Annotated in this window: 192 protein-coding genes, 2 tRNA genes and 3 pseudogenes (1 of these 197 only partly in view); 87 read left to right on the forward strand and 110 right to left on the reverse strand. The window is 71.6% G+C overall.

What is annotated here, in order from left to right:
• Positions 1-250: 250 nt before the first annotated feature.
• Positions 251-952 carry a chaplin family protein gene (locus ACFYW9_RS09110; RefSeq protein WP_389146772.1) on the reverse strand — a complete coding sequence of 234 codons (702 nt, stop codon included), beginning with the start codon at positions 950-952 and terminating at the stop codon, positions 251-253.
• 374 nt (positions 953-1,326) lie between these two features.
• Between ACFYW9_RS09110 and ACFYW9_RS09115 the strand changes: the two genes are divergently transcribed.
• The gene (locus ACFYW9_RS09115; protein ID WP_389146775.1) at positions 1,327-2,730 is read left to right on the forward strand and encodes a condensation domain-containing protein; all 1,404 of its coding nucleotides are present in this window, start codon (positions 1,327-1,329) and stop codon (positions 2,728-2,730) included.
• A 92-nt stretch (positions 2,731-2,822) separates the two neighbouring features.
• Here ACFYW9_RS09115 and ACFYW9_RS09120 read toward each other — a convergent pair whose 3' ends face one another.
• The 6 genes from ACFYW9_RS09120 to ACFYW9_RS09145 form a co-directional block, all read right to left on the reverse strand.
• Positions 2,823-3,983 carry a serine hydrolase domain-containing protein gene (locus ACFYW9_RS09120; protein ID WP_389146778.1) on the reverse strand — a complete coding sequence of 387 codons (1,161 nt, stop codon included), beginning with the start codon at positions 3,981-3,983 and terminating at the stop codon, positions 2,823-2,825.
• Between the two features lie 76 nt (positions 3,984-4,059).
• Positions 4,060-4,464 (reverse strand): organic hydroperoxide resistance protein, encoded by a 405-nt coding sequence (locus ACFYW9_RS09125; RefSeq protein WP_389147586.1) that lies wholly within the window; start codon positions 4,462-4,464, stop codon positions 4,060-4,062.
• A 209-nt stretch (positions 4,465-4,673) separates the two neighbouring features.
• Positions 4,674-5,147 carry a MarR family transcriptional regulator gene (locus tag ACFYW9_RS09130; RefSeq protein WP_326787250.1) on the reverse strand — a complete coding sequence of 158 codons (474 nt, stop codon included), beginning with the start codon at positions 5,145-5,147 and terminating at the stop codon, positions 4,674-4,676.
• The gene (locus ACFYW9_RS09135; RefSeq protein ID WP_389146781.1) at positions 5,144-5,899 is read right to left on the reverse strand and encodes an energy-coupling factor ABC transporter ATP-binding protein; all 756 of its coding nucleotides are present in this window, start codon (positions 5,897-5,899) and stop codon (positions 5,144-5,146) included. The genes ACFYW9_RS09130 and ACFYW9_RS09135 overlap by 4 nt, the downstream gene beginning before the upstream one ends.
• Positions 5,899-6,660: a cobalt ECF transporter T component CbiQ gene (gene cbiQ, locus ACFYW9_RS09140; RefSeq protein WP_389146784.1), complete on the reverse strand. Its 762-nt coding sequence runs from the start codon at positions 6,658-6,660 to the stop codon at positions 5,899-5,901. The genes ACFYW9_RS09135 and cbiQ overlap by 1 nt, the downstream gene beginning before the upstream one ends.
• 1 nt (position 6,661) lies before the next feature.
• A complete protein-coding gene (locus ACFYW9_RS09145) occupies positions 6,662-7,714 on the reverse strand; it encodes an energy-coupling factor ABC transporter permease (RefSeq protein WP_351859768.1) in 1,053 nt (350 codons plus the stop codon).
• Positions 7,715-7,989: 275 nt separating this feature from the next.
• Here ACFYW9_RS09145 and ACFYW9_RS09150 point away from each other — a divergent pair, with 275 nt between their 5' ends.
• On the forward strand, positions 7,990-8,346 hold the full coding sequence (locus ACFYW9_RS09150) for an SsgA family sporulation/cell division regulator (protein ID WP_389146788.1): 357 nt from the start codon (positions 7,990-7,992) through the stop codon (positions 8,344-8,346).
• An 81-nt stretch (positions 8,347-8,427) separates the two neighbouring features.
• Here the strand turns inward: ACFYW9_RS09150 and ACFYW9_RS09155 are convergent, their stop codons facing one another.
• On the reverse strand, positions 8,428-10,644 hold the full coding sequence (locus ACFYW9_RS09155) for an MMPL family transporter (protein ID WP_351859773.1): 2,217 nt from the start codon (positions 10,642-10,644) through the stop codon (positions 8,428-8,430).
• A 185-nt stretch (positions 10,645-10,829) separates the two neighbouring features.
• A complete protein-coding gene (locus tag ACFYW9_RS09160) occupies positions 10,830-11,420 on the reverse strand; it encodes a TetR/AcrR family transcriptional regulator (protein ID WP_351859775.1) in 591 nt (196 codons plus the stop codon).
• 362 nt (positions 11,421-11,782) lie between these two features.
• Between ACFYW9_RS09160 and ACFYW9_RS09165 the strand changes: the two genes are divergently transcribed.
• The gene (locus ACFYW9_RS09165; RefSeq protein WP_389146793.1) at positions 11,783-15,295 is read left to right on the forward strand and encodes a S41 family peptidase; all 3,513 of its coding nucleotides are present in this window, start codon (positions 11,783-11,785) and stop codon (positions 15,293-15,295) included.
• Positions 15,296-15,454: 159 nt separating this feature from the next.
• On the opposite strand, the gene ACFYW9_RS09170 is transcribed toward ACFYW9_RS09165, so the two are convergent.
• The 4 genes from ACFYW9_RS09170 to ACFYW9_RS09185 all read right to left on the reverse strand — a co-directional run bounded on the left by ACFYW9_RS09170 (position 15,455) and on the right by ACFYW9_RS09185 (position 19,286).
• Positions 15,455-15,664, reverse strand: a complete 210-nt coding sequence (locus ACFYW9_RS09170; RefSeq protein WP_351859779.1) for a hypothetical protein — start codon at positions 15,662-15,664, stop codon at positions 15,455-15,457.
• 210 nt (positions 15,665-15,874) lie between these two features.
• Positions 15,875-16,762, reverse strand: a complete 888-nt coding sequence (locus ACFYW9_RS09175) for an SDR family oxidoreductase (RefSeq protein ID WP_389146797.1) — start codon at positions 16,760-16,762, stop codon at positions 15,875-15,877.
• Positions 16,759-17,733: an alpha/beta fold hydrolase gene (locus ACFYW9_RS09180; RefSeq protein ID WP_389146800.1), complete on the reverse strand. Its 975-nt coding sequence runs from the start codon at positions 17,731-17,733 to the stop codon at positions 16,759-16,761. Before ACFYW9_RS09180 ends, ACFYW9_RS09175 begins: the two co-directional genes overlap by 4 nt.
• Complete coding sequence (locus tag ACFYW9_RS09185) at positions 17,730-19,286, reverse strand: flavin-containing monooxygenase (RefSeq protein ID WP_389146803.1); 1,557 nt, start codon at positions 19,284-19,286, stop codon at positions 17,730-17,732. The genes ACFYW9_RS09180 and ACFYW9_RS09185 overlap by 4 nt, the downstream gene beginning before the upstream one ends.
• A gap of 305 nt (positions 19,287-19,591) precedes the next feature.
• On the opposite strand from ACFYW9_RS09185, the gene ACFYW9_RS09190 reads away from it, so the two are divergent.
• The gene (locus ACFYW9_RS09190) at positions 19,592-20,275 is read left to right on the forward strand and encodes a MerR family transcriptional regulator (protein WP_389147589.1); all 684 of its coding nucleotides are present in this window, start codon (positions 19,592-19,594) and stop codon (positions 20,273-20,275) included.
• On the opposite strand, the gene ACFYW9_RS09195 is transcribed toward ACFYW9_RS09190, so the two are convergent.
• The gene (locus ACFYW9_RS09195) at positions 20,263-21,066 is read right to left on the reverse strand and encodes an exodeoxyribonuclease III (RefSeq protein WP_351859787.1); all 804 of its coding nucleotides are present in this window, start codon (positions 21,064-21,066) and stop codon (positions 20,263-20,265) included. The two genes, ACFYW9_RS09190 and ACFYW9_RS09195, sit on opposite strands and share 13 nt — an antisense overlap.
• A 191-nt stretch (positions 21,067-21,257) precedes the next feature.
• Between ACFYW9_RS09195 and ACFYW9_RS09200 the strand changes: the two genes are divergently transcribed.
• Positions 21,258-21,734 carry a GNAT family N-acetyltransferase gene (locus ACFYW9_RS09200; RefSeq protein WP_389146807.1) on the forward strand — a complete coding sequence of 159 codons (477 nt, stop codon included), beginning with the start codon at positions 21,258-21,260 and terminating at the stop codon, positions 21,732-21,734.
• Between the two features lie 117 nt (positions 21,735-21,851).
• Here ACFYW9_RS09200 and ACFYW9_RS09205 read toward each other — a convergent pair whose 3' ends face one another.
• The 8 genes from ACFYW9_RS09205 to galU all read right to left on the reverse strand — a co-directional run bounded on the left by ACFYW9_RS09205 (position 21,852) and on the right by galU (position 28,221).
• Positions 21,852-22,253: a hypothetical protein gene (locus ACFYW9_RS09205; protein WP_389146810.1), complete on the reverse strand. Its 402-nt coding sequence runs from the start codon at positions 22,251-22,253 to the stop codon at positions 21,852-21,854.
• Positions 22,254-22,469: 216 nt separating this feature from the next.
• Positions 22,470-22,543, reverse strand: a tRNA-Ala gene (locus ACFYW9_RS09210).
• A 97-nt stretch (positions 22,544-22,640) separates the two neighbouring features.
• Positions 22,641-23,912 (reverse strand): gephyrin-like molybdotransferase receptor GlpR, encoded by a 1,272-nt coding sequence (gene glpR / locus ACFYW9_RS09215; protein WP_351859792.1) that lies wholly within the window; start codon positions 23,910-23,912, stop codon positions 22,641-22,643.
• Positions 23,913-24,085: 173 nt separating this feature from the next.
• Positions 24,086-24,745, reverse strand: coding sequence for a GNAT family N-acetyltransferase (locus tag ACFYW9_RS09220; RefSeq protein ID WP_389146814.1), 660 nt, complete (start codon positions 24,743-24,745; stop codon positions 24,086-24,088).
• Positions 24,746-24,771: 26 nt separating this feature from the next.
• Complete coding sequence (locus ACFYW9_RS09225; RefSeq protein WP_389146817.1) at positions 24,772-25,308, reverse strand: molybdenum cofactor biosynthesis protein B; 537 nt, start codon at positions 25,306-25,308, stop codon at positions 24,772-24,774.
• Positions 25,305-25,817, reverse strand: a complete 513-nt coding sequence (gene moaC / locus ACFYW9_RS09230) for a cyclic pyranopterin monophosphate synthase MoaC (protein ID WP_351859796.1) — start codon at positions 25,815-25,817, stop codon at positions 25,305-25,307. Before moaC ends, ACFYW9_RS09225 begins: the two co-directional genes overlap by 4 nt.
• Positions 25,818-25,991: 174 nt before the next feature.
• The gene (glp, locus tag ACFYW9_RS09235) at positions 25,992-27,314 is read right to left on the reverse strand and encodes a gephyrin-like molybdotransferase Glp (RefSeq protein WP_329300188.1); all 1,323 of its coding nucleotides are present in this window, start codon (positions 27,312-27,314) and stop codon (positions 25,992-25,994) included.
• A 4-nt stretch (positions 27,315-27,318) separates the two neighbouring features.
• A complete protein-coding gene (gene galU / locus ACFYW9_RS09240; protein ID WP_326787229.1) occupies positions 27,319-28,221 on the reverse strand; it encodes a UTP--glucose-1-phosphate uridylyltransferase GalU in 903 nt (300 codons plus the stop codon).
• Between the two features lie 133 nt (positions 28,222-28,354).
• Between galU and ACFYW9_RS09245 the strand changes: the two genes are divergently transcribed.
• Positions 28,355-28,930, forward strand: a complete 576-nt coding sequence (locus tag ACFYW9_RS09245; protein WP_389146824.1) for a 5-formyltetrahydrofolate cyclo-ligase — start codon at positions 28,355-28,357, stop codon at positions 28,928-28,930.
• Between the two features lie 139 nt (positions 28,931-29,069).
• On the opposite strand, the gene ACFYW9_RS09250 is transcribed toward ACFYW9_RS09245, so the two are convergent.
• Positions 29,070-31,829, reverse strand: a complete 2,760-nt coding sequence (locus tag ACFYW9_RS09250) for a penicillin acylase family protein (RefSeq protein ID WP_389146827.1) — start codon at positions 31,827-31,829, stop codon at positions 29,070-29,072.
• Positions 31,830-32,014: 185 nt separating this feature from the next.
• Here ACFYW9_RS09250 and ACFYW9_RS09255 point away from each other — a divergent pair, with 185 nt between their 5' ends.
• The 6 genes from ACFYW9_RS09255 (at position 32,015) to mscL (ending at position 37,925) form a co-directional block, all read left to right on the forward strand.
• Positions 32,015-33,616 (forward strand): potassium/proton antiporter, encoded by a 1,602-nt coding sequence (locus ACFYW9_RS09255; RefSeq protein WP_389146830.1) that lies wholly within the window; start codon positions 32,015-32,017, stop codon positions 33,614-33,616.
• 359 nt (positions 33,617-33,975) lie between these two features.
• Positions 33,976-35,238, forward strand: a complete 1,263-nt coding sequence (locus ACFYW9_RS09260; protein ID WP_389146833.1) for an MFS transporter — start codon at positions 33,976-33,978, stop codon at positions 35,236-35,238.
• Positions 35,239-35,306: 68 nt separating this feature from the next.
• Positions 35,307-35,624: an FmdB family zinc ribbon protein gene (locus ACFYW9_RS09265; RefSeq protein WP_351859807.1), complete on the forward strand. Its 318-nt coding sequence runs from the start codon at positions 35,307-35,309 to the stop codon at positions 35,622-35,624.
• Positions 35,625-35,774: 150 nt separating this feature from the next.
• On the forward strand, positions 35,775-36,653 hold the full coding sequence (locus ACFYW9_RS09270) for an S-methyl-5'-thioadenosine phosphorylase (protein ID WP_389146837.1): 879 nt from the start codon (positions 35,775-35,777) through the stop codon (positions 36,651-36,653).
• A gap of 144 nt (positions 36,654-36,797) precedes the next feature.
• Positions 36,798-37,340 (forward strand): hypothetical protein, encoded by a 543-nt coding sequence (locus tag ACFYW9_RS09275; protein ID WP_389146840.1) that lies wholly within the window; start codon positions 36,798-36,800, stop codon positions 37,338-37,340.
• Between the two features lie 114 nt (positions 37,341-37,454).
• Positions 37,455-37,925 carry a large conductance mechanosensitive channel protein MscL gene (mscL, locus tag ACFYW9_RS09280; protein ID WP_389146843.1) on the forward strand — a complete coding sequence of 157 codons (471 nt, stop codon included), beginning with the start codon at positions 37,455-37,457 and terminating at the stop codon, positions 37,923-37,925.
• Positions 37,926-38,052: 127 nt separating this feature from the next.
• On the opposite strand, the gene ACFYW9_RS09285 is transcribed toward mscL, so the two are convergent.
• Complete coding sequence (locus ACFYW9_RS09285; protein ID WP_328451487.1) at positions 38,053-38,235, reverse strand: hypothetical protein; 183 nt, start codon at positions 38,233-38,235, stop codon at positions 38,053-38,055.
• A 106-nt stretch (positions 38,236-38,341) separates the two neighbouring features.
• Between ACFYW9_RS09285 and ACFYW9_RS09290 the strand changes: the two genes are divergently transcribed.
• The 3 genes from ACFYW9_RS09290 to ACFYW9_RS09300 all read left to right on the forward strand — a co-directional run bounded on the left by ACFYW9_RS09290 (position 38,342) and on the right by ACFYW9_RS09300 (position 41,859).
• The gene (locus ACFYW9_RS09290; RefSeq protein ID WP_389146847.1) at positions 38,342-39,577 is read left to right on the forward strand and encodes a low temperature requirement protein A; all 1,236 of its coding nucleotides are present in this window, start codon (positions 38,342-38,344) and stop codon (positions 39,575-39,577) included.
• A 53-nt stretch (positions 39,578-39,630) separates the two neighbouring features.
• A complete protein-coding gene (locus ACFYW9_RS09295; RefSeq protein WP_389146850.1) occupies positions 39,631-40,689 on the forward strand; it encodes a P1 family peptidase in 1,059 nt (352 codons plus the stop codon).
• Between the two features lie 420 nt (positions 40,690-41,109).
• Complete coding sequence (locus tag ACFYW9_RS09300) at positions 41,110-41,859, forward strand: DUF6227 family protein (protein WP_326787217.1); 750 nt, start codon at positions 41,110-41,112, stop codon at positions 41,857-41,859.
• A gap of 179 nt (positions 41,860-42,038) precedes the next feature.
• Here ACFYW9_RS09300 and ACFYW9_RS09305 read toward each other — a convergent pair whose 3' ends face one another.
• Entirely contained in the window at positions 42,039-43,622 is a 1,584-nt protein-coding gene (locus ACFYW9_RS09305; protein WP_389146853.1) for an MFS transporter, read from the reverse strand.
• A 61-nt stretch (positions 43,623-43,683) separates the two neighbouring features.
• On the opposite strand from ACFYW9_RS09305, the gene ACFYW9_RS09310 reads away from it, so the two are divergent.
• A complete protein-coding gene (locus tag ACFYW9_RS09310; protein ID WP_351859821.1) occupies positions 43,684-44,667 on the forward strand; it encodes a YafY family protein in 984 nt (327 codons plus the stop codon).
• Between the two features lie 587 nt (positions 44,668-45,254).
• Here the strand turns inward: ACFYW9_RS09310 and ACFYW9_RS09315 are convergent.
• Positions 45,255-46,253 (reverse strand): sigma-70 family RNA polymerase sigma factor, encoded by a 999-nt coding sequence (locus ACFYW9_RS09315; protein ID WP_326787214.1) that lies wholly within the window; start codon positions 46,251-46,253, stop codon positions 45,255-45,257.
• Between the two features lie 170 nt (positions 46,254-46,423).
• Between ACFYW9_RS09315 and ACFYW9_RS09320 the strand changes: the two genes are divergently transcribed.
• Positions 46,424-46,948 (forward strand): GNAT family N-acetyltransferase, encoded by a 525-nt coding sequence (locus ACFYW9_RS09320; RefSeq protein WP_389146858.1) that lies wholly within the window; start codon positions 46,424-46,426, stop codon positions 46,946-46,948.
• Between the two features lie 178 nt (positions 46,949-47,126).
• On the opposite strand, the gene ACFYW9_RS09325 is transcribed toward ACFYW9_RS09320, so the two are convergent.
• A complete protein-coding gene (locus ACFYW9_RS09325; RefSeq protein ID WP_328451472.1) occupies positions 47,127-47,933 on the reverse strand; it encodes a class III extradiol ring-cleavage dioxygenase in 807 nt (268 codons plus the stop codon).
• Between the two features lie 139 nt (positions 47,934-48,072).
• Between ACFYW9_RS09325 and ACFYW9_RS09330 the strand changes: the two genes are divergently transcribed.
• Positions 48,073-48,582 carry a MarR family transcriptional regulator gene (locus ACFYW9_RS09330; protein WP_326787211.1) on the forward strand — a complete coding sequence of 170 codons (510 nt, stop codon included), beginning with the start codon at positions 48,073-48,075 and terminating at the stop codon, positions 48,580-48,582.
• A 393-nt stretch (positions 48,583-48,975) separates the two neighbouring features.
• Here the strand turns inward: ACFYW9_RS09330 and ACFYW9_RS09335 are convergent, their stop codons facing one another.
• Positions 48,976-50,526: an MFS transporter gene (locus tag ACFYW9_RS09335; RefSeq protein WP_389146863.1), complete on the reverse strand. Its 1,551-nt coding sequence runs from the start codon at positions 50,524-50,526 to the stop codon at positions 48,976-48,978.
• Between the two features lie 285 nt (positions 50,527-50,811).
• Positions 50,812-51,456: a helix-turn-helix domain-containing protein gene (locus ACFYW9_RS09340; protein ID WP_351859828.1), complete on the reverse strand. Its 645-nt coding sequence runs from the start codon at positions 51,454-51,456 to the stop codon at positions 50,812-50,814.
• A gap of 289 nt (positions 51,457-51,745) precedes the next feature.
• On the opposite strand from ACFYW9_RS09340, the gene ACFYW9_RS09345 reads away from it, so the two are divergent.
• From ACFYW9_RS09345 to ACFYW9_RS09365, 5 genes are all read left to right on the forward strand, one after another.
• Positions 51,746-53,020 carry a M6 family metalloprotease domain-containing protein gene (locus ACFYW9_RS09345; protein WP_389146867.1) on the forward strand — a complete coding sequence of 425 codons (1,275 nt, stop codon included), beginning with the start codon at positions 51,746-51,748 and terminating at the stop codon, positions 53,018-53,020.
• 175 nt (positions 53,021-53,195) lie between these two features.
• A complete protein-coding gene (locus ACFYW9_RS09350) occupies positions 53,196-55,220 on the forward strand; it encodes an IclR family transcriptional regulator C-terminal domain-containing protein (RefSeq protein WP_389146870.1) in 2,025 nt (674 codons plus the stop codon).
• 220 nt (positions 55,221-55,440) lie between these two features.
• A complete protein-coding gene (locus tag ACFYW9_RS09355; RefSeq protein WP_389146873.1) occupies positions 55,441-56,100 on the forward strand; it encodes a ScbR family autoregulator-binding transcription factor in 660 nt (219 codons plus the stop codon).
• A 218-nt stretch (positions 56,101-56,318) separates the two neighbouring features.
• Positions 56,319-56,391, forward strand: a tRNA-Arg gene (locus tag ACFYW9_RS09360).
• A gap of 88 nt (positions 56,392-56,479) precedes the next feature.
• Positions 56,480-56,986, forward strand: coding sequence for a hypothetical protein (locus tag ACFYW9_RS09365; RefSeq protein ID WP_389146876.1), 507 nt, complete (start codon positions 56,480-56,482; stop codon positions 56,984-56,986).
• A gap of 68 nt (positions 56,987-57,054) precedes the next feature.
• On the opposite strand, the pseudogene ACFYW9_RS09370 reads toward ACFYW9_RS09365, so the two are convergent.
• A pseudogene (locus ACFYW9_RS09370) lies at positions 57,055-57,189 on the reverse strand (site-specific integrase); the annotation flags it as partial.
• Here ACFYW9_RS09370 and ACFYW9_RS09375 point away from each other — a divergent pair.
• From ACFYW9_RS09375 to ACFYW9_RS09385, 3 genes and pseudogenes are all read left to right on the forward strand, one after another.
• Positions 57,172-57,324, forward strand: a pseudogene (locus ACFYW9_RS09375) (NUDIX hydrolase); the annotation flags it as partial. The pseudogenes ACFYW9_RS09370 and ACFYW9_RS09375 sit on opposite strands and share 18 nt — an antisense overlap.
• A 370-nt stretch (positions 57,325-57,694) precedes the next feature.
• The gene (locus ACFYW9_RS09380; RefSeq protein ID WP_389146879.1) at positions 57,695-58,111 is read left to right on the forward strand and encodes an Imm10 family immunity protein; all 417 of its coding nucleotides are present in this window, start codon (positions 57,695-57,697) and stop codon (positions 58,109-58,111) included.
• 258 nt (positions 58,112-58,369) lie between these two features.
• The gene (locus ACFYW9_RS09385; RefSeq protein ID WP_389146882.1) at positions 58,370-58,756 is read left to right on the forward strand and encodes a hypothetical protein; all 387 of its coding nucleotides are present in this window, start codon (positions 58,370-58,372) and stop codon (positions 58,754-58,756) included.
• Between the two features lie 183 nt (positions 58,757-58,939).
• Here the strand turns inward: ACFYW9_RS09385 and ACFYW9_RS09390 are convergent, their stop codons facing one another.
• Positions 58,940-59,707: a hypothetical protein gene (locus ACFYW9_RS09390; RefSeq protein WP_389146885.1), complete on the reverse strand. Its 768-nt coding sequence runs from the start codon at positions 59,705-59,707 to the stop codon at positions 58,940-58,942.
• 166 nt (positions 59,708-59,873) lie between these two features.
• Between ACFYW9_RS09390 and ACFYW9_RS09395 the strand changes: the two genes are divergently transcribed.
• Together ACFYW9_RS09395 and ACFYW9_RS09400 are read left to right on the forward strand one after the other, a co-directional pair.
• The gene (locus tag ACFYW9_RS09395) at positions 59,874-60,512 is read left to right on the forward strand and encodes a hypothetical protein (protein ID WP_389146888.1); all 639 of its coding nucleotides are present in this window, start codon (positions 59,874-59,876) and stop codon (positions 60,510-60,512) included.
• Positions 60,509-61,000 carry a hypothetical protein gene (locus ACFYW9_RS09400; protein WP_389146891.1) on the forward strand — a complete coding sequence of 164 codons (492 nt, stop codon included), beginning with the start codon at positions 60,509-60,511 and terminating at the stop codon, positions 60,998-61,000. Before ACFYW9_RS09395 ends, ACFYW9_RS09400 begins: the two co-directional genes overlap by 4 nt.
• Before the next feature lie 604 nt (positions 61,001-61,604).
• Here the strand turns inward: ACFYW9_RS09400 and ACFYW9_RS09405 are convergent.
• Complete coding sequence (locus ACFYW9_RS09405) at positions 61,605-63,494, reverse strand: galactose oxidase-like domain-containing protein (RefSeq protein WP_389146894.1); 1,890 nt, start codon at positions 63,492-63,494, stop codon at positions 61,605-61,607.
• 354 nt (positions 63,495-63,848) lie between these two features.
• Between ACFYW9_RS09405 and ACFYW9_RS09410 the strand changes: the two genes are divergently transcribed.
• Positions 63,849-66,119, forward strand: a complete 2,271-nt coding sequence (locus ACFYW9_RS09410; protein WP_389146897.1) for a Dyp-type peroxidase — start codon at positions 63,849-63,851, stop codon at positions 66,117-66,119.
• A 317-nt stretch (positions 66,120-66,436) separates the two neighbouring features.
• Here ACFYW9_RS09410 and ACFYW9_RS09415 read toward each other — a convergent pair whose 3' ends face one another.
• The 3 genes from ACFYW9_RS09415 to ACFYW9_RS09425 form a co-directional block, all read right to left on the reverse strand.
• Positions 66,437-66,736: a hypothetical protein gene (locus tag ACFYW9_RS09415; protein ID WP_389146900.1), complete on the reverse strand. Its 300-nt coding sequence runs from the start codon at positions 66,734-66,736 to the stop codon at positions 66,437-66,439.
• Positions 66,737-66,978: 242 nt separating this feature from the next.
• Positions 66,979-67,854, reverse strand: a complete 876-nt coding sequence (locus ACFYW9_RS09420) for a calcium-binding protein (protein WP_389146903.1) — start codon at positions 67,852-67,854, stop codon at positions 66,979-66,981.
• Positions 67,855-68,000: 146 nt separating this feature from the next.
• Positions 68,001-69,233 carry an MFS transporter gene (locus ACFYW9_RS09425; RefSeq protein ID WP_389146906.1) on the reverse strand — a complete coding sequence of 411 codons (1,233 nt, stop codon included), beginning with the start codon at positions 69,231-69,233 and terminating at the stop codon, positions 68,001-68,003.
• Between the two features lie 222 nt (positions 69,234-69,455).
• Here ACFYW9_RS09425 and ACFYW9_RS09430 point away from each other — a divergent pair, with 222 nt between their 5' ends.
• The 4 genes from ACFYW9_RS09430 to ACFYW9_RS09445 all read left to right on the forward strand — a co-directional run bounded on the left by ACFYW9_RS09430 (position 69,456) and on the right by ACFYW9_RS09445 (position 73,075).
• Entirely contained in the window at positions 69,456-70,502 is a 1,047-nt protein-coding gene (locus ACFYW9_RS09430) for an ArsR/SmtB family transcription factor (protein WP_389146909.1), read from the forward strand.
• 9 nt (positions 70,503-70,511) lie between these two features.
• Entirely contained in the window at positions 70,512-71,018 is a 507-nt protein-coding gene (locus ACFYW9_RS09435; protein WP_389146912.1) for a glutathione peroxidase, read from the forward strand.
• A gap of 74 nt (positions 71,019-71,092) precedes the next feature.
• Positions 71,093-71,959: a MerR family transcriptional regulator gene (locus ACFYW9_RS09440; protein ID WP_389146915.1), complete on the forward strand. Its 867-nt coding sequence runs from the start codon at positions 71,093-71,095 to the stop codon at positions 71,957-71,959.
• Positions 71,960-72,139: 180 nt separating this feature from the next.
• The gene (locus ACFYW9_RS09445; RefSeq protein ID WP_389146918.1) at positions 72,140-73,075 is read left to right on the forward strand and encodes an alpha/beta fold hydrolase; all 936 of its coding nucleotides are present in this window, start codon (positions 72,140-72,142) and stop codon (positions 73,073-73,075) included.
• A gap of 135 nt (positions 73,076-73,210) precedes the next feature.
• Here the strand turns inward: ACFYW9_RS09445 and ACFYW9_RS09450 are convergent, their stop codons facing one another.
• Both ACFYW9_RS09450 and ACFYW9_RS09455 read right to left on the reverse strand, forming a co-directional pair.
• The gene (locus ACFYW9_RS09450) at positions 73,211-75,187 is read right to left on the reverse strand and encodes an MFS transporter (protein WP_389146921.1); all 1,977 of its coding nucleotides are present in this window, start codon (positions 75,185-75,187) and stop codon (positions 73,211-73,213) included.
• Positions 75,188-75,390: 203 nt separating this feature from the next.
• Positions 75,391-78,228: a D-alanyl-D-alanine carboxypeptidase gene (locus tag ACFYW9_RS09455; RefSeq protein ID WP_389146924.1), complete on the reverse strand. Its 2,838-nt coding sequence runs from the start codon at positions 78,226-78,228 to the stop codon at positions 75,391-75,393.
• A 222-nt stretch (positions 78,229-78,450) separates the two neighbouring features.
• Between ACFYW9_RS09455 and ACFYW9_RS09460 the strand changes: the two genes are divergently transcribed.
• The 3 genes from ACFYW9_RS09460 to ACFYW9_RS09470 all read left to right on the forward strand — a co-directional run bounded on the left by ACFYW9_RS09460 (position 78,451) and on the right by ACFYW9_RS09470 (position 81,081).
• Positions 78,451-79,206 carry a GPP34 family phosphoprotein gene (locus ACFYW9_RS09460; protein ID WP_328669644.1) on the forward strand — a complete coding sequence of 252 codons (756 nt, stop codon included), beginning with the start codon at positions 78,451-78,453 and terminating at the stop codon, positions 79,204-79,206.
• A gap of 526 nt (positions 79,207-79,732) precedes the next feature.
• The gene (locus tag ACFYW9_RS09465) at positions 79,733-80,590 is read left to right on the forward strand and encodes a helix-turn-helix transcriptional regulator (RefSeq protein WP_328451424.1); all 858 of its coding nucleotides are present in this window, start codon (positions 79,733-79,735) and stop codon (positions 80,588-80,590) included.
• A gap of 281 nt (positions 80,591-80,871) precedes the next feature.
• Entirely contained in the window at positions 80,872-81,081 is a 210-nt protein-coding gene (locus tag ACFYW9_RS09470; protein ID WP_329300245.1) for a DUF397 domain-containing protein, read from the forward strand.
• An 86-nt stretch (positions 81,082-81,167) separates the two neighbouring features.
• Here ACFYW9_RS09470 and ACFYW9_RS09475 read toward each other — a convergent pair whose 3' ends face one another.
• Positions 81,168-82,007, reverse strand: a complete 840-nt coding sequence (locus tag ACFYW9_RS09475; protein WP_389146930.1) for a hypothetical protein — start codon at positions 82,005-82,007, stop codon at positions 81,168-81,170.
• 162 nt (positions 82,008-82,169) lie between these two features.
• On the opposite strand from ACFYW9_RS09475, the gene ACFYW9_RS09480 reads away from it, so the two are divergent.
• Both ACFYW9_RS09480 and ACFYW9_RS09485 read left to right on the forward strand, forming a co-directional pair.
• Positions 82,170-82,955, forward strand: a complete 786-nt coding sequence (locus ACFYW9_RS09480; RefSeq protein ID WP_326787192.1) for an SDR family oxidoreductase — start codon at positions 82,170-82,172, stop codon at positions 82,953-82,955.
• A gap of 338 nt (positions 82,956-83,293) precedes the next feature.
• Positions 83,294-84,865 (forward strand): sodium:solute symporter family protein, encoded by a 1,572-nt coding sequence (locus tag ACFYW9_RS09485; RefSeq protein ID WP_389146934.1) that lies wholly within the window; start codon positions 83,294-83,296, stop codon positions 84,863-84,865.
• A 59-nt stretch (positions 84,866-84,924) separates the two neighbouring features.
• On the opposite strand, the gene ACFYW9_RS09490 is transcribed toward ACFYW9_RS09485, so the two are convergent.
• The 4 genes from ACFYW9_RS09490 to ACFYW9_RS09505 all read right to left on the reverse strand — a co-directional run bounded on the left by ACFYW9_RS09490 (position 84,925) and on the right by ACFYW9_RS09505 (position 93,817).
• Positions 84,925-86,034 (reverse strand): ADP-ribosylglycohydrolase family protein, encoded by a 1,110-nt coding sequence (locus ACFYW9_RS09490; protein WP_351859873.1) that lies wholly within the window; start codon positions 86,032-86,034, stop codon positions 84,925-84,927.
• A gap of 172 nt (positions 86,035-86,206) precedes the next feature.
• The gene (locus ACFYW9_RS09495; RefSeq protein WP_389146938.1) at positions 86,207-89,530 is read right to left on the reverse strand and encodes a tetratricopeptide repeat protein; all 3,324 of its coding nucleotides are present in this window, start codon (positions 89,528-89,530) and stop codon (positions 86,207-86,209) included.
• Between the two features lie 158 nt (positions 89,531-89,688).
• A complete protein-coding gene (locus ACFYW9_RS09500; protein ID WP_389146941.1) occupies positions 89,689-90,828 on the reverse strand; it encodes a peptidoglycan recognition family protein in 1,140 nt (379 codons plus the stop codon).
• A gap of 394 nt (positions 90,829-91,222) precedes the next feature.
• A complete protein-coding gene (locus tag ACFYW9_RS09505; RefSeq protein WP_389146944.1) occupies positions 91,223-93,817 on the reverse strand; it encodes a bifunctional FO biosynthesis protein CofGH in 2,595 nt (864 codons plus the stop codon).
• Positions 93,818-94,011: 194 nt separating this feature from the next.
• Here ACFYW9_RS09505 and ACFYW9_RS09510 point away from each other — a divergent pair, with 194 nt between their 5' ends.
• Positions 94,012-95,526, forward strand: a complete 1,515-nt coding sequence (locus ACFYW9_RS09510) for a CehA/McbA family metallohydrolase (protein ID WP_389146947.1) — start codon at positions 94,012-94,014, stop codon at positions 95,524-95,526.
• Between the two features lie 211 nt (positions 95,527-95,737).
• Here ACFYW9_RS09510 and ACFYW9_RS09515 read toward each other — a convergent pair whose 3' ends face one another.
• Together ACFYW9_RS09515 and ACFYW9_RS09520 are read right to left on the reverse strand one after the other, a co-directional pair.
• Positions 95,738-96,574 carry a calcium-binding protein gene (locus tag ACFYW9_RS09515; RefSeq protein ID WP_389146950.1) on the reverse strand — a complete coding sequence of 279 codons (837 nt, stop codon included), beginning with the start codon at positions 96,572-96,574 and terminating at the stop codon, positions 95,738-95,740.
• Between the two features lie 387 nt (positions 96,575-96,961).
• Positions 96,962-97,798 (reverse strand): endonuclease/exonuclease/phosphatase family protein, encoded by an 837-nt coding sequence (locus ACFYW9_RS09520; RefSeq protein ID WP_389146953.1) that lies wholly within the window; start codon positions 97,796-97,798, stop codon positions 96,962-96,964.
• A gap of 92 nt (positions 97,799-97,890) precedes the next feature.
• Here ACFYW9_RS09520 and ACFYW9_RS09525 point away from each other — a divergent pair, with 92 nt between their 5' ends.
• Both ACFYW9_RS09525 and ACFYW9_RS09530 read left to right on the forward strand, forming a co-directional pair.
• Positions 97,891-98,286, forward strand: a complete 396-nt coding sequence (locus tag ACFYW9_RS09525) for a nitroreductase/quinone reductase family protein (protein ID WP_389146956.1) — start codon at positions 97,891-97,893, stop codon at positions 98,284-98,286.
• Positions 98,287-98,609: 323 nt separating this feature from the next.
• Positions 98,610-99,458 carry a DUF4232 domain-containing protein gene (locus ACFYW9_RS09530; protein WP_389146959.1) on the forward strand — a complete coding sequence of 283 codons (849 nt, stop codon included), beginning with the start codon at positions 98,610-98,612 and terminating at the stop codon, positions 99,456-99,458.
• 26 nt (positions 99,459-99,484) lie between these two features.
• Here ACFYW9_RS09530 and ACFYW9_RS09535 read toward each other — a convergent pair whose 3' ends face one another.
• The gene (locus ACFYW9_RS09535; protein ID WP_389146962.1) at positions 99,485-100,126 is read right to left on the reverse strand and encodes a TetR/AcrR family transcriptional regulator; all 642 of its coding nucleotides are present in this window, start codon (positions 100,124-100,126) and stop codon (positions 99,485-99,487) included.
• Between the two features lie 41 nt (positions 100,127-100,167).
• Here ACFYW9_RS09535 and ACFYW9_RS09540 point away from each other — a divergent pair, with 41 nt between their 5' ends.
• Positions 100,168-100,398, forward strand: coding sequence for a hypothetical protein (locus ACFYW9_RS09540; protein ID WP_351120453.1), 231 nt, complete (start codon positions 100,168-100,170; stop codon positions 100,396-100,398).
• Entirely contained in the window at positions 100,395-100,694 is a 300-nt protein-coding gene (locus tag ACFYW9_RS09545; protein WP_351859891.1) for a type II toxin-antitoxin system PemK/MazF family toxin, read from the forward strand. Before ACFYW9_RS09540 ends, ACFYW9_RS09545 begins: the two co-directional genes overlap by 4 nt.
• A 242-nt stretch (positions 100,695-100,936) precedes the next feature.
• On the opposite strand, the gene ACFYW9_RS09550 is transcribed toward ACFYW9_RS09545, so the two are convergent.
• The 8 genes from ACFYW9_RS09550 to ACFYW9_RS09585 form a co-directional block, all read right to left on the reverse strand.
• Complete coding sequence (locus ACFYW9_RS09550) at positions 100,937-101,071, reverse strand: hypothetical protein (protein ID WP_389147627.1); 135 nt, start codon at positions 101,069-101,071, stop codon at positions 100,937-100,939.
• Between the two features lie 99 nt (positions 101,072-101,170).
• Positions 101,171-102,634 (reverse strand): aldehyde dehydrogenase family protein, encoded by a 1,464-nt coding sequence (locus tag ACFYW9_RS09555; protein ID WP_389146967.1) that lies wholly within the window; start codon positions 102,632-102,634, stop codon positions 101,171-101,173.
• Positions 102,631-104,361 (reverse strand): amidohydrolase family protein, encoded by a 1,731-nt coding sequence (locus tag ACFYW9_RS09560; RefSeq protein ID WP_389146970.1) that lies wholly within the window; start codon positions 104,359-104,361, stop codon positions 102,631-102,633. The genes ACFYW9_RS09555 and ACFYW9_RS09560 overlap by 4 nt, the downstream gene beginning before the upstream one ends.
• A gap of 20 nt (positions 104,362-104,381) precedes the next feature.
• Positions 104,382-105,503 carry an LLM class flavin-dependent oxidoreductase gene (locus tag ACFYW9_RS09565; RefSeq protein ID WP_351859898.1) on the reverse strand — a complete coding sequence of 374 codons (1,122 nt, stop codon included), beginning with the start codon at positions 105,501-105,503 and terminating at the stop codon, positions 104,382-104,384.
• Positions 105,504-105,601: 98 nt separating this feature from the next.
• Positions 105,602-106,378: a glucose 1-dehydrogenase gene (locus ACFYW9_RS09570; protein WP_351859900.1), complete on the reverse strand. Its 777-nt coding sequence runs from the start codon at positions 106,376-106,378 to the stop codon at positions 105,602-105,604.
• 11 nt (positions 106,379-106,389) lie between these two features.
• A complete protein-coding gene (locus ACFYW9_RS09575) occupies positions 106,390-107,331 on the reverse strand; it encodes an LLM class F420-dependent oxidoreductase (protein WP_389146974.1) in 942 nt (313 codons plus the stop codon).
• 161 nt (positions 107,332-107,492) lie between these two features.
• Positions 107,493-108,980: an FG-GAP-like repeat-containing protein gene (locus ACFYW9_RS09580; protein WP_389146977.1), complete on the reverse strand. Its 1,488-nt coding sequence runs from the start codon at positions 108,978-108,980 to the stop codon at positions 107,493-107,495.
• Between the two features lie 152 nt (positions 108,981-109,132).
• Positions 109,133-110,392 (reverse strand): amidohydrolase family protein, encoded by a 1,260-nt coding sequence (locus ACFYW9_RS09585; protein ID WP_389146980.1) that lies wholly within the window; start codon positions 110,390-110,392, stop codon positions 109,133-109,135.
• A 257-nt stretch (positions 110,393-110,649) separates the two neighbouring features.
• Here ACFYW9_RS09585 and ACFYW9_RS09590 point away from each other — a divergent pair, with 257 nt between their 5' ends.
• Together ACFYW9_RS09590 and ACFYW9_RS09595 are read left to right on the forward strand one after the other, a co-directional pair.
• Positions 110,650-113,604 carry a BTAD domain-containing putative transcriptional regulator gene (locus ACFYW9_RS09590; protein WP_389146983.1) on the forward strand — a complete coding sequence of 985 codons (2,955 nt, stop codon included), beginning with the start codon at positions 110,650-110,652 and terminating at the stop codon, positions 113,602-113,604.
• Between the two features lie 250 nt (positions 113,605-113,854).
• Complete coding sequence (locus ACFYW9_RS09595) at positions 113,855-114,034, forward strand: hypothetical protein (protein ID WP_351859908.1); 180 nt, start codon at positions 113,855-113,857, stop codon at positions 114,032-114,034.
• Between the two features lie 103 nt (positions 114,035-114,137).
• Here the strand turns inward: ACFYW9_RS09595 and ACFYW9_RS09600 are convergent, their stop codons facing one another.
• On the reverse strand, positions 114,138-115,766 hold the full coding sequence (locus ACFYW9_RS09600) for a FadD3 family acyl-CoA ligase (protein WP_389146987.1): 1,629 nt from the start codon (positions 115,764-115,766) through the stop codon (positions 114,138-114,140).
• Between the two features lie 98 nt (positions 115,767-115,864).
• On the opposite strand from ACFYW9_RS09600, the gene ACFYW9_RS09605 reads away from it, so the two are divergent.
• The 3 genes from ACFYW9_RS09605 to ACFYW9_RS09615 all read left to right on the forward strand — a co-directional run bounded on the left by ACFYW9_RS09605 (position 115,865) and on the right by ACFYW9_RS09615 (position 118,356).
• Positions 115,865-117,013 (forward strand): lipid-transfer protein, encoded by a 1,149-nt coding sequence (locus ACFYW9_RS09605; RefSeq protein WP_328669672.1) that lies wholly within the window; start codon positions 115,865-115,867, stop codon positions 117,011-117,013.
• 129 nt (positions 117,014-117,142) lie between these two features.
• On the forward strand, positions 117,143-117,568 hold the full coding sequence (locus ACFYW9_RS09610; RefSeq protein ID WP_389147592.1) for a Zn-ribbon domain-containing OB-fold protein: 426 nt from the start codon (positions 117,143-117,145) through the stop codon (positions 117,566-117,568).
• Positions 117,565-118,356: an enoyl-CoA hydratase/isomerase family protein gene (locus ACFYW9_RS09615; RefSeq protein WP_389146991.1), complete on the forward strand. Its 792-nt coding sequence runs from the start codon at positions 117,565-117,567 to the stop codon at positions 118,354-118,356. The genes ACFYW9_RS09610 and ACFYW9_RS09615 overlap by 4 nt, the downstream gene beginning before the upstream one ends.
• A gap of 219 nt (positions 118,357-118,575) precedes the next feature.
• Here the strand turns inward: ACFYW9_RS09615 and ACFYW9_RS09620 are convergent, their stop codons facing one another.
• Positions 118,576-120,906 carry a PQQ-binding-like beta-propeller repeat protein gene (locus tag ACFYW9_RS09620; RefSeq protein WP_389146994.1) on the reverse strand — a complete coding sequence of 777 codons (2,331 nt, stop codon included), beginning with the start codon at positions 120,904-120,906 and terminating at the stop codon, positions 118,576-118,578.
• Between the two features lie 393 nt (positions 120,907-121,299).
• Positions 121,300-122,034, reverse strand: coding sequence for a VOC family protein (locus ACFYW9_RS09625; RefSeq protein ID WP_328669676.1), 735 nt, complete (start codon positions 122,032-122,034; stop codon positions 121,300-121,302).
• Between the two features lie 253 nt (positions 122,035-122,287).
• Between ACFYW9_RS09625 and ACFYW9_RS09630 the strand changes: the two genes are divergently transcribed.
• Positions 122,288-122,935 (forward strand): TetR family transcriptional regulator, encoded by a 648-nt coding sequence (locus ACFYW9_RS09630; protein ID WP_351859923.1) that lies wholly within the window; start codon positions 122,288-122,290, stop codon positions 122,933-122,935.
• A gap of 322 nt (positions 122,936-123,257) precedes the next feature.
• Here the strand turns inward: ACFYW9_RS09630 and ACFYW9_RS09635 are convergent.
• Positions 123,258-123,752: pseudogene (locus tag ACFYW9_RS09635) on the reverse strand (nitroreductase family deazaflavin-dependent oxidoreductase); the annotation flags it as partial.
• A gap of 92 nt (positions 123,753-123,844) precedes the next feature.
• Positions 123,845-125,032, reverse strand: coding sequence for an acyl-CoA dehydrogenase family protein (locus ACFYW9_RS09640; protein ID WP_389146998.1), 1,188 nt, complete (start codon positions 125,030-125,032; stop codon positions 123,845-123,847).
• A 136-nt stretch (positions 125,033-125,168) separates the two neighbouring features.
• Between ACFYW9_RS09640 and ACFYW9_RS09645 the strand changes: the two genes are divergently transcribed.
• The 3 genes from ACFYW9_RS09645 to ACFYW9_RS09655 all read left to right on the forward strand — a co-directional run bounded on the left by ACFYW9_RS09645 (position 125,169) and on the right by ACFYW9_RS09655 (position 127,925).
• Positions 125,169-126,362 carry an acetyl-CoA acetyltransferase gene (locus tag ACFYW9_RS09645; RefSeq protein WP_389147001.1) on the forward strand — a complete coding sequence of 398 codons (1,194 nt, stop codon included), beginning with the start codon at positions 125,169-125,171 and terminating at the stop codon, positions 126,360-126,362.
• A 90-nt stretch (positions 126,363-126,452) separates the two neighbouring features.
• Complete coding sequence (locus ACFYW9_RS09650; RefSeq protein WP_389147004.1) at positions 126,453-127,109, forward strand: pyridoxal 5'-phosphate synthase; 657 nt, start codon at positions 126,453-126,455, stop codon at positions 127,107-127,109.
• Between the two features lie 189 nt (positions 127,110-127,298).
• Positions 127,299-127,925: a GNAT family N-acetyltransferase gene (locus ACFYW9_RS09655; protein WP_389147007.1), complete on the forward strand. Its 627-nt coding sequence runs from the start codon at positions 127,299-127,301 to the stop codon at positions 127,923-127,925.
• Here the strand turns inward: ACFYW9_RS09655 and ACFYW9_RS09660 are convergent.
• Positions 127,908-128,363 (reverse strand): Zn-ribbon domain-containing OB-fold protein, encoded by a 456-nt coding sequence (locus ACFYW9_RS09660; RefSeq protein WP_389147595.1) that lies wholly within the window; start codon positions 128,361-128,363, stop codon positions 127,908-127,910. The two genes, ACFYW9_RS09655 and ACFYW9_RS09660, sit on opposite strands and share 18 nt — an antisense overlap.
• A 62-nt stretch (positions 128,364-128,425) precedes the next feature.
• Entirely contained in the window at positions 128,426-128,878 is a 453-nt protein-coding gene (locus ACFYW9_RS09665; RefSeq protein ID WP_326787152.1) for a DoxX family protein, read from the reverse strand.
• 351 nt (positions 128,879-129,229) lie between these two features.
• Here ACFYW9_RS09665 and ACFYW9_RS09670 point away from each other — a divergent pair, with 351 nt between their 5' ends.
• From ACFYW9_RS09670 to ACFYW9_RS09680, 3 genes are all read left to right on the forward strand, one after another.
• Complete coding sequence (locus ACFYW9_RS09670) at positions 129,230-130,441, forward strand: flavin-containing monooxygenase (RefSeq protein ID WP_389147011.1); 1,212 nt, start codon at positions 129,230-129,232, stop codon at positions 130,439-130,441.
• Positions 130,442-130,946: 505 nt separating this feature from the next.
• Positions 130,947-133,172 (forward strand): acetate--CoA ligase family protein, encoded by a 2,226-nt coding sequence (locus ACFYW9_RS09675; RefSeq protein WP_389147014.1) that lies wholly within the window; start codon positions 130,947-130,949, stop codon positions 133,170-133,172.
• A 187-nt stretch (positions 133,173-133,359) separates the two neighbouring features.
• Positions 133,360-134,139, forward strand: coding sequence for an enoyl-CoA hydratase/isomerase family protein (locus ACFYW9_RS09680; RefSeq protein WP_389147017.1), 780 nt, complete (start codon positions 133,360-133,362; stop codon positions 134,137-134,139).
• 60 nt (positions 134,140-134,199) lie between these two features.
• On the opposite strand, the gene ACFYW9_RS09685 is transcribed toward ACFYW9_RS09680, so the two are convergent.
• On the reverse strand, positions 134,200-135,168 hold the full coding sequence (locus ACFYW9_RS09685) for a hypothetical protein (RefSeq protein ID WP_389147020.1): 969 nt from the start codon (positions 135,166-135,168) through the stop codon (positions 134,200-134,202).
• Between the two features lie 165 nt (positions 135,169-135,333).
• On the opposite strand from ACFYW9_RS09685, the gene ACFYW9_RS09690 reads away from it, so the two are divergent.
• Positions 135,334-135,969, forward strand: coding sequence for a flavin reductase family protein (locus tag ACFYW9_RS09690; protein ID WP_389147024.1), 636 nt, complete (start codon positions 135,334-135,336; stop codon positions 135,967-135,969).
• A gap of 41 nt (positions 135,970-136,010) precedes the next feature.
• Here ACFYW9_RS09690 and ACFYW9_RS09695 read toward each other — a convergent pair whose 3' ends face one another.
• A complete protein-coding gene (locus ACFYW9_RS09695) occupies positions 136,011-137,351 on the reverse strand; it encodes an MFS transporter (protein WP_389147027.1) in 1,341 nt (446 codons plus the stop codon).
• Positions 137,352-137,422: 71 nt separating this feature from the next.
• Between ACFYW9_RS09695 and ACFYW9_RS09700 the strand changes: the two genes are divergently transcribed.
• Positions 137,423-138,424 carry a GlxA family transcriptional regulator gene (locus tag ACFYW9_RS09700; protein WP_389147030.1) on the forward strand — a complete coding sequence of 334 codons (1,002 nt, stop codon included), beginning with the start codon at positions 137,423-137,425 and terminating at the stop codon, positions 138,422-138,424.
• A gap of 128 nt (positions 138,425-138,552) precedes the next feature.
• Here the strand turns inward: ACFYW9_RS09700 and ACFYW9_RS09705 are convergent, their stop codons facing one another.
• The 3 genes from ACFYW9_RS09705 to ACFYW9_RS09715 form a co-directional block, all read right to left on the reverse strand.
• Positions 138,553-139,602, reverse strand: coding sequence for a Zn-dependent alcohol dehydrogenase (locus ACFYW9_RS09705; protein WP_389147033.1), 1,050 nt, complete (start codon positions 139,600-139,602; stop codon positions 138,553-138,555).
• Between the two features lie 154 nt (positions 139,603-139,756).
• Positions 139,757-140,947: an acyl-CoA dehydrogenase family protein gene (locus ACFYW9_RS09710; protein WP_389147036.1), complete on the reverse strand. Its 1,191-nt coding sequence runs from the start codon at positions 140,945-140,947 to the stop codon at positions 139,757-139,759.
• 45 nt (positions 140,948-140,992) lie between these two features.
• Positions 140,993-141,904: an SDR family oxidoreductase gene (locus tag ACFYW9_RS09715; RefSeq protein WP_351859957.1), complete on the reverse strand. Its 912-nt coding sequence runs from the start codon at positions 141,902-141,904 to the stop codon at positions 140,993-140,995.
• A gap of 96 nt (positions 141,905-142,000) precedes the next feature.
• On the opposite strand from ACFYW9_RS09715, the gene ACFYW9_RS09720 reads away from it, so the two are divergent.
• Positions 142,001-142,936: a cyclase family protein gene (locus tag ACFYW9_RS09720; RefSeq protein WP_389147040.1), complete on the forward strand. Its 936-nt coding sequence runs from the start codon at positions 142,001-142,003 to the stop codon at positions 142,934-142,936.
• A 610-nt stretch (positions 142,937-143,546) separates the two neighbouring features.
• On the opposite strand, the gene ACFYW9_RS09725 is transcribed toward ACFYW9_RS09720, so the two are convergent.
• From ACFYW9_RS09725 to ACFYW9_RS09740, 4 genes are all read right to left on the reverse strand, one after another.
• Positions 143,547-144,008: an ATP-binding protein gene (locus tag ACFYW9_RS09725; protein WP_351859961.1), complete on the reverse strand. Its 462-nt coding sequence runs from the start codon at positions 144,006-144,008 to the stop codon at positions 143,547-143,549.
• Between the two features lie 479 nt (positions 144,009-144,487).
• Entirely contained in the window at positions 144,488-145,501 is a 1,014-nt protein-coding gene (locus ACFYW9_RS09730) for an acyl-CoA dehydrogenase family protein (protein WP_389147044.1), read from the reverse strand.
• Between the two features lie 9 nt (positions 145,502-145,510).
• Complete coding sequence (locus ACFYW9_RS09735) at positions 145,511-146,665, reverse strand: acyl-CoA dehydrogenase (protein ID WP_389147048.1); 1,155 nt, start codon at positions 146,663-146,665, stop codon at positions 145,511-145,513.
• Positions 146,665-147,852: an amidohydrolase family protein gene (locus tag ACFYW9_RS09740; protein ID WP_389147051.1), complete on the reverse strand. Its 1,188-nt coding sequence runs from the start codon at positions 147,850-147,852 to the stop codon at positions 146,665-146,667. The genes ACFYW9_RS09735 and ACFYW9_RS09740 overlap by 1 nt, the downstream gene beginning before the upstream one ends.
• A 231-nt stretch (positions 147,853-148,083) precedes the next feature.
• Between ACFYW9_RS09740 and ACFYW9_RS09745 the strand changes: the two genes are divergently transcribed.
• A complete protein-coding gene (locus tag ACFYW9_RS09745) occupies positions 148,084-149,616 on the forward strand; it encodes a class I adenylate-forming enzyme family protein (RefSeq protein WP_389147054.1) in 1,533 nt (510 codons plus the stop codon).
• Between the two features lie 67 nt (positions 149,617-149,683).
• Here ACFYW9_RS09745 and ACFYW9_RS09750 read toward each other — a convergent pair whose 3' ends face one another.
• Both ACFYW9_RS09750 and ACFYW9_RS09755 read right to left on the reverse strand, forming a co-directional pair.
• Positions 149,684-150,196: an EF-hand domain-containing protein gene (locus tag ACFYW9_RS09750; protein ID WP_389147057.1), complete on the reverse strand. Its 513-nt coding sequence runs from the start codon at positions 150,194-150,196 to the stop codon at positions 149,684-149,686.
• A gap of 263 nt (positions 150,197-150,459) precedes the next feature.
• Positions 150,460-150,792 (reverse strand): STAS domain-containing protein, encoded by a 333-nt coding sequence (locus tag ACFYW9_RS09755; protein WP_326790909.1) that lies wholly within the window; start codon positions 150,790-150,792, stop codon positions 150,460-150,462.
• Positions 150,793-151,342: 550 nt separating this feature from the next.
• Between ACFYW9_RS09755 and ACFYW9_RS09760 the strand changes: the two genes are divergently transcribed.
• Both ACFYW9_RS09760 and ACFYW9_RS09765 read left to right on the forward strand, forming a co-directional pair.
• Complete coding sequence (locus tag ACFYW9_RS09760) at positions 151,343-151,924, forward strand: sigma-70 family RNA polymerase sigma factor (RefSeq protein ID WP_351859974.1); 582 nt, start codon at positions 151,343-151,345, stop codon at positions 151,922-151,924.
• A 107-nt stretch (positions 151,925-152,031) separates the two neighbouring features.
• Positions 152,032-153,318: an MDMPI N domain containing protein gene (locus ACFYW9_RS09765; RefSeq protein WP_389147600.1), complete on the forward strand. Its 1,287-nt coding sequence runs from the start codon at positions 152,032-152,034 to the stop codon at positions 153,316-153,318.
• 72 nt (positions 153,319-153,390) lie between these two features.
• Here the strand turns inward: ACFYW9_RS09765 and purU are convergent, their stop codons facing one another.
• Positions 153,391-154,275: a formyltetrahydrofolate deformylase gene (gene purU, locus ACFYW9_RS09770; RefSeq protein ID WP_328451310.1), complete on the reverse strand. Its 885-nt coding sequence runs from the start codon at positions 154,273-154,275 to the stop codon at positions 153,391-153,393.
• Positions 154,276-154,377: 102 nt separating this feature from the next.
• Positions 154,378-154,878: a hypothetical protein gene (locus tag ACFYW9_RS09775; protein ID WP_351859976.1), complete on the reverse strand. Its 501-nt coding sequence runs from the start codon at positions 154,876-154,878 to the stop codon at positions 154,378-154,380.
• 117 nt (positions 154,879-154,995) lie between these two features.
• On the opposite strand from ACFYW9_RS09775, the gene ACFYW9_RS09780 reads away from it, so the two are divergent.
• Entirely contained in the window at positions 154,996-156,297 is a 1,302-nt protein-coding gene (locus ACFYW9_RS09780; protein WP_389147062.1) for an ABC transporter substrate-binding protein, read from the forward strand.
• Positions 156,298-156,378: 81 nt separating this feature from the next.
• Here the strand turns inward: ACFYW9_RS09780 and ACFYW9_RS09785 are convergent, their stop codons facing one another.
• Both ACFYW9_RS09785 and ACFYW9_RS09790 read right to left on the reverse strand, forming a co-directional pair.
• A complete protein-coding gene (locus tag ACFYW9_RS09785) occupies positions 156,379-158,022 on the reverse strand; it encodes a hypothetical protein (RefSeq protein WP_389147065.1) in 1,644 nt (547 codons plus the stop codon).
• 525 nt (positions 158,023-158,547) lie between these two features.
• Positions 158,548-159,933, reverse strand: a complete 1,386-nt coding sequence (locus ACFYW9_RS09790) for a transcriptional regulator (RefSeq protein WP_328669704.1) — start codon at positions 159,931-159,933, stop codon at positions 158,548-158,550.
• A 306-nt stretch (positions 159,934-160,239) separates the two neighbouring features.
• Here ACFYW9_RS09790 and ACFYW9_RS09795 point away from each other — a divergent pair, with 306 nt between their 5' ends.
• The 3 genes from ACFYW9_RS09795 (at position 160,240) to ACFYW9_RS09805 (ending at position 163,426) form a co-directional block, all read left to right on the forward strand.
• Entirely contained in the window at positions 160,240-160,899 is a 660-nt protein-coding gene (locus tag ACFYW9_RS09795) for a bifunctional DNA primase/polymerase (protein WP_389147068.1), read from the forward strand.
• A gap of 119 nt (positions 160,900-161,018) precedes the next feature.
• Positions 161,019-161,816, forward strand: coding sequence for an ABC transporter ATP-binding protein (locus tag ACFYW9_RS09800; protein ID WP_389147071.1), 798 nt, complete (start codon positions 161,019-161,021; stop codon positions 161,814-161,816).
• Positions 161,813-163,426, forward strand: a complete 1,614-nt coding sequence (locus tag ACFYW9_RS09805; protein WP_389147074.1) for a transporter — start codon at positions 161,813-161,815, stop codon at positions 163,424-163,426. The genes ACFYW9_RS09800 and ACFYW9_RS09805 overlap by 4 nt, the downstream gene beginning before the upstream one ends.
• Positions 163,427-163,604: 178 nt before the next feature.
• On the opposite strand, the gene ACFYW9_RS09810 is transcribed toward ACFYW9_RS09805, so the two are convergent.
• The gene (locus ACFYW9_RS09810; RefSeq protein ID WP_389147077.1) at positions 163,605-164,471 is read right to left on the reverse strand and encodes an alpha/beta fold hydrolase; all 867 of its coding nucleotides are present in this window, start codon (positions 164,469-164,471) and stop codon (positions 163,605-163,607) included.
• Positions 164,472-165,174: 703 nt separating this feature from the next.
• Positions 165,175-165,867, reverse strand: coding sequence for a metal-dependent transcriptional regulator (locus ACFYW9_RS09815; RefSeq protein WP_326787123.1), 693 nt, complete (start codon positions 165,865-165,867; stop codon positions 165,175-165,177).
• 359 nt (positions 165,868-166,226) lie between these two features.
• Here ACFYW9_RS09815 and ACFYW9_RS09820 point away from each other — a divergent pair, with 359 nt between their 5' ends.
• Positions 166,227-166,982, forward strand: coding sequence for an SIS domain-containing protein (locus ACFYW9_RS09820; RefSeq protein WP_389147082.1), 756 nt, complete (start codon positions 166,227-166,229; stop codon positions 166,980-166,982).
• Positions 166,983-167,042: 60 nt separating this feature from the next.
• Here the strand turns inward: ACFYW9_RS09820 and ACFYW9_RS09825 are convergent, their stop codons facing one another.
• Positions 167,043-168,425 carry a PAS domain-containing protein gene (locus ACFYW9_RS09825; RefSeq protein ID WP_389147085.1) on the reverse strand — a complete coding sequence of 461 codons (1,383 nt, stop codon included), beginning with the start codon at positions 168,423-168,425 and terminating at the stop codon, positions 167,043-167,045.
• 716 nt (positions 168,426-169,141) lie between these two features.
• Here ACFYW9_RS09825 and ACFYW9_RS09830 point away from each other — a divergent pair.
• Positions 169,142-170,206 (forward strand): isopenicillin N synthase family dioxygenase, encoded by a 1,065-nt coding sequence (locus tag ACFYW9_RS09830; RefSeq protein ID WP_389147088.1) that lies wholly within the window; start codon positions 169,142-169,144, stop codon positions 170,204-170,206.
• A 21-nt stretch (positions 170,207-170,227) separates the two neighbouring features.
• On the opposite strand, the gene ACFYW9_RS09835 is transcribed toward ACFYW9_RS09830, so the two are convergent.
• Entirely contained in the window at positions 170,228-171,328 is a 1,101-nt protein-coding gene (locus ACFYW9_RS09835; protein ID WP_328669713.1) for a citrate synthase 2, read from the reverse strand.
• Between the two features lie 453 nt (positions 171,329-171,781).
• Between ACFYW9_RS09835 and pdxH the strand changes: the two genes are divergently transcribed.
• Positions 171,782-172,420 carry a pyridoxamine 5'-phosphate oxidase gene (gene pdxH, locus ACFYW9_RS09840; protein WP_351860382.1) on the forward strand — a complete coding sequence of 213 codons (639 nt, stop codon included), beginning with the start codon at positions 171,782-171,784 and terminating at the stop codon, positions 172,418-172,420.
• Positions 172,421-172,468: 48 nt separating this feature from the next.
• On the opposite strand, the gene ACFYW9_RS09845 is transcribed toward pdxH, so the two are convergent.
• From ACFYW9_RS09845 to ACFYW9_RS09880, 8 genes are all read right to left on the reverse strand, one after another.
• Positions 172,469-173,086 (reverse strand): TetR/AcrR family transcriptional regulator, encoded by a 618-nt coding sequence (locus tag ACFYW9_RS09845; protein WP_329300316.1) that lies wholly within the window; start codon positions 173,084-173,086, stop codon positions 172,469-172,471.
• Entirely contained in the window at positions 173,074-173,808 is a 735-nt protein-coding gene (locus ACFYW9_RS09850) for an enoyl-CoA hydratase family protein (protein WP_389147092.1), read from the reverse strand. Before ACFYW9_RS09850 ends, ACFYW9_RS09845 begins: the two co-directional genes overlap by 13 nt.
• Positions 173,805-175,370 carry a 4-coumarate--CoA ligase family protein gene (locus ACFYW9_RS09855; RefSeq protein ID WP_389147095.1) on the reverse strand — a complete coding sequence of 522 codons (1,566 nt, stop codon included), beginning with the start codon at positions 175,368-175,370 and terminating at the stop codon, positions 173,805-173,807. The genes ACFYW9_RS09850 and ACFYW9_RS09855 overlap by 4 nt, the downstream gene beginning before the upstream one ends.
• A 17-nt stretch (positions 175,371-175,387) precedes the next feature.
• Positions 175,388-176,548 carry an acyl-CoA dehydrogenase family protein gene (locus ACFYW9_RS09860; RefSeq protein ID WP_389147098.1) on the reverse strand — a complete coding sequence of 387 codons (1,161 nt, stop codon included), beginning with the start codon at positions 176,546-176,548 and terminating at the stop codon, positions 175,388-175,390.
• Between the two features lie 113 nt (positions 176,549-176,661).
• Positions 176,662-178,539, reverse strand: coding sequence for an acetyl/propionyl/methylcrotonyl-CoA carboxylase subunit alpha (locus ACFYW9_RS09865; protein ID WP_389147102.1), 1,878 nt, complete (start codon positions 178,537-178,539; stop codon positions 176,662-176,664).
• Between the two features lie 8 nt (positions 178,540-178,547).
• Complete coding sequence (locus ACFYW9_RS09870) at positions 178,548-180,146, reverse strand: acyl-CoA carboxylase subunit beta (RefSeq protein WP_389147105.1); 1,599 nt, start codon at positions 180,144-180,146, stop codon at positions 178,548-178,550.
• Entirely contained in the window at positions 180,143-181,816 is a 1,674-nt protein-coding gene (locus ACFYW9_RS09875; protein WP_389147108.1) for an acyclic terpene utilization AtuA family protein, read from the reverse strand. Before ACFYW9_RS09875 ends, ACFYW9_RS09870 begins: the two co-directional genes overlap by 4 nt.
• Positions 181,813-182,607, reverse strand: coding sequence for a TIGR03084 family metal-binding protein (locus tag ACFYW9_RS09880; RefSeq protein ID WP_389147111.1), 795 nt, complete (start codon positions 182,605-182,607; stop codon positions 181,813-181,815). The genes ACFYW9_RS09875 and ACFYW9_RS09880 overlap by 4 nt, the downstream gene beginning before the upstream one ends.
• Before the next feature lie 151 nt (positions 182,608-182,758).
• Here ACFYW9_RS09880 and ACFYW9_RS09885 point away from each other — a divergent pair, with 151 nt between their 5' ends.
• Entirely contained in the window at positions 182,759-183,529 is a 771-nt protein-coding gene (locus ACFYW9_RS09885) for an SDR family oxidoreductase (protein ID WP_389147114.1), read from the forward strand.
• 300 nt (positions 183,530-183,829) lie between these two features.
• Here ACFYW9_RS09885 and ACFYW9_RS09890 read toward each other — a convergent pair whose 3' ends face one another.
• The 3 genes from ACFYW9_RS09890 to ACFYW9_RS09900 form a co-directional block, all read right to left on the reverse strand.
• Positions 183,830-184,786: a DMT family transporter gene (locus ACFYW9_RS09890; protein ID WP_389147117.1), complete on the reverse strand. Its 957-nt coding sequence runs from the start codon at positions 184,784-184,786 to the stop codon at positions 183,830-183,832.
• Between the two features lie 165 nt (positions 184,787-184,951).
• Positions 184,952-186,076, reverse strand: coding sequence for a peptidoglycan bridge formation glycyltransferase FemA/FemB family protein (locus ACFYW9_RS09895; RefSeq protein WP_351860014.1), 1,125 nt, complete (start codon positions 186,074-186,076; stop codon positions 184,952-184,954).
• Positions 186,077-186,121: 45 nt separating this feature from the next.
• On the reverse strand, positions 186,122-189,109 hold the full coding sequence (locus ACFYW9_RS09900) for an FAD-binding and (Fe-S)-binding domain-containing protein (protein WP_389147604.1): 2,988 nt from the start codon (positions 189,107-189,109) through the stop codon (positions 186,122-186,124).
• A gap of 438 nt (positions 189,110-189,547) precedes the next feature.
• On the opposite strand from ACFYW9_RS09900, the gene ACFYW9_RS09905 reads away from it, so the two are divergent.
• The 7 genes from ACFYW9_RS09905 to serC all read left to right on the forward strand — a co-directional run bounded on the left by ACFYW9_RS09905 (position 189,548) and on the right by serC (position 196,526).
• Positions 189,548-191,335 carry an ATP-binding protein gene (locus ACFYW9_RS09905; protein ID WP_389147122.1) on the forward strand — a complete coding sequence of 596 codons (1,788 nt, stop codon included), beginning with the start codon at positions 189,548-189,550 and terminating at the stop codon, positions 191,333-191,335.
• Entirely contained in the window at positions 191,332-191,739 is a 408-nt protein-coding gene (locus tag ACFYW9_RS09910) for a roadblock/LC7 domain-containing protein (RefSeq protein ID WP_261701833.1), read from the forward strand. Before ACFYW9_RS09905 ends, ACFYW9_RS09910 begins: the two co-directional genes overlap by 4 nt.
• Entirely contained in the window at positions 191,736-192,092 is a 357-nt protein-coding gene (locus ACFYW9_RS09915; RefSeq protein ID WP_326787105.1) for a DUF742 domain-containing protein, read from the forward strand. Before ACFYW9_RS09910 ends, ACFYW9_RS09915 begins: the two co-directional genes overlap by 4 nt.
• Complete coding sequence (locus ACFYW9_RS09920; RefSeq protein WP_389147127.1) at positions 192,073-192,711, forward strand: ATP/GTP-binding protein; 639 nt, start codon at positions 192,073-192,075, stop codon at positions 192,709-192,711. The genes ACFYW9_RS09915 and ACFYW9_RS09920 overlap by 20 nt, the downstream gene beginning before the upstream one ends.
• A complete protein-coding gene (locus ACFYW9_RS09925) occupies positions 192,708-193,928 on the forward strand; it encodes a cytochrome P450 (protein WP_351860020.1) in 1,221 nt (406 codons plus the stop codon). The genes ACFYW9_RS09920 and ACFYW9_RS09925 overlap by 4 nt, the downstream gene beginning before the upstream one ends.
• A gap of 110 nt (positions 193,929-194,038) precedes the next feature.
• Positions 194,039-195,262: a cytochrome P450 gene (locus ACFYW9_RS09930; RefSeq protein ID WP_389147131.1), complete on the forward strand. Its 1,224-nt coding sequence runs from the start codon at positions 194,039-194,041 to the stop codon at positions 195,260-195,262.
• Between the two features lie 145 nt (positions 195,263-195,407).
• Complete coding sequence (serC, locus tag ACFYW9_RS09935; protein ID WP_389147134.1) at positions 195,408-196,526, forward strand: phosphoserine transaminase; 1,119 nt, start codon at positions 195,408-195,410, stop codon at positions 196,524-196,526.
• Positions 196,527-196,661: 135 nt separating this feature from the next.
• Here the strand turns inward: serC and ACFYW9_RS09940 are convergent, their stop codons facing one another.
• Complete coding sequence (locus ACFYW9_RS09940; protein WP_389147137.1) at positions 196,662-197,663, reverse strand: WD40 repeat domain-containing protein; 1,002 nt, start codon at positions 197,661-197,663, stop codon at positions 196,662-196,664.
• Positions 197,664-197,839: 176 nt separating this feature from the next.
• On the opposite strand from ACFYW9_RS09940, the gene ACFYW9_RS09945 reads away from it, so the two are divergent.
• A complete protein-coding gene (locus ACFYW9_RS09945; RefSeq protein ID WP_389147139.1) occupies positions 197,840-198,523 on the forward strand; it encodes an SGNH/GDSL hydrolase family protein in 684 nt (227 codons plus the stop codon).
• Positions 198,524-198,628: 105 nt separating this feature from the next.
• Here the strand turns inward: ACFYW9_RS09945 and ACFYW9_RS09950 are convergent, their stop codons facing one another.
• The 5 genes from ACFYW9_RS09950 to ACFYW9_RS09970 form a co-directional block, all read right to left on the reverse strand.
• Positions 198,629-199,285 carry a hypothetical protein gene (locus ACFYW9_RS09950; RefSeq protein WP_389147142.1) on the reverse strand — a complete coding sequence of 219 codons (657 nt, stop codon included), beginning with the start codon at positions 199,283-199,285 and terminating at the stop codon, positions 198,629-198,631.
• Positions 199,282-199,938 carry a hypothetical protein gene (locus ACFYW9_RS09955; protein ID WP_389147145.1) on the reverse strand — a complete coding sequence of 219 codons (657 nt, stop codon included), beginning with the start codon at positions 199,936-199,938 and terminating at the stop codon, positions 199,282-199,284. Before ACFYW9_RS09955 ends, ACFYW9_RS09950 begins: the two co-directional genes overlap by 4 nt.
• Positions 199,931-200,368 (reverse strand): hypothetical protein, encoded by a 438-nt coding sequence (locus ACFYW9_RS09960; RefSeq protein ID WP_389147148.1) that lies wholly within the window; start codon positions 200,366-200,368, stop codon positions 199,931-199,933. Before ACFYW9_RS09960 ends, ACFYW9_RS09955 begins: the two co-directional genes overlap by 8 nt.
• A gap of 134 nt (positions 200,369-200,502) precedes the next feature.
• Positions 200,503-201,780, reverse strand: a complete 1,278-nt coding sequence (locus ACFYW9_RS09965) for a hypothetical protein (protein ID WP_389147150.1) — start codon at positions 201,778-201,780, stop codon at positions 200,503-200,505.
• Positions 201,781-201,827: 47 nt separating this feature from the next.
• On the reverse strand, positions 201,828-202,274 hold the full coding sequence (locus tag ACFYW9_RS09970) for a hypothetical protein (RefSeq protein ID WP_389147153.1): 447 nt from the start codon (positions 202,272-202,274) through the stop codon (positions 201,828-201,830).
• A gap of 306 nt (positions 202,275-202,580) precedes the next feature.
• Between ACFYW9_RS09970 and ACFYW9_RS09975 the strand changes: the two genes are divergently transcribed.
• Both ACFYW9_RS09975 and ACFYW9_RS09980 read left to right on the forward strand, forming a co-directional pair.
• Positions 202,581-203,168, forward strand: a complete 588-nt coding sequence (locus ACFYW9_RS09975; RefSeq protein WP_389147157.1) for a Uma2 family endonuclease — start codon at positions 202,581-202,583, stop codon at positions 203,166-203,168.
• Between the two features lie 130 nt (positions 203,169-203,298).
• Positions 203,299-204,291, forward strand: coding sequence for an aldo/keto reductase (locus ACFYW9_RS09980; protein ID WP_389147160.1), 993 nt, complete (start codon positions 203,299-203,301; stop codon positions 204,289-204,291).
• Between the two features lie 160 nt (positions 204,292-204,451).
• On the opposite strand, the gene thpR is transcribed toward ACFYW9_RS09980, so the two are convergent.
• The 3 genes from thpR to ACFYW9_RS09995 form a co-directional block, all read right to left on the reverse strand.
• Positions 204,452-205,042, reverse strand: a complete 591-nt coding sequence (thpR, locus tag ACFYW9_RS09985) for an RNA 2',3'-cyclic phosphodiesterase (protein ID WP_326787098.1) — start codon at positions 205,040-205,042, stop codon at positions 204,452-204,454.
• A gap of 93 nt (positions 205,043-205,135) precedes the next feature.
• The gene (locus ACFYW9_RS09990) at positions 205,136-206,500 is read right to left on the reverse strand and encodes an MFS transporter (protein ID WP_389147163.1); all 1,365 of its coding nucleotides are present in this window, start codon (positions 206,498-206,500) and stop codon (positions 205,136-205,138) included.
• Between the two features lie 308 nt (positions 206,501-206,808).
• On the reverse strand, positions 206,809-207,246 hold the full coding sequence (locus tag ACFYW9_RS09995; protein WP_389147166.1) for a MarR family winged helix-turn-helix transcriptional regulator: 438 nt from the start codon (positions 207,244-207,246) through the stop codon (positions 206,809-206,811).
• Positions 207,247-207,388: 142 nt separating this feature from the next.
• Here ACFYW9_RS09995 and ACFYW9_RS10000 point away from each other — a divergent pair, with 142 nt between their 5' ends.
• A complete protein-coding gene (locus tag ACFYW9_RS10000; RefSeq protein ID WP_103551026.1) occupies positions 207,389-207,571 on the forward strand; it encodes a ribbon-helix-helix protein, CopG family in 183 nt (60 codons plus the stop codon).
• 22 nt (positions 207,572-207,593) lie between these two features.
• Here the strand turns inward: ACFYW9_RS10000 and ACFYW9_RS10005 are convergent, their stop codons facing one another.
• Positions 207,594-209,045 carry an NCS2 family permease gene (locus ACFYW9_RS10005; protein WP_389147170.1) on the reverse strand — a complete coding sequence of 484 codons (1,452 nt, stop codon included), beginning with the start codon at positions 209,043-209,045 and terminating at the stop codon, positions 207,594-207,596.
• 237 nt (positions 209,046-209,282) lie between these two features.
• On the opposite strand from ACFYW9_RS10005, the gene ACFYW9_RS10010 reads away from it, so the two are divergent.
• The gene (locus ACFYW9_RS10010) at positions 209,283-209,558 is read left to right on the forward strand and encodes a DUF2530 domain-containing protein (protein ID WP_328669737.1); all 276 of its coding nucleotides are present in this window, start codon (positions 209,283-209,285) and stop codon (positions 209,556-209,558) included.
• A 110-nt stretch (positions 209,559-209,668) separates the two neighbouring features.
• Complete coding sequence (locus ACFYW9_RS10015) at positions 209,669-212,068, forward strand: cation-translocating P-type ATPase (protein ID WP_389147173.1); 2,400 nt, start codon at positions 209,669-209,671, stop codon at positions 212,066-212,068.
• A 14-nt stretch (positions 212,069-212,082) separates the two neighbouring features.
• Here ACFYW9_RS10015 and ACFYW9_RS10020 read toward each other — a convergent pair whose 3' ends face one another.
• The 7 genes from ACFYW9_RS10020 to ACFYW9_RS10050 all read right to left on the reverse strand — a co-directional run bounded on the left by ACFYW9_RS10020 (position 212,083) and on the right by ACFYW9_RS10050 (position 222,709).
• Positions 212,083-213,012 (reverse strand): hypothetical protein, encoded by a 930-nt coding sequence (locus ACFYW9_RS10020; RefSeq protein WP_389147176.1) that lies wholly within the window; start codon positions 213,010-213,012, stop codon positions 212,083-212,085.
• A gap of 264 nt (positions 213,013-213,276) precedes the next feature.
• Positions 213,277-214,128 (reverse strand): calcium-binding protein, encoded by an 852-nt coding sequence (locus ACFYW9_RS10025; RefSeq protein ID WP_389147179.1) that lies wholly within the window; start codon positions 214,126-214,128, stop codon positions 213,277-213,279.
• A 288-nt stretch (positions 214,129-214,416) separates the two neighbouring features.
• Entirely contained in the window at positions 214,417-215,346 is a 930-nt protein-coding gene (locus ACFYW9_RS10030) for a hypothetical protein (protein ID WP_351860042.1), read from the reverse strand.
• A 254-nt stretch (positions 215,347-215,600) separates the two neighbouring features.
• Positions 215,601-216,404 (reverse strand): hypothetical protein, encoded by an 804-nt coding sequence (locus tag ACFYW9_RS10035; protein ID WP_389147183.1) that lies wholly within the window; start codon positions 216,402-216,404, stop codon positions 215,601-215,603.
• A gap of 281 nt (positions 216,405-216,685) precedes the next feature.
• Entirely contained in the window at positions 216,686-217,621 is a 936-nt protein-coding gene (locus tag ACFYW9_RS10040) for a hypothetical protein (protein ID WP_389147186.1), read from the reverse strand.
• A gap of 302 nt (positions 217,622-217,923) precedes the next feature.
• Positions 217,924-221,085 (reverse strand): sacsin N-terminal ATP-binding-like domain-containing protein, encoded by a 3,162-nt coding sequence (locus ACFYW9_RS10045; RefSeq protein WP_389147189.1) that lies wholly within the window; start codon positions 221,083-221,085, stop codon positions 217,924-217,926.
• Between the two features lie 697 nt (positions 221,086-221,782).
• Entirely contained in the window at positions 221,783-222,709 is a 927-nt protein-coding gene (locus tag ACFYW9_RS10050; RefSeq protein WP_389147192.1) for a DUF3027 domain-containing protein, read from the reverse strand.
• Between the two features lie 422 nt (positions 222,710-223,131).
• Between ACFYW9_RS10050 and ACFYW9_RS10055 the strand changes: the two genes are divergently transcribed.
• The 4 genes from ACFYW9_RS10055 (at position 223,132) to ACFYW9_RS10070 (ending at position 226,710) form a co-directional block, all read left to right on the forward strand.
• Positions 223,132-224,556: an MFS transporter gene (locus ACFYW9_RS10055; RefSeq protein ID WP_389147194.1), complete on the forward strand. Its 1,425-nt coding sequence runs from the start codon at positions 223,132-223,134 to the stop codon at positions 224,554-224,556.
• A gap of 75 nt (positions 224,557-224,631) precedes the next feature.
• Complete coding sequence (locus tag ACFYW9_RS10060) at positions 224,632-225,138, forward strand: DUF2771 domain-containing protein (RefSeq protein ID WP_387305161.1); 507 nt, start codon at positions 224,632-224,634, stop codon at positions 225,136-225,138.
• Positions 225,139-225,164: 26 nt separating this feature from the next.
• A complete protein-coding gene (locus tag ACFYW9_RS10065; protein ID WP_326787084.1) occupies positions 225,165-225,863 on the forward strand; it encodes a futalosine hydrolase in 699 nt (232 codons plus the stop codon).
• Complete coding sequence (locus ACFYW9_RS10070; RefSeq protein ID WP_351860057.1) at positions 225,847-226,710, forward strand: 1,4-dihydroxy-6-naphthoate synthase; 864 nt, start codon at positions 225,847-225,849, stop codon at positions 226,708-226,710. The genes ACFYW9_RS10065 and ACFYW9_RS10070 overlap by 17 nt, the downstream gene beginning before the upstream one ends.
• Positions 226,711-226,779: 69 nt before the next feature.
• Here ACFYW9_RS10070 and ACFYW9_RS10075 read toward each other — a convergent pair whose 3' ends face one another.
• Positions 226,780-227,163, reverse strand: coding sequence for a cold-shock protein (locus ACFYW9_RS10075; RefSeq protein ID WP_328669745.1), 384 nt, complete (start codon positions 227,161-227,163; stop codon positions 226,780-226,782).
• A gap of 198 nt (positions 227,164-227,361) precedes the next feature.
• Here ACFYW9_RS10075 and ACFYW9_RS10080 point away from each other — a divergent pair, with 198 nt between their 5' ends.
• Positions 227,362-227,613, forward strand: coding sequence for a hypothetical protein (locus ACFYW9_RS10080; RefSeq protein ID WP_329300350.1), 252 nt, complete (start codon positions 227,362-227,364; stop codon positions 227,611-227,613).
• Between the two features lie 123 nt (positions 227,614-227,736).
• Here ACFYW9_RS10080 and ACFYW9_RS10085 read toward each other — a convergent pair whose 3' ends face one another.
• Positions 227,737-228,357 carry an HAD family hydrolase gene (locus ACFYW9_RS10085; protein WP_389147201.1) on the reverse strand — a complete coding sequence of 207 codons (621 nt, stop codon included), beginning with the start codon at positions 228,355-228,357 and terminating at the stop codon, positions 227,737-227,739.
• A 331-nt stretch (positions 228,358-228,688) separates the two neighbouring features.
• Positions 228,689-229,386, reverse strand: partial view of a hypothetical protein gene (locus tag ACFYW9_RS10090; RefSeq protein WP_389147203.1) — the 3' portion only. It continues 304 nt past the right edge of the window; only the last 698 of its 1,002 coding nucleotides appear in the window; its start codon lies beyond the right edge, outside the window; it ends in the stop codon at positions 228,689-228,691.

Below are 229,386 nucleotides of genomic sequence, written 5' to 3' on the forward strand. Positions count from 1 at the left end.
GTGTGCTGTCTCGCCCGTGCTGGTGATCGTGCCCGCCCCTGAAGACAGGCGCCCCCCGGGGGGCCCCCCCCCCCCCCCCCCGCCCCCCCGCCCCCCCCCCCCCCCCCCCCCCCCCCCCCCCCCCCCCCCCCCCCCGCCTCCGTTTTCATGAACCTTCTCGCCACCGGGCTGAGCGGACGAACGGGCGGACAGGCACCGGCATTCCCCCTGGGCCCCACCAAACAGGTTCGATGGGGCCCAGGCATCCGGGTCAGCGACTCGGGCGGAAGCGGCGGTACAGGAACGCACCCGCGAGGAGGGACGCGGCGCCGCCCGCGAGGGCCGGCACAGTCAGGTCCGCTCCTGTGCGGGCCAGCGTGGACGTCGCCGTGTCCGGGGTGTCCGGAACGGCCTCGTGCCGGGGGGCCGGGGTTCGTGACACCGGGGGCGTCGGGGCCGAGGGCTCGGGGGCCGGAGTCGTTCGGGGAACGCGCGGGTGAGAGTGGTCACCGCCGTTGACCGACTGGTTGCCGACCGCCGGGTTACCCACGCCGACCGCGTTGACGCTGTTCCCGGAAACGTTCACCGGCAGATCGACCGGGAGTTGGAGACCGTTGCCCGAGAGCAGCCCGGGCGAGTCCGTGACGCGGCCATCGGCCGAGGCTCCGCCCGACCTGTCCGATCCGTCGCCGGTTTCCGAACCGCCGGCCTTGGCCGTCTCCTTGTTCTTGCACACGTTGCCCACGGCCGGATTGAGCAGCCCCACGACGTCCACCGTGTTGCCGCAGAGGTTCAACGCCCCGGACAGGGGAACCTGGATGTTGTTCCCGGAGAGCACCCCGGGCGAATCGGCCGCCGTGGCCCCGGCGTCGGCACCGTCGGCCGCGAAGACGGCGGACGCGGGAAGAGCCACGGCCATCGCGCCGGATGCGGCGGCAACGGCGAGCACACGGTTTCGAGTAGACCGTCTCATAGAATATGCACCTTCCTGGCATCACTGCGGGCACTCACCCGCACATCTGCAAACGCCGGAAAAGCAACGGGGTTATGGCGCGCAGCCTTCCAAGTCGCTGTGCTGGGCCAAAAGACCTCAACAGACACCGTCGATCATGTGAATGTCCGCCTGGTTGCTCATTGCTCCCGTCATGACGATCACGGCGAAGAGGCAACCACGGAAGTCCCCACAGGCAGGCGCATGAACGGCCGTCGAATACGGGGGCGACGGACAGGTCACTTCACCGTTCGACGTGCCACACCTTCTGCTGATTTGCGGGCGAAACAGCAGACAGCGCTCGCACGCGACTCCACGTTGATCAAGCCTTTGTTTTCCGACAAGGAGACGCCACTGTGCGAATTTCTGATATTCAGCGCTGCGAGGTCCGGCCTGGACGGCTTGTGGAATGGGGGTTCAGCCCCGCGACCGTCGCGGCCGCGACGGCGCTGCCGACGGATCCACGGCCGCCGGCGTACATCCAGGAGTCACACATCAGAACGGCGCGGTCGGTGCGCGAGGGCGGCCTGTTCGTGCCGACCTGGCTCGGTACGGCTTTCGACCTGCCCGGCCGGGTCGACCTCGACGCGCTGGAACAGGCCCTGCGCGGCTGGACATTGCGCCACGAGACGCTGCGCAGCGGGTTCAGGTGGGTGGGCGACGAGATGCGGCGGTTCACTCTCGACCAGGACGATGTCACGCTCCACCGCGAAGTGGTGGGCGACTTCGCCGATGCGAACCTGCTGGCCGGGCATCTGCAGGACCGTTTCGACCAGGCGGCGGACGCTCTCGGCTGGCCCAACCTCCTCTACGCGGCGGTCGTCCGCGAGGACTCCACCAGCGTGTATCTGGCATTCGACCACACCAACGTCGACGCCTACTCGCTGCAGCGCATCCCGTACGAGGTACAGGAGTTGTACACGGCGCATGCCGCGGGGCGGTCCCCCGCCGCCGCACCGGTCGCGAGCTATGTGGACTTCTGCGAGCAGGAGCGGGCGAACGCGAACGCCATCGACGACACCCACGCGATCGTCGCGCGGTGGCGGGAGTTCATCGGCCGGTGCGACGGAAGGCTTCCGGAGTTCCCTGTCGATCTGGGCCTGCGGCCCGGCGACGTTCTGCCCGTCCAGAAGCTCATGCGCGAGCCGCTCGTCGATGCGGACGCGGCCGCGGCGTTCGAGACGTACTGCCGGCCCTACGGCGGCAGCCTGGTGGGCGTCCTGGCCGCAACCAGCCTGATCGTCCACGAACTCGGCGGGCAACCGGTCTACCGCACGGTCGTGCCGTTCCACACCCGGCTGAAGTCCACGTGGTCGGACTCCGTGGGCTGGTATGTCGGCGGCGCGCCGATCGAAGTACCAGCGGCACGGGACTTCGACGCCGCGCTCGCCTCGGTCCGGGCCCAGCTGCAGGCCAATCGGTCGCTGGCGCGCATTCCGCTGGCCCGGGTACTACGCCTCCTGGGCGAGGACTTCCGCCCCACATCACCCGACCTGTACTCGATCGTCTCGTATGTGGACGCCCGCCTCACTCCCGGTTCGGCCTGCTGGAGCGAACAAAAGGCGTACGGGCTGCTCCGTGTGTCGTACGGCGATCAGGTGTGCGCCTGGGTCAACCGGCTGCACGAGGGACTGTGGATCGCATGCCGCCACCCGGACACGGACATCGCTTCCAAGAACGTGCGGCTGTACATCGAGAAGCTTCGAGAGCTGATCGTCTCGGTTTGTCCCGCACCCTTTTCGACCGTCGCAGGGCGATGACGCCGGGCTGATGCCGCGGGCGGGGGCCGGGCAGGCCGTCGCGGCGGACGGGCGGCTGCCCGACGGTTCGGCGGCCTGCCGTGGTCGGGCGGTCACGCGGTGACGGCCGTCCGCACCGCCCGGACCAGCGCCTGGGCCCGCGCGTCCGCCGTCACGCTCTTGCGGAAGCCGTTGGTGACATAGCCGAACGCGATGCCCGACTCGGGGTCGGCGAAGCCGAGGGCGCCGCCGCGGCCGGGGTGGCCGAAGGAGCCCGGGGAGAGAAGCGGCGACGCTCCGCCGTGGAGCATGTAGCCGAGGCCGAACCGGGTGTTGACGACGAGGACCCGGTCCGGTCCCGCGGACCGCTCCGTCCGCGCGGCCGCCAGCGTCTCGGGCGTGAACAGCCGGACGCCGTCCACCTCCCCGATCAGCGCGGCGTAGAAGCGGGCGAGGCCGTCGGCGGTGGCGATGCCGTTCGAGGCCGGGAGGACGGCGGAGCGGTAGCCGGGATCGTTCTCGTCGGGCATCGGGGTGATCGCGGCGAAGGCGCGACGGGTGAGGCTGCCGGGGTCGGCGTACGCCTCGGAGACCGCTCGCTTGGGGCGGGTCCTGAGACCGCCCGGCGTGGCCGGTGCCTCGATCTGCGCGACCCGGCCCACCCGGCCGGCCACCGTCTCCGGAAGCCCGACCCACAGGTCGAGGTCCAGCGGCCCGGCCACCTCGTCCGCGATCCACCGGCCGAGGGTGCGCCCGGTGACGCGCCGGACCAGCTCGCCCGTCAGCCAGCTGTACGTCTGCGCGTGGTACCCGTGCTCGGCCCCCGGCTCCCATACGGGAGTCTGGGCGGCCACCGCCGCGGCCGCGAGGTCGGGATCGGCGGCCTCGGCGGGGGTGAGCGGACGGTCGAGGACGGGCACACCGGCCCGGTGCGCGAGCAGATGCCGTACGCGCGTGTGCTCCTTGCCGTGCGCCTTGTACTCGGGCCAGTAGGCGCCGACCGGCGCGTCCGGGTCGAGCTGTCCCCGCTGGGCGAGCAGCAGGAGTACGGCGGCGGCGACGCCCTTCGTCGCGGAGCGCACGATCTGCGCGGTGCCCCGCTGCCAGGGCTCGGTGCCGTCGACGTCTCGGGTGCCGCCCCACAGGTCGACGACCTTGTGCCCGTCGCGGTACACGGTGACGGCGGCGCCCCGGTCCCCCAGCGTCGCGAAGTTGGCCGCGAACGCCTCCCTGACCGGTTCGAAGCCCTCCGCCACTGTGCCGTCCACGTCCACGCCCGCGCTCCCTGTCGCCTCGCCTCTACCGGTAATGAGTGCAACACGCGTCCGCGGCCTTCGATTCCTAGGACGGCTAGCCCAGCAGGATCGTGACCTCGATGTTGCCGCGGGTGGCGTTCGAGTAGGGGCAGACCTCGTGCGCCGCGTCCACGAGCTTCGCCGCCACGTCCTCGTCGACGACGGGGAGCGAGACGCTCAGGGCGACCGCCAGTCCGTAGCCGCGCTGCTTGTTGGGGCCGATCCCGACCTTGGCCGCGACCGTGGAACCGGAGAGGTCGAGGCCGGCCCGACGGCCGACCATGACCAGCGCGTTGTGGAAGCAGGCGCTGAATCCGGCCGCGAACAACTGCTCCGGGTTCGTGCCGTTCCCGTCGCCGCCCAGCGCCGGCGGCATCGCGACCTTCAGTTCGAGGTGCCCGTCCTGACTGGTCACATAGCCGTTCCGGCCGCCGTGCGCGGTCGCCTCGGCGACATACATGATCTTCGTCGGACGGGTGTCGACAACGGCGCCGTCGGACACGGCAGGCCTCCCCCGGGGCGGGCAGCAGAAGGTGGCGCACGCATGCATCGCGCACAAGTGCATGGTGCACAAGGTACTGGCCGGTATGGAGCACGGGAAGCCTCGGGGTGCCCATTGCCGATCATGTGATCCGGCCCCGGCCCCGACAGGGTGCCGGTCCCGGTGTGTCAGCGTCCGCGTGCCGCCGCGTTCTCCGCCCGTTCGGTCAGCCGGCGCAGTTCCTCGCGCAGGCGCGTGACGTCGGCCTCGCTCAGACCGGTCGCCGTCAGCAGCGCCTGCGGCACCTCCTCCGCGCGTTCCCTGAGCACTTCGCCGCGCCCGGTCAGCGCGACGCGCACCGAGCGTTCGTCCTGCGCCGAGCGTTCACGGCGTACGAGCCCCGCCGACTCCAGCCGCTTGAGCAGCGGCGACATGGTGCCGTAGTCGAGGTGCAGGGCGGCGCCCAGTTCCTTGACCGTGGTCTCGCCGCGCTCCCACAGGACCAGCAGGACGAGGTACTGCGGGTAGGTGAGGCCGAGTTCCTCCAGCAGCGGGCGGTACGCGGCGGTCACGGCCCGCTGGGCGGCGTACAGGGCGAAGCACAGCTGGTCGTCGAGCAGCAGCGACCCGGCCGGCGGCCCGACGTCCTCTTGTTTCGTCACGCCCCCATTGTCACGGAGCGCGGGTCGAACCCGAAGGGCAGCTCCAGACGATGGGTGCGCATGAGCTCGTCGTCGGAGAGGAGATCGCCGGTCCCGCCGTCGGCGACGATCACGCCGTCGCTGAGGACGAGGGAGCGGGGGCACAGTTCGAGGGCGTACGGCAGGTCGTGGGTGACCATGAGGACCGTGACGTCCAGTGAACGCAGGATGTCCGCGAGTTCACGCCGGGAGGCGGGGTCGAGGTTGGAGGAGGGCTCGTCGAGGACGAGGATCTCCGGCTCCATCGCGAGCACCGTCGCGACGGCGACCCGGCGCCGCTGTCCGAAGGACAGGTGGTGCGGGGGACGGTCGGCGAAGGCTTCCATGCCGACGCGCTCCAGCGCCGTGCGGACGCGGGCCTCCAGCTCGGCGCCCTTGATGCCCGCGGCGGCCGGCCCGAAGGCCACGTCCTCGCGCACGGTCGGCATGAAGAGCTGGTCGTCCGGGTCCTGGAAGACGATGCCGACCCTGCGCCGGATCTCCGCCATGTGCCGCTTGCCGACCGGGAGTCCGGCGACCGTCACCGTTCCGGCGCCGCCGGTCAGGATGCCGTTGAGGTGCAGGACGAGGGTGGTCTTGCCGGCGCCGTTCGGGCCGAGCAGGGCGACGCGCTCGCCGCGTCCGATCCGGAAGTCCACGCCGAACAGGGCCTGGTGCCCGTCCGGGTAGGCGAACGCGAGGCCGGAGACCTCCAGAGAGGGTGCAGCAGACATCACAGCGTCCATCCCAACAGACATACGACAAGGGCGGCGAACGGAAGGGCGAGGGCGTACGACCACTGCGCCCGGGACGCGGTCACCTCGTCGATGACGGGCATGGAACCGGCGTACCCGCGGCTCACCATGGCCAGGTGCACGCGTTCCCCGCGTTCGTAGGAGCGGATGAACAGCGCGCCCGCCGACTTCGCGAGCACCCCCCAGTGCCGCACTCCGCTCGCCGCGAAACCGCGCGACTCCCGCGCGATCCGCATGCGCCGCATCTCGTCGGTGATGACGTCGCCGTAGCGGATCATGAAGGAGGCGATCTGGACGAGGAGCGGCGGGAGCTTCAGCCGCTGGAGGCCGAGGAGCAGTTCACGCAGTCCGGTCGTGGAGGCCAGCAGGACGGAGGCGGCGACGCCGAGGGTGCCCTTGGCGAGGACGTTCCAGGCGCCCCACAGGCCGTCGACGCTCAGGGACAGTCCCAGCACGTCCACCCGTTCGCCCTCCGCCACGAAGGGCATCAGCACGGCGAACGCGACGAACGGGATCTCGATCAGAAGCCGTCTCAGCAGGACGCCCGCCGGTACGCGGGCCCGGTGGGCGACCACGGCCAGCAGCACGGCGTACAGCGCGAACGCCCACATCGCCTCGCGCGGGGTGGAGACGACCACGACCACGAAGGCGAGGGCGGCGGCGAGTTTGGTGTGCGGCGGCAGGGCGTGCACGGGCGAGTCCGCGTGCCGGTACAGCTTGTGCGCGTGCCCCGCCCCCACCTCAGACGCCTTCCGGCACGGAGGCGGGCGAGGTGTCGGCCGTACGGCGCCTGCGGACCGTCCAGAAGACGCCGGTGCCCGCGACGACCGTGACACCGACGCCGATCACCCCGGCGAGACCGCCCGAGAGGCGGGCGTCGGAGACGTCCTTGACTCCGTATCCGGCGAGCGGCGAGCCGTCGGAGGCGTGAGCCTCCGCCTTCGCGTCGATGCCCTTGTCCTTGGCGACCTTCTCCAGGCCGTCGGGGCTCGCGGAGGCGTAGAAGCTGACGAACCCGGCGAGGACGAGGGAGGTGACCAGGCCGGTGATCCACACCGTGCGGTGCGAGGAGCGGGCCGCGACGGGGGCGGGGGCAGCCGTGGGCGTGTCGACGAGCTCCCCGTTCACCCGCAGCTTGAGGCGCTGCTGGAGGCCGCGGGCGCCGTGGACGAGGTCGGGCCGCACCGCGATGACGGCGCCGACGGTGAGCGCCGTGATCACGGCCTCGCCGATGCCGATGAGGACGTGGACGCCGACCATGGCCGTGGCGACCTTGGAGAGCGCGATGTCGGTGGTGCCGCCGACCGCGTAGACGAGGGTGAAGGCGACCGCGGCGGCCGGGACGGAGAGCAGCGCGGCGACGAAGGACGCGACGGTGACCGAGCGCCGCTTGCGGGGCAGCACCGTCACCAGGCCGCGGAAGACGGCGTACGAGACGACCGTGGTGACGATCGCCATGTCGGTGATGTTCACGCCGAGCGCGGTGAGGCCCCCGTCCGCGAAGAGAATTCCCTGCATGAGCAGGACGACGGAGACGCAGAGGACGCCGGTGAAGGGTCCGACGAGGATCGCGGCCAGGGCGCCGCCGAGCAGATGTCCGCTGGTCCCGGCGGCGACCGGGAAGTTCAGCATCTGCACGGCGAAGATGAAGGCGGCGACGAGGCCGGCGAGCGGCGCGGTCCGTTCGTCGAGCTCACGGCGGGCACCTCGCAGGCTCACGGCGACGGCGCCTGCGGCGACCACGCCCGTGACCGCGGAGACCGGGGCATTGATGAATCCGTCAGGTACATGCACGGTCCGATGATAATCCCTTGTTGCGAACGACTTGCAAGAGCGGGGAAGCATGAACAGCTTGCGGCAGGCAGGCGTACGGGAGCGGTTCGCGGGCGCGGAAGGCGTGAACCTCCCGCGGATGCGACCACCGCGCACATGGACGCGCCACGATCGGGCAGGCGTTCCGGAGGGAAGCCGCGGACGGCCGGAGAGCGGTTTCCGCCAGATGTGCGACATTGGAATGGTGACGGAATTCACATATTCCGCACAGGTCACGCAGCGTAAGGAGTCGGTTCATGCACGCCGTCGAGCAGTACGCCCGCGCTCATATCGTGACGGACACCGCCGACTCCGCCGACGACGAACACCGGGCCGTCCCGGTGGCCCTCCGGTACGACCCGGAGACGGACCCCCGCCAGGTGCGCGTCACGCTGCCCGGCCCTCACGAGTGGATCTTCGAGCGCGAGCTCCTGGAACGGGGGCTGCGCGTCCCCGTCGACAACGGCGACGTACGCATCTGGCCGTGCGGCCGCGTCCAGGCCGTCCTGGAGTTCCACTCGGCGCATGGAGTGGCGGTCGTGCAGCTCGACACGAAGGCTCTCATACGCTTCCTCCGCCGTACGTACACGGCCGCCACACCCGTGGCGCACTGAGGAACGGCACGTACGCGAGAGACCTCGCCGAGGTGTCGGCGAGGTCTCTCGGGTGAACGGTCCGGCCGCGGGGGCCGAGGATCAGACGCCGACCAGCTTCCGGTCGTCGTCCCCTTCGCGCGCCTTCTCGTCGAGCGCGCGCAGGCCCTCGCCCTCGACATCGACGTTCGGCAGCACGCGGTCCAGCCACTTCGGCAGCCACCAGGCCCGCTTGCCGAGCAGCGCGAGCACCGCCGGGACGAGTGCCATCCGGACGACGAACGCGTCGAAGAAGACGGCGATGGCCAGACCGAAGCCGATCATCTTGATCATCGACTCACTGGAGCCGATGAACCCGGAGAACACGGCGATCATGATGACGGCGGCGGCCGTGACGACCCGGGCGCCGTGCTTGAACCCGGTCACGATCGCCTGGCCGGGCTTCTCGCCGTGGACGAAGGCCTCCCGCATCCGCGTCACGAGGAACACCTCGTAGTCCATGGCCAGACCGAAGACGACACCCACCATGAAGATCGGCATCATCGACATGATCGGGCCGGTCTCCTCGACGCCCATCAGGCCGGACAGCCAGCCCCACTGGAACACCGCGACGACCGCGCCGAGGGCCGCCATCACGCTGAGCAGGAAGCCGAGCGCCGCCTTCAGCGGGACGAGGATCGAGCGGAACACCACGATCAGCAGCAGGAAGGCGAGGCCGACCACGAGCGCGAGATACGGGATCAGCGCGTCGTTGAGCTTCTGCGAGAAGTCGATGTTCATGGCCGTGGAGCCGGTGACGAGCACCGTGGCGTCCGTCTCGGCCTTGATGTCGCCGCCCGCGCCGCGGATGGTGTGGACGAGGTCCTCGGTCGTGACGGAGGACGGCTTCGAGTCGGGGATCACCGTGATCATCGCGGTGTCCCCGGCCTTGTTGGGGGCCGCCGGGCTGACGCTCACGACACCCTTGAGGTCCGCGATCTCGTCGTGCACCGTGCTGAACGCCGTCTTGGGCGCGTCGCTCGCCTTGGCGTCGACGACGACCATCAACGGGCCGTTGAAACCGGGACCGAAGCCCTCGGAGAGCAGGTCGTAGGCGCGGCGCTGGGTGGTGGACACCGGCTGCGAGCCGTCGTCGGGCAGGCCGAGCTGGAGCGAGGCCGCCGGGACCGCGGCGGCGCCGAGGCCGACCACGCCGAGCAGCAGCACCGCGAGCGGGCGGCGGACGACGAAGCTCGCCCAGCGCGTACCCATGTTGGGCTTGCCCGCCTTCTTCGCGGCACGCCCGCCGCCGAGCAGCTTGCTCTTCTGGCCGGCCGGCTGGACCCTGCGGCCCACGTAGCCGAGCAGCGCGGGAACCATCGTCAGGGCGATGAGGACGGCGATGGCGACCGTGCCCGCCGCGGCGACACCCATCTTCGTCAGCATCGGGATGTTGACGACCGACAGGCCGACCAGCGCGATCACGACGGTCAGTCCCGCGAAGACCACGGCCGAGCCCGCCGTACCGACGGCCCGTCCGGCCGCCTCCTCGCGCTCTCGGCCCTCGGCCAGCTCGGCCCGGTAGCGGGAGACGATGAAGAGGGCGTAGTCGATGCCGACCGCCAGGCCGATCATCATCGCGAGGGTGGACGTGGTGGAGCCGAGGTCGAGCACGCTGGCGAGCGCGGTGATCGTCGAGACGCCGATGCCGACGCCGACCAGCGCGGTCAGCAGCGGCAGTCCGGCCGCGATGAGCGAACCGAAGGTGATGACGAGGACGACCGCGGCGATCGCGATGCCGATGACCTCGGAAGAACCGGTCTCGGGCGTCGCCTGGAGCGCGTCACCGCCCACCTCGACGGTCAGCCCGGAGTGCCGCGCGTCCTCCGCGGCCGCCTTCAGGGCGTCCTTCGAGGCGTCCTTCAGCTCCATGCCGGAGACGTCGTACTTCACCGAGGCGTAGGCGACCGTCCCGTCCTTGCTCACGGCGTGGGCCTTGAACGGGTCGGCGACGGAGGTGACCTCGGAACCGGTGCCGAGCACCTTGACGGCCTGCTCGACCGTCGCCTTGTTGTCCTTGTCCGCCATCTTCTCGCCGGCGGGCGCCTTGAAGACGACCCGTGCGGTCGCTCCGTCGGCGCTCATTCCGGGGAAGCGGCTCTCCAGCAGGTCGAAGGCCTTCTGCGCCTCGGTGCCGGGGATCGAGAAGGAGGACGATCCCGCGACGGGCGCGGAGGCGGCGCCGACACCCGCGAGCGTCAGCAGAGCCACCCATATCAGGGCGGCGAAGTGCCGTCGCCGGAAGGCGAGTCGGCCGAGTTTGTAGAGGAATGTGGCCACGAGGGCGTACTCCCGGTCAGGTCGTGGAAGGGCAGGGGCTGGCGTGATCACCCGAGTGGGGGCAGGGGGGATCAGCCCGGCGACGTGAGCGGCGCGTCAGGTGCGACTACAGGGATCTGCGGAGGTGGATCACTGCGGGGATCCACGGGGGGGGGTGGAACAGGGGAGGGGTCAGGAGTGGGACGTCAGGCGCCGAGAGCGGGGAGGACCACGGCGTCGACATACGAATGCAGGAAAGCCTGCGTCGGCGGGAGTTCGTCGATCATGGTGCGGGCCGCGAAGGCGCCGATGAGCATGTGCATCACGTACTCCATCGCGGGGTTGTCCGCTCGGATCTCACCTCGGTCGACACCGCGCCGGAGCACCCGGCGCAGCTCTTCCAACTCCGGCTCGATCAGCCATTCCCGGAACGCCTTCAGCAGATCCGGGTTCCCGTGCGCCGCCATGGCCAGACCCCGCATCAGCGCGGAGTCCTGCTCCATCTGGCAGTCGTCCTGCCGGAGGGCCAGTGCGTGGAAGTCGCCCCGCAGGCTCCCGGTGTCCATGTCGGAGGACTTCAGCGGTTTCTGGTGCCGCAGGGCTTTCACGACGAGCTCGGCCTTGCCGCCCCACTGGCGGTAGAGGGTGGCCTTGCTGGAACGGGTACGGGCCGCGACGGCGTCCATCGTGAGGGCGTCGTAGCCGACCTCACGAAGCAGGTCGAGCACGGCCGTGTACAGCTCGGCCTCGCGCTCGGGCGTGATCCGACTGCGGCGCACCGTTGCGGCTTCAGCCATCCCACTCACCTCTCCCGCTTCGAACGACACGGATTCGTATGTCCTTGAAGATACCCCCCGACATCAGCGAAACGAAACTGTTTCGTACGTGTGCTGGGTCACGCCGGGATGGGGCACGTCCGGAGGCGGGTTACGTCCGGGGGCGGGTTACACCCGGGGACGGTGCGGGGCGGGAGCCGGTGCTGGAGGGAGCCGGTGCGGGCGGGAGCCGTGCGGGGTCCGAGCCGGTGCGGGGCGCGGGCGCGTGCGCTTCCGAACGCGCCCCATGCACACCTCACGTATCCCCGCCCGCGCCCACGTCCCACAACGCGCCCCCGGCGCCACGAGTTGCCGGGGTCACTCCAGCGGAAAAGCATGGGGAGGTGAGCCACGAGTACGAGAACGCGACCACGGACGAGAACTCCCCCGGCTATCTGCGTTTCCCGCATCTGAACGGCGACCGGCTGTGCTTCGTCACCGAGGACGACCTGTGGCTGGCCCCGCTCGACGGCCGCGGGCGCGCCTGGCGGCTCACCGTCGACCGCACCAAGGTCGGCCACCCCCGCTTCTCCCCCGACGGCCGGCGGATCGCGTACACGAGCTGGCGGAGCCTCGTCCCGGAGATCCACCTGGCGCCGGTGGACGGCGGACCGGGCCACCGGCTCACCTACTGGGGCAACGCCGACACCCAGGTGTGCGGCTGGACCCCCGAAGGCGACATCCTCGCCGTCGCCTCGCACGGCCAGCCCTTCTCCTACTTCACCTGGGCCTACTCCGTCCCCACCGACGGCGACCCCGGCCGCAAACAGCCCTGGGGCCCGGTCTCGGACATCGGCGTCGCCGACATCGGGGGCGAGCGCAAGACCCTGCTGCTCACCGGCACCCCACCGCACGAACCGGCCGCCTGGAAGCGCTACCGGGGCGGGGCCATGGGCCGTATCTGGCTGCACGGCCGGCAACTGGTCGCCGAGCTGGGCGGCCATCTCGCCTGCCCGATGTTCGTCGACGGGCGGATCGCCTTCCTCTCCGACCACGAGGGCATCGGCAACCTCTACTCGTGCTCGTACGAGGGCTCCGACCTGCGCCGGCACACCGACCACGACGCCTTCTACGCCCGGCACGCCTCCTCGGACGGCACCCGGGTCGTCTACCAGTGCGCCGGCGATCTGTGGATCGTCGACAACCTGTCCCCCGAGTCGGTTCCGCGCCGCCTCGACGTCCTGCTGGGCGGTCCGCGCGCGGGACGGCGTACGTACCCGGTGCCCGCCGCCCAGCACGTGGACAGCATCTCCGTGGACGAGACGGGCCGGGCCTCCGCCGTCGTCGTACGCGGCAGCCTGTACTGGCTCACCCATCGCGACGGTCCCGCGCGCACCATCGCGGACACCCCGGGCGTACGGGTCCGGCTTCCGGAGATGCTCGGCTCGGGCGGCCAGGTCGCCTATGTCACCGACGCGGAGGGCGAGGACGCCGTCGAGATCGCCTACCTGCCGCGCGCGACCGGCGCCCGCGAGCCGCGCCGCCTCGCCTCCGGCCGGCTGGGCCGCGTCCAGGAGCTGGTGTCGGACCCACAGGGCGACCGTCTCGCCATCGCCTCGAACGACGGACGACTGCTCCTGCTCGACGCCACGGAGGAACCCGGCGAGGCCGCCGAACTCGGCGGCCTCGGTGAGCTCGGTGAATCGGACGACTCCGGGGACTCCGGGGACTCCGGGGACTCGGCGAAGTCCGGGGACTCCGGGAAGTCCGGGAAGTCCAAGAAATCCAGAAAGTCTGGGAAGTCCGGGAAGAGCGACGAGGCCGAAGAGGCGGGGGCGGAGCCCGGAGCAGCGGCGGAATCCGGAGCGGGGACCGGGTCCGGGGACGGTCCGGGTGCGGGGTCCGGCGAGGTCACCGAGCTCATCCGGTCCATCAACGGACCGGTGACGGACCTCGCCTTCTCGCCGGACGGCGCCTGGCTGACCTGGTCGCACCCCGGGATCGGGCGCTCCCTGCGGCAGATCAAGATGGCGCGCATAAAGGACCGTCTGATCGTCGACGTGACCAACGGCCGCTTCGAGGACGAGAATCCGGTGTTCACGCGGGACGGCCGCTATCTCGCCTTCCTGTCCTGGCGCGGCTTCGACCCCGTGTACGACGTGCACACCGGGGACCTGTCCTTCCCCCTCGGCTGCCGCCCCTACCTCGTCCCCCTGTCCTCCGCCACCCCTTCCCCGTTCGCGCTGAACCCGGACGGACGGCCGGTCGCCGGAGGTCTCGACCCGGTCGAGGACGGGTCCGGCGACGGCGCCGCGACGACCGTCGAACTCGAAGGCCTGGAGAGCCGGGTGACGCCCTTCCCGGTCACCGCCTCCAAGTACTCGGCGCTGTGCCCGGTCTCGGGCGGCGGTCTGGTCTGGCTGCGCTGGCCGATCTCCGGCGCGCTGGGCGAGACGTTCGCCAACCCGGACGACACGACCGGCCGCCCGACCCTGGAGTTCTTCAACATCACCAAGGCGAAAAAGTCCGAACTCGTCGACCATCTGGACTGGTTCGCCGTGAGCGGCGACGGTTCCCGGCTGGTCGTCGTCGACGAGGGCGACCTGCGCGCCGTCCCCGCCACCGAGTCCGGCGACAGCGACTCCACCGTCTGGATCGATCTGCGCCGCATCCTGCACGAGGTGGACCCGTGCGCCGAGTGGCGCCAGGCGTACGCGGAGGCCGGCCGCATCATCCGCGCCTACTACTGGGACCCGGACATGTGCGGCATCGACTGGAACGCGGTCCTGGAGCAGTACCGCCCCCTGGTCGAACGGGTCTCGTCCCCGGACGAGTTCGCGGACCTGCTGCGCGAGGTGCTCGGCGAACTGGCCACCTCGCACGCTTACGTGAGCCCCGCGCGCCGCAACGAGGGCCCGCCCCACTACCAGCGCTGGCAGGGCCTGCTGGGCGCCAACCTCGTCTGCCGTGACGGCCATTGGATGCTCAAGCGCATCCTGCCCGGCGACTCGTCCGACTCCAAGGCGCGTTCACCGCTGGCCGGCACCGGCATCCGCGAGGGCGCGGTTCTCACCCACGTCGACGGGCGTCCGGTGAACCCGGTCACCGGACCGTATCCGCTGCTCGCGGGCGCGGGCGGCACGACGGTGGAGCTGACCTTCACCCCGGCCGAGGGCGAGGGCCGCCCGCGCCGGGTGGCCGTGGTCCCGCTGATCGACGAACGCCCCCTGCGCTACCAGGACTGGGTGGCCAAACGCCGCCAGGTGGTGCGGGAGTTGAGCGGCGGGCACTGCGGCTATCTGCACATCCCGGACATGGGCGGCTCGGGCTGGGCCCAGTTCAACCGCGACCTGCGGATGGAGGTCTCGCGCCCGGCCCTCATCGTCGACGTGCGGGGCAACGCGGGCGGCCACATCAGCGAACTCGTGGTCGAGAAACTGACGCGCACGATCCTCGGCTGGGACCTCACCCGTGACGCCCAGCCGGTGTCGTACGCCTCCAACGCCCCGCGCGGCCCGGTGGTGGCCCTGGCCGACGAAGCGACGTCGTCCGACGGCGACATGATCACCGCCGCCTTCAAACTGCTGAAGCTGGGCCCGGTCGTGGGGCAGCGCACCTGGGGCGGCGTCGTCGGCATGACCGGCCGCCACCGTCTCGGCGACGGCACGGTCATCACGGTGCCGATGAACGCCGCCTGGTTCGACGCGTACGGCTGGTCCGTCGAGAACCACGGCGTCGCACCGGACCTGGAGATCCTGCGCACCCCGCTCGACTGGGCGGAGGGGCGCCACGCCCAGCTGGACGACGCCATCCAGCTCTCCCTCGACCTGCTGCGCGCCCACCCCCCGGCCTCCCCGCCGGACCACTCGGACGTGCCCGACAGAAGAAGGCCGAAGCTCCCCCCGCGACCGGAGTGACCGGCCGAGACCGGACCGGCCGAGCCGACCGAGCCGACCGGACCGACCGAGCCGACCGGACCGACGAGACCGACCGGCCTCGCAAGACCGGAAACGAGCACAAGAAGGGGGCGCCCTCCGGGAAGAGGGCGCCCCGTTCAGGCCGAGCGGGCCTTTCGATCAGACGTCGTAGTCCTGGTCGAAGCGGTCCTGAGCCTCCCGCTGAGCTCGCTCCGCGTCCGGCCTCGCGCCGTCACGAGCCGGGGCACCGTCGCGGCCGGCCGGGGCACGGCGGCTCGCCTCGTCCTGCCGGCCCTCGGGGCGCGTCTTCTTCTTGCCCTGCTGCTTCATCCGCTCGGCCTTGTCCTTGAACTGGTCCTGCATGCTCATGAGATTCACTCCTGTTGCGGGTGAGGGATTCGGCCCTCGACCCCCCTTGTGAGCGGGGAGGTCCGGGCCTCGACCAGACTGACACGCAGGAACAGAGCACGCATTTCGATCAGTCACTCACCGTGAGACACGCCGGTGGGACACACTCCGGAGGCGTCCCGGAGGCGTCCCGAGGACACCCCGGATCCCCTCGAGGCGCCCCCAGCCGGCTTACGGAGCCGTCGACTTCCGCTCCTCCTCGTCGGCCGCTCCACCGGCACCGACCAGCCCGGTCCGCACACCGCCGAGGCGCGGTTCGAACCGCCGCATCTCGCGCTGCCCGACCGATCCGATGACGCCGGGCAGGTACCCCCGGATCCCCTGCATCCCGCGCAGCCACCACTGCGCGTACACATGACTGGAGCGGCGCTCGATCCCGGCCACGATCCGCTCGACGGCCGGACCCAGCGGATAGGTCTTGTTGGACGGCCACGGCAGCCGCTGCCTCAACTCCCGCATCACCTCGTCCTGATCGGCTCCGCGCACCATGTCGGTGTCGGTCCAGGACAGGTACCCGACGCCGACGCGAACGCCCTTGTGGCCGACCTCGGCGCGCAGACTGTGCGCGTACGCCTCCACACCGGACTTGGATGCGCAGTAGGCCGACATCATCGGGGCGGGAGTCATCGCGGCCAGCGACGCGATCTGGAGCAGATAGCCCCGGCTCTTCATCAGCGCCGGCAGGAACGCCCTTGCGGTGACCGCCGATCCGATGAGGTTCACCTCGATCACCCGCCGCCAGGCGACGGGGTCGGAGTCCACGAAGGGGCCTCCGCTCGCGACACCGGCGTTCGCGACGACGATGTCCACCTTCCCGAACCGCTGCTCGACCTCCTGGGCGACCCGCGCCATCGCCTCGTGGTCGGTGACGTCGGCGTACCAGTGGTCGCTCTCGCCGGTCAGCCGCTCGGAGACCCGCTTCAGCTCGTCCGCCTCCAGTCCGACCAGCGCGACCTTCGCCCCGCGCGCGGAGAGCTTGCGGGCGAGGAGTTCGCCGACACCGCGTGCGGCCCCCGTGACGACGGCGACCTGCCCTTCCAGGCCGACCCTGCTGCTCATGCGCCCTCCTTGATCTCCGCGGTCCCCGCGGTCCCCGCGGTCCCCGTGATCTCCGTGATCTCCACGGCGTGCGTGGCGTGCGTGGCGACGAGTTCCCTGATGCGGGCCGTCACCAGTTCCGGCGCCTCCACCGGAGTCATGTGCCCGAGGCCCGGCAGCTCGGTGCTGCCGACACAGTTCGGCAGCGCCGCCACGAGGGCACGTGCGTGCACGACCGGTGTCAGCCGGTCCACGCTGCCCGCGATCACCGCCGTCGGCACCTTCAACTCCCGTACCCCCGCTTCGAGATCGAGGGTGGCGAGCACGGCCGACCACGCGTGGCGCACGGCGCGCGGACAGGCGTGCACGATCCGCGCGCACGCCTCCACCATGAGGGGAGACGAACCGGGGCCCATGGTCGCGTACTTGAGGATCCGCCTGGCGACCGGCGTGACGGGCCCGAGCGGCGCGCGCGAGCCGAGCACCGCCCCGGTGAGACGCGTCCGGAGCCGTCCGGCGCGCCACGGCAGCACACGCGCCTCCTCGACCAGCCGCGTGCTCCCCGTGCTGCACAGCAGCGCCGCCGCCGCGTGCTCCTGGAACCGCGGCCGCGCCGAGGCCGCCATCAGCGTCATCCCGCCCATGGAGTGGCCCGCGAGCACGGCCTTCTCGCCCGGTGCGAGGGTGGCCGCGAGCACCGCCTCCAGGTCGTCGGCGAGCGCCTCGGTGCTGCACGCGTCGCTCGCGGGACTGCGTCCGTGCCCACGCTGGTCGTACGCGATGACCTTGTGGTCGGCGGAGAGGTCCCGGATCTGGGCCGCCCAGAAGGCGGTCGAACAGGTCCAGCCGTGGGCGAGGACGACGGCGGGCGCGTCCTCGGGGCCGTGCACCTCGACGTGCAGTCGCGCGCCGTCCGCGGAGTGCGCGATCAGTTCCCGCGCCGGCACGGGAGGCGCGTACACCCCGTGTGCCTCGTGCGTCGGTCGGCTCACGCTCCTGCCTCCACCTTCTTCTTGCGGGTGCTCTTCGTACGCGGTTCGGGCGCGGCCTCCGGCGCTTCTCCCGGTACGGGCCGCGCCGCGCGCAGCACGTCGTACTCCCCCAGGTCGACGCGGCGCGTGGCGCCCCGGAACTCGGTCGTCGTACCGGGCCACACGGTCGTGTTGACGCCGTTGGCGTCGAGGTACCAGCTGGTGCAGCCGCCGGTGTTCCACACCGTGCGCTTCATGCGTTCCTGGACCTTGTGGTTCCAGGCGTCCACGGCGGCGGGACGGGCGTCGAGCGCCACGCGTCCCCCGAGGACGTCCAGTTGCCGTACGAAGTCCGCCATGTAGTTGAGCTGGGACTCGATCATCAGGATCATCGAGGAGTTCCCGAGCCCGGTGTTCGGTCCGATGATCGTCATCCAGTTGGGGAAGCCGGCCGCGGTGGCGCCGCGCAGCGACTTCATGCCGGTCTCCCACGCCTGTGCGAGCGTCCTGCCGTCCGCCCCGACGACCCGCTCGGCGATCGGCATGTCGGTGACGTGGAAGCCGGTCCCGAACACGATCGCGTCGGCCTCGGCCCTGGTGCCGTCGGCGGCGACCAGGGTGGAGCCGTCGATCTCGGCGAGCCCGGAGGCCACGACGTCCACGTTCGGCCGCGTGAGCGCCGGGTAGTAGGCGTTCGACAGCAGGATGCGCTTGCAGCCGATCCGGTAGTCGGGCGTCAGCTTCTTCCGCAGCGCCGGATCCTTCACGGCGCGCGCGATGTTCCGCTTGGCCAGCCGCTCGACCACGCCCAGCTGATGGGGCCGCTTGGTGAACGCCTGCACCTGGAGTTCCCGGATGCCCCAGAGCAGTCCGCGCCTGCCCTTTGTCGTGAACGGCACCTGGCGGTGCAACCACCGCTCCACGCCGCTGATGGCCCGGTCGACCCGCGGCATCACCCACGGCGGGGTGCGCTGGAAGAGGGTCAGCCGGGCGACGTCCTGCTGGATCGCCGGGACGATCTGGATGGCCGAGGCGCCGGTGCCGACCATGGCCACCCGCTTGCCGCGCAGGTCGTAGTCGTGGTCCCAGCGGGCGGAGTGGAACACCTTGCCGGTGAACGTGTCGATCCCCGGGATCCGCGGGATCTTGGGGTCGGAGAGCGGCCCGGTCGCGGACACCACCACGTCCGCCGTCAGGAACCCGCCGCTCGTCTCGATCCCCCAGCGCAGCTTCTCCGCGTCCCAGGTCATCCTGGTGACCTCGGTGTCGAACCGCAGATGCGGCCGCAGCCGGAAGACGTCCGTCACGTGCTCCAGGTACGCGCGGATGTGCTCCTGCCCGGAGAAGGTGCGCGGCCATTCGGGGTTGGGCGCGAACGAGAACGAGTACAGGTGCGACGGGACGTCACAGGCGCACCCGGGATAGCTGTTGTCGCGCCAGGTGCCGCCCACGCTGCCGGCCCGCTCCAGGACCACGAAGTCGGTGATCCCTTCGCGCCGCAGCCGCACGGCGGCGCCCAGCCCCCCGAACCCGGACCCGATCACCGCCACCCGTACATGCTCGTGCTCGGTCATCCCGACGCCTCCCTAGCCCGCACGACCCTGCCAGTGAACACTGGCACAATCGGGAGGGTAGAGCAGCTTCGTACTCATGGGTAGGGGTCGCGAGCGGGAAAGTTACCCGGGGTACGACGTAGGGTGCGGACGTGGCCGAGGGATCAGGAAAGCGCGGCGCGGAGACGCGGGCAGGGGGCACGGCGACGCGGAGGTCCGGCGGACGCCGGACGGATGCGCCGAAGCGCGGAGCGTCGGCCCCGGACCCCGGGCCGCTCACCGGCACCGCCCGCTCGACGCCGGAGTCCGGCCGTCGCGAGTACCGCATGGAGGAACTGGCCGAGGAGGCCGGCATCACCGTGCGCACGCTGCGCTTCTACCGGGAGCGCAAGCTCATACCGCCGCCCCGGCGCGAGGGCCGCATCGCCTGGTACGACGACACCCACCTGGCCCGTCTGCGCACCATCTCGGCGCTGCTGGAACGCGGCCACACCCTGAACGGCATCGCGGAACTGGCCGAGGCCTTCGACCACGGCCGCGACGTCGGCGAACTGCTCGGCCTCGGCGAGCCCACCGAGGAGACCCCGGTCCGCCTCTCCCCCGAGGAACTGGCCGACGTCTTCGCGGGCCAGGCGACCGGGGAGAACCTCGCCGCGGCGCTCGACCTCGGCTACCTCGGCACGGACGGCGGCGAGATCGTGCACATCAGCCGCCGCCTGCTCGACGTCTCGGCCGCCCTGGTCCGCGAGGGCATCCCGCTCGCGGACGTCCTGACGGCCGCCCGCCGCGTACGGGAGCACACCGAGGCACTGGCCGAACTCTTCACCACCCTGGTCCTCACCGAGGACCGCACCCCCGACGACCTCCAGCGCCTGCGCCCCCTGGCGAAGAGCGTGGTGGAGGCGGAACTGTCGATGGCGATGGACCGCCGGCTACGGGAGCACCGGGACCCGCGGGAGGGCCGGGACACCGGGCCCCAGGGGCGCGGCGAGGCCGCTCAGAGCTCGTAGACCACCGTGACCGGGGCGTGGTCGGACCAGCGCTCCCCATGGGTCGCCGCGCGCTCCACGAACCCCTTGACCGCCTTGCCCGCGAGCCCCGGCGTGGCGGCCTGAAGGTCGATCCTCCACCCTGAATCGTTGTCGAAGGCCCGCCCCCGGTAAGACCACCAGGTGTACGGACCCTCGGCGTCCGGGTGCAGTGCGCGTACGACGTCGACGTACCCGCCGTCCTCCGGGTCCAGGACCCGGCCGAGCCACTCCCGCTCCTCGGGCAGGAAGCCGGAGTTCTTCTTGTTGGCGCGCCAGTTCTTGAGGTCGGCCTCCTGGTGGGCGATGTTCCAGTCGCCGCAGACGACGACCTCGCGCCCGTCGGCGGCGGCCCGCACCCGAAGCTCCTTCAGGTGGGCCAGGAACTCGCCCATGAAGCGGACCTTCTCCTCCTGCCGCTCCGTCCCGACCTCGCCCGAGGGCAGATAGAGGCTCGCGACGGTGACACCGGGCAGGTCCGCCTCGACGTACCGCCCGGTGGAGTCGAACTCCTCGGACCCGAAGCCGATCCGGACGCGGTCGGGCTCACGGCGTGTGTAGAGGGACACACCGGCTCGGCCCTTGGCGGCGGCGGGGGCGTGCACGACGTGCCATCCCCCGGGCGCGCGCACCTCCTCGGGAAGCTGCCCGGGCTCGGCCCGCACCTCCTGGAGGCACAGCACGTCCGCGGAGGTCTCCGCGAGCCACTCCACGAAACCCTTCTTCGCGGCGGCCCGGAGCCCGTTCACATTCACAGAGGTCACCGTTAGCAAAGCACTCGCCCTTCGGGCACATGGACGGAGGTCACAGTCAGCACCCGGGCACGATACTTAATCGGTGCGTTCGACCAGAACTCGATCTACATCCGTGCGGCCGGCCGGAACTCGACCGGCGAGAACGGCACGACCGGCCGGACCCGCACCCCCCACCCATTCACCTATCGCATAGACGTACGGTATTACGCATGAATTTCCGTCAGGTCCCCTTCGACCATCCCGACGCCGTGAAGCTCAACGACCAGGTTCAGGCCGAATACGCCGTGCGCTACGGCGACGGCGGCGACGCCACGCATCTGGACGCGCGGATGTTCGCCCCGCCGTTCGGCCTCTATCTGATCGCTTACGACGAGCGGGACCGCCCGGTGGCCACGGGCGGCTGGCGCACCCAGGACGAGAACGACGAGGGCTACGCGGACGGGGACGCCGAGCTCAAGCGCATGTACGTGATCCCCGAGGCCCGCGGTCTCGGCCTCGCCCGGCGCATGCTGGCCGCCCTGGAGGAGGACGCCCGCGCGGCCGGCCGCACCCGCATGGTCCTGGAGACCGGCTCCAAGCAGCCCGAGGCGGTCGCCCTGTACGCGTCGAGCGGCTACGAACCGTGCGCCAAGTTCGGCTACTACCGCTTCCACGAACTGAGCCTCTGCTACGCCAAGGCCCTCTAGTGCCGCGGCACTAGCCTCCCGGCGGCCATCGGGGCGGGCCTTCACCCGGCGCTGGCGGAAGCGACCGCCGCGCCGCTCCCGCCGGGCGGGTCCGTCGCGGTCACCGGTGCCGCGGGATCAGCCGAACACGATCCCGGAGAGCAGCGTGCCGATGGACGCCAGCGTGAGGCCCAGCGGTATCAGGCTCACCCGGATTCCCGCGCCGAGGCTCTTGCTCCTCGCCCGCCACCACGGCACCCCCAGGGAGAGCACCGCCAGCAGAAGCAGCACCAGGCTCGCGCCGATGGCGGCCTCCGTGCGTCCGCAGGGACTGGCGGCGCCGCACGAGTCCAACGCCATGGGGGACATCAGCAGCAGGAAAGCGGCGACGAGTTGGACGGGGAGCGCCACCAGCACCCCGGCCAGCGGGGCGATCCACCACTTCCGCCGGGGCCGCGCCGGGCCGGCGGAGAGGAACGCGGCCGCGGACGGCGAGGGGGAGGTCTGGGTGGGGACCTGCGGTCCGGCGGGCGTGATCATGGGCACAGTATGGCGCCCTCGTGAACGTCCGGTGAAGGCCGGTCCGTTCCGGCAGCCGCGTACGGCCATCGGCCCGGAAAGCGATGACCGAAAGGCCCGGAAGGCGAAGGCCCAAAAGCCTGGAGGACGAAGACCGGAAGCAGTCGCCGCGCCTCGCCGTTCCGCAACGCCAAAGAGCCCCAGCCGGATCTCTCCGACTGGGGCTCTGAGCTGCGGTGGACCTGTGGGGATTTGAACCCCAGACCCCCTCGATGCGAACGAGGTGCGCTACCAGACTGCGCCACAGGCCCTTGCAACGAGTGAAACTCTAGCATCCCGATCGAGGTGCTCGGTAATCCGTTCCTGCCTGGTCAGCCGGACCCCCGCGCACCCCCGCCGTCACACTCGTCACTCGTTGGCCGCGCGCGGCCGTTCGCCGTCCTCGTACTGGTCGAACAGCGGCGTCCGGCCGCGCTCGCGGGCGCGGCGCGCGGACGCCGCCCGCCGGGCGTCGCTGCGGCTGTCGTCCCCCGCCTCGGCGCCTTCCGATCCTTCGGAGAGGTCCTCGTCGGCCGGCTCCGCCTCGGGCGCGCTCGGCTCCACCGCGCTGGAGCGTGCGGAGCTCCACGCGTCCGGGGCGCCCAGGTCCACGCTGGACGTCGCTCGGGGCGCGACCGGCGCGGTCACATAGGTCGGCAGGGGAACCGGCACCGGGTCCCAGCTGTCCCCCTGGGCGGGCCCGCACTGCCGTTCGCGCTGCTGGTCGACCCACTCGGCGTGGTCGGTCTGCTCGACGAGGGCACGACGGTCGGCGGCGAGCGCCAGGAGACCGGGGTCGGTGTCGGGGGCGGAGCCCTCCTCCGGTTCGTCCGCCACCGGGTCGACGGACGCCCGGCGGCGGGGCTGCCGCTCCCTGAGCCGCTGCGCCGCGGCCTCGGCCCGGCGGCGGTCCATCGTGTAGGTGAAGCGCCGCCGCTCCTGGACGCGCAGGTGCACGATGTACGAGCTGAGGATCACGGCCGGCACGCCGGGCGCCCACAGGAAGGCGAGTCCGCCCACGGCCGCGACGACCGCGCCGAGGCTGAAGGCGAGGAACAGCATGACCGTCGTACGCCGCCGGCGTGCGAGGACCTTCGTACGCCGGGCCCGCGCCGCGGCCTCCGCCGAGACCGCCCGGCGGGCACCGGGCGTGGACGACCCGGCCTGCTGTGGCACGGACTTGGCCGGGGGTCTCTGCGCCGGCGCACCCGGCTGGTGCGGTACGGACCGGGCGGTGCCCGAGGTCTCGTACGCGCCGCTCTCCTTGCCGGGAGCGCGTGCGCCCGGCTCCCGCTCCGCCCGGGCCGGCTCCGGCACCTGTACTCGTTCCTGTACGTGCGGACGGTGCCGGTCCGTCGCCTGGGGCCGGGTCGGGGATACGGCGAAGGCCCGGACGTCCACCGAATCGGTGACGCCGTCCGGGTCGGCGCTGGGCTCCTCCTCCTCGGCGGAGCGTGCGCGCAGGTCCTTGGCGTATCGACGCTCCATGCCCGCCCGTCCGGACAGCAGCCGGATGGCGGTGCTGAAGCGTTCCGTCGGACGGGCTTCGTTCAGCTCGTCCTGCCTACGGAGCCACATCGGCACCAAGTAGGCGGCCCAGGCCCCGACAATGACTGCGTAGATGAGGCCGCTGCTGCTCACGCCTCACACGGTAGAGGGGTTTGTATGAGGCCATCTGCCAATTGCGCCGGTGTGTCGCACGATCCGGCTGATATTTCGAACTTTTTTTGTGACCGATGCGATCAACAGGCCGTCGCGAGCGTGAAATTAATGCCCTGACGCGATCACCTGCCGATCATTTTCGAACACCTATTTCATTTCCCGGGGTGTCCGGGCTTGCTCGGGTTCTGCGAGCCGGCCTGCTCCGATCCCACCTGCTCCGAACGGTTCCTCGCCGAACGCGTCCGCCGCCAGCGCCCGAGCAGCCCCTCGGGCACTTCCTCCGCGGTGAGGGCGAAGACGAGATGGTCACGCCAGGCGCCGTCGATGTGGAGATAGCGCGGGCGCAGCCCTTCCTCCCGGAATCCGAGTTTCTCCACGACCCTGCGGCTGGGTCCGTTCTCGGGGCGAATACAGACCTCGATGCGGTGCAGTCCGACGGTGCGGAAGCAGTGGTCGCTGACCAGAGCCACGGCCGTCGGCATCACCCCGCGGCCCGCCACCGACTGGTCCACCCAGTAGCCGATGTGTCCGGAGCACATCGAGCCCCAGGTGATCCCGGCCACGGTGAGCTGGCCGACCAGCCGTCCCTGGTACTCGATCACGAAGGGCAGCATCCGGCCCGCGTTGGCCTCGGCCCGCAGGTGGCGGACCATCTGCCGGTACGTCGGCCGGTGCGCGATCGGGCCGCTCGGCGTGGGGGGCGGGATCGTCGCCTCCCAGGGACGCAGCCAGTCGCGGTTGCGCCGGTTCACCTCGCGCCAGGCCCGCTGGTCGCGCAGCCTTATCGGCCGGAGGACGACATCGCCGTCCACCAGCTCGACCGGCCAGGATGTGCTGTTCAGCTCGCACCCCCGCTGCCGCTGGGTCTGTGGTCGCCGCCGCGGATCTGGTCGACGGCGTGGATCAGGAGGGGTTCCAGAACGGCCAGTCCGTCCCGCACCCCGCCGGTGGAGCCCGGCAGGTTGACGATCAGCGTCCCCCGGGCGACTCCGGCGAGCCCCCGCGAGAGCGCCGCCGTGGGCACCTTGTCCCTGCCGAACGCCCTGATGGCCTCGGCGATTCCAGGAATCTCGTGGTCGAGCACCCGCCGGGTCGCCTCGGGGGTGCGGTCGGTGGGCGAGATCCCCGTGCCGCCGGTGGTGACGATGACGTCGTAGCCCGCCTCGACTCCGCTGCGCAGCGCCTCCTCCACGGGGTCACCGTCGGGCACGACCCACGGCCCGTCGACCGCGAAGCCGCATTCCGCGAGGCCTCCGGCGACCAGGGGGCCGCCCTTGTCCTCGTAGACACCGGCGGCGGCACGGTTCGAGGCCGTGACGACCAGCGCGCTGTAGTCCGCCGGAAGGGCTCCGCCGATGACGCTCCCGCCGCTCATGCCCGGCTCCAGTCGCCCGATTTCCCGCCCGTCTTCTCTTCCACCCGTACGTCCGTGATGACCGCCCCCTTGTCGACAGCCTTGACCATGTCGATCACGGTGAGGGCCGCCACACTGACCGCGGTGAGGGCCTCCATCTCGACGCCCGTGCGGTCGGTCGTCTTCACGGTGGCGAGGATCTCGACGGCGTCGTCCGCGACCGACAGATCAATTTTGACACCGGACACCGACAACGGGTGGCACAGCGGGATCAGATCCGGTGTGCGCTTGGCTCCCATGATCCCGGCGATACGGGCGGTGGCGAGGGCGTCGCCCTTGGGGACCCCCTCCCCGCGCAGCAGCTCCACGACACGCGGTGAGACCAGGACCCGGCCGCTCGCGCGCGCGGTGCGTGCGGTCACGTCCTTGCCGGACACGTCGACCATACGGGCGGCGCCGGCCTCGTCGATGTGTGTCAGTCGGCTGTGCACAGGGGGTCCGGAGGTTTCCCCCCGGGACGGAACAGTCATGTGCGTGGGCGCTCCCGGTCGGGGCCCGTCGCGGTGCGGAGCGTGGGCCTGGTGTGCGCGACAGGTTACCGCCCGCCCCGTACACCGCCACGCCGCCCGTCAGGGGCCGTGCGCCCCCGGCGCGAGCCGGCGCCCCCGGTGGGGTTCGGGTGGGCGCCCGCTCCGTCCGGCCGCTCAGCCGAGGACTACGACCTCTACCTCGGCGCCGGGCTCGACCGAGGTGTCCTGCTCGGGGACGACGATCAGCGCGTCGGCGTGCGCGAGGGCGGCGACCAGGTGCGATCCGGCGCCGCCGACGGGCGTGACCGTGCCGTCCGCGTACGTACCCCGCAGGAACTGCCGCCGGCCCTTCGGCGAGGTCAGCGCCTTGTCCGCGGAGAGCTTCGCCCGGATCGTGGGCCGGTGGACGTCCGGCAGTCCCATCAGGGTGCGGATCGCGGGGCGCACGAAGAGCTCGAAGGAGACGTAGGACGAGACGGGGTTGCCGGGGAGCGCGAGCAGCGGGATGTGGTCGGGGCCGATGGACCCGAAGCCCTGGGGCTTGCCGGGCTGCATGGCGAGGGTGCGGAAGTCGATGCCGCCGCCCTCCTCGTCCTCGTCGCCGACCGAGGACAGCGCTTCCTTGACGACGTCGTAGGCGCCGACGCTCACCCCGCCGGTCGTGACCAGCAGGTCCGCGCGGACGAGTTGGTCCTCGACGGTCGAGCGCAGGGTCTCGGCGTCGTCGGCGACGGCGCCGACGCGGTAGGCGATGGCTCCGGCGTCGCGGGCGGCCGCGCACAGGGCGAAACTGTTCGAGTCGTAGATCTGGCCGGTGCCCAACTCCTCGTCGGGCTGGACGAGTTCGCTGCCGGTGGACAGGACGACCACGCGCGGGCGGGGGCGCACCCGCACGGTGCCGCGGCCGATCGCGGCGAGCAGGCCGATCTGCGGCGGACCGAGGACGGTGCCGGCTTCGAGGGCGCGGTCGCCCGCCTTCACGTCGCTGCCCTTGGCGCGGACGTGCGCGCGGGCCTCGGCCGGGCGGTGGACGTGGACCTGTCCGGAGGAACCCTCGGGGGACGTGCTGTGCGCGCGCATCCGGGAGACCGGTCCCTCGCCGAGGCCTCCGTCCGTCCACTCGACGGGGACGACCGCTTCGGCGCCGGGCGGAAGCGGGGCGCCGGTCATGATGCGGGCGGCCTGGCCGGGGCCCACGTAGGGCTGGTCGGCCTGGCCGGCCGCGACATCCCCGACGACCGTCAGGACCGCCGGGAATTCCTCGCTCGCGCCCGCCACATCCGCGACCCGGACCGCGTACCCGTCCATCGAGCTGTTGTCGAACGGCGGCAGGGAGACCGGCACCGTGACGTCCTCGAGCAGGACGCAGCCCTGGGCGTCGAGGAGTTGCAGCTCGATGGGTTCGAGGGGGCGGACGGTCGTGAGGATGTCCTCCAGGTGGTCGTCCACCGACCAGAGGTGTTCCTGGCCGGTGGTGCGGGTCGCGGCGCTGCTCAAATCCCTACATCTCCTCGGCTACGTAACTGCGAAGCCAGGTCCGGAAGTCCGGGCCCAGGTCCTCACGTTCGCATGCGAGTCTGACAATGGCACGCAGGTAGTCGCCGCGGTCCCCGGTGTCATAGCGGCGGCCCTTGAAGACGACGCCGTGCACGGGGCCGCCGACCTTCTCGTCCGCGGCGAGCTGCTGGAGGGCGTCGGTGAGCTGGATCTCGCCGCCGCGGCCCGGCTCGGTCTTGCGCAGTATGTCGAAGATGTGCGGGTCGAGGACGTAGCGTCCGATGACGGCGTAGGCGCTGGGCGCGTCCGCGGCGTCCGGCTTCTCGACCAGACCGGTCACCTTGACCAGGTCGCCCTCGTCGGTGGCCTCGACGGCGGCGCATCCGTAGAGGTGGATCTGCTCGGGCGCGACCTCCATGAGCGCGATCACGCTGCCGCCGTGCCGCTCCTGGACCTCGACCATGCGGGCCAGCAGGGGGTCGCGGGGGTCGATCAGGTCGTCGCCGAGGAGCACGGCGAAGGGCTCGCGGCCCACGTGCGGGGCCGCGCACAGGACGGCGTGGCCGAGGCCCCTGGGGTCGCCCTGGCGCACGTAGTGCATGGTCGCGAGGTCGCTCGACGCCTGGACCTTGGCGAGCCGGCTCGCGTCGCCCTTCTTCTGAAGGGCGGACTCCAGCTCGTAGTTGCGGTCGAAGTGGTCCTCGAGCGGGCGCTTGTTGCGGCCTGTGATCATCAGAACGTCGTCAAGACCCGCCGACACGGCCTCTTCGACCACGTACTGGATCGCCGGCTTGTCGACGACCGGCAGCATCTCCTTGGGAGTGGCCTTCGTGGCCGGCAGGAACCGGGTGCCGAGGCCTGCCGCGGGAATGACAGCCTTGGTGATCCTGGGGTGTGACTCAGTCATGTCCGCAACCATAACCGGTGGCTATGTGCAGAATCTGTGGCTCCGGTTAATTCACGATCATATGAACGGATTAAGAGAACTACAGGAGTCACCTGTGAGACACGTCGGACGCGAACCAGACCCTGCCAAACGAATGTTGCGGCGAGGACTCCTGTCGGTGAGAAATGGGTTGACGGCCGATGACGTGCGGGAAACCGCCGCCGCCCTCGCCGCCCGCGCCCTGGAACTGCCCGAACTGGCGCGGGCCGGCACGGTCGCCGCCTACGTGTCCGTGGGAAGCGAACCGGGCACCCTCGCCCTCCTGGACACGCTCCGCGCGCGCGGGGTGCGCGTCATCCTGCCGGTCCTGTTGCCGGACAACGACCTGGACTGGGGCGAGTACACCGGGACGGACTCCCTCGCGGAGGTCCGGCACGGCGGGAAGATGGCCCTCCTGGAGCCCGCGGGCGAGCGGCTGGGGCCGGCGGCCGTCCAGGACGCCGACGCCGTTCTGCTGCCCGGACTCGCCGTCGACGCCCGCGGGATGCGGCTGGGGCGCGGCGGAGGCTCGTACGACCGCGTGCTGGCCCGCCTGGAGCGCTCGGGCGCCGACCCGGCCCTGGTGGTGCTCCTGTACGACACCGAGGTGGTCGACCGGGTCCCCGAGGAGGCGCACGACCGGCCCGTCCACGCGGTGGTGACCCCCTCCGGAGTGCGCCGCTTCCGCTGACGGGACGCGGACGCGCGAGAACGGCGGACGGCGGACGCGAAGTGGCCCTCCACGCACGCGTGGAGGGCCGCTTTCGCCGGACACCGGCTTCAGGGCGTCGAGTACGGCGAGGACGCCGACGCCGACGGCCGCCGAAGCGTCAGGGCTTCAGGACCAGGGTGTCGCTCGTCGCCTTGTCGACGGCCTTCTTGGTGAAGGCCCACGGCAGGAGTTCTCCCCTGGCCCACTTCTCCGTCTGGTCGGTGTAGTGCGAGCTGTAGGCGTGCCCCGAGGCGCCCGAGAGGTTGATCCACTTGGACTTGTCGAGGTCCCCGAGGTTGACGACCATCCGCATCGAGGGCACCCAGACCACCCCGTAGCCGCCCGCCGCGTTCCAGCCGGTCGCGTTGACCGTCGCCTCGCCGCCGCTGAGGTTCCAGGGGCCGCGGTTGAGCATGTACTGCAGGAAACCGGGGCCTTCGGTACCGAGGGTCTGGTTCTTCAGGAACAGGCGGTGCAGCCGGCCCCAGCTCCAGGTGTCGATGTCCTTGCCGAGCTTGGCGGTCAGCTCCCAGCGGGCGTCCGTCATGGCCCGGCTGAACAGCTTGTCCCGGTCGGTGGACGCCTCCGCGGTACGCGTCTGGGGCAGCTTCCACCAGTCGTTGTGCTCGTCGTCGATGATCTTGCGGATCACCTCGAACCAGCGGTCGCCGCCGTCCGGCTGCGCCTGGTCCGACTCACGCTCGCCGCACTCGCGCACCGTCTGGTCCTCGTCCGCCGGACCGGTCGTGTCGGCCCGCTCGACCCACAGGCACTGGCCCTTGACCCGCAGCTCCTTGGGCAGCTTGTTGCCGAAGGCGAGCTTGAGGATGTTGCGCCAGGTGGCGTTGAAGTAGGCGGCCGCGGCGGAGTCGGCGTCCTGGGTGTAGTCCCAGCCCTCCAGGAGCTTCTGCGCGTCGCGGACGTCCTTGTCGGGCACGTCGATCTTGAGCAGCTTGGGCACGATCAGCTTGGCGATCTCGCTGCTGTTGTCGAGCTGCATCTGGCGCATGTCATCGGTCGAGATCTTGGCGCCGCCCCGGGTCTTCGACTCGATCAGGTCGGTGATCCGCTGGCTGCGGGTGCCGTAGCCCCAGTCCGTGGTGAGCGTGTACGGGTACTTGTCCGGGTCGACGACCGCCTGGTTGGCGGTGACGATGTAGCCACGCTTGGGGTTGTACTCGTAGGGCAGGGCGGACTGCTTGATGTAGCCGGTCCAGCGGTACTTCGAGTCCCAGCCGGGCGAGGGCAGCGAGCCGTCGTCGCCCTTGGCGCGCGTGGGGATCTTGCCGGGCAGCTGGTAGCCGATGTTGCCGCTCGCGCCGGCGCCGTCGGCGTAGACCAGGTTCTGGGACGGCACATCGAAGGACGCGGCCGCCTTGCGGAACTCGCTCCAGTCCGACGCCTTGTCCATCGCGAAGACGGCGTCCATGGTCCTGCCGGGGTCCAGCGCGGTCCAGCGCAGTGCTATCGCGTAGCCGTCGCCACGGTCGGGCGCCTCGGCGTCGACCGTGGCCTTCTTGCCGACCTGGACCAGTTCGTCGTCGCGGTCGGAGAGCAGCGGCATCCCGTCCTGGGTCTGCCGGACGACGATCGTCCGGGCGGCACCGCCCGCGACCTTGATCGTCTCCTTGCGGGTGGTGAAGGGCAGCACCTTGCCGTCGTACTCGTAGCCCTGGCCGGTGATCTTCTCCAGGTAGAGGTCGGTGACGTCGACCCCGGAGTTGGTCATGCCCCAGGCCATGTCCGCGTTGTGGCCGATGACCACGCCGGGCATGCCCGCGAAGGTGTAGCCGGAGACGTCGTACTGGCACTTCGCGGAGACGGCCGTGCAGTGCAGGCCCATCTGGTACCAGACCGAGGGCAGCGACGCCGACAGGTGCGGGTCGTTGGCCAGCAGCGGCTTGCCGGTGATCGTGTGGCTGCCGGCGACGACCCAGGAGTTGGAGCCGATGCCGTTGCCGTTCACGCCGACGGCGGTGGGCAGGTCGTCGAGGACCTTGTAGAGCCCCGAGAGCTGGCTCTGGAAGCCGGAGGGCGCCGTGGTGCCGCCCGTGAGCCCCGTGCCCGCCGTGGACGTCGAGGCGGCGTCCGAGGAGCTGTACGTCCCGGTGACGCTGTCGTACGAGCCCTCGCGGACGATCGTCTTGTTCCGGCTGTAGGGGTAGTCCGGGTACAGGTCCGCGATCTGCTTCGGGCCGAGCCGGCTCGTCATCAGGGAGCGGTCGATCTCTTCCTGCATGTTGCCGCGCAGGTCCCAGGCCATCGCCTTGAGCCAGGCCACCGAGTCGACCGGGGTCCACCGGGTCGGCTTGTAGTCGTTGGTGAAGCCCAGGGCGGCGTACTCCAGGGAGATCTCCTTGGCGCTCCTGCCCTGCAGATAGGCGTTGACCCCCTGGGAGTACGCCTGGAGGTACTTCTTCGTGGAGGCCGACAGCTTGGTGTCGTACTCCTTCTTCGCGATCCGGTCCCAGGCCAGCGTGCGCAGGAACTCGTCGTTCTTGACCTGGCCCGCGCCGAACATCTCGGACAGCCGGCCCGAGGTCATGTGGCGACGCACGTCCATCTCGTAGAACCGGTCCTGCGCCTGGACGAAGCCCTGGGCCATGAACAGGTCCGCGTCGGACGCGGCGTAGATCTGCGGGATCCCGTTGCCGTCGCGCTGCACGGTCACAGGCCCTGACAGCCCGTCGATCCGGAGGGATCCCTTGGTCTGCGGGAACGAGGCACGCACCGTGCTGATGCTCCAGTACGCGCCGAAGGCGATGCCTCCGATGATGGCGAGAACCAGGACAATCAAGAACAGTCGGGCTTTGCGCCCCTTCTTCCTGCCGGACTTGCCGGGCTGCTGGCCGGAAGAGGCGGTGGTGTTGGGGGGCATCGCTGTCCTTGCTGTCCTAACGCGAGCGGCAGGCGGTCCTGGAGTGCTGGGGCAACCATAGGCGCAGGGCCTACCGCGCCTTGACGCGGAGTAGGAAACCGGGAAGCACGACTGTTCGATCTTGCCTCCGGGAACGTCAAGAAAGCGTCAAGAGTTAGGTAAGGTAACGAAGTACTTGCATCGAAGTGGCCGGCTTCCGGTGCTCGGATCCGGAGGCCGCCCGCGGCGGGACCGGATCGGCGAGAAAGGAACAGCCCCTGACTGTCCACCACCTCAACCAGCTCCTGCTCGTGTGCTCGCTCGTCCTGCTCGTCGCGGTGGCGGCGGTCCGGATCTCCTCACGCAGCGGGCTCCCCACGCTGCTCGTGTACCTGGGGATCGGCGTCGCGATCGGCCAGGACGGAGTCGGCGACGTTCATTTCAGCAACGCCGAACTGACCCAGGTCATCGGGTACGCGGCCCTGGTCGTGATCCTGGCCGAAGGCGGCCTCGGCACGAAGTGGAAGGAGATCAGACCGGCCCTGCCGGCGGCCTCCTCGCTGGCAACGGTGGGCGTCGCGGTGAGCGTCGGTGTCACGGCCGCGGCCGCGCACTATCTGATCGGCCTCGAATGGCACCAGGCGTTCATCATCGGGGCGGTCGTCTCGTCGACGGACGCGGCGGCGGTCTTCTCGGTCCTGCGGAAGATCCCCCTCCCCGCGCGCGTGACGGGCATCCTGGAGGCCGAATCGGGCTTCAACGACGCCCCGGTGGTCATCCTGGTCGTCGCGTTCTCCACCACGGGCCCGGTGGAACACTGGTACGCGCTGCTCGGTGAGATCGCGCTGGAGCTGACCATCGGCGCCGCCATCGGCGTCGCGGTCGGCTGGCTGGGCGCGTACGGACTGCGGCACGTGGCGCTGCCCGCCTCCGGCCTGTACCCGATCGCCGTGATGGCGATCGCCGTCGCGGCCTACGCCGCCGGTGCGCTCGCCCACGGAAGCGGCTTCCTCGCCGTCTACCTCGCCTCCATGGTGCTCGGAAACGCGAAGCTGCCGCACTGGCCCGCCACGCGCGGCTTCGCCGAGGGGCTCGGCTGGATCGCCCAGATCGGCATGTTCGTCCTGCTCGGCCTGCTGGTCACCCCGCACGAGATGGGCGACGACATCGTCCCGGCCCTCCTCATCGGCCTGGTGCTGACGATGGTGGCGCGGCCGCTGAGCGTGGTCGCGGCCCTGCTGCCGTTCCGCGTCCCGTGGCAGGAGCAGGCGCTGCTGTCCTGGGCCGGGCTGCGCGGCGCCGTGCCCATCATCCTGGCGACGATCCCGATGGTGAGCGGCATCGCGGAGAGCAAGCGGATCTTCAACATCGTCTTCGTCCTGGTCGTCGTCTACACCCTCGTCCAGGGTCCGACCCTGCCCTGGCTGGCCCGCAAGCTCCGTCTCGGGGGGTCCGCCGGGGCCGCCGACCTGGGCATCGAGTCGGCACCCCTGGAGCGGCTGCGCGGCCATCTGCTGTCCGTGGCGATCCCCGAGGGGTCGCGGATGCACGGTGTCGAGGTGGGCGAGCTGCGGCTGCCCCCGGGCGCGGCGGTCACGCTCGTCGTCCGCGAGGCGGAGTCCTTCGTGCCCATGCCCACGACGGTGCTGCGGCTCGGTGACGAACTGCTGGTGGTGGCGACCGACCCGGTCCGGGACGCGACCGAAAGACGCCTCCGCGCGGTGGGCCAGGGCGGCAAGCTCGCCGACTGGCTGGGCATCGGCGACGGCGGGACGGAGCACCGGACACAGCACAGAACAGGCCTGTGACGGCCGCGGGCGCCGAGGGTCCTACGGGGCTGTCGCGGGCGTCGAGAGCCGCCGCCGGCCCTTACGGGACACCGGACGCCCCCTTGCGAGATGCCGAACACGATCACGGAAAAGACGGGCATTCACAGGCCCGCGGCCATGGAGTGCTCCTTTTCACAGGCCCGGCACCGCGGTCACCCCCTGTACGATGAAACGCACACATCGAACCAACTCTGCCTGACGCAGAGCTGGCGCGACCGTATGGCGGCCGAGACGTCCCTCCGCAGGGGATGCCGGTATCTACCGCAGATCCGCGCAAGAGGACAGCTCTCGGCGCCCCCCGCACGGGCGCGCTACCAGGCGGCAGAAAGGCACGGGCCGTGGCATCCACGGTCACCTCCCGTCCTGGCTACGGCCAGCTGCTGCGTACCCGCGGCGCCTGGACGTTCCTGCTCCCCGGCTTCGCCGCCCGGCAGCCGTTCGCCATGCTGACGATCTCCATCGTGCTGCTCGTGCAGCACACCACCGGCTCGTACGGCGCGGCCGGCGCGGTCGCGGCCGCCACCGGTGTCTCCATGGCGCTGTTCGCGCCCTTCACCGGGCGTCTGGCCGACCGGTACGGGCAGCGGGCCGTCCTGCTGCCCGGCGTCCTCGTGCACGCCGTGGCCGGCTTCACCCTGACCGCGCTCGCACTGGCGGACGCCCCCTTGTGGGTACTCTTCGTCGCCGCCGTGCCGACCGGCGCCTCGGTGCCGCAGATCAGCCCCATGGTGCGGGCCCGATGGGGCGTGAAGCTCCAGGGCTCGCCCCTGATGCCGACCGCGGCCGCCTTCGAGTCCGTCACGGACGAGCTGACCTTCGTCTTCGGCCCGCTGCTCGCCACCGCGCTGTGCACGGCCGTCACCCCCGCCGCGGGCCTGCTGACCGAGGCGTCACTGACCCTGGTCGGCGGTCTGCTGTTCGCCGCGCAGAAGAACACACAGCCCGCGGTCTCCCCCGCCGGGCACGCGCGCGTGGAGCACGGTTCCGCTCTGCGGATCCCCGGAGTGCGCGTTCTGATCATGACGTTCCTGGGCATCGGCTCCGTCTTCGGCGGCATGCAGGTCTCACTGGCCGCGTACAGCGAGTCGATCGGCGAGCCCGGCCTGAACGGTGTCCTGTACGGCGTCTTCGCGGCGGGCAACATGCTCTCGGGCATCGTCTGCGGCGCGATCGCCTGGAAGGTGGCCCCGCAGCGACGGCTCGTCGTCGGGTACGCCGCCCTCGCGCTGGCCGCCTCCGGGCTGTGGGCCGCGAACTCGGTGATCGTGCTCGCCGGCCTCGGCCTCGTGGTCGGCATGTGCATCGCTCCGAGCCTGATCACCGGCTACACCTTGGTCGAGAGCCTCGTTCCGCAGGGCGCCCGCACCGAGGCCTTCACCTGGCTCACCGGTGCCGTCGCGCTCGGCCAGGCGGCGGCCGTCACGGTCGCCGGACAGTTGGAGGACAGGCTCTGGGACGGCGCGGGGTTCCTGGTGCCGATGGCCGGTACGGCACTGGCTCTGGCGACCCTGGTGGCGCTGCGTTCGCGCCTCGCCCCACACGCCCCGAGCCGCGCCGTCGCACGTGGCGTCGGTCACCGCGTGCCGGTGACAGTGGACTGATCTCGCGGAATACGTCAGTATGGACCGTCGTTAGCACTCACTGAGTGAGAGTGCCAGGAGGAAGACAAGTGCCGACCTACCAGTACCAGTGCACCGAGTGCGGCGAGGGCCTCGAGGCGGTGCAGAAGTTCACCGATGACGCCCTGACCGAGTGCCCCGAATGCGACGGCCGCCTGAAGAAGGTGTTCTCGGCCGTCGGCATTGTCTTCAAGGGCTCCGGCTTCTACCGCAACGACAGCCGCGGCTCGTCGTCGAGCAGCTCGCCGGCGTCGAAGCCGTCCACGTCCTCGACCTCGGACGCGAAGTCCTCGTCGTCGGCGTCCACCTCGTCGTCCTCGGACACGAAGTCGTCGAGCACCGGCTCGGCCGGCAGCTCCGCCGCTTAAGGACTCCTCGGGCCGGGGCTCCCGCCCCGGCCCGGCCGTCGCCGCCTTCGGGCCCGCACGTCCGTCCAAGGCTTTCCGCGGGACCCCGTCGCCGTACGACGACGGGGTCTTCGGCGTTCCTCCGTCCGGACAGCCCTTAGGGTGCCGTTCATGGCGAACACGGAGAATCCACAGACCCCGGCCGGGGCGCGGCCGACGGCTTCGGTCGAGATCGGCGTCATCGGCGGCTCGGGCTTCTACTCCTTCCTCGACGACGTGACCGAGCTGCGGGTGGACACCCCTTACGGACCGCCCAGCGACTCCCTGTTCCTCGGGGAGATCGCCGGCCGGCGGGTCGCCTTCCTGCCCCGCCACGGCCGCGGCCACCATCTGCCGCCGCACCGCATCAACTACCGGGCCAACCTGTGGGCACTGCGCTCCGTCGGCGCCCGCCAGGTCCTCGGCCCCTGCGCCGTGGGCGGGCTGCGCCCCGAGTACGGGCCCGGAACCCTGCTCGTTCCGGACCAGTTCGTGGACCGTACGAAATCACGGTCGCAGTCCTACTTCGACGGGCTGCCGCTGCCCGACGGCACGGTGCCGAACGTGGTGCACGTGTCGCTGGCCGACCCGTACTGTCCCGTCGGACGTGAGGCCGCCCTGCGAGCGGCCCGCGGACGGGACTGGGAACCGGTGGACGGCGGCACGCTCGTGGTCATAGAGGGTCCGCGGTTCTCCACCCGGGCCGAATCGCTCTGGCACCAGGCACAGGGCTGGTCGGTGGTCGGCATGACCGGGCACCCCGAGGCCGCGCTCGCCCGCGAACTGGAGCTCTGCTACACGTCCTTGACGCTGGTCACCGACCTCGACGCGGGCGCCGGGACCGGCGAGGGCGTCTCGCACGACGAGGTGCTGAAGGTGTTCGCGGCGAACGTGGACCGGCTGCGGGGCGTGCTCTTCGACGCGGTCGCGGGACTGCCGGAGAACGGATCGCGGGACTGCCTGTGCACGAACGCGCTGGGCGGGATGGATCCCGGCTTCGAGCTGCCGTGACCCGTGTCGAACGGGGGCGGAACCTCCCGTTCGGGTGAGGGAGTTGTCCACAACCCCTGGGTCGTCCACGGACGTCTGCGGGCTTCGCCGCGAGACCTCATCGTGGGATCGCAAGCCGGTCCCTCGTCGCAGGTGGTGGTCACCATGGCACAGCTCTCCCCCTACATCCGCCCGCCGGGCGCGGACACGCCTCCGACGTGCGAGGTACCGCGGTTCGCTCCCGTCCGTGTACGCGGCGGGCACGGCAGACTGCGGTTCCTGGCACGGCACAGGAGGCGGGCGGTGGCCGCGGGCCTGGCCATGACGGCGGCCGCGCTCGTGGCGGCCGGCCCCGGCGACGCCGAGGGGGCACGCGGACATCCGGCGCCCACGCCCTCCGCGTCCGCCTCCACCACGGCTTCCGCACCGATGCGCGGGCCGGGCGCGGCCGAGACGGTGAGGGCGCCGGTCCGGATCGCCGACGGTGCCACGGTGAACCTGGTGCGTCCCGGCGACCGGGTCGACGTGGTCGCGGCGGACAGTGGCGGCGAGGTGCGGGTGATCGCGTCCGGGGCGCGGGTCACCGGGGTTCCCGACATCGGCACCACCGGCACCGGAGGACTGCTCGTCCTCTCCGTTCCGCGTGCGACGGCCGTACGACTGGCCGGTGCCGGCACCACATCACGGCTGGCGGTGACGCTGCGATGAGCGGCGAAACCATGTCAAGTCTCTCGTTCGAGCTACCCAGTCGGACTGGCCCGACATGCCCTGCCGTAGGTTGCGGAGCTGTTTGTTCCACAACCTGCGCGGAGGGGCCTCCTAGTGAGCGACAAGAAGCAGCCCAGCGTCTGGGAGGGCTTCAAAGCCTTCCTGATGCGGGGCAACGTCATCGACCTGGCCGTCGCCGTGGTCATCGGCGCGGCCTTCACCAACATCGTCAACGCCGTGGTGAAGGGCATCATCAACCCGCTGGTCGGCGCTGTCGGCACGAAGAACCTCGACAGCTACAGCTCCTGCCTGGAGGGCCCCTGCACGGGCGCCGGAGCGGACGCCACGGGCATCCGCATCATGTGGGGCTCGGTGCTGGGCGCCACGCTCAGCTTCCTGATCACCGCCAGCGTCGTCTACTTCCTGATGGTGCTGCCGATGGCCAAGTTCCTGGCCCGGCAGGCGGCCCGCCAGAAGGCGAAGGAAAGCGCGAAGGAGGTCATCGAGGTGTCCGAGCTGGAGGTGCTGAAGCAGATCCGCGACGAGCTGGTCGCCCAGCGCGGTCAGGGGCGCCGCGACCACTGACGGCGAGGCCGGGGGCACGCGCCCGGGTACTCGGCCGGCGTCGGCGTCGGGAGCCCGGGAGCGACACGTCCCGCCGCCGGGAGCCCGGGGTCTGCGCGTCCCGGGGCAACGACACCCGGAACCCGGCTCAGAGGTGGTGGGGCGGCTTCTCGTCGAGGAAGCGCTTCAGGTCGGCGGCACTGTCACCGGTGCTGTCGGCCCGCTCGCCCCACCCGCGGTCCGTATCGTCCGAGGACTGCTGGTTCAACGGATCGTCGAAGACCAGTGCCGGCTTCGGATCGCGCGGTTCGGGGGCGGGGGCGGGACTCATGCCCCAAGAGTACGCCGCGGGGGCGCTGGTCCGGCCGGGCCGGACCGGGGTCGCTTGTGAAGGCATTCACAAGAATTTCCGGCACTTTTCTGCTGTGCTTGGCCCTATGACCTCCCGTTCCGCTCCGGAATCCGCCTCGACACCACGGTCCGCCGGCCACTGGCCGCTGCGCAGAATGACGGCCCGCGGCCGGGACGAGGCGCACCGGGTCGCGTCGCCGCTGGAGCTCCTGTTCGACCTGTGTTTCGTGGTGGCCATCGCCCAGGCGGGCGCCGAACTGGTGCACGCCGTGGCGGAGGGGCACGCGGGGCAGGGCATCCTCGACTACGCGATGATCTTCTTCGCCATCTGGTGGGCGTGGATGAACTTCAGCTGGTTCGCGTCGGCCTACGACAACGACGACGTGCTCTACCGGGTCGTCACGCTGGTGCAGATCGCGGGCGTCCTGGTGCTCGCGGCCGGGGTGTCCAAGGCGTTCGAGGACCATGACTTCCTGGTCGTCTGGCTGGGCTACGTGATCATGCGGTTCGCGATGATCGCGCAGTGGCTGAGAGTGGCCCGGTCCACCGAGGGGACCGAGAGAACCATGGCGCTGCGGTACGCGGGCGGTGTACTGCTGTGCCAGATCGGCTGGCTCGGCCTGCTGTTCGTACCGGAAGCCGCCCGCCCGTGGGTCTTCCTGGTGGTGGCCGTCGCCGAGCTGTGCGTCCCGCTGTTCGCGGAGAAGGCCTTCACCACGTCCTGGCATCCGCACCACATCGCCGAGCGGTACGGCCTGTTCACGATCATCGTGCTGGGCGAGACGATCGCCGCCGCCACCGTCGCGGTGAAGTCGGCCGTCGACGAGCACGACGCGCTGGGCGAGCTGCTCCCCATCGCCGCGGGCGGCCTGCTGATCGTGTTCGCCGCCTGGTGGATCTACTTCGTGGTGCCGATCCACGGCCATCTGCGGTCCAGCGGAGAAGCCTTCCTCTGGGGATACGGCCACTATCTGATCTTCGCGTCGGCCGCGGCGATCGGTGCGGGCCTGGAGGTCGCGGTGGAGCAGACGGTCGGCACGGCGCACATCTCGGCACTCTCCGCGTCCGCCGCGGTGACGCTGCCGACCGCCCTGTACTTCCTCGCCGTCTGGGTACTGCACTCCCGCCACTTCAAGGTCGGCATCGCCCAGCAGATCGTCCTGCCGACCACCGCGCTGCTCGTCATCCTGTGCACCTTCCTGGGCGACTGGGCGGTGCTCGCCGCGGGGATCGTCTCCGCGCTGACCGTGGCGGTCGGGGTGCTGATGACCACGCGCGTGGTGACCCGGGAATCGGCGGCCGGCACGGCACGAAGCGCGTAGCCCGGGGCACGCGGACACCCGCCGGGGCCCGCGGCCGGGGAAGACTGGGGGGTATGACAGTTGACGCTCTGACAGATGTCGTAGGCCTGCGGGTGGGGCACGCGACGCGCAGCGGGGACGGTTGGCTCACGGGGACGACGGTGGTGCTCGCTCCCGAGGGAGGTGTGATCGCCGCCGTGGACGTGCGCGGCGGCGGGCCCGGCACCAAAGAGACGGACGCGCTCGATCCGCGCAACCTCGTGCAGAGGATCGAGGCGGTCGTGCTGACCGGAGGCAGCGCGTACGGGCTGGACTCGGCGTCGGGCGTGATGGCGTGGCTGGAGGAGCGGGGACGCGGGGTGCGCGTGGGGCCGGACCCGACGCACGTCGTGCCCGTCGTGCCCGCCGCCTGCGTCTTCGATCTCGGGCGCGGCGGCGACTTCCGGTCGCGGCCGGACGCCTCCACCGGGATCGCCGCGGTCGAGGCCGCCGCCGCGAGCGCGCTGCGTGCGCCGGTCCGGGAGGGCGGCGTGGGCGCCGGTACCGGAGCGGTGGTCGGCGCGCTCAAGGGCGGGGTCGGGACGGCGAGCGCCGTGCTGGAGTCCGGTGTCACGGTGGCCGCGCTGGTGGTGGCCAACGCGGCGGGTTCGGCGGTGGAGCCGGGAACGGGGATTCCGTACGGGGAGTTGACGCGAGGGCGTACGGCGGGTCCGTCCGCCGCGGTGCGCGAGGCGGCCCGGCTGCGGCTGGTGGAGGCCGCCGCGAGGAACGCGCCGCCCCCGTTGAACACCACGCTCGCCGTCGTCGCCACCGACGCCGGGCTGACGCGGGCGCAGGCACAGAAGCTCGCGGGTACGGCGCACGACGGAATCGCGCGTGCCGTACGGCCGGTGCATCTGCTGAACGACGGGGACACGGTGTTCGCGCTGGCCACGGGTGACCGGCCGCTCGACGCCGGGAACCCCCTGGCGCTCAACGAGATCCTCGCGGCGGGCGCGGACCTGGTGACGCGCGCGATCGTGCGCGCCCTGCGCGCGGCGGAGCCGGTGGACGGGCCGGGCGGGGCGTGGCCGTCGTACGAAGAGCTTTACGGGGACGGCGGGTCGGGGGACCGTCCCGGTCCTCCCGCGTGACGGCGTACGGCTCGGGGCGGTCGCCGTCACGGTGCTCCGCCTGACGGCGTACGGCTCGGGGCGGCGGGTCGGCGGGTCGGCGGGGCCCGCGCCGGCGCGCGCCGTGCCGGGCCGGGTCCGTGTGGTGGAGCGGGTCAGGACTTGCTCGCCGGGGTCGTCCTGTAGCGGCCGGGAACTGGTGCGGCAAGGGCACCTTGCCGGACAATGGGCGCCACGGCCGGAACCTTTCGCGGGGCGCGTCGACCGCTGGAAGTGCCGTCTGACGAGGGCTTATCGACGTCCTGGCGAGCCGCGGGGGAACTTACCGCGCGGCCCGCCCGTTTTCCGTCCGTACGTTTTCTCGGTTCGCGGACATGATGTCCGACCGAGGGGCTACGGTATGCACCCACAAGGTGACATGCAGCAACGCCGGGAGAAACCTTGAGCGTTCCGTACGAGACAGCAGCGTACGAACCACCCGAGTCGCCCGAGTCTCCGGAGGAGCATCTCGCACGACTTCTGGGCCGCGCCCTGAACTCGTTCGAGCTGCCCGACGAGGCGATACGGCGGCTGGACTGCGCGCTGGCACACGACAGCTCGCTGCACTCCGCGCACCACAGCGCGGGGCTGCACCGGGAGACGTACCGGCACACCTGGCTGCTCGCCGACGGCTCCGCCGTCACGCTGTGGGAGCTGGTGCACAACACGGCGACCGGGCACGAAGCCCAGCACGAGGTCTACGTCGACGAGGAGGAGCTGCGCACCGCCACGGCCCGGCTCCCGCTCCCTCCGGACGCGCCGGACTTCGAGCTGCCCGTGTTCGTGCAACTGTCGTCGATCCCCGAGCCGCGTCACACCTATGTGCCCGACGACTCCGCCGATCACGCGCGCCGGCTCCTGCGGCGCGCGGAGAATCCGGACCGGCCGGGCGCCGACCTCACGTCGCTGCTGCTCCGGGAGGCGTTCGCGCACCAGATCACGCAGGCTTTCGGGCGCCCCTGCCGCGCCGGGCAGGCGGGGCTGTGCTTCTCGCTCTACGAGCACGCGTTCCTGCTGCGTGACGGGCAGGAGATCTCCTTGTGGGAGGTCGAGCACACGGCGACCCCGGACCGGCGGCACATGTGCGAGGTGTACGCGACGGAGGACGCGGCCCGGGACGCGATGGAGCGCCGGGCGGCACGACTGGGCTGAAGCCGGAAGGGGGGGGGGGGGGGGGGGGGGGGGGGGGGGCGGGGGGGCGCGGCCGCGGCGGGGGGGGGGGGCCCCCCGCGGGGCCCCCCCCCCCCGCCGCCCCCCCCCCCGGGCCCCCCCCCCCCCCCTTCCGGATCGGACCTCCGCGTCACGCGGTCGACGGCGGACCCGGGCGGAGATCAGCCCACGAATTCCGGCTTCCGGTCCTCGTCCTGACCCTTGTCCTTGCCCAGGGCCTTGTCCTGATCCTGGCTCTGGTCCTGGGCGTCCGGCTCGTCCTGCGCGCCCTCCACATGCTGGGCCGGCCGCTTCGGCAGGGCGAACATCAGCAGGAAGATGACGGCCAGCACGGCGGCGACCCAGCCCAGCGCGTGCTCGAAGGCGTTCGCGAAGGCCGGGCCCACCTGGGCGAGGGTCAGCCGGTCGCTGATCTCGCCGAAGAAGACGACCGAGACCAGGCCGAGGCCGAGCGCGTTGCCCATCTGCTGCACGGTGTTGATCAGGCCCGACGCCGAGCCCGAGTGCTCGCGCGGGACCTCCGAGAGCACGGCGTCCGTCAGCGGCGCGACGATGAAGCCCATGCCGGCGCCCATGACCACCAGCGGGAGGGCCATCTGCCAGGAGGTGATGTCCATGCCGTACCGGTCGGACTCCCAGATGTAGAGCAGCACACCGAGCGCCATGAGCAGGGCGCCCGCCTGGAGCACCTTGCGCCCGAAGCGGGGGACCAGCAGTTGCACGGACATGCCCGCCGCGGCCGAGACCGCGATCGAGAACGGCACCCCGGTCAGGCCCGCCCGCAGCGTGCTCCAGCCGAGCCCGACCTGCATGTACAGCGTCCAGACCAGGAAGAAGATGCCGAGCGCGATACCGAAGACGGTCTGCACGGCGATGCCCGCCGCGAAGCTCTTCACCTTGAACAGCGACAGCTCCACCAGCGGTGAACCGTCCCGCGCCGTCTTCCGCTTCTCGTACGCCACCAGCGCCGCGAAGACCACGAGGGAGCCGGCCATCGAGACGTACCCCCACAGCGGCCAGCCCAGCTCACGGCCCCGGGTCAGCGGGTAGAGCAGCATCAGCAGGCCGAGCGTGACGAGGGCGACGCCGACGAGGTCGAGCTTGAGGGCCTTAGGAGCCTTGGACTCGCTGATGAAACGGCGGCCCAGGATCAGCGCGAGGATGCCGACCGGCAGGTTGATGAGGAAGATCGGCCGCCACTCCAGGCCGAAGATGTTCCACTCGATGAGCAGTGCGCCGAGAAGCGGACCGGAGACCGCGCCCAGGCCGACGATCGCGCCGAAGAGGCCGAAGACCTTGCCCCGCTCGTGCGCCGGGAAGGTCGCGTGCACGATCGACAGCACCTGCGGCACCATCATCGCGGCCATGGCGCCCTGCAGAATGCGCGAGGCGACGAGCATCTCCGGGTTCGCCGCGAAGCCGCACAGCGCCGACGCGACCGTGAATCCGGCTATGCCGAGGAGGAAGAGCCGCTTGCGGCCGTAGATGTCGCCGAGCCGTCCACCGGTGACGAGTCCCGCCGCGAAGGCCAGCGCGTAGCCCGCGGTGATCCACTGGATCTGGCTGAAGGTGGCGCCCTCGTCCTGCCGGATCGACGGGATCGCGATGTTGACGATCGTGACGTCGACCAGGTCCATGAAGGCCGCGGTCATCACGATGGCGAGGGCGAACCAGCGGCGTCGGTCGGCCACGGCGCCGGGTGGCGGGCTGCTGAGAGCTGTCTCAGAGGTGTCGGTGGAGGTCATGCCGTAAAGGTACGGCCTGATTAGGTCAGATCGTGTCCTACTTCTCCGGCACCCTGGAAACATGACGACCGATACCCCGGCCCGGCTCCTCCAGCTCCTCTCCCTCCTCCAGACGCCCCGCGAGTGGCCCGGCGGCGAGCTGTCCGAGCGTCTCGGGGTGTCCCGTCGTACGGTCAGGCGCGATATCGACCGGCTCCGCGAGCTGGGCTATCCGGTGCAGGCGACCAAGGGAGCGGACGGCGGCTACCGGCTGGTGGCGGGCACGGCGATGCCCCCGCTCGTCCTCGACGACGAGGAGGCCGTGGCCATCGCGGTGGGTCTGCGGGCCGGCGCCGGGCACGCGGTCGCGGGTGTGGACGAGGCCTCCGTACGGGCGCTCGCCAAGCTGGAGCAGGTGCTGCCGTCCCGGCTGCGCCACCGCGTGTCCACGCTCCAGGCCGCGACCATGCCCCTGACCAGCGGAGACGGGGCGAGCATCGCGCCCGAGACGCTGACCGTGATGGCGTCGAGCATCGCGGGGCGGGAGCGGCTGCGGTTCGCGTACCGCTCGGGGGACGGAACGCCGTCGCGGCGGCTGACCGAGCCGTACCGGCTGGTCTCCACCGGCCGCCGCTGGTACCTCGTCGCGTACGACCTCGACCGCGGCGACTGGCGGACGTTCCGCGTCGACCGGGTGACCGAACCCTTCGCGACGGGGGCCCGGTTCACGCCCCGCGAGCTGCCGACGGGGAACGCCGCCGAGTTCCTGCGGCAGTCGATGTACCGGCGCCAGGACACGTACACGTTCGACGTCACCTTCGCCGCCCCGGCCGGCTTCGTCGCGGCGCGCGTGCCCGCCTGGGTCGGCGTGCCCGAGCCGATCGACGGGCACAGCTGCCGGCTGCGGGGCTCCTCCAGCGACTCGATGGAATGGCTGGCGGTACGGATCGCGATGGTCGACTGTGACTTCACGGTGCGAGAACCGCGAGAACTTGTGGATTACGTAAGGGAGTTGGGTGCGCGGCTGAGTCGGGCGGGGGGAGTGCCGCAGACTGACGGCGCTTGACGGTCGGCCGTCCGCCACGGGGGCGGTGACACCCGGTGGACCGTCGGCGACGGCTGGTCACGCCGCTGTGGCAGAATCTGCCGTCCGGGTCACCCCGGGGTTCAGGTTCGGGGTGGCCCGTCCGCGTCCTGCCCGGAAATCCTCCGTGCTCGCCCGTCCCCGTCGGAGCCGGCAACTCCCGTACCCCGGAACGAAAATGGAACCGAGCTTCGGCGCCGGGGGGGGGAGGCGCCGAAGCTCGGCTCTGGGAGAGTCCCGGCGCGGGGGGGTGTGCGTCGGGACTCGGTTCTTGGGAGCGGCGTGCTTCCGTTCGGTGGATCCGGTGAGGACTTCCGCTCGGTGGTTCTGTTCGCTTCTTCCGCTCGGACGGGGCCCGAAGCGTGGGCCCTGAAGTCTTGTTCCCAGGGCCCGGCAGGTTGAAGCGGCCTTACATGGCCATGTCTGGTCGACTTGTGGCCATCGAGGCGGGGGTGCCCGTGCGCGGACTGGGACGGAGGGGCCCGGCGCCCGCGCGGCGATTCAACCCGTACGGCCCACTCGCCCCTCTCGCTCGGCCCTCCCCGTGCTTTCCGCGCGCCTCGTCCCCGCTACGCCGCCGCGTCGAATCCGGTGTCGCGCGCCAGCTTCTTCAGTTCGAGCAGGGCGTGCTTCTCGATCTGACGGATGCGCTCACGCGTGAGCCCGTGCTCCTTGCCGACCTCCGTGAGCGTCCGCTCCCGGCCGTCCTCGATGCCGTACCGCATCTTGATGATGGAGGCGGTGCGCTGGTCGAGATGGCCGATCAGATCGTCCAGCTCCTCACTGCGCAGCAGTGTGAGCACCGACTGCTCGGGCGAGACGGCGGAGGTGTCCTCCAGCAGGTCGCCGAACTGGGTCTCGCCCTCGTCGTCCACCGCCATGTTCAGCGAGACCGGGTCGCGGGCCCAGTCCAGGACGTCGCCCACGCGCTCCGGCGTCGAACCGAGCTCGGCGGCTATCTCCGCGTGCTCGGGCTCGCGCCCGTTCTCACGGTTGAACTCACGCTGCACGCGACGGATCCTGCCCAGTTCCTCGACCAGATGGACGGGGAGGCGGATCGTGCGCGACTGGTCGGCGATCGAACGGGTGATGGCCTGACGGATCCACCAGGTGGCATACGTCGAGAACTTGAAGCCCTTGCGGTAGTCGAACTTCTCGACCGCGCGCACCAGGCCGGCGTTCCCCTCCTGGATCAGGTCGAGCAGGGGCAGACCGCTGCGCGGGTAACGGCGCGCCACGGCCACGACCAGCCGCAGGTTCGAGCGGATGAAGACGTCCTTGGCGCGCTCGCTGTCGGCGACCAGCGCCTCCAACTCCTCGCGGGACGCGTCCGCCTTGGCCTCGGCCTCACCGTCGAGGATCTGCCGCGCGAACACACCCGCCTCGATGACCTGGGACAACTCGACTTCCTTGGCGGCGTCGAGCAGCGGTGTACGCGCGATCTCGTCGAGGTACATGCCGACCAGGTCGCGATCGGCGATTTCGCCGCCTCCGGCGCGAACACTGCGTGCCGCGTCGGATGTCCCGCCAGTGGCGGACTTACGACGGGCGACGGCACGGGTTGCCATGCGTGCTCCCTTGCGTGGTGGGCTTGCGGGTGGTCCCGGACATCCGGCTTTCACCCTCCCGGGTGCCCGGCATCCGATGGAAACAACGACTGGAATCAGGACAGAATTCCCAACCCGCACCTTGATTTTTCTGAGCATGCAGTACCCTGTCGCACCACTCGGGAGGTCCGATGCGGTCAGAACGTACAGATGTGCAGGTCAGGCCGGGGGTCGCAGCCGATCTGGGCGCGCTCACGGAGCTGTACAACCACTACGTGCGTGAGACGCCCATCACGTTCGACACCATCGTCTTCACGCCGGAGCAACGTCGCCCGTGGCTGCTCTCCCACCCTGAAGACGGACCGCACCGCCTGATGGTTGCCACAGACGCGGATTCACAGGCGATTCTGGGGTACGCCACGTCCAGCGCTTTTCGCGCGAAGCCCGCCTACGCGACCTCCGTGGAGGTGACGGTCTACGTCGCCCCCGACGCCGCACGCCGGGGCGTCGGCACGCTCCTCTACGAAGCCCTCTTCTCGGCGCTCGCCTCCGAGGACCTGCACCGGGCGTACGCCGGCATCGCCCTGCCCAACGAAGCGTCCGTGCGCCTGCACGAACGCTTCGGCTTCCGGCACGTCGGCACCTACCGGGAGGTCGGCCGCAAGTTCGGCCGTTACTGGGACGTCGCCTGGTACGAGAAGGAACTCACCCACTAGGACGCACCCGCACGCCCGGACCGGGACCGTCCGGCGGTCGGGCCGACGGGCGCGAGGCACGCTAGAGACGCGAGGGACGCAAGAGACGCAAGGGAAGACCCGACCGTCGGACGGTCGGGTCTTCGGGCGGTCGGGTCTTCGGGCGGTCGGACCACCCGACGGTCGGACCGTCGGCCGCTCAGTCGAACTGCACCGACCGCTTCGCCATCCCCAGCCAGAATCCGTCGATCACGGACCGCTGCCCGCCGAGTCCCCCGGCGGCGTCCGCCGCTCCCATGGTCACGAAGAGCGGGGCGAAATGCTCGGTGCGCGGGTGGGCGAGACGGCCCGCCGGGGACTTGCGCTCGAAGTCGAGCAGCGCGTCCACGTCACCGGCCTCCAGCGCGCGGTGCCCCCAGTCGTCGAACTCGCTCGACCAGGCGGGCACTCCCCCGCCGGTGTGCCGCAGGGCCGCGAGGTTATGGGTGAAAAAGCCGGAGCCGACGATCAGCACGCCCTCGTCACGCAGCGGCGCCAGCTTCCGCCCGATCTCGAACAGCCGGACCGGGTCGAGCGTCGGCATGGAGATCTGGAGCACCGGGATGTCCGCCTCGGGGAACATCTCCTTGAGGGGGACGTACGCGCCGTGGTCGAGTCCGCGGTCCGGAATGTCCTGCACCGGCGTGCCGGGCGCGCGCAGCAGCTTCCGTACGGACTCGGCGAGCTCCGGAGCGCCGGGGGCCGCGTACGTCACCTGGTAGTAGTGCTCGGGGAAGCCCCAGAAGTCGTACACGAGAGGGACCGTCTCGATCGCGCCGAGGGCGAGCGGAGCCTCCTCCCAGTGCGCGGAGACCATGAGGATCGCCTTGGGGCGGGGCAGGCCGGCGGACCAGGCGGCGAGCTGGCCGGGCCAGACCGGGTCGTCGGCGAGCGGCGGGGCACCGTGGCTGAGGTAGAGGGCGGGCATGCGCTCCGGCGCGGGGCGCTCCTCGGTGGCGGCGGACATGGCTGCTCCCTCCAGGGGGTTCCATCGTACGGCGGCAGTGCTTGATCTTTGAAGCACTTTACTTAAAGTCTCAAGTTCCAGGGTCGAGACTACGCCCGGTTTGTTTAAGTTTCAAGGAGAGGCTCGTACAGTGGAGTACATGAACACGGCACCCGCTCCCGCTGAAGAGCCGCGCTGGCTCACCGACGAGGAACAGCGCATCTGGCGTGCGTACATGCACGCCACGACCCTCCTGGAGGACCACCTCGACCGTCAGCTCCAGCGCGACGCGGGCATGCCGCACATCTACTACGGCCTGCTCGTGCAGCTCGGGGAGGCGCCGCGGCGCCGGCTGCGGATGACGGAGCTGGCCATGAACGCGAAGATCACCCGCTCGCGGCTCTCGCACGCCGTCGCGCGGCTGGAGAAGAACGGCTGGGTACGCCGCGAGGACTGCCCGTCCGACAAGCGGGGCCAGTTCGCGGTGCTGACCGACGAGGGCTACGAGGTGCTGCGGCGCACCGCGCCGGGCCATGTCGCCGCCGTACGCCAGGCACTGTTCGACCGGCTCGGGCCGGACCAGCGGAAGGCCTTCGGCGAGGCCATGCGGATCATCGCCGAAGGGCTCCAGCCGAAGGACGCGGGGGCGGATCTGCCCTGGCTGCGTTAGGAGCGGGGGCTGCGTCAGGAGCGGGCGGGCCGGGCGGCCGAGGTGGCGGGCCCCGCGCCGACGAGTCCGGCCGGGGCTATACGCCTCTGCCGCCGGGTCCGATCGGGGCGATGCGCCTCTGCCGCCGAGTCCGGCCCGGCAGCGGACCACCTGGACAGCGGACCGCCCGGACACGAGCCCGCCACCCGGACACGAGGCTGCCCGGACACGGGACCGCCCCGGTTCCGTCTGGCGTGGAACCGGGGCGGTCTCCGGAGTCGTACGGACGAGGCGTCCCCATCCCCGTCCGTACGCGAAGCACCGTCGTACGGACCGTGGAAGTACCGGACCGCCGGCTACGGAAGCACCGGGCCGTGGGCTGCGGAAGTACCGGAGTACGGGATGGTCGCCGGGTCAGTGCGCGACGACCGGCACCTTCAGCTCGTCCTCGGCGCCTTCGCCCGTACCCGAGCCGACGACCGCGGAGGCGTCCGGACGGCCGGTGTTGATCAGGGTGAAGGCGATTCCCGCGGCGACCACGAGGATGCCGACGGCGAACCAGATCGCGTTGCTGTAGCCGTGCACCATGCCCTCCGCCTGCACCAGCTGCTGCTGCGCCTTGGTCCCGGCGCCCGCCATGTGGTCCTTGATGTAGGCGGTGGTCGCGGAGGCGGCGATCGTGTTCAGCAGGGCCGTGCCGATCGCGCCGCCGACCTGCTGCGAGGTGTTGACCATCGCCGAGGCGACACCGGCGTCACGCGGCTCGATGCCGTGCGTGGCCAGCGACATGGCGGGCATGAACGCCGTACCCATGCCGAGACCCAGCAGCAGCATCGCCGGCATCACCAGGGAGACGTACGACGAACCGATCTCCAGCTGCGCCAGGAGCAGCATGCCGAGCGCGGCGACCAGGAAGCCGGGGCCCATCAGCAGCCGCGGCGCGACCCGGGTCATCAGACGGGCACCGATCTGCGTGGAGCCCGTGATCATGCCCGCGATCATCGGCAGGAAGGCGAAGCCGGTCGAGATCGGCGAGTAGCCCTTCACGATCTGCAGGTAGTAGGTGAGGAAGAGGAAGGTGCCGAACATCGCGATGATCGCGAGACCGAGCGAGAGGTAGACGCCGCCGCGGTTGCGCTCGGTGATGACGCGCAGGGGCAGCAGCGGGGCCTTGACCTTGGACTCGGTGAAGACGAACGCGGCCAGCAGCAGGGCGGAGGCCACGAACAGGCCGACCGTCATGGAGTCGCTCCAGCCGTCGGACTCGGCGCGGGTGAAGCCGTAGACGAGGGAGACCAGACCGAGGGTGGAGAGCACGACGCCCGGGATGTCGAGCGGCGAACGGTTGCGGCCGCCCTTCGGCTCACGGATGACGAAGTACGCGCCCGCGGCCGCGACGATCGCGAACGGGATGTTGACGAAGAAGGTCCAGCGCCAGTTCATGTACTCGGTGAGGACACCACCGAGGATGAAGCCGACGGCGCCACCGCCACCGGCGATCGCACCGTAGATGCCGAAGGCCTTGGCGCGCTCCTTGGCGTCGGTGAACATCACGGCGAGCAGCGAGAGCGCCGCGGGTGCCAGCAGGGCGCCGAACACACCCTGAAGGGCGCGGGCGCCGAACATCATCGCGCCGCTCTGTGCCGCGCCACCGAGCGCGGAGGCCGCGGCGAAACCGACCAGACCCACGACGAACGCCCGCTTGCGTCCCCACAGGTCGGCGATGCGGCCGCCGAACAGGAGCAGACCGCCGAAGGCGAGGGCATAGGCCGTGACGACCCACTGCCGGTTGCCGTCCGAAATACCCAGGTCCTGCTGGGCCGAGGGCAGGGCGATGTTCACGATCGTGGCGTCGAGCACCACCATCAGCTGGGCCAGCGCGATGAAGACGAGTGCTTTCCAGCGGTTGCTGTGCGCGTCGGACTCCAGATCCGGAACTGCTTTGGACGTGCCTGTTTCAGACATGGGGGTACCCACTCCGGGACTTCGTAGCGAAAAATGCAGTGAAAGGGGACGGCTCGTCGACGGTGACGGCCGGGAACGCCTCGGCGCGGCTCGGCGCGGCCCGTCCCTGACGACGAGCGCACCTCGCGTGTGACGCGTACGGGCCGTACGAGGCGCACGGGCTGTACGGGCGATGAGTCGTGCGTTATTGAGTACGAGTTCGGGTTACGAGTCCTGACTGTCGCCGGGCGCCGGGCTCATCGGTCGCCGGTCGACCGATCACTTCGGCTGCCGCTCCGGCACCGGTCACACTCGTCGCAGTTCCTCCAGGTTGGCGGCCGTTCCGGGCAGTTCGGAGCGGGCCGGAGCCCGCATACCGTCCAGGAACAGCTGAAGATGGCGGTGCACGAAGCGGTCGATTCCCTGGCACGCGGTGCCGGGCAGCGGCCTGGTGAGCTGACTGACGGCGATCATCAGATCGCCCAACTCGACGTCGGGGCGCAGCTGTCCGGACTCACGCGCGCGAGCCATCAGCTGCTGCAGGAGATCGGTGATCCGGTCGCGCGCGGCGACCAGGTCGGGATGGTTCTGGTCGAAGTTCTCGGAGAGCATCGGGCACAGGGCACCGATCCGCTCGTCCGCGGCGAAGTGCACGAAGCCGCTCAGCGCCTCGAACGCGTCGCCGTCCACGGCGAGCGCCTCCTCGACCCACTCCGAGGTGCGGTCCATGACCGAGCACACGACCTCGCGGGCGAGTGCGTCGCGGTCGGGGAAGTTGCGGTACACCGTGGCGTTGCCGACACCGGCCCGGCGGGCGATCTCGTCGAACGGCACCTCGGCGCCGAACTCGACGAACATCTCGCGGGCGGCGGCGACGATCCGCTCCCGGTTGCGCAGGGCATCGGCACGGGGCCGGGCCACTCGGCGCTGCACGGGGGTCGCGGTCTCCACGGTGTCCTCCTCGGAACTTCTCGGAACTTCTCGGAACGTGTATGCGATCCGGGGATTCCGTCCCCGTTTCGCTCGGACGTATGGCTAAACGGGGAAACGATCCCCGGTTATTTCCCGAACCCGGAAGAGAATGATGTGACCTGCGTCACACATTCTTCCCCCCTTCGGCACCTCCCGCAGATGAACCCGATCGGGCCCATCCAGCGCGCGCCCGGCGAGTCGGCGACTCAGGGTGATCGAAAGGGTGCAGTCGGAGACCGGTGGCTGCCGTGGAGCGAAGGGCCCCTGCATGCTGCCGTCCAGCCGCCGCATACGCCCGCGCCGTGTGGCCGCGCTGGCCACGGTGACCGTTCTGACGCTGGCGGTCAGCACCTCCGCGGGCACCGGACATCTGACGGCCGGGTCCGCCACGGCGGGCTCCGCGGCACTGGCCCGCTCCACGGCGCTCGGCCCCTGCCTGATCAACGGCCCGTCGGACGTCCAGATGGGGGAAGGGATCCCGACCGCGCCCGGATACGCCCGCTCCACCGGCACCCTGCGGGCCCTGACGCTGATGGTCGACTTCTCCGACGCGCCCGGCAAGGGCAGCGCCCGCGACCGGTACGACGAGTTCTTCCCGAAAACGCAGGAATGGTTCCGCACCGCCTCCTACGGCCGCCTCGACTACCGGCCCAAGGCCCCCGTCCGGCACTGGCTGCGCATGCCCAAGCCCTTCAAGGCGTACGGGATAGAACGCGGCGCGCCTTTCGACCCCGGGTACCGCGAACTGGTCCAGGACATCGTGGCCACGGCCGATCCCGAGGTCGACTTCCGGTCGTACGACATCCTGAACGTGCTGGTCACACCGAATGCCGGGCCCTCCGCGCTGGACACCGTGCTGTCCGTGACCTTCGCCGGCAACACCGAGGCGCCGGTGGCCGACGGCGTCCCGGTCGCCAACGCGTCCTTCGTCTACAGCCGCCAGGACGACGGCTCGGGCTCCTACGCCGACACCGGCTACCGCGTACTCCCCCACGAGAACGGTCACACGTTCGGCCTGCCCGACCTCTACACCCAGGACGGCGGCGGCGCGGTCGGGCACTGGGACATCATGAGCGAGGACTGGGGGGCCGACAACGATCTGCTCGGCTGGCACAAGTGGAAGCTCGGCTGGCTCGACGCCTCCCAGGTGAGCTGCGCGGCCGCACACGGCACCAGCGAGTACACGCTGACCCCGATGGCCCTGCGGGGCGGCGCCAAACTCGTCGTCATACCCGTCGGCCCCCGCAGCGGATACGTCCTCGAACTGCGCACCCGCGCGGGCAACGACTCCGCCGTCTGCCGTCCCGGCATCCTCGTCTACAAGGTCGACGCGGGCGTGGACACCGGGAACGGGCCCGTCACGGTGTACGACTCCCACCCCGACAGCGGCGGATGCACCCGTTCACCCAATGTGCAGGCGGAACTCTCCGACGCTCCCTTCTCCCCCGGTGAGACCTTCAAGGCCGCCAAGGCGGGACTCACCGTCCAGGTCGCGTCGGCGGACGCCGCGGGGAAGTACCGGGTGTACGTGACGCGCCGCTGACCACCGGGCGAGCCGCCGGGCCACCGGGCCAGCGGACGGACGGCCGAACGGCAGGACGGCCGAGCTCGGGCGAACCGTCGGGCAAGCACTACCGTGGCTCTTCTGAGACCCGCCACCGGTGACTCGTCCGAGATCCGCCGCACAGTGACTCTTCTGAGAGCCCACCGGAGAGCCCATGCCATCAAGTCCCAGGTCATCAAGCTCCAGGCCGTCAGGCTCCAGGTCATCGAGCCCCACGTCGTCGTCCCCTGTCACGCCGGCGAACCGCGCGTCGGCCGGGACGGGCGACGGTTCCGCGGTGTCCGGCTCCGGGGCCGCCGCCGGGGCCGAAGTGCCGGACGAGGCGGTCACGCCGCTCATCCGCGGGCTCGCCGTACTGCGCAGGCTGACCGAGGCGGACGGTTCGGCCAGTCTGAGCGGACTCGAACGGGCCACCGGGCTCGCGCGGGCCACCGTCGACCGGATCACCGCGACCCTGGCGCGCATGGGCTACCTGCGCCTCGACGGCCGGGACGCCGTACTGGCCCCCCGCCTGATGGAACTCGGCAACGCCTATCTCGCCGCCCTCCGGCTTCCCCGTGTCCTGGACGCGTACGCCGAAGCACTCGCCGACGAGCTCGACGAGTCGGTGTCCATCGCCGTCTGCGACCGGGACGGAATCCGCTTCATCCATCAGGCGACCCGGCGCCGCGCGATGTCCCTGAGGTTCCGCATCGGCGACCTGCTCCCCGCCGAACGCACCGCACCGGGACCGCTGTTCGCGTCCGAGTGGAGCGAGGAGGAGTGGACAGGCTGGCGGGAGCGCCGCGCGGCCGATCCGGAGGACCGCGGCTTCCCGGCCGTGCCCGCGCGGAGCAGACCGTACGAGGGCAGGGCGGACACCTCCACTCTGCCGGCTTCCCAACGCCCCACCCTCGGCGATGACTTCGAGCAACGGGCGGCCGAAGCGGGCGAGACCGGCTGGGCGTTGGACGACCAGCTCATCGAACCGGGCCTTGTCGCGCTCTCGATGCCCGTACGGGAGGCGGGGCGGATCGCCTGCGTGGTCAACGTGGTGAGCCATACGAGCCGGCACGGCGCCACCGAACTGCGGGACGCGCTGCTGCCGCGCCTGCGGACGGCCGTGGCCGAGATGGAACGGGCGCTGGCACGGGACGACGAACCGACGCCGGAGCGGAAGTCCGAGCTCACGCAGAGCGACGCACCGACCGGAGCGGGCGGCACAGGCGACGCGGTCGGCACGGGCGGCACGGTCGACGCCGGAAGCCCCGGACCCGCGGGAATTCCAGGAACCGCGGGAAGCCCCGGAAGCCCCGGAAGCGCACGGAACACGGAACCCTCGGGAAGCACGGAACCCTCGGGGAAGGCCACCGCTCCCTCCGGGCTCGCCGACTGGACCGGCGCCTCCAAGCAGGAACTGGGGCGGGAGTTCGTCGAGTCGCTGGCGCGGGGCCTGACCGTGATCACGGCCTTCGGCGAGGGGCGCGGTGAACTGACCCTCACCGCGGTGGCCCAGGCGACAGGACTCGCCCGCGCGACCGCTCGCCGCGCCCTGATCACGCTGGAACACCTCGGATACGTCACCACGCACGACCGCGTCTTCCGCCTCACCCCGCGCGTCCTGGGGCTCGGCTTCCCGCCACTCTCACGGACCACGCTCCCCGAGATCGCGGCCCCGTATCTGACCGAACTCTCCCAGCGGCTGCACGACTCGGTGTCGCTCGCGGTGCTGACGGGCGACGAGATCCAGTACATCGGGCACGTCTCCACCCGCGGCATCATGAGCGTCCACGTCACCGTCGGCACGCGGCTGCCCGCGTACGCCACCTCGCCGGGCCGAGCGATCCTGGCCGATCTTCCGGAGACCCGCGCGACGGAGATACTGGCCGGCGCGCCCGGGGCCGTCTCCGGGCGGACCGGTACGGACCCGGAGCTGTTCAGGGCCGAACTGGACCGGGTACGGACAGCCGGATACGCCCTGGTCGAGGCGGAGTTGGAGCAGGGACTGCGATCCATCGCCGTCCCGGTGCGCGACCTCGCCGGACGGACCGTGGCCGCGGTGAACGTCGCCATGCACAGCAGCCGCCGCACCGCCGAGGCCTGCGTCAGCGACGTGCTGCCCGAACTCCGAGCGACAGCGACCCGCATCGAGGCGGACCTGCACATCGCGGGCCGCTTCCGCCGGGTGCCACAAAGCTGAGCGAACCACCGGCCCACCGAACCCCCCTGCCCCCACCCCTCTTCACCCTTCACCCTTCACGCTTCAACCAGCCACATCCCCAAGGGAGTTATCACCTGGCGTGAAGATGATCTGCGCGGCACAGGCCCCGTTGACAGATCCAAAAGCGGGTTCCTAGCGTCGCTGGCGGCAGGACAGACAGCAGCCGAGCGACAAGGGGCGTCCGGGTGATCACGTCGTGGTGAGGCAGGAGAGGTCCGAGCGGACCAGGCGCAACCTGATCCGGGCCGCCTCGACCGTGTTCGACCGGTCCGGCTACGAACGGGCCACCCTGTCCGCGATCAGTGAACGGGCTCAGGTCACCAAGGGCGCCCTGTTCTTCCACTTCGCGGCCAAGTCCGACCTGGCCCGTGCGGTCCAGGCGCAGGCCTGCACGACGTCGGGGGACGCACTGGGGAAGCTGGCGCGGCGCGAGACGCCGGCGTTCGAGATAGCCACCGCCATGGCGCACACCCTCGTGGACCTCATCGAAAGCGACATGACCGTTCGCTCGGGGGCACGTCTGGCCCAGGAGATCAGGACTCCCCACGATCCGTCACTCCACTGTCACGCCAACTGGCTCGGCGCCCTGCACGGGATCCTGGACCGGGCCCGGAACGACGGCTCGCTGCTCCCCGAGGTCGACGTCGGGGCGGCGGCCGTACTGATGCTGTCCATGATCACCGGCACGACGGCCCTGCCCCACCTCCCCGCGCGCCCCGGCACTCCCCGGTCCCCTCACCCGCGACACGCCTCGGCTCCCCACTTCGCCTCCCGCTCCCCGCAGGCGTCAGGCGACCTGTGGCTGACCCGCATGCTCCACCTGACCCGTCCGGCTCTCTCGGGCCTCCCGGCCGGCTGACCGACGGCCCCCGACAGTCGCCGCGACCACGAGGTCCGGGCGACCGTTCGGGGCCGTCGCACACCACCGGCACACAGCCACGTACCGCCCACCGCGTACCGAACCCCCCCACCCCTCGGCCACCCGGCCCGACCCCACCCCACCTGCGCGAACGGGAACCTTCCCAGCCTCCACCCCGGATCCGCTACGCTAGCTACCGGATCGCACACGATCCGCACGCCTTCGTAGCTCAGGGGATAGAGCACCGCTCTCCTAAAGCGGGTGTCGCAGGTTCGAATCCTGCCGGGGGCACAAGGGAAAAGGCCCCGGACCGATCATGGTCCGGGGCCTTTGACATCCAGTTCTGACATCGACGGGGACGGGACGGAGCGCATCCGGCGTGACAAGAGACGAGGCTCTCGACCAGTTGAGGCAACTGGCACGAGCTCAGGCATTCGGACGTCACGTCGGCTCGGACCGCCTCATCCAGGCCGGCCTCGACGCGCTTCTGGCCGACGTCGACGCCCCGTCGCTTGCCCTCCTCGCCGGCTTGGGCCGTCGTGAGGAGCATGAGGCGCGGGAGCTGTTCGATCACGTCGTGGAGGAGCTGGGGCTGGGGTTCGAGGTGCCGGCGGACCCGGTCGACGCCAGGTGGGCCTTGGCCTATTGGCTGGCCGCTCAGATCGTCGACGGCTCCTTGGACCCGGCGACCGGTGCCGACCTCATATGGGTCGAAGCAGCGTCAGAACTCGGCTATCCCGATCGCCTGCAACCGATCGTCCACTGTGCCATTGGGCTGGACGACTGGAACGCCAGTTGGAGCACTCCGCTGGAGCAGCTCAAGGAAGAAGTCGTTGTCGCCGCCCGCGCGCTCATCGAAAGCGGCGGACCCGAGTCCGCTCTCTGAAGACCACGGAGCCCCAGGACTGTCACGGCCTGGGGATCCGCGTCTCGGATGGAGGGGAACGGCGTTGGTCAGCCTGGGCCGGGGCGCCTCTTCAACAGCTTGTCCATGTGGCTCATGGCCTCGCGCCGGGTGTCCTGCACGACGCGCGTGTACACGTCCATGGTGATGCCGATCTGCGAGTGCCCGAGGATCTCCATAGCGAGTCCCTGGCGGTTTCGTGGCTCACACCTGACGAGGTCAGCGAGCGCATGTCCGAGGCTTTCGCCATCAGACTCCTGGACGGCAACGGCCCCCACGTACGCAGCCACCACGGCAAGCGCCTCATCCCAGCGGGATAAAACCTTCTCCCCATCATCAAGCCCCGGCTGCGCTCCGCTCCGCCGGGCGCGCTGCGGGCGCCGCTCCTGCCTCCGGCCCGCTCCGCCCGCGCTGCGCCGACGCACGCCCTGGAAAGGGTTGGCCGGCGGCATGAGGTCAGAACGCGTCGTGGCTGGGGCGGTCGGCTCCGCGGCTTTAGGAAGCAGCCACTTTGGGGCGAGCCTCGAAGATCATGGCCCCAACGTCGTGCTTTAACGGGCAGGTCCACAGACTGCCCGACGCGCCGGAAGCTTACGGGGCCATGATCACTCGCCCCAAAGCAGCTCCAGCCCAAAGCCGCTCCGCCGACCTCACGTTATCGGCCGTCGCAGGCCCTGGTAGAACACGCGTATGACCTACAGATTTACTGCGAACATCGCCTACGGGTGGCACGAACCGGGGCCGGACATCTATGCCCTGACTGCCGGAGTCGCCGAGTCGGACAGCATGGAAAGCTTCGTGCTTCAGTTCCACAGCGACTTCGAGGAACCCGACGCGCAGAACATCCGCAACGGCTGCGACTCCTACTGCGTTGTCACCCCCGACCAGGGCACCGCATACGGATGCGTGCGCACGGTGGAGCTGGAGGGAGACATCCTGCGGGTCACGTTCGACCCCGATTCGCTGGAAGCCCTGTTCCTGGACGATCCGGTAGTGGAGGCGGTGCTGCATGCGCCGGCCGCGGACGTAGCGCGCATGCGGGAGGCACTCACGCGCATCCTCACTTACGGCCGACCAGACGCGCTCCCGATCGTGATCGGGGTCTGAAGTACGGTCGCCACTCGGGCCGTCTCCGGGCCGTGGAAGGGTGCTCAACGACGACCAACGCTGACAACCGTCGACGGCTAAGTCGCAGGTCGCAGCATTGATCGATTGCAGGGGTACAGGTCGGAGACCCGGCCCCGCACTTCTTCGGCTACTGAGCGCCTTGACTGGTCAAACCAGACACCGCCCGCGCTGCCGCATTCAGGAGCCGGGAGGGAAAAACCACAGATCGCAAGGGCAGTCGCATGCGACGATCGTGCCGTGCCCACTACCGACCCTTCGTTTCGCCGACGCCTGCTGGTCGAGTCGCTCACTGTGCTGGCCGCTGATCCCTCGGTCCAGGCGGTGTGGCTGGAGAAGTACGACATCCCCACGGATGAGATCGCCTTGGACTTCGACCACGCCTTCCGTATGTCAGAGCAACTGGTGGAAGAGGGACAACTCAGCCACGATGTGCTGCCCGACCTACACGGCATAGACGTGGTGTTCAACGAGATGAGCGGTGAGCCGAACGCCGCCAGGTGGGCCGCGGACGCGCTATCCAGCGATGCGGGGTGGATCAAAGTCCGCGAACTGGCCCGCCGGGTCCTCATCGCAGAACTGGGCGAGTGGAGAGCTCCCATGCCGGCGATTTGCGTGATCCGTTGAGGGGCTGTGCGGCCGTGCCACTTTCGTGCCAGAACGGGCGGGGAGTCAGGGGGAATCACGGTGCGCAGGGGGACGCATCACCCACCCCATCCGAGCCGGGAATTCACAGGTCAGGCCTGTGACCACCTCACCTCGCTCCTGAAGCGGTGCTCAGCGGCAACCTCTTCGAGGCAGACGGTGCGGCTACTCGAAGGACGGAGCGGATGCGACCAGCAGACTGCCCGTAACCGCGGTGGCTGTGGTGGGGTTGATGCTGCATTCCTCCGCAACCGTCGTAGCCCAGCAATCCCCCCAAGTCGCTGCCCAGTCGCCGGCCAGGTCACTGTCGGGGTCGAGATCCTCGGGCTTGCCCGTGATGCCATAGGCATCGAGGAGCCGCCGCTCGACACCGAACGGTTCGCCCAGGGCGAGCTCCGGGCACTCACTGATCCAACGCCGGAGGATCCGTCCTCCTTCGGCGATCAGCCATGCCTCCCCGTCGTTCTGCTCACTGTGGAAGAAGAGTTGGGCTTTGCCGAAGTGGGCGCTCAGCTCTCGGCACAGGTCGGTGATGTGCGCCGTCCGCTGTGGATAGGGCAGGCCGAAGTACGGTCCGACGACCAGAGTCCACCCCTGCATGGGTGGAGTAACGGCGACGGTGGAGAACGGCTCCTCCTCGTCGTGCGCCACCTCGTCGATGAGTTCCATGCCATCGGCCCAGGTGGTCTCCCGTACGTCCGCCAAGCCGAGGGCCTTGACCACTTCCGCCTGATCGGCCGACTCAACGGCGAGCCATGAGAGCCAACAAGCGCGTATGAGCGGTGCGGAATCAGTAGTCCCCATGGCCTGCATCGTAGAGACGGGCAGAACTCGCGCTCCTGGCCGGCAGACCTTGGCGACCACAGTTCGCATCGAGAGGGCCAGCACCTTCATTCGCGAAATCCCGACCCAGCAAAGTCGTTGATTCTTCATCAGTCTGAACTTAAGGATTTACTTCAAGACGGAATGCGCCGTCGGGAGCCTCTTCGTTCCTCAAGTTCCCCTCAGGAAACCGATCACGTGATTGTCGCGTACATGATCTTCACATAGCGTCCAAGTGCTCGATCGCCACGGGGGCGGTCCACCGGAAAGGTGTCACATGGGCATCGGTTCAAGGCGCGCTGTGACCGGCGCTGCCACTGCGTTGCTTCTCTTTTTTGCGACCGCGGGCGCTGCTACCGCTGAGGAAGGGCCGTCCGACGACACGACGATATCCGCCGATCAGACGACGGACATCAACGACCGTCAGGGGTGGGAAGACGAGCCCGAACAGCCGGTACTGGAGAAGACGCCCTACTACTGCGACGGCCCTGGCGGCCAATACTCCTGGTACAGCATCACGTCGAAGAAGAACTACTTCATCCCGTCGTGGTGGAACGGGACCAAGTACAAGGATGGCCCCGGCGGCACGATGAACGTATCGGTCACCAAGGCCGGCACGATCAGTGTGGACGTAACCGGCACGATCGAATTCCAAACGAACGCCATCATCGCCAAGGCCAAGACGTCGGTGAGCGTGCACGTCGGCGGAAGCACGACCATCACCACCGGACACAACTACTCCCACAACATCAGCCGCAACAAGTACGGACACTTGCAGTACGGCTCATGGGGTTACAAGGTCACCTGGAAGAAGCTCCAACGGGTTGGATCCTGCGGAGTCAAGGAACTTGGTCATGGGACCGCGACTCTGCCGACGTCGGAGACCGGATGGAAGTACTGGGAGACTTCGTCATGACCTACTCGAATCCCCGGGCTCACCTTGCCGCGTGCGCCATTGCGGCATCGGCATTCCTGCTCACCTCGTGCACCTCCGGCAGCGGTGAGGGGGAGGCCCGCAGCGCTCCGCCGTCGCCGTCCGCGCCGAGCGCGTCCCGGACGGCGACCGGGTCGTCCGAGAAGAAGCTCACCGAGCAGGTCCAGGCGGCCCTGGCCTCCGTCCACAGCGGGACAATGGTCGAGGCCGGCGTCGAGCGAGTGGGCGATGGGATCCACACCGAGCCCAACCTGAGCAAGGGCAAGACCTACCGGCTCAACCTGGTGTGCTCCGGCAGCGGTAGCGCCAAGTTGACATTCGTACCGGCGAGCGCCGGCACAGCGTCCACGGTGCCGTGTGATCAGTCAGTGGTCCAGCAACGGATCACGATGCACAAGGGGGTACACATCGATGTCAACGGGGCCAAGGGATCGACCGGCATGATCGCCTGGCAAATAGACACCATCTGATACGGGCATACCGGAGCGCCGCCCAGCATCACTGCTGGGAGGCGCTCGGTCCATAGCTACGAACACCGCGACCACGGCAGTCTCTCGTCCGGTGCGGTGTTCTTCAGCGCCTCGTAAGGGCCGGTGCGGGCCATCGCTGTCCAGTCTCGTCAGAGCGATGAGTCCGAGGCTCTGACATCCACGCCTGACATCAACGACACCGGACGGGGCCGTACGCCAACGACTCTGTCCGACCACCGGACCTGCCGACAACGGCACCACGAGCAGGCGTAGACCGAACCCCTAAAGCGGGTGCCGCAGGTTCGAATCCTGCCGGGGGCACGCGATGAAGGGCCAGTTCAGAGGCTTGATCCTCTTGAACTGGCCCTTTCGTGTGATCACGGCCGTGCCCCGCTCCACGTACCCCGTCCCATGGCTGGCCCAACGACCGAACTCCACGTAGGACGCGGTCCGAGTCGAGGTCGGCAGGGTCTCCGAAGGCCCTGCGGGTGCGAGCCGAGGCGCCGCGGGGCGAGACCGTAGCCCAGCTCGGAAGGCATCTGCGCCGGGCTACGGCGGAGCCGCCCGCGGGACTCGCCGCAGGCGCGTCAGGGTCAGGTGGTCACTACCTCGCCGCCGGGGTCTGGCCGCCCGAGGCCGGCTTGAGCTGGACCCAGCCGGCGGTGCTGGGCACGCCCTCCTCGTTCAGGAGGAAGAGCATGTAGTAGCCGGGAGGGGCGGCGTTGGCCGACGGCGGTGCCTGGAGTTCGAGGAAGTTGCCGCTGCGGCTCTTGATCCGCAGGTCGAGGTGGCGCTGGCTGGTGTTGACCGAGTGGGTCGCGGTGGTCGGCGCCAGCAGGACGGCACGGGTGACGTCGGAGGCGGTGTTGCTGCTCACCGTGATCCTGTCGTTGTACCCGACGGACGGGTTGAACACGATGCCGAGGTGAGGGCGGCTGCCCTGCTGGAGGTAGGCCGGCTCGTAGATCTCGATGCTGCCGTTCATGTCGTCGGTGATGTCGGGGTCGTTGGCGAGCTGCTGGAGCTCGTCACCGGTGACCATCACCCGGCCGTCCGGGAGGACCACGGCGTTCGAGTGGTATCCGCGCGGCAGCCTCTGGGCCGGGCCGAGCTTCCAGTTGCCGTTCTCGTCACGCAGTTCGATCTGGCGGTACTTCAGGTCCGAGTTGGGGTTGTACGGGCCGTTGCCGTAGTCACGGATGTCGAAGGCGCCGTTGACGGTCATCAGGGTCGCGTCCGGCATGAGCAGGGTGTCGTCCTGGGTGCGGCCGAAGGCTCTCGCCTTCTCCTTGCTCCACTGGCCGCCGACCAGCTGATACGTGTTCGGGTCGTCCCGGTCTCCGCCGAGCACCAGCACCGAGTCCGGGCCCTTGAAGCCGGCCGGGAGCGGCACGGCCGAACCGTAGTTGCGCGGCATGTTGTCCGGTCGGGGTGCCAGATCCGTCCGGGTCTCGGCGGCGGGGTCGAACTTCCACTGCTGCTCGGGGTTGCGGCCCAGGCCGTAGATCTTGCCGTCCCGCAGCGAGAAGAGGTGCGGGTAGTCCCGCTTGAACGGGGCGTCGGCCTTGAACCGTTCCACCGTCCAGCCCTCCGGCTTGTCCGTCTTGGCCGTGGGCACGGGCTTGTTCAGGGCGGGGAAGCGCTCGACGATCGGGGTGGGGGTGCCCCAGCCGAGCTCCGACTGGCCGGACATGATCAGCTGCCGCCCGTCCGCTCCGGTCACCACCGACGGGTACCACCGGCCGACCACCATGTCCTGGTTCTGGTACCACTTCTCCTCCCATGGATCGAAGACGAGGGAGAGTTTCGCGCCGGTACCGCCGTTGCCGCCGAGGTTGCCGCCGAAGACACCGAGCATCCCGTTGGGCAGGAAGGAGTGGCCGGCGCAGAAGAACGGCGCGGGGCGGGGCTGGTTGAGCCCGTCCGGCATGTCGATCACGGGCGGCGTGACCTTGGTGAACGAGCCCGGGCCGGTGCCCTTGGCCGGATCCCACAGGTATGCGCGGCCCGCGTTCTCCTTGCCGATGGTGTCGGTCGGGGCCGGCTCCTTCTGGGGGTTGCTCTCGATGCGCTCGAAGGAGAACAGCAGCACCTTGCCGGTGGGCAGCATGGCGATGTGCGCGGCGAAGTCCGGGGACTGGAAGTACTCCCGGAACCTGCCGGCGTCCAGCGCGTCGAAGTCCGCGTTGACCTTGGCCTGGGAGGCCGCAAGTGCCTTGAGCCGCTCGGTGCGGGTGGACTGCGGGTACTCGCCGACGGCCTTGAGGGCCCTCCTGGTCATGGCGTGTTCCTCGGCGTGCTCCTTGCCGATGACCGCCGCCTCGTCCGGGTCGGCCTGCGCCCGGTCGGCCGAGTGGGCCTCACCGCCGTGCTCGTGGGCGGCGGCCGGGCCGGACGACAGCATGGTGAGGGTCAGCGCGGGGACGGCGCACGCGGAGATCGCCGCGTACAGCATCCGTCTGGGCGACGGGCCGGTCAGGTTCCTGGGGGACATGGGACTCCTTGCGAGAGAGGGCGGGGCGCGCAGCTGTGGCGTCGTGGCCGCTTCGTGTCGCCGGTCCGATGACGAGGACATGACGAGAGCACGTGACATGGGCGCACGACGCAGGCATATGACTACCCACAGTGTTCGTGTGCCGGACGGCCGCTGTCGCGCGATGCCGGGCAGGCGGGTGATCACTTGACCGCCAAACAGGCCAGAACCCTTGCGGGGCAGGGGTTCCGCGCTGCGACACGGGGTCGCGACACGGTCGGCCCGGAGACGCCCCCACCTTCACATTGATCACATAGCGTAGCGTTGTGATTACTATGATGATCTCGTGGCATATGCGTCCGTCAAGGAGAAAACATGATGGAAGACCTCAAACTGCGTCAGAGTGACGACATCCAGGGTGATGTGATCGCGGGCTTCAAGAAGGACCGCATGACGCTGCTCTTCCTCAAGTTCGAGGACCCCGCGCGGGCCCGTACCTGGGTGAGGCGGCTCGCCTCCCAGATCTCCACCACCAGACAGGTGGCCACCTTCAACGCGGCGTTCCGCAAGGCCAGACAGGCCACCGGCGGCGACGACCCGCAGACGTTGAAGGCCACCTGGACGAACGTCAGCTTCACCTACGAGGGCCTGAAGGTCCTCATCGGCGGCAAGGACCCCCTGCCCTCGGTACGGAAGGGCGGCACCCTGGAAGCGTTCAAGGAGGGGTCCCACAAGCGCTCACTGGGCGACACCGGCGACAGCTCGCCCGAGAACTGGCTGTTCGGGGACGGCAAGGGCCAGACCGTGCACGCCGTGATCACCGTCGCCTCCGACACCGCCGAGGGGCTCCAGGACGCGCTGACCGCCCAGCGCGAGGCGGCCGCGCAGGCCAAGATCGTGATCGTCTTCCAGCAGAACGGCGCCACGCTGTCGGGCACCCGCCGCGGAAAGGAACACTTCGGCTTCAAGGACGGGGTCAGCGAGCCGGGGGTCATCGGCTTCGACGAGCCCGACCCGAAGCGGCCGGAGTACGTCAAGGACCACCCGGGCACCCGGCTGATCCCGCCCGGTGAGTTCGTCATCGGGCACGACCGGGTCGGCGGGATTCCGTACGACGAGATGCCCGAGTGGGCCGCCAACGGCAGTTTCCAGGTGGTGCGCCGGCTCGCTCAGGACGTGCCGGGCTGGTGGGCCCAGGTCACCGCGCAGCTGAAGGTCCTGAGGAAGGCCAAGGTGGTGCCGGACGAGGCGACCACCGAATGGCTGGCCGCCCGCCTGGTGGGCCGCTGGCGCTCGGGCACGCCCGTCGCCAAGTGCCCGCACGCCGACATGCCGGACAACGCCCTCGCGGGCCAGGACAACGACTTCGGCTACCGCAACGACCCTGAGGGGTTCACCACCCCGCTCTTCTCCCACCTGCGCAAGACCAACCCCCGGGACGGCCTGCAGGAGAAGCCCGGCACGGAGTCGTTCCCCGAGAACCCGGTCATGGACCGACGCCGGATCATCCGCCGCGGCGCTCCCTACGGCGCGCCCTTCGACCCGGCCTCGGACGGCCCCGGCGGCCCCGACCACCCGCGCGGACTGCTCTTCGTCTGCTACCAGTCCGACCTCGTCGAGCAGTTCGAGTTCATCCAGAAGATGTGGATCAACAACGTCGACTTCCCGCCGAACCGCCCTGCGAAGCCCGGCCCCGACCCGGGGGTCGGCCCCACGGGCAAGGTCGCCTTCGAGAGCCCCAACGCGACGACCGAGCTGAGCTTCCATCAGTTCGTCACCACCGAGGGCTCCGTCTACAGCTTCGTCCCCTCGCTCACCACACTGCGACTGCTGGGCGACGGCCGCCTCACCGACAAGCTCCCGGACACGGTCCGGCCGACCGACGCCTTCCTGCCGATCCCCGATCGCCAACGGGACCAGGGCAAGAGCTGGTACTGGGCTTACGGGACCGGCGGCGACGGGCCGGTCTGTCGCACCATCTCCATCGCCGACGGTGACGAGCACAAGGACGTCGTCGAGCGTCCCGATCGGCCCCTGTCCGTCTGGTCGTGCTACGACGGCGTGTCGAAGGTGGACGCGATCCTGCCGGTGCCGGACGAGCAGCGCGTGGGCGGCCGGAGCCGGTACTGGCTGTTCCACACCGTGGAAGGCCGCCAGGTCTACCGGCTGATCTCGGTCGCGGACGGAGCGGAGTCCGGGCTCGCCCCCGAGACGGCGGCCGCCGTCGACCGGTCCGACCGGCCGATCTCGGCCTGGGCCTCGTTCAACGGAATCGCGCGGGTGGACGCCTTCCTGCCGGTGCCCGACATGCAGCGCCAGAACGGGAAGAGCCACTACTGGCTCTTCCACTCCTCCGTGGGGGAGCAGGTCTACCGGCTGATCTCGATCGCCGACGGCTCCGCACACAACGACGTCATCGAACGCGGCGACCGTTCGCTCAGCCTGTGGCAGTCACTGGCCGGTATCTCCGGAGTGGACGAGTTCCTCGCCGTACCGGACATGCAACGCATCAACGGGCTGAGCCTGTTCTGGGTGTTCCACCAGCAGAAATACCGGATCATCTCCATCGCCGACGGCCACGGGCACAACGACCAGGTCGCGGTCGAGGACCGCCCGATCACCCTGTGGAAGTCCCTGACCGCCTGACGCACGCTCCGCCGTCCCACCCACTGAACAGGAAATCCCAGCTCGGACGGTGTCTGAACTGGGATCCAGTGGAGCCGCCCTCGGAGGGCGTGCCCGTAAGAGCGGACAAGCACGGCCGGAGTCGGTTCGTTCTTGACGTCCGGGGCGGGCCGGACGCGGCGGGGATGATCGCCTGGCGGATCGAGAAGGCGTGACCGAACCCCGGGGCCTGCCCTGGAGCCTGTCCCGGCGCCGGGGTTCGTCGCACATTCCTGGGGACGCGCGGACACGCGTCCCCAGGACGGAGCGGGGCCGGACCGGCGTTCCGTCCCTCTTCTCTACGCGGCGCCGCTGATGCCGGGAGCGATGTAGCGCCGGTGGAGCGGGTTGATGGAAGTGTCGGGGGCGCCGGTCATGCCGGCCTTCTGGATCGCGGGGGCGAGGCGTTCGGCGAAGAAGGCCTCGAACGCCTCCTGGGACTCCCAGACGTCGGTGACGTGCAGCCCCTGCGCGTCGAACCAGGCCACGTGCATCTGACCGCCGGCCCCCGGGACCTCCTCCCACTGCACCGCGTCCCGCACGGTGTCGTACTGCTCCGACGTGGCTTCCGCCCAGTGCATCGACATCACGATTGCCATGTCCGGCCCCTTGTTGCTCGTAGTGGTGACGCCGTTCTCGGACCAGCAAACATCCGCTCGCCACCGCTCACATCTCCATGGCGGCCAAAGGCGTTCCCCTGCCGGTACCGAGCACCGGGATCGTTCCACCCGCCGAGCCGTGCCGGACAGAGCGCGCGGAGGCACACCGGCGCCCACGGAAACCCCCGTACGCTCGTCCCGAGTCCTCCGCTCCGGAGGCGGGTCGGTTGCCGGCGGGTTTCTCAGTTCTGGAAGACCCGGTCGGTTCCCGGGCCGCCGGAGAGGGTGTCCGTGCCGGAGCCTCCGTGCAGGAGGTCGTTGCCGCTGTTGCCGTAGATCTTGTCCTTGCCGGAGTCTCCGTAGAGGCGGTCGTTGCCGCGGCCGCCCTGGATGAGGTCGGCGCCCGCGTTGCCGTGGATCGTGTCGTTGCCGTCGTCGCCGAACAGGCTGTTGTCGTAGTCGACGTAGCTGCCGTCGGCCTCGCTGACTCCGCCGCTCAGGACGTCGTTGCCCGTGCCTCCGTGGCAGGTGTAGCCGCAGGAGGTGAGGGTGTCGTTGCCCGCGCCGCCGAAGGCGCCCTCGCTGTAGACGCCGCCGCCCCCGGACAGGCGGTCGTTGCCGTCCTGGCCGTAGAGGACGTCACGGCCGTGGCCGGTGAGGGTGTCGTTGCCGGTCCCGCCGTAGATGCGGGAGTACCCGTTGTTGTCGGGGTCGACCGTCGCGGTGTCGTTCTTGTCCCCGAGGCTGACGATCAGGGTGTCGAGGTCGGAGGCCGAGGTGTTCGGCTCGGTGACCGTGCAGACCGCCTGGGTGGTGTCGCCCGATGCGGGACGGACACAGCCTGCGCCGAGGGAGATCTTCACGGTGTCGTCGAACGTGTAGATGAAGTCGACGAGTTGGGAGTCGGGGTCGGTCGCGCCGAGCGCCCAGGAGATCTTCAGGTGGTTCGTCTGGCCGGCGGCCGCCGTGTAGTACAGCTTCTGGCCGGTGGAGACCGCCGTGGCGGTCCTGGAGTCCGCGGCGGTCGCCGTCGGGACGGCGACCGCCGCGGACACGGCGACCGTGACCGCGGCGAGTGCCAGCACTTTCGGAAGGACGGTGGCACGACGGTTGAACATGGTTCCCCCTCGATGGGTTTCCGCGGCCCGGCGGCTCGGCGGATCTGTCGTTGCGGGGCCGTGGGCGCTCGGGTGTGCCCAGGCATCCCGTTCGACACCGGTGGGGGATGGGTGGTTGTGACCCCTGTCGTACAACTTTCTTCGGTTCAGGGAGAGTTCACCTCTGATTGCCGCACTCTTGGTGCGGACGGCCCCGGGCGTTGCCCCTCCGGGGGCGCCGCGCGGTGCCGGAGCAGCGAGGGGGCCAGGGTCAGCGTCACGGCGATCGAGGCGGCGGCCATCACGGTCATCGCCGCGGCGGGCGAGGCGAGTTGGGCGATCCCGCCCGCCAGCGCCGCGCTCACGCCCTGCATCGTGAGCATGCCCGCCGTGTGGAGCCCGAGGGCGTGGCCGCTGAGTTCGTCGGGGATCAGGGCCACCAGGCGTTCCTGCTGGATCAGGCTCGACCCGAAGCCGATCGAGGCGACGGCGGCGAGAACGGCGGCGACCGCCACACCCGGACGCAGGACGAAGAACAGGTACGGCGTCGCCAGGAGCAGCAGGAACGGGATGCCCAGGCGGGCACGGACCCGGGGCGGCAGCAGACGCCCCGCCGTCACGTCCCCGACGAACATGCCGAGGGCCGCGAAGGCGAACAGCGCGCCGGCCCGGCTCGGCGCGTACGACACGTACAGCGATTCGCAGCCGACGACCAGGCCGTTCGGTACCCAGAGCAGGAGATAGAGAGTGCGGCGCTCCGGTGAGGAGAAGAGGCGGGCGTTGGCGTGCCAGGTCCGGGCGACGGACGGGCGGCCCAGGGCTCGGGGCGCCCGGGGTGTCAGGCCGAGCCGGGCGGTCAGCGCGGCCGCCAGGTACAGCCCGGCCGCCAGGAGGAGCGTGACGCGCGGGGACAGCAGGGCCACGAGGACGCCACCGGTCGCGAATCCGGTGATCTGGGCGATCCCGCTCATCATGTTGAACACCGAACGCCCCAGCAGATAGCCCTCCTTGGCGAGGATCTCGGTCAGCAAGCCCCACAGGACCCCGCCGCCGAAGGACTGGATCAGACCGAGGAGCAGGAGGAGGGCGAAGATCGTCCAGATCGGCAGCCCGGGGATCGCCGTCGCCGCCGTGCCGAGTCCGAAGAGGAGCGCGATGCCCGCCACGGTCGCGCGCGGCGGCAGCCGGTCGGCGGCCGAGAGCATGGTGGCCGCGCCGACCGTCTGGGCGAGCGAGGGCCCGAACATGCTCAGCGCGGTGAGCAGCGGCGAGTCGGTGGCCCGGTACACCAGGGTGCCGAGAGCCAGACCGCTCACCGTCGAGGCGGCGGTCCGGAAGCAGGAGGACAGGAAGAGCGGGGTGAACTCCCGCGTGCGGAAGAGCTCGGAGTAGCTGCGCATCCGCGGAGTCTGCGGGGTCGTACGGACGGTCGATATTGTTTCGCGCGGACGCGAAAGGTTCGGGGAGAGCGCACGCGAAGGGTTCGGAAAGGGCACACGCGAGAGGTCCGGGCCGGGGCGCACGCGAAGGCCGAGGCTCACGCGGAAGGCCGAGGCTCACGCGAAAGGCCCGGGCGGAGAACGGGGCCCGGCACGCGAGGGCCGGGGAGACAGGGGGCGGGCATGGGCTGGTGGCAGGTGAACGCGGACACCCTCGCCGGGAGCCGTTTCGTGCTGTCGCCGCTCGCCGAGACGTTCGCGTGTCTGAAGCTGCTGCACGCGGAAACCGCCACGCACCCCGGTGAACGCGCCTGGCTGGACGTCCATCTGCCGGCGTACCGCGGGCGGCTGGCCGCCGACCCCGTCACCGCGCTCCTCGTGCGCTGCGGGCTCGGACAGGCGTGGATCGCCGACTTCCTCACCCCGACCCCGTACGGCGACGAGACCTTCGGGACCGAGGTCGCCCGGGTGCGGGAGGTCCCGCCCCGGGACGCCCGCGGCCATCTCGTCCGCTCGGTGGGCGGCCCGCTGCCCGCGGCTCTCGCGGACCGTGACGATCTGCCCGAACGGGCCGCCGCGCTGCTCACCGCCGTCTGGGAGGAGTCCGTACGCCCCGACTGGGAACGGCGGCGGCGCGTCCTGGAGGCCGACGTGGTGGCCCGGACCGCGCGGTTGGGCCAGGGCGGCTGGGCGGCGGCGCTGGACGGGCTGCGGCCCGGGACGCGCTGGCTCGGCGGCAACCGGCTCCAGGTCAACCTCCACGAGTACCCGCCGCGCGAGATCTCCGGCGCCCAGCTCGTCTTCGTCCCCGTCACGCCGAAGGCCGGATGGGTGTCCTGGGAGGGGGCCGGCCGCTACGCCGTGGTCTACCCGTGCGCGGGGGCGCTGGCCGACGTACGGGCCGCGGTGGTGCCGGAGAGTCTGGGGGCGCTGCTCGGGACGGCCCGGGCCGGTGTCCTGGTCCGTCTCGACTCGCCCCTGTCCACCAGTCAGCTGGTCGCCGTGACCGGGCAGGGGCTGGGGTCGGTCGGCGGTCATCTGCGGGTCCTGCTGGACGCGCGGCTCGTGGAGCGGCGGCGGGCGGGACGGTCGGTGCTGTACTCGCGCACGGCAGCCGGTGAGGTGCTCGTCACAGCACAGCGCCAGGGCCCGGGCGGCGGACCGGAATCGCCGGACGGGCGCCGGGAGCGGACCGGCGGGGCCGGCGGGACCGGCGCCGACCGGAGTTAGCATCCGCTTATGACTACTGACAACACCGGTTCCTCTGTGCTCGCCGTCGAGATCGGGGCCCTCCAGGGGGGTTCCGCCGACCTGTCCCAGTACGCGGGCAAGGCCGTCCTCATCGTGAACGTGGCCTCCAAGTGCGGTCTCACCCCGCAGTACGCCGGCCTCGAGAAGCTCCACGAGCGCTACGCCGGCCAGGGCTTCACCGTCCTCGGCGTGCCCTGCAACCAGTTCCTCGGCCAGGAGCCCGGCAGCTCCGAGGAGATCGCCGAGTTCTGCTCCGCGACCTACGGCGTGACCTTCCCGCTGACCGAGAAGGTCGAGGTGAACGGGGACGCGCGGCACGGGCTGTACGAGCGTCTGGTGGGCACCGCCGACGCCGAGGGGCACTCCGGCGACATCCGCTGGAACTTCGAGAAGTTCCTGATCGGGCGCGACGGCACGGTCGTCGGCCGCTTCTCGCCGCAGACCGAGCCGGAGTCGGCCGAGCTGGTCTCCGCCGTGGAGAAGGCCATCGGCTGACTCTCACGGCTCCGCCGTTGACCTTGCCCCTGGGGCAAGGGGCAGCGTCCCTGTCACCGGGCGGAAGGCGCCCGGTGACGGAGGATGACAGGGTGGACAAGGACCTGCTCACCATCGGCGCGTTCGCCTCGCGGGCGCGGCTCTCGGCGAAGGCGCTGCGGCTGTACGACCGGCTGGGGCTGCTGCCCCCGGCGTACGTCGACGAGGTCAGCGGCTACCGCTACTACCGTGCCGGGCAGACCGAACGGGCCCGGCTCGTCGCGCTGCTGCGCCAGCTCGACATGCCGCTGGCGCGGATCGCGGACGTGGTGGAGGCGCGCGGCACGGAAGCCGCAGAGCTGCTCGCCGCGTACTGGGACGGTGCCGAGGCCCGGTTCGCCTCGCAGCGGGCGCTCGCCGACCACCTCCGTGGACGTCTTTCCGGGAGGAGTTCCGAGATGTACGAGAAGTTCGTCGTCGAGACCGCCGAGGTGCCCGAGCAGGTCGTGCTGACCGAGAAACGGCACGTCCTGGCGCCCGAGCTGCCGGTGTGGATCCCCGGCTCGCTGGGCCGGCTGGAGGAGGGCGCGCGGGAGGCCGGGGGCGTCACGGGGCCGCCGTTCGTCGTGTACCACGCGGAGGTGAGCATGGAGAGCGACGGTCCGGCGGAGGCGTGCGTGCCGGTCGCCGACGAGGCCGCGGCACGGGCCTGGGCCGAGAAGCAGGGCCGGGCCACCGGGGCCGGGGTGCGGGTCGAGCCGGCCCGGCGCGTCGCGTTCGTCCGCATCAGCAAGGCGCAGGTCGCCCACCCGCAGATCCTGGCCGCGTTCGAGGCGGTCGAGAGCTGGGTCACCGACCGGGGGCTGTCCGTCGACGGCCCTTGCCGGGAGATCTACTTCGCCGACTGGGACGCGGCGGGGCCAAAGGACCCGGTGTGCGACGTGGCGTTCCCGGTGAGGTGACCTGAGGGGACCGCGTCGAGGTGGGCGTGGCGCGGCCGCCGCGCCCCGCACGTTCGTGTGATGCCACGCCCATCTCGCCCGGTGCAGCGCCCACCTTCGTGTGACATTGCGGGCACCGCACCCGGGAGACGTGTACGAGTGGGGAGTTTCGGTGGTCTCGTCCCCTCTCGGGAGTTCGCTGTGCCTTCTGTCGCTTCCTCGGTCCATGCTCGCGTCCCGGTGCCGGGAGGCGGGGCGTCCACGGAAGTGGCGGAGCACCGGCTCTCGTGGGAGGGCTACGGGTACACCGCGCGGGTCGCCCGGCACGGCCCCCCCGTCACGGAGCCGCTGCTCGTGCTCGGCGGGTCGGACCAGACGCGGTACTCGTGGATGCGGCACGAGCGGTGGCTCGGGGAACTCGGGACCGTCGTCACCGTGGATCTGCCCGGGTTCGGGGACGCGGACTTCCTGCCCGCCGAGCACGGGATCGACTTCCTGGCCGAGTGCGCGGGCCACATGCTGCGCCGGCTCGGGCTCGGCCCGGTCAACCTGTACGCGGGGTGCTACGGCGGGGCGGTCGGGCTCCGGCTCGCCCAGCGGTATCCGGAACTGCTGCGCCGGGTCGCCGTGCAGGGGATGTCGGACCATATTCCGGACTGGTTCGCCGAGGCGCTCGTGGGCTGGGTCCGGCTTCTGGAACAGGGCCGCGTCGAGGAGACCGCCGAGGAGTTCGTACGGTGCTTCGTACCGCCGCCCGGCGACCGCACCGTACGCAAGCACGCCGCGCTGACCCGGCTCATGTACCAGCAGTTCGCGGCGCAGACCCCGCGCGACGTCACCGTGACGGTCGAGCGGAACCGGCGGCTGCTGGCCCACGAGTGGTACCGGCGGGCGCCCGTCCCCGCGGTCCCGTATCTCGCGTTCACCGGCGAGCACGACACGCTGACCACGCCCGGCATGGTCCGCTCGGTGGCGGCGGACCTGCCGGGCGCGTGGTTCACCACGATCGCGGAGTGCGGCCATCTGGCCCATCTCCAGCGGCCCCAGGACTTCTGCGATCTGCTCGTCCGCTTCTTCCGCGACGGACGGCCGCAGGACGCGGGCCTGCCCTACTGCGGGCCCTTCGAGCGGTACTAGTGCCGGGTCGGTCCAGGTTTGCCCGACGGGGCGAACCTTGGCTGACGCGGCACTAGTACCAGTGCCTCCGGCGGGCAACGTTCGCGCGACGGGGCGAACGTCGCCCGCCAGGGCGCTGGAGCCGTCGCGGAGGGGTCAGCGCAGTTCCTCCGGGCACGGTGTCCCCCGGGGGAGCTGGTACGGCGCCGCGAGCCGGTAGGTGCCCGGCTTCGGGGCGAGCAGTTCCGTCCAGATGTCGCCCGCCGCGGTCTCCTCCGTCGGCGTCAGGCAGCCGTTGAGGTTCTCGTACGTCTTCGGGGTGTCGTCCGTGCGGCGCTTCGACGCCTTCGTCTCCTGGGGCGCCTTCAGGCTCTTGCCGTCCTCGTCGACGATGCTCAGCCACGGCGAGTACGGGATGCGGATGAGGATGCGGCCCGCCCGCTTCACCTCGATGGTCATCTCGCCCTGCTCGGCCAGGTCGACCACGGCGTGCGGCTCGGCGAGCGGGGTGGGGTCGGTGACGGTGAAGAGCTGCCAGTTGGCGTCGCCCCAGATCTGCTTCAGATAGGGCATGCCCCGCTGGACGAGCTCGCGTTCGCGCTGGCCGCCGTCGCCGTCCGGTTCGCCCTTGGGCAGCACGACGTAGTGGATGGCCCAGCGCTGGAGCCACTCGTGGTAGTTCGCGGAGTTGAGCGTGTCGTCGTAGAAGAGCGGGTTGCGCTCCATGTCGGCCTGACGGTTCCAGCCGCGGGCGAGGTTCACGTAGGGGGCGAGGGCGGAGGCCTCGCGGTGCGAGCGGGCGGGGACCACCTCGACGCGGCCCTTCTCGGCGTCCACGAGCTGGAGCTGGTTGACGAGCGGGGCCAGTTCGCGCGCCCAGGACGCCGCCGGGGTCGTGTGCACGATGTCGTCGACCGTCTTGAAGCCGATCCAGCCGGTGAACACGGCGAGGGCGGCGACGGTGGTGTACCACTTCCGTGACTTCGGCACGGTGAAGGGCAGCGCGGCGGTCAGGGCGACTCCCGCGAACAGCATCGCGAGGCGCGTGATGTTCGAGCCGATCTGGGAGCTGATCAGCCAGACGAGGAGCACCGCGAGGCCGTACACCGCCGCCGTGATCCGTACCGTCGTCCACTCCTTGGGCACCACGTAGTAGACCGAGGCGGCGGACGCGAACGGCAGGATGACCGAGAAGAACGTCATCGGCTGGGTGCCCGAGAAGGGGAACAGCAGGGCCGAGAGCCCGACCACGACCGTCGGGGCGATACCGAGAGCGTAGGCCCCGGGCCGGCGCTTCTGGAGGAACATGGCCGCGGCCAGCAGGCCCACGAACAGTCCGGCGACCGGCGAGGAGGCCGTCGCGAGCGCGGCCAGCGGCGCCGCGCACAGGGCCTTCGCCCAGCGCTTGTAGCGCCAGCGGTGGGGCCAGCAGAAGACGACGGCGACCGCGCCGAGCGCGAACACCGTGCCGAGGCCGTACGTCACCCGGCCCGAGATGGCGTTGCAGACCAGCGCGAAGACACCCGCGAGCGAGGTGGCGATCGGGTTCCGGACGGCCCGGCTGCGCACGAGGATCATCGTCAGCAGACCGGCCGAGACCGTCCCGGCGATCATCATCGTCGTCCGGACGCCGAGCACCGACATCAGGTACGGCGACACCACGCTGTAGGAGACCGGGTGCATTCCGCCGTACCAGGCGAGGTTGTACGCCGAGTCCGGGTGCCGGCCGACGAACTCCGCCCACGCGTCCTGCGCCGCGAGGTCACCACCACTGTTCGCGAACGTGAAGAACCACACGATGTGGAGCACGCCGGCGAAGGCGGTGAAGAGAAGAACGGGGTAACGGCGGAGAAGGCCGAGCGGCACGGCTCCGGCCGTCGCGGCCGTCGCGCCCGACTCGGTCCCGTCGGGCTCCCCGGCGGCGCCACCGCCCGGATCCGCGGCTGCGCTCGAGCCCGGGTCCACGGCTGTGTCTGTGCTCGCGCTCGTACTGGCGCCCGTACCCGTGTCCGCGCCCGTGTCCGCGACTACGTCACGGACCGCCTCGCGCGTGCCGGCGCGCAGCGGTATTCGCGGGCCCGTTCCCTGGCCCGCATCGGCGTCGTCGGCGTGTGTCGGCTCCGCTGTCGCCACTGCAAGGTTCTCCCCGTGTCCCGTTGGTCCGTTCTGGGCCGGGACCCGCGGCTCGCGAGCAGCCCCGATTGCGCGACGCTAGCACGCACTCCGCCGGACAGCCTCCGAGTGGGGCGCCGTCCGGCGGAGTGCGGGTGCGCGTGCCGCTCCCAGCCGTACGTCACCGATGCGTGTGCGCGTACGTCACCGGTGCGTGTGTCCGCTCAGCCGACGCGGGTCAGCCTCGGGCCGAAGCCGGGCTCGGCGAGGTCCGACTGGAGCGCGACGGGGATCCGCACGGCCTCGCTGGAACCGTCGCCGACCCTCAGCTCGCCGACGACCGTGCCGGCCTCGCCGGTGTGCGGGACGGCCGCCTCGCCCTCGCCGATGCTCAGCTTCGTCTTCAGGCCGGGCCAGCCGACCGCGGTCATGTTCTTGGTGGCGACGACCGGGGTCCGGCCGCCGAGCTGGTCGTCCACGTAGCCGACGACCTGGCCCTTCTTCACCACCGTGGCGGTGATCAGACTCTTCTGGACCTTGTCGATCAGCTTCTGGCTGTTGACGAGCGCCAGGTGGAGGCTGTCCCAGACCTTGCCGGTGCCGGCGTCCTGGTTCATCACCGCGCCGTAGATCGTCTGCGTCTTGCCGTCCACGACCTTGGTCGCGGCCCACACCAGGTTGCCGCCCGCGGGCGTCGACGAACCGGTCTTCAGACCGATCACGCCGACCTGCTGCACCAGGAGGTCGTTGTTGTTGTAGATCGTGTTGGCCAGCCCCGGGATGTCCGCCTTGGCCATCCCGACGATGCTGCGGAACACGTCGTTCTTCATGACCTGCTTGGCCAGCTTGATCTGGTCGGTGGCCGTGCTGACCGTCGTCTTCTGCAGACCGCTCGGGTCCGTGTACGTCGTGTTCGTCATGCCGAGGTCCTTGGCCGCGGCGTTCATCTTGGTGACGAAGCCCTTGCTGTCGGAGTCCCAGCGGGCCAGCAGCCGCGCCACGTTGTTGCCCGAGGGGATCATCAGCATCTGGAGCATCTGGCGCTCGGTGAACTGCTGGCCCTTGGACAGCGCCGCGGTCGACTCGTCCGGCAGCTTCGACTCGTCCTCGGCCTGCTGGTCGACGGTGATCTTCTCGCCGTCCTCGTTCCCCTTCAGCGGGTGCTCCTGAAGGATCACGTACGCCGTCATGATCTTGGCGACGCTCGCCGTGGGGGCAGGGGTCTGCTTGCCGTCGGTACCGAGGCTGCCCACGCCGTCGACCTCGATCGCGGACTGGCCCTGACCGGGCCAGGGCAGGTCGAGGGTGCCGCCGCCGAAGGTGTACGTGCTGTCGGCGCTGAGCGTGAGAGCCGGGGCCGGCAGCGGGCGGAAAGCCTGCGCGACTGCAAAGATCACCGCGAGCAGCAGAACCAGCGGCGTCCAGATCTTGACCCGCCGCACGAGGGTGCGGACCGGGGTCTGCGGCGGCGGCGGAGTGTTCGTCAGCTCGGCGAGCAGGTCCAGCGGGGGCTTCGGCGGAAGCGGGAGCTGGGTGGTGCGCTCGGGGCCGACCTGCGGAATGGCCGCGGTGGCCGCCGCGGGCTTGTCGGCGAACTTGGGCGCGGGAGCGGGGGCGGACGCGGCGGTCCGCCCGGGCTTCGCGGAAGGCTCGGGCTTCGCAGAGGGCCCGGGCTTCGCAGAGACCTCGGGCTTCGCAGAGGGCTCAGGCTTCGCGGAAGGCTCGGGCTTCGCGGAAGGCTCGGGCGTCGGCTTCGGGCGCGCCGGAGGGGCGAAGTCGTCGAGCCGGTTGAGGGGGACGAACTTGCTGGTGCGCACGGGGGTACCGGCGGGCTTGGCGCCGGGCTCGTCGGCAGGCTTGTCGGCGGGGGCGTCCGTCGGCCCGTCGGCGGGCTTCCCGTCGGCCGGCTTCCGGGTGGCGCCGCCCAGCTTGAGCATGGTGGTGGGCTGGTCCACGGCCGGGCGCCGCGGGGTCCTGAAGACGGCGGTGGGCTGATCGACGGGGGGCTCGGGGGCCGGGTCCTCGCCGGCCTCCGTGTCCGCGATCTCGTCCGGCGCGACGTCCGAGGGCTCGTCGGACACCGTGTCCGCGATCTCGTCGGAGGAGTCGCTGTCGCCGTCGAGCCCGCCCTCGGGCGCGTCCGAGGGCTCGTCCTCGGGTTCGGCGTCGCTGCCGCTCCCGGGCTCGTCCTTGGAGGCGGACGCGGGCTCGTCGTCGTCCGCCCGGTCCGCGGAGGTCTCGTCGGAGGCGGCTTCCGGCTCCTGGCCGGACTCGGGCTTCTTGTCGGTGTCGATATCGATGTCGAGGCCGGCGACGGGTTCGGCGGCCTCCTCGTCCGTGCCGGACGCCACGTCGGACTCCTCGGGCGCCTCGGACTCCTCGGACACGTCCGCGGCCGTCGCGGAGTCCGCGGGCTCGCCCGGCTCCTCGGCGAGCTCCGCCTCGGTGTCGGTGTCGGTGTCGGTGTCGGTGTCGGTGTCGGTGTCGTCACCCTCGACGATGTCGGCCGGCTCCGTGCCGTCCGTGTCCGCGTCGCTCCCACCGGCGTCGGCGTCAGCGGCTTCGGCGTCGTCGCCGTCCGCGGGGCCGTCGTCGTCCGCGGCGTCGTCGCCGCTCCCGGAGCCGGCCCCGGCCCCGGTCGCGTCCGCCGGATCGGGCTCGTCCGATCCGGCGACCCACGCGGCCACCGCCGCGCGCAGCCGGGTGTCACCCTCGGCGTTCTTGCCCCCGGCCTCGCCCTCGCCGCCCGCGGACTCGGAGACGCGCTCCGGCTCCGCCGTGCGGGAGGCGTCCTCCGTGCGGGCCGTCTCGGCCGAGAGCGCCTTCGTGGAGAACACCGCCGTCGCCTGATCCACCCGTACCGTGGCGGCCCTCTCGCGGGCCATCGCCATCCGGGGGTCGGCCGGAGCCGAGCTCTGGGTCGACGTCGACACCGGCGCGCCCGACCGCGCCGGACTCGGAACCGACGCCGGGGTCACCGGCGTCGCTTCTGCCGACGACGCCGACGACTCGTGCTGCTTCGACCTGTCGGGGGACTCGCCCGCCACCGATGCCTCCTCCATGCGGCGCGCGCCCTCCGCGCGCCGAAAACGAACCGTCAAACCCTTGAACCGCCGCCCGGACACCGCTGCCCGAACCAAGTACCAGTGTCCTGTGCGAGGGCTCGACTCTTGCGGTAGACGAGAACGACATACCTGCCGGTTCCCTCATATTCCGGTCACGCGCTCTCGACAGACCAATGTGAGAGGGGTCACCCTGTCATTCATCCACGCGGGGAGGCATGGATGGGCAAGAGCCGCAGAACAATTCCGGAGGAGCTTCTGCTGCTGGCGTTGGACCCGACCACGGGTACCACCGCGCAGCCGCAGTCGCTCGACCTCGGTCTGGCCGGAGCACAGCTAGTGGAGCTGGCGCTGGCCGGACGGATAGCCCCAGACGGGGATCGTATCGCCGTGGTGGTGCCACGGCCGACCGGAGATCCGACACTGGACTGTGCGTTGGAACTCCTTCGGCGGCGCGGGGCACCCGTACGCGCGGTCAACTGGATCGGCGGACCCCGCCTGGGGCTCCGCCAGACCTACCTCTCGCATCTGGAGAGGTGCGGCATGGTCCATGCCGTGGCCGGCCAGATGTGCGGGGTGCTTCCGACGACTCGCTACCAAGCGACGGACACGGATATCAGCCGGGAGATCAGAACCCGGCTGGACAACGCGATCCGCACCGGCGTACCGCCGGACCCGCGGACCGCGGCGCTCGCCGCGCTGGCCCACGCGGTCGGTCTCGGCAAGCACCTGTATCCGGGGAACGAGGGACGTTCGTCCCGCTCCCGGCTGCGGGACCTGATCAGGCACGACCCCATGGGCGGCCTCGTGGCGCACGCCGTGATGGACGTTCAGAGCGGTGTGGCGGCACAGCCGCGCCGCAGCCCGGCACCGGCAGGCCGCCCGGCCACCGCCGGCGTCAGGTCCGCACCGGAAACCGCACGCGGTGTTCCGATGCAACCGCGCCATGGTTCGATGGCGCGCGCCGTGGCGCACTGAGCCGCGGGCCCACGCGGCCCGTGTCACGCACCGTCGGCAGTACCCGCACCACGCAGCACCCGCACCGCCAGCACCGCCGCAAGACACCCAGCGCCGCACCGCAGTCCCCATGATCCGGTTCGGGAGCCGCAGGCTCGCGCGGGGTGGCCGAGACCGTACGTCCGGACGACGACACGGTCCCAGCCACCCCGCGCGACCGCATCCGAGGAGCGTTCCGCCCCGAGGGGGCGGGGCGCACCCGGGCCGCGGACCGGGCACGACCACACGTCGGCGGTGATCTCCCTTATGTCTCAGGACAGTTCGCGGGGTCCGCGCCGACGGCGACGGCGGCTTCAGCGGTGACGGCGGTGATGACGACGACCGCGGTGACGACAACCGCGTACGAACGCGTATACGCGCCGAATCTGCGAACTTGCGCCCACCAGGCGCATATACGCCGTTTCCCAGCGGTAGAAAGCACCTTGGTGGCAATCTGCTCAACAGCAGATACGCAAAGTACAGGCCCGCAGCCGGAGGTGCACGTCCCGTGGCGTCAAGTGTCAATCCCACCGTCCGGCGGCGCCGGCTGGGCCAGGAGCTTCGGCGGCTCCGCGAGCTCAAGGGCATGACGGCCGAAGAGGTCGCCGAGCGCCTGCTGGTGTCACAGTCGAAGATCAGCCGGCTGGAGAACGGCCGGCGCAGTATCAGCCAGCGCGACGTCCGCGATCTGTGCGGAGTCTACGAGGTCGAGGACCACCGGATCGTCGACTCGCTGATGCAGATGGCCAAGGACTCTCGCCAGCAGGGCTGGTGGCACTCCTTCGGCGACATCCCGTACAGCGTCTACATCGGTCTGGAGACCGACGCCGCGAGCCTGCGCGTGTACGACCCCCAGGTCGTCCCGGGCCTGTTGCAGACCCGGCAGTACGCCGAGGCGCTGATCGCGGGGGCGCTGCCGGAGACCGCGCCCGTCGACATCGACAAGCGTGTCCAGGTGCGGATGAAGCGGCAGGAACGAATCTCCGCCCCCGACAACCCGCTGCGCCTGTGGACCGTCCTCGACGAGTCCGCCCTGCGCCGCGCCGTCGGCAACCGCTCGCTGATGCGCGAGCAGCTCGAGTACCTCGTCGAGCAGTCGCAGCTTCCGCACGTCACCGTGCAGGTGATCCCCTTCGACATGGGCGCGCACCCGGGCCTCAACGGCCAGTACGCGATCCTGGAGTTCCCCGACGCGGCCGACTCCAGCGTCGTCTACATCGAGGGCGTGACCAGCGACCTGTACCTGGAGAAGGCGAACGACGTCCAGAAGTACAGCGTGATGTACGAGCACCTGCGGGCCCAGGCCCTGAACGTGGAGCAGTCGCGCCAGTTCATCGCGGACATCGCGAAGGAGTACGCGCGCTGATCGGCACGGGGGCGGCCTCGAAGGGCGTCCCCGCCGATGAGCGGCCGGACCTTACACTGCCGCCGCCCCAACGGGGAAGACCCCCATGGAATATGCCATCCAGTCGAGTGAATAGTCGCTTCGCCAACCGATGTTGGCGAGTAGCGTCGATCACGCCATCGAGCAACAACGTTGGCGCAATCCGGACCGCGGGTCTCCTGACGGATCCACGGTCCGGTGGCAATGCGCCAATGGCTTCGTGGCGGCAACTCATCGACGAACGACAGCTTTCTGGAGCGATCATGGCAATTCAGCAGGGCGCCCTCGACACCTGGACCAAGTCTTCCTACTCCACCGGCAACGGCGCCTGCGTCGAGGTCAAGTCCCCTGTCCTCTCGGCGATGGCCGTCCGGGACTCCAAGGTTCCCGCCGGCCCCACGCTCGCCTTTCCCGCGGACGCCTGGAACGCCTTCGTCACCGAGGTGAGCCGCGGAGCGTCCAGCCTCGTCTGACCCCTGTGGCCGGGACAACTTCACACGCCCCACCGACAGAGCCCTCTCGTCCGGCCCGCCGTCCTGGCCGAGAGGGCAGGTGCGCGTCAGCGAAGCCGGTCCACGTAGGTGTCCGTTCCCGGCACCGTGGGGATGAACGGGGCCACCAGCTCCACACGCCCCAGGCCCGATTCGGCCACGGCCTCGTCCAGGCCCGTGAAGTGTGCCTCCCAGCAGTCGCGCGGGTCCTCCTGAAGGAACCACAACAGGGTCAGCCGGGTGTCCACGCCCTCGACCTGCTTGACATAGGTCATCCGGTCGCCCGGGAGCGGGGTCGGCCGGAAGACGGTGACGAGGGCGGCGGGTGAGCCCGTCAGCAGCCTGGGCAGGTGGCGGGAGCGCAGCCACTCCAGCAACTCCGCCCGCTGCCCGGCGGATTCGGCGTCGACGACCTCGACCACGAGACCCGCGTAGGGGTGGTCGAGGGCGTGGAAGTCGCGGGGGCCCGCGGCGCCGTCGCGGTAGACGGTGGCCTCGTGGTCCTGGAAGGCCGTGAAGACGTGCGTACGGTCCTGGTAGACGCGGCCGTCGCGGTTCAGCCGCCTGTTGATGCCGACGGTCCACTTCATGTGGTCGTCGTAGCGGCCGTCGGTGACCCAGTAGGTGGAGATGTAGCAGCCCGCGGTGACCGGCTGGGCGACCGCCGACTTCTCCGGGTAGCGCAGCAGCTGGAGGTCGCGGGTGGCCACCCAGCGGCGTCCGGCGTACATCCAGGGCATGGCCATCGCGCCCGCGTAGTAGTGATCGTCCTCGTACCAGCGGTTGTAGGCGTACTCGTGGCCCGGGTGCGGTTCGACCAGGGTGATCAGGGCGTGGCCCGGGTGGACGCCGTACGGGCCGAGGGCGGCCAGTTCCGCGTAGGTCTCGCTGCGGGTCTCCTCCGACATGACGAACCCCTTCCTCGGTGGAACGTGCGCGGGACTTCCTTCCTCCGCCGGACGCCCATACTCTGACGCCCCGTCAGGCAATGCGCCAGAGTCGCGTCGGGGCCGGTGCGCCGGACGGGCGCGCCGCGGGCGGACCGGGCCACGAGATGAGGGAGGCCTCGCATGTCACTGCTCGCGGGGAAGACGGTCGTCGTGTCGGGTGTCGGAGCCGGGCTCGGCCATCAGGTCGCGGCGGCCGTGGTGCGCGACGGCGGCAACGCCGTCCTCGGGGCGCGCACGGAGGCGAATCTCGCCAAGGCGGCGGCCGAACTGGACCCGGACGGCACGCACACGGCGTTCCGCGCGACGGACATCACCGACGAGGGGCAGTGCGACGCGCTCGCGGCGCTCGCGGCCGAACGCTTCGGGCGGATCGACGCGGTCGTCCATGTCGCCGCCTGGGACAGCTACTTCGGCGGTCTGGAGGACGCCGACTTCGCGACCTGGCAGTCGGTCATCGACGTGAACCTGCTCGGCACGCTGCGGATGACCCGCGCCTGCCTCCCCGCGCTGAAGGAGCGCGGCGGCTCCGTCGTCATCGTCGGGACGCAGTCGTCGGTCGCCGCGCCGAGCCAGGTGCGGCAGGCGGCGTACGCGGCCTCGAAGGGCGCGCTGACGAGCGCGATGTACTCCCTGGCGCGGGAGCTCGGCCCGCACCGGATACGGGTCAACACCGTGCTGCCCGGCTGGATGTGGGGGCCGCCGGTCGAGGCGTACGTGCAGTTCACGGCGTACACCGAGCAGGTGCCCGAAGCGGACGTCCTGAAGCGGCTCACCGAGCGGATGGCCCTGCCCGAGCTGGCCACGGACGGGGACGTCGCCGACGCCGCGGTGTTCCTGGCGTCCGACCGGGCGCGGGCGATCACGGGCCAGTCCCTGCTCGTGAACGCGGGCGAACTCATGCGGTAGCCGATCCGGCCGGCGGCTCCTCTCCCAGGCGTACGGGACCCGCATCCCGTACGGCTGTCGACTTGTCATCGCTGTTGTGGGTCCGACGAAGTGCCCGCCCATGGTGTGGCTCCCGTCACGAACACGACAACAGCCCGGTGGGTAAAGTAGAGGCAAAATCGTTCTGCTTTCTGATCTGTGTTCATATCTGTGACCACGAAGGGTCTTGACCGCTCCCTCCGAACGGCGGTTCAATCCCCGAAGTCCCCGCTCCCGCACGGGGCGCCCGCCCATGCACCTACCGGCGAAGTGCCGTCCGGTATCTGCAAGTTCACAAGGCGGACCCCTGGAGGGGGCACATGAACGGTCTCGACTGGGCCGTCCTGGTCGCGTACTTCGGCGTGATGACCGCGATCGGTGTCTGGTCCCACAAGCGTGTGGACGATGTCAGCGACTTCTTCACCGCGGGCGGCAAGATGCCGTGGTGGCTGTCCGGCATCTCGCACCACATGTCGGGCTACAGCGCGGTGATGTTCACCGGCTACGCCGGCATCGCGTACACCTACGGCATCACCTCGTACGTCACCTGGGCACTGCCCATCGCCATCGGCGTCGCCATCGGCGCCAAGGCCTTCGCGCCCCGGCTCAACCGGCTGCGCTCACGACTGCACGTCGCCTCACCGCTCGAATACCTCAAGGACCGCTACAACGTGCCGACGCAGCAGGCGCTGGCCTGGTCCGGCATCCTGCTGAAGATCGTGGACGTCGGCGCGAAGTGGGCGGCCATCGCCACCCTGCTCAGCGTCTTCACCGGCGTCTCACTCACCCAGGGCATCATCATCACCGGCGGGATCACGGCCGTGTACTGCACGATCGGCGGGCTGTGGGCCGACGCGCTGACCGAACTCGGCCAGTTCATCATCCAGTTGATGGCCGGTCTGGCGATGCTGGTCATCGCGCTGAACAAGATCTCCGACCAGGGTGGTCTCTCCAAGGCGCTGGACTCGCCGAAGCTGCACGGTCACGCGGACGGCTTCGCGGGCCCGTACCTCACGGTGTTCTTCATCGCGTACCTGTTCATCAAGCTGTTCGAGTACAACGGCGGCATGTGGAACCAGGCCCAGCGCTACATGGCCACGGGCAGCGCCAAGCAGGCCACGCGCTCCGCGTTCCTGTCCGCCGGGCTCTGGTTCGTGTGGCCGGTCATCCTGTTCATCCCCATGTGGCTCTCGCCGCTGCTCGTCACGGCGCAGAAGCCGGACGGCTCGGACGCGTACGGCCTGATGACCGAACAGCTCCTGCCGCACGGGCTGCTGGGCCTGGTCGTGGTCGGGTTCTTCTCGCACACGATGGCCATGTGCTCCTCGGACGCGAACGCCATCGCGGCCGTGTTCACCCGGGACGTGGCGCCGGTGCTCTCCAAGGCCGCGCGCGCCTGGGACACCCGTGCCGGGCTCATCGCGGGCCGTGTCACCACCGTCGCCTTCCTCGGCTTCTCCATGGCGGTGGCCACCCAGGTCAACTCCCCCACGTTCAAGGACATCATCACCGTCGTCATCAAGTGGGTGGCGGGGCTCATGGGACCGATCGCGATCCCGTTCATCCTGGGTCTGCTGCGGCCGTTCCGTAAGTCCGGCCCGACGGCGGCGCTGACCAGCTGGGCCTGCGGTCTGCTCGCCTTCTTCTTCGTCAACTACAACCTGGACTTCTCCCAGCGCACGGACGTGAAGCTGGAGTACCAGGTCTCCGTGCCGATGGCCATCTCGCTCGTCCTGTACATCCTCATCGGCTTCCTGAAGCCCGAGGACACCCCGGAGCGGGACGCCCTCATCGAGATCATCAACACGGACGACGACGGCTCGGCCGCCGCGGCGGTCCCGGCACCGGCGGGTGCGCCGGACGGGGTGGTGGGCACGCCCGTGAAGGACTAGGGCCTGTCTGACAATTCCCGTCTGCCCCGCCCGGGACGGGGGCACGTCGTGTCCCCGGCTCAGGCGCGGGGGTAGCGGGCCAGCCAGCCCGGGGACGATCCGGCGGGCCCGTGCAGCGCGGGCCCCTGGGTCATCTCCATCGCGAAGTCGTCCGCGAGGACCAGCACCGTGGGACGGCCCTCCAGTTCGGCCAGCCAGGCCGGCGGGAGGGCCGTCTCGCCGTGCAGGGCGCCCAGCAGACCTCCCGCGAGGGCGCCGGTGACGGCGGAGGGCCCGCCGTGGTTCACCGAGAGGCACAGACCGTGCCGGACGTCCTCGCCGACGAGCGCGCAGTACACCGCGGCGGCCAGCGGCCCCTCGGCGATGCCGCTCACGGCGAGCTCCTGGACCCGCTCGGGTGAGGGCATGCCCTGCCGTACGGCGCCCAGGGCGTGCTGGAGCGCGGCGGCGACCGGCTGGTGCCCGGGCCGGGCCGCGAGCAGCGCGAGGGCCTGCTGCACGGCCGCGTCGGGGTTCTCGCCGCGGGCGAGCGCGTGCACGATCGCGGCGTACGCGCCCGCCGTCAGGTACGCCGAGGGGTGACCGTGCGTCTGGGCGGCGCACTCGACGGCGAGCTGCATCACGAGCTGCGGCTCCCAGCCGACGAGCAGCCCGAAGGGCGCGGAACGGGCGGCGGCCTCGGGACCCTGCTCGCCGGGGTTCTTGGGCGCGTCCAGCGTCCCCATGATGTCGTCGGCGAGGCCGAGCAGACAGGCCGTGGCGGGGTCGCGGCGGGCGTAGAGCCACTCCTCGCGGGCCAGCCAGCCGTCGTCCTTGCGGCGTTCGTCGGGCCCCCAGTCGCTCTGGGTGGCCGCCCAGCGGCGGTAGGCGCGGTGCACGTCGGAGGGCGGATGCCAGGCGCCGGTGTCGCGGCGCACCTGGGCGCGGACGAGCCCGTCGACGCCGAACAGGGCGAGCTGGGTGAGGTGGGTGACGGCGCCGCGCCGCCCGTACGCGGGGGCCGGTCCGACGAGGCCCTCCGCGCCGTGGGTCTCCCGGATCCTCTCCAGCGGGAGCCCGTCGACCGGGGCGCCCAGCGCGTCGCCGACGGCCGTGCCCAGAAGCGTCCCGCGGACCCGGCTCCGGAAGTCCTGCTGTTCCCCGCGGCCCCAGACGGCTGTCGCACCCACCGAGACCTCCTGAGGCACTGTCCGTACGCACGTCCGACAGGGCAGCACTGTAATCGAACGGGGACGACAGGCTGAGGCTCCGGATCCAGAAAGGGGATGTGCTTTTGATGTCCCCGAATGATCGGGTCCGGCCGGTCTTCGGGAGAAAGCGCGGGCTTCGGCCCGCCCGCCGTCAGTGCGTGTAGCGCGCCCGGATCGCGTCGCGGGCCGCGGTGACCGCCGTGAGGCGCGGGGTGAGGCGGGAGGGATCGGCGCCGGGGGCGACGAGGAGTTCGGTGAGGATGTCCGCGAGCTCGGCCAGATCGTCCCATTCGGGTTCCATGGCCAGGACTTCGGCCAGCCCCCGGTCGGCGTCGGCCCAGTCCCCGAGGGCCCAGCCGATGATGCACCGGCCCGACCGGCGGGTGAGCTCGTCCGGGGCGTCCGTGTCCAGGAGCCGTTCCAGCTCACGCCACCAGGGTTCCGCGGCCGTCCTGCCCCGGGACCGCGCCTCGGTCATCGCCAGCTGGAACGTGCCCGGCACCGGCTCCTCGGCACGGAGCCGTTCCGCGAGGTGCCGGGCCCGCGCCCACTCCCCGGTATGCCGGAGGACCTCGACGCGCACGTGGTCGAGGTCGAGGTCGAGCGGGTCGTCCGGGCCCGGCACGGGGCCCGCCTCGGACAGCCGGGCCACCGCCTCGTCCCGCCGGCCGCAGTGGATCAGCGTCTCCACGATCCTGCACCGAGCCTCGTCCCCGCCCGCGCCCAGGGCGATCAGCCGTTCCCAGTCGGCGAGGGCCCGCTCGGTCCGCCCGGTCGCCAGGAACACCTGGGCCCGCTTCTCGTAGGCGAACGCGTAGTCCGGGCCGTCGGCCAGGGCCCGGTCGAGCCAGGTCAGCGCCTCCTCGTAGTCCTTCAGGTCACGGTAGGTCGCTCCCAGGCAGCCGAGCGCCGAGGCGTTGGCGGGGTCCCGGTCCAGTACGTGCCGGAAGACGGTGATCGCCTCCTGGTGCCTCTTCTCGATCCGGAGCGCGTTGCCCAGTTCGACCTCGATCCAGTCGGCGTCCGGACTCGCCGCGAGCGCGCGCCGCAGGTCCTCGTTCGCGCCGGACAGGTCCTCAAGACCCCACCTCACCCGGGCCCGCATCACCAGGGCCCAGGAGTAGTCCGGCTCCAGCGCGACCGCGCGGTCGAGATCGGCCAGTGCCCGCGCGCTGTCGCCCAGCTCGTGGTGCGACACCCCGCGGCCCGCCAGGGGCGAGGCGTAGTCGGCCTTGAGGCCGACGGCCCGGCCGAGTTCGGCGACGGCCTCCTCGAAACGGCCGGCGAGCCGGTAGGTGTCACCCCGTTCCGACGCGACCCAGGCGGAGTCCGGCTCCAGGCGGGCGGCCCGGTCCAGATCGGCGAACGCCTTGTCCCACGCGTCCGTGTCACGGTGCAGCCGGGCCCTGCGGACGAGCGCCCAGACGTGGGTCCCGTCCATGCCCAGCGCACGGTCGAAGTCGGCGCGCGCCGCCTCGCGCTGATCGAGGGCGTGCCGGCACACCGCTCGGGAGGCCAGCGAGTCGACGTCCGTCGGGTCGAGGGCGACGGCCCGGTCGAAGTCGGCCACCGCCTCCTCGAAGCGGCCCGCCAGGCGGTGTGTCTCCGCCCGCTCCGCGATGATCCACCCCGTGCCCGGCCGCAGTTCGTCCGCGCGGTCGAAGGCGGCCAGCGCCGCGGTGAAGTCACCCCGCAACTGGTGGGTGAAGCCACGGCCGTAGTGCACCCGCGCCTCGTCCGGATCGATCTCGACGGCCCGGTCGTACTCGGCCAGGGCCCGCTCGTACTCCCCGGCGTTGCGCAGTTCCCTGGCCCGCACCCCGTGGGCCAGGGCGCGGCCGGCGCCGTGCAGCGCGGAGCGGGCCAGCAGCAGGTCCATCGCCGCGGCCACCCCGTCCCCGTCGTCCGCCAGCGCCTCGGTCAGTCCCCGGCCCAGTTCGCGCAGGGCCGGGTCGCCCGCCGCGTCTCCGGCCTCCTCGATCGCCCTGGCCCAGTTGCGTCCGGTCACCTGACCGGTCCGGCAGGCCTCGACCACGTCGCTCAGCGCGTCGCCCAGCGCCGCGCGCGGCCGGGCGCACAGCCGGTGGTACGACGCCTCCAGCCGCAGCCGACGCCACGGCTCGTGCTTCCACAGCTCGTCGGGATCGAGCAGGCCGGTCCCCGCCTCGTCGCACCAGTGGCCGAAGACCTCCGCGAGCCTCTCGTGGCGCTCGGTCCAGCCGCGCGGGGAATGGCGCCGCTGCAGCCGGAGCATCGGATCGCGGACCAGGCCGTGGTACCGGACCCGGTCGCCGCGGCCGTCCACGAACGGCAGTCCGCGCAGCCAGCCGAACAACGCGTCGGCGTCCTCGTCGGGGCACTCCACGGCGGCCCGGAACACATCCAGGTCGAGGCTCCGGGGAAGGGCGCAGGCGAGGGCCACCGCCCGGCGGACCGGGTCCGGTTCCCACTTCAGGAAGCGTTCGACGGCGGTGGCCGAGGGGTCGCCGATGTCGTCGGGGTCGGCGGGGCGCTGCTCGGCCAGCGTCGAGACCAGCAGGGGCAGTCCGCCCGTGAGGCGCAGCACCTCCTCGACCACGGGCTCCGCCACGACCCCCTTGTCCGCGAGGAGGCCGCGCGTCTCGGTCTCCGTGAAGGGACCGAGGGGCAGGTCGGTGACGAAGTCGGTGAAGCCGCCCCAGCGGGAGGTGTCGAAGGGGCGCTGCCCCGCGGTCACCACGACGACGGTGGCGGGCAGCAGGCCGTGCTCCCGGGTCGCCATCACCGCGTGGAGCCAGGCGTCGAGGAACGGTCCCGTCCGCTCGTAGGTGTCGAAGAACAGGACGATCCACGGTACGGCCGACGCCGCCTCGGAGAGCTCCCTGACGAGGACCGGGGTGAGCACGGCGTGCGGCGACAGGACCAGCCGCTCGTCCTCCTCGTTGCGCAGACGTGCGCCGAGTCCGGCCCTCAACCGGTCTGCTCCCTGGGCCAGTTGGGCGGGGTCCAGGACTCCGGCGAAGGCGCCGACCCCGGGCACCATTCCCAGTCCCACCAGCCCGACCCGCGCCACCGTCAGACTGCCCGCCGAAGGACCGGTCCGCTCGGGCTCGTGCGGGGCGAGGAGGGCGGCCTCCGCCTCGTGCCGACGCTCGTGGTACGCGGCCAGCAGGCGGTCCAGCTCCTTGAACCGGTGCCCCTGCGCGGCGAACCGGCGGCTCAGCACCGCCATGGCCTCGGGCAGGCTGCCGACGCTCTCGTCGACGTAGGCCGTCAGCGCGCCGCGCTCACGCGCCAGTTGTTCCATCTCGTGGACCAGGAACGTCTTGCCGACGCCCGCGTTGCCGTGCACGTGGAACAGGAACCGGTGCCGCTCGTCCTCGGGAGGCAGGTCGAAGTTGGCCCGGAACGCGGCCCGTTCGGCGCCGCGCCCGACGAACCCGTGCCGTCTCCGCCCCTCGATCAGCTCCTGCATCGACGGCCGTCCCCGCACCATGCGCCTCTTCCCTCCTCCACCGCACCACCGGCCCGCCCGAACCGGCATCCCCAGTCTGGCCCAACTCGCCCCCGGCGAACGGCGGTGAGGGCGTCCGACGCACGGACGCCCCGCCGGAACCGGGGTTCCGGCGGGGCGCCGGGAGGGCGGGGCAGCCGTCAGGCCTGGGGCTGCGACAGCTCCGCCGCGGCGTCCTCGCGCAGGGCGGGAAGGTCGCCGTACAGCGTGGTGCCGGGGCAGTCGGTGGCGAGCCAGTCACGGTGGCCGTTGATCGTCTGGACGTTCTTGCTGACGCCGTTGACCGGGTTGACGAAGGTGACGGCGGCCTCGGGGTCGAAGTCGTGGTACGAGGACAGCGCACCCAGCAGCCGGACGAGCGACTGGCGGGCCGCGGCCGTCGGGGGCTGTTCGTTCGAGTTGCAGAGCAGGGCGATGCCGAGGTTGCCCGAGTTGTTGCCGGAGGTGTGGAAGGCGGTCACCATCTTCCCGCTCGCGTCATGGGCGGGGATGCCGTCCGTGCCCGAGTAGCGGCCCTCGTAGACGAGGCCGGCCTCGTCGATCAGGTAGTGGTAGCCGATGTCGCCCCAGTCGTTCGTGATCGCGTGGAGGTAGTAGTACGACCGGATGGTGGCCGCCGGGTCGGGGTCGCCGTTGACGCCCGCCGTGTGATGCACGGTCATCACCTGGGCCGGGTAGTAGGCCTGCGGCGAGTTCTCGGTGCCGTCCGCCTTGAAGCGGAGGGACTCGTCGGCGCCCCACCCGGCCCGGGTGATGTACTCGACGTCCGCGATCCGCCCCACGGTCGCGGCCGTGGCCGTGGCGGCCTTCACGGACGGCCCGTTGACCGTGTCGATGGCGGTGGAACGCACGTCGGTCGCACCGTCCGGCAGCCGCAGCTCGTACCCGGCGGCCCCGCCGGCCGGCACCAGCGCGCTCACGCTCTTCGCCGGGTCCCCGGCATCCCCGTCGGCACCGGCCCCGCAGACCGGCTGCAGCGCCGTCCACGCGCCACGGCTGCCGTCCTGGCCTATCAGCCGGATGCTCGCGCCCCGCTTGGGCCCGGTCCAGCTGACGCCGACGTGCTCCACGGGGAATTCGGCCTGTACGGTCCGCGCGGCGGCACCGGTGGCGGACTTCGCACGCGTACGCGGCACACGGACCGTACGCGCGCCCGGAGTCGTCGTGGCGGGGGCTGTCGCACCGATCGCCGGAACGGCTACCAGGCCGGTCGCGACGCCGGCCGCGGCACCGGCCGCCATGAGGACGGCACGACGGTTCAGAAGAAGTTTCTTGCGCACAAAGGATCCTTTCGAGTGGCGCAGAGCGAGGGGGACTCGCCACCCGTCTCCGCCCGCGGACCGCATGCCGGGCGGGTCGCAGAGGGCAGACAGGAAGCGGTCTCCCTCAGTACTGACGCTTTACTGACTCTTTATACGAGGCAGCGGTACGCATCACTCGACCGGGGGCGCATCTGATTGCCCAAAAACCTTTCACGCATGGGGAGTTGTCAGCCAGAACACACAGGCGACGGCATCGCACGCGGGCGTGACGTCCCGTCAGCGACGGCGCCGGCCCACTCGTGGCGTCGGCACGTCGACCCACTCGTGACACCGGCACGTCGGCCCGCTCGGCGGCGGACCGAGCACCCGACGGGCCCTCGCGGACAGTCGGGTCTCGGCCGGTCCTCTTCTCTCAGTCCAGTACCGGCAGCAGTTCGGGCAGATGCCCGTCCGAGGCGGCCGCCGCGCTCTGCCGCTCCTGGGAGACCTCGCCGTAGAGGGTGGTGCGGGGCCTGGCGGGGCGGCCCGCCGCCTCGGCCACCGCGACCAGCTCCTTGACCGACTTGTAGGAGCCGTAACTGGAGCCCGCCATACGGGAGATGGTCTCCTCCATCAGCGTGCCGCCCAGGTCGTTGGCGCCGGAGCGGAGCATCTCGGCCGCGCCCTCGGTGCCCAGTTTGACCCAGCTGGTCTGGATGTTGGGGATGTGCGGGTGCAGCAGGAGGCGGGCCATCGCCATGACCGCGCGGTTGTCGCGGGTCGTCGGGCCGGGCCGGGCGATGCCGGCCAGGTAGACGGGAGCGTTGGTGTGGATGAAGGGGAGGGTCACGAACTCCGTGAAGCCGCCGGTCTGCTGCTGGATGCGGGAGAGCGTGCGGAAGTGGCCGAGCCAGTGCCGGGGCTGGTCGACATGGCCGTACATCATGGTGGAGGACGAGCGGATGCCGAGTTCGTGGGCCGTGGTGACCACCTCGATCCAGGTGGCCGCGGGCAGTTTGCCCTTCGTCAGGACCCAGCGGACCTCGTCGTCCAGGATCTCCGCGGCCGTGCCGGGGATGGTGTCCAGGCCCGCTTCCTTGGCCGCCGTCAGCCACTCGCGGATGGACAGGCCGGTGCGGGTGGCGCCGTTCACCACCTCCATCGGGGAGAAGGCGTGGACGTGCATGCCGGGGACGCGTTCCTTCACGGCCTTCGCGATGTCGAAGTAGGCGGTGCCGGGCAGGTCCGGGTGGATGCCGCCCTGCATGCACACCTCGACCGCGCCCAGGTCCCAGGCCTGGGCGGCGCGGTCCGCGACCTGGTCCAGGGAGAGCGTGTAGGCGTCGGCGTCCGTGCGGCGCTGGGCGAAGGCGCAGAAGCGGCAGCCGGTGTAGCAGACGTTGGTGAAGTTGATGTTGCGGGTGACGATGTACGTGACGTCGTCGCCGACCGCCGCCCTGCGCACGTCGTCGGCGATCCGGCACAGGGCGTCCAGCGCCGGTCCGTCGGCGTGCAGCAGCGCGAGGGCCTCGTCGTCGGTCAGCTTCGTCGGGTCGTCGGCCGCGGTCGCGAGCGCGGCGCGCACGTCGGTGTCGATGCGGGACGGCACCATGCCGGGGGCCGCGGCCTCCCGCAGCGCCTCCCAGTCGCCGTACACGGTGTCGAAGTCGTCGCGGCGGTCGCCCGTGCGGCCCTCGGTGTCGATGGTGTGGTGCAGATCGGTGCGCCCCGAGGACGTGAAGGCCTCCTCGGGCTCCTGCCACGGGTGGCCCTCCACGACCGCGTCCGGGAGCGCGAGGCCCGTCTCCGGGTCCGCCAGGGCCCGTACGTGGGGCAGCAGCCGCGGGTCCAGCCAGGGCTCCCCGCGCCGCACGAACTCCGGGTAGACACACAGTCGTTCACGCAGCTCGAAGCCCGCCTCGGCCGACCGCTCGCGCAGCAGCTCGATCTGCGGCCAGGGACGCTCCGGGTTGACATGGTCGATGGTCAGCGGCGAGACCCCGCCCCAGTCGTCGATCCCCGCGCCGATGAGCCGCCCGTACTCGCCGGCGACCAGGTTGGGCGGCGCCTGGAGGCAGGCGGACGGGCCCATGATGTGCCGGGCGACGGCGACGGTGGCGATCAGCTCGTCCAGCTCCGCGTCCGGCATGCCGCGCATCGCGGTGTCCGGCTTGGCGCGGAAGTTCTGGATGATCAGTTCCTGGATGCCGTGGTGGGACCGGGAGACGCGGCGCAGCGCGAACAGGGAGTCGGCGCGCTCCTCGTAGGTCTCGCCGATGCCGATCAGCAGCCCGCTGGTGAAGGGGACGGAGGAGCGGCCCGCGTCCTCCAGGACCCGCAGCCGGACGGCGGGCTCCTTGTCCGGGGAGCCGAAGTGGGGGCCGCCGGGCTCGGACCACAGCCGGGTCGCGGTCGTCTCCAGCATCATGCCCATCGACGGGGCGACCGGCTTCAGCCGCTGGAAGTCGGTCCACGACATCACACCCGGGTTCAGGTGCGGCAGCAGGCCCGTCTCCTCCAGGACACGGATCGAGATGGCCCGTACGTAGGCGATGGTGTCGTCGTAGCCGTGCGCGTCCAGCCATTCGCGGGCCTCGGGCCAGCGGTCCTCGGGCTTGTCTCCGAGGGTGATCAGGGCTTCCTTGCAGCCGAGTTCGGCCCCCCGGCGGGCGATGTCGAGAACCTCGTCCGGGGACATGAACATCCCGTGGCCGGCCCGGCGCAGTTTGCCGGGGACGGTGACGAAGGTGCAGTAGTGGCACTTGTCCCGGCACAGCCGGGTCAGTGGGATGAAGACGCTCTTGGAGTACGTGATGACACCGGGCCGGCCGGCCGCCTCCAGGCCCGCGTCCCGGACCCGCGCGGCGGAGGCGGCCAGGTCGTCCAGGTCCGTGCCGCGCGCCTGGAGCAGCACCGCGGCCTCGGTCACGTCGAGCGCGACGCCGTCCCGGGCGCGTCTGAGCGCTCGCCGCATGGAGTTCGCCGTCGGCCCGGATCCGGGGGTCGTGCCCGTAGCGGAGGTCGTCATCCTTCGAGCATACGGTCGAGGTGATCAGGTATCGGCGGGCGTGCCCGATTCGAGGCGCGCGTCATCTGTCGGTCTCCCCGCAAGCCGTCGATTCCCCCGGTGTGCACCCGCGTTCACCGCCCGCTCGCACAGTGGTCCGTGGCACTTCGCATCACTCATGTCACTGTCACACCCGGCCCCAGGGGAGCAGCAGTATGTGCGAGGACGACCACGGCATCGGCAGACGCGCGCTGTTCGTGACGGGAGCGGCGGCCGCGCTTACGTTGGGAAGCGTGACCTTCCCCAGCGGCGCGCACGCGGAAGCGGCGGACGACCAGGAGACGCGGACGGTGCGCGGCACCCTCCCCACCGGCTCCCCCGACTTCGTGTACCTCCCGGTCGAAGTACCGGCCGGGGTCGCGGAGATCAAGGTCTCCTACACCTACGAGAGGCCGTCCGTCCCGGCCGGCACGGCGGGCAACGCCCTGGACATCGGCATCTTCGACGAGCACGGCACGGAGCTGGGCGGCCGGGGATTCCGGGGCTGGTCGGGCGGCGCGCGCACGGAGTTCTTCATCCGCTCGGACGACGCGACCCCCGGCTACATCCCCGGGCCGGTCCGTCCCGGCACCTGGCACATCGCGCTCGGCCCGTACACGGTGGCGCCGCAGGGACTGGCGTACGAGGTCACGATCACCCTCACGTACGGGAAGCCCGCTCCGGCCCCGGAACCGGTGTACCCGCCCTCGCGCGCCAAGGGCCGCGGCCGTGCCTGGTACCGCGGCGACTGCCATCTGCACTCCTGGTACTCGGACGGCCGCCGCACCCCCGCCGAGATCGCGGCGCTGGCGCGGGCGGCGGGCCTGGACTTCATCAACTCCTCGGACCACAACACGCACTCCGCGCACCCGCACTGGGCGGACGTGGCCGGCGACGACCTGCTGGTCATGCTGGGCGAGGAGGTCACCACGCGCAACGGGCACGTGCTGGCGCTCGGCACGGAGCCCGGGACCTTCGTCGACTGGCGCTACCGGGCCCGTGACAACCGCTTCGGCCGGTTCGCGCGCCGCATCCGCGGGGCCGGCGGGCTCGTGGTGCCCGCGCACCCGCACGCCACCTGTGTCGGCTGCGGCTGGAAGTTCGGCTTCGGCGAGGCGGACGCGGTCGAGGTGTGGAACGGCCCGTACACCCCCGACGACGAGGTCGCCCTCGCCGACTGGGACAGCATGCTGGTCGCCTCCGTGCGCGGGGGACACGACTGGCTCCCGGCGATGGGCAACAGCGACGCGCACCGCTCCCCCGACCCGGTCGGCAGCCCGCAGACGGTCGTCCTCGCCGACGACCTGACCCGCGAGGCCATCCAGGAGGGCATCCGCGCGGGCCGCTCCTACGTCGCCGAGTCGAAACTGGTCTCCCTCACCTTCACGGTGTCCGGCGCGAAGGGCGAACACGCGGGCATCGGGGAGCGGCTGAGGGTCGCCCCGGACACCCCGGTCACCGTCCGCCTGGAGGTCACCGGCGCCCCGCGCTGCACGGTCCGCTTCGTCACCGACCAGGGCACGCTGTTCACCAGCGACCCGCTGCCGGTCGCGGGCTCCGGCACGGTGGAGTGGCGTACGACGGCGTCCTACGCGGCGTACGTCCGCGCGGAGCTGCGCCACGAGACGGCGGCGGGCCCGGTCCCGGGGGCGCTGGCGGCGTTCACGAACCCGGTCTTCCTGGGGTCGTAGCCCAAGGGGAGCGTGAGGGAGAGGGCGTGAGGGAGACCGTGCTCCCTCACGCCCGCTTCCTGGCGCCCCTGAGTTCTCGTTGATCCGGGGCCGGCTCCAGTCCTGGCCCTGGCTCTGGTCCTGGCTCTGGTCCTGGCCCTGGCTCTGGTCCTGGCCCTGGCCCTGGCTCTGGCTCTGGTCCTGGCCCTGGCTCTGGCTCTGGTTCTTGTTTCTAGTTCTGGTAGACCTTGTTGGTGCCCGCGCCGCCGGAGAGCTTGTCCGTGCCCGCGCCGCCGTGCAGCAGGTCGTTCCCGGTGTTGCCGTAGATCGTGTCGTTGCCGCTGTCGCCGTACAGCTTGTCGTTGCCCCTGCCGCCGTAGACGAAGTCGGCACCGGCGCCGGCGTGGATGACGTCGTTGCCGTCGTCACCGTACAAGTCGTTCTGGTGCGCGGTGGAGGTGCCGGTGAGACTGTCGTTGCCGGGCCCGCCGTGGCACGTGGAGTCGCAGTTGGTGAGCGTGTCGTTGCCCGCGCCGCCGTCCGCGCCCTCGCCGTAGACGCCCCCGCCGCCGTCGAGGTGGTCGTTGCCGTCGCCCCCGAACAAAATGGTGCCGCCGTCGCCCTTGATGACGTCGTTGCCCTTGCCGCCGGAGATCGTGGCCAGCGCGCCGGTGGCGGTCACGGTGTCGTTGCCGTCACCGAGGTCGGCGTTGTAGTGGTCCATGTCGCCGGTGCCGCCCACGCCGATCACCGCCGTGCACTCGACGACCTTGTGATCGGTCGCCGACGGGTAGGTGCACTTGTCCGTGGAGAAGGTGATGTTGTAATTGTCGCGGAAGGTGATGCGGAGGTAGCGGTAGTCCTCGGAGCCGGCGTCGACATACTTCGTGGTGACTCTCAGATTGTTGGTCTGCCCGGCGGCGGCTTTGTACGAGAACGTGCCGTAGGTGGCGCGGGTGATCGTGGCTGAACCCGCCGCGGCCGCCTGGGCGGTGGACACCGAGAACAGGCCTCCACCGAGAGCGAGACCGAGAGCGGCAGTGGCGGAAATTGCCCTTAACGTGCGCATGCGGAAATAACCCTTCGCGGAATCAGTGATGTTCAGGCCCGGCGAAGAAAGCGCCGGTGAATTCGCCGTCACCGCTGCCACCGTCGTCACGGCGGCCAGCGATCGGTGATCGGTGATCGAGTCGTGCGCCCGCACCTGTGTGCGGGGCTGCTGTTGTTTCTGGTTCACACGTTTGGACATCGTCCCCCGGGCGGGGGTTGTAGCGGAATTCCACCCGGTTCTCGCAGGCGGCCTTGTTTTCCCTGCCGTTAACCGACCGGACACCGGCCTGCGGCCTTCCCTTCGTTTATCGGGACCCGCCCCGCCCCCTCCGTGCTCTCGACCACCCCGGCCGCCTTCGACGCCCTTCTCCGAGCGCTCGAGAGAAACAACCGCTGCCGAAGGCCCTCAGGGCGTGTCCCGACCGCCCGGAGGGAGGGACAGGTCGGCCACGACGGCCGCGTGGTCCGAGGGCCACACCCCGTCGACCGGCCCGTCCCCGGCCCGCCGTACGGACCGGACGTGCCCGAGGCCGCCGGGGCCGGGCGGGCCGACGTGGACGTAGTCGATGCGCACGGCGGGGCTGTGCGGGCCGACATGGGCGTTCGCCGGGTCCCAGGTGGCCCAGGGTGCCGTCGGGTCGGCGTACTCCCAGGCGTCGAGGAAGACCTGTCCGGGAACCGCGGGGGACGTCTTGTACCCCCCGAACAACCGGATCTCGTCGGAGTCCGGCCAGGCGTTGAAGTCGCCCGTGACGACCGGGGGGAAGTCGGTTCCGCTCCGGTGCGCGGCGACGAACTCCGCGAGGGCGGTGACCTGTTCGCGGCGTACGCCCGAGGCGTGGATGGCCGAGGTGAGGTGGGTGGTGAAGAAGGGCACCTCGTGGGTGGGCGTGGCCAGGCGGGTGTGAAGGGCGAGCCGTCCGTCGTAGAGCTCTTCGGGGGCGGGCAGCCGCAGCACCTCCTGCGCCACCACCGGCCAGCGGCTCAGCACGGCGTTGCCGACGTCGACCGTGCTGTCCCCGATCCGCCGCTGCCAGCGGTCCGAGGCATCGGAAGCCGCCCAGGTCCAGTGCATTCCGAGCTCGTCCGCGAGCCACCCGGCGAGGTTCTGGCCGCCGCACTCCCAGACCTCCTGCAACCCGACCACGTCGGGCCGCAGTTCGCGCAGCACGGCCAGGATGGCTTTCTGCCGTTCTTCCCAGGGCCCGAACCTCCACCAGAGGTTCCAGGTCACAACCCGCATCCGCAGCCACCTGCTCCTGTCGCGCGACATCGGGGACCATTGAAACAACTCCCTTACGCCACACACCAGCCCGGACAGGAGCCCCACCGACCATGGCCCGCCTCACCGACCTCAGGTTCCGCACCACGACCGCCTTCCAGCGGCACCTCGTCAACCCGCTCGCGCGCCGGATGCCGTTCCAGACGCTCCTGGAGACCACCGGCCGTGTCTCCGGCCTGCCCCGGCGCACCCCGCTCGGCGGCCGCCGCGTCGGTGACGTCTTCTGGCTGGTCTCGGAGTTCGGGGAACGGTCGCAGTACATACGCAACATCCAGGCGGACCCGAGGGTGCGGGTGCGGCTCCGCGGCCGCTGGCACGAGGGCACGGCGCACCTCCTCCCGGACGACGACCCGGTGGCCCGGCTGCACACCCTGCCCCGGGGCAACAGCACGGCGGTACGGCTGATCGGGACGGGGCTGCTGACGGTGCGGGTGGACCTGCGGGGGTGAGGCGGCCGGGGTCCCCGCATCCCGGAAAGGCATCCCAGGCTTCCGCGTTTCCGCAGGTCATCCGGGGTGGGATGGTTCCACCGTCCCGGGTTGGGGTGCGGCTGTTGCCCCGGCTCCGCGAGGAATCCCATGCTGTGGATGTCGCACCGGCCGAGCAGGTAGTCCGCTCGGCAGCACCGGCACCCCGGCCCACCCGTCCACAGGGACACCCATGTCCTCATGCGCTCAGGACGGGCGGATGCCCGGGACGGATGCCCCGAGTGGGTGCCCGGCCGCCGGTGTGTGCGACCTCCATACGGATCGGAAGAGGAAACGGGGACACCATGAACACGCCTGCCCGCAGGAACCACAGGAGCCCGAGGAACTGGAAGTCCTATGCCCTCGGGGCCGCGGCGGCCGCCGCGCTGCTCGCGACCACGGCGTGCGATCCGGGCGCGGCCGAAGGTTCGGACAGCTCCAAGTCCTCGGCCCAGCCGAGCGCGACGGCTTCGGCGAAGCCGGGCGGCGCTTCGGGCGGCACGGGCGGCGACGGGGCCGGGAGCGGTGGCAGCAGCACGGGGGCCGGCAGCAGCACCGGGAGCGGCGGCAGCAGCACGGGCAGCGGTGGGGGAACGAGCAGCACGGGCGGCAAGAGCGGCACGAGCAGCGCCGGCGGCACGGGCGGCACGAGCACCGGCAGCACCGGCGGCAGTGGCGGCACCACGAGCGGCGGCGGCAGCACCGGCGGTGGCGGCAAGGAGACGATCGCCGCGTGCTCCCAGACGGAGCTCGGGGTGTCCGCGGTGAAGGAGCGGGACGCCAGGCACCTCGTCCTCACCGTCCAGAACGCCGGCACCAAGAAGTGCAACCTCTACCGCTACCCCCTCGTGCGGCTCGGCAACGGTCGGACCACGGCGCCCGTGATCAAGGAGAGCGACCCGAACCCGGGGGTGCCCCTCACCCTCGCTCCGGGCCAGGAGGCATACGCCGCTCTGCTCGTCGGCGGTCCCATGGACGAGTACGAGGCGAAGAGCATCACCCTCACCCTCCAGGGCAGCACCCCCGGCAGCAGCGCGGGCAAGCCGATCGACGTCCCCATGCCCGTCGCCACGTTGTACGCCAACGACTTCCAGCGTGTCACCTACTGGACGACCGCTTCCGGCTACGCCCTGGACTTCATCATGTCGAAGTAGCGAAGCGACGGACCCCGGCCGGAACCTCAACCCGAGTTGGACAGGCGGTCCAGCCACTCGGTGAACAGGGCCGTCTCGGCGGAGGTGAAGGCGGGGCTCGGGTCCTGCCGGAGCAGCGCGCCGAGGCGGGTCGCGGCGGCGGGGACGCCGGGGGCGGCGGAACCCGCCGGAGCGCCGGGGGCGGTCACGTCCGGGGTGAAGACCACCGCGTGCACCGCGTCCCGTACCCGGCGCGACAGGGTCTCGTCCGTGAACGTCGCCGGGCGGGAGACCAGCATCAGGCAGACACCGACGTTCGCGGACATGATCATCTGCGCGGCGAGCCCAGGGGCCAGGCGCAGCTTGCCCTGTCCGGCGGCACGGCGCAGGTCGGCGGTGAGGATCCGGTGGGCCTCCAGGGCCGCGGCCGGTGGGGTACGCATCGCCGGGGAGTTCATCAGGCGGTGGAGGTTCGGGTTCCGCAGGGCGAACTCGGTGTGGCCGTCCCAGCCCTCGCGCAGGTCCTGGACCGGGTCCGTGCCGGGGTGCCGTTCCCGCTTGGCCGCCAGATAGCGCTCCCAGCCGTGGTCGACGACGGCCGACAGCAGGCCTTCCTTGTCGCCGAGCCGACGTCGCGCGGCCGACGCTTCGGAGCGCCTGCCCCCGCGCTCCGGGATGGTTTTCTCCACAGTCGCCACACGCATCATCCCATTGGCCGTACGATGCTCGTATGACGGTCAACATGACGATGAGCCTGCCCGACGAAGTGGCCGCCTTCGTGAAGGCCAAGGGGAACGCCTCCGCGTACACCGCGCGGATACTGCGCCGGGAGATGCTCACCGAGGAGCTGGAGAGGTCCGCGCGGCTGCGGGCCGAGGCGGGCATAGTGATCACCGCCGCGGAACCCGTCGAGAGCGAGGACGCCACACTGGAGCGCTGGGGGCGGGTGGCGGGCAGGTGAAGCGCGGCCACGTCTTCGAGCTGTCGTTCGCCGGAGGGCCCGCGCACGTCCTGGTCGTGTCTTCGGACGCCCTCAACGAGCGGAACAAGGCAGCCACGTGCGTACTCGTCTATCCCCAGCGGGTACGCGAGGCGACCCTCGTCGACATCCCGGTCGACGCCCCTTCGTCGGGCACCATCGTGCTCGGCGAGTTCCGCACCCTCTCGGCCGCGCGCTTCACCCATGACCTGGGGCCGGTCGACGAGCGGGTCATGGAAGCCGTGGAGATCGGCCTCCGAGCCGTCCTCGACATCTAGGGCCTGTCCGGTCGATCACGGCGCAGACGCGGGGTGTGGCACGCACATCTGCGGCGTTGTCGTCAGTCGACGACGCTCCGCGTCGCCTCCCTCCTCCGCCTTGCATCTGCACGCACCACACCCCGCTCACCGGCGCCCATCAGGGAGCGTCGGTGATCTCCGCCGTGATCGACCGGACAGGCCCTAGGGTCCGTCTTCGGACGAGGAACGGGCACAGCGACGCCGCGACGAAGTCGAGCCGACTATCGACCGCCGTCCTGACGGCCGTAACGCGCCCTGTGCCAGGCCACCTGGTCGGGACTGTCCGTCGGCTTGGCGCCGAGGACCGTTCCCGACGTGATCACGTCCAGGTAGAACGCCAGGGAATGTGGTGTCAACTGGTCTTTCCTCGAGAGCTGGAGCGGCCGACCCGGCTCAGGTGACCCGTACTCCGTGAAGATCCGCCGGACAGGCTTCGGCCGCTCCGCGCCAGTGTCTCACCCCGGCCACACGATCGCCTGGGTCTCGCTGTACGCGTGCAGGGCGTACGAGCCCACGTCGCGGCCGACCCCGCTCTTCTTGAAGCCGCCGAAGGGGGCCTCCATGTTGCGGCCGACGGTGTTGACGCCGACTCCGCCCGCGCGCAGCCGGCGGGCGACGCGGAAGCCGCGGGCCACGTCCCCGGACCAGACGTAGTCGATCAGGCCGTAGTCGGAGTCGTTGGCGAGGGCGATCGCCTCCTCCTCGTCGTCGAAGGGCAGCACGACGACGACCGGGCCGAAGATCTCCTCCCGGACCACCCTCATGTCCGGTGTGCAGTCGGCGAGAAGAGCGGGTGCGACGTAGAACCCGCTGGGCAGGGAGGGCCGTTCGCCGCCGGTCACCACCCGTGCGCCTTCCTTGCGGCCGAGTTCGACGTAGGACTCGACGCGGTCGCGGTGGGCCGCCGAGATGACCGGGCCGACCACCGTGCCCCGCTCCCGCGGATCGCCCACCTTCAGGTGCCCGGCGTAGGCGGCCAGTTGCTGCACCAGCCGGTCGTACGCACCCCGCTGGACCAGTACCCGCGTCGGCGCCGTGCAGATCTGCCCGCTGTAGAAGGAGAAGGTCGTACCGATGCCCGACACCGCCGACCTCAGGTCCGCGTCCTCGAAGACGATCGCCGCGCCCTTGCCGCCCAGTTCCATGAGCTGGCGTTTCATGCCGCGTCCGCACACCTCGGCGATCCGCTGCCCGACCGCCGTCGAACCGGTGAAACTGACCATGTCGACGTCCGGGGAGTCGACCGCCGCCTCGCCGGACTCCGCCGTCGAACCGCTGACCACGTTCACCACGCCCGGCGGCACGCCCGCCGCCTCCAGCGCCTCGGCCATCCGGTACACGGACAGCGGGTCCTGCGGGGCCGGCTTCACCACCACGGTGTTGCCCATCGCCAGAGCGGGGGCGATCTTGCCCGCCGGGTTGGCCCAGGGATTGTTGTACGAGGTGATGCAGGTGACCACGCCGACGGGCTGGCGCACGGCCAGCGCGCCCATCACGGCGGCCCCGCCGAAGGGACCCGCCTCGTTGATCTGCGGCGGCAGCGCCCTCTCGACCGGTTCGGGCCGCGCGTAGCGCCGGAAGCGGGCCACCCCGACCCCGACCTGCATGCCGCGCGCCGTCCCGGTGGTGGCGCCGCTCTCCGCCTGAGCGAGGTCGGCGTACGGCACGAAGTCGCGCTGGATGAGGTCCGCCGCCCGCGCGAGGACGCCGGCCCGCTCCTCGGCGGGCGTGCGCGACCACGGTCCGAAGGCCTCGCGGGCCGCCGCCGCGGCCGCGTGCACCTGCGCCCGCGACGCCTCGGGGGCGAGCCCGACGGCCTTCTCGGTCGCCGGGTCGGTCACCTCGTAGAAGCCGTGGTCGGGCGTCACCCACGCTCCGCCGATGAACAGCCGCTGCCCGGTGCTCCCGGAGGCCGTCACCGGGTGCTCACCGTCCTGGTGTCGCGGCCCGACCGCAGCACCTTCCCCGGCACCGCGCCCGTCACCACGTCGTCGCGGATCGCCTCGGTCCCGTTGACCCACACGGCCCTCACCCCGATCGCCCGGGAGTCGAGCCGCGGACTGTCACCCGGCAGGTCGTGCACCAGGGTGGCCTTGCCGGCGTCGATCCGCTCCGGGTCGAAGAGCACCAGGTCCGCATGGAATCCCACCTCGACGCGTCCGCGGTCGCGCAGCCCGAACAGCCGCGCCGGGTCGTCCGTCAGCATCTTCACCGCCTGCTCCAGGGAGGCGAGCCGGCGTCCGCGCAGACAGTCGCCGAGGAACCGGGTGGTGTACGGGGCCCCGCACATGCGGTCCAGATGGGCGCCCGCGTCGGAGCCGCCGAGCAGGACGTCCTGGTGCTGCCAGGTCTCGGCGCGCAGCGCCCAGGAGTCCGGGTCGTTGTCGGTGGGCATGGGCCACAGGACCGTGCGCAGTTCGTCGGCCGCGCAGATCTCCACCAGGCACGCGAAGGGCTCCTGGCCGCGTTCGGCGGCGATGTCCCGCACCACGCGCCCGGTCAGGCCCTCGTTCGCGGCGCTGTAGGTGTCGCCGATGACGTACCGGCCGAAGTCGGCGAGCCGCCGGAAGACCCCCGCCTCCTTGCTGTCCGCGCGGCGCAGCATCTCGGCGCGGACCTCCGGGTCGCCGAGCTTCGCCATGCGTTCCGGAACGGGCAGCGCGAGGACCGGTCCCCAGCCGGGGATCAGGTTCAGGGCGCAGAAGGTGCCGAGCGACATGTTCATCGGGGTGAGGATCGGCATGGTGAGCGCGACGACACGGCCGCCGGACTTGCGGGCGCGTTCGCTCGCCTCCAGCTGGCGCGGGACGCGCTCGGGGACGGCGGCGTCGATCGTCAGGACGTTCCAGTTGAGCGGGCGGCCCGCGGCCGCGCTCATCTCCACGAACAGATCGATCTCGGCGTCGCTGAACTGGTCCAGGCAGCCGGCCACGATCGCCTCGATCTGGGTGCCCTCGTGCTCCCCCACGGCCCGGGAGAGGGCCAGCAGTTCGGCGGGGCCGGCGTGCCGGGAGGCGACCGGCTTCCCGTCGCCGTCGGAATGGGTGGAGGACTGGGTGGTGGACAGGCCCCAGGCACCCGCTTCCATGGCCTCGTGGAACAGCCGCAGCATGGCGTCGAGCTGTTCCCTCGTCGGCTGTCCGCCCACGGCGTCGGGGCCCATCACGTACCGCCGCAGCGCGCAATGGCCCACCATGAAGCCCGCGTTGACCGCGATCCGGCCCTCCAGGGCGTCGAGGTAGTCCCCGAAGGTGTTCCAGTTCCAGGGCGCGCCCTCCTCCAGGGCGACCAGGGACATGCCCTCGACCCTGGACAGCATGCGGCGCGTGTAGTCGGCGTCCTCGGGGCGCTCCGGGTTCAGCGGGGCGAGGGTGAAGCCGCAGTTGCCGCCCGCGACCGTGGTGACCCCGTGGTTCAGGGACGGGGTCGCGTACGGGTCCCAGAAGAGCTGGGCGTCGTAGTGCGTGTGCGGGTCCACGAAGCCGGGGGCGAGGACGAGTCCGTGCGCGTCCTCGCTCGTCCGGGACGGCTCGGTGACCGCGCCGATCACGGCGATCCGGCCGCCGCGCAGGCCCACGTCCGCGGTGCGGGCGGGCGCTCCCGTCCCGTCCACGACGGTCGCGCCCTTGATCACGTGGTCGAGCATCGCGGAAGTACCTCCTGGACCTAGACGGCGGCTTGGCGGAAGCGGGTGGTGCGGTGCACCGGGTCCGTGTCGATCTTCGGGATCACGTGCTCGCCGATCAGCCGGATCGTCTGGAGCGTCTCCTCCTTGGGGACGCCGACGGGCAGTCCGAAGCTGAGCTGGTCGGCGCCGGCCTGCTCCCAGCGCTTGCACTGGGTCAGCACCTCGTCCGGGTCGCCGCAGATCAACAGCTCCTCCTCGATGAGGAGTTCGACGAACTCGGGGGTGTACTCGGGGAGCGTCTCGGGCCAGACGGGGAAGCCCTCGGGGCGCGGGAAGGTGTCGTGGTAGCGGAAGACGAGGGAGGGCAGGTAGTGCAGCCCGCCGCCGACCGCGATCCGGATCGCCTCCTCGTGGGTGGGCGCGCAGATGGCGGTGGTGGTCACCATGACGTTGTCGTTGACGAAGTCGCCGATGGGCTCGGCGTTCACGACGGCGGTCTTGTACTGCTCCAGGACCCACTCCATGTCGGAGACCTTCTGCACGCTGAAGCCGAGCACGCCGAGGCCCTTGCGGGCGGCCATGGAGTACGAGGGCGGGGACCCGGCGGCGTACCACATCGCGGGGTGGGACTTCCCGTACGGCTTGGGCAGGATCTTGCGCGGCGGCAGCGACCAGTGCTTGCCCTGGAAGCCGGCGTACTCGTCCTGGAGCCACATCTTCGGGAACTCGGCGATGGTCTCTTCCCAGATCTCCTTGGTGAAGTTCATGTCGGTGATGCCGGGGAGGAAGCCGAGGATCTCGTGCGAGCCGGCGCCGCGGCCGGACCCGAACTCGAAGCGGTTGCCGGTGAGATGGTCGAGCATGGCGACCTTCTCGGCGACCTTGACCGGGTGGTTGACCTGGGCGAGCGGGTTGAAGATGCCGGAGCCGAGGTGGATGCGGTCGGTGGCGTGCGCCAGATAGCCGAGGTAGACGTCGTTGGCCGAGAGGTGCGAGTACTCCTCCAGGAAGTGGTGCTCGGACGCCCAGGCGTACTTGAAGCCGGACTTGTCCGCCTGGATGACGTACTCGGTCTCCTCCATCAGCGCCTTGTGCTCCGCGAGCGGGTCGGTCAAGGCCCGCTTGCCCACGTATCCCTGTACAAAGAGCCCGAATTCCAAGGAGGTTCACCGTCCCCATCCAGTTATCTGACATACCGTCAGATTCTTTGAGCCGACTGTTCCACCGCGCGCGTGGACCGTCAATAGCTGATGCGTCGTCAGAGAACGCTGACGCCGGCGAGCCAGCCGCCGTCGATCACGAAGGGCTGCCCGGTGATGTACGAGGAGTCCTCGCCGGTCAGGAACAGGGCCAGCCGGGCCACGTCCTCGGGGCGGCCGATCCGGCCGAGCGGCACGAGCTTGCCGTAGAACGCGTCGAGCGCCCGCGAGGCATCCTCGCCGTCCGCGCCGCCGGAGAGCTGCGCCGGGTTGCTCATGGCCGTGTCGACGGCGCCCGGGCAGACGGCGTTGACACGGATCCCCTTGTCCGCGAGTTCGAGCGCGGCCACCCGGGTGAGTCCGACGATGGCGTGCTTGGTCGCCGCGTACGCGCCCACGTACGCCATCCCCGTGAGCCCGGTGAAAGAGGCCGTGTTCACGATCGTGCCGCCCCCGGCCTCGGCGATCTCGGGCGCGAGGGTCTTGATCCCGAGGAACACCCCGACCTGGTTGACCTGCACGATCTGCATGAACTCGGCCAGCGGGGTGTCGACGAGCGCGTTGAAGCGCAGGATGCCGGCGTTGTTGACCAGCCCGTCGATCCGCCCGTACGCGGCCTTCGCCGACGCGACCGCCGCCGTCCAGTCCTCCTCCCTGCCCACGTCCAGGTGCACGTAGTGCGCGCCGATCTCCCCGGCGAGCTCCCGCCCCTGGTCGTCGAGCACGTCGGCGACGATCACGCGCGCGCCCTCCGCCGCGAAGAGCCGCGCCTCCTGCTCGCCCTGCCCGCGCGCGGCGCCGGTGACGAGGACGACCCGTCCGTCCAGCTTGCCCATGCCGTGACTCCCTAGTTGAGGTGGGGCGCGACGTCCGCGCCGAACGCCGCCATCTGGTCCGTGAGTTCGTCGCGGCTCCGGCTGCGGAACCGCACCTGGATCTGGTGCACGCCCATCGCGCCGTACTCCCGCAGCGACGCGGCCAGCGCCTCGGGCGGACCGCTCAGCGTCCGCCGCCCGACCTCCCAGCCGGGCTCTCCCACGTACAGCGGCTCGGTGATGGCGCCGATCGTGAGGGGTTCCCCGACGCCCGCCTCGGCGCGCAGGGCCGTGAGCCGGGCGATCTGCCCCGGCAGCCGGTCGCGCGGATCGCCCTGCGGCAGCCAGCCGTCGCCGCGCAGCGCGGCCCGGCGCACGGCGGCGGGCGAGGAGCCGCCCACCCACACGGGCACGCGCCGCTGGGCGGGCCGGGGCCGCTGCCCGAGGCCCTCGAAGTCGTAGGTCTTGCCGTGGTGGACGGGGAACTCGTCCGGCCCGAGCGCGGCGCGCAGGGCGTCGATCGTCTCGTCGAGGACGGCCCCCCGGCGCTCGAAGTCGGCCCCGACCGCCTCGAACTCCTCCCGTACGTGCCCGGCGCCGACCCCGAGGATCAGCCTGCCGCCGGAGAGGTGGTCGAGGGTCGCGTACTGCTTGGCGGTGACGAGCGGATGCCTGAGCCCGACGATCGCGACATGGCTGAGCAGCCGTACGCGCTCGGTGACGGCCGCGAGGTGGGCGAGCGTGGCGACCGGGTCGTACCAGATCGTGCTCATGGCGCCCGCGAGCCGGCGCGGAATGGCGACGTGGTCACAGCTCGCGATGTAGGCGAATCCGGCGCGGTCGGCGGCGCGGGCGATCTCGACGAGGTCGGCGGGACCGGCGGCGGCTTCCCAGGGTTCCGCGTAGAGGGTGCTCTGGGACTGGACGGGGAGCTGGATGCCGTAGGAGAGGCGTTCCTCGGACGGGACGGGCACGACGACCCCCTTGCCTGACTGACGGCCCCCCGACTGCCTGACGGTCCGTCAGATTGAATGGGACTCGCACATAGTCGTCGCTGACGCCACATCAGACAAGGGGCAGCCCCGGCGGAACGTGTCCGCCGGGGCTGCTGTCCGGGAGAGGCCCGCAGGGTGCGTCAGCGGCCGAAGCCGTAGCCGAACCAGGAGTTGTTGACGGGCGCGCCGAGGCCGACGGGCCCGAAGGCGGCCGAGCCGGAGGCGGTCGGGCCGGAGGCGGTGGAGCGGAAGGCCCAGACGGCGCCGATGGAGGCGTTCTCCCCGTGCGCGGAGACGTACAGCTCGGCGCGGCCGTCGCGGTTGACGTCGGTCAGCGTGGTGTACCCGCCGAAGAGGTCGTTCTTCTCGGCGGTGCCGGGCACGCCCGTGGTGTTCTGGCTGAAGGACACGGCGCCTTTCCCGGTGAGGCCGGACGCGCCGCCGCGCAGCACGGCCGCCGCGCCCGCCGAGGAGAGCGTGCCGATGGCCTCGCCCGGGGCACCGACGGCGACGTCCGCGTACCCGTCGCCGTTGACGTCCCCGACGGAGACGCCCGAGCCGAAGCGGTCGCCCTTCTCGGACACTCCGGGCACGCCCGCCGTGTTCTGGTTGATCACCGTCGTACGGGAGACGTCGGGCCCCTTCGCCGAGCCGTACACCACGCCGACCTGGCCGCCGAGGCGCGCCGGCTCGACGGAATCCTCCCCGCGGCTGCCGAAGGGGCGCCCGATGACGAGGTCGGCGTACCCGTCCTTGTTCACGTCGCCGACGCCGAGGCTGGAGCCGCCGGGCACCCAGGTGTCGTCGGCCCGCGTCAGTTCGACCGGGGCGCTCAGCCCCTGCCGGGTGCCGTGGAGGTATTCGACGCGGTAGCCGACGCCCGGCCCCTCCTCGTCGGGGGTGTGGATGAGGGCGACGAGGTCGGTGACGCCGTCGTGGTCGACGTCCCCGGCGGCGATGTCGTCGACATGGTGGGGGTAGTCGGGGACGTCGTCCGTGTCGAGGACGAGGTTCCCGGTCGCCGCGGCACCGGCCGTGCGGGTGAACGGACCGGACAGCAGCCGGTTGTCCGAGGCCACGTCGAGGTGACCGTCGCCGTTGAAGTCGCCGACGGTGGCGTGCCGGGGCCTGACCTGGTCGAACATGGAACCGGTCGCCACGACCGTGCCGCCGGACAGCCCCGCCTTCCCGCCCCAGACGACGGTCAGGGTGCCCACCTCCTGCGCGTTCCCGACGTCCTCACCGAACGCGCCGACGACCAGGTCCGCGTAACCGTCGCCGTCCAGGTCACCGAAGGACAGGCCCCAGCCGAAAAAGTCCAGGGACTCGGAGTCGTCGGGTATGCCGGGCGCGTCCTGGCTGACGATCTGCCGGTGCTTGGTGTCCAGCCCCTTCGAGGAGCCGTACACGACGCTCACGTAACCCGAACTGGCGTACCCGCCGGCCATGCCGTACGGGGCGGCGACGGCGAGGTCCGCGTAACCGTCGCCGTTGAAGTCGGCGCGCACGCTCGTCGCCCCGGCGCCCGCCGTACCGGCCGCGTGCGCGCTCACCGGGCCGGTGACGGCTCCGGCGACGGCCACGGCGGCCACGAGTCCGAGGCGAGAGCCGAACCTGCGTCTTCTCATGGGGAACCCAACTCCTGCGGTAAAAGAGCAGCCGTCCGATGGAGGAGCCAAGATCATCGCTCCTCCGCCGGTACGACTCCCCCGGTGGCCGCAGGGTTGCCCCGGAGGACGGCCGGAGTTCCCGCAACGTTCACCGGACCGGGCCCGGGCCCTCAGCCCGCCCAGAGCCCGTCCTCCGTCAGCCCCAGCAGGCCGATCGCGTTCCCCCGCACGATCCGCTCGACGACGTCCGGGGCCAGGTGCCCCATCTGGGCCTCGCCGACCTCCTTCGACTTCGGCCAGGTGGAGTCGGAGTGGGGGTAGTCGGTCTCGTAGAGGACGTTGCCGACGCCGATCGCGTCGAGGTTCCGCAGCCCGAACGCGTCGTCGAAGAAGCAGCCGTACACGTGGTCGGCGAACAGCTCGGACGGCGGCCGGTGGACCTTGTCGGCCACCCCGCCCCAGGCCCGGTTCTCCTCCCACACCACGTCGGCGCGCTCCAGGATGTACGGGATCCAGCCGATCTGGCCCTCCGCGTACATCACCCTCAGGTTCGGGAAGCGCTCGAACTTGCCGCTCATCAGCCAGTCGACCATCGAGAAGCAGCAGTTGGCGAAGGTGATCGTCGAGCCGACCGCGGGCGGCGCGTCGGCCGAGGTCGACGGCATCCGGCTGCTGGAGCCGATGTGCATGGCGATGACGGTGCCCGTCTCGTCGCACGCGGCGAGGAAGGGGTCCCAGTCGTCGGTGTGCACGGACGGGAGCCCGAGGTGCGGCGGGATCTCGGAGAAGGCCACCGCGCGCACACCGCGGGCGGCGTTGCGCCGCACCTCGTCCGCCGCGAGCCGGGCGTCCCACAGCGGTACGAGCGTGAGCGGTATCAGGCGCCCGCGGGCGTCCGGCCCGCACCACTCCTCCACCATCCAGTCGTTGTAGGCCCGCACCGAGAGAAGGCCGAGTTCACGGTCGGCCGCCTCGGTGAACGTCTGCCCGCAGAACCGGGGGAAGGTGGGGAAGCAGAGGGCGGACTGGACGTGGTTGACGTCCATGTCGGCCAGCCGCTGCGGCACGTCGTACGAGCCTGGGCGCATCTGCTCGTACGTGATGATCTCGAGCCGGATCTCGTCACGGTCGTAGCCCACGGCCGTGTCGAGGCGGGTGAGGGGCCTGCGCAGGTCTTCGTAGACCCACCAGTCGCCGACGGGACCCTCGTCGCCCGGAGCGCCCATCACGGGGGCGAACTTCCCGCCCAGGAAGGTCATTTCCTTCAGGGGCGCGCGAACGATGCGGGGGCCTGTGTCCTGGTACTTCGCGGGCAGCCGGTCCCGCCAGACGTCGGGCGGTTCGACCGTGTGGTCGTCCACCGAGATGATCCTCGGGAAGGCGGTCCCTGCGTCCGCCGAGCGGCTCTGCGCGCTTTCCGTGGTCTCCATACCGGCCACGGTAGCGCTGATCTGACGACCCGTCAGCTATCCGGGAGCTGCCTGTGGGCGGCCCGCCCGGCGTCCGCCGGAGCACCCGGCGGACGGCGGCGCGCGGATGAATAAGCGGGGAAGTGTGAGGAGCCTGTGTGAGGACCGTGTGACCTACCGGGCCACGCCTTGTGATCGCTGTCTCGCACGGCTGACGCATCCGCCATGAACAAGGCAAACTGGCCTCGTTGTACTGACAGTTCGGCAGGGGGACAGCGATGGACGGTGTGCCGCGCGTACCGAAGCAGTGGCATCCGGGCTCCGAGGAGCCCGCGGCGTTGCGCTTCAGCGTGCTCGGCCCGGTGCGCGCCTGGCTCGGCGACGATCCGCTGCCGGCCGGGTCCCCGCAGCAACGCGCCCTGCTGGCCGCGCTGCTGCTGCGCGACGGCCGCACCGCCACGGCCTCCGAGCTCATCGACGCCCTGTGGGGCGACGAGCCCCCGTCCCAGGCGCTGGCCGCCCTGCGGACGTACGCCTCCCGCCTGCGCAAGACGCTCGGCGCCGAGGTGCTGGTGAGCGAGTCCGGCGGCTACGCCATCCGCTCCCTGCGCGAGGGCGCCCTCGACCACGTGAACGCCCAGGAACTCGCCGCCGACGCCGAGAAGGCACGCGCGGCGGGCGATCTCTCCCGCGCCCGCGACCTGCTCCGGGACGCCCTCGCCCTGTGGGACGGCGAACCCCTCGCGAGCATCCCCGGCCCCCACGCGGAGACCCAGCGGGCCCGCCTGGAGGAGTGGCGCCTGCAACTCCTCGAATCCTGCCTCGACATGGACCTGGAACAGGGCTTCCACGCGGAGGCGGTCTCCGAACTCACCGCGCTCACCGCCGCGCACCCGCTGCGCGAACGCCTGCGGGAACTGCTGATGCTGGCGCTGTACCGCTCCGGCCGCCAGGCCGAGGCCCTCGCCGTGTACGCGGACACCCGGCGGCTGCTCGCCGACGAACTGGGCGTGGACCCGCGGCAGGGGCTGAGGGAACTCCAGCAGCGCATACTCCAGGCGGACCCGGGCCTCGCCGAGCCCTCCGCCCCGAAGGCGGAGCCCGTCGTCGCCCTCGTCCGCCCGGCCCAGCTCCCGGCGACCGTCACCGACTTCACCGGCCGGGCGTCCTTCGTACAGGAACTGAGCGACGTCCTCGCCGCGGCGTCCACCGAGGAGGGCCGCGTCATGGCCGTCTCGGCGCTCGCGGGCATCGGGGGCGTCGGCAAGACCACCCTCGCGGTGCACGTGGCCCACCAGGCCCGCGCCGCCTTCCCCGACGGCCAGCTCTACGTCGACCTCCAGGGCGCCGGGTCGCGGGCGGCCGAACCGGAGACGGTCCTCGGCGCCTTCCTGCGGGCCCTGGGAACGGCGGACTCCGCGATCCCCGACTCGCTGGAGGAACGCTCGGCCCTCTACCGCTCCGTCCTCGACGGGCGCCGCGTCCTGGTCCTGCTGGACAACGCCCGCGACGCCGCCCAGGTACGGCCGCTGCTGCCCGGCATGGAGGGCTGCGCCGCCCTGGTGACCTCGCGCATCCGGATGGTGGACCTGGCGGGCGCCCATCTCGTGGACCTCGACGTGATGTCCCCCGAGGAGGCGCTGCAGCTCTTCACGAAGATCGTGGGCGAGGAACGCGTCGCCTCCGAGCGGGAGGCCGCCCTCGACGTGGTCGCGGCCTGCGGCTTCCTCCCGCTGGCCATCCGGATCGCCGCGTCCCGGCTCGCCGCCCGCCGCACCTGGACGGTGTCGGTGCTCGCGGCGAAGCTCGGCGACGAGCGCCGCCGGCTGGACGAACTCCAGGCCGGCGACCTGGCCGTCAAGGCCACCTTCGAACTCGGCTACGGCCAGCTGGAGCCGGCGCAGGCGCGCGCCTTCCGGCTGCTGGGCCTCGCCGACGGCCCGGACATCTCCCTGGCCGCCGCCGCGGCGGTGCTCGACCTCCCGGCCGAGGCGACCGAGGACCTCCTGGAGTCCCTCGTCGACACCTCCCTCCTGGAGTCGGCGGCCCCCGGCCGCTACCGCTACCACGACCTGGTCCGCCTCTACGCGCGTGCGTGCGCCGAACGCGACGAACAGCCCCCGAGCGAACGGGCGGCGGCCCTGTCCAGGCTGCTGGACTTCTACCTGAGCACGGCGGCCGGGGTCTACGCGATCGAACGCCCCGGCGACCGCCTGGTGGACCATCTGGAACCGACGGCGTACGCCGGGCTGACGTTCGAGGACCGGCACCGGGCGCAGGACTGGCTGTACTCGGAGGCGATCTCCCTGCTGGCGTGTGTCCGGCAGTCCACCAAGGACGGATTCCTCCGGCGCTCGGTCGACGCGCTGTGGGCCTCCGTGGACCTGGCGGAGTCCGGCACGAACTCCAAGGCGTACGAGGGGGTCGCCTCCGCGCTGCGGGAAGCGGCCCAGGAGGCGGCCGACGCGCACGCCGAGGCGCGGTCCCTGGTCACCCTGGCCTACGTCCACTACTACACCGGCCGGTTCGACCCGGCCCGCGAGGCCGCCGCGCAGGCCCTCGAACTGGCCGCCGAGACGGACCACCTGACGAGCTGCTGGGCCTCCAACACCCTCGGGGTGATCGCTCTCCTGCAGAACCAGTACGAGGACGGCGAGGCGCATCTCACGCGGGCGATCGAGAGCTTCCGGGCCTGCCAGGACCGGGCCGGCGAGGCCAGCGCCCTGTGCAACCTCTCGCGCATCCACCTCGCCACCGGACGCACCGGCAGCGCCGTGTCGCTGGCCCAGCAGGGCACCGACATGTACGACGACATGGGCCACGCGCTGAAGGGCGCCAACGGCCGTTACGCGCTGGGCCTCGCCCTCACCCAGAGCGGCCGGCTGGCGGAGGCGACCGCCCGTCTCGGAGAGGCGCTCGCGGTGTTCCGCAACAGCCGCCAGCGGCTGTGGGAGGGCATGTCCTTGTTCCGCCTCGCGGAGGCCGATATCGCCGCCCAGCGCCCGGCCGCCGCGGCGACGAACGCCGAGACGGCCCTGACGGTGCTGCGCGGCATCGGCGGCGAGTGGCGCCGGGGCAATGTCCTCGTCGTGCTCGGGCAGGCGCTGAACGCGATCGGCCACTCCGGCCGGGCCCAGGTCTGCTGGCGCGAATCCCTGGACATCTTCCAGACGTTGGGGGCTCCGGAGGCCGCCACGGTCAGGGCGCTCCTCAATCCGCTGGCCGTCGCCTAGGGCTCGTCAGACAAGCCCTAGGGGCCGTCCGGGACTTCATAGGCGTTCGCATGCCGGGGCGTTCATCGTTCGTTTATCGCGGCCCGGCAGTCTCTGTGTTGTCGATCCGTCGCGTCGGGGGGCAGACGGAACGACCTGAGGCCGTAGCACTAAGGTAATCGGCCCCGAGTGCCCGTCCGGCGGCCCACGGGGGAGCTGCCGGACGGGCCGCTCCAAACAACGCACCAAGACTGTCAGGGGGACAGCCACCATGAGCGACACCAACAGCACCGACAACATCCACGCCACGGACGAGCCGACGGGCGGGGCTTCCACGGACAACATCCACGCCACGAGCGAGCCGCTCACCGGCAAGAACCCGATCACCAAGGACGACGGCACCGGCGACGCCTCGACGGACAACATCCACGCGACGGACGAGCCGGTCTAAGTCCCACCTGGGGGGGGCGGACTTACACCACACGGGGATCGACCGCGGCGGCGCGGAGGGGGAGCCGCCGCGGTCGCCGTGCGTCCGGGGGCCCGGCACCCGGCTACCGCCCCCGCAGCTCCCCCTTCACCACCTTCCCGCTCGCGTTGCGGGGCAGTTCGGTGACGAAGGCGATCGTGCGGGGCACCTTGTAGTTGGCCATTTCGCGGCGGGACCAGGTGATCAGGTCGTCGGCCGTGAGGGCGGAGCGCGGGCGGCGGACGACGTAGGCCCTGCCCACCTCGCCGAGACGGCTGTCCGGTACGCCGACGACCGCCACGTCGGCGACCTCGGGGTGCAGGCCGAGGAGCTGCTCGATCTCCGCGGGGTAGGCGTTGAAGCCGCCGACGATGAACATGTCCTTGATCCGGTCGGTGATGCGGAGGTTGCCCTCGGGGTCGAGGACGCCCACGTCGCCCGTGCGCAGCCAGCCGTCCGGTGTCAGGACCTCCGCCGTGGCCGCCGCGTCCTCGAAGTAGCCGCTCATCACGTTGAAGCCGCGGACCAGGACCTCGCCGGGGGATCCGGGGGCCGCCGGGGTCCCCGAGGCGTCCACCACCCGCACCTCGGTGTCCGGGATCGCCCGGCCCGAGGTCGAGGCGATCACCTCCGGCCGGTCCCCCCTGCGGCACATGGTGACGATGCCGCTCGCCTCGGAGAGGCCGTACGCCGTCAGGACCGTGTCCACGCCGAGCTCCGTGCGCAGGCGCTCGACCAGCCGCAACGGGACCACGGCGGCGCCCGTCACCACCAGCCGCAGCGCGGAGAGGTCGTACGTGTCGCGGGCGGGGTGGTCGAGGAGGGACTGGTGGAGGGTGGGCGGGCCGGGGAGGACGGACACGCGTTCCGCGGCCACGTTCGCGAGCACCGTGTCCACGTCGAACACCGGCTGCGGCACCATCGTCGCCCCGCGCATCAGACAGGCGATGATCCCGGCCTTGTAGCCGAAGGTGTGGAAGAAGGGGTTCACGATCAGATAGCGGTCGCCCTCGCGCAGACCGGCGAGGTCGCTCCAGATCGCGTAGCCGCGCAGCGTCTGGGCGTGGGTGATCAGGGCACCCTTCGGCCGGCCCGTGGTGCCCGAGGTGAAGATGATGTCGGAGGGCGAGGCGCCGGACACGGCCGCGCCCCGGCGGCGCACCTCGTCGCTCCCCACACCCTCCCCGTCCGCGAGGAAGTCCTTCCAGGTACGGAAGTCGGCGGGAGCGTCGTCCGCGAGGACGACCACCCGCTCCAGGTGCGGAAGGCCGGGGAGCGGACCGGCGCCGGGGCCGGCGACCTCCTGCCCGGCCCCTTCCCCGGGCTCCCCCGCCGCCCGGCGCAGCGAGGCCACGTAGGACGTGCCGAGGAACGTTCCCGTCACGAAGAGCAGCTTCGCCCGGCTCCTGGCCAGCACGTACGCCGCCTCGGCGCCCTTGAAGCGGGTGTTGAGGGGGACCAGGACCGCTCCGGCGGACACCGCGCCGAGGGCGGAGACGATCCAGTCGAGGGTGTTCGGGGCCCAGACGGCCACGCGGTCGCCCACGTGGACACCGCTCGCCACGCAGGCGGCCGCGGCGCGCTCCACCCGGGCGCCCAACTCCGCGTAGGAGACGCGCGTCCGGCCCTCGACGACCGCCTCGCGGTCCGCGAAACGGGCCGCCGCCGACCGTACAAGGCCCGGGACTCCGCCCCACTCCAGGTCACCGCGCATCGTGTACCTCCCGCCGGAACACCACTAGCTGACTGACCGTCAGATTAGCTGTAGCCTGACGGACTGTCAGCAGCCGGGACCGTGTGCGGAGGTCACCCATGCCAGGGCTCAAGGACGCCACAGCCGTCGTCGGAATCGGACAGACCGCCTTCGCGAAACACCTCCCGGAGTCCGAGAAGACTCTGGCCTGCCGAGCGATCCTCGCCGCCCTCGACGACGCCGGCATCGCGCCCGCGGAGGTCGACGCGCTCGCCTCCTACACCATGGAGGAGACCGACGAGGTGGAGGTCGCCAAGGCCGTCGGGCTCGGCGACCTCACCTTCTTCAGCAAGGTCGGCTACGGGGGCGGCGGTTCCTGCGCCACCGTCGCGCACCTGGCCGCCGCCGTCACCGCCGGCCAGGCGACGGTGGGCGTGGCCTGGCGCTCGCGCAAGCGGGGCAGCGGGCCGCGCCCCTGGAAGAACACGGCCGTCCAGCTCCCCACCCCGGCCCAGTGGACCCGGCCCTTCGGACTGCTGCGGCCCGCCGACGAGATCGGGATGCTCGCGCGCCGGTACATGCACGAGTACGGGGCGACCCGCGACCACCTCTTCAACGTGGCCCTCGCCTGCCGCAACCGGGCCAACCAGAACCCGGCCGCGATGATGTACGAACGCCCGCTGACCCGCGAGATGTACATGACCGCCCGCTGGATCAGCGAACCGCTCTGCCTCTTCGACAACTGCCTGGAGACGGACGGCGCGCTCGCCTGCGTGATCGTGTCCGCCGAGCGGGCCCGCGACTGCCGGCAGCGGCCCGTGTACGTCCACTCGGCCGCCCAGGGCCTGCCCGCCCAGCACCACGGGATGGTCAACTACTGGAACGACGACCCGCTCACCGGGCCCGCCTGGACCGCCGCCCGGCACCTGTGGAAGCACGCCGACCTCACCCCCGAGGACGTGGACGTGGCGCAGATCTACGACGCGTTCACGCCCCTGATACCCCTCTCGCTGGAGGGGTACGGCTTCTGCGGGCGCGGGGAGGGCGCGGCCTTCACGGAGGGCGGCGCGCTGGAGATCGGCGGACGGCTGCCGGTCAACACCGGGGGCGGCGGGCTCAGCGAGGCCTACGTGCACGGCTTCAACCTCATCAACGAGGGCGTGAAGCAGTTGCGGGGCACGAGCACGGCACAGGTGCCGGGAGCGGCGACCTGTCTGGTCACGGCGGGGGAAGGGGTCCCGACCTCCGCACTCCTGCTGAGGAGCTGAGGAACCGGGATGGCTGAGATGACCGAGATGACCGGCACGAACGGGACGACCGAGACGGCCGGCACGACCGGGACCGCCGGCACGGCCGAGGGTTCCGGGGCCGACGGGAGGGACCGGACGAAGGAGCCGCTGCTGTCCCCCGTCCCCGACGACGACGGGGCGCCCTTCTGGGACTACGCCGCCCGGGGCGAACTCCGCGTCCAGGCCTGCGCCGGCTGCGGTGAACTCCGCTTCCCGCCGCGCCCCTGCTGCCCGCACTGCCACTCCTTCGCGGACGAGTGGCGCAGGATGAGCGGGCGGGGCCGGATCTGGTCGTACGTCGTCCCGCATCCGCCGCTCCTGCCCGCCTACGCGGCGCTGGCCCCGTACAACGCGATCGTGGTGGAGCTGGAGGAGGCACCGCGGATACGGCTGGCCGGGAACCTGGTGAGCGGGCCGGACGAGCCCATCGACTCCGTTCCGGCCCGGCGGATCCGGATCGGGGCCCGGGTGCAGGCCGTGTTCACCGAGGTGAACGGCGTCACCGTGCCGCGCTGGGTCCTGGAGCGGGCGTGAGCGGGCGGGCCGGAGCCGGCGGGCTCGTGGTGAGCGTCGACAAGGACGCCGGGGTAGCCGTCCTCACGCTCGACCGGCAGGACCGGCTCAACGCCATCGACCTTCCGACGGCCGCCGAACTGGTCGCCGCCTGGCGCGAGTTCCGGTTCGACGACACCGTACGGGCGGTCGTGGTCACCGGCGCGGGACGGCGGGCCTTCTGCACCGGGATCGACCGCGGCGCCGAGGTGCCGCAGCCCGGCTCCCCCTACATGGTGGACGATCCGCTGGCCGCGGTCGGGCCGAAGGCCAACGGCCTGTGGAAGCCGGTGATCGCCGCCGTGAACGGGATCGCCTGCGGCGGCGCCTTCTATCTGCTGGGCGAGTCGGAGTTCGTCGTCGCCGACGAGGAGGCCACCTTCTTCGACCCGCACACGACGTACGGAATGGTCAGCGCGTACGAGTCCGTCTACCTCGCGCAGCGGATGCCGTTCGGGGAGGTGGCGCGCCTCGCGCTGATGGGGACCGCCGAGCGGGTCTCGGCGAGGCGGGCGTACGAGGTGGGGCTGGTGTCCGAACTCGCCCCGCCGGGAGGGGCGTTGGCGGCGGCCGTCGCGTGCGCGGCGGTCATCGCGTCCTACCCGGCCGAAGCCGTCCAGGGGACCGTGCGGGCGCTGTGGTCGGCGCAGGAGGCGACCCGTGCGGCGGCCCTGGCGCACGCTCCGCAGCTCGTCTCCCTCGGAAACCTGCCGGGCGAGCGGCAGGCGGAACTGTTCTCGGCCCGCCGGCCGGGGTTCCGGCTGCGCTGAGGGGCCCGGCCGCCGGGCGGTCGAACCCCGCTCCCGTCCGGCCGGAGAAACCCTCGAACCGGGCCGGACCGGGCCTCGCTCCCTGTGGCGGGCCGGTCACTCCGGGCGTAGCCTCGGCACCCGGAGCGGCTTCCGCAAGGCCGTCCGCGTGAACGACGGCCGCCGTCCGGAGACCCTTCCGTGCCCGGTACGGCGGCCGTCACAGAGCTTTCGCCCCGCTCACGTGGTGCGGGCGGTCCCGGTGCCCTTCTCCGCGTCCAGCGCGTACACACAGCGGTCCTTGCTGCACGCGTACACGACGCCGTCCTTGACCACGGGCGCGCCGGTGATCTCGCCGCCGGTGGCCAGCTTCCAGCGCAGGCGCCCGTCGTCGGCCTTCAGGGTGTACAGCAGGTGGTCCGTGGAGCCGAAGTGGATACGGCCCTCGGCCACCGCGGGGGCGCCCACCAGGTCGCCACCGGCCTGGAAGCGCCACTTCGGGGTGCCGGTGACGGCGTCCAGCGTGTACAGGCCCTTGCCGCTGCCCACATGGACGTGTCCGGCCGCCACCAGGACCGGCTCGGTGGAGGCGCGGGACTCGGTGGCGATGCGCCAGCGGTCGCGGCCGTCGGTCGCGTCCAGGGCGTACACCGTGCCGAGGTAGTCGGCGAGGTAGACACCGCCGCCCGTCACCGCCGGGCCCGGGACGAAGGCGGGCGGGGACAGGAAGACGGCCGGGGCCTCGAAGTGCCAGCGGACGTGACCGCTCGCCGTGTCCACGGCGAGGACGCGGGTGCCGGCGGAGATGTAGACGTAGCCGTCCGGCGCGTGGGTCATACGGACCGGTACACCGCCGCAGGAGGCCGCGTCGCCGATCGGGTACGACCAGCGCTCCTCGCCCGTACGGGCCTCCAGGGCGCGCAGCCGCGCGTCCTTCCAGACGTACACCGTGCCGTCGTGGACCGACGGACCGGCCTCCGGGGACTCGAAGTCCGTCTGGGCGCCGCTGATCTCCCAGAGCTTCTGGCCGTTCGCCGCCTCCCAGGCCTGGACGCCGCCGCCGCGCGTGCCGGTGACGACCGTTCCGCGGTCGGCCTGGAGGGAGTAGACCCAGGCGTCCGTGGACAGGCGCCACAGGTCCGCGCCCTCCCTGGCCTCGAGCGCGTACAGCGTCGGGCCGTCGGACGCGTGGATGCGGCCGTCCGCCACCGCCATGGACCACGCCACGTCACGGGTCTTGAAACGGCGCCGGCCGGTCGCCACGTCGAGGGCGTGGACTTCGAAGGAGGTGACGTAGACGAGGTCGTCGGCGACCGCGGGCGTGCCCCAGACGTCGTTCGACATCCGGAAGCGCCAGGGGCGCCAGCCGGCCGGAGCGTCGGGCGCCGGGGGCGCGACCGTGGGCACCGGCGCCGGTTCGGCACCGTTCACGCCGATGCGCGGACGGGACCAGGACGCCGCGAGCCCGGCCTCCGGGGGCGGCGCCTTCACGGCCGCCGCGCGGGCGTCCAGGACACGCGGGCCGGGGCCGATGGGCACCGGGGCGCCCGCGAGGCGCACCGGTCCGGTGTCGGGCGCCCCCACGGGCACCGGGGCGTGCGACGGAGGCGGAGGCACCGTGGCGCGCCCCCCGCCGCTGCGTCCGCTTCCCCCGGCCGGCTGCTTGACCGGCGGACGGCCGCCGCGCCGGGTCTCGATCAGGCCCACCGCGCGCTCGGGCAGCCACGCCGACGCCGTACCGCTGTCGTCGGAGCCGGAGCCGAAGAGGTGGGGTGCGAGCTGGGCCTGGAGGTCGGCGGGGTTGGGGCGGGCCGTGGCGTCCATCTGCATACAGGACTCGATGAGCGGGCGCAGCTCGTCGGGGAGGCCTTCGAGGTCCGGGCCCTCGCGGAGCAGCATGAAGACCGTCTCGACGGGGTTGGCGCCGTGGAAGGGTGCGTGTCCGGTGGCCGCGAAGACGAGCATCGAGCCGAGGGAGAAGACGTCGCTCGCGCCGGTGACGCTGCGCGAGTCCTTCGCCTGCTCGGGCGACATGTAGGCGGGGGTGCCGACCGCGACGTTGGTCATGGTCAGACGGGTGTTCGAGACGCCGGACGCGATGCCGAAGTCGATCACGCGCGGCCCGTCCTCGACCACGAGGACGTTCGAGGGCTTCAGGTCGCGGTGGACGAGTCCGGCGCCGTGGATCGACTGGAGCGCCTCCGCGACGCCCGCCGCCAGCCAGCGCACGGCCTGGGCCGGGAGCGGCCCGCACTCATTCACTATCTCCTCGAGCGAGGGCGCGGGCACGTAGGCGGTGGCCAGCCACGGCACGGCGGCACGGGCGTCGGCGTCGACCACGGCCGCCGTGTAGAAGCCCGACACGGCGCGGGCCGCCTCGACCTCGCGCGAGAAGCGGACCCGGAACAACTGGTCCTCCGCGAGCTCGGTCCTGACCGTCTTGATCGCCACGCGCCGGCCGGAGGCCGAGCGCGCGAGATAGACCAGCCCCATGCCGCCGGCACCCAGCCGTCCCAGCACCTCGAACGGCCCGATCCGGCGCGGATCGTGCTGCGTCAGCTGATCCACCACTTGCCTGCCACCTCCCCGTACGGGTCGCGTCATCCACGTATGAACGCGGCCCAGTGCAGCGTCTCACCACCGCACCGCCGTGGCGGCACGCACCCCGATTCTTCCTGGCCGAGCCGCCGGTTGCGAACCCGGGGCCGGATCGGGGTGTCTCGTGACAAAACAACCGCCCCGGCAGAGGTACGGCCGCCAGGGCGCCACTGTTCAGGGCCGAAATGCGCCCCTCACCCCAGAAGTACCCCGCCCCGGCCCCCGGAAGTGCCGTCCCTCACGTCGAAATACCGCGCCCCTGACCGCAGAAGCGTTTCGGCCTGATCCGCCGGAGCGTCCCCCGATGTCTTCGAACGGTGAAGCGTCCTCACCGTCGGTACGACATCACCGCTGGTCGGAGAACCCTCACCGTTCGAGCACGGCGAACGACGCCCCCTGATTGTCCGTGACGACGGCCACGCGCCCGTACGACGTGTCGAAGGGTGTCACCTGGACACGGCCGCCGAGCCTGTTCACCGTCCCGAGTGTCTCCTCGCAGTCCTCGACTCCGAAGTGGACGAGGAAATGGGGCGGCATCTCGGCCGGAAAGACGCCCGTCACGGGAACGCGGCCGAAATCGGGGGTCGCGTCGGGCCCGAACAGCGCGTCGTGGAACAAGGTGCCGTAGAAACGGTCGACCGTCGCGGTGTCGCGCGCGTACAGCTCGGCCCAGCAGAACGTGCGGGGCTCGTGCCGCTTGGCGAAACCGGGGTGGGTGCCGGGCTGCCAGAGGCCGAGCACGGCGCCCTCCGCGTCGGTGGCGAGGGCGGCCGTGCCCAGCTCGCCCGACGGGCCCACCGCCGTGGGCACGGAGATGATCCGGCCGCCGGCCGCCACGATCCGCCGGGTGAGCGCCTCGACGTCCGGCGTCGCGAAGTACACCGTCCACACGGTGGGCATGCGCCCGTCCAGTTTGGGCGTGAGCGCGGCGACCGGCTCACCGTCCAGCTCCGCCCAGCCCTCCGGCCCGGACTCCTCGGGGAACGTCCAGCCGAAGAGCTCGCCGTAGAAGCGCTTGCCCGCCTCCACGTCGGGAAGCTGCGCGTCGACCCAGCAGGGCACACCCTCGGAGAACCCGGCGACAGCGGCTGATTCGGCCATGCGGCCAAGTTAACGGCCCCGCCGGTATCCCGCAGAGCGTGCGCACCTGCTCCGGTGACGCCCCGTCCCTGTTCAGGGGCCCCGCACGGGATCGCGGGCCGTGCGTCGAGCGGGCCCGGAAAGCTCTCGCGAGCTCCGGCGAACTCCTCGTCGAACGTCCCCCGAACCCCCGCCGAACCCCCGCGATGTACGGCCGCACCCCATTTGCAGTCGGCCGAATCGCGCTCCGATCACCCCTCGGTAAGCTGACGGCATGACAGGACAAGTGCGTACCGTCGACGGCCGCGTGGCCGGACGGCGTGGGCAGGCGACCCGGCAGAAGCTGCTCGACTGCCTCAGCGAGATGCTCAGCTCCTCGCCCTACCGGGATGTCAAAGTCATTGACGTCGCCCGGAAGGCAGGCACTTCACCGGCGACCTTCTACCAGTACTTCCCGGACGTCGAAGGCGCCGTCCTGGAGATCGCCGACCAAATGGCCTCCGAGGGCGCCGCGTTGACCCGGTTGCTCGAAGGCCGTTCCTGGGTCGGCAAGACCGGCTGGCAGACCGCCCAGGAACTCGTCGACGGCTTCCTGGAGTTCTGGCGGAAGAACGACGCGATCCTGCGCGTGGTCGATCTCGGCGCCGCCGAGGGCGACAAGCGGTTCTACAAGATCCGCATGAAGATCCTGAACTCCGTGAACAACTCCCTTACGGATTCGGTCACCGAACTCCAGGCCAAGGGGAAGGTCGACAAGGACGTGAACCCGGCCGCGATGGCCGGTTCCCTCGTGGCCATGCTCGCGGCGGTCGCCTCGCACCAGAAGGGGTTCCAGTCCTGGGGCGTCAAGCAGGCCGAACTCAAGCCGAACCTGGCGCTGTTGGTGTATCTGGGTGTGACCGGGAAGAAGCCGACGAAGTAGATCCCCGCGTCTGAACGCTCCAGCTCCTGTCATGCGGGCGGCAGTTCGTTCCGGAGAACCGTCCGGCGGGCTGCCGCCCGCTGCGCTGCACGGCCACCGCCGGGAATCCGCCCGGACCGCCCGTACATCCGCACCGCCCGGCCGGCCCGGCCGCCCACTCAGCCCGGCCATCCATCCGGCCATCCGGCCATCCTGCCGTCCGGAACGGAACGCCCGTTCAGCCCGCCCCGGCCTCGCCGTCCCCGGCCTCTCCCTTCCTGGCCTCTTCCTTCCTGGCCTCTTCCTTCCTGGCCTCTTCCCTCCCGGAGTCGGCCGGCACCGCCCGGCGCACGATCCTGAAGAGCCGGATCTCCCGGTCCACCCGCGCCTGATAGGTGGCGTACGGCGGCCAGAACGCCAGCACCGTCGTCCAGACAGCGTCCCTCTCCCCGCCCGTGAGGAGCCGGGCGGTCACGGGAATGTCCTCGCCCTTCCAGTTGATGACGGCGTCGGGGCGGGCGAGCAGGTTCGCGGTCCAGGCGGGATGGCCCGTACGGCCGAAGTTGGAACCGATGAGGATCCAGCCGGACCCCGTCGCACCGGCCGCCTCACCCGAGGTGCCCGTCTCCGGCATGCAGGCCAGCGGGGTACGGCGCTCCAGACCGCTCCTGGCGCCACGCGCCGTCAGGACGACCCCGGGCAGCATCTGGGCGCTGAGCAGCACCTTCCCGCGGGTGAGCCGGTGCACGGCGCGGTCGAGGGCCGGGATGAGGTGCGGGGCCACCCTGGCGAACGTCCGGGTGGAGGAGACCCGCTGCACCAGCCGGACACCGGGCATCCTCCTCGCCCCGGTCCCCGCCCGCGCCCTCCCGCCGTCGCCGTCGCCGTCGCCCGTACCGCTCCCCGTACGCGAACGCCCGAACGCCGCCATCAGACCGTCACCTCCGCGCCGTCGAAGAGCCGCGCCGCGTCGGCCGCGTGCGCGCGCAGCCGGTGGACGGGGCCGAAGAGCAGTTCGTCACCGGACGCGCGCTTGAAGTAGAGGTGGACGTCGTGCTCCCAGGTGAAGCCGATGCCTCCGTGCAGCTGGATGCCCTCGGAGGCGGCGGTGCGCAGCGCCTCCAGCGCCTGGGCCAGCGCGAGGGCGCCCACGCGTTCACCGCCCGTCCCGGTGGCCCAGGCCGCGTAGTACGCCGCCGAGCGGGCCGACTGCACGCCCACGTACACGTCCGCGAGCCGGTGCTTGACGGCCTGGAAGGAGCCGATCGCCCGCCCGAACTGCTCACGCCGGCCCACGTGTTCGACGGTGCGTTCCAGTACGCGGTCGGCGGCGCCCACGGCCTCCACGGCGAGGACGGCGGCGGCGGTGTCCCCGGCGGCGGCCAGGGCCGCGGGCACGTCGGCCTGATCGTCGCCCAACAACTCGGCTTCCACGTCACGCAGTTCGAGTCTGGCCTGCGGCCGGGTCGGGTCCAGGGAGGTCTGCCGTGCGCGCACCAGTCCGCCGGCGTCGTCCCTCACCAGGAACAGCAGCGTCCGCGACCGCGCGAACCCGCCGGTGTGCGCGGCCACCACCAGCAGCCCGGCACTGTGCCCGTCGAGCACCTGCGCCGCCTGCCCGTAGAGCCGCCACACGCCGTCCGCCCGGCGCGCCTGGACGCCCCCGGCGCGGCCGCCGCCGGCCCAGTCGCCGCGGTTGTCGCCGGTCAGCGCGAGGGCGGTGGCCAGGCCCGTGCCGGGGACCGCGAGGGCGGCGGTCTGCGCGCCCGAGGCCAGCGGCGGCAGCAGTGCGGCGCGCTGCGCCCCGGTGCCGAGGGCCAGGATCAACGGGGCGGCGAGAACGGCGGTGGACAGCAGCGGCGTGGGGGCGAGGGCGCGGCCCGACTCCTCGCAGGCCAGGGCGAGTTCGGTCATCGAGCAGCCGACACCGCCGTACGCCTCGGGGAGGGCGAGTCCGGGCAGCCCGAGCCGGCGCGCGAGGGTCTCCCAGAGCGCCGGGTCGTAGCCGGCGGGGGTCGGCTCGGCGGCCCGCAGCTCCCGCGGGCCGCACCGCTTCACCAGCAACTCCCGCAGCGTACGACGGATCTCCTCCTGCTCCGCGGTGAGACGGGTGTCCATGGGCGGGCTCCTCCCTCGTCGGGGGGCTGATCCGGGAAGCTGATCTGACGGGCCGTCATGTTAGGGCGGAGGGTCCCAGATGCACAGGGGTGCGACGGCTCCCGGAGGGGCAGTTATCTGATGTACCGTCAGATTCATGACGCATGCCACCCCGGGTCACAGCCGTCGAAAGGCCGCCGTCGTCGGCGTGTCCCTGTCCGACTGCGGCCGCGTGGACGAGGCGACCCCGTACGCGCTGCACGCCCAGGCCGCGCGCCGCGCGCTGGCCGACTCCGGCCTGGACCGCTCGGTGATCGACGGCTTCGCGTCGGCGGGCCTCGGCACCCTCGCGCCCGCCGAAGTGGCCGAATACCTGGGGCTGCGGCCCACCTGGGTCGACTCGACATCCGTCGGCGGCTCCACCTGGGAGGTCATGGCGGCCCACGCGGCCGACGCCATCGCGGCGGGCCACGCGAACGCCGTCCTGCTCGTCTACGGCTCCACCGCCCGCGCCGACATCAGGGCGGGCCGCCGCACCGGCGACCTGTCCTTCGGCGCCCGGGGCCCCCTGCAGTTCGAGGCCCCGTACGGCCACACGCTCATCGCCAAGTACGCGATGGCCGCGCGCCGCCACATGCACACGTACGGCACCACGCTCGAACAGCTCGCCTCGGTGGCCGTCCAGGCCCGCGCGAACGCGGCCCGCAACCCGGAGGCGATGTTCCGCGACCCGGTCACCGTCGACGACGTCCTGTCGGGGCCGATGATCGCGGACCCTTTCACCAAGCTGCACTGCTGCGTCCGCTCCGACGGCGGCGCGGCGGTCCTGCTGGTGGCCGAGGAGTACGTGCGCGACTGCCGTACGGCCCCGGTGTGGGTGCTCGGAACCGGCGAGCACGTCTCCCACACCACCATGTCCGAGTGGGCGGACTTCACCGTCTCCCCGGCGGCGGTGAGCGGCCGGCTCGCCTTCGAACGCGCCGGAGTCCGCCCGGCCGAGATCGACTTCGCCGAGATCTACGACGCCTTCACCTACATGACCCTGGTGACCCTGGAGGACCTCGGCTTCTGCGCCAAGGGCGAGGGCGGCGCCTTCGTGGACGCGGCGAAGGGGCGGCTGCTGGTGGGCGGGGAGCTGCCGGTGAACACAGACGGGGGCGGACTGTCGGCCCAGCACCCGGGCATGCGCGGCCTGTTCCTGCTCGTGGAGGCCGTACGGCAGTTGCGCGGCGATCTCCCGGAGGAACGGCGGGTACGGCGCCCGGACGGCACTCCGCCCGAGCTGGCGGTGGCGTCCGGGACGGGAGGCTGGTTCTGCTCGTCGGGGACCGTGGTGCTGGGGCGGGGGTGAGGGGGCCGGGGTGTAGGGCCCGGGGTGCAGGACCCGGGGTGCAGGGCGGTGCCATGGAGCGCCGGACCGTGCCAGGCGATACTCGGAGCCATGGAACCGGATCTTCATGAGCTGCTGAGATCGCTGCGGGTGTGGGACACCGAGCTGCCCGACTTCGCCCCGGAGGACGCTCCGGCCGACCCGCTGACCCTGTTCACCCGGTGGTTCGCGGAAGCGGTGGCGGCCGGACAGTCCGAGCCGCACACGATGACGCTCGCGACGGCCGACGAGGACGGCCTGCCCGACGTCCGGACGGTGATGCTGCACGGCGCGGACGGCGACGGCTGGGCGTTCGCCTCGCACGTGACGAGCCGCAAGGGACGCCAGCTGGCCGCGCGGCCGTACGCCGCCCTCGGCTTCTACTGGCCCGCGCAGGGACGCCAGATCCGGCTCCGCGGCCCGGTCACCGCCGCGTCCCCCGAGGAGAGCCAGGCGGACCTGCACGCCCGCTCCACGGGCGCGCTGGCCGCCGCTCTGGTGGGCCGGCAGAGCGAAGTCCTGCCCTCACGGGACGAGTTGGACCGGGCCTCGGACGCGGCCTGGGAGCGGGCCGAGAGCGCCCCGCACTCCCCCGCCCCCACCTGGACGCTCTACCGCCTGCGTCCGGACGAGGTCGAGTTCTTCCAGGGTGACACCCGCCGGCGCCACGCCCGGCTCGTCTACCGCCGCACGGAGACCGGCTGGGCCACCGGGCTGCTGTGGCCGTGACACCACCGGCGACCACGGGCACGGCCCCCTGACCCCACCGGGCACACCCCGCCCCGGCACGCCCAGCCCGCCGACCCCGCACGCATGAGCCCGCGCCCCGGTCCGTGTTCCCGGTCGGCTGCCCCCTTTCCGGTGAGCACGGACCGTTCGGGGAGTGACCCGTGAGCCCGGAGGGGCTTGAATGGCAGGATGGCCGACACCCATGTGCAGTTCTCCGTCCAGCCCGCCCCGGAACTGACGGGCCTCGGGCTGCGGCTCCGCCCCTGGGACCCGGAGTCCGACGCCGATGTGTCGGCGTATCTGCACGGACTGACGGATCCCGAGTTCCAGCGCTGGAACACCCCGCTCAGGTTCGTCCGGGACATCGACACCGCCCGGGAGGCGCTGCGGACCCGCGTCGCGGCGGCGACGAGCGGCACCGGGGTCTCCTTCTGCGTCACCGATGCCGGGACCGGCGAGACGCTGGGCCATATCGGCGTCAACGAGATCGACCACGTCATAAGCTGCGCCCGCGTCGGTTACTGGGTCCTCCCGAAGTGCCGCGGCCGCCAGGTCGCCACCCGCGCCCTCACCCTCACGGCCCGCTACGCCTTCACCGACCTCGCGCTGCACCGCCTCGACCTGGGCCATGCCGTGGGCCACGAGGCGTCCTGCCGGGTCGCCGAACGCTGCGGATTCCGGCACGAGGGGACTCTGCGCGGCGCGATGTTCGAGGCCGGCCGCCATGACGCCTTCCGCGACGTGCACCTGCACGGACGCCTGGCGACGGACCCCGAGCCGCCGCAGGCCCGAAAACCGTCACCCCCCGGCAGGTGACACGGGCCGGAACACGGGAATCCCCGCCCGGAAGGCCACCTCCAGCTCCATCCCGATCCGCAGCGCCGCTTCCTCGCACCCGACGACCTCGGTCATCATCCGGGGGCCCTCGGCCAGGTCGACGACGGCGGCGGTGTACGGCACGCGACCGCCGAACGGCGGCAGATCGTTGCGGTGGACGACGGACCAGGTGTAGAGCGTGGCGCGTCCGCAGGCGGGGCGCCAGTTCACGTCCTCGCTCCAGCAGTGCGGGCAGAACTCGCGGGGATAGTGGTGAACGCGGTCGCAGGCCGCGCAGTGCCGGATCAGCAGCCGCCCCCCGGCCGCCGCGTCCCAGTACGGCCGGGTGAAGGCGTCGGCCTCGGGGACGTCGGACCCGCCACCGGAACCTGTCGCGCCCGCCGGACCCGGCGCGCCCGCCGAAGCCCTCCCGCCCACCGAGGCCGCCGCACCCCCGGAAGGCACCGGGCCCTCGCTCGCCGCGCCCCGGGCGGTCGGGCTCACCGGAAGAGTCCCAGGGCGTCGTCCAGGGACCATGTCTGCCAGGACATCCCGAACAGGCCGACGGCCGAGACCAGCGCCATCATCGCGTTCTGCCCCTGTTCCGCCCAGTCGTGGATCATGAGGGTGAAGTAGAGGACGTTGAGGAGCAGGCCCGCGACCAGCGCGACGGGAGTCAGCAGTCCGGCCACCAGGCCGAGACCGAGTGCCAGCTCCGCGTACACGACCACGTACGCCATCGTCCGGGGGCGCGGTGCGACGATCGTGTCGAAACCGGACCGCACGGCGTTCCACCGGTGCTTGGACGCGACGTCCGCCGCCCACGCGATACCGGTCCCGCGCTCGAACCAGCCCTTCTTGTCCTTGTGCCGCCAGCTCTCGAGCCACCACAGCCCGAGCCCGATACGGAGCACGGCCAACCATTCCGCCCCGCCGAGCCAGATCGTGTCCATGGCCGAACCTCCCGCAGAGGCAACGTATCTGACGGTACGTCAGTTTCGACTCTCCGGGACGCTCGCACAAGAGGCCGGCACCCACCGGCGGGGGGCACGCGACCGGCCCGCCACCACCCGGCCACCGCTCCACCCATCCCAGGGGGCGCGCGGGGCCGACAGCACGCTCCCGCACAAGGCGTACACCCCGGCGCTCACCTGCGACGACAGCACGCTTTCTCCACGCCCCCACCCCATCGAAGTGACCTACGCCACCAGGCCCACCCACCCCTCCCACAGTCGTGACCACTTCGCAACCGATTCCCCTCTTGACCGAGACCTATCAAGCAAAGGCGTGATTACGCTCGCGCTATGGCCGACTCGACTGCTTCCACGACCTCCCCCACGGTGCCCTCCCACGAGGACCGCCCCGTGTACGTGATCGGAGGCGGTCCCGGGGGACTCGCGGCGGCGTACGCCCTGCGCGCCCGGGGCGTGCGAGCCGTCGTACTGGAGAAGTCGGACCAGGTCGGCGCGTCCTGGCGGGGCCACTACGACCGGCTGCACCTGCACACCACCCGGCGCCTGTCCGCGCTGCCGGGGCTGTCGATGCCGCGCTCGTTCGGCCGCTGGGTGGCGCGCGACAACGTGGTGCGCTACCTGGAGAAGTACGCCGAGCACCATGGCCTGGAGATCGTCACGGGTGTCGAGGTCTCCCGCGTCGAGCCCGCCCCGGGCGGCGACGGCTGGCTGCTGCACGCCACCGGCGGACGCGAACTGACCGGCAGCGCGGTGGTCGTCGCGACCGGCTACAACCACACCCCGCGCGTCCCCGACTGGCCCGGCCGCGACACCTACACCGGCGAGCTCCTGCACGCCGGCGAGTACCGCAACCCCGCCCCCTACGCGGGCCGCGACGTCCTCGTCGTCGGCATCGGCAACACCGGAGCCGAGATCGCCGTGGACCTGGTCGAGGGCGGCGCCTCGCGCGTCCGGCTGTCCGTTCGCACCACGCCGCACATCGTGCGCCGTTCGACGGCGGGCTGGGCGGCGCAGTTCACGGGCATCGCCGTACGGCGACTGCCGGTGCGCCTCGTGGACGCGCTGGCCGGGCCGATGGCGAAGCTGAGCGTGCCCGACCTGGCGGCCCGGGGCCTGCCCCGCCCCGACACCGGGCTCTACTCCCGCGTCAACGAGGGCTCCATCCCCGTCCAGGACGTCGGCCTCATCGACGCCGTCCGCAAGGGGAAGGTGGAGATCGTGGCCGCGGTGGAGGGGTTCGAGGACGACAAGGCCGTCCTCGCCGACGGAAACCGGATCGACCCCGACGTGGTGATCGCCGCGACCGGATACACCCGAGCCCTGGAAGGCATGGTCGGACACCTCGACGTGCTCGACGGCCGCGGGCACCCGGTCGCGCAGGGCGGCCACACCCCGAAGAACGCGCCCGGCCTGTACTTCACCGGCTTCACCAACCCCATCAGCGGCATGTTCCGCGAACTCGCCCTCGACGCGGAGAAGATCGCGAAGGCGGCGGCCCGCCACACCTCCACGACAGGGCCCGCCCCCCAGCCCACCCGCTGACACTCCCGGCACCCGAAGGCCACGCCCAACCCGGACAGGCTCTCGCCCCCTCCGCCCCTACCCGTCCCACCCTGGGGCTCCGCCCCGGACCCGCTCCTCAAGCGCCGGAGGGGCTGGATTTTCCCGGCCGGGCTGAAACTGCTTCCCAGCCGGGGCTGGGACTGCTGCCCGGCCGGGGCTGGATCGTTCTGGACGGACGCACCCGCAGCCGGGATCCGACGCGAGGGGACGTGCCGGTACATCGATGCCCGTCGCCACCGACGCCCACGCCTCACCCAACGGCGACAGGCTGATGCACCGGCACGGCCCCGACCCACCCACCGGACCGACACCGGCACCGGGACGCCAGCGCAGGCGAACCGGCCGGGACCGCGGTAGGCCGGACCCCCCGCCGGGTACCTAACAGAAGCCCACCCCTGCACAACGGTTCCTGACACGGCGTCAGTTAAGTAATCTGACAGTGCGTCAGTTAACCATTGGCTGTCACACAGGAGCGGGCGGACCGATGCTTGGATCAACCCACGGCACCCTCACCACCGACTCCCGCCGGGCCAGGGTCATCGCCTGCGGCGAGCAGCCCTCGCCGGTCGTGCACGGACGGCCGGCCGAGGTCGACGACCTGGACGTCAGCGGTCGCCCGCTGTACGCCGCCGTCCCCGATCTGGACCGCTTCTTCCGTCCCGGGTCCATGGCCGTCATCGGCGCCTCGGACGCCGAAGGACGGCCGAACACCGGGATCACCCGGCAGCTGATCGGCTGGGCCGAGCGGGTCGGCGCCCGCCTCCACCCGGTGCATCCCACCCGCCGGTCCGTCTTCGGTCTGCCCTGCCTCCCGTCCGTCGCGGACCTGCCGGAGCAGGTGGATCTGGCGGTGCTCCTCGTCGGTGACCCCCTTCCGGTGATCGGTGAACTGGCCGAGGCCAAGGTGAGGTTCGCGGTCGCCTTCGCCTCCGGATTCGCCGAGACCGGAGCCGAGGGCGCCGCCGCGCAGACCCGGCTCGCAGCCGCCGTACGCGGCTCCGGCCTGCGGCTGCTCGGCCCCAACACCAACCTCAACGCGTTCGAGAACTTCCGCGACGACCTCGACGGCCCCGCGGTCGCGCTCATCACCCAGTCCGGCCACCAGGGCCGCCCGGTGTTCGCGATGCAGCAGCTGGGCGTCCGCGTCTCGCACTGGGCGCCCACCGGCAACGAGGCCGACCTGGAGACCGCGGACTTCATCTCCTACTTCTCCGAGCGGCCCGAGGTCGGCGCCATCGCCTGCTACGTCGAGGGGCTCAAGGACGGCCGCTCCTTCCTGCTCGCCGCCGACCGCGCCGCCCGGCGCAAGGTGCCCGTCGTCGCGGTGAAGGTCGGCCGCACCGAGACCGGCGCCCGGACGGCCGCCTCGCACACCGGAAAGCTGACCGGCGCCGACACCGTGGTGGACGCGGTGATGCGCCAGTACGGCGTGATCCGCGTCGACGGACTCGACGAACTCCAGGACACCTCGGCCCTGTTGGCGCGGGCCCGCCCGCCGCAGGCCGACGGGGTCGTCGTCTATTCGATCTCGGGCGGCACGGGCGCGCACTTCGCGGACCTGGCGACCGAGGCGGGTCTCGCCCTGCCGGTCCTGTCGGAGGCCAAGCAGGCCGAGCTGCACACCTGGATACCGGAGTACCTGAACGTCGCCAACCCGGTCGACAACGGGGGCCACCCGGTCGGCGACTGGCGCGGCCGGAAGATCATCGACGCGATCCTCGCCGACCCCGCCGTCGGCGTGCTGGTCTGCCCGATCACCGGGCCCTTCCCGCCGATGAGCGACAAGCTGGCGCAGGACCTGGTGGACGCGGCGGAACAGACGGACAAGCTGGTGTGCGTGGTGTGGGGGTCGCCGGTCGGCACCGAGGCGGCCTACCGCGAGACCCTGCTCGGCTCCTCCCGGGTCGCGACCTTCCGTACGTTCGCCAACTGCATCACCGCCGTCCGCGCCCACCTCGACCACGCGCGGTTCACCGCCTCCTACCGCTCCCCCTTCGACGAGGCCCCGCGCACCCCGTCGCCCTCCTTCCGCAAGGCGCAGGCCCTGATGCGTCCGGGTCAGCAGCTCAGCGAGCACGGCGCCAAGCAGCTTCTGCGGGCGTACGGGATCCGCGTGCCGCGCGAGCAGCTGGTGACCAGCGCGGCGGCGGCCGTGCGCGCGGCGAGCCAGGTCGGCTACCCGGTGGTCATGAAGGCCTCCGGCGCGCAGATCGCCCACAAGACCGAACTCGGCCTGGTCAAGATCGGGCTGACCTCCGCCAGCCAGGTCCGCGACGCCTATCGCGAGCTGACCGACATCGCCCGCTACGAGGGAATCTCGCTCGACGGGGTCCTCGTCTGCCAGATGGTCGAGCGGGGCGTCGAGATGGTCGTCGGTGTCACGCACGACCAGCTCTTCGGACCGACCGTGACCGTCGGGCTCGGCGGGGTTCTCGTCGAGGTGCTGCGGGACACCGCCGTGCGCGTGCCGCCCTTCGGTGACGACCAGGCGCGGGCCATGCTGTCCGAGCTGCGGGGGCGGGCCCTGCTCGACGGGGTGCGCGGGGGCCCGCCGGTGGACGTGGACGCGCTGGTCGAGGTCGTGATCCGGGTCCAGCGCATGGCGCTGGAACTCGGTGACGAGATCTCGGAACTGGACATCAATCCGCTGATGGTGCTGCCCCGGGGGCAGGGCGCCGTGGCCCTGGACGCGCTGGTGATGTGCCGCTGAGCCGACCCCGACGCGGACCCGCCCCCGTACGAAACGAGCCCGCCTCCGTACGAAACAGGTCCGCCCCCGTACGAAACGGAGCACCTTCATGACCGACTCCCCCCACGCGTCCCGTGAAGCCACTGAATCCCCTGGACCCCCTGAACCCCCTGAACCCCCCGTACCTACCGAAAAGCCCCTCGACTCATTGATACGTCACGCCACTGACAACGCGGTCTCCTGGATCACCCTCGACCGGCCCGAGGCGATGAACGCGCTCACCTGGGACCAGCGCGAGCGCGTGATCGATCTGCTCGCGGCGGCGTCCGCCGACCCCGGCGTGCGGGCCGTGGTGATCACCGCCACCGGCCGCGGGTTCTGCGCCGGAGCGGATCTGCGGGGCGGTCCGCCCGCCGGGGAACGGGTGCCGGGTGATGTCGCCCGCACCATCCGGCTGGGCGCGCAGCGTCTGATCTCCGCCGTCCTCGACTGCGAGAAGCCGGTGATCGCGGCGGTCAACGGCACGGCGGCCGGGATCGGCGCGCATCTCGCCTTCGCGTGCGACCTCGTCCTCGCGGCCGAACCGGCGCGGTTCATCGAGGTGTTCGTGCGCCGCGGTCTCGTACCGGACGGTGGCGGAGCCTATCTGCTGCCCCGCCTCGTCGGCCCCCGGCGGGCCAAGGAGCTGATGTTCTTCGGCGACGCGCTGAGCGCTTCGGACGCCGAGCGGATCGGGCTCGTCAACAGGGTCGTACCGGCCGAGGAGCTGGAGAAGACGGCCCGCGCGTGGTCCGAGCGGCTCGCCACCGGGCCCACCCGCGCCCTCGCCCTCACCAAGCAGCTCGTCAACGCCTCCCTCGACACCGACCGCGCCGGCGCCTTCGCGGCGGAGGCGGCGGCGCAGGAGATCAACATGACGACGGCGGACGCCGGCGAAGGGGTGAGGAGCTTCGTGGAACGCCGGACCCCCCGCTTCGAGGGCCGCTGACGAACCGCACCCGGCGCGGCCCCGCCCCTCCCACCGGCCGAATCCGGACGCGGGCCCCCTTCACCCCCGCCGCAGTATGCGCAGATCCCCCGCGTCGGGATCGCCGAAGAGGACGAAGAGTTCCGGGTGGGCCTCGGTGCCGCCGATGGTCCAGTACGTGTCGTGGCCGCAGTCGCCGACGCGCACGACCACGCCGTCCCGCCGGTCGGTGACGGGTCCGTCGGCGTACGGGTCGTAGCGGCCGGCGGTGTCGAGGAACCAGGTGCCGGCGCCGTCGCAGCGCGTGAACTCCTTGGTGGCCACGTCCCCGAACTCGGGCTGGGCGGGCACGGCCGAGAGCTCGGCCCGCCCGTCGGCGCGCAGCCGCAGCTCGGCCCCGTGATCGCCGCGCCAGACGCCGGTGAGCCGGTCGGCGCCGAGCTGCGGGGGCTCGTACTCCTGGATGAGTCCCGTGGCCAGCCCCACGGTGCCCGCCGCCGCGACCAGCGCGCACGCCCCGAGGGTCACGAGCGCCGAGCGGCGCCAGACGCGGTCGGCGCCCGGCGGGCGTCCGGTGACGCGTTCGCGCCGCCGCGCGAAAGCGACACCCAGCGCCGACGGGACACCGGACACGGCGATCAGCAGGGCCGTGGCGCCGGTGGGCGCGAGGCCGCCGAGTGCCACCGCGAGAGCGGCCCAGAGCGTGCCGAGCGCCAGCACAAAAGCCAGGTGCCAGGCGCCCTCGGGACCGGGTGCGCGCCGGGTCGCCGACCGGGCGAGCGTGGCCGCCGGCATCGTGTACATCACCGCGTGCAGCAGTCCGAGGACGGCGAGCAGCGGCGGACCGAGGACCAGCATGCACAGGAACCCGAGGCCGGCGAGTCCACCGCCCAGTCCCACGCCGTGGTCGTCGTCGTCGAACGTACCGACCCACCGGAGGGTGAGGGCGACCGCGAACTGCGCCGCGCAGATCGCCGCGGCGAGGTTCACCTCGCCGCCCGCCCACGCCAACCGGGAGCGCGCGCGCTTCCCCGAGTCTCCCCACCCCATGAGGCGAAAGATACGCGGGCGAAACACCCGGCTCCCCGAGGGGTTCCCGCGGGCCGCTCCGGCCGGCCTCGCGGGGCCTTCGCCCCTGACCTGTCGCGCTCCCGCCCTCCGGGCCTCGCCCACCCCTTCCTATCTGACGTGCCGTCAGCTTCAATGGAAGGCGTGATGGGACACGCAGGGATGGCCGCCGCCGCCGTCCGCTACCTCAGGTCGGCCGGGGCCCCCACCGCCGCGGGGCCCGTCGAGGCGTTGCCGCGCCCGGATCTGCGCGCGGTCGGCGAGGACGAGCGGGCGCCGGTCGATCCGGTCCGGTTCCGGTACGTGCTGGGCCACTTCGCGACCGGCGTGACCGTCGTGACGGCACCGGCCGCGGGCCCCGACGACCCGGCGGGTCCGGCCGGGTTCGCCTGCCAGTCGTTCGCCTCGCTCTCCCTGGACCCTCCGCTGATCTGCTTCATGGTCGGCCGTGCGTCCACGACCTGGCCGCGCATCGCCCGTGCCGGCGTGTTCTGCGTCAACGTGCTCGGCGCGCACCAGGGCGACTTGTGCCGCGGCTTCGCGGTGAGCGGCGGGGACAAGTTCGCCGGGGTGGTCCACGACGCCGCTCCGGTGTCCGGCTCCCCCCGCCTCGCGGGCGCCGCGGCCTGGATCGACTGCACGATCCACGCGGTGCACACGGGCGGGGACCATCTGATCGTGGTGGGCCGCGTGGACGCCCTCGGCACGAGCGGCGACGGCGACGGCGACGAGGGCGCGGAGGTGCCGCCGCTGCTCTTCCACAAGGGCCGCTTCCTCACCTGACGCGGGGGCGGACCGCCCGTCACGCAAGGACGGACCGCCCGTCACGCGGGGGCCGGTGACACCGCCGGGGCCGGGGCCGGGACCGCCGGACGGCGGCGGCGGATCACCAGAGCCATCAGCGCGGCCGCGGCGCACAGCGCGCCCGAGGCGTACCAGACCACGTCGTACGAGCCGAACCGGTCGCGGGCGAAGCCGCCGAGGAAGGCGACGAGGGCGGCGCCGACCTGGTGGGAGGCGAGGACCCAGCCGAAGACGATGGCGCTGTCCTCGCCGTACTGCTCACGGCACAGCGCCAGGGTGGGCGGGACGGTGGCCACCCAGTCGAGGCCGTAGAAGACGATGAAGAAGATCATCGGCGGGTGCACGGTGGGGGCCAGGAGCATGGGGAGGAACAGCAGCGAGACGCCGCGCAGGGCGTAGTACACCGCCAGCAGGCGGCGCGGCTCGAAGCGGTCGGTGAACCAGCCCGAGGCGATCGTGCCGACCACGTCGAAGACGCCGATGACCGCGAGGAGCGAGGCGGCCGCGGTGACGGGCATGCCGTGGTCGTGGGCGGCGGGCACGAAGTGGGTCTGGACCAGGCCGTTCGTCGAGGCGCCGCAGATGGCGAACGTCCCGGCCAGCAGCCAGAAGGGGCCCGTGCGGACGGCGGAGAAAAGGACGGTCACCGCGCGCCGGGCGGCACCCCGCACCGGATCGGGCTTCGGCACGAACTCCTTGGCCCCGTACGGCTTCTGGCCCACGTCGGCCGGGTGGTCGCGCAGCAGCAGCCAGACGAAGGGCACGACCGCGAGGGCGGCGAGGGACACGGTCACCGCGGCCGGACGCCAGTCGCGCTCCTCCGTGACGATCCAGGCCAGCAGCGGCAGGAAGATGAGCTGTCCCGAGGCCGAGGCCGCCGTCAGGATGCCCGTCACCAGGCCCTTGCGTTCGGTGAACCAGCGGTTGGTGACCGTGGCCGCGAAGGCGAGTGCCATCGAACCGGACCCCAGGCCCACCAGCAGGCCCCAGCACAGGAGCAGTTGCCAGGCGGCCGTCATCCACACCGTCAGCCCGGAGCCGACCGCGATCACGGTGAGGGCGACCGCCACCACGCGCCGGATGCCGAAGCGGTCCATGAGCGCCGCCGCGAACGGTGCCGTGAGTCCGTAGAGCGCGAGGTTGATCGAGACCGCCGCGCCGATCGTGCCGCGCGACCAGTGGAACTCCTGGTGCAGCGGGTCGATCAGCAGTCCGGGAAGCGACCGGAAGGCCGCCGCGCCGATGATCGTCACGAAGGTGACGGCGACGACGAACCACGCGCGGTGGATGCGGTGAGAGGGGGCGGGACGGACGGGCCGGGAGTCCTCCGGGACCTGCGCGGCTTCGGTTGTCTGGGTCACGCCATAGAGCTTCGGGGAACGGACAACGGTGAACCACTGGCCCGAGAGACAGCATTCATTAGGATCGGGCCATGGCCACTCCCGGTACGCCGCCCCCGCACCGCGTCGTCGTCCTCGCCCTCGACGGGCTGCTCCCCTTCGAGCTGGGCATTCCGCAGCGCATCTTCGGCAAGGCGCGGGACGCCGGCGGGCGCCCGCTGTACGAGGTCGTCACCTGCTCGGTCCGGCCGCCGGGCCCCGTGGAGACGGACGCGGACTTCTCGGTCCTCGTCGGCAACGGACCCGAGGCGCTGGCCGGCGCCGACACCGTCGTCGTCCCGGCCTCGTACGAGCTCGGTCCCGTGCAGCGGGAGGGCATCCTGACCCCGGAGCTGACGGCCGCCCTCGCGCACATCCGCCCCGGCACCCGGCTCGTCTCCATCTGCACCGGCAGCTACGTCCTCGCCGCCGCCGGGTATCTCGACGGCCGCCCCGCCACCACGCACTGGATGCACGCCGAGCACTTCCAGCAGCTCTTCCCGCGGATCGACGTCGACGCGGACGTGCTCTTCGTCGACGACGGAGACGTCCTCACCTCGGCCGGGGTCGCGGCCGGGATCGACCTGTGCCTGCATCTCGTACGCCGCGACCACGGTGCCGCCGTCGCCAACGAGGTGGCCCGCCGGACCGTCGTACCGCCGCACCGCGACGGCGGCCAGGCCCAGTACATCCGGCGCCCGGTCCCGGAGGCCGGGTCGGCCACCACGACCGCCGCCCGCGCCTGGGCGCTCGGCCGCCTCCACGAGCCGATCCAGCTGCGCGACATGGCCGAGCAGGAGTCCATGTCGGTGCGCACCTTCACCCGGCGCTTCCGCGAGGAGGTCGGGGTCAGCCCCGGCCAGTGGCTCACCCAGCAGCGCGTGGAGCACGCCCGCCATCTCCTGGAGTCCAGCGACCTGTCCATCGACCACGTGGCCCGTGACGCCGGCTTCGGCACGGCCCAGTCGATGCGCCAGCACCTCCAGGCGACCCTCGGCGTCACCCCCACCACCTACCGGCGCACCTTCAGGTCCGGCACCGGAGCCGAGCGATGACCTCCGGACGACGGCCCCGGGCCCCGTCCGCCCCCTCCCGTGCGAGGTCCTGCCCGCCGCGGCCCTAGGGCGTGTCCGCAAAGTCGCGCCTGCCCTCCGGGCGGACGACGCGACTTTGCGGACACGCCCTAGAACGTCAGCACCGCCCTCGCCACCTTCCCCGCGTGCGCGTCCTCGGCCGCCCTCCCGAAGTCCTCGACCGGGTACGTCGCCGTCACCAGCTCGTCGAGCAGCAGCCGGCCCTCGCGGTACAGCTCGGCGTACAGGGCGATGTCCCGCTGGGGGCGGGACGAGCCGTAGCGGCAGCCCAGGATGGACTTGTCGAGGTACATCGAGGAGACGAGGAAGGAGGCCTCCGCCGTCGCCGGGGGGACGCCGAGCAGGATCGCCTGGCCGTGCCGGTCGAGCGCGTCGACGGCCTGGCGGATGAGTTCGACGCGGCCGACGCATTCGAAGGCGTGCTGGGCTCCGGTGGGCAGGATGTCCCTCACCCCGTCCACCGAGGTGAGGAAGTGCGTCGCGCCGAACCGGCGGGCCACGTCCTCCTTGGCCGGGTTGGAGTCGACGGCGACGATCCGCAGGGCGCCCGCGAGCCGGGCGCCCTGGAGGACGTTGAGACCGATGCCGCCGGTGCCGATGACCAGGACGGTGTCGCCGCGGTCGACCCGGGCCCGGTTCAGGACCGCTCCGACGCCCGTCAGGACCCCGCAGCCGATCAGGGCGGCCGAGGTCAGCGGAATGTCCTTCGGGATCCGGACCGCCTGCACCGCCTTCACCACCGTGCGCTCCGCGAAGGCCGAGTTGGCGGCGAACTGGTGGATCGGCTCGCCCGAGCGCGTGAACGGCCGCTGCGGCATGCCGATCGCCTTGCGGCACATCGTGGGCCGCCCCCGGTCGCACTCCGCGCAGGTCCCGCAGTTGGCGAGGGTGGACAGCGCCACGTGGTCGCCGGGCCCGACATGGGTGACCCCCGCACCCACCGCCTCCACCACGCCCGCCCCCTCATGACCGAGGACCACGGGAACGGGGAAGGGGATGGTCCCGTCCACCACGGAGAGATCGCTGTGGCAGAGTCCCGCCGCGACGATCGCCACCTGGACCTCTCCGGGCCCTGGATCGCGTATCTCCAGGTCGTCCACGACCTGGGTCCTCTTACCGTCGAAGATCACGCCTCGCATCGCACCGGCTCCCCTCTTCCCGGGCCAACCCGGGCTGTTCGTGGGCTGTTCCCGGGCTGTTCCCGGGCTGCTCCCGGTCCGCACCGGCCCGCGCCGGGCCGCACCGGTCCGCACCGGGCCGTACCCGGCCGTCCTGCCCAGCCGTCCTGACCGCTCATGGCCGGCCCCGGGGTTCCCTCGGCAGGCCGAGCGCGCGCTCGGCGATGATCGTGCGCTGGATCTCGTCCGAGCCGCCGTAGATCGTGTCGGCCCGGCTGAAGAGGAACAGGTGCTGGGCGGCGTCCAGTTCGTAGGGCAGCGCGGCCGACCGGTCCGCCGGACCCACCGCCGCGGCGGCCCCCCGCACCTGGACCGCCAGTTCACCGAGCCGCCGGTGCCAGCCGCCCCACAGCAGCTTCGCCACACTCGGCGCCCCCTCGACCCCGGAACCGCCGGCCCTCCCGGGGCTTCCCGGGCCCTCGGAACCGCCCAGGGTGCGCAGGGCGTTCCATCGCATCGTGCGCAGCTCGGCCCACAGGCGCACGAGCCGGTCGCGTACGACGGGATCCCCGGCCGCTCCCGTCGCGACGGCCGTCCGCAGCACGCGTCCCAGCTCCTCGGCGAATCCGATCTGCTGGGCCAGCGTGGAGACCCCTCGCTCGAAACCGAGCAGGCTCATGGCGACCCGCCAGCCGTTCCCCTCGCCGCCGACCACGTGCCCGGACCGGGCCACCGCCCCGTCGAAGAACACCTCGTTGAACTCGCTGGTGCCGGTCAGCTGGCGGATCGGACGGACCTCGACGCGACCGGGCTGGTCCATGGGGACGAGAAGGAAGGACAGGCCGTGGTGGCGGGTGGACCCCGGCTCCGTGCGGGCGAGCACGAAGCACCAGTCGGCCTCGTGGGCGAGCGAGGTCCAGATCTTCTGTCCCGTGATCCGGTACGCCCCCGTGTCCGTCGCCCGTTCGGCGGTCGTCCGGACGCCCGCCAGGTCGGAGCCCGCGCCGGGTTCGCTGTACCCCTGGCACCACAGCTCCCGGCCATCGGCGATCGGCGGCAAGAAGCGGCGCTTCTGCTCCGGTGTCCCGTGCGCGATGAGCGTGGGCGCCAGCAGGTTCTCCCCTATGTGCCCGGAGCGGGCCGGCGCCCCGGAGCGGGCGTACTCCTCGGCCCACACGACCTGCCGGGTCAGGTCCGCACGCCGGTTGCCGTACCCGTCCTCCTGCCAGCCGAGTCCGATCCAGCCGCCCTTCCCGAGTTCCCGCTCCCAGTCGCGGCGCCCGGGGGTGCCGGTCAGACGCTCCTCCAGCCAGGCCCGCGCCTCGCGCCGGAAGGCCTCGTCCTCGGGACCGAATGCGAAATCCACGCGCTCTCCTCCCCACCGGACCCGGGGCACCCGGACCGGGAACGGTCACGCGTTGGGGCGCGCCTTGTCCGCGGCCGCCCTTGCCATCGCCTCGAGTTGTTCCAGCAGCGGCATCGGATCGACGCCGACGGTCCCGGGCAGGAAGTCGGCGATCCTCTCCGGGGTCCAGCCGCCCTCGGCGTATCCGGCGCGCAGTTCGCGCGGCTGGGCCCATACGGCGATCTTGGGTCCGGCGATCGTGTAGACCTGCCCGGTGATGCGTTCCGCACGGGCGCGGTCCGACAGCAGGTAGACCACGAGCGCGGCCACGTCCTCCGGTTCGCCGATCTCCTTCAGCTCCATGGGCACGTTGGCCGACATGCGGGTACGGGCGACGGGCGCGACGGCGTTCGCGGTGACCCCGTACTTGTGCAGTCCGAGGGCCGCGCTGCGCACCAGCGAGATGATCCCGCCCTTCGCCGCGCTGTAGTTGGCCTGGGCCACCGACCCCTGGTGGTTGCCGCTGGTGAAGCCGATCAGCGTGCCCGAGCCCTGCTTGCGCATCACCGCCGAGGCGGCCCGGAAGAGCGTGAACGTGCCCTTGAGGTGGGTGGCGACCACCGGATCCCACTCCTGCTCGGACATGTTGAAGAGCATCCGCTCGCGCAGGATGCCGGCCACGCACACCACTCCGTCGATCCGCCCGTACGAGGCGAGCGCGGTGTCGACGACCCGCTGCCCGCCCGCCATCGTCGAGATGTCGTCGGCCACCGCGACCGCTTCCCCGCCGGCCGCCTCGATCTCCTTGACGACGGTGTCGGCGACCGAACTCGTGGGCTCGCCGCCCTCGACGGACACGCCGTAGTCGTTCACGACGACGCGCGCTCCCTCGGCGGCCGCGGCGAGGGCGACCGCCCGTCCTATCCCCCGGCCCGCGCCCGTGACGGCGACGACCTTGCCCGCAAGGAAGTTCCCCATGCCCGGCCCCTTCCCGCAGTTTCTGACGGTCCGTTAGATTCAACTCGGATTCTACGACCCGTCGGATACCTGGAGACAAGACCCCGGGGAGGACTCATGTCGCAGTCGGCGCTCCGTCCGGAGTTCCACGAGATCGCCAAGCGAGTCAACAACTGGGGGCGCTGGGGGGCCGACGACGAGATCGGGACGCTGAACCTCATCACGGACGAGGTGGTGCGGGAGGCCGCCGCGACGGTACGGACCGGGCGCCGCGTGCCGCTCGCCCTGCCGCTCCAGCAGGACGGTGTGCAGACCGGGATGATCCCGGGGCGGGTCAATCCGCTGCACGCGATGGTGCAGATCAACCAGGAGATCTTCGGCCCCGGCACGGTGGCGTGCAGCGACGACGCCGTGACCATGGGCCTCCAGGCGGCCACCCACTGGGACGCGCTGCCCCACGTCTCGCACTCCGGCAGGCTCTACAACGGACGCCCCGCCTCCACCGTCACCCCGCACGGCGGCGCCGGGTTCGGCGGGATCGACAAGCCGCGGCACATCGTCTCGCGGGGCGTCCTGCTCGACGTGGCACGGGCGCGCGGCGAACACCGGCTGGCCGGCGGGCACGCCGTCACCCCCGAAGACCTGGAAGCGGCGGAGGAGTTGGCGGGCACGCGGGTGAGAGCGGGCGACATCGTGCTCGTACGGACCGGACAGATCCAGGTGTATCTGGCGGGCGACAAGCACGGGTACGGGTATCCGTCGCCGGGCCTGTCGGTGCGCACCCCCGAGTGGTTCCACGCGCGCGATGTCGCGGCGGTCGCCAACGACACCCTGACCTTCGAGATCTTCCCGCCCGAGATCGAGGACCTGTGGCTGCCCGTGCACGCGCTCGATCTGGTCGAAATGGGGATGATGCAGGGCCAGAACTGGAATCTCGAAGAGTTGTCCACAGCCTGTGGACAAGAAAGCCGTTACGCCTTCCTGCTGTCCGCGATGCCGGAACCCTTCGTCGGCGGCACCGGCACCCCGGTGGCACCGGTGGCCGTCCTCTGACGATCCGTCCGCCCCGGGGGCCGACTCCAGGGGTTCCGCCCGGCAAGAGGACCGGCCCAGGGCTTCTCCGTCCGAGGGCCGGTCCAGAGCCCGTTCACCCAAGGGCCGGCCGGCGGCGCGCCTCCCCCACTCTCGACTGCGCCCGGCCGGAAGGTCCCCACCTCTCCCCGGGCACGGCATCGCGCGCCGCCATCCGCCTCCGACGTTCCCGCCCTGCCTCCCCCGACCATGGGGAAGCCGACGCCGAATCACGACCCACACTCGCCGAGGGCCCCCGTCACCGGAACCCTCGTCGTCCCCTCGCGGCGAATCGCTGAACACAAGCGTGATCAAACGGACACGCCACGTCAACACCCGATCGGGGATTTGCGGTACTCCACCCTATTTGAGACCACGCGTACAGAAGCACGACCCGGCGCATTCGGCCACAACCGCGACCGTGTACAGCGGTTTCGTGCATACATGCACAAAACGCGAGACATGCGCGAAGAGGAGGGATCGCCAGAACGCCCTCGGCCGCCCCGCACGGCACGGCAGCGCACCGCGTGCCACATCACGGCACGGCGCGGCACCCACGAGGAGCGGACCGGCCGGGCCGACCGGACAGGCCCTAGACCGCCTCGTACGCGAAGCCGCCGTAAGCCCCGTACGGGGACTCCTGCGCGGCGCCCGAGGCGCAGCGGTCCAGCTCGCACCAGATGCGCTTGCCGGCGCCCTCGGGATTCCAGCCCCAGCGGTCCGCGAGGCCGTCGACCAGTTCCAGGCCGCGGCCGTTGGTCTCGTCACCGTCCGCGTGCCGGGGCATCGGCGGCCGGGCGCTGGAGTCGGCCACTTCGAGGCGCACGGTGGCGTCCCCGGCACCGCCCGGCAGACACAGGCGCAGCACGGCCGGACACCCGGTGTGCACGACCGCGTTGGTGACGAGCTCGGAGACGAGCAGGATCAGCGTCTCGGCGAGTGGTTCATCGGCGTCTATCCCGGACCCCGCGAGCCTCGAACGAGCCCACCGCCGGGCTCGCCCCACCTCTGCGGGGTCGGGCCGGATCTCCAGCTGCACTTGAAGCACCTGCACCGCTCACACCATCCGAACCGGCGGACACATCGCCTCGCGCCTCACAAGGGCCACGATCGTAGCCATTTTCTGCATGGCCAGAACAAGGATCACGGAACGTGATTCCCTTGCGAGACAGCATGGTTGACGTACAGTCACCCCAACAAGCGCTTCGGGCATATTCCAGCGCGAAGGAGTACGCGTGCGGCATACTGTGCGACGCGCGCCATGGGGAGTCGAACAGGCAGGTACGGGGGTCCGTCCCGCCTTGCGAACGGCGCGCATCGCCGGGTCCGGCGCGGCCTCGGGGGCAACACCGGGATGGCTCAGCCTCAGAACCACTCGCATCCCACACAAGGTACCGGAGCCCGGCGCCGACTCCAGGCCGTGACAAGTCACGCCTAGGACACAACCCGGTCTCAACGCTCCGTGATCCCGTTCTGCCACGATCCGCGACATCCGCCCCCGTTCCTCCCGCGACGCCCCGGCGCGGCGGCCCTTCAGGCCGTCCCGGCCACCAGGTCGTCCGCCGACTCCTCCTCACTCCGCGTGGCTCCACCGGCGCGGTGGGTCCGCGTCCACGCTCTCTTCAGGTGCAGATGGACGTCGGACTCCCAGGTGAAGCCCATGCCGCCGTGCACCTGGAGGCAGTCGCGGGCACCGCGCACGGCGGCCTCGTCGGCGAGCAGGCGGGCCGCCGCGATGTCCACCGGGTCGGCGGTGACGGAGGCCGCGTAGACGGCCGCGCGGGCCACCTCGACCCGCGCGAGCATGCCCGCGCACAGATGCTGCACCGCCTGGAAGGCACCGATCGGCCGCCCGAACTGTTCGCGCGTCCGGGCGTGTTGCACGGCGCTCTCGCAGGTTCGGGCGGCACTGCCGAGCTGTTCGGCGGCGGTGAACAGCGACACGAGGAGCCCGTCAGGCGTCCGGGCCGCCCGGAACGCGCCCCCGCCGGGCGTCCGGCCGTCGGGCACGGGCAGCCGGTGCAGGGGGGTCAGCGGGTCCACCGGGACCAGCGGCTCGGCTCCGGTGACCTCGCCCCGGACGACGTCGGCCTCCTCCAGCCACTCCACGAGTGCTCCGTCGGCGGACGTCACGACCACCTCCCCGGCGGCGGCCCCGGCCACGACGCCAGCGGCGAGGTGCGTGGCGATCAGCGGGCCCGGCAGCAGGACCCGCCCCGCCTCCTCGAAGGCCAGCACCGCCTCCGGGAGGCCCTGCCCGACGCCGCCCTCGGCCTCGGGCAGGCGCAGCGCGAAGAACCCCGCCGCGCCCAGCTCGCGCCACAGCTCCCGGTCGAGCACCCGGGCGCCCTCCCGGCGCCTCCCGGGCGCCCCCTCTCGCCCGCCTGCCGCTGCCTTCCCGTCCGCCCTCTCCGGGGCGTCCGCCCCGCGCCTCCCGTCCGCCCGGTCCACGGCCGCGCGCAACGCCTCCCGTCCGAACCGGCCCTCGAACAGGTCGCGTACGCCCTGCTTCAAGGCCCGTTGGTCGTCGGTGAGCCGGAAGTCCATCTCTCGAACTCACCTCCCCTTGGGAAGGCCGAGGATCCGCTCGGCCACGATGTTCCGCTGGATCTGCGACGTGCCGGCCGCGATGGTGTACGACAGCGACGAAAGCCGGTCCAGGGTCCATTCCCGGCCCAGATCCAGGGCTTCGGGACCGAGAACCTCCGCGGCGGCGTCGTACAGCTCCTGGCGGGCGTGCGAGTACCTCAGCTTGAAGACCGAGCCGCCGGCACCGGGCACGCCCCCGGTGCTCTGCGCCTCGCTGACGTTCCACTGGGTGAGCCGCCACAGCGCGCGGAACTCGGCGTTCAGCCTGCCGAGACGGCGGCGCAGTACGGCGTCGTCCCAGCGGCCGTTCTTCCGCGCCTCGCGCGCGACCTCGGACAGGACGCGTCGGCAGGCGACCACCTCGCCCACGAAGGCGGTGCCCCGCTCGTAGGAGAGCGTCACCATGGTCACGCGCCAGCCGTCGTTCTCTGCGCCCACCCGGTTGGCGACCGGGACCCGCACCTCGTCGAGGAAGACCTCCGCGAACTCGGTGGAGCCCGCGAGCGTGCGCAGCGGCCGGACGGTGATCCCGGGCGCGTCCATGGGCATGGCGAGCCAGGTGATGCCCTGGTGCCTGCGGGCGTCGGGGTCCGTCCGCACCAGCAGCTCGCACCAGTCGGCGACCTCGGCGTGCGAGGTCCAGATCTTGGACCCGCTCACCACGTAGTCGTCGCCGTCGCGCCACGCGCGCGTGCGCAGCGCCGCGAGGTCCGAGCCGGCGTCCGGTTCGCTGAAGCCCTGGCACCAGACCTCCTCGCCGCGCAGCACGGGCGGCAGCCAGCGCGCCCGCTGCCCGGCGCTCCCCTCGGAGGCGATGGTCGGCCCCGCGTGCAGCAGCCCGACGAAGTTGGCCCCCACATAGGGGGCGCCCGCCTTCTCCGTCTCCTCCAGGTAGATGAGGTGCTGCGTCGGGGTGGCACCCCGGCCGCCGGCGTCGACGGGCCAGTGCAGCCCCGCGTACCCGGCGTCGTACAGCATCCGCTGCCAGCCCAGGTCGTACGCCCGTCGCGCGGGCCAGTCGCGCGGGGACGGTTTCGGCGGCAGCTCCGGCAGGACCCCGGCGAGCCACGTCCGCAGCCGCGCGCGGAACTCCTCCTCCTCGGGGGTGTACGCGAGGTCCACTACAGGTCCAGCTCCAGCATGCGGATGGCGTTGCCGCGCATCAGCTTGTGGACCGTCTCGTCGTCGAGGCCCTTCACGTGGTCGAGGGCGACCTCCTTGGTGTGCGGGAAGGTCGAGTCGACGTGCGGGTAGTCGGTCTCGAAGGTGGCGTTGTCGCGGCCCACCACGTCCAGGGACGCCACTCCGTGCTTGTCGCGGAAGAAGCAGCAAAAGATCTGGCGGTAGTAGTACGTGGACGGGGGCTCCGGGATCAGGTCCCTGACCCCGCCCCACGCGCGGTGCTCCGACCAGACGTCGTCCGCGCGTTCCAGGGCGTACGGGATCCAGCCCATCTGGCCTTCGGAGTAGGCCAGTTTGAGGCGCGGGAACTTCACCAGGACGCCGCTGAACAGGAAGTCCATCATGGAGGCCATCGCGTTGTTGAAGGACAGCGAGGCCTGGACGGCGGGGGGCGCGTCGGGGGACGCGGCCGGCATCTGGGAGGACGAGCCGATGTGCATGTTCACGACCGTCCCGGTCTCCTGGCAGACCGCGAAGAACGGGTCCCAGTAACCGGAGTGGATGGAGGGCAGTCCCAGATAGGTGGGGATCTCGGAGAAGGTGACGGCCTTCACGCCCCGGGCCGCGTTGCGGCGGATCTCGGCGACGGCGAGGTCGATGTCCCACAGGGGGATCAGGCACAGTGGGATCAGCCGGCCGCCGCTGTCGCCGCACCACTCCTCGACCATCCAGTCGTTGTACGCCCGCACACAGGCCAGGGCGACCTCCTTGTCGTGCGCCTCGGCGAAGGTCTGGCCGCAGAAGCGCGGGAAGGTGGGGAAGCAGAGGCTGGCCTCGACGTGGTTGAGGTCCATGTCCTTGAGCCGCTCGGCGGGGTCCCAGCAGCCGCGCCGCATCTCCGCGCGGGTGATGCCCTCCAGCGTCATCTCGTCGCGGTCGAAGCCGACGGCGGCGATGTTGCGCTTGTACGGGAACTTGAGGTCCTCGTAGATCCACCAGTCGGTCGGCGGGCCGTCCGGGTCCATGGTGATCTGGTACTTGCCCCCGACGTAGGCGAGTTCACCGATTCCGGCGGTCAGCGGCTTCGGCCCCCGGTCGCGGTACTTCCGCGGCAGCCAGGTCTCGAAGAGGTGCGCGGGCTCGATCACATGGTCGTCGACGCTGATGATGCGGGGCAGTTCGGTCATGGTCCCCTCCGCCTGGCGTATGTTTCTGATGACCCGTCAGATTCAACTCCACAAGCAGGCTAGCCCCGCGCCTATGGACCGACAAGGCGCCGGGCCCTACGCTCTGCGCACCATCTGACTGACCGTCAGCTCCAGCCGTCGGCTCTGACCATCGGCTCTGGCCATCGGCTCTGGCCGTCAGTTCCAGCCATCGGCTCTGTTCGCCGAAGTGACCGACCACAGGGGGTCGCAGTGAACGACATCGCACACGCCCTGAGTTCCGCGCGCACGCTGTGGGAACTGGTCGAGCGTCGCGCCGACCTCACCCCCGACCGGCCCGTCCTGCTCCAGGGCGACCGTTCCCTGAGCTTCGGCGAGCTGCGCGACCGCGCCGAGCGGGTGGCGGCGGGCCTCCACGACAAGGGCGTACGGCCGGGCACGGTGGTCGCCTGGCAGCTCCCCACCCGGATCGAGACCGCCCTGCTGTCCTTCGCGCTGGCCCGTATCGGCGCCGTGCAGTCGCCGGTCATCCCCTTCTACCGCGACCGCGAGGTGGGCTTCGCGCTGCGGGAGTCGAAGGCCGAGTACGTCGCCGTACCGGGCGAGTGGCGCGGCTTCGACCACACCGCGATGGCACACCGGCTGGACGCGAAGAACGTCTTCGAGGCGTACGACGAGCTGCCCGACGGCGATCCCGCCGTCCTGCCCGGCCCGCCCTCGGACGGCACCTCCGTCCGCTGGATCTACTGGACCTCGGGCACCACCTCCGACCCCAAGGGCGTGCTGCACACCGACCGTTCGCTGATCGCGGGCGGCTCCTGCCTCGCCCACGCGCTGCGGCTGTCCGGGAGCGACGTCGGCTCGATGGCCTTCCCGTACGCGCACATCGCCGGGCCCGACTACACGGTGATGCTGCTGCTGTACGGCTTCCCGGCCGTGATGTTCGAGCACTTCGCGCTGCCCGCCGCCTTGGAGGAGTACCGCAGGCACGGTGTGACGGTGGCGGGCGGGTCGACCGCGTTCTACTCGATGTTCCTCGCCGAACAGCGCAAGCGGCCCGGGGAGCCGGTCATTCCCACGCTGCGGCTGCTCGCCGGCGGCGGGGCCCCGAAGCCGCCCGAGGTCTACCACTCCGTCGTCCGGGAGATGGGCGTACAGCTCACCCACGGGTACGGGATGACCGAGGTCCCGATGATCACGATGGGCGCGCCGGACGACACGGCCGAGAACCTGGCCACCACGGAGGGCAGGCCCCCCGAGGGCATGGAGATACGGATCGTGGACGCGGCGGGCGCCGCCCGGCCGTGCGGTGTCGACGGTGACGTGCGGCTCAGGGGGGAGGCCGTCTGCCGGGGATATCTGGACCCGGAACAGACCGCGGAGGCGTTCGACGCGGACGGGTTCCTGATCACCGGGGACGTGGGGCATCTGACCGGGAGCGGTCACCTCGTCCTGACCGGCCGGGTGAAGGACATCATCATCCGCAAGGGCGAGAACATCTCCGCGAAGGAGATCGAGGACCTGCTGCACCGGCACCCGGCGGTCGGCGACGCCGCCGTGATCGGACTGCCCGACGCCGAGCGCGGGGAACGCGTGTGCGCGGTGGTGGAACAGCCGCCGGGCGCCCCGGGGCTGACGCTGGCCGCGGTGACGTCGTACCTGCGCGGGGAAGGGCTGTCCGTGCACAAGCTGCCGGAGCAGCTGGAGGTCGTGGACGCCCTTCCGCGCAACGAGACGCTGCGGAAGGTGCTCAAGTACCGGCTCAGGGAGCGTTTCTCGGGGTGAGGCCCCGCCCGGCTTCCGAGATGGGCCGCCGTCCGACGGCCCGCTCGGGCTACTCGGGCTACTCGGGCTACTCGGGGACGGTGAAGTAGCGGGCGAAGCCGCTCACGATCTCCGTCTCGCCGATCCGTCCGTCGGTGTCCGCGTCCAGGCCGGCGGCCACGGCGGCGGCGACGCCGTCGCCCACTCCCAGGGCCCTGAGGACGCGCGTGGTCTCCTCGACCGTGGCCGCGCCGTCCCCGTCGGTGTCCGCCACGGCGAGGGCCGCGTGCAGGAAGGGCCGGGCGATCTCGGCGAACCGTTCGGGGTTGTCGCGCAGCCGCTTCACGGCGCCGCTCACGAACTCCTCGCGCGTGATCCGCTGGTCGCCGTCCCGGTCCGCTATCCCCGCCATGCCCTGCCAGAACGCCTCGGCCCCGATGTAGAGGGCCTGGCCCTTGTCCGACCGGGCCGGCGTGCCGAACTCGGCGAGGACGGCCTTGGTCGCGGCGTTGAAGTCCTCCCGGTCGATGTAGCCGTTGCCGTCCTGGTCGAAGCCGGCGAACCGGGCGGCGATCCTGTGCTCGTACTCGGAACTGACCATGGTGTGTCGGACCGCCTCACTTCTCAGCCGGCCTCGGCCGGACTGCGGTTCATCTGGGACGGAGCGTACGACGCCCGAAGCGTCCGGGGCGCCGGAAGGCGACGGTTGTACCAAGACCGCAAGAATTCCGGGACAACAGCGTGCTGGTGTGCCGCGCGGTGATCAGGTGCCGTCGCTCCGGGCGAGGGGCGAGGGGCGAGGGCGAGGGGCCAAGGCGGGGAAGGGATGGGGAGAGGGAGGCGGGCGGGGCCGTGACCGGGCCGTCAGGCCGACAGCGGGCGGGACTCCTCGTCCGTGGCCGCGTCGACGTCGGGGTACACGTCGAAGAGCCGGCGCACGCCGAGGGCCCCGAGGACGCGGTTCACGTGGGAGCCGTCGACCGCGCCCTGCGCGGGCAGGATCAGCCGCAGACGCCCCCGGCAGGAGCGCATGAGACGGCGGGCGGCGATCAGGACGCCGACGCCGCTGGAGTCGCAGAACACGACCTCGGACAGGTCCAGGACGACACTGTGCCGGCCCGCCGCCACCACGTCGTGGACGTTCTGGCGCAGCGCCGGCGACGTCACGAGGTCGAGCTCGCCCGACACCCGCAGCACGGCCCACTCGCCCTCGTGGCGGCGCGGAACGTCCGAACCGCCCGTACTCCCTCTCCCCGTACCGTCCGCGCCGCTCTCGCCGTCGGTCACGTCGGGCACGTCGGTCACGTGCGTCACCTTGAGCGTCACCGCCACGCCTCTCGCTCGCCTCGCCCAGCAGAAACGGAAGCACTCCGTACGCTTCCTTCCAGCGCGGCTGCCCCGCCGTAGTTCCATGAAACACGGATCCCGCCAGGAAGAAACGCCTGTCTACGGTCGAAAATGCTTCGCGATGGTTCTCTTTCGGTCGCATATGGCCAGTTGCGATCAGGTACGCAGGCGGAACGGGCGCGCTTCTACCATCCACGGCCCGCCGAGGGGCGCACATTGACGCAAAGGGGCGTGCGCTGTCGGACGTGCCGACTACATTCAAGACAGCGGGTGCGCACAGGCTGGACGGCGGCAACCGCACGACAGCAACCGCAGGGCAGGACAGCGACAGGGGACACGGCCGGCGCACCGGCCGGACGCAGGGACGGGCGCCGGGCACGACCAGGGGTGAGGGGGCCGTATGGCGACGCAGGACGCACCGCCCCGCTGGGACCGCAGGATGCAACAGCGGCTCTCGCGCGGGGAGGCCGCCGCGCTCGGCGAGCTCTACGACCGGTTCGCCTCGCTCGTGCACGGTCTCGCCCATCGCGTGCTCGGGGACGAGCGGGCCGCCGACGGGATCACCCGCGAGGTCTTCACCCATGTCTGGGAGAACCCCGACGCCTACGACCCCAAACAGGGCCCGCTGCGTTCCTGGGTCGCCACCCTGACCCACCGGCTGGCCGTGCAGCGCCTGCGCGCCACCGAGACCGCCGCGCTCGCCCGGAGCGGCGACGGCACCGCCGAGGAGCTGGAGCGCAAGGTGCGCAGCGCGTCCGTCGCCGCCCGCGCGGACTACATCGTCACGTCCATGCCCACCCCGCTGCGGACCGCTCTGGAACTGGCGTATTTCCAGCGCCGCGACTACCGCCAGGCGGCCGCCGATCTCGGCGTCACCGAGGACGAGGCCCGCCGCCGGCTGCGCCTCGGCCTCCAGTTGCTGTCCACCGCCCACGACGCCGGGCCCGCCGCCGCACCGCCGGAACCCGGGGGTGCGGTGTGAGCGGGGAACCTGGCCGGTTCTCATCGTTCGACGACGAGGAGGGGCGCGCGGACGGGCACGAGGACGTGCACGGGAACACGGACGAGAACGAGGACGGACACAGCGGTATGCGCGAGGACGGGCACGAGGACGCCGACGGCGCCGGACGGCGGCCGGGCGGGCCGCCGCGCATCCCGCCGCCACGCGCCTCCGTGGAGGACACCGGGCTGCCGCTGCCCGGACCGGCCGCCGCCCCCGGCCCTGCGTCGCTGGTCCTCGAACACCGGGTCCTGAAGTCGCTGCTGGGCGCGTGGGCGCTGGCCGCCTGCTCGGCGGACGAGACGAGCGCCGTCGAGGACCACCTCGGGGACTGCGGCTCGTGCGCGGACGAGGCGCTGCGGCTGCGCGAGGCGGTCGGGCTGCTGCACCCGCCGGAGAGCCTCGACCTGGACCCGACGCTGCGCACCCGTGTCCTGACGAGCTGCCTGGACCGGCGCCCGCCGCGCATCCCGGTACCCGAGTGGGCCGCTCCGTACGACGCGGAGACCGCCCGTCTCGACGCCCTGCTCCAGGACATCGGCGGCTCCGAGTGGCACGCGCCCGTGCGGCTGCGCTGGTTCGAGGGCGACGGGCCCGTGAGCCGGCGCACGACCGTCGCCGGGGTCATCGCCCATCTGCTGAGCGTCGACGGGCTGGTCGCCGTCGCGCTGGGTCTGGACGACCCGCTCGGCGGGTCCGACGCGAAGCGGCCGTCACCGCAGGAGCGCACCGAGGCGTACTGGCGCTCCTCGCGCGTCCCGCCCACCCGGTCCGTGCGCGGACCCTGGCGGGAGCAGAGCCACAGCATCGTGCGGACCGTGTCGTTCGTGGAGGAGGGCGCCCCGGCCGCGGGCGGGGTCGCCGGCGGGGAGGCCTCCGGGCGGCTCACCGTGCCGTACGGCGGTTTCGAGCTGCCGCTCAGCGACTCGATGCTGGACCGGGCCTTCGAGTGCTGGGTGCACGCGGGGGACATCGCCGACGCGGTGGACTACCCGTACGAACCGCCCGCTCCCCGGCATCTGCACCGGATGATCGACCTGGCCGCGCGGATGCTGCCCGTCTCGCTCGCCGAGCGGCGCCGGGCCGGGCTGTCGGCCCGGTCGGTCCGGCATCTCGTCGCGGCGGGTGCTCCGGGGCGCAGTCTGCGCCTGGAGATCGAGGGCTCCGGGGGCGGCGAGTGGCTCATCCCGCTCGACTCGCCCGGTGCCGTCGGCTCCGCCGATCACGAGGTGGCCCATGTCGCGCTGGACGGGGTGGAGTTCTGCCGCCTGGCCGCGGGGCACGTGTCGCCGGAGGAGGCGGCCGCCGGACAGGACGGCGACCGCGACGTCATCAGGGACGTACTGTCCGCGGCGGCGTCACTGAGCCGCATGTGACCCGACCGCCGGGCGGTCGGGCCGTCAGGCGGTCAGGCGGTCAGGCGGTCAGGCGGTCAGGCGGTCAGGCGGTCAGGCGAAAACGACCGTCCGGCGCCCGTTGAGCAGGATGCGGCGCTCCGCGTGCCACTTCACGGCGCGGGCGAGCGCCTGGCACTCCACGTCACGGCCGATGGCGACCAGCTGGTCGGGGGTGACGTCGTGGCCGACCCGCTCGACCTCCTGCTCGATGATCGGACCCTCGTCGAGGTCGGCGGTGACGTAGTGCGCCGTCGCGCCGATGAGCTTGACCCCGCGGGCGTGCGCCTGGTGGTACGGCTTGGCGCCCTTGAAGCTCGGCAGGAACGAGTGATGGATGTTGATGATGCGGCCGCTGAGCTGCTTGCACAGGTCGTCCGAGAGGACCTGCATGTAGCGGGCGAGGACGACCAGCTCGACGCCCTTCTCGCGCACCAGCTCCAGCAGCTGCGCCTCGGCCTCGGCCTTCGTGTCCTTCGTCACCGCGATGTGGTGGAAGGGAACGTCGTACGACCCCACCAGCTCCGCGAAGTCGGTGTGGTTGGAGACCACCGCGGCGATGTCGACGGGCAGCGCGCCGATCCGCGCGCGGAAGAGCAGGTCGTTCAGGCAGTGACCGAACTTGCTGACCATGAGGACGACCCGCATCCGGTCCTCGGCCCGGTGGATCTGCCACTCCATGTGGAAGGCGTCGCCGATCGCTGTGAAACTCGCACGCAGTTTCTCCACAGTCACCGGGGATTCGGCGGAGAAGTGGACGCGCATGAAGAACAGACCCGTGTCGTGGTCGCCGAACTGCTGGCTGTCCTCGATGTTGCAGCCGGTCATGAACAAGTAGCTCGACACGGCGTGCACGATGCCCTGCTTGTCGGGGCAGGACAGCGTCAGGACGTACTGCTCGGCGGCGGGCACGGTCTCGCGGACGGACGGCTCATTCATGCCGAACAGCGTTTCACACCGAGCGCCCGCACAGGAGTGCCGTTCCGCCACCCGGACTTCGCCCAGGGCACGGCACGGCCGCCGGGCCACCGGCCCGAGGGCTCAGGCGGACCGCGTCAGGATCCGCAGGACCTCGAGGGTGCGTGGAGGCGCGTCCGGGTCCTCTCCGTCGCTCGACGCCAGGCGTACGTGCGCGGCACGCGCGGCCTGGAGGGCGTCCGGCCAGGCCTGGTGGTCGAGATAGGCGGAGACCGGCGCGTCGGGCCCGACCTGGTGCATGATCCGCAGGACCCGCAGGACGGCACTGTCCACGAGGGCCGCCTCCTGGGAGTCCCGGAAGATCGTGCCGACGTATTTCTCGGCCGACCAGTTGTCCAGCCAGGTGTCCTCGACCAGGCGGTACACGGCGTCGGTGACGTCGCCGTATCCGTCGACGCCGGCGAGCCAGACGTCTCTCTGGAAGGCGGGGTCGGAAAGCATGTGCAGCGCGGAGCGCACATTGCTGCGCCAGCGCCACCACGGCATGTCGTTCAGTGGCATGCCGCCCATGGTGGATGAGCGACGGCCACGGCGGGAAGAGTTCTCCGAGTCTTGCACGGTCACCGATCGTACGTTCCCTGTGAAAAACAGTTCATCGACCCCTGTAATTCACCTCTGCGTCACCTGGCGTCGACCGCGGGTCACACAACGGTTCTCGGTGTGGGGGAATCGTGCATGTGCATGACCGGTAGGCGACGTACTCGCACCACCTCCCCCACCCCGCCCCGGCCCCGCAAGGCCAAGCTGCTGTACGCGAGCGCGCTGGTCGCGTGCGCGTCGGTCGCCGTCGGATGCGGGGTCATCCCTGGTGCCACGGGGGGCTCCGGGGATGGCCCCGTCAAGGTGATGACCTGGGCCCCCGAGAAGACCAACGCGACGAACAAGCCCGGAATGCCGGCGCTGGCGAAGGCCTACGCCCGCTGGGTCAACGCCCACGGCGGCATCAACGGGCGCCGTCTGGAGGTCCTCACCTGCAACGACCACAACGACTCGGTCGCCGCCGCGCACTGCGCCGAGCGGGCCGCCGAGGAGGAGGTCGTCGCGGTCGTGGGCTCCTACAGCCAGCACAGCCGCGCGTTCCTCGCCCCGCTGGAGAGCGCGGGCATCCCCTACATCGGCGGCTTCGGCGTCACCGACGACGAGTTCACCAGCCCCATCTCCTACCCCGTCAACGGCGGACAGGGCGTCCTCCTGGCGGGCCTGGGCGAGCAGCTCGGCAAGAGCTGCGGCCCCGTATCCCTCATACGCCCCGACACCATCGCCGGTGACGAGCTGCCGGTGCTGCTCGACGCCGGCCTGAAGGCGCTGGACCACCCGCGGGCCGCGGACCAGCGGGCGGCCGAGGACGCCACCGAGTACTCCCGGCCGACCCAGCTCGCGCTCGAGCACGCGACCTCCGACCCGAACCGGCAGGGCTGCGTGGTCCCCGCGCTCGGTGACCGCACGAACACCTTCATGGACTCCTTCCGGCGCGACGCCGAGAACTACCGGAAGGTGCACACCGGTACGGTCATCGGCAACATCGACCAGTCGCTGATCGACGCCACCGGCGGCAAGTCGGGCCCCTACGAGGGGTCGTACGTCACCGGCTGGTACCCCACCGCCGACGACTCGCGCTGGAACCCGATGCGCGCGGTGATCAAGGAGCAGGCCTTCGGCGACAACCGGATCGATCCCGGCGACGCCGGGGTGCAGACCACCTGGATCGCCTACACCGTGCTGAAGAAGGCCATCGAGGCCCTCGGCGCGGGCGAGGTCTCGCCGCTCACCCTGCGGCGCGAACTCGACAACGGCCTCAAGGTGAACACGGGCGGGGTCACGCCGACCCTCAGCTGGCGCTTCGACGCGGAGACCGCGGCCGCCGACTTCCCGCGCCTGGTCAACGCCGACGTCACCTTCCAGATCATTCGCGGCGGTCAGCTCACCTCGCAGCGAAGCGGGTTCGTCGACATGGCGAAGACCCTGGCCACGGCGGAGCAGTAGCCGGCCGGAAGCGGGACCCCGCGCACGACGAAAGCCCGGTCTCCTCGCCGTTCGGCGAGGAGACCGGGCTTTCGTGCGGGGTCAGAGCTGGGAGCGGGCCCGCTGCGTCAGGCCGTACTTGGACGCGATGGAGTTCCAGAGCCGCGCGGCCTTCTCCTTCTGGGCGGAGGCCGTACCGCTGGCCCGGTCGCCCGCCTGGGTCTCCCCGGTGGTGCGGGCCTGGCCCTTGCGGCAGCCCTTCTTGCCGTTGTTGACCTGGTCGGCCCAGGCCGCGTAGTGGTTGTCGGCCGAGGCGGAGGCCTTCCACCCGCTGTTGAGGGCGGCGGTCAGCTCGTCGTGGTTCGGCAGCTTGTCGACCGCGAGGCCGGAGAGCCGGGTGACCAGTTCCCCGCGCTGCTTGGCCGCGTTCCGCAGATCGACGGCAGCCTGGCCGAGGTTGTCGCACGCCTTCACGTTCGCCACGGCGTTGATCACCGAGCCACGGCTGCTGGCGCTGTCCGCGAGGAGCTTGTCCAGTTCGACGGCCTGCGCCTTCACCGCGTCACCGGCGGGCGCCGACGAACCCGCCGTCGCGGGCGCGGTCGCGGCCACCGTCTTGCCGGTGTCGTCCTTGCCGTCGTCGCTGCCGCCGCCTCCGCTGAGCAGGGCGCCGGCGCCGACACCGAGCACGATGATGCCGATGCCGACGGCCGCGATCACCGGGACGCGCGAGCCGCTGCGGCCACCGCCGCCGCCTCCGTCACCGGCGGCGGGGCCGCCACGCCGTCCGCCCGCCCGGCCGCCGGGGGCACCCGGCGCCGGCTGGGCTCCGTACATGTCACCCGCGCCGTACGGGGCCTGTGGGGCGCCCGCGTCGATACGGGGCAGCATCTGCGTCGACCCGGCCACCTCCGGCTCGCTGCGGAAGAGATTGTCGAACTCCGCCGGGGGCTGCCGGTCCTCGGGCGCGCCGGAGGGCGTCCCGAAGGACCCTGACGGCTGCGCGGGCACGGGCGCGATGTATTGCGTGGCGTCGGCGTCCGAACCGGCGCCGCCCTGCGCCGACTGCCCCAGGTACTGCGGCGCGCCGGTGTGGATCTCCGGCGGCAGGGCGCCCGGCCCCACCGGCGGGATGAACTGGGTGGCGCCCTCGTCCGGCGCGGCGGCGACCGGCGGGATGAACTGCGTCGCCCCCTCGTCACCACCCGGGGCTGCCGGTATGTACGGAATGTACTGAGTGGCGCCGTCCTCGCCGCCGGCCGGGAGCTGGGCCCCGGGGCCGGTGTGCCCGCCCTGCTGCTCCTGGGCCCCGTAGGAGCCGTAGCCGTCGTAACCGGCGGCGCCCGAGCCGTGCGCCCCCGGCGCATAGCCGCTCTGGGCGCCGTAGCCCGAGGACGGCGCGCTCTCGGGCGGCATCGGCGCGGAGCCGGATCCCGGCGCGCCGAAGCCCTGCGCCTGCTGTGCGCCGTGCGGGTCCGCCGCCGGCCAGCCCTGGGAATCGGAGGGCGCGGAGGCACCCCACGACGGAGCGGCGTTCGCGGGCGCGCCCCAGCCGTCGGCGGACTGCGGAGCCGGGGCGGCCGACCGGTCGGGTCCCCACTGCCCACCCCAGGCCGGGCCACTGGCCGGGGTCACGCGGTCGCCCGTCGTGCCCGGCAGCATCGGCTCGCTACCGTCGGAGGGCAGCACGATGCCTTCGCGCGCGGGCCGCGCCGAGGGCTCCTCGCCCTGTCCACTCTGCGTCACCGGGACTCCTACGAATGGGGGACCTTCGGAATCATCGGCTCACGCTACCGGGTCCCCACAACCCGGTGCTACGCAGCACCTGCGGCGACCGCGGCACCTTGTGACACGGGTAACGAAACCGCCCTCGAATGCGCTGTATCTCACTCCTCTCCCTCACGGCTCCCTCGTTTTCCCGGCGTTCACTCCCGTACGGGCCATATGTTCATGAGCGCGGGGCCGAAGGACGCGGAAGCGAAATGATCACACCCCGTACCGGTGGCCCCGCCGGACATCCCCCGGGCTCCCGTGCCCGGGTCCTGAGCCGGATCGCGCACACCCCCGCGCGCGGACCGCGGTCCGGCCGGGGGCGCACGCCGCGTGCGCCCCCGGCCGGCGCACACCGCGCGGCCGCACCGGACGCCACACCCTCGACTCAGGCCCCCGAAGCCCCTCTCGTCCCCGAAGTCCTCGAAGCCCCCCAGGACCCGCAGATCCCCCAGGCCCCTGGGTCCCCAGCCTTCAGGTCCCCAGGTCCCCGACGTACGGTCACGCCGCCGCCTGCAACTCCATGCGCGCCCCGAACTCCCGCACCACGGCCTCGTCCTGGAACGGCTCCAGGCGCTGCTGAAGGTCCTCCAGGTACTCGGCACCGCGGTTGGAGCGGAGCGTGCCGAGGAGTTCGACGGCGCGCAGACCGGTGTGGCAGGCCTGCTCCACCTCGCGCTGCTGGACCTGTGCCGTGGCCAGCAGGACATAGCCGATGGCCCGGCGGCGGGCACGCGACTCGGGATGGCCGGCCAGGGACTCCTCGGCGCACCGCGCGGCGGCCTCGGCCTGGCCGAGGTCCCGGTGGCAGTGGGCCAACTCGTCGGCCAGATAGGCCTCGTCGAAGTGCGCGATCCACGTCGGGTCGTCCCCGGACGCCGCGTCCGCGTTCTCCAGGGCCGTGACGGCCCGCCCGGACGCCACCTGCGCGGCGCGCGCGTCGCCCATCAGCGCGTGCCCCCGCGCCTCGGCGGCGAGGAACATCGACTCCGCCCGCGGTGTCACCCGCCCGCGCGCACCCTCCTGGGCCGCGCGCGCCAACTGCGCGATCTCGCGCGGGTTGCCGAGCTGGGCCGCCAGGTGGCTCATGGACGCGGCGAGGACGTAGCCGCCGTAACCGCGGTCACCGGCCGCCTGCGCGAGCCGCAGCGCCTGGATGTAGTAGCGCTGGGCGAGCCCGGGCTGGCCGGTGTCGATGGCCATGTAACCGGCGAGTTCCGTCAACCGGGACACGGCCGCGAACAGTTCGCGTCCGACCGCCTCACGGTAGGAGCCGGCGAGCAGCCCGGAGACCACGCTGTTCAGGTAGTGCACCACGACCGGGCGCACATGCCCGCTGCCGTACTGGTGGTCCAGGTCGACGAGTGCCTGGGTCATCGCGCGGACCGCCGCCACGTCCGAGAGCCCGACGCGCGGACCCGCGGACCGGGCCACCTGCGAGTCCGGCGACGAGATCAGCCAGTCACGGCTGGGCTCGACGAGCGCGGAGGCGGCGACGGACGAGCCGGACAGGAAGTCCCGGCGGCCCACGTCGCTGCGCCACAGCTCGCAGACCTGCTCGATGGCGCCCAGTATCGTCGGCGAGAACTGGAGGCCGACACCGGAAGCCAGGTTCTTGCCGTTGGCCATGCCGATCTCGTCGATCGTGACCGTCCTGCCGAGCTTGCGGCCGAGCGCCTCGGCGATGATCGCCGGAGCCCTTCCCCGGGGCTGCTGACCTCGCAGCCAGCGCGCGACGGACGTCTTGTCGTAGCGCAGATCGAGTCCGTGCTCCGCTCCGCACATGTTGACCCGGCGGGCCAGCCCGGCGTTCGAGCAGCCCGCTTCCTGGATGAGCGCCTGGAGCCGTTCGTTCGGCTGCCTGGCGATGAGAGGCCTTGCGGCCATGGCGTACCCCCTGTGGCTGCGGTGCCTGCCCACGCACCGAGTTGATGTGTCCTCACCGGCCGGTCGCACCGAAGGAAGCCGGCCAGGAAGATCAATGCCCCGCAGACATGCCGAAGATGCGAGACATGTGAGGATTGCCGGGGTAAGGAAGGTCGCCCGGCCACACCCCTGATTACCCGCTACCGGCTGCCGCTGCCCCCGCGCGCCCCCACACGTGCACCCATGCGCCCCAGGCGGGGAAACGATGCTCCTCCCCCGCGCGCGTGTCCCCCGTAACCCGAAGTGGACGCGGGAGTTGGGATCCACGTGGAAGAGACCATCGCAGGCACCGAGTCCGCGCAGATCCCCCAGCAGCGTGGCGAATCGCTGCGGGACGCCGCCGTGCGCTATGCCGAGGAACGCCACTGGGACGTGTTCCCCGGCACCTGGCTGGAAGCGGCCGGCGGGGTGCAGCTCTGCTCCTGCGGCGACCCCGCCTGTGCCGTGCCCGGCGCGCATCCGGCGCGCGAGGACTGGGCGAGCCTGGCCACGGGCAGCGCGACCGTCGCGGGGCGGCTCTGGTCGGTGCGGCCGACGGCGTCGATCCTGCTGCCCACGGGGCGTACGTTCGACACGATCGACGTGCCCGAGACCGCCGGGTTCCTGGCGCTGGCCCGTATGCGGCGGATGGGGCTCACCCTCGGGCCCGTGACGTGCACCCCGGACCGTCGCATGCACTTCTTCGTGCTCCCCGGGGCCGCGGCGAAGACCCCCGGCCTGGTGCGGGCGCTGGGCTGGCCGCCCGCCTCGCTCGATCTGACCACGCTCGGCGAGGGGGCCTACGTGGCCGCGCCGCCGACCCGGGTCGGATCCCGGGGTGCCGTGCAGTGGGCCTGCCGGCCGACGCCCGCGAACCGCTGGCTGCCGGACGCGGAGGAGCTGATCTCGCCGCTGGCCTACGCCTGCGGACGCGACCGCGACCGGTAGGCCCGGCAAGGGCCGGCGGAGGACCGGCAGGGGCCGGTGGAGGCCCGCCGGGACCTGTAGATCGACCGAGAGTCGGCCGAGACCGGTGGCGGGCGGCCGGAGGCGCTTAGGGTGCCTGTATGAGCGAGGGAGCGAAGGACGGCGGCGTGCCCGCCGTACGTGTGCGGGGGCTCTGGAAACGGTTCGGTGAGCAGGTCGCCGTGGCCGGGATCGATCTGGAGCTCCCCGCGGGACGGTTCATCGGGCTCGTCGGGCCGAACGGGGCCGGCAAGACCACCACCCTCTCGATGGTGACCGGGCTGCTCAGACCCGACCACGGCACCGTCGAGGTCGTCGGCCACGACGTCTGGCGCGACCCGGCGGAGGTGAAGGCCCGGATCGGCGTACTGCCCGAGGGACTCCGGCTCTTCGAGCGGCTCTCCGGACGCGAACTGCTCGGGTACACCGGCCGGTTGCGGGGCCTGCCCGGCGCCGAGGTCGACAAGCGCGCCACCCAGCTCCTCGACGTCCTCGACCTCGCGGGCGCCCAGCACAAACTGGTCGTCGACTACTCGACCGGCATGCGCAAGAAGATCGGTCTGGCCTGCGCGCTCCTGCACAACCCCGAAGTCCTCTTCCTCGACGAGCCGTTCGAGGGGGTGGACCCGGTCTCCGCGCAGACCATCCGGGGCGTCCTGGAGCGGTACACCGCGTCCGGCGCCACCGTCGTCTTCTCCTCCCACGTGATGGAGCTGGTCGAGTCGCTGTGCGACTGGGTCGCCGTCATGGCCGCCGGACGCATCCGCGCGCACGGCCCGCTCGCGGAGGTGCGCGGCAGCGCCCCCTCGCTCCAGCAGGCCTTCCTGGAGCTGGTCGGCGCCCACGGCCGCGGCACCACGGCCGACCTGGACTGGCTGGGCGGCGGGGCTCCCCGGTGAGCGCCCCCGCCGGCGTCTCCGCCGCGTCGATCACCCCCGTCGTCGTACGCCTGAAGCTGTCGCTCCTGCGCAACGGCCTGCGGCAGTCAGCCGGGCGGCGGGCCGCGTTCATCGCGTCCACGGTGCTCGTGCTGCTCTTCGCCGTGCTCCAGCTGCTCGGCCTGATCGCGCTGCGCGGCAACGCGCACGCCACCGCCGTCGGCGTACTGCTCGTGGCGGTCCTGGCGCTCGGCTGGGCCGTGATGCCGCTGTTCTTCCCCGGCGGCGACGAGACGCTCGATCCGACACGGCTGGTGATGCTGCCGCTGCGGCCGCGGCCCCTCGTCCGGGCGCTGCTGGCCGCCTCCCTGGTCGGTATCGGGCCGCTCTTCACGTTCTGCCTGCTGCTCGGTTCGGTGATCTCGGTCGCCCACGGCGCGGCGGCGTACGCGACGGCGGTGGCCGCCCTCGTGCTGGCCCTGCTGGTCTGCGTGGCCCTCGCGCGGGCCGTCGCGGCCGCCAACATCCGGCTGCTGTCCAGCCGCAAGGGCCGCGATCTGGCGGTGCTCAGCGGACTGGTCGTCGCGGTCGGCGCCCAGCTGGTCAACTTCGGCGCCCAGCGGCTCGGTTCGGCGGGCGGGCTGTCGGAGCTGGACCCGGTGACGGACGTGCTGCGCTGGATCCCGCCCGCGTCGGCGATCGGCGCCGTGGACTCGGTGAGCGACGGATCGTACGGGGCCGGGATCCTCCAGCTCGCGCTGTGCGTGGCCGCCCTGGCGGGGCTGCTGGCGCTCTGGTCCCGTCATCTGACCCGGCTGATGACCTCGCCCGACGGGTCGACGCTCCAGGCCGCGGAGCCCGTGGGCCGCGAGCGCGGTTCGTCGGGGCTCGCGCGGCTGCTTCCGGCCGGACGCACCGGCACGGTCATGGAGCGCAGCCTGCGGTACGTGTGGCGCGATCCGAAGACCAAGGCGGCCTGGGTGACCTCGCTGGCCATCGGTCTGATCGTGCCGGTGTTCAACGCCCTCCAGGGCACCGGATCGGTCTACTTCGCGTGCTTCGCGGCCGGGATGCTCGGGATCCAGATGTACAACCAGTTCGGGCAGGACACGTCCGCGTTCTGGATGGTGGCGCTGACGATCTCCTCGACCCGTGACGCGTACGTCGAACTGCGCGGGCGGGCGCTGGCCCTGCTGTTGATCACCCTGCCGTACGCGACGCTCGTGACCACGGTGACGACCGGGCTGCTCGGCGCGTGGGAGAAGCTGCCCGAAGTCCTCGGTCTCTCCTTCGCGTTGCTCGGCGCGATGCTGGCGACCGGCGCGTGGTCCTCGGCCCGCTTCCCGTACTCGATCCCCCAGGAGGGCTACAAGAACGTGGCCCCCGGGCAGGCCGGTCTCGCCTGGATCGCCATCTTCGGCGGCCTGGTCTCGGCCGCCCTGCTCGCCTCCCCCGTCATCGCCCTGACGATCTGGCTGAACGTGAGCGCCGACGGCGACGGCTGGGCCTGGCTGCTGCTGCCCCTGGGCGCCGTCTACGGGGCGCTGATCACGCTGCTGGGACTCCGGCTCGCGGCACCCCGGACGGCGGGGCGGCTGCCGGAGATCCTGGCGGCGGTCAGCAAGGGCTGAACGCGGACCGCCGCCGGTGCTCTTGCGGCGTTGCGGTGCGCGTCCCCCTGGAAAGGTGAGCTGAGCGGCCGGGACGGCACACCGCGCCGCAGCGCTATTTGGCACCACACACCAGCGGAATATGAAGATCCGGTGAAGCTTCGTGATCATTTCGTGACGCGCCCGGACGGCGTCGGCCCTACCCGGTGAGCACTCCGTCCAGGAACGGCTCGATCGCGGCGCGCCACGCCTCGGGCTGGTCGTAGTGCACGAGGTGGCCGGCGTCGGCGACCTCGGCGTACCGGCCGTGCGGCAGGACCCGGACCATCTCCTGGGACTCGGCCCGGCCGAGCTCGCCGTCGAGGCCGCGTACGACCAGGGCGGGGCACCGGACCTGGGCGAGCTCTTCCCAGTGGGCGTCGTACACCCAGGTCTGGCGGGACTTGAGCATCTGTTCCGGTTCGAAGACGGGGCGCCAGCCGTCGGGGGACTCGTGCATCACCTCGGCGTAGAACGCGCCGCGGGAGGGATTCGGGCGCTCCACCCAGGGGTCGTCCTCGCCGAACCACTTCCGTACGTCGGCGAGTGTGGCGAAGGGGACGGGCCAGGCCCGGAACCAGTCCTCCCACTCACGCTGGGAGGCGGCGCCGAGCGCCGAGGCCCGCATGTCGCAGATGATCAGGGCGCGGACGAGATCGGGGCGCTTGGCGGCGAGCTGCCAGCCGGTCAGCGCGCCCATCGCGTGGCCGACGACGACGGCCGGTCCGAGGCCTAGCTGGTCGAGGGCGGCTTCGGCGTCCTCGACGTAGGCCTCACGGGTGTACTCGGCCTCCGGGGCCTTGTCGCTCTGGCCGTGACCGCGCTGGTCGAGGGCGACGGCTCGGTGCCGCTCGGAGAGCCAGCGGGCGGTGGACGCCCAGTGCGAGGCGCGGCCCATGAGGCCGTGCAGTAACAGCACGCCGGGCGCCTCGGACCCCTTCGGCTGCTCGTTCTTGGGAGGATCGGCGAACTCCCAGGCGGCCAGGCGTACACCGCCCGCTCCCGTCACGTCGATGCGCCGCACCATCGGTAATGGCACCCCCCTGGCTCGCTCGGACCTCATTCCACCTCATCGTCACGTTATCGAATGGGGATTCGAAAATGGCCTTTCCGGCCGCAACACCCCTCGTTCGAGTGACCGCCCACGAGGATTGACCGCCGTCGCTCGGGGGAGATCTTCTGCGGGAGGCGGACCACTCGGGGAAAACGGTCCGAAGGGAATGACCCTGGGAGCTCGGGGCTCCGGGTCAGCACAGGGGAGGACAGGCCCCGGCGCCGAACGGCGCCGGGGCCCTCTCCACATCTGCGGCACATCCTTACGCCCCCTCCCCGACCGTGCACCATCGCTCTCGGACACGGTCAAGAGCCCTCAGGTCATATGCCTCACGCGACAGCCTTGCACGCAAACGGTCCCGGCGCTGCGATTCCGCACACTGAATCTTCGTTTCAGGAAGGTCGCGAAGTCATCACAACTGCCCCTGCCGCCACAGCAGTTGACACGCCCGTGGCAGTACGGGCCGGGTGCGTCCCACGGTGTCCGGCGTGCTCCCGGACGCCGACGTGGAGGTCAGCGGCTGCCGGCCCCTCGGTCGGCGCCCGGGAACTGCCCCTCGCGGGTACCGGAAGCGCGGGTGGAACAAGGCCGGAATCCGGAACCGGAAATACCGGAGTCGCGGATACCGGAAGTACGGCCACCGACGGCACGGCTGCCGGTGAACCCGCCGACCGTGTCAGCGCTTGGCGACGAACACATGAGAGGCAACGTCCGCCTCCAGCTCCGCGGCCTCGCCGCCGCTGCCGACGAGGACCCCGCCGGCCGACTCGGTCACGCTGACCACGGAGCCGGGCTGCACGCCCGCCCGCCGCAGCGTGTACATCAGCTGGGCGTCCGTCTGGATCGGCTCCCCGATCCGCCGGACGACCACGGTCTTGCCGTCCACACCCGGGTCCAGCTCGGACAGCGAGACCATGCCCTCGTCCAGGAACGGGTCCGCGCCGTCCTTCTCGCCCAGCTCCTCCAGGCCCGGGATCGGGTTTCCGTACGGCGACTCGGTCGGGTGGCGCAGCAGTTCCAGCACGCGCCGCTCCACCGCCTCGCTCATCACGTGCTCCCAGCGACAGGCCTCCGCGTGCACCTGCTCCCACTCCAGGCCGATGACGTCGACGAGCAGACACTCGGCGAGGCGGTGCTTGCGCATGACGCGGGTCGCCAGCCGCCGCCCCTCGTCCGTGAGCTCCAGATGCCGGTCGCTCGCCACCGCCACCAGACCGTCGCGCTCCATCCGCGCCACCGTCTGACTCACCGTCGGGCCGCTCTGGTCGAGCCGCTCCGCGATCCGGGCGCGCATGGGGACAACGCCTTCCTCCTCCAGCTCGAGGATGGTGCGGAGATACATCTCCGTGGTGTCGATCAGTCCGGACATTCGTGCCCCTCGATTAGCTCTGCCGGAGACTCGATGGTCCACCGGCGTGTGCGCTGGCCCTGGCCTCAATTCTGACGCATAGCACTGACAACCGTGCCTCGCCGTCGAAACCGCTTGACGGCGATCACCCCCGCGATCCCCGCGGGCACGGCACCCGGCCGGCCCGCGGGCACCCTCGCCGCCGTGCCCGGGGCGCCCCGGAAGCCGTATTGACAGGGCAGTGGTCCAGACCGCAACGTGATCCGCGGCACAAGGAAGTACGGCCGCGCCGGGCGGCCGGTTCAGCCGTCCGCCCGCCCTGCGCCGACCCGGCGCCGACGAGACGTCCGGACCGACGAGAGTTCTAAGGGGCTTCGCCGATGAGCGACAGCAAGCTTGCCGGGCAGTTCTTCGACGCCGCGATCGGCCTGCTGCGGCAGGTACGGGACGAGGACGCCGGGGAGATCGAGGCGGCCGGGAGCCTGATCGCGGACACCGTCGTGGAGGGCGGACGGCTCTTCGCCTTCGGCGCCGGTCACTCCTCGCTCGCCGCACAGGACATCGTCTACCGCGCGGGCGGCCTGGCCCTGATGAACCTGCTCGCCGTACCGGGAGTGGTGGGCGTCGACGTCATGCCCGCGACCCTGGGCTCCGCCCTGGAGCGCGTCGACGGTCTGGCGAGCGCGGTCCTGGACTGCAGCCCGCTGCGCTCCGGCGACCTGCTGGTGGTCATCTCGCTCTCCGGCCGCAACGCGCTCCCCGTGGAGATGGCGATGAACGCCCGCGCCCTGGGGGTGAAGGTCATCGGCGTCACCTCCGTCGCCTACGCCACCGAGACGACGTCACGGCACGTGTCGGGCACCTACCTCAAGGACCACTGCGACGTCGTCCTCGACTCGCGGATCCCCGTCGGCGACGCGGAGCTGACCCTGGACTCCATCGAGGCACCCTTCGCCCCCGCCTCGACCGTCGTCACCTCGGCCCTCCTCCAGGCCGTCATGGCCACCGCCGCCGGTGCCCTCGCGGACCGCGGCATCGAACCGCCCCTGCTCCGCTCGGGCAACGTCGACGGCGGCCACGAGTGGAACGGACGGGTCATGACGGAGTACGGGGACCGGATCTTCTACCGGCGCTGAGGAGCCGGACGCCCCCGGGGGAAGGGGGACAGGCCGCCGAGGGCGTGTCCCCCGGCGGCCTCAGGACTTTCCCGCCAGCTCCTCCAGGTCCAGGGCGGCCGCGATCCGTACGGCCACGTCCTCCGCGTACATCGCGTCCGCGCGCTCGAACCGGCCGCGGCCCGCGCTCCGCAGGAACGTCACGACCCCCAGCGTCCGCCCGCGGCTGCGCAGCACCGCGCACAGGGCGTGCACGGAGTCGCGCGGCCACTGACGGGCGAGCGCCCACTCGCGCGCCTGCTCGGGGTCGGCGGCCGCCGCGTCGGCCCGTACCGAACCGGCGCGGTCCACGCACTGGAGCGCGGGGTGCCCCTCCCCGTAGCGCAGGGGCAGTCCGGCCTTCCCGGTGATGTGGCTCGGCCCGGGTGCCCCGGCGGGCGTGGCGACCGTCCGTACGAGCCGTACGGGCCCCTCCCCGTCCGCCCGGCCGCCCCCGGCCACCCGGTCGACCAGGGCGTGGTCGGCGAAACCGGCGAGGGCGAAGTCGAGGTGGACGGCGGCGGCCTCGCCCGGGTTCTCGCACTCGGCCGCGGCCCGTGCGGCGCGATGGAGCTGGTTGGCGCGGAAGCGCAGCAGCGCCGCCTCCTGCTCGGTCTGCTTGGCCTCGGTCACGTCCTGGAAGAGCCAGCCGACACCGAGCGGCACGGGTTCCTCCGCGAGCGGCGAGGCGAGCCGCACGAAGCCGCTGAGCCAGCACCGCCGCTTCTCTCCCTCCGGCGTGCGCAGGCCGACCCACATCTCCGCGGGGGCCGGCGGCGCGCCCTCGGACAGGACGTGGGTGAGGGCGCTCTCCAGTTCCTCGACGCCCCGGGAGAGCAGGTCCCCCAGGGGCCGGCCGAGGACGGAGCTGCGTCCGGTCCCGAGGGCCTGTGCGGCGTGCGCGTTGACCACGGCGGGCCGCAGGTCCGCGTCGACCAGCACCACGCCCCATCCGGCGTCCTCGAAGAGCGCCTCGCTCAGGGCGATGGACCGTTCGAGGTCGATCTGGGTGTGCACCTCGCTGAAGGCGCAGTACACCCCGGCGGGCTTGCCCTCCGGGCCGCGGACGGCGGCGGACTGGGTGCGGACGAGCACCCTGCCGCCCTCCTTGGTGAGGAGCGCGAACTCGTGCACCTGGCGGCCGGGCGCCTCCATGGCGGACATCAGCCGGCTCTCGACCTCTTCGGCGTCCGCGGTCCGCACGGCCCAGCCGGCGAATCCGCGCCGCCCCACGGCCTCGGCCGCCGTCCACCCGAGAATGCGCTCGGCCTCGCGGTTCCAGTGGGTGAGGACCCCGTCGGCGTCGAAGGCGCACAGGGCCGCGTCCATGCCGTCCAACAGCGCGGCAAGCAGATCGGAGCCGTCCGGCTCGGGCTCGTCCGGCCCCAGCTCGTCCGTGGTCCCACTACGCCGGGAAGCACTCACCTGGACCCCCTGCAGGCTGCGTCCGTGTGTACGGCGCGACAGTTCGCTCACTCGTCACCATTCAACTCGAACGTGACCCAGCCCACACCTCGTTCCCCGAAGATGGGGGAAATCGATGTACGCCGGATTTCCGCACCTCCCGCCCCAGGAGCCCCGGTCCCGTGCCTCCCGCCCCGGAAACCCGGTCCCTCGGCCCCCGATAAATCGCTTGAGGCTCCTGGGACGCCTTCCTAGAGTGGTTCTCACGTAGGAGAGGAGGTGGTTCGGCTCATGACGGAAACCCGGACATACGAGGTGGCTGCGGGCTAGCGGCCCGTTGTCGGACTCGGTTCGGCGCCGGACCAGCGTGTGTGATGTGCACGCAGCCGGCCCAATCCAACGCAGTCACCCGACCCGTGAGCTCGCCGGTGCGTCCGGCCGGCCCCGTCGCCGCGAGGCGGAGGGACCCGAGCTCACGGGTCGTCTGCGTTCCGGACCGCCCCCGGAGTGAGCCGGGCCACAGGTGGTTCGCGCGGAGAGCAGTACGCTGTGGCCATGCTTCCGATGCTCGTCCGACGCCGCCACGTGGATTTCGTGCGCGTCACGAGCATGGGCTGTCGGCGCTCAGCCTGACCCAGCCCCTTTCGCACGGCTTCTCCCCTTCACCCGGCACCCGTGGCCCCCGCCCCATCCCCGGCGGCCGTCCCGGGCACCCGTAGACCTCGCGGACGCACCTCATGACGACGAACACGTCTTCCCCGTTCTCCACGCCTGCCCCGAACGGGCGGCCGGTCCCCTCGTACCAGCAGCTTCCGATCATCGACCTCTCGGCGGCCGACCGCGGCCCCCAGGCACGGGCGCTGCTGCACGCGCAGTTGCACAGCGCCGCCCACGACGTGGGTTTCTTCCAGCTCATCGGGCACGGAGTGACCGAGGCCGAGACCGACGCGCTGCTGCGGGCCATGCACCGGTTCTTCGCACTCCCCGAGGCCGACCGGCTGGCCCTCGACAACGTCGGCTCACCGCACTTCCGCGGGTACACGCGGACGGGCGACGAGCGCACCGGCGGCAGCCGGGACTGGCGGGACCAGCTCGACATCGGCGCCGAACGGCCCGCGCGGGCGCCCCGCCCCGGTGAGCCCGCGTACTGGTGGCTCCAGGGACCGAACCAGTGGCCGGCCGCGCTGCCGGAGCTGCGGACGGCCGCGCTGGCCTGGACGGAACGGCTGAGCGGGGTCGCGGCCCGGCTGCTGCGCGAGCTGCTGACCGCCATCGGGGCTCCCGCCGGCTTCTACGACCCGATCTTCGGCGAGCGGGCGCACCCGCACCTGAAGCTGGTGCGCTATCCGGGCAGCGCGGGCGACGGAGCCGATCAGGGCGTGGGCGCGCACAAGGACTACGGATTCCTGACGCTGCTGCTCCAGGACCGGGTCGGCGGGCTCCAGGTGCAGCGCGAGGACGGCCTCTTCCACGACGTGCCGCCGCTGCCGGGTGCCTTCGTGGTCAATCTGGGCGAGCTGCTGGAGGTCGCCACGAACGGGTACCTCCTGGCGACCAACCACCGGGTGGTGAGCCCGGCCGGGGCCACCGAGCGGTTCTCGGTGCCGTTCTTCTACAACCCGCGCCTCGACGCCCGGATCGAGCCGCTGCCCTTCCCGTACGCCCCGGCCGCGCCCGGCGTCACCGACGACCCGTCGAACCCGCTCTTCGCCGAGTACGGCTTCAACGAGCTCAAGGGCAAGCTGCGGGCGCACCCGCTCGTCGCCGCCCGTCACCACGCGGAGCTGCTCGCTCCGGCGTGATGACCGGCGGCCCGCACGAGGTCAGTGCGCGATGCCCTCGTGCCCCTCGATGTCCCCGACGGTGCGCGAGCCGGGGCCCACGTAGCGCGCGGAGGGGCGCACCAGGCGGCCGGTGCGCTTCTGCTCCAGGATGTGCGCCGACCAGCCCGCGGTACGGGCGCACGTGAACATGGAGGTGAACATGTGCGCCGGGATCTCGGCGAAATCCAGGACGATGGCCGCCCAGAACTCGACGTTCGTCGCGAGGACACGGTCCGGGCGGCGGGCGTGGAGCTCGGCGAGGGCGGCCTTCTCCAGGGCTTCGGCGACCTCGTAGCGGGGGGCGCCCAGCTCGCGCGCGGTGCGGCGCAGCACCCGCGCGCGCGGGTCCTCGGCGCGGTACACGCGGTGGCCGAAGCCCATCAGGCGCTCGCCGTTGTCGAGGGCGTGGCGGACGTAGGCGTCGGCGTCCCCGGTGCGCTCGATCTCCTCGATCATGCCGAGGACGCGGGAGGGGGCGCCGCCGTGCAGCGGGCCCGACATGGCTCCCACGGCCCCGGAGAGCGCCGCGGCGACGTCCGCGCCGGTCGAGGCGATCACGCGCGCGGTGAAGGTGGAGGCGTTCATGCCGTGCTCGGCGGCCGACGTCCAGTAGGCGTCGACGGCGGCGACGTGCTTGGGGTCCGGCTCGCCGCGCCAGCGGATCATGAACCGTTCGACGACGGAGTGGGCCTTGTCGATCTCGCTCTGCGGGACCATCGGCAGGCCCTGGCCGCGGGCGGACTGGGCGACGTACGACAGGGCCATGACGGCGGCGCGGGCGAGGTCCTCGCGGGCCTGTTCCGCGTCGATGTCGAGGAGGGGTTTGAGGCCCCAGACGGGCGCGAGCATGGCGAGCGCGGACTGCACGTCGACGCGGATGTCACCGGAGTGGACGGGGATCGGGAACGGCTCGGCGGGCGGCAGACCGGGGTTGAAGGCTCCGTCGACGAGGAGTCCCCACACGTTGCCGAAGGAGACATGGCCGACGAGATCCTCGATGTCGACGCCCCGGTACCGAAGAGCGCCGCCCTCCTTATCCGGTTCGGCGATCTCCGTCTCGAACGCGACGACTCCTTCGAGTCCGGGTACGAAGTCGGACATCAGGCGGCTCCTCGTGATGTTTACGACGGATGGTGTTGTCGGGGTTGTGGTGACCCTGCGTCCCTGTGGGGGCGACGGTCGACGGTGAGGCGCTTCGCCGGCCGGTTCCACGGTCATCTGCGAAGACTCCCGAATGCTCTTCGATCAGTCTGCGCCGACTCGCGGTCCGAAAGCGGTCACCCCGGTGATGCCCCGTACGGCTGGTCCTCCAACCGGAACGGCACCAGCACGATATCCCTGAGTGCCATCTTCCGGGAGAGTATGCGGCACTGAGTGCCACCGCGTGACGAAGCACACCCGCCCGCACTCCCGCCCCGGAAGGGGGCCCGGATACGGCAGGATGAGACCGTGAACGATCGTTTCGCGGACGAATCCACGACCGAGCCCCTCGTCCAGGCCGCGGCCGAGGCCGCCGAGGCCTCGCGCGAGGAGATCGCCGCCGATCCCGCCTCCATGCGGGCGCACTACCGCGCCGAGGGACTCGACGAGGGTGATCTCGCCGCGCACCCCATGGCGCAGTTCTCCCGCTGGTTCGAGCAGGCGGCCCAGGCCGCGGTGCACGGTTTCGTGCACGAGCCGAACGCGATGGTCGTCTCCACGGCGGACGCCGAGGGCCGGCCCAGCTCGCGCACGGTGCTGCTCAAGCAGTACGACGACCAGGGCTTCGTCTTCTACACGAACTACGACTCGCGCAAGGCCCACGAGCTGGCCCACAACCCGTACATCTCGCTGCTCTTCCCGTGGCACCCGATGGCCCGGCAGGTCATCGTCACCGGGACGGCACGGCGCACGGACCGGAACGAGACCGCCGCGTACTTCCGCACCCGCCCGCACGGCTCCCAGCTCGGCGCCTGGGCGAGCACCCAGTCCGCGGTCATCTCCGGACGCAGCGAGCTGGACGTCACGTACGCCGAGCTGGACGCCCGCTACCCGGAGGGCGAGCAGGTGCCGGTACCGCCGCACTGGGGCGGTTTCCGGATCGCCCCGCGGACGGTCGAGTTCTGGCAGGGCCGCGAGAACCGTCTGCACGACCGGCTCCGCTACGTGGCCGAGCCCGACGGCGGCTGGCGGATCGAGCGGCTCAGCCCCTGACGGCGGCGCCGGGGCCGAGGCCCCGGGGCGGCCGGGCACGGCCGCGGCTCAGCCGAGTGTCTCCTCCACGATCGCCCCCCACTGCGCCACGACCCGCTCGCGGCGCCCGGTGTCGTCGGTGAGCAGGTTCGCGAGGCCCAGACCGCGCGCCATGTCGAGCAGGCCCTGCACCGTCTCGCGCACCCCGGGCCGGGACTCGTCCGCGCCCAGCAGGTCCACCGCGATCCGGTGGCTCTCGCGGCCGACGCGGCCTTCGAGCTCGGTCACCCGCGCACGGAGCTGGTCCTCGTTCGAGGCCGCGACCCACAGGTGGAGGGCGGCGCGGAACAGCGGCCCGGTGTAGAGGCCGACGAGGGCCTCGACGACGGCGCACCGGTCGGCGGGGCCGTCGGGGAAGAGGTCGCGCAGTGCGCTGGAGCGCTCCTCGGCGACGTACTCGACCGCCGCCGTGAAGAGGTCCTCGCGGGTGGGGAAGTGGTGCTGGGCGGCGCCCCGGGACACCCCGGCGCGCTCGGCGACGACGGAGACCGTGGAGCCCGCCCAGCCGTGTTCGGCGAGGCAGGCCACGGCGGCGGCCAGGAGCCGCTGCCGGGTGGCCCGGCTGCGGTCCTGTTTGGGGACGTGCGGAGTACGTGCCGCGTGTTCCGTCGCGCTCACACCACCCATGCGGGATCCCGTCGTTCGAGGAAGGCCGTCATCCCCTCGCGGGCCTGCGCGGAGGAGAACAGCCGGGCCGAGAGCGCGGTCAGGTCCGCCGCGTCCCGGTCGAAGGTCTCCAGCACCTTAGCCGTGAGCAGCGCCTTCGTCTCGGCGAGGGCTTCGGGTGCCGACCGGCGCAGCCCGTCGAGAACGGGTGCGAGTACGGCGTCCACGTCGTCCCCGGCCGCCGTGAGGAGCCCGGTGCGCACGGCCTCGGCGGCGTCGAAGCGCTCGCCGGTCAGGTAGTGGCGGGCGAGTGCGCGCGGGTCGGCGCGGGGCAGCAGCGGCAGCGAGATGACGGCGGGCGCGACCCCGATCCGCACCTCGGTGAAGGCGAAGCTCGCCGCCTCGCCCGCCACCGCGATGTCACAGGCCCCGAGCAGCCCGAGGCCGCCCGCCCGGACGTGTCCGGCCACCCGGGCCACGACGGGCCTGCGCAGCTCGACGATCCCCCGCAGCAGGCCGACGAAGGCGTCCGGGGGCGGGGGGTCGCGCAGGTCGGCGCCCGCGCAGAAGGTGTTCCCGGTGTGGGTCAGGACGACGGCGCGTACGTCGGCGTCCTTGCCCGAGCGGGTGAGCGCGTCGGCGAGTTCGCCCACGAGGGCGGCCGACAGCGCGTTGCGGGTGGAGGGCGAGTCCAGGGTGAGCGTGGTGATGCCGCGCTCGTGTTCCGTGCGGACGACGGTCATGACAGGCCTCGCAGTTCGCGGCGCAGGATCTTCCCGGAGGCGGCCCTCGGGACGGCGTCGATGAAGGTGACGATCCGGACCCGCTTGTACGGGGCGACGCGCTCGGCGACGTACAGCATGATCTCGTTCGCGGAGAGGTCCGCGGCCGAGGGCTGGCGCACCACGAAGGCGTGCGGGACCTCGTTGTTGTCCTCGTTGTAGGACCCGATGACGGCGGCGTCGGCGATGCCGGGGTGGGTGAACAGCAGGGCCTCCAGTTCGGCGGGGGCGACCTGGAAGCCCTTGTACTTGATGAGCTCCTTGACGCGGTCCACGACGAACAGCCAGCCGTCCTCGTCCACGTGGCCGACGTCGCCGGTGTGCAGCCAGCCGTCGGGGTCGATCATCGCGGCGGTCGCGTCGGGCCGGCCCAGGTAGCCCTTCATGACCTGCGGTCCCCGGACGACGATCTCGCCGCGCTCGCCGGCCCCGACGTCCTTGTCCGGGTCGTCGAGGGAGACGATGCGCATCTCGGTGCCCGCGACGAGTCTGCCGACCGTCCCCGGGGGCGCGTTCTCGGCGTCGAGCGGGACGACGTGCGTGCCGGGCGACAGTTCGGTCATGCCGTAGGCCTGGCCCACCGGCGGAAGCCCGAGCCGGGCCGAACAGGCGGCCGCGAGCGCCGCGTCCAGGGGCGCGGCCGCCGAGACGATGTACTCCAGGGACGACAGGTCGTACTCCGCGACGGCGGGGTGCTTGGCGAGCGCCAGGACGATCGGCGGCGCCACGTACAGGCCGGTGATGCGGTGTTCCTGGATGGTGCGGAGGAAGGTGTCGAGGTCGAAGCGGGGCAGCACGACGACAGTGGCGCCCTGCCTCAGCGGCGCGTTCATCAGGGCGGTGAGCCCGTAGATGTGGAAGAACGGCAGCACGGCGAGGATGCGGTCGTCCGGACCCATCGGCATGGCGGGCGAGAGCTGCGCGAGGTTGGTGGCTATGGAGCGGTGGGTGAGCATCACGCCCTTGGGGACGCCCGTGGTGCCCGAGGAGTACGGGAGCGCCGCCACGTCCTCGACGGGGTCGATGTCCACCTGCGGTTCGGGCGCGGTGCTGCCCAGCAGGTCGAGCATGGACCGGTGGCTCTCCGCCTGGTCGCACACGAAGATCTCCCGTACGCCGCCCGCGAGTTCGGCGGCCTGGCGGGCCGTCTCCAGCAGGGGCGAGACGGTCACGATCCAGCGGGCCGAGGAGTCGCGCAGCTGCTTGGCGAACTCCTCCGCCGTGGCGAGCGGGTGCACCGTCGTGACCGAGGCACCGGCGCGCGTGGCCCCGTAGAAGACGACGGGGAAGGCGATGGTGTTGGGGCTGTGCAGGGCGAGCACGTCGCCCTTGCGCAGTCCCGCCTCGGCGAGCCCGGCGGCCAGGCGCCGGTGGAACCGGTCGACCTGCGCGTAGGTGAGCGTGGTGCCGTCGACGCCGTCGACGAGCGCGGGCGTCTCGCCGCGCTCGGCGGCGCGGCCCAGGACGGCGTCGTGGATCGGTTCCTCGACGGCCGGGACATCTGCGTACTCGCTGCGGAACACGGTTCCTCCTAGAGCGCTCAGTACGACTTGGGCAGGCCCAGGGTCTGGTGGGAGACGTAGTTGAGAATCATCTCCCTGCTGACGGGCGCGATACGGGACACGCGCGCCGCCGTGATCAGGGAGGCGAGGCCGAACTCGCGGGTGAGGCCGTTGCCCCCGAGGGTGTGCACCGCCTGGTCGACGGCCCGTACGCAGGCCTCCCCGGCCGCGTACTTGGCCATGTTGGCGGCCTCCCCCGCCCCGACGTCGTCGCCCGCGTCGTACAGGTACGCGGCCTTCTGCATCATCAGGCGGGCCAGTTCGAGCTCGATGTGGGCCTGTGCGAGAGGGTGGGCGACGGCCTGGTGGGCGCCGATCGGCGCCTTCCAGACGGTACGGTCCCGCGCGTACTCCACGGCCCTGGCGAGGGCGAAACGGCCCATGCCGATGGCGAACGCGGCCGTCATCACCCGCTCCGGGTTGAGCCCGGCGAACAGTTGCAGCAGTCCCGCGTCCTCGTCGCCGACCAGCGCGTCGGCCGGCAGCCGCACCTCGTCCAGGGTGAGCTCGAACTGCTTCTCGGCGCTGGACAGTTCCATGTCGATCTGCCGCCGGCCGAAGCCCTCGGCGTCGCGCGGGACGATGAACAGACAGGGCTTGAGGCTGCCGGTCCGCGCGTCCTCCGTACGGCCCACGACGAGCGTCGCGTCGGCGATGTCGACGCCGGAGATGAACACCTTGCGGCCGGTCAGGACCCAGTCGGTGCCGTCGCGGCGGGCCGTGGTGGTGATGCGGTGCGAGTTGGAACCGGCGTCGGGCTCGGTGATGCCGAACGCCATGGTGCGGGTGCCGTCCGACAGCCCCGGCAGCCACGTCCGCTTCTGCTCCTCGGTGCCGAAGCGGGCGATGACCGTTCCGCAGATGGCGGGCGAGACCACGAGCATCAGCAGCGGACAGCCGGCGGCACCCAACTCCTCCAGCACGATGGACAGTTCGGCGATGCCGCCGCCTCCGCCGCCGTACTCCTCCGGCAGGTTCACCCCGAGATAGCCGAGCTTGCCGGCCTCGGCCCACAGCTCGTCGGGGTGACCGCCTTCGGCGATGGCCTTGGTCATGTACTCACGGCCGTAGCGCTTGCCGAGAGCGGCGACCGCGGAACGGAGCGCCTTGTGTTCGTCGGTCTCTGTGACAGGGCTCATGAGGGCTCCTCGGTACGGAGAGTACGGAAAACGCGTCCTGTACGTAACTGTTCGGGCCCGCGCGGCACAGCCGCGCGGTGGTCCGTCCGGGCGCCCCGCGGCGGGGCGCCCGCTCACCGGGCGTCGTCCGGTGCTTCCCCGGGCACCGCTTCCTCCCGCACGACCGCCAGCAGAGCGCCCACCTCCACCTGCTGTCCGACCACGGCGTGCAGGGCGGTGAGCGTGCCCGCCGCCGGCGCCGAGATCCTGTGCTCCATCTTCATCGCCTCCAGCCACAGCAGCGGCTCCCCGGCCCGCACCGCGGCGCCCTCGGCGAGTCCCTCGGCCACCCGGACCACGGTGCCGGGCATCGGCGCGAGCAGCGATCCCGGAGCCCGGTCCGCGGTCGGATCGGGGAAGCGGGGGAGCTCGGTCAGCGCGGTCGCGTTCACGAAGACCCGGCCGCCGGCGTACCGCGCCACCTCGAACGTCCGCCGCACACCCGCCACTTCGAGGACGACCCGGCCCGCGTCGGCGTGCAGCACGCGCACCCCGTCGGCCGCGAGGCCCTCGCGGGTGTGCCGGTAAGCGGCCTCGTACTCGGCTCCGTGCATCCGGTAGCGCTTGGTCTGCGGCCCCGACGCCAGGTTCCGCCAGCCGCCGAACCGCGAACGCCCGTGCGCGTCGGCCAGGGCGGCGGCCAGCGGGGCGTACGGGTCCGGAGCGGGCTCGGTCAGCGCGGCGAGGTGGCGGTCGTAGAACCCGGTGTCCATCCGGGCCCCGGTGAACTCCTCGTGCCGCAGCGACCGGACGAGCAGATCCCGGTTGGTGACCGGACCGTGGACCGTGGCCCGCTCCAGGGCGCCGGCCAGCTTCCGCACGGCCTCCGCGCGGGTGGCGCCGTGCGCGACGACCTTCGCGAGCATCGGGTCGTAGTGGATGCCGACCGAGTCGCCGTCGGCGAACCCGGTGTCCAGCCGGACGCCGTCCGGGACGGCGATCCGGTGCAGGATGCCCGTCTGCGGCGCCCAGGCGCCCGCCGGGTCCTCCGCGTACAGCCGGGCCTCGACCGCGTGGCCCCGCGCGGGCGGGGGCTCGCCCTCCAGCCGCTCCCCCTCGGCGACCCGCAGTTGCAGGGCGACCAGGTCGACCCCGAACACCGCCTCCGTCACGGGGTGTTCGACCTGGAGGCGGGTGTTCATCTCCAGGAAGTGCGCGGTGCCGTCGGCGACCAGGAACTCGACCGTGCCGGCGCCGACGTAGTCCACGGCGCGGGCGGCGCGCACGGACAACGCGTAGAGCTCCCGGGTGAGTTCGTCCCCGAGCCCGGGGGCCGGCGCCTCCTCGATCACCTTCTGGTGACGGCGCTGGAGGGAGCAGTCCCGGGTGCCGAGCGGCCAGACCGTGCCGTGCGCGTCGGCCAGGATCTGCACCTCGACGTGCCGGCCGCCCTCCACGTACGGCTCGACGAACACCTCGCCGTCGCCGAAGGCGCTCAGCGCCTCCGCCCGGGCCGCCTCCAATTCGGCGTCCAGGTCGGCCAGTTCACGGACGATCCGCATCCCGCGGCCGCCGCCGCCCGAGGCGGCCTTGACCAGCACCGGCAGGTCCCCGGCGGTGACCCGCTCCAGCGGCGCGAGCCCCATCAGCTTCTTGGCCCGCGTCTTGGACGCCATCGCCTCGATCGCCTCGGGAGACGGCCCGACCCACACCAGTCCGGCGTCGATCACCGCCCGCGCGAAGTCCGCGTTCTCCGACAGGAACCCGTACCCCGGGTGCACCGCGTCCGCGCCCGCCTCCAGCGCGGCCCGCACGACGAGATCGCCCCGCAGATACGTCTCCGCGGGTGTCGCGCCCGGCAGCCGTACCGCGGCGTCCGCCTCGCGCGTGTGCAGGGCGTTCTCGTCGGCGTCCGAATACACCGCGACCGTGCGCACCCCGGCCTCACGGCAGGTGCGGAAGACCCGGCAGGCGATCTCGCCCCGGTTGGCGACCAGCAGACTCGAAATCACGAGATCCCTCACATCCGGAAGACGCCGAAGCCACCGCGCGCGCCCTCGAAGGGCGCCGTGTGGATCGCGGACAGGCACAGGCCGAGGACGGTGCGGGTGTCGCGCGGGTCGATGACCCCGTCGTCGTACAGCCGCCCGGACAGGAACATCGGCAGCGACTCGGACTCGATCTGCTGCTCCACCATGGCGCGCAGCGCCGCGTCCGCGTCGTCGTCGTACGGGTGGCCCTTCGCGGCGGCCGACTGCCGGGCGACGATCGACAGGACGCCCGCGAGCTGCTGCGGTCCCATCACGGCCGATTTGGCGCTGGGCCAGGCGAACAGGAACCGGGGGTCGTAGGCCCGCCCGCACATCCCGTAGTGGCCGGCTCCGTAGGAGGCGCCCATGAGCACCGACAGATGCGGGACCCGCGAGTTGCTCACCGCGTTGATCATCATCGCGCCGTGCTTGATGATGCCGCCCTGCTCGTACTCCCTGCCGACCATGTAGCCGGTGGTGTTGTGCAGGAAGAGCAGCGGGATGTCGCGCTGGTTGGCGAGCTGGATGAACTGGGCGGCCTTCTGGGACTCGGCGCTGAACAGCACGCCCTGGGCGTTGGCGAGGACGCCGACCGGATAGCCGTGCAGGCTCGCCCAGCCGGTGGTCAGGCTCGTCCCGTACAGCGGCTTGAACTCGTCGAAGTCCGAGCCGTCGACGATCCGGGCGATCACCTCGCGCGGGTCGAACGGGTGCTTCAGATCCCCCGGGACGATCCCCAGCAGTTCGTCCTCGTCGTACTTGGGGGGCTCGGCCGGGGCCGGATCGGCGTACGCCTTGCGGTGGTTGAGCCGGGCGACGACCCGGCGGGCCTGGCGCAGCGCGTCCCGCTCGTCGACGGCGAAGTGGTCCGCGAGGCCCGACACGCGCGCGTGCATCTCCGCGCCGCCCAGCGACTCGTCGTCGCTCTCCTCGCCGGTGGCCATCTTCACCAGCGGCGGCCCGCCGAGGAAGACCTTCGCCTTCTCCTTGACCATGATCACGTGGTCCGACATGCCGGGGACGTACGCGCCTCCGGCGGTCGAGTTCCCGAAGACCACGGCCACCGTGGGGATCCCGGCGGCCGACAGCCGGGTGAGGTCGCGGAAGATCGCGCCCCCGGGAATGAAGATCTCCTTCTGCGAGGGCAGGTCGGCGCCGCCCGACTCGACCAGGCTGATGCAGGGCAGCCGGTTCGCGAGGGCGATGTCGTTGGCCCGCAGGGCCTTCTTCAGGCTCCAGGGGTTGCTGGCGCCGCCGCGCACGGTGGGGTCGTTGGCGGTGATCAGGCACTCGACGCCCTCGACCACGCCGATGCCGGTGACGAGCGAGGCGCCCACCGTGTAGTCGCTGCCGTAGGCCGCGAGCGGCGACAGCTCCAGGAAGGGAGTGTCGGGGTCGAGCAGCAGCTCGATGCGCTCGCGGGCGAGCAGCTTGCCGCGCTTGCGGTGCCGCTGGACGTACTTCTCCCCGCCGCCCGCCAGCGCCTTGGCGTGCTCGGTGTCGAGGTCGGCGAGCTTGGCGAGCATGACCTCGCGGTTCGCCCGGTAGTCCGGGCCGCCCACGTCCAGGGCGGACGAAAGGACCGTCATAGCAGGACCTCCGGGATATCCAGGTGACGGGAGCGGAGCCATTCGCCGAGGGCCTTGGCCTGGGGGTCGAAACGGGCCTGGGAGGCGACGCCTTCGCCGAGGATCCCCTCGACCACGAAGTTGACGGCGCGCAGGCCGGGCAGGACGTGCCGGACGACCTTCAGCGGGCGGCTCTCCGGGAGCAGCTCCCGGAAGCGGTCGGCCGTCAGCTCGTGGGCGAGCCAGCGCCAGGCCTCGTCGGTGCGGACCCAGACGCCGACGTTGGCGTTGCCGCCCTTGTCCCCGCTGCGGGCACCGGCGATCAGGCCGAGGGGGGCGCGGCGGGTGGGACCCGCGGGCAACGGCTCGGGCAGGGAGGGCTCTTCGAGAGTCTCCAGTACGAGCGTGTCCTGGGCCGGGATCACCGACAGGCGGCTCCCGTCGTGGAGGACTGCCCTGTGGTCGACGGCGTCCTGGGGGACGTACACATCCTCGAAGACCCCATAGGGCGCGCCCTTCCCCGGTGGCGCCACCACATGGAATCCGGGGTAGCTGGCCAGCGCCAGCTCGATGGCCGCCCCGCTCAGGGCGCGCCCCACGGTTGCCTGGTCGGGGTCGCGGACGACGAGCCGCAGCAGGGCGCTCGCCGTCTCCTCGGTGTCCGCGTCGGGCCGGTCGGTGCGCACCAGCTCCCACCGCACGTCCGCGGGCGGCGACTTGGCGAGCGCGTCGCCCATCTGCTCGCGCACCAGCGCGGCCTTGGCCTCGACGCCGAGTCCGGTCAGGACGAAGGTCACCTCGTTGCGGAAGCCGCCGAGCCTGTTGCGGCCGACCTTGAGGTCGGGGGGCGGTGCCTCGCCGCGCACGCCCTCGATCCGCACCCGGTCCGGGCCGTCCTGGACGAGCCGTACGGTGTCCAGGCGGGCGGTGACGTCGGGTCCCGCGTACCGGGCGCCCCCGGTCTCGTACAGCAGCTGCGCGGTGACCGTGCCGACGTCCACGAACCCGCCGGTGCCGGGGTGCTTGGTGATGACGCAGCTCCCGTCCTCGTGGATCTCCGCGAGCGGGAAGCCGGGGCGGCGTACGTCGCCGTCGCCGAAGAAGGAGTAGTTGCCGCCGGTGGCCTGGGTACCGCACTCCAGCACGTGCCCGGCGACGACGGCTCCCGCGAGCCGGTCGTGGTCCCCCGGCCGCCAGCCGAAGTGGGCGGCGGCGGGCCCGGTGACCAGGGCCGCGTCGGTGACCCGTCCGGTGACCACGATGTCCGCGCCCGCCGACAGGCACTCGGCGATGCCGAAGCCGCCGAGGTAGGCGTGGGCGGCGAGGCCGCCCGGGTAGCGGGCGGTGAGGTCGTCGCCCTCGACGTGGGCGACGCGCACCGGGATGCCGAGCCGGCCGGCCAGTTCCCGTACGGCGTCGGCGAGCCCGGCCGGGTTGAGGCCGCCGGCGTTCGTCACGATCTTCACGGACCGCTCGTGCGCCAGGCCGAGGCAGTCCTCCAGCTGGCGCAGGAAGGTGCGGGCGTATCCGGCGGCGGGGTCCTTCAGCCGGTCCCGGCCCAGGATCAGCATGGTCAGCTCGGCGAGGTAGTCACCGGTGAGGACGTCGAGTTCGCCGCCGGTGAGCATCTCGCGCAGGGCGTCGAAGCGGTCGCCGTAGAAGCCGGAGGCGTTGCCGATGCGCAGCGTCACTCCGCGTCCTCCTTCGGCGGGCGTCCGTCACCGGGCGGGCCCGCGAAGGCCTGGGCGATGCCGAGCCAGCGGTCGGCGTCGGGCCCCTCGGCGCGCACGTCGACGTCGGCGCGGTGCGCCCGCTGGGTGACCAGCAGGCAGAAGTCCAGGGCGGTGCCGGTGACGCGCTGGGGGGCGTCCTCGGGGCCGTAGGTCCAGGTGTCGCCGGAGGGGGCGAGGATCTCCACCCGGAACTCCTCGGCGGGCGCGGCGAGCCCGCGCGCGGCGAAGGCGAAGTCCCGGGTGCGGACCCCGATGCGGACCACGTGCCGGAGCCGGTCGGTGGGGGCGCGGACCACACCGAGGGCGTCGGCGACGTCCTGGCCGTGGGCCCAGGTCTCCATGAGCCGGCCGGTGGCCATGGAGGCACCGGACATGGGCGGGCCGTACCAGGGGAAGCGGGTGCCCGGCACGGCCTCCCGCAGCGCCCGGTCCAGCGCGGCACGCCCGGTGCGCCAGCGCGCCAGCAGTTCGGCGGACGGCAGCCGGGCTCCGTCGTCGGCGCCGTCGTCCACGAACGTCGTGGGCGCCGCGAGCGCCTTCTCGACGAGGCCGTGGAAGGCGTCGGCGTCCGTGACGGACAGGAGGGCGGAGTGGTCGGTCCAGGCGAGGTGGGCGATCTGATGGGCGACGGTCCAGTGCGGCGCGGGCGTCGGGAGCGCCCACTGCTCCGGACTCGACTCGGCCACGAGCCGGTCGAGTTCTTCGCTTTCGTCACGCAGATCGTCGAACACGGGCGTCGGATCGGACATGGGGGGAGCATCCCAGCGCCCCCAGAAACAATCAAGCATGCTTGCATCAATTTATTTCTCCGCCTCCCGCCCCGGACCCGTCACATCTCCTGTCCCCGGTCCGTCATACCGATGACGACGCGACACGAGGGACGCAGAGGGAGACGTGAGCATGAGCGAGACCAGGAAGATCGCGGTGGCCGGGGCGACCGGACGGCTCGGGCGGCATGTCGTGGACGTGCTGACGGAGCGCGGGCACACCGTCGTGCCGATGTCCCGGGCCACCGGGGTCGACATCGTCACCGGCGCCGGGCTGGCCGAGGCGCTGGAGGGTGTGGACGTCGTGATCGACGCGTCCAGCACGCCCTCGCCCGACCGGGAGGTGGCGACGGAGTTCTTCACGGCCGCGTCCCGCAATCTGCACGAGGCCGGGCGGAAGGCCGGGGTCGGCCGGCTGGTGGTCGTGTCGATCATCGGCATCGACGCCTCGGTCGCCGGTTACAACGCGGCCAAACTGGAGCACGAGCGCGCGGTGCTGGCGGGACCGGTGCCGGTGCGGGTGCTGCGGGCGGCGCAGTTCCACGAGCTCGTGGAGCAGTTCACGCAGTGGGGGCGCCAGGGCGACACCGTGTACGTCCCGAGGATGCGGACCCGGCTCGTCGCGGCGCGGGCCGTCGCGGAGGCACTGGTGGAGCTGGCGGAGGCGGAGGAGGCGCCGGGGGCGCGGGCCCCGTTCCCGGAGGTGGCCGGTCCGCGCGAGGAGAGCCTGGAGGAGGCGGCACGGCTGCTGATGGCCCGCCGGGACCCGGCCGTGAAGGTGGTCGCCGTCAGCGACCCGGACAACCCGGAGCGGGACCTGTTCGAGAACGGCGGCCTGCTCCCGGGGGCGGACGCCAGGCTCGCGGGCCCGGCGTTCGCGGAGTGGGTGGAGACGGCTTCCTGAGCCGGGCGCGCCCCGGGTGCCGCCGGGGCGCGTGGCACCCGGGTGCCGAGTGCGCGTGGACATCGCGGGCGCCGGGTGCGCGTCGCACCGGGGGTGCCGGGCGGGCGTGGCCGGGGGCGCCCGGCGGGCGTGGGGCATCGCGCCGCGAGGTCGGCGGCTCGCGCCGAGGCACCCGGACCTGGGCCCCGCAGCGGGCCGGTGTCAGGGGGCGCCCGGCGGGCGTGGGCGTCGGGGCATCGTGCCGCGAGGCCGACGGCCGGCGCCGGGACACCCGGACCTGGGCCCCGCAGCGGGCCGGTGTCAGGGCGCGTCGACCGGGACCGTCGCCTTCCCCCGGCCCACCTGGGTCCGCACCGCGCCCATGCTCGCGCCGATGACCAGGGCGATCGCGGCCGCCTGGATCGTGGACAGGGACTGGTGGAGGATCAGGAAGCCCGCTGTCGCGGCGATGGCGGGTTCCAGGCTCATGAGGATCGCGAAGGTGGAGGCGGGCAGGCGGCGCAGGGCGAGGAGTTCGAGGGTGTAGGGGAGGACCGAGGACAGGACCGCCACCGCGGAGCCCAGGGCCACCGTGGTCGGGTCCAGCAGCCGGGTGCCGGACGAGACGATCCCGAGCGGCAGGAACAGCAGCGCCGCCACCGCCATGGCCAGGGCCAGGCCGTCGGCCTGGGGGAACCGGCGACCCGTACGGGCGCTGAAGACGATGTACGCCGCCCACATCGCGCCCGCCCCGAGCGCGAAGGCCACGCCCACCGGGTCCAGGTCCCCGAACCCTCCGCCGCCCAGCAGGAAGACGCCGCACAGGGCCAGGCCCGCCCAGACCGCGTTGACCGCGCGGCGGGAGGCCAGCACCGAGAGGGCGAGGGGGCCGAGCACCTCCAGGGTGACGGCGGCGCCGAGGGGGATGCGGGCGACCGACTCGTAGAAGAGGCCGTTCATCGCGCCCATGGCGATGCCGAAGACGGCGACCGTCCCCCAGTCGGTGCGCGAGTGGCCGCGCAGCCGGGGGCGGCAGACCACGAGCAGGACCACCGCGGCGGCGAGCAGGCGCAGGGTCACCACGCCGAGCGCGCCGGCCCTCGGCATGAGGGTCACCGCGAGGGCGCCGCCGAACTGGACCGAGATCCCTCCGGCCAGCACCAGCCCGACGGGCCCGAGGGAACCGAGACGGCCGGGGGCTCCGCCCGGGGACACGGGGGCGTGCGCCGTCCCGGAGACGGGCGCGGACGACGAGGTGGTGGCGCTGGGGGTGCTCACGGGCGGTCCTGGAGGCTGGCTCGGTCAGATGTTCATCACGATGTACTGCCGAGTCCAGGGTAGTGGACTTCGTCAGGAGTGTGAACTGCTCATGTAACTGTCCTGGATGCTGAGACCTGGATCGGGACGCTCCGCCCCGTCGCCGGCCGGCCGGCGACGGGCCGTTCAGCGGCGGGACATGTAGACGTCCAGCGCCTTGTGCAGCACCCGGTTGATGGGCAGGTCCCACTCGCCGAGGTACTCCGCGGCCTCTCCGCCCGCGCCCGCCTTGAAGCGCAGGAGGCCGACGAGGTGGTCGCTCTCGTCCAGGGTGTCGGTGATGCCGCGGAAGTCGTAGACGGCGGCGCCCAGCGCGTGGGCGTCGGTCATCATGCGCCACTGGATGGCGTTGTTGGGCTGGACCTCGCGTTTGCGGCTGGTGGAGGCGCCGTAGGAGTACCAGACATGGCTGCCGACGGTCAGCATGGTGGCCGCGGCGAGGACGTCGCCCTCGTGGCGGGCGAGGTAGAGCCGCATGCGGTCGGGGTCCTCGGCCGTCAGCGAGGTCCACATCCGCTGGAAGTAGGGCAGCGGGCGCGGGATGAAACGGTCGCGTTCCGCCGTCTCCGCGTAGAGCTCGTAGAAGGCGGGCAGGTCGTCGTAGCCGCCCCGGACCACCTCGACGCCGGCCTTGTCGGCCTTCTTGATGTTGCGCCGCCACTGCTGGTTGAGGCCCTTGTGGATCTCCTCCAGGGACCGTCCGGCGAAGGGGACCTGGAAGACGTAGCGCGGCTGTCCCGCCGCGAAGCCGTCCTCGCCGCCGGGCTCGGTCCGCTGCCAGCCCATCGCCCGCAGCCGGCCGGCGATCCCGTCCGCGGCCGGTTCGTACGAGGTCGCCGTCACCTCGCCGAGGCGCCGTGCCGCCGGGTCGGCGATGGCCGTCTTGACCGTGTCGGCGCTCCAGCGGCGCGCGACCACGGGCGGGCCCATCTTCACGGTGAACGCGCCGCGCGACTTCAGATGCGCCACCATCGGCCGCAGCCAGCGTTCGGCGAGGTCCGGGTCGTGCCAGTCGATGACGGGGCCCTCGGGCAGGTACGCGAGGTACCGCTTGATCCTGGGCAGCGGGCGCAGCAGCACGAGGCCGGCCCCCTGGAGGCGGCCGTCCGCGTCGAACCAGCCGAGGCTCTCCGCACGCCAGTCCGGCTTCACGTCCCCCCAGGACGGCACCTGCATATGGCTGGCCGAGGGCCGCGAGCGGACGAACGCCAGGTGCTCGTCGCGGGTGATCGCCTGCAGGCGGAGAGTCATGCGCGTCGCTCCTCGAACGTCTTCGGCCGGTGCCGTCCAGCGTACTTACGCGGTGGGCGCGGACCCGTCGCCCCGCGGGCCGTTCTCCAGCGCCTCGGCCAGGACCTCCGCCAGGTGGCGGCCCCGGCGGCCGGAGAGCTGGGCCAGCTGGGTGCGGCAGGAGAAGCCGTCGGCCAGGATCACCGCGGTGTCGCCGGCCGCCCGTACCGCCGGGAGCAGCTGTTCCTCCGCGCAGGCCCGTGACGCCTCCTCGTGTCCCCTCTCGAAGCCGAAGTTGCCCGCGAGTCCGCAGCAGCCGCCCGCGAGGGTGCCGGTCAGGCCCGCCGCGTCGCGCAGCCGGCGTTCGGCCGCGTCGCCGAGGACCGCGTGCTGATGGCAGTGCGTCTGGCCGGCCGCCGGGCGGTCCAGGCGCGGCGGCGTCCAGTCCGGCGCGTGCCGTTCCAGCGCCTCCGCGAAGGTCACCACCGCCGCCGCCAGCCGCGCCGCGCGCGGGTCGCCGGGCAGCAGTTCGGGGAGGTCCGTGCGCAGCGCGGCGGCGCAGCTCGGTTCCAGGACGACGACCGGGACGCCGTCCATGGCGAGGTAGGGCTCCATGAGGTCGAGGGTGCGGCGGAGCACGGTGCGGGCGCGGTCGAGCTGGCCGGTCGAGACGTACGTCAGTCCGCAGCAGACGCGATGACGGCGGCGCGGGAGCAGCGTGCCGAGGCGGAGGGGGCCCCGGGTCACGCCGTCGCCGATGGGCCCGTGCCGCATCACCGTCCTCGGGGGCAGCAGCACGGCCAGTCCCGCGGCCTCCAGGACCCTTACGGCCGCGCGTCCGACCGAGGGTTCCAGGTGTTCGGTGAAGGTGTCCGGCCACAGGAGGACCGTCTTGCCGCCGAAGCCCGGGAACAGCTCGTCGGCGGGCCGCCCGTCCCCGCGCCTCCTCCCGCCCGGTCCGCCCTGGGTGTCCTGTCCGCCCTGGGTGTCCTGTCCGCCCGGGCGCCGTTCGCGCTCGCGCGCCCGTGCCCGGTCCCGGAACCGGGCCGACCACCACCGGCTGAACGTCTCCGGCGCCAGCCTCGGGATCTCCCGTCCGGGTGCGACTCCGGCCAGGCGCTTGGCGACGGCGGCCAAGGGGCGCAGGGACGCGAGGGAGTTGACGAGCCGGGCCGAGCGGGTACGGGTCACCGCCGCGAGCCAGAAGGGGAGCCGCCCCAGGGTGTAGTGCGCGGCGGGACGGCGGCGGCCCGCGTAGTGGTGGTGGAGGAACTCCGCCTTGTAGGTGGCCATGTCGACGCCGACCGGGCAGTCGGACCTGCATCCCTTGCAGGACAGGCACAGGTCCAGCGCGTCCCGGACCTCCGTCGAGCGCCACCCGTCGGTGACGATCTCGCCGGCGAGCATCTCGTGCAGCAGTCTGGCCCGCCCGCGCGTGGAGTGCGCCTCCTCGCCGGTCGCCCGGAAGGAGGGGCACATGACCCCGTCGCCGCCCGGGACCGAGGCCGTACGGCACTTGGCGACACCCACGCAGCGGCGCACCGCCGCCGAGAAGTCGCCGCCGTCCGCCGGATAGCCGAACTCCACGTCCACCGGGCGCCTCGGCAGCACCGCGAACCGCAGGTTCTGATCCAGCCGGTGCGGGCGCACGAGCATGCCGGGGTTGAGCAGGCCGCGCGGGTCCCAGAGGTCCTTCGCCCGTTCGAAGAGGCGGACCATCTCCGCTCCGTACATCACGGGCAGCAGTTCCGCGCGCGCCTGTCCGTCCCCGTGCTCGCCGGACAGCGAGCCCCCGTGGGAGACGACGAGGCGGGCCGCCTCCTCCGAGAAGCGCCGGAAGCGGGTGACGCCCGCCGCGGTGATCAGGTCGAAGTCGATCCGGACGTGGACGCAGCCGTCGCCGAAGTGGCCGTACGGGGTGCCGCGCAGCCCGTGGGCGGCGAGCAGGGCCCGGAAGTCCCGCAGGTACGCGCCGAGGCGGGCGGGCGGCACCGCGCAGTCCTCCCAGCCGGGCCAGGCCTCGGCGCCGAGCCCGCGGCCGGCGCCGAGCGGGGAGCGGTCCCCGGCGTACGGCATCCGGGTCGCCGTGCCGCTCGCGTCCTCCCGCAGCCGCCACAGCGCCCGCTGCCCCGCCGGTTCGGTGACCACCAGAGCGTCCCGTACGTCCGCGGCCCGCACGATCGTGTCCGCACGCGCGCGTGCCTCCGCCGGCGATCCGCCGCCCGTCTCCACGAACAGCCAGGCCCCGCCGCGCGGCAGCCCCGCGTCGGCGGGCACGAGGTCGGCGGCCATGCCCTCCACGGTCAGCGGCCCGTACCCGAGCAGGCCGGCCGCGGCGTCCGCGGCGGCGCTCTCGTCGGGGTAGGCCAGGACGGCCAGCGCCCGTGCCCGGGGTGACTCGACCAGGCGGACGACCGCCTCGGTGAGCAGGCCCCAGGTGCCCTCGGAGCCGCAGAACGCGCGGGCCACGTCCGCGCCGCGCTCGGGCAGGAGCGCGTCGAGGGCGTACCCGGAGATCCGTCGCGGGAGATCGGGGAAGCCGGTCCGCAGCAGCGCCAACTCGCCTTCGACCAGGGCCTTCAGGCCGTCCGGGGCACCCTGCCAGTCCCGGCCGAGGCGGCGGGTGTCCCCGGCCGCGCCGACGACCGAGAGCTCCCGCACGTTGTCCGCCGTGGTGCCCCAGGCGACCGAGTGGGAGCCACAGGAGTTGTTGCCGATCATCCCGCCGAGGGTGCAGCGGCTGTGCGTGGAGGGGTCGGGACCGAAGCGCAGTCCGTGCGGGGCGGCGGCTTCCTGGAGGCGGTCGAGGACGGCACCGGGCTGGACGACGGCCGTGCGGGCGTCCGGGTCCAGCGCGAGGATCCGGTTCATGTGGCGGGTGAAGTCCAGGACGACGCCGGTGCCCGTGGCCTGTCCGGCGATCGAGGTGCCGCCGCCGCGCGCCACGACCGGCACCGCGTGGGCGCGGCACACGGCGAGCGCGGCGGCCACGTCCTCGGCGTCCCGCGGGGCCACCACACCGAGCGGTACGCGCCGGTAGTTGGAGGCGTCCATGGTGGTCAGCGCCCGCGCCGTCGTGCCGAAGGAGACCTCGCCGCGCACGGCCCCCGCCAGTTCGGACCGGAGCCGGCCGGCCGACCCCTCCGGCTGCCCCTCCGACTGCCCTGCGGGCCGCCCGTCCGGCCGTCCGCTCGGCTGCCCTGCGGGCCCTCCGCTCGGCCTTCCGTCCGGTCGTCCGTCCGGCCGTCCACCCAGATCCGTCATGTCTCCAGGATGCCGCCGGGCACCGGCGACGGCCCTGTGGCCGGTACCCGAAAGACACCGATATGCCGGGGCGATCATGAAACCGCTTCCCGAAGCCTCCCAATCGGATCACGAACTCTCATATAGTGACCGCGAGTTGAGCATCGAGTGTCGCTTCTCGCCCAGGACCGACCGAGGACACGACCGAGGACACGTTCTCCCCCCAGGAACACGACCGAGGACCGATTGATGACCCCGCCCCTGCCCTCCGGCGAACGACCCACCCCCCGCACCACGGCGAAAGCCGTGCTGGCCGCCGCCGTCCCGGCCGCGGCCGCGGTGGTGGCCGCCGTCCTGCTCGCCCCCGAACCGGCCCGCGTGCCCCTCGCCTGGGGCACCGGCGCCGCCGCGGTGCTGCTGTGCGCCGCCGTCGCGGTGGCCGCCCACGCCGTGCAGACCAGGCGCATCGCCCTGCGCCGCCTCGACAGCGTGACCAAGGACGCCGGCCGGCTCCTCCAGGAACGCGCCAGACTGGCGGAGGAGTTCGGCCGGGACCGGGCCAGGCTCGCCGACGAGGCCGCCCGCGAACGCGCCCGCGCGGCCGAGACCGCGGCCCAGGAGCGGGTCCGTCTGACCGAGACCGCCGCCCGTGAACACTCCCGCCTCACCGAGGAGTTCGCCAAGGAGCGGGAACTGCTCACCGGCGACCGCGCCCGGCTCACCGAGCGCAACGCCGAACTCTCCGAGCGCGCCCGGCAGGCCGCCGCCGACCGCGCCGCCGCGATCTCGGCGATCGCCAACGCGGCCGGACGCATGCAGGCGCTGTCCACCGGCATGCTGGCCGACCTGCGCGCGATGGAGGAGAGGCACTCCGACGAGGACGTCCTCACGGACCTGCTCCACCTCGACCACCGCACCGCGCAGGCCGGCCGCCTCGCCGACTCCGTCGCCGTCCTGGCGGGCGCGCGCTCGGGGCGCCGCTGGGCCCGCCCGATCGTCATGGAGTCGATCCTGCGCGGCGCCATGGGCCGCATCGGCGGCTACCAGCGGGTGCGCGTCCACTCCGCCAGCGAGGTCGCCGTCGCCGGACACGCCGCCGAGGGCGTCATGCACGCACTCGCCGAACTCCTCGACAACGCCGCCAACTTCTCGCCGCCCACCGCCGAAGTCCATGTGTACGTCGAGGAGGTCCCCGCGGGTGTCATCGTCTCCGTCGAGGACAGCGGCCTGGTGATGGGAGACGTCCAGCTGCGCCGCGCCGAACGCGCCGTCACCGGCGTCGTCGGGCCCCGGTCCGGGCTCGGCGGCCTCACCGGCACCCGCCTCGGCCTCTCGGTGGTCGGCCGGCTCGCCCGCAAGCACGGCCTGAAGGTGTCCTTCCGGCCCTCCGCCCGCGGCGGCACCGGCGTGCTGGTCCTCATACCGCAGGACATCCTCACCCAGCCCAGCCTCCACCTCACCGCGGCGCCGCTGCCGGCCGGGGCCGAGCCCGTCCCCTCCGACCCGACCGCCGTCGAGGGCCGCACCACCGCGCCGAGGCCGCCGGACGGCCGGGAATCACCGGAGTCCCCGTGGTCCCCTGACCCGCAGGAGTCCCGTACCTCCCAGGAATCCACCGCGTCCCCCGTGTCGTACGCCGCCGCCCGCGCGGCCGGCGACCTCGACCCGGACCCCGTCCCGACCCACGACTCGCCCCGGCACGAACAGGGCCTCCCGTCCACCGGCGGCCTGCCCAAGCGCCGCCGCGGACGCACCCTCGCCCACGCCGAGCGCAGCCGCTCCCACGTCACACCCCCGGCCGCCCCCGAACCCCGTACCGGCGACGACCCCAAGATCCGGTCCGCCTCCCGCTTCGGCACCTTCCGCCAGGCGGTGCGCGGCACGGCACCGGGCGCCCCCGGACCCGTACCGGCCGACGATCCGCCCCGGACCGAAGCACCGGCACGGCCCGAGGACCACGCAACCGCGTCCACCAGTTCCCCCACCCCGACCCCCACCACCCCCACCGCGCTCCCGGAAGGCGACACCACCCCATGACCGGCACCATCACCGCCGACGAGAAGCTCACCTGGCTCATCGAGGGCCTCCTTGAGCGCACCCCGGGCGCACGGCACGCGCTCGTGCTCTCCCGCGACGGACTGAAGCTGTGCCGCACTCCGGAGCTGTCGGTCGACCAGGCCGACCAGCTCGCCGCCATCGCCGCCGGCATCCAGTCGCTGTCCCACGGCGCCTCCGTGGAGTTCGGCGACGGCAGCGGGGGCGTGCGCTCGGCGATGGCCGAGTTCTACGGAGGGGTGCTGTTCATCGTGGAAGCGGGCGACGGCGCGCACCTCGCCGTCGTCACCGCCGAGGACGCCGACGCCGGACTGGTGGGACACAACATGAGCGAACTCGTGGAACAACTCGGCGAGCACCTGACCTCGCCGCCCCGGTCGTCATGAGCCGTCCTGGCAGGGACGACGCGCCGGACCGGCTGTACACCCTCACCGGAGGGCGCACCCGGTCCGGCCCCGACACCCCCTTCGACCTCGTGACACTGGTGGTCGCCGAGTGCGATCCGGCGGTGGGCATGCAGTCCGAGCACGCCGCGATCCTGCGGATGTGCGAGCGGCCGACGGCGGTCGTGGAGATCGCGGCGGAGCTGAGGCTGCCGGTGTCGATCACCCGCGTCCTGCTCTCCGACCTGCTCTCCACCGGCCGGGTCAGCGCCCGTCACCCGCACACGACGGTTCCCTCCGGTCTTCCCGATCCCGACATCCTGGAGCAGGTGCTCGTTGGACTCCGTAACCTCTGACGCTCGTGCGCCCCTGTCCGCGTCCGCCGACAACGGCCTCAAGATCGTGATCGTGGGCGGGTTCGGTGTCGGCAAGACGACCCTCGTCCGCTCGGTCAGCGAGATACGTCCCCTCAACACCGAGGAGACGATGACGCAGGCCGGCGAGAGCGTCGACGACATCAGCGAGGTGCGCGGCAAGTCCGCCACCACCGTCGCCTTCGACTTCGGACGCATCACGCTGGACACGCACAACATCCTGTACCTGTTCGGCGCGCCCGGACAGGAGCGGTTCTGGTTCCTGTGGGACCGGCTGTTCTCCGGAACGCTCGGGGCGATCGTCCTGGTCGACACCCGCCGCATCGACGAATCCTGGTACGCCATCGACCGGCTGGAGCACCACGGCACGCCCTTCATCGTGGCCTGCAACGACTTCGGCGGCCCCCCGCACACCCCCGCCCAGATCCGCGAGGCCCTCGACCTCGACCCGCACGTACCGCTGCTCGACTGCGACGCCCGCTCCCGGGAGTCCAGCAAGCAGGTGCTGATCACGCTGGTGGAGCACCTCCAGTCCCGCTACGCCCGTCACGGCGCCGCAGCCGCGGAAGGCGCCCTTCACTCACCGGAGCCCGCGCTGTGACCCCCGCCTCCGCCACCGCGCCCGTCCCCCTCGGCGGGCCGCGGTTCCAGACCGAACCCGCCGAGCTGTACCGGGAGATGCGGCGCGACCACGGATCCGTCGTGCCGGTCGTCCTCGACGGCGACATCCCCGCCTGGCTCGTGCTCGGCTACCGCGAACTGCACCAGGTCACCGGCGATCCCCAGCTGTTCAGCCGGGACTCGGACCTGTGGAGCCAGTGGGACCGCATCCCCGACGACTGGCCGCTGCTGCCGATGATCGGCCGCAAACAGCCCTCCATCCTGTACACCGTCGGCGAGCGCCACCGCGAGCGCGCCGCGATGATCAGCGACGCCCTCGAAGCCGTCGACCCCTCCGAACTGCGCTCCCAGGCCGAGAAGTTCGCCGACGAGCTGATCGACGCGATCTGCCCCAAGGGCGAGACGGACCTCATCGGCGACTACGCGGCCCTGCTGCCCGTACGGGTCCTCGCGACGCTCTACGGCTTCGCGGACGAGCAGGGTCCCGGCCTGGTCACCGCCCTGAACGACATGATCAACGGGCGCGAGGGCGCGCTGGCCGGACAGCAGCATCTGGCCTCCTCCATGGCGCAGTTGATCGCCGACCGCAAGGAGGCGCCCGCCAACGACGTCGTGTCCCGGATGCTCGCGAACACCGCCGGCTTCGACGACATGGAGATCGTCCAGGACCTCATGGTCATGATGGCCGCCGGCCACCAGCCCACGGCCGACTGGATCGGCAACTCGCTGCGCCTGATGCTCACCGACGAACGGTTCGCCGCCTCCCTGTTCGGCGGCCGGCACAGCGTCGCCGAGGCCATGAACGAGGTCCTGTGGGAGGACACCCCCACCCAGAACGTGGCCGGACGCTGGGCCTCCCGCAACACCCAGCTCGGCGGCCGCCGCATCCGCGCCGGCGACCTGCTGCTGCTCGGCCTCCAGGGCGCCAACTCCGACCCCCAGGTCCGCACCGACAGTTCGGCCCTCACCGGCGGCAACAACGCCCACTTCTCCTTCGGTCACGGGGAGCACCGCTGCCCGTTCCCGGCACAGGAGGTCGCCGAGGTCATCGCGCGGACCGGCATCGAGATCGTCCTGGACCGGCTGCCGGACATCGACCTGGCGGTACCCGCCGACACGCTGACCCGGCGCCCCTCCCCGTGGCTACGGGGCCTGAACGAACTGCCCGTGCGGTTCACGCCCGTACCCGTCCTCTGAGACACCGTTGCCACCCGGCCGGCGCACCCGCCCGGCCGGGGCCCGGGGCTGTCCCCATGCCCCGGGGGAAGACGCGTCACCCCCACCCCAGCCCTTGGAGGCACCCCCGCATGACCACCGGTACCGAAGAGACCCGCATAGTCCTGGACCCCTTCGTCACCGACCTGGACGGCGAGAGCGCCGCGCTGCGCGCCGCGGGACCGCTCGCCGCCGTCGAACTGCCCGGCGGTGTCCCGGTGTGGGCGGTCACCCACCACGCCGAGGCGCGCGCCCTGCTCACGGACCCCCGTCTGGTGAAGGACATCAACGTCTGGGGCGCCTGGCAGCGCGGCGAGATCGCCCCCGACTGGCCGCTGATCGGACTCGCCAACCCCGGCCGCTCCATGCTCACCGTGGACGGCGCGGACCACCGGCGGATGCGCACCCTGGTGGCGCAGGCGCTGACCCCGCGCCGGGTGGAGCAGATGCGGGAGCGGATCTCGAAGCTGACGGAGAGCCTGCTCGACAACCTCACCGGGGACGTCGTCGACCTGAAGGCCGACTTCGCCTACCCCCTGCCCATGTACGTGATCGCCGACCTCATGGGCATCGAGGAGTCCCGGCTGCCGCGTCTGAAGGAGCTCTTCGAGAAGTTCTTCTCGACGCAGACCCCGCCCGCCGAGGTCATCGCGACCCTCACCGAGCTGGCCGGGATCATGGCGGACACGGTGGCGGCCAAGCGCGCCGAGCCGGGCGACGACCTGACCAGCGCCCTGATCGTGGCCTCCGAGGACGGCGACCACCTCACCGACGCGGAGATCGTCTCCACCCTCCAGCTGATGGTCGCGGCGGGCCACGAGACGACCATCTCCCTGATCGTCAACGCGGTGGTGAACCTCTCCGCCCACCCCGACCAGCGCGCCCTCGTGCTGTCCGGCGAGGCCGACTGGTCCGCGGTCGTCGAGGAGACCCTGCGCCACTCCACCCCGACCTCCCACGTCCTCATCCGCTTCGCCACGGAGGACGTCCCGGTCGGCGACAAGGTGATCCCGGCGGGCGACGCGCTCATCGTGTCGTACGGCGCGATCGGCCGCGACGAGAACGCCCACGGGCCCACCGCGGGCGAGTTCGACGTCAGCCGCACCGGCAAGAACCGGCACATCTCCTTCGGCCACGGGCCCCACGTCTGCCCCGGCGCGGCCCTGTCCCGCCTGGAGGCGGGCGTCGCCCTGCCCGCCCTGTACGAGCGCTTCCCCTCCCTGGACCTGGCCGTCCCGGTGTCGGAGCTCCGCAACAAGCCGGTGGTGACGCAGAACGACCTGTTCGAGCTGCCGGTCAGGCTCACCGCCGAGTGAACTGACCAGGCGTGACGGCCGGCCGCCGGAGGAGCCGCCACGGCCCCTCCGGCGGCCGTGCCCTCACCACGCGCCGTCAACACGCCCCGTCTCAGCCGACGGACGACGTTTCACCGAGGTTTCCCGGAACGGCTAGGCTCCTGACGTGGCTGATATCCAGATCCCCGCTGACCTCAAGCCCGCCGACGGACGATTCGGCGCCGGCCCCTCCAAGGTGCGGACGGAGGCACTGGACGCGCTGGCCGCGACCGGTAGCTCTCTGCTCGGCACATCCCACCGCCAGGCCCCGGTCAAGAACCTGGTCGGCAAGGTGCGCGAGGGCGTGCGCGAGCTGTTCTCCCTGCCCGACGGATACGAGGTCGTCCTCGGCAACGGCGGCTCCACCGCGTTCTGGGACGTCGCGACGCACGGCCTGATCGAGAACAAGTCGCAGCACCTCACGTTCGGCGAGTTCTCCTCCAAGTTCGCGAAGGCGGCCAAGCTCGCCCCGTGGCTCGCCGAGCCGACCGTGGTCTCCTCCGACCCGGGCACGCACCCCGAGCCGGTCGCCGAGGCGGGCGCCGACGTCTACGCCTTCACCCACAACGAGACCTCCACCGGTGTCGCCGCCCCGATCAAGCGGGTCGCGGGCGCCGACGAGGGCTCCCTCGTCCTGGTGGACGCCACCTCCGGCGCCGGCGGCCTGCCCGTCGACATCGCCGAGACGGACGTCTACTACTTCGCCCCGCAGAAGTCCTTCGCCTCCGACGGCGGACTGTGGATCGGCGTGTTCTCCCCGGCCGCGATCGAGCGCGCCGAGCGCGTCCACGCCTCGGGCCGCCACATCCCGGAGTTCTTCTCGCTGCCCACGGCGATCGACAACTCCCGCAAGAACCAGACGTACAACACCCCGGCGCTGGCCACGATCTTCCTGCTCAACGAGCAGATCGAGTGGATCAACGGCCAGGGCGGCCTCGCCTGGTCGGCCGCCCGGACGAAGGACTCCTCGACCCGCCTGTACCGCTGGGCCGAGGACAGCAAGTACGCCACCCCGTTCGTGACGGACGCGGCCAAGCGCTCGCAGGTCATCGGCACGATCGACTTCGCCGACGAGATCGACGCCGCCGCCGTCGCCAAGGTCCTGCGCGCCAACGGCATCGTCGACACCGAGCCCTACCGCAAGCTCGGCCGCAACCAGCTGCGCGTCGCCATGTTCCCGGCGATCGACCCGGCGGACGTCGAGGCGCTGACGCACTGCATCGACTACGTGATCGAGAAGCTCTGACCGTCCCGGTCTTCGAGGGGCGTCCGGCGCGCGAGCGTGCCGGACGCCCCTTCGCCGTGTGCAGGGGCCTTGGCCGCCGTCCGTCGCGCACGGGCCCGCGGCCGCCGTCCGTCGTGACGCGGGCCGCGGCCGCGTTCAGCGGCGGCGCAGCAGCCGCTTGAAGCCGAACCCCACGACGAAGAGGGCCGCGACCGCGACGGCGCCGATCTTCACCTGACCGCTCGTCCCGTCGCCGCTCCCGCCCCCGGCTGCCGAACCGCCGCCCTTGGAGGGCGAGTTGGAGCCGGACCCCGCGGCACCCGGCGCGTCCTCGGGCTCCACACCGCTGTCCGCGCCCTCACTGCCGTACAGGAGCTTCGATCCGTCGGAGGTGTAGGTGATCGACTCGCCCTGGCCCTGGAGGGGCACGTTCAGGCGCTCCAGGCGCTTGATCCGCCCGCCGTTCCAGGAGTAGGCGATGCCGCCGAAATAGCCGCGCACGGCGAGCTGCCGGCCGTCGGGAGAGAAGGCCCCGTCCGTGACCCACAGGTCGACGGTGGCGACGGGCTTGAACACATTGGTCGCGGAGGCGCTGAGTTCGGCGGGGCCTTCGTAGAGGTGGCCGCCGTCCTCGTTCTTGTCGGCGATGTAGACGCGCCCCGTCTTGGGGTGCACCATCAGCGCCTCCGCGTTGCGGGGACCGTCCGAGTACTTCACGACGTACTGGGTGGCACGGATCGTCTGGTCCTCGAGGACCTTCGGCTCGGGGAGCTTGTAGATCCACACGTGGTCCCACGAGCCGCCGAGGTTGTCGCCGATGTCACCGACGTACAGGTCGCCGTCGGGGCCCAGGGAGATCGCCTCGACGTCCCGGGGCGCGCCGACCCCGCTCATGGTGACCGTGGCGACGGTCCGGCCCGTCCTGCTGTCGACCGCGTACAGGTAGGGCCCGTCGTCGCTGTCGTTGTGGGTCCAGTAGACGCCCGGGTGGACGCGTGAGGCGGCGAGACCGCTGGACTCCTTGATCCGGGGATCCTTGATGGTGAACCCGCCGTCCCCGCCGTCGGCGAGAGCGGGTGCCGCCAGGGCGAGGACGAGGGCCGCTCCGGCAAGGGCTCCGGCGGCGGCTCCGGACACGAACGAGTGCGATCGGCGCATGGCCCAAGCCTGCCATCCCACCGGCCCGTTCATGTGACCGGCGCCCGCCCGGACCCGCGCCGCCAGGCCCTCGCGCCCCACCCGGCCCCGTGCACCGCGCCGGACCGCCCGCGGGCGTGTCCAGCTTCACACCCTGACGGCCCGTGGCGCCCGGGCCGATCGTCCATGATGATCGGATGCTCAGGTTCATGCCCGTCGGCGACTCCATGACGATCGGTAGCGCGGGCGAACACACTTGGCGTTACCGGATGTGGCAGCACCTGCGCGCGACGTACGGGGGCCCGTTCAAGATCGTCGGCCCGCGCGAGACGCTCTACGACAAGTCGACGGGCTCCCCCGACTCGCACGAGTACGCGGACCCGGAGTTCCCCCGCGCCCACCTGGCCGGCTGGGGGGAGGGCTGGCTGCACATGGCCCCGATGATCCGCGAGACGGTCCGCGCGCAGCGCGCCGACGTCCTGCTGGTCTCGCTCGGCCTCATCGACCTCGGCTTCTACACCAACGCCGTGCAGACCGCCGACAACGTCCGCGTCTTCGTCGAGGAGGCCCGCGCCGCGAACCCGCGCGTCCGCATGGTCCTGCTCCCCGTGATACCGAACGTCCGCGCCGAGTCCGACGCCCCCTTCGCCGCCGAGGTGGCCGCCTTCAACGAGCTCCTCGCCAAGGCGGTCGCCGACCTCGACGAACCGCGCTCCCCCCTGCTGCTCGCGTCCCCGCCCCCCTCGTACGACATCACCTTCGACACGTACGACGGCACCCACCCGAACGCGAGCGGCGAACACAAGATCGCGGAGGGTTTCGCGGACGCGATGCACCAGGCCTGGGACCTGGGCGAGCCGTACACGGCCCAGCCGGCCTGACCGTCGAGACCGGCGCGTTTCCCCGCGGCCAGGCCTCGCCAGCCTGTGCACGACATCGCTCCCCGGCACCGTCGGGACGTGTCCGCACGTCGCGCCGGAGGCCCGCTACGACGGGGGTTGCGGGAGCTCACCCTCCGGTTCGAGATCCCACACCGCGACGCTCACCTTGTGCGTCAGCTCTTCGATGTCCGTGGCCGCGCGGATGATCTGCGCGGTGTCGTCGCCGGCGGTCCACAGGACCACGTCGGCACCGACTTCCTCGTCGCGCCAGGCATAGCGGAGTGCGGCGAGCACCTCGGGTGCGTCGTCCTGCCGTACGTACCGGAAAGCTCGCAGCCCCTCGCCGAGCAGCTCCGCACGGAAGGGCTCGGCAACCGGTGGTTCGACCGCTTCAGGGTCTTCTGCCCGGACCAGCGCACGCAGCGTCTCCTCGCGGTAGCCCTGAGCAGGCTTCACCGTGGCGATGACCGGCAGAGGCATGGTCAGCGGCTCCCACATGCGGATCACCACCCGCGTGTCGAAGGATTCCGGCGCGAAGGCGACCGCGAGGCGCTGAAGGGTGTCCGCGAGAAAGGCGATTCCAAAGTCTCCGGGGCTCTGCCCGTACGACTGCCAGAACAGCTGGGAGCAGTCACGCGCCCAGACACCGATGTCCTGCCACTCCTCGGTCTCCCAGTGCGGAGGGAGTTCCAGCCACCGGCTCGGGTCGTAGGCGATGTCGAGGCTGAACTCGTGCTCCGGCTCCACCCAGCCCTCGGTCATGTCCAACTCCACCGGAACGTCGTCATGAGTGCGTCGAACCACTCGACCAGGGCATCGGCCAAGTCGTCCTTGGGGTCGCCGCCGCCGATCGTGGAAAATGCCGCGACGAACCAGCGAGTCGGATCACGAGGTACGGACACCAGGTAGTCGACGCGTCGGGTGGCCGACCCGGCTCCACGTTCCGGATCCGCCGGGGCGATTCGCTCCCGCCGCACCGCAAGAGCGCCGTCAACCTCACCACTGCTCAAGTCGATGCCGGTACCACCGTCACCTGAAATCAACTGCACCGCGACCTCCGCCGGATCGGAGGGGTGCCTGCCCTCGCCCTTCGCTCCGGGGCGCGCGGGCAGTCGGGCCTCGGAGACGACGATCGACGCGCCGAGGTTCACCTCACCCGCCAGCCGCATCGGCAGGTACAGCTCCAGCGCCTCGGCCCTGCGGGCGTCGCCGACGACAGCCAGCAGTCGGCGCTCCAACTCCAGCCGCAGAGGCGTCAGCTTGTCGCGCGGCACCTCGGCAGGCACGCGTGCGAACGCCGAGGCGACGATGTCACGGACGGCCTGCTCCGCATCACCTTGGCGCAGGGGGATCTGCACCCAGTCCGACGGCAGGAGGAGTCGATAGCCGGTGGGCGGGGACGGGGGTTCAGCCACGGGTTCGGGCCCGCCTGTTCGTGTACCAGATGCCCACGTAGACGGCGAGGCTGAAGAGCACAGCAGGCCAGAGCTGCCGGCGACCGTCGAATACGGCAAGGGGCAGCGACATGAAGAGGTAGAGGCCACTGAAGATCTTCAGATCGGATTCCGTGGTGACGCCCTCTGCCCGGGCTTCCGGCTTCCAGAACCGGATCAGGGCCAACAAGGGGGTGAGTGCGGCGATATCCACCGGCCAGGTGGGTGCCGCCAGCTCAACCCCCCAAGTCTCCTCGCCGCCCAAGGAGACCAGAAACCACATGAGCATGGCGACGGCGACGGCGAGGAGCCCATAACGCAGTCTTGCCGCCAGCCTGAACAGCCGGTCGTCCTCCCGCCGCCCAGTCGAGCTGCCGCCGAAGCTGTCGAACTCGGGGGAACCACTCGGCACTTCCCCGCGAGGAGTCCGGGCGGACAGCCGAGGGTGATGCGGTCCCGAGGACCGCACACGCCCCTGAGTCCGCTGCGCCTTGCGGACACGCGCGCCCTCCGTGGAATCCACTTCACGCTTCACTGGTTTGAACCTCACCATCGGGACAGTAGTGGGGCCGTCATATGGCCCTTGGCGTTGGTGTAGGTGCTCGACGTCTCGTCTCCGAGCCTTCCTCCCAGGTCAAGGGCGGTACTGGCCCCCCAGTTCGCCCGGGACACCCAGAGCTGGCGTTCCGCTTCGGAGGTTGCGGATTGAAGCTGCGGGCTTCCGGGGTGCTCGGCCCGCAGGCGACGGATGTCCTTCATCTGCCGAGCCATGTCCTTGTCTCCGAGAGTCCTGGCCTTCTCGGCCTGGCTCACCTCCGGCAACGGCTTCTTCTCCACCTGCCGCGCCGCCGCACGAGCCTTCTGGGTATCCGCGGCTCGATGCAGACGGCCTGCCCTCCCACCGACGGCGGCCCGCCGGGGCGCGCTCGCCCGCATGGCGGCGCGCTTCTCCGCCTGCTTCGTGATGCCCTTGGCGATGCCCCGGGCCTCCTTCTGCAGCGCTTTGACGGCCTTGGCGGCCTTGACGCCGTTCTTGGCCATCTTGAACGCCGCGATATCGGTCAGCACGTCGAACCACGAACCGTTGCCCGTCATCGCCTGAACGAGGTGGATGGCGAAGATGACCCCGGTGAGTAACGCGGCCAGCCCTCCGACCGCCGGAAAGAAGATCGCGACGAAGGTGAGGACGGTGCAGATGTCGCTGAGCCTGTCGGCCAGGCTGCTCAGCCAGTCGGCGTCCGCCACCCACGCCTTGAAGTCGTTCCACCAGCTGTCCTTCATGTCGTCGTCGACCGACGACCGGATCTTGCCGGCGAAGTGGTCCGCGCGCTCGTGGTAGAAGGAGACGGCCGAGTTCAGCTTCGTACGGGCCGCGCCGAGATCTTCCTCGGCCTGCTTCACCGCGGGGTCGTCGTGTGGCTCGTCCTTGCCGGAGTCCTTGCTCGAGCCCTTGCCGGCAGCACCGTCCGGCTTGTGGTTGTCGATGACCCGCTGGGCGTCCTTGGCCTCGTCCAGCGCACGGCCCGCCTTCGTCTGGGCGGTCTCCATGTCGTCCGCCCAGCCGCCGAGGTGCCCCTTCACCTTGCGGTACCGGTCCTCGGCGAGGTCCAGCCTGCGCCCCAGTCCGCGCGCCTTGTCGCCGAGTTCGTCAGCGTACTTGCCCTTCAACCCGTCGCAGTCGGCGATCGCCTGCATGGCGGCGGCCTGCGTGCGCAGCTTCTCCGCGACCTTCTTCATGTGCTCGACCTCGCGTCGGATCCCCTCCGGATCCCCCGGAACGGGATCGGCGTCTGCGAGCGGCGTCCAGTCAGCCGGCCGCGCCATGGGTGCTCCCCCTGTGAAGTGCCATCGGTCCTTCCACGCCCAAGGCGCTACTTCTTTTTCGCCTTGCCCGCGTTGGCCAGCTGGTCGTCGAGTCCCTTGAAGGCATCGCTGGTCGTCCTGACCATCTTTCCGACCTCTTCGATCTCCTTGACCAGTCGCTTGCGGTTCTTGTCCCAGTTGTCCACGAAGTCACCCATGGCGCTCTGGACGCCGCTCTCACCGAGCAGGAACTCGATGTCCTGTCGCCAGTCCTCCAGGCCATTGAACTCGCGGCGAATCTGGCTGAGTTGCTTGGCACTCGTCGCCAACAGGTCATAGTCGACCTCGAGATCCGATCCCTTCGGCATACCCACTCCCCCGTGTTGCGCCTGTAAGCGGTTGACGGCCTGGATCTCCCGGGCCACGACGTCCCGATCGGCACCGAACCCACCGTCCGGGAGGTCGCCTCCCTGACCGGTGGCACTTGTCCAACTGATCTTCCAGGTGATGGTCACCCGCAACTTGTACGAGCCGTCGCCGGAGGAGCGCAGGTACTTCACCCCGCATGGCGGGGTCTCGTCGGCCTGGCCCTTGGCGTAGGGCTCACCGATCTGGCCGTCGTGAAGTGCGCACTGGCCGGAGGCGGGCTAGGTGACCGGGTCGCGGAGTTGCTCGCGGGGCCGTGTGGGGGCATGGGGTTCGGACAGTCGCAGCGGCCAGAACGGATTGACCTGATCCCGGCGTATCACGGTCACCGTGCGTATCGTTGAACAGCGCGGCCGCACTCGGCGACGAAGCGGCCGGGGAGGAGGAGCGCCACGATGACCGTCCTCGAAGACAGGATCGCGATGGCCGAGAGCGACAGCGAGAGCACGCTGGACGAGATGTTCGAGCGACTCGAGAAGATGCCCGTCCCCGAGGGATACAAGGTCGAGATCGTCGAGGGGACCGTCTACATGTCGCCGCAGCGGGACACCCACTGGGAAATCATCCTGGACATCGTCGAGCAGTTGCGGACCAAGTACCCCCGGAAACGGGTCAAGTCCGACGTCCGGATCGACTACCCGGGCCACCTCAACGGTTTCGCCACCGACGTGACGGTGATGGCCGAGGGGGCCGAGAAGACGGAAGCCGGCCACTGGCGCCACGAGGACGTCGAGTTCGTCGCCGAGGTCATCTCCAGGGGCACCGCGACGAACGACTACGGCCCCAAGAAGGCCGCCTACGCCACAGCCGAGGTCCCGGTCTACGTCATCGCCGACCCCTACCAGCGCCGGTGCCACATCTACACCCAGCCCAAGAAGGACGACTACGAGATCGAGACCACAGTCCCCTTCGGCAGCGGCCTGAACCTCACCGGCACGGTCGTCGGCCTCACCCTCACGACCGACGAGTTCCCTCACGACTGACGGTCCGATCCGGCTCTTCCCGTCCCATGCGCTTGCATCGAGCGCACGCGAAGTCGTCGGCGGGATGCCCACGGCCGCTGCGCGAGTGGCACTTGCCTGGAGCGGACTCGAAGCAGTTGGCTGGTGAACCATGGAGTACACACAGCTCGGACGCACGGGGCTCAAGGTCAGCCGGCTCGTCCTCGGCACGATGAACTTCGGACCGCAGACGGACGAGGCCGACAGCCACGCCATCATGGACGCGGCGCTCGACGCCGGAATCAATTACTTCGACACGGCAAACGTGTACGGCTGGGGCGAGAACAAGGGCCGTACGGAATCGATCATCGGCAACTGGTTCGCCAAGGGCGGCGACCGCCGGGAGCGGACGGTCCTCGCCACCAAGGTGTACGGGAACATGGGCGCCGAGGGCGACCCGTGGCCCAACCAGGACAAGCTCTCCGCCCTGAACATCCGGCGGGCGGTCGAGGCGAGCCTGAAGCGGCTGCAGACGGACTACATCGACGTCTACCAGTTCCACCACGTCGACCGGTCCACCCCCTTCGAGGAGATCTGGCAGGCCGTCGACGTCCTCGTACAGCAGGGGAAGATCCTCTACGTGGGGTCCAGCAACTTCCCCGGCTACAAGATCGCCCAGGCCAACGAGATCGCCGCCCGCCGGGGCGGGACCATCGGCCTGGTCAGCGAGCAGTGCCTCTACAACCTCGCCGAGCGCCGCGCCGAGATGGAGGTCATCCCGGCCGCCGAGGAGTACGGGCTCGGCGTCATCCCCTGGTCGCCGCTGCACGGCGGACTGCTGGGCGGTGTGATCAAGAAGGAGGTCGAGGGCGGCCGCCGGGCGAGCGGACGGTCCGCCGACGCCCTCGCGAACACGGCCGTACGCGCCCAGATCCAGTCGTACGAGGATCTGCTGGAGAAGCACGGTCTGGAGCCCGGAGAGGCCGCGCTGGCCTGGCTGCTGACCCGTCCCGGTGTCACCGGCCCCATCGTGGGCCCGCGCACCGCGGAGCAGCTCGAATCGGCGCTGCGCGCGGTGGAGCTGGAGCTGTCGGAGGAGGTCCTGGAGGGGCTCGACGAGATCTTCCCGGGCCCGGGCCCGTCCCCCGAGGCGTTCGCCTGGTAGCGGGAGCGGCGTCCAGCGGTGGCGGCCGTCGTCCGGCCGCCGCCGCCGGGGCCACGGCGGTCCCTATCTGACCGCCGCCGCCATGGCCACGACGAAGAACATCAGCACGAGCACACCGGCCATGATCCGGTTACGGGTCTTCGGGTTCACGCCAACGAGGTTAACGGGCCGCCGGGCCGGTCCCGTCGCCCGCCCCCAGCGGGCAACCGGCCACCGTTTCGTATCGGGGCTGCTCACCGGGCACTCCCGACGTCGGCAGGTTGCTGCGGACGAGACACAGCTCACCCACCGTCCAGGGCTTCCCGGCGAACGCGTCCAGCGCGGCGACGTACGGCTTGAAGTCCGCGGAGTCGCGGCTGCGGGCCACCGTCAGATGCGGCCGGTAGCGGCGGTGCTCCTCCATCTCGACGCCCGCCTTGCGGCCCGCCGCCTCCGCCCGGTCCGCCAGCAGCCGCATGGTCTGGATGTCCCCCGCCGCGCCCACCCACAGGGCACGCCCGCCGAAGTGCCCGCCGCCGCGCAGGGACAGCGGGAACGGGTCGGTGCGACGGGCGGCCCGCAGCAGCCGTTCCGTGAGGTCCGGGACGAGGTCGTCGGCGACCTCTCCGTAGAACGCGAGGGTGAAGTGCCAGCCGGGGCGGCCCGTCCAGCGCAAGGCGTCCGCACCCGGCGTCCGCTGCAACGCGTCCACCGCAGGGGCCAGTTCACGCACCGCTCCGGCGGGGGGCAGTACCGCGGCGAAGAGTCTCATGGGGGCCAGCCTTCCAGGGAACGGCGATCAGCACACGGGAGTACGCGAGGCGGCCGGCCGCGTGAGCCGGCCGGCCGCCTCCGAACCACCTGGTCACACCGTGGTGGCGAGCCGTTCCTCGCTCCGCTCGCGCGGGACGAAGCGGACCCTGGGGCGGCCGTGATGCCACCCGAGGGAGACCCGCAGGCCGCCGAGGCGGGCCAGTACCAGACCGATCGCCGTCGCCGCGGTCATCGAGACCAGCCCGCCGAGCGCGAAGCCCACCCGGGGGCCGTAGACGTCGGTGACCCAGCCGACCAGCGGCGCGCCGAGCGGTGAGCCGCCCACGAAGACCATCATGAACAGCGCCATGACCCGGCCGCGCATGGCCGGGTCGGTGGCCATCTGGACCGAGGTGTTCGCGGTGACGTTCACCGTCAGTCCGAAGACGCCGATCGGGACCATCAGGAGCGAGAACAGCCAGAGCGTGGGCGCCATCGCGGCCACCACCTCCAGCGCGCCGAAGACCACCGCGGCCGCGATCAGCACGCGCAGCCGGGCCGTGCCGCGCCGGGCCGCGAGCAGCGCTCCGGCCAGCGAACCCAGCGCTATCAGCGTGTTGAAGAGGCTGTAGGCCCCGGCACCCGAGTCGAAGACGTCGTCCGCGTACGCCGACAGCCAGACGGGGAAGTTGAAGCCGAACGTGCCGATGAAGCCGACGAGGACGATCGGCCAGACCAGTTCGGGGCGCCCGGCGACGTAGCGCAGGCCTTCGCGGAGCTGGCCCTTGGCGCGCGGCGCCCGCTCGACGACGTGCAGTTCACGGGACCGCATCAGTAGCAGGCTCGCCAGCGGGGCCACGAACGACAGGCCGTTGAGCAGGAAGGCCCAGCCGGTGCCCACGCCGGTGATCAGCAGGCCCGCGACGGCGGGTCCGACCAGCCGCGCGGACTGGAAGTTGGCCGAGTTCAGGCTGACCGCGTTCTGGAGCTGGCCGGGGCCGACCATCTCGGAGACGAAGGACTGGCGTGCCGGGTTGTCGACGACGGTGGCCATACCGACGGCGAACGCGGCGAGATAGACGTGCCAGACCTGGACGTGGCCGGAGAGGGTGAGGAAGGCGAGCGCGAGGCCGGTGAGGGCCATCGCCGTCTGGGTCACCAGCAGCGTGGGGCGCTTGGGAAGACGGTCGACGAGAACACCGCCGTACAGGCCGAAGAGCAGCATCGGCAGGAACTGGAGCGCGGTGGTGATACCGACCGCGGCGGAGGAGCCGGTCAGGCTGAGCACCAGCCAGTCCTGGGCGATGCGCTGCATCCAGGTGCCGGTGTTGGAGACGACCTGGCCCAGGAAGAACAGACGGTAGTTCCGGATCTTCAGCGAGCTGAACATCGAGGAGGAGCGGGGGGAGTCGCGGGCGGCTGTGGAGTCGTGGGTGGCTGGTGCGGGGGCGGAGTGTGCTCCGGGTCCCGTACTCAAAAGGGCTCGCCTCCAGTGCGATCGTGGACGTCGGCGTCATGGGGGGCGTCGGCGCTTGCGGGGAAGGGCGGACCCTCCGTTGCTCCGAGACCGGTGATCCGGACCGAGGTCAGCGATCCGGACCGAGACCGGTGATCCAGGCCGAGATCGGTGATCCGAACCGAGATCAGTGATCCGGACCGGGATCAGTGATCCGAACCGAGATCAGCGATCCGGACCGGGATCAGTGATCCGGACCGGGATCGGTGATCAGCGTCGTGACCGGTGATCCGGACCGGGATCGGGGAGCGAAGGAGGGCTGCCGTCGGTCAGATGTGCGCGAGCTTCTCCAGGACGGGAGCGGCCTCGCGAAGCTTGGCCCATTCGTCCTCGTCGAGGACCTCGACCAGTCCGGCGAGGAACGCGTTCCGCCTGCGGCGGCTCTCTTCGAGCATCGCCTCCGCCTTGTCGGTCTGCGTCACCACCTTCTGGCGCCGGTCCTCGGGGTGCGGCTCCAGCCTGACGAGCCCCTTGGCTTCGAGCAGCGCGACGATGCGGGTCATCGACGGCGGCTGCACGTGTTCCTTGCGGGCGAGTTCGCCGGGCGTGGCGCTGCCGCAGCGGGCGAGGGTGCCGAGCACCGACATCTCGGTGGGGCTCAGCGACTCGTCGACCCGCTGGTGCTTGAGTCGACGCGACAACCGCATCACTGCGGAGCGCAAGGCGTTCACGGCGGCCTCGTCGTCGCCATGGGTGAGGTCAGGCATGTTCTTTAGCGTAACTCATTACTCTCGCTAAAGAACACTGGGGCCCCATGAACGCGCCATCCGACACGGGGATCACTCATATGAGTGAGATCGCACCGGAAAGTGACCCGATTCCGGTCGGGAAGAGGCGACCCTCGACTTCATGGGGACCAGCGTGCTCAGCCTGCGTATCGACGGGGAGCTGCTCGACCGGCTCCGACAACATGCCGCGAAACGCGGAATGAGCGTCCAGGACTATGTGGTCCGGACGCTCATTCGCGACGACTTCGACGAGCGGTTCCAGACCGCCGTCGAGGAGACGGAGAAGTTCTACGGGGTCACGTGACCCCCCGCACGGCCGAGGCCGCTCAGGTCAGGCCGAGGGCCGGCATGAGGTAGTAGAAGGTGAACACGGCCGACACCACGTACATGGCGACCGGGATGTCACGGCCGCGGCCCGCCGCCAGGCGCAGCACGACGAAGGTGATGAAGCCCATCCCGATGCCGTTGGTGATCGAGTAGGTGAACGGCATCATCATCATCGTCACGAAGGCCGGGATGGCGATCGTGTAGTCCGCCCAGTCGATCTCCTTGACCGAGTGGGACATGATCAGGAAGCCGACCGCGATGAGCGCGGGGGTGGCCGCCTGGGACGGGACCATCGTGGCGACGGGGGTCAGGAACAGGGCGACGGCGAACAGCGCGCCGGTGACCACGTTCGCGAAGCCCGTACGGGCACCCTCGCCGACGCCGGCCGTGGACTCCACGAAGCACGTGGTGGCCGAGGAGGAGGAGGCGCCGCCCGCGGCGACGGCGACGCCGTCGACGAAGAGGACCTTGTTGATGCCGGGCATGTTGCCCTGCGCGTCCGTCAGCTTGGCCTCGTCGCTGATGCCCATGATCGTGCCCATCGCGTCGAAGAAGCACGACAGCAGCACGGTGAAGACGAAGAGGATGCCGGTCAGCACGCCGACCTTGCCGAAGCCGCCGAAGAGGCTGAACTGGCCGATCAGACCGAAGTCCGGGCTGGCGACCGGGTTGCCCGGCCACTTCGGGGTGGTCAGACCCCAGGACGGGACGGTGGTGACGGCGTTGATGATCACCGCGACGACCGTCATGGTGACGATCGAGATGAGGATGGCGCCGGGCACCTTGCGCACGATCAGCGCGAGGGTGAACAGGGTGCCGAGGACGAAGACCAGCACGGGCCAGCCGTGCAGGTGACCGTCGGTGCCGAGCTGGAGCGGGACGGTCGTCTGGGCGATGTCCGGGATGCGCGTGACGAAGCCGGAGTCGACCAGGCCGATCAGCATGATGAACAGGCCGATGCCGATCGCGATGCCCTTGCGCAGGCCGAGCGGCACCGCGTTCATGACGCGCTCACGCAGACCGGTGGCGACCAGGAGCATCACGATGAAGCCCGCGAGGACCACCATGCCCATGGCGTCCGGCCAGGACATCCGGGGCGCGAGCTGGAGGGCGACCACCGTGTTCACGCCGAGGCCCGCCGCCAGCGCGATCGGCACATTGCCGATGACGCCCATGAGGAGCGTGGTGAAGGCCGCGGTCAGCGCGGTCGCCGTCACGAGCTGCCCGTTGTCGAGGTGGTGCCCGTACATGTCCTTCGCGCTGCCCAGGATGATCGGGTTCAGCACGATGATGTACGCCATCGCGAAGAAGGTGGCGAAACCGCCGCGGATCTCCCGCGGAAGGCTGGAACCCCGCTCGGAGATCTTGAAGAAGCGGTCGAGGGCGCTCTGCGCGGGCCGGGACTCCGGCTCCTGCGGGGCGGGGGCCTTGGTGGCGGCCGAGGTGGACATGCGGGTCCTCAAACGTGCGGGGGACAAGGAACGTGATCGAGCCTGGTCAGCGATCGACCACCAGAAGGTTTCCCCCAGATCCCTTTTGGTGATTCATACGAATACAACTGGCCAGACTCGGACCGTTTCAGTATGAACATATGAGTCAGAAATCGCTATCTCCGCGCGTAGACCCTTGCCGTACAAGGGAGGCCGGGTGCGGACACAACCGGTCGCCGACCCTCGTAAGCTGTGCACATGGCGAAGTGGACCCCCAAGCACGAGGCGCCGGAGCCCCTGGAGGGCCCCGTCGTCGCCACCATCACGGGCGGCACGATCCTCTGGTTCGTCCTCTTCCTGGTGCAGCTGCCGTTCTACGGCTGGTTCGACGACCACGGACACCTGTGGTGGCTGTGGACCTGCCTGGCCGGCGCGGGCCTCGGGCTGATCGGCATCTGGTACGTCCGCAAGCGTGACGCCGCGATCAAGCGCGCCCAGGCGGCCGGCTCCCCCGCCACCCCCGTGACGGAGTAGGGGACTTCTCCACCCACGGCAGCATTGCCCGGCGTCTCCTCTCCTCCCCGAGTCGGAGGTTTGGCCCACTCGGCGGGTGAAGCCGCAAATCCGCACGTACCGTCGAGGGCATGACCCACACCGACGCGGACGCCGGACTCGATCCGGTTCACCCGGTGCCCATACCCGTCTCCCGGCGTGCCGAGGGGCTGTCGGCCGCCGAGGTGGCCGAGCGGGTCGCGCGCGGCGAGGTGAACGACGTCCCGGTGCGCAGCAGCCGCTCCGTCGGCGAGATCGTCCGGGCGAACGTGTTCACCCGCTTCAACGCGATCATCGGTGTCCTCTGGCTGGTCATGCTGATCGTGGCACCGTTCCAGGACAGCCTGTTCGGCTACGTGATCATCGCCAACACCGGGATCGGCATCATCCAGGAGTGGCGGGCCAAGAAGACCCTGGACTCGCTCGCGGTGATCGGCGAGGTGAAACCGACCGTCCGCAGGGACGGGGTCGCCGCCGAGGTGAGTTCCTCGCAGATCGTGCTCGGGGACCTCCTCGAGATCGGGCCGGGCGACAAGGTCGCCGTCGACGGCACCTGCGCGGAGGCCGACGGGCTGGAGATCGACGAGTCGCTGCTCACCGGCGAGGCCGACCCCGTGGTCAAGCACGCCGGCGACCCGGTGATGTCGGGCAGCTTCGTGGTCGCGGGCAGCGGCGCCTTCACGGCGACGAAGGTGGGCCGGGAGGCGTACGCGGCCCAGCTCGCGGAGGAGGCCTCGCGGTTCACGCTGGTCCACTCGGAGCTGCGCAGCGGTATCTCCACGATCCTCAAGTACGTGACGTGGATGATGATCCCGACCGCCATCGGCCTGATCATCAGCCAGCTCGTCGTCAAGCAGCACGGCTTCAAGGACTCCGTCGCGCGGACCGTCGGCGGGATCGTGCCGATGGTCCCGGAGGGTCTGGTCCTGCTCACCTCCGTCGCCTTCGCGATCGGCGTCATCCGACTCGGCCGAAAACAGTGCCTCGTACAGGAACTTCCCGCCATCGAGGGCCTCGCCCGCGTCGACACCGTCTGTCTCGACAAGACCGGCACCCTCACCGAGGGCGGCATGGACGTCACCGAGCTGCGGCCGCTCGACGGCGCCGACGAGTCGTATCTGCGCAAGGTCCTCGGCGCCCTCGGCGAGTCCGATCCGCGGCCGAACGCCTCCCTCCAGGCGATCATCGCCGCCTACCCGGACAGCGAGGAGTGGCGCTGCACCCAGTCCCTGCCCTTTTCCTCCGCCCGCAAATACAGCGGCGCCGGCTTCAGCGAGGGCAACGGCGAGTCGAGCGCCTGGCTGCTCGGCGCTCCCGACGTCCTGCTGGAACCCGGGGACGCGGCTCTCGCCGAGACCGAACGGCTCAACGAGGCGGGCCTGCGGGTGCTGCTGCTCGCGCGGACCACCAAGGACCTCGACGACCCCGCTGTCGCGGAGGCCGCCCGGCCCGCCGCCCTGGTCGTACTGGAGCAGCGGCTGCGCCCGGACGCGGCCGACACCCTGCACTACTTCGCCGATCAGGACGTCAGGGCCAAGGTCATCTCCGGCGACAACGCGGTCTCGGTGGGCGCGGTCGCGGAAAAGCTGGGGCTCACCGGCGAGGTCGTGGACGCGCGCCGGCTGCCGGACGAGCGCGAGGAGATGGCGAAGTCCCTGGAGAAGGGCACGGTCTTCGGACGGGTCACCCCGCAGCAGAAGCGGGACATGGTCGGCGCCCTGCAGTCCCGCGGGCACACGGTGGCGATGACCGGCGACGGCGTGAACGACGTCCTGGCCCTGAAGGACGCCGACATCGGGGTCAGCATGGGCTCGGGGTCCGAGGCGACCCGCGCGGTGGCCCAGATCGTGCTGCTGAACAACAGCTTCTCGACGCTGCCCTCGGTGGTCGGAGAGGGCCGCAGGGTCATCGGGAACATCACCCGGGTCGCGACGCTGTTCCTGGTGAAGACGGTCTACTCGGTGCTGCTGGCCGTCCTGGTGGTGTGCTGGCAGGTCGAGTACCCGTTCCTGCCGCGCCACCTGACCCTGTTGTCCACCCTCACGATCGGCGTCCCGGCGTTCTTCCTCGCCCTCGCCCCGAACAAGGAGCGCGCCCAGCCCCACTTCGTGCGGCGGGTGATGCGGTACTCGATCCCGGGCGGCGTGATCGCGGGAGCGGCGACCTTCTCGATGTACCTGATCGCGCGCCACTACTACACGGGGGAAGGCTCGCTGGAGGCGGAGACGAGCGCCGCGACGCTGACGCTGTTCCTGGTCTCGATGTGGGTGCTCGCGATCATCGCCCGGCCCTACACCTGGTGGCGGATCTGCCTCGTCGCCTCGATGGGCGGGGCGTTCCTGCTGGTGCTCGTGGTGCCGAGGCTCCAGCACTTCTTCGCGCTGAAGCTGGTCGGCACGACGATGCCGTGGGTCGCGGTGCTGATCTCGGTGACAGCGGCGGCCGTCCTGGAGTTCCTGTGGAGATGGGTCGACCGCCGCGTGCCCGCGTAGGGCTGTGTCGCTGATTACCGCACGTCGACGTAGTCACCCGCGGCCTTGACGGCCGGGGTGGTCGTGGTGCCCGCGAAGCTGTAGCGGAAGTAACCGTCGACGGTGGCCGTCATGGTCGCCTTCAGGTTGCCGACGCTGTCCGTGGTGACCGTCTTGACCGTGGTGTACGTGTCGCTGCCCTTCTTGCGGAACTGCAGCTGCACCGGCTGGCCCGTGTAGCCGTGGTACTGGAGGTCTTCCCAGTTGGCGCGGGACAGCTTGCCGGTGACCGTGACGGTCCTGCCCTTCTTCACCGGCTCCGGAGCGGCGTTGACCGTCAGCCTGGAGGCGCGCTGGAGCTTGACGATGGTGGTGGGGATGTCCTGGTAGACGCGGCCGACCTTGCTCCAGTCGCCGCCGTCGCCGTCCGAGTTCACGCCGTTCAGGGCGACGGCGATGCCCTTGGCCCACCAGGTGGTGGCGCTGCCGTTGAACGTCAGGGTGTCGCCCGGAGTGAGGTCGATCATGGACTTGCAGGTGGCGGTGGTCGACGAGGTCTCCGTGCAGGTCGGCTCCTCGTCGAATATCATGTCGGCCGGATTGGCGAAACTGCCGCGGTAGAGATCGACCTGAATGACGAAGTCGTCGGCGTCGATGTCGACGGAGGCCGCGTACCTGATGCTGTACGTGACCGGAGCGATGACCTTCTTGGAGACGCCGACGACGATCGGCTTGCCGTTGTTGACCTTCACGTCCGAGAAGGTCAGGTCGAGCTCGTAGGGCTCCCCGTCGGAACCCGTGGAACCGGTGAACGGGGTCTTGCCGGAGGCGGCGCGGACGGCTTCCCGCACCTTGGCGATGTCCGCGCGGTGGTCTGCGGAGCCGGTGGCGTGGGCGCCCGGCACGACGAACACGGAGAGGGCCAGGGCGCCGGAGACGGCGGCCACGGCGGCACGGATACGCATGGGATCCCCCAGTGGAGACAGGGCCCGGCTGTGGACGTTCCTCACGGCTCGTGGTCACAGGGCCCAAGTGGTGATGGAGCCTGATGGCTCATCAGAGAAGATCACCGAGACGCTCGAACGGTTGTACGCGAGGTGAATTCCCGGTGCGGCCCGTACGGAGATCGCGGCGGACGGGGAGGCGGGGCCAGGGCCGAAGTGGCCGGAGCAGACGGAGATCCCCGACCCTGGGGCCGGGGATCTCCGCTGGTGTCAGGCGCTCAGGCGTTACTGCACGTCGACGTAGTCACCGGCGGCGCTGATGGCCGGGGTGGTCGTGGTGCCCGCGAAGCTGTAGCGGAAGTAACCGTCGACGGTGGCCGTCGTGGTGGTCTTCAGGTTGCCGACGCTGTCCGACTTGATCGTCTTCAGCGTGGTGTAGGTGCTGCTGTTCTTCTTGCGGAACTGGAGCTTCACCGACTGGCCCGTGTAGCCGTGGTACTGGAGGTCGTCCCAGTTGGCGCGGGACAGCTTGCCGGTGACCGTGACGGTCTTGCCCTTCTTCACCGGCTCCGGCGCGGCGTTGACCGTCAGCTTGGAGGCGCGCTGCACCTGGGCGGTCTTGTAGGCGTCGACGATGGTGTAGTCCTCGTCGTTGCCCATGGCACCGGCCCACACCTTCCAGGTGCCGGCCAGCAGGTTGGCATAGATGTTTTCGTTCGGGTCGGCGACGACCGTGACCTTGCAGGTCCCGGTGGTGGCGCCGGTGGCGGTGCAGGTGCCCATCTCGGCGTCCGGGACGATCGCGCCGTCGACGTTTTCGAGGGTCGAGCCGTGCCAGAGCATGGCGTAACCGTCGTAGATGCCGGTCGGGTCGGTGGCCGACACCGAGATGGTGAAGGTCTTCTTGGCGGTGGTGCCGACGACGATGTCCTTGCCGCCGTTGACGGTGACGCTCGTGATCTTGGTGTCGCCGACGACCTCGTCCGCGGGCGTGGAGCCGGTGAACGGCGTGATCTTCGAGGTGGACGGCGCCATCGAGGCGAGCGACCCGTGGCCGTCCGCCTGCGCGGCCGGCACGGCGAGAGCGGAGAGAGCCAGGGCGCCGGAGACGGCGGCCACAGTGGCACGTATGCGCATGCGATCCCCACGTAGAGAGTGAGGGCCCCGGCGATGGCCGGTCCTGAAAGTTCGTCACCACTGGGGCCCGAGTGATGGTGGAGTCTGATGACCCGGAAGAGAAGATCGTCCAGAGCCGCCGATAGTTGTACGCCAGTTGAACTTTTTTCCACTGCCGTGTGAGCGGGCGGGGACGGACAGGAATCCCCGGCCCTAGGAGGGCCGGGGATTCAGGCCGGATCAGGTGACCGGGTCACGCGACGGGATCACGCGACCGGATCAGGCGTGACCGCGGTCGGCGATCAGGTGTCACCGCACGTCGACGTAGTCACCGGCGGCGCTGACTGCCGGGGTGGTCGCGGTACCCGCGAAGCTGTAGCGGAAGTACCCGTCGACGGTGGCCGTCGTGGTGGTCTTCAGGTTGCCGTGGCTGTCCGTCTTGACGGTCTTGACGGTGGTGTAGGTGCTGCTGTTCTTCTTGCGGAACTGGAGCTTCACCGACTGGCCCGTGTAGCCGTAGTAGTCGTGCAGCTCCCAGTTGGCGCGGGTGAGCTTGCCGGTGACCGTGACGGTCCTGCCCTTCTTGACCGGCTCGGGCGCGGCGTCGACCCTCAGCTTGGAGTAGCGCTGGAGCTTGCTGGTGGTGAGCGCGTCCTGGTCGATGTAGCCGACCTTGCTCAGGTCGGCGTCGTCGTCGCTCGGGTCGACGCCGTTGAAGGCGACGGCGAGGCCGATGGCCTTCCACGTGGTGGCGTCGGCGTTGACCAGTTCGTCGCCCGGGTAGATGTCGATGGTGCTCTTGCAGGTGGCGGTGGTCGCCGAGGTGACGGAGCAGGACGGGAAGTCGTCGCCGACCAGGATGCCGACCGGCTCGTCGTAGGAGCCGCGGTAGAGCTCGACGTCCAGGAAGAAGTCGTCGGCGGTGATGTCGACGTCGGCGCCGTGCTTGACGCTGAAGGTGACCGGGGCGGTGACCTGCTTGGAGATGCCGGCCACGATCGGCTTGCCGTTGTTGACCTTCACGTTGGAGAAGGAGAGGTCGAGGGCGTAGGGCGTGCCGCTGGTGTCGCCCGTGGATCCGGTGTACGCGGCCTTGCCCGAGGCGGCACGGGCGGCATCCTGCACCTTGGCGATGTCCGCGCGGTGGTCGGTGGAGCCGGCGGCGTGGGCGCCGGGCGCGACGAGGGCGGAGAGAGCCAGGGCGCCGGAGACGGCGGCCACGGTGGCACGAAGACGCATGCGATCCCCCAGTGGAGACAGGGCCCGTTCGTGGCCGTTCCTCACGGATCGTGGTCACGGGGGCCCAAGTGATGGCGGAGTCTGATGACTCGCCAGGAAAGATCACCGAGGCGCTCGAACGGTTGCACGGGAAACGAAATCTTTGTGCGGTCCATACGGGGATCGGGACGGAGATCGGGGCAGAGATCGGGGCAGAGATCGGGAAAAACGGAAACCCCCGGCCCTGGGGCCGGGGATTTCGGTGACATCAGGTTTTACTGCACGTCGATGTAGTCACCCGCGGCGCTGACGGCCGGGGTGGTCGTGGTGCCCGCGAAGCTGTAGCGGTAGTAACCGTCGGCGGTGGCCGTCGTGGTCGTCTTCAGGTTGCCGGAGCCGTCCGTCGTGACCGTCTTCAGCGTGGTGTACGTGCTGCTGCCCGTCTTGCGGAACTGCAGCTTCACCGGCTGGCCCGTGTAGCCCTGGTACTTGTGGTTGTCCCAGTTCGCGCGGGTCAGGGCGCCGGTGACCGTGACGGTCTTGCCCTTCTTGACCGGCTCGGGCGTGGCGTTGACCGTCAGCTTGGACAGACGCTGGACCTTCTGGGCGCCCAGGTCGCTCTGCCACTTGAAGTGATCGCTGTTGTCGACGGCGACCGCGCCGACCTTCCAGGCACCGGCGTGGGAGTTGGCCAGGTCGTCGTGATCGCCGGTGGCGTCCGGACGGAACTGGATCTTGGCCGTGCACTTGAGCACGGTGGAGGAGGAGGCGGTGCAGGTGCCGGGCTCGTCGCCGCCGAGGATGACCGCGTTCTCGTCCGAGATCGAGGTACCGCGGTAGAGCAGCGGACCGCTCATGAAGGCGCTCGCGCTGAGGCTCGCGGGGTGCGTCACGGTGTAGCTCGCGCCGACCGTGACCGTCGCGGAGGCGCCGACCACGATGTTCTTGCCGCTGTTGATCACGACGTTGGAGAAGGTGACGCCGGACAGCGGGTTGCCTGCGGCCTGCGCGGCCGGCACGGCGAGAGCGGAAAGGGCCAGGGCGCCGGTCACGGCGGCCACGGTGGCTCGTATGCGCATGGGATTCCCCAGGTGGAGAAAAGGGGCCTGCCTGTGGTCGTTCCTTGCGGTTCGTCTTCGCGCGAGGCCCAGTGATCATGGAGTCTGACTGACTCGCATGATCAGAGTCCCGACATGCGCGAATGGTTGTACGGGAGTCGAAAACTTTGCCCGGTGATGACCCGCGGCGCGACCGGGCAGGTGGAACGCCCTTTCACCCCACCCGCGACCGACACCAGAGCGTCGGAAACGGGCCTTCGGCCTCCCCTGCTCTGGCGCCGGGGAGGCCGACGGCCCGGAAATCAGCGCACGTCGAGGTAGTCACCCGTGGCGTTGACCGCCGGAGTGGTCGAGGTGCCCGCGAAGCTGTAGCGCCAGTAGCCGTCGGAGGCGGCCGTGACGGTGGTCTTCAGAGAGCCCGTCGAGTTGCTCTTGATGGTCTTCACCGTCGTGTAGGTGCTGCTGCCCGCCTTGCGGAACTGGAGCTTCACCGGCTGCGAGGTGTAGCCGTGGTAGGCGAGGTCGTCCCAGTTGGCGCGGGAGAGCTTGCCGGTGACCGTGATGGTCTTGCCCTTCCTCACCGGCTCGGGCGAGGCGTTGACCGTCAGCTTGGAGTAACGCTGGAGCTTGACGGAGCCGAGGTTCTCGGCCTCGGCGAAGCCGACCTGGCTCAAGTCGATGTCGTCGGCCAGCGGGTCCTGGTCGTTGAAGTCGAGGACGTAGCCGTCGACCTTCCACGTGGTGGCGTCCTCGTTGCCCACCAGGTCCCAGGTCGGGTCGGCCTCGATGGTGCTCGTGCAGTTCGCCTTCGTCGCGGAGACGTCGGTGCAGACCGGCCAGTCCGGGCCGACCAGCCAGTTGTCCGGGAGGCTGTAGTCGCCGCGGTAGAGCTCGACGTCCATGTACGTGTCGGCGGCGTAGAGGTCGACGTCCGCGGAGTGCGTCACGGTGAAGGTGACGGGGACCGTGACGGTGTTGCCGATGCCCACCACGATCGGCTTGCCGTTGTTGACCTTCACGGCGGAGAAGGTGACGTCCAGCGGGTACGGCGTGGCCTCTTCGCCCGTGGAGCCGGTGTAGGCCGACGTGCCGTCGACGGCCTCGCGCGCGGCCTGCGCGGCCTTCTGGACGTCGTCGTGGCTGTACGAGTGACCGCCCGCCGCCTGGGCGGCGGGGACGGCGAGGGTGGAGAGGGCCAGGGCACCGGAGACGGCGGCCACGGTGGCACGTATGCGCATGCGTTCCTCTGTTAGGAGCGAGGTCCCGGCGACCGTCCGAGATGCGGCCCGGGGGGCGGCGACGGGACCCAAGTAATCGCTGAGCCTGTTGGCTCAGACGAATAGATACACGAGTGTGCGCAAAGGTTGTACGCCGGGTGAAGAAATCATGAACGCATTCACCGTCGGCCGTGCCGGCCGTGTGGGCCGTGCCGGCCGTGCTCCGGCACGGCGGACCGCCGCGGTCGGCCCGCTCGGTCCCGTGCCCCGGCCGCCGCGGTCCGCCGGCCGGGGTCGGCCGGTCGGACCGGCGGTCACGCCCGTCAGTCGAACCAGCGGTCCCGGGCCAGCTCCGCCGTGCGGGACGGGTCCTCCAGCAGCGCGGCGACCTCGAAGCGGCGCGGCCACTGGCCCGCCGACCAGGCGAGCCCGGCGGCGACACCCTCCAGGGTGGCGGCGTGCAGCACCCCGTCCCGGGTGCGACGCCAGTCGAGTTCGGTGCCGTCGACCACGAGCTCCTCGTGCTCGACGTACGAAGCGGGGGTCGCGGGGCCCAGCAGGACCCGTACGGACTCCGGTACGTCGTGCTCGGTGCCCTCGGAGGTCACCTCGCCGGTGACGGACTCGCTGAGCCGCCTCACCTGGAACAGCTCGGCGAGCTCCGCGGCCCGCGACGGCGGCACCGGCAGCAGCGGCACCCCGGTGGTGAAGGCCAGCAGGTCCGGGGAGTCCACGACCACCGCGTCGGCCGCGTCCACGACCTTCACCTCACCGTCCACGACCGCCCGCAGCTCGTCCGGCAGTGTCACCCGCTCGGGGTCTAGATCGGCCAACGCGCTGTACAGGGCGTGCAGTTGGGTACCGGAGACCCGGCGTCCGGGGTCGGCGAGCCGGTCGAGCAGTTCGGCCGCGCCACCCGGCTCGTCGAGCAGGGCGGCCACGGACGTACGGACACCGAGCGCCCGCAGGACCTGCTCGTCGTCGAAGCCGGTCGCGTCGGCCTCGTCGTACAGGCCGCGCAGCAGCGGGTCGCCGCCGGCGGCGAGCAGACCGGCCGGCCTGCGCCCGTCGAGCACCGGATGCCCGCGCAGCCACCACGCCGTGTACGGGCGGACGATCTCGTGCGTGCCGTCCGGGAGCAGGACGCGCACCTGCTGGATGATCGCGTCCCGCAGCGGGGGCTGGGCGAGCAGCGCGAGGGCCTCCGGCCACCGGTCGTCGTCCACCACGTCCAGGTCCCGTACGGCCACGATCTCGGTGGCGACGGGCGGCACCGGCGAGTCGGGCAGCCGGTCCAGGACGTCCTCGCACCACACGTCCACGGCGTCCAGCAGACCCGCGTCGTCGGGTTCGGCGAAGTCCCCTTCGCGCGGCTCCAGTTCGTCCGGATCGAGGACGACGTCGGTGGCCCGCACCAGGGCGAAGCCGGCCAGCACGCCGCAGGCCGCGAGGGGCTGTTCGCCCCAGCGGCCGGCGAGCTCGGCGTCGACGAGGGCGAGTTCGTCCTCACGCATGATCCGGGCGAACGGGCTGCCGGGCAGGACGAGTTCACCGGCGGGCACGAGCTCGCCCTCCTCGTCGGGCAGGGCGAGCGCGCCGAGCCAGGGCTCGTCGCCGGGTTCGAGCGCGGCGTCACGGACCAGCGCGAGGACGGTGTCCGCGAGCTCCTCCGCGTCCAGGGTGTCCTCGTCCCACGCCCCGCCCTCGTCGTCGAGCGAGGCGGCCACCGCGGCCCGCACCTGCGGGGTGGTGAGCACCGCGCGGGCCGAGGCCGGGAGAGCGCCCAGCTTCTCCAGCAGGGGGTGGGCCGCGTCCGGGTGCGCGACCTTGAGGCCGAGCCGGGCGAGCGTGCCGGGGGCCACCAGGGACCCCTCGGCGGTGGGCAGCAGGATCTGGCGGGGCCCGATCGTCGTACGGCCGTCGGCCAGCGGCACCGGCAGTCCCGACAGCCGGTCCGGGTCCACCCCGGCGAGGCTGTCGTACAGGCGGTACCACCACTCCGGGTCCTTCTCCAGGCCGGCCAGCCGGTCCACGGCCTCGGTGAGCGGCACCCGGGCGACGCCCAGCGTGCGCAGTTCCACCCGCCGTTCGAGCCCGGCCGGCAGCAGGCCGGTCAGCACCTCCGCGAGCACCCGGACGGTCTCGGCGCCCGCGCCCTCCACCACCTCGGCGTCGCGCGGCCGCAGGGCGGCGGGGTTCTCCGAGGCACTGCTCCCGGGCCAGTCCTCGGAGGCGTCGACGTCCGGCAGCCGGGCCGGAGGGGCGGCGGGCGGCAGGAACGCGGTGCGCGGCAGCCGGTCCAGGATCGCCTGGCGCAGCGCTCCGTCGAGCTCGCCCTTGCCGAGCGGGCCGGGCACCAGGTCGATGATCCCGGTGTCCACCGGCCGCCAGTCGGCGAGGAGTTCGGCGTAGGCGTCGGCCGCGCGCTCCACCAGGAAGTCGGTCAGCGGGCCGGGAGCCGCGTGGCGCCGGGTGGTGTCGAGGGGGAGGGAGGCGATGAGGAGCGCCGGGACGCCGAGGGCTTCGTCGCTCGGTGTCGGCGCGTGCACGACGGGGCTGGTCCTCGGGCGGGCCGGGGATCCCTCCGTGCCGACCGGGACGGCCCAGGTCACGGACCAGTGCGGGCGCAGCCGCTCCTCGACCGGGCGGTCGGCGAGCAGGGCGGGGTCGAGGGGGCCGTGCGCCGTGACGGTGCGGTAGCGGGTGGCGCCGTCGCGGGAGTCGTCGATGAGGGCGCCGTGCTCGGCGGCGGTCCGGCGCAGGGTGCGGATCTCCGCGTCGCCGATCTCCACCACCACTTCCTCCAGGCCGGGAAGGGCCAGCAGGAGGGCGTCGTCGATGGTCCGCAGGAGGCGCTCGGCGAGATCCTCCGCGGCGGTGTCGCGCAGCGGCATGATCACGGCGGTGTCGTACGGGTCCGGGGCGGTGCCCTCGGCCGCGAACGGCAGCCTCAGCAGCGGCACATGGCCGTCCCGTCGGCGGATCTCGTCGCCGAGGCCGGGGCTGTCCGCGGCGATGCCGGCGGCGAGGTCGTGGGCCTCGGCGAGCGCCCAGCGGACGCCGCCGTGCCGGCCGACGACGGCGGGCTCGTCGGTGACGGCGAGGACCGCGGCGAAGCCGACGCCGAAGCGGCCCACGGCGGTGTCGTGCGCGTCCCGCTTCGCGGAGGCCCGGAGGGTGGCGAGGGACTCGACGCCGGCCGCGTCGAGGGGGGCGCCGGTGTTGGCCGCCACCAGGACGCCGTCGCGGAGCGTGAGACGCAGGCGGCCCGGGGTGCCCGCGCGGGCCGAGGCGTCCGCGGCGTTCTGGGCGAGTTCCACGACGAGCCGGTCGCGGTACCCGCCGAGGACCAGGTCCTCCTCGGCGTTGGCGTCCTCTCGGAACCTGGCCGGGCTGGCCGCCCAGGCGTCCAGTACTCCGCGGCGCAGGCGGGCCGTGCCGAACGGGTCCGCACCCTCGGCAGCAGGCCGCACGAACTTACTCACGGGTTCACTCTCCCTCTCGCCTGGCGCGACCGCGAATGCTGCACCGGGTCGCGGCTTGAAGGTACCGCGCGCCGTCCCCCGCTCCGGGCGGGGGACGGGGTGGGTGGGTCGGGTCCGTCCGGGTTCGCTGCGCTGGCGTCCCGGTGCCGGTGCCGGTCCGGTGGGTGGGTCGGGGCCGTGCCGGTGCATCAGCCCGTCGCCGTTGGATGAGGGGTGGCCGTCGGTGGCGACGGGCATCGATGTACCGGCACGTCCCCTCACGCGCGTACCCGGCTGCGGGTACGTCCGTCCAGAACGACCCAGCCCCGGCCGGGCAGCAGTCCCAGCCCCGGCCAGGCAGCAATTCAGCCCCGGCCAGGCCGCCATTCCAGCCCCGGCCGGGAAAATCCAGCCCCTCCGGCGCTTGAGGAGCGGGGTCCGGGGCGGAGCCCCAGGGGGTCACCTTCCTCCGGGCCGCCTTCGGGTGCGGGAGGCAATATTCAGCCCCTCCGGCGCTTGAGGAGCGGGGTCCGGGGCGGAGCCCCGGGTACGGGACGGGTAGGGGCGGAGGGGGCGAAAGAAGGCTGGGGCATACCTGTGCCGGGGTGCCGGGAACGGCGAGAGCACCGGTTCCAGGCCCAGGGGCCAGTGAAGAGCACCGGTTCCAGGCCCAGGGGCCAGTGAAGAGCACTGGTTCCAGGCCCCTCCGCCGGTGAACCTACGAGTGGCCCAGTTCCGCCGTGGATTCGTCCGTCGTGGCCGGCACCGAGCCCGAGTCGGGGGACGGGCGGAGCGGGAAGGGGTCGACCTGGGTCTCGTCGATCACCGGAAGCGGCGGCCGCGGAGGCGTCGGCATGATCGCTGCCTCGGAGTGCCCACCGCACCCGTACGCGAGAGACACCACACGCCCGTCCGCCGGCGAGAACTCGTTCGCACAGACACCGAACGCCTGTCCGAGCGAGCCCCCGATACGGTTCAGGAAGCCACAGCTCACGCACGTCGCGGGCGCGGCCTGCGCCATCGCCGTCTTGGCGCCGTACGAGTCCTCCCAGCGGTCGGCCGCGACATGCAGCCCGTACCGGGAGAGCACCCGGGCCCGGCGCAGCCCCAGTTCCTCGGCCACGGCGGCGATCGAGCCCCGGCGCGGAGCCATCGGCAGGTTCGCGGGCGTTCCCGCGGTCACCTCCGCGTCCTCCGCCTCCACCAGCTCGGCCATGTCCTCGGAGACCGCGGAGTTGGGCGCGGGCTCGTCCTCGCCGGAGTAACCCGGCTCCAGCCGCAGATCCTCGGCGTCCGTGGGGAGCAGATCCCCCGGTCCCATGTCGCCGGGGCGGAGCCGCTCGCTCCACGGCACCCACTCGGGGGCCAGCAGAGCGTCCGTGCCGGGCAGCAGAACCGTCTCGTCAAGGGTGACGATCTTCGCCCGGGAGGCGCGGGCCACGGTCGACGCCCAGCGCCAGCCGCGGTACCCGGGTTCCTTGCACTCGAAGTAGTGCGTGACAACGCGGTCCCCCTCGGAGACCAGCCCGAGGTGCTCGCCGACGACGCCGGGGTACGCGGCTTCCTCGGCGGCCGCGCGGGCGAGATCGACGGCCTCTGCGCACAGGCGGTCGGGGGTGCGGCTTCGCGTTGTCGCTGCGCTCACAGGTATCGCTTCTCTCCTACGCCGTCTCACGGGTGCGCCATTCCTCCGGCGGGGGTGCGGACGGAGCGGACCGGTGGGCCGCGTCGACGTCCGCGCCCGATCGCACTCGGGCGCACCTACGCCATCCATTCTGCGGGATGGCCGAGAGGCGCGCGGCCGAGAACAATCGCCGCAGGCGCGTTACGCACGCTACCTTCTCCTGGCCCCTGGGCCCACACCGGCGGCCGTCTTCGGCTCCCCGCGCCGGGATCTTCGCCGCTCCACGGCCCCCGGACCCGGCCGCTCCGCAGTCCGTTCCCCGCCGCTCCACGTCAGAAGTTTCCCATCCGCCCACCCGTCTCGCCCAGTCCGATGGGCCCCACTCGGCACCCATACGCGCGGTAACCGCACTACGCACCCCGAAGTCGGGGCACTATGACGGAGTGGCGTCCGCAAGGTCACCCCAGGGAGCAACCGGTGTCGGTGGCGCCAAGGGGAACAACCGAAGTGGCGGATCGGGCCGGGTGACCGGATCCGTCCGTGCGGTGGGGCGTGCCCTGCACTTCCCGGTGACACGGACCGCCCGCGGCATCCGCAAGGCGACGCACGCCCACGGGGCGGGCGAGTCGGGCCTCGGGAAACTGATCGAACTGCACGCGGTGAACGGCGCGGGCGATGTCATGATCACGGTGGCTCTGGCGTCCACCGTGTTCTTCTCCGTGCCGACCGACGAGGCCCGCGGAAGAGTCGCCCTCTACCTGGGCATCACCATGGCGCCCTTCGCCGTCCTGGCCCCCGTCATCGGCCCTCTGCTCGACCGTCTGCCGCACGGCCGGCGGGCCGCGATGGCGGGCTCGATGCTCGCCCGGGCGATGCTCGCCCTGATGCTGTCGGGCGCGGTCGTCACCGGCACCTTCGAGCTGTATCCCGCCGCGCTCGGCGTACTCGTCGCCTCCAAGGCGTACGGCGTGGTGCGCAGCGCCGTCGTACCCCGGCTCCTGCCACCCACGTTCTCCCTGGTCAAGGCCAATTCCCGGGTCACTCTGGGTGGACTCCTGGCCACCGGTGTGGCCGGGCCGATCGCCGTCCTGCTCCAGTCGGCGGGCGCGCGCTATCCGCTCTACGGCGCCTTCACGATCTTCATCCTGGGCACGTTCCTGTCGTTCTCGCTGCCGCCCAAGGTCGACTCCGCCAAGGGCGAGGACACGGCGCTGCTCGCCGCCGACCCGGACCATCTGCACGGCCCGCGCCTGAAGAAACCCCCGCGCCCCGGGCTGCGGACCGTGGGGACGGCCGTCACCCACGCTCTGGGCGCCAACGCCTCGCTGCGCTGCCTGTCCGGCTTCCTGATCTTCTTCCTCGCCTTCCTGCTGCGCGAGCACCCGCTCACCGGCAAGAGCGCCGCGGTCTCGCTCGGTCTGGTGGTCGTCTCGGCGGGAGTCGGCAACGCGATCGGCACGGCCGTCGGCGCCTGGCTGAAGCGGCGCTCCCCGGAGATCATCATCGTGACGGTGGTGGCGGTCGTGGTGGCCGCGGCGATCACGGCGGCGCTCTTCTTCGGCACCCTGATGATCGCGTGCCTCGCGGCGATCGCCGGTTTCGCCCAGGCTCTCGCCAAGCTGTCCCTGGACGCCCTGATCCAGCGGGACGTCCCGGAACTTGTCCGGAATTCGGCGTTCGCCCGCTCCGAGACACTGCTCCAGATGGCCTGGGTGCTCGGCGGAGCCATCGGCATCGCGATGCCGCTCAACGGCCCGCTCGGCCTCTCCGTGGCGGCCGGGATCGTGGCCGTGGGGTGGCTGACGACCGTGCGGGGACTGCTCCTGGCGGCCCGGCGCGGCGGATCGGCCCGTGGTCACCTCTCCTGAGCCGCGCGGGGGCCTCGCACGGCACGCCGCACCCCACGTGGGGGCACCGGTGGGCCTGCCCGATAGCCTTCGGTCATGACCTCCCTGCCCCGCGGCAGAGCCGCTAATGGACAACGCGCTGCGCGCCGTCGCCGCGCCGTCGCCACGGTCGGCGCCGTTTCCGCCGGACTCCTCGTCCTGTCCGCCTGTGACAAACCGACCCCCATGGCCACCGTCACGGTCGGCGACAAGTCGGTGAGCTCCGAGGCCGACTGCTACAACGACGGTGACGCCCTGAAGGCCACGGACCTGTCGGGCTGCCTGCGGTCCAAGGACATCAAGTCCATCACCGTCGACCCCGACGAGACCGTGCGGTTCGGCGTGGACCCGGACATCGCGGACAAGGGCTGGACGCTTCTGATGAACGGACAGCAGCTGCTGCCCGAGACCACCAAGAAGACGTACCTGACGATTCCGGGCAGTGTCTTCTTCAACCAGCAGTACGGCGCCACCGGCGGCTCGACGCTCGTCTCCATCAAGCAGGGCAAGGCGACGGCCACCGGCCTGTGGTCCTTCAAGTTCAAGAAGGACACGGACAACTGATCACCGCCGCCGGGCCGAGTGTGCTCGTGGCCACCGCCGTCCCCGCGGAGCGGGAAGCGGTGGCCGCGGCGTCGTCCGGCACGGCGCGGGAGATACGGCTCCCGGGGGCGACGCTCCACCGGACCGGCGGGCACGATCTGCTCGCCGCCGGTGTCGGCCCCGCGCTCGCCGCCGCCTCCGTCTCCGCCGCGCTGACCGCCGCCGCCCTCGGCGGCACTCCCTACCGCCTCGTCGTCTGCGCGGGGATCGCCGGCGGCTTCCAGCCCGGCGCGCCCGTGGGATCGCTCGTGGTCGCCGACGACATCGTCGCGGCGGACCTGGGCGCCGAGGCACCGGAGGGCTTCCTGCCGGTCACCGAGCTCGGCTTCGGGACCGTCAGCCACCGGCCCCCGAAATCACTCGTACGAGAAGCCGCGGCCGTCACCGCCGGCCGCGTCGGAACGGTCCTCACGGTGTCGACCGTGACCGGCAGCGCCGCACGCGCCGCCGAACTGCGCGCCCGGCACCCGCGTGCCCTCGCCGAGGCGATGGAGGGCTTCGGGGTCGCCGAGGCCGCCGCCGCCCACGGTGTGCCGGTGCTGGAGATCCGCGCGGTGTCCAATCCCGTCGGCCCGCGGGACCGCGCCGCGTGGCGCATCGGCGACGCCCTCGCGGCCCTCACCGGCGCCTTCGGGAAGCTGGGGCCCCTGCTGGAGAGTTGGAATCCTCATGAGCACACCGACTGAATCCGCCGAAACCCTGCGGATCGCCTACTCGCCCTGCCCGAACGACACCTTCGTCTTCGACGCCTGGGCTCACGGCCGCGTCCCCGGCGCGCCCTCCCTCGACGTGACCTTCGCGGACATCGACATCACCAACGGCATGGCCGAGCGCGGCGAGTTCGACGTGCTGAAGGTGTCGTACGCCGTGCTGCCGTACGTCCTCGACGACTACGCGCTGCTGCCGTGCGGCGGCGCGCTCGGGCGCGGCTGCGGTCCGCTGGTGCTGACGAAGGAGGCCGGCGCCGACCTCACGGGGCGTACGGTCGCCGTGCCGAGCGAGCGGTCGACGGCGTACCTGCTGTTCCGGCTGTGGGCCGCGGACACGGTTCCCGGCGGGGTCGGCGAGATCGTGGTCATGCCGTTCCACGAGATCATGCCGGCCGTGCGGGACGGGAAGGTCGACGCGGGACTCGTCATCCACGAGGCGCGTTTCACGTACCAGAACTACGGGCTGCACAAGCTCGCCGACATGGGCGAGCACTGGGAGCACACCACGGGGCTGCCGATCCCGCTGGGCGCGATCATCGCCAGGCGGTCGCTGGGGGCCGAGCGGCTCCGGGAGCTCGCCGAGGCCGCCCGCGCCTCGGTCCGCGCCGCCTGGGACGACCCCGAGGCCTCCCGCCCCTACGTCCTGGAGCACGCCCAGGAAATGGACCCGGGCGTCGCGGACCAGCACATCGGCCTGTACGTCAACGAGTTCACGGCCGATCTGGGCGAGCCCGGATACGCGGCGGTCCGCGGGCTGCTCACGCGCGCGGCGGCCGAGGGGCTGGTGCCGCCCCTCGGACCGGACGCGCTGGCGTTTCCCTGATGTCCGGTTCCCGCTCCGGAACCGGCCGGATCCCTCAGGAACCCGGTTGCTCCGGCCGCTGACGGCCGGTCATACGTCGAGCTGGTCGGCGACCGCGCGCAGCAGGCCCGCGATCTTCTTGCCGGAGGCCTTGTCGGGGTAGCGGCCCTGTTCCAGGGTGGGCGTGATGTTCTCGAGGAGGGTCGTCAGGTCCTGCACGATGGACGCCAGTTCATCCGGTTTGCGGCGCTGGGCGGCCGCGACCGAGGGAGTCGGGTCCAAAAGGGTCACCGAGAGGGCCTGATCGCCGCGCTGACCGGCGACGACGCCGAACTCGACACGCTGGCCGGGCTTGAGGGCGTCTACTCCGGCGGGCAGGACCGAGGAATGGACGAAGACGTCGCCGCCGTCGTCGCGGGAGAGAAAGCCGAAGCCCTTCTCAGTGTTGAACCACTTGACTTTGCCGGTGGGCACGTCTGTCCTCGTCCTCGTACTCGTCGGAAACTTCTCTGGGAACGTCCCGGGCGGTTGCAGGGGCAACTGCCCGGGAAACGCCTCTGGATAGCACTACCGGCGGGTCAGCCGACCCGCCGGTACCAAGGCTAATGGTCCGTCGGCTCGTGACAAGACGTCGCTGGATTGTTCCTTCGCGCAGGGAACTACCCTGGTGGAGTGCGTGACAAAACCCAAGTGAATTCCCCCGAAGCCGGTGACAGGCTGATCCGTGCCGGTGCCATCGTGTTCTTCGTCGGAGCATTGGCCACACTGGTCACCGTGGCCCCGCTGTTGCTCGGTACGAAACCTTTTCCGTTCTACATGTTCGGCTTGAGCATGCTCATGGGTGCCGGATTCCTGCTGGCCGGCGCGGGTGTGCTCCAGTCCGCCGCGCAGGGCCGCCGCCGGGCCCGCGCCGCCCGTTCCTGACGACGGTCGGTCCCGACGGCCGGACGGTCGGTCCTGAGGCGGTCGGTCCCGAGGCGGTCGGTCCTGAGGCGGTCGCCCATGCGGCGGCTGTTCCCGTGGGCCGGGGCCGGGTTCGGCGTGCCCTCAGCGGTGGTTCTCCAGCCACGCCGGGAACTCCGTGAGGTCGCCGAGGACGACATCCGCGCCCGCCGCGCGCAGTTCCTCGGCGTCGCACGGCCCGGTCGCCACGGCCACGCTGTACGCCCGCGCGGTGCGCGCTCCGCGTACGTCGCCGATGTGGTCGCCCACGTACACGCTCGCGCCGTGCTCGCGCAGCGCGACCGCCTTCTGTTCGGCCCACAGGCCGCCGACGACGTCGTCCGCGTCGATGCCGAGGTGGTCCAGGTGCAGCCTGGCGTTGGGCTCCCACTTCGCGGTCACGACGACGGCGCGCCCGCCGGCCGCCCGCACCGCTGCGACGGCCTCGCGCGCGCCGGGCATCGCGAGCGAGCCGGTGATCGCGTGCTCGGGGTACATCGCGCGGTAGAGGTCCGCCGTCGCCGGTATGTCCTCGGCCGGGAACCAGTGGGCGAGTTCCTCCTCCAGCGGGGGCCCGAGACGCGTGACCACGAGATCGGAGTCGATGTACGTCCCGGTCCGTGCCGCCATCGCCTCGAAGCAGGCGTGGATCCCGGGGCGGGAGTCGATCAGGGTCATGTCGAGGTCGAAGCCGACAGTCAGCGCTGGTGAGGTCATATGGGCCATTGTGCCCAGGTCGCCGGGGAACCGGTCCAGGCCTTTTCGCGGGGCGCCTCGGGGTACGGGTCCGGGTGCGGGTCCGGGTGCGGGTCCGGGTGCGGGTCCGGGTGCGGGTCCGAGTGCGAGTCCGGGTCCGGGACGGCCTCACAGGGCTCCGTTCGGGTCTCTCCCGGACGCCGGGCCCACGTGGCTGACTCTCTCCCGGACGCCGGGCCCACGTCGCCGTCCCTCCCCTCCCTCCTCCCCTCACCGCCACCCCGCCCCCGGGCTCTCTCCCGCCCCGCTCCAGGGCGCCGGGAGCACCTCTCGCGGGCGCCTTCCGGGGCCGTGCCGGGCGTCAGCGGTTTCGCTGGGAGCGCCAGACCAGGTACAGGGCCGAGGCGATCGCCGCGCCGCGGACGACGAAGGGCCAGGTCTGGGTCATCGCCTCGTTCATGTGGCCCTCGGCGACGGGCGTGCCCCAGCGGCCGTCCGAACGGCCCCAGAGCCAGACGATGCCGGCCGTGGCGGACAGGCCCGGCAGGACGAGGACGGCCCATTTCGACTCCGCCCGGGTCAGCCGGCGCGAGCCGTAGGCGATCAGCCAGCCGAGGCCGAGCGCGAACCAGTTGCCGAGGACCGCGCCGGCGACGAGGAGGGCGGCGGCGAGCAGGAGCAGCGGGTTGGTGTAGCCGCCGGGGCGCGGGAGGAGACGGCGGGGCAGGCGGCGCAGGACACCGGCCCCGGCGGGCGGCTCGTCCTCGGGGGCCGGTGCCGTCTCCTCGGCCGGTTTCGCCTCGTCCTCGGGCCCGCCGTCCTTGTCCCCCGGGGGCGGCTTGAGCAGCTCGGGGATCTCCACGCCGCCGACGAACCCGGGCACGCTGTCGCCGAGCCCGAAGGGGCTGTCGGTGGCACGCCACCAGTCGGGCCGCATCGCGCTGTCGCCCAGTTCGGACGCGCTCGCCAGATGGGGCGGGGACGGCGCGTCGGCCCCGGCGCTCTCGGCGGGCTCCCGGGCCGGGCGGGGGCGGGGGACGACGCGGCGCAGTCCCTTGG

This window comes from Streptomyces sp. NPDC002698 (assembly GCF_042888945.1).
In the GTDB taxonomy this organism is placed as follows: domain Bacteria; phylum Actinomycetota; class Actinomycetes; order Streptomycetales; family Streptomycetaceae; genus Streptomyces.

Excerpts from the sequence above, each read along its gene's own strand:
- ACFYW9_RS09110 (WP_389146772.1), bottom strand. The coding sequence starts at position 952 with ATGAGACGGTCTACTCGAAACCGTGTGCTCGCCGTTGCCGCCGCATCC.
- ACFYW9_RS09125 (WP_389147586.1), bottom strand. The coding sequence starts at position 4,464 with ATGTATGTCGCCGAGGCGACCGCGCACGGCGGCCGGAACGGCTATGTG.
- ACFYW9_RS09135 (WP_389146781.1), bottom strand. The coding sequence starts at position 5,899 with ATGTCTGCTGCACCCTCTCTGGAGGTCTCCGGCCTCGCGTTCGCCTAC.
- ACFYW9_RS09150 (WP_389146788.1), top strand. The coding sequence starts at position 7,990 with ATGCACGCCGTCGAGCAGTACGCCCGCGCTCATATCGTGACGGACACC.
- ACFYW9_RS09160 (WP_351859775.1), bottom strand. The coding sequence starts at position 11,420 with ATGGCTGAAGCCGCAACGGTGCGCCGCAGTCGGATCACGCCCGAGCGC.
- ACFYW9_RS09170 (WP_351859779.1), bottom strand. The coding sequence starts at position 15,664 with ATGAGCATGCAGGACCAGTTCAAGGACAAGGCCGAGCGGATGAAGCAG.
- ACFYW9_RS09175 (WP_389146797.1), bottom strand. The coding sequence starts at position 16,762 with ATGAGCAGCAGGGTCGGCCTGGAAGGGCAGGTCGCCGTCGTCACGGGG.
- ACFYW9_RS09185 (WP_389146803.1), bottom strand. The coding sequence starts at position 19,286 with ATGACCGAGCACGAGCATGTACGGGTGGCGGTGATCGGGTCCGGGTTC.
- ACFYW9_RS09190 (WP_389147589.1), top strand. The coding sequence starts at position 19,592 with ATGGAGGAACTGGCCGAGGAGGCCGGCATCACCGTGCGCACGCTGCGC.
- ACFYW9_RS09200 (WP_389146807.1), top strand. The coding sequence starts at position 21,258 with ATGAATTTCCGTCAGGTCCCCTTCGACCATCCCGACGCCGTGAAGCTC.
- ACFYW9_RS09205 (WP_389146810.1), bottom strand. The coding sequence starts at position 22,253 with ATGATCACGCCCGCCGGACCGCAGGTCCCCACCCAGACCTCCCCCTCG.
- ACFYW9_RS09225 (WP_389146817.1), bottom strand. The coding sequence starts at position 25,308 with ATGAGCGGCGGGAGCGTCATCGGCGGAGCCCTTCCGGCGGACTACAGC.
- moaC (WP_351859796.1), bottom strand. The coding sequence starts at position 25,817 with ATGACTGTTCCGTCCCGGGGGGAAACCTCCGGACCCCCTGTGCACAGC.
- galU (WP_326787229.1), bottom strand. The coding sequence starts at position 28,221 with ATGACTGAGTCACACCCCAGGATCACCAAGGCTGTCATTCCCGCGGCA.
- ACFYW9_RS09245 (WP_389146824.1), top strand. The coding sequence starts at position 28,355 with ATGTTGCGGCGAGGACTCCTGTCGGTGAGAAATGGGTTGACGGCCGAT.
- ACFYW9_RS09250 (WP_389146827.1), bottom strand. The coding sequence starts at position 31,829 with ATGCCCCCCAACACCACCGCCTCTTCCGGCCAGCAGCCCGGCAAGTCC.
- ACFYW9_RS09270 (WP_389146837.1), top strand. The coding sequence starts at position 35,775 with ATGGCGAACACGGAGAATCCACAGACCCCGGCCGGGGCGCGGCCGACG.
- ACFYW9_RS09275 (WP_389146840.1), top strand. The coding sequence starts at position 36,798 with ATGGCACAGCTCTCCCCCTACATCCGCCCGCCGGGCGCGGACACGCCT.
- ACFYW9_RS09285 (WP_328451487.1), bottom strand. The coding sequence starts at position 38,235 with ATGAGTCCCGCCCCCGCCCCCGAACCGCGCGATCCGAAGCCGGCACTG.
- ACFYW9_RS09290 (WP_389146847.1), top strand. The coding sequence starts at position 38,342 with ATGACCTCCCGTTCCGCTCCGGAATCCGCCTCGACACCACGGTCCGCC.
- ACFYW9_RS09295 (WP_389146850.1), top strand. The coding sequence starts at position 39,631 with ATGACAGTTGACGCTCTGACAGATGTCGTAGGCCTGCGGGTGGGGCAC.
- ACFYW9_RS09305 (WP_389146853.1), bottom strand. The coding sequence starts at position 43,622 with ATGACCTCCACCGACACCTCTGAGACAGCTCTCAGCAGCCCGCCACCC.
- ACFYW9_RS09310 (WP_351859821.1), top strand. The coding sequence starts at position 43,684 with ATGACGACCGATACCCCGGCCCGGCTCCTCCAGCTCCTCTCCCTCCTC.
- ACFYW9_RS09315 (WP_326787214.1), bottom strand. The coding sequence starts at position 46,253 with ATGGCAACCCGTGCCGTCGCCCGTCGTAAGTCCGCCACTGGCGGGACA.
- ACFYW9_RS09320 (WP_389146858.1), top strand. The coding sequence starts at position 46,424 with ATGCGGTCAGAACGTACAGATGTGCAGGTCAGGCCGGGGGTCGCAGCC.
- ACFYW9_RS09325 (WP_328451472.1), bottom strand. The coding sequence starts at position 47,933 with ATGTCCGCCGCCACCGAGGAGCGCCCCGCGCCGGAGCGCATGCCCGCC.
- ACFYW9_RS09330 (WP_326787211.1), top strand. The coding sequence starts at position 48,073 with ATGAACACGGCACCCGCTCCCGCTGAAGAGCCGCGCTGGCTCACCGAC.
- ACFYW9_RS09335 (WP_389146863.1), bottom strand. The coding sequence starts at position 50,526 with ATGTCTGAAACAGGCACGTCCAAAGCAGTTCCGGATCTGGAGTCCGAC.
- ACFYW9_RS09345 (WP_389146867.1), top strand. The coding sequence starts at position 51,746 with ATGCTGCCGTCCAGCCGCCGCATACGCCCGCGCCGTGTGGCCGCGCTG.
- ACFYW9_RS09350 (WP_389146870.1), top strand. The coding sequence starts at position 53,196 with ATGCCATCAAGTCCCAGGTCATCAAGCTCCAGGCCGTCAGGCTCCAGG.
- ACFYW9_RS09380 (WP_389146879.1), top strand. The coding sequence starts at position 57,695 with ATGACCTACAGATTTACTGCGAACATCGCCTACGGGTGGCACGAACCG.
- ACFYW9_RS09390 (WP_389146885.1), bottom strand. The coding sequence starts at position 59,707 with ATGAAGAATCAACGACTTTGCTGGGTCGGGATTTCGCGAATGAAGGTG.
- ACFYW9_RS09395 (WP_389146888.1), top strand. The coding sequence starts at position 59,874 with ATGGGCATCGGTTCAAGGCGCGCTGTGACCGGCGCTGCCACTGCGTTG.
- ACFYW9_RS09400 (WP_389146891.1), top strand. The coding sequence starts at position 60,509 with ATGACCTACTCGAATCCCCGGGCTCACCTTGCCGCGTGCGCCATTGCG.
- ACFYW9_RS09405 (WP_389146894.1), bottom strand. The coding sequence starts at position 63,494 with ATGTCCCCCAGGAACCTGACCGGCCCGTCGCCCAGACGGATGCTGTAC.
- ACFYW9_RS09410 (WP_389146897.1), top strand. The coding sequence starts at position 63,849 with ATGATGGAAGACCTCAAACTGCGTCAGAGTGACGACATCCAGGGTGAT.
- ACFYW9_RS09415 (WP_389146900.1), bottom strand. The coding sequence starts at position 66,736 with ATGGCAATCGTGATGTCGATGCACTGGGCGGAAGCCACGTCGGAGCAG.
- ACFYW9_RS09420 (WP_389146903.1), bottom strand. The coding sequence starts at position 67,854 with ATGTTCAACCGTCGTGCCACCGTCCTTCCGAAAGTGCTGGCACTCGCC.
- ACFYW9_RS09425 (WP_389146906.1), bottom strand. The coding sequence starts at position 69,233 with ATGCGCAGCTACTCCGAGCTCTTCCGCACGCGGGAGTTCACCCCGCTC.
- ACFYW9_RS09430 (WP_389146909.1), top strand. The coding sequence starts at position 69,456 with ATGGGCTGGTGGCAGGTGAACGCGGACACCCTCGCCGGGAGCCGTTTC.
- ACFYW9_RS09435 (WP_389146912.1), top strand. The coding sequence starts at position 70,512 with ATGACTACTGACAACACCGGTTCCTCTGTGCTCGCCGTCGAGATCGGG.
- ACFYW9_RS09455 (WP_389146924.1), bottom strand. The coding sequence starts at position 78,228 with ATGGAGGAGGCATCGGTGGCGGGCGAGTCCCCCGACAGGTCGAAGCAG.
- ACFYW9_RS09460 (WP_328669644.1), top strand. The coding sequence starts at position 78,451 with ATGGGCAAGAGCCGCAGAACAATTCCGGAGGAGCTTCTGCTGCTGGCG.
- ACFYW9_RS09470 (WP_329300245.1), top strand. The coding sequence starts at position 80,872 with ATGGCAATTCAGCAGGGCGCCCTCGACACCTGGACCAAGTCTTCCTAC.
- ACFYW9_RS09475 (WP_389146930.1), bottom strand. The coding sequence starts at position 82,007 with ATGTCGGAGGAGACCCGCAGCGAGACCTACGCGGAACTGGCCGCCCTC.
- ACFYW9_RS09480 (WP_326787192.1), top strand. The coding sequence starts at position 82,170 with ATGTCACTGCTCGCGGGGAAGACGGTCGTCGTGTCGGGTGTCGGAGCC.
- ACFYW9_RS09485 (WP_389146934.1), top strand. The coding sequence starts at position 83,294 with ATGAACGGTCTCGACTGGGCCGTCCTGGTCGCGTACTTCGGCGTGATG.
- ACFYW9_RS09495 (WP_389146938.1), bottom strand. The coding sequence starts at position 89,530 with ATGGTGCGGGGACGGCCGTCGATGCAGGAGCTGATCGAGGGGCGGAGA.
- ACFYW9_RS09505 (WP_389146944.1), bottom strand. The coding sequence starts at position 93,817 with ATGACGACCTCCGCTACGGGCACGACCCCCGGATCCGGGCCGACGGCG.
- ACFYW9_RS09510 (WP_389146947.1), top strand. The coding sequence starts at position 94,012 with ATGTGCGAGGACGACCACGGCATCGGCAGACGCGCGCTGTTCGTGACG.
- ACFYW9_RS09515 (WP_389146950.1), bottom strand. The coding sequence starts at position 96,574 with ATGCGCACGTTAAGGGCAATTTCCGCCACTGCCGCTCTCGGTCTCGCT.
- ACFYW9_RS09520 (WP_389146953.1), bottom strand. The coding sequence starts at position 97,798 with ATGCGGGTTGTGACCTGGAACCTCTGGTGGAGGTTCGGGCCCTGGGAA.
- ACFYW9_RS09525 (WP_389146956.1), top strand. The coding sequence starts at position 97,891 with ATGGCCCGCCTCACCGACCTCAGGTTCCGCACCACGACCGCCTTCCAG.
- ACFYW9_RS09530 (WP_389146959.1), top strand. The coding sequence starts at position 98,610 with ATGAACACGCCTGCCCGCAGGAACCACAGGAGCCCGAGGAACTGGAAG.
- ACFYW9_RS09540 (WP_351120453.1), top strand. The coding sequence starts at position 100,168 with ATGACGGTCAACATGACGATGAGCCTGCCCGACGAAGTGGCCGCCTTC.
- ACFYW9_RS09560 (WP_389146970.1), bottom strand. The coding sequence starts at position 104,361 with ATGCTCGACCACGTGATCAAGGGCGCGACCGTCGTGGACGGGACGGGA.
- ACFYW9_RS09570 (WP_351859900.1), bottom strand. The coding sequence starts at position 106,378 with ATGGGCAAGCTGGACGGACGGGTCGTCCTCGTCACCGGCGCCGCGCGC.
- ACFYW9_RS09580 (WP_389146977.1), bottom strand. The coding sequence starts at position 108,980 with ATGAGAAGACGCAGGTTCGGCTCTCGCCTCGGACTCGTGGCCGCCGTG.
- ACFYW9_RS09585 (WP_389146980.1), bottom strand. The coding sequence starts at position 110,392 with ATGGAGACCACGGAAAGCGCGCAGAGCCGCTCGGCGGACGCAGGGACC.
- ACFYW9_RS09590 (WP_389146983.1), top strand. The coding sequence starts at position 110,650 with ATGGACGGTGTGCCGCGCGTACCGAAGCAGTGGCATCCGGGCTCCGAG.
- ACFYW9_RS09595 (WP_351859908.1), top strand. The coding sequence starts at position 113,855 with ATGAGCGACACCAACAGCACCGACAACATCCACGCCACGGACGAGCCG.
- ACFYW9_RS09600 (WP_389146987.1), bottom strand. The coding sequence starts at position 115,766 with ATGCGCGGTGACCTGGAGTGGGGCGGAGTCCCGGGCCTTGTACGGTCG.
- ACFYW9_RS09605 (WP_328669672.1), top strand. The coding sequence starts at position 115,865 with ATGCCAGGGCTCAAGGACGCCACAGCCGTCGTCGGAATCGGACAGACC.
- ACFYW9_RS09625 (WP_328669676.1), bottom strand. The coding sequence starts at position 122,034 with ATGGCCGAATCAGCCGCTGTCGCCGGGTTCTCCGAGGGTGTGCCCTGC.
- ACFYW9_RS09630 (WP_351859923.1), top strand. The coding sequence starts at position 122,288 with ATGACAGGACAAGTGCGTACCGTCGACGGCCGCGTGGCCGGACGGCGT.
- ACFYW9_RS09640 (WP_389146998.1), bottom strand. The coding sequence starts at position 125,032 with ATGGACACCCGTCTCACCGCGGAGCAGGAGGAGATCCGTCGTACGCTG.
- ACFYW9_RS09645 (WP_389147001.1), top strand. The coding sequence starts at position 125,169 with ATGACGCATGCCACCCCGGGTCACAGCCGTCGAAAGGCCGCCGTCGTC.
- ACFYW9_RS09650 (WP_389147004.1), top strand. The coding sequence starts at position 126,453 with ATGGAACCGGATCTTCATGAGCTGCTGAGATCGCTGCGGGTGTGGGAC.
- ACFYW9_RS09655 (WP_389147007.1), top strand. The coding sequence starts at position 127,299 with ATGGCCGACACCCATGTGCAGTTCTCCGTCCAGCCCGCCCCGGAACTG.
- ACFYW9_RS09665 (WP_326787152.1), bottom strand. The coding sequence starts at position 128,878 with ATGGACACGATCTGGCTCGGCGGGGCGGAATGGTTGGCCGTGCTCCGT.
- ACFYW9_RS09670 (WP_389147011.1), top strand. The coding sequence starts at position 129,230 with ATGGCCGACTCGACTGCTTCCACGACCTCCCCCACGGTGCCCTCCCAC.
- ACFYW9_RS09675 (WP_389147014.1), top strand. The coding sequence starts at position 130,947 with ATGCTTGGATCAACCCACGGCACCCTCACCACCGACTCCCGCCGGGCC.
- ACFYW9_RS09685 (WP_389147020.1), bottom strand. The coding sequence starts at position 135,168 with ATGGGGTGGGGAGACTCGGGGAAGCGCGCGCGCTCCCGGTTGGCGTGG.
- ACFYW9_RS09690 (WP_389147024.1), top strand. The coding sequence starts at position 135,334 with ATGGGACACGCAGGGATGGCCGCCGCCGCCGTCCGCTACCTCAGGTCG.
- ACFYW9_RS09700 (WP_389147030.1), top strand. The coding sequence starts at position 137,423 with ATGGCCACTCCCGGTACGCCGCCCCCGCACCGCGTCGTCGTCCTCGCC.
- ACFYW9_RS09705 (WP_389147033.1), bottom strand. The coding sequence starts at position 139,602 with ATGCGAGGCGTGATCTTCGACGGTAAGAGGACCCAGGTCGTGGACGAC.
- ACFYW9_RS09715 (WP_351859957.1), bottom strand. The coding sequence starts at position 141,904 with ATGGGGAACTTCCTTGCGGGCAAGGTCGTCGCCGTCACGGGCGCGGGC.
- ACFYW9_RS09720 (WP_389147040.1), top strand. The coding sequence starts at position 142,001 with ATGTCGCAGTCGGCGCTCCGTCCGGAGTTCCACGAGATCGCCAAGCGA.
- ACFYW9_RS09730 (WP_389147044.1), bottom strand. The coding sequence starts at position 145,501 with ATGGACTTCCGGCTCACCGACGACCAACGGGCCTTGAAGCAGGGCGTA.
- ACFYW9_RS09740 (WP_389147051.1), bottom strand. The coding sequence starts at position 147,852 with ATGACCGAACTGCCCCGCATCATCAGCGTCGACGACCATGTGATCGAG.
- ACFYW9_RS09750 (WP_389147057.1), bottom strand. The coding sequence starts at position 150,196 with ATGGTCAGTTCCGAGTACGAGCACAGGATCGCCGCCCGGTTCGCCGGC.
- ACFYW9_RS09760 (WP_351859974.1), top strand. The coding sequence starts at position 151,343 with ATGGCGACGCAGGACGCACCGCCCCGCTGGGACCGCAGGATGCAACAG.
- ACFYW9_RS09765 (WP_389147600.1), top strand. The coding sequence starts at position 152,032 with ATGCGCGAGGACGGGCACGAGGACGCCGACGGCGCCGGACGGCGGCCG.
- purU (WP_328451310.1), bottom strand. The coding sequence starts at position 154,275 with ATGAATGAGCCGTCCGTCCGCGAGACCGTGCCCGCCGCCGAGCAGTAC.
- ACFYW9_RS09780 (WP_389147062.1), top strand. The coding sequence starts at position 154,996 with ATGACCGGTAGGCGACGTACTCGCACCACCTCCCCCACCCCGCCCCGG.
- ACFYW9_RS09790 (WP_328669704.1), bottom strand. The coding sequence starts at position 159,933 with ATGGCCGCAAGGCCTCTCATCGCCAGGCAGCCGAACGAACGGCTCCAG.
- ACFYW9_RS09800 (WP_389147071.1), top strand. The coding sequence starts at position 161,019 with ATGAGCGAGGGAGCGAAGGACGGCGGCGTGCCCGCCGTACGTGTGCGG.
- ACFYW9_RS09810 (WP_389147077.1), bottom strand. The coding sequence starts at position 164,471 with ATGGTGCGGCGCATCGACGTGACGGGAGCGGGCGGTGTACGCCTGGCC.
- ACFYW9_RS09815 (WP_326787123.1), bottom strand. The coding sequence starts at position 165,867 with ATGTCCGGACTGATCGACACCACGGAGATGTATCTCCGCACCATCCTC.
- ACFYW9_RS09820 (WP_389147082.1), top strand. The coding sequence starts at position 166,227 with ATGAGCGACAGCAAGCTTGCCGGGCAGTTCTTCGACGCCGCGATCGGC.
- ACFYW9_RS09830 (WP_389147088.1), top strand. The coding sequence starts at position 169,142 with ATGACGACGAACACGTCTTCCCCGTTCTCCACGCCTGCCCCGAACGGG.
- ACFYW9_RS09835 (WP_328669713.1), bottom strand. The coding sequence starts at position 171,328 with ATGTCCGACTTCGTACCCGGACTCGAAGGAGTCGTCGCGTTCGAGACG.
- pdxH (WP_351860382.1), top strand. The coding sequence starts at position 171,782 with ATGCGGGCGCACTACCGCGCCGAGGGACTCGACGAGGGTGATCTCGCC.
- ACFYW9_RS09845 (WP_329300316.1), bottom strand. The coding sequence starts at position 173,086 with ATGGGTGGTGTGAGCGCGACGGAACACGCGGCACGTACTCCGCACGTC.
- ACFYW9_RS09850 (WP_389147092.1), bottom strand. The coding sequence starts at position 173,808 with ATGACCGTCGTCCGCACGGAACACGAGCGCGGCATCACCACGCTCACC.
- ACFYW9_RS09860 (WP_389147098.1), bottom strand. The coding sequence starts at position 176,548 with ATGAGCCCTGTCACAGAGACCGACGAACACAAGGCGCTCCGTTCCGCG.
- ACFYW9_RS09870 (WP_389147105.1), bottom strand. The coding sequence starts at position 180,146 with ATGACGGTCCTTTCGTCCGCCCTGGACGTGGGCGGCCCGGACTACCGG.
- ACFYW9_RS09880 (WP_389147111.1), bottom strand. The coding sequence starts at position 182,607 with ATGTCCGATCCGACGCCCGTGTTCGACGATCTGCGTGACGAAAGCGAA.
- ACFYW9_RS09885 (WP_389147114.1), top strand. The coding sequence starts at position 182,759 with ATGAGCGAGACCAGGAAGATCGCGGTGGCCGGGGCGACCGGACGGCTC.
- ACFYW9_RS09895 (WP_351860014.1), bottom strand. The coding sequence starts at position 186,076 with ATGACTCTCCGCCTGCAGGCGATCACCCGCGACGAGCACCTGGCGTTC.
- ACFYW9_RS09900 (WP_389147604.1), bottom strand. The coding sequence starts at position 189,109 with ATGGACGCCTCCAACTACCGGCGCGTACCGCTCGGTGTGGTGGCCCCG.
- ACFYW9_RS09905 (WP_389147122.1), top strand. The coding sequence starts at position 189,548 with ATGACCCCGCCCCTGCCCTCCGGCGAACGACCCACCCCCCGCACCACG.
- ACFYW9_RS09910 (WP_261701833.1), top strand. The coding sequence starts at position 191,332 with ATGACCGGCACCATCACCGCCGACGAGAAGCTCACCTGGCTCATCGAG.
- ACFYW9_RS09915 (WP_326787105.1), top strand. The coding sequence starts at position 191,736 with ATGAGCCGTCCTGGCAGGGACGACGCGCCGGACCGGCTGTACACCCTC.
- ACFYW9_RS09930 (WP_389147131.1), top strand. The coding sequence starts at position 194,039 with ATGACCACCGGTACCGAAGAGACCCGCATAGTCCTGGACCCCTTCGTC.
- ACFYW9_RS09940 (WP_389147137.1), bottom strand. The coding sequence starts at position 197,663 with ATGCGCCGATCGCACTCGTTCGTGTCCGGAGCCGCCGCCGGAGCCCTT.
- ACFYW9_RS09945 (WP_389147139.1), top strand. The coding sequence starts at position 197,840 with ATGCTCAGGTTCATGCCCGTCGGCGACTCCATGACGATCGGTAGCGCG.
- ACFYW9_RS09950 (WP_389147142.1), bottom strand. The coding sequence starts at position 199,285 with ATGACCGAGGGCTGGGTGGAGCCGGAGCACGAGTTCAGCCTCGACATC.
- ACFYW9_RS09965 (WP_389147150.1), bottom strand. The coding sequence starts at position 201,780 with ATGGCGCGGCCGGCTGACTGGACGCCGCTCGCAGACGCCGATCCCGTT.
- ACFYW9_RS09975 (WP_389147157.1), top strand. The coding sequence starts at position 202,581 with ATGACCGTCCTCGAAGACAGGATCGCGATGGCCGAGAGCGACAGCGAG.
- ACFYW9_RS09980 (WP_389147160.1), top strand. The coding sequence starts at position 203,299 with ATGGAGTACACACAGCTCGGACGCACGGGGCTCAAGGTCAGCCGGCTC.
- thpR (WP_326787098.1), bottom strand. The coding sequence starts at position 205,042 with ATGAGACTCTTCGCCGCGGTACTGCCCCCCGCCGGAGCGGTGCGTGAA.
- ACFYW9_RS09995 (WP_389147166.1), bottom strand. The coding sequence starts at position 207,246 with ATGCCTGACCTCACCCATGGCGACGACGAGGCCGCCGTGAACGCCTTG.
- ACFYW9_RS10000 (WP_103551026.1), top strand. The coding sequence starts at position 207,389 with ATGGGGACCAGCGTGCTCAGCCTGCGTATCGACGGGGAGCTGCTCGAC.
- ACFYW9_RS10005 (WP_389147170.1), bottom strand. The coding sequence starts at position 209,045 with ATGTCCACCTCGGCCGCCACCAAGGCCCCCGCCCCGCAGGAGCCGGAG.
- ACFYW9_RS10010 (WP_328669737.1), top strand. The coding sequence starts at position 209,283 with ATGGCGAAGTGGACCCCCAAGCACGAGGCGCCGGAGCCCCTGGAGGGC.
- ACFYW9_RS10015 (WP_389147173.1), top strand. The coding sequence starts at position 209,669 with ATGACCCACACCGACGCGGACGCCGGACTCGATCCGGTTCACCCGGTG.
- ACFYW9_RS10020 (WP_389147176.1), bottom strand. The coding sequence starts at position 213,012 with ATGCGTATCCGTGCCGCCGTGGCCGCCGTCTCCGGCGCCCTGGCCCTC.
- ACFYW9_RS10025 (WP_389147179.1), bottom strand. The coding sequence starts at position 214,128 with ATGCGCATACGTGCCACTGTGGCCGCCGTCTCCGGCGCCCTGGCTCTC.
- ACFYW9_RS10030 (WP_351860042.1), bottom strand. The coding sequence starts at position 215,346 with ATGCGTCTTCGTGCCACCGTGGCCGCCGTCTCCGGCGCCCTGGCTCTC.
- ACFYW9_RS10035 (WP_389147183.1), bottom strand. The coding sequence starts at position 216,404 with ATGCGCATACGAGCCACCGTGGCCGCCGTGACCGGCGCCCTGGCCCTT.
- ACFYW9_RS10040 (WP_389147186.1), bottom strand. The coding sequence starts at position 217,621 with ATGCGCATACGTGCCACCGTGGCCGCCGTCTCCGGTGCCCTGGCCCTC.
- ACFYW9_RS10060 (WP_387305161.1), top strand. The coding sequence starts at position 224,632 with ATGACCTCCCTGCCCCGCGGCAGAGCCGCTAATGGACAACGCGCTGCG.
- ACFYW9_RS10070 (WP_351860057.1), top strand. The coding sequence starts at position 225,847 with ATGAGCACACCGACTGAATCCGCCGAAACCCTGCGGATCGCCTACTCG.
- ACFYW9_RS10085 (WP_389147201.1), bottom strand. The coding sequence starts at position 228,357 with ATGGCCCATATGACCTCACCAGCGCTGACTGTCGGCTTCGACCTCGAC.